Source organism: Occultella kanbiaonis (assembly GCF_009708215.1).
Taxonomy (GTDB): Bacteria; Actinomycetota; Actinomycetes; order Actinomycetales; family Beutenbergiaceae; genus Occultella; species Occultella kanbiaonis.
Window position 1 is genome coordinate 2,853,380 of sequence record NZ_CP046175.1, and the last position, 230,686, is coordinate 3,084,065.

At 71.3% G+C, this 230,686-nt stretch carries 197 protein-coding genes, 4 tRNA genes and 1 pseudogene (2 of these 202 cut by a window edge); 81 read left to right on the forward strand and 121 right to left on the reverse strand.

Translation table 11 applies throughout. The features are described 5' to 3' along the window. The 20 genes from pyrR to rpsD form a co-directional block, all read right to left on the reverse strand. A protein-coding gene (gene pyrR / locus GKS42_RS13185; RefSeq protein ID WP_232847647.1) for a bifunctional pyr operon transcriptional regulator/uracil phosphoribosyltransferase PyrR crosses the window boundary here: on the reverse strand, positions 1-39 show its 5' end (the start). Its footprint begins 519 nt before the window's first position; the window shows 39 of its 558 coding nt (coding positions 1-39); the start codon lies at positions 37-39; its stop codon lies off the left edge, out of view. Between the two features lie 105 nt (positions 40-144). Further along, the gene (locus GKS42_RS13190; protein WP_210769181.1) at positions 145-612 is read right to left on the reverse strand and encodes a carboxymuconolactone decarboxylase family protein; all 468 of its coding nucleotides are present in this window, start codon (positions 610-612) and stop codon (positions 145-147) included. A gap of 83 nt (positions 613-695) precedes the next feature. Continuing rightward, a complete protein-coding gene (locus GKS42_RS13195; RefSeq protein ID WP_154794242.1) occupies positions 696-1,145 on the reverse strand; it encodes a nitroreductase family deazaflavin-dependent oxidoreductase in 450 nt (149 codons plus the stop codon). An 8-nt stretch (positions 1,146-1,153) separates the two neighbouring features. After that, positions 1,154-1,576 (reverse strand): nuclear transport factor 2 family protein, encoded by a 423-nt coding sequence (locus GKS42_RS13200; RefSeq protein ID WP_154794243.1) that lies wholly within the window; start codon positions 1,574-1,576, stop codon positions 1,154-1,156. Between the two features lie 64 nt (positions 1,577-1,640). Continuing rightward, complete coding sequence (nusB, locus tag GKS42_RS13205; protein ID WP_154794244.1) at positions 1,641-2,090, reverse strand: transcription antitermination factor NusB; 450 nt, start codon at positions 2,088-2,090, stop codon at positions 1,641-1,643. Continuing rightward, entirely contained in the window at positions 2,090-2,653 is a 564-nt protein-coding gene (efp, locus tag GKS42_RS13210; protein ID WP_154794245.1) for an elongation factor P, read from the reverse strand. Before efp ends, nusB begins: the two co-directional genes overlap by 1 nt. 94 nt (positions 2,654-2,747) lie before the next feature. Continuing rightward, complete coding sequence (locus GKS42_RS13215; RefSeq protein ID WP_354002655.1) at positions 2,748-3,161, reverse strand: hypothetical protein; 414 nt, start codon at positions 3,159-3,161, stop codon at positions 2,748-2,750. 7 nt (positions 3,162-3,168) lie between these two features. After that, positions 3,169-3,798: a hypothetical protein gene (locus GKS42_RS13220; RefSeq protein WP_154794246.1), complete on the reverse strand. Its 630-nt coding sequence runs from the start codon at positions 3,796-3,798 to the stop codon at positions 3,169-3,171. A gap of 59 nt (positions 3,799-3,857) precedes the next feature. Next, positions 3,858-4,295, reverse strand: a complete 438-nt coding sequence (locus GKS42_RS13225) for a type II 3-dehydroquinate dehydratase (protein ID WP_154794247.1) — start codon at positions 4,293-4,295, stop codon at positions 3,858-3,860. Further along, positions 4,292-5,440 (reverse strand): 3-dehydroquinate synthase, encoded by a 1,149-nt coding sequence (gene aroB / locus GKS42_RS13230; RefSeq protein WP_232847648.1) that lies wholly within the window; start codon positions 5,438-5,440, stop codon positions 4,292-4,294. The genes GKS42_RS13225 and aroB overlap by 4 nt, the downstream gene beginning before the upstream one ends. Continuing rightward, on the reverse strand, positions 5,437-5,958 hold the full coding sequence (locus GKS42_RS13235; RefSeq protein ID WP_154794248.1) for a shikimate kinase: 522 nt from the start codon (positions 5,956-5,958) through the stop codon (positions 5,437-5,439). The genes aroB and GKS42_RS13235 overlap by 4 nt, the downstream gene beginning before the upstream one ends. Continuing rightward, positions 5,955-7,172 (reverse strand): chorismate synthase, encoded by a 1,218-nt coding sequence (gene aroC / locus GKS42_RS13240; RefSeq protein WP_154794249.1) that lies wholly within the window; start codon positions 7,170-7,172, stop codon positions 5,955-5,957. The genes GKS42_RS13235 and aroC overlap by 4 nt, the downstream gene beginning before the upstream one ends. Before the next feature lie 76 nt (positions 7,173-7,248). Further along, complete coding sequence (locus GKS42_RS13245; protein ID WP_154794250.1) at positions 7,249-7,899, reverse strand: prepilin peptidase; 651 nt, start codon at positions 7,897-7,899, stop codon at positions 7,249-7,251. Between the two features lie 4 nt (positions 7,900-7,903). Continuing rightward, positions 7,904-8,752, reverse strand: coding sequence for a shikimate dehydrogenase (locus GKS42_RS13250; protein WP_154794251.1), 849 nt, complete (start codon positions 8,750-8,752; stop codon positions 7,904-7,906). 2 nt (positions 8,753-8,754) lie between these two features. Beyond that, on the reverse strand, positions 8,755-9,948 hold the full coding sequence (mltG, locus tag GKS42_RS13255) for an endolytic transglycosylase MltG (RefSeq protein ID WP_154794252.1): 1,194 nt from the start codon (positions 9,946-9,948) through the stop codon (positions 8,755-8,757). Further along, positions 9,945-10,445: a Holliday junction resolvase RuvX gene (gene ruvX / locus GKS42_RS13260; RefSeq protein WP_154796716.1), complete on the reverse strand. Its 501-nt coding sequence runs from the start codon at positions 10,443-10,445 to the stop codon at positions 9,945-9,947. The genes mltG and ruvX overlap by 4 nt, the downstream gene beginning before the upstream one ends. Positions 10,446-10,458: 13 nt before the next feature. Beyond that, positions 10,459-13,137: an alanine--tRNA ligase gene (gene alaS, locus GKS42_RS13265; RefSeq protein WP_154794253.1), complete on the reverse strand. Its 2,679-nt coding sequence runs from the start codon at positions 13,135-13,137 to the stop codon at positions 10,459-10,461. A gap of 76 nt (positions 13,138-13,213) precedes the next feature. After that, positions 13,214-13,555, reverse strand: a complete 342-nt coding sequence (locus GKS42_RS13270) for a hypothetical protein (RefSeq protein WP_154794254.1) — start codon at positions 13,553-13,555, stop codon at positions 13,214-13,216. Then, complete coding sequence (locus GKS42_RS13275) at positions 13,552-13,905, reverse strand: DUF948 domain-containing protein (protein WP_154794255.1); 354 nt, start codon at positions 13,903-13,905, stop codon at positions 13,552-13,554. The genes GKS42_RS13270 and GKS42_RS13275 overlap by 4 nt, the downstream gene beginning before the upstream one ends. A gap of 178 nt (positions 13,906-14,083) precedes the next feature. Then, positions 14,084-14,710 carry a 30S ribosomal protein S4 gene (gene rpsD / locus GKS42_RS13280; RefSeq protein WP_154794256.1) on the reverse strand — a complete coding sequence of 209 codons (627 nt, stop codon included), beginning with the start codon at positions 14,708-14,710 and terminating at the stop codon, positions 14,084-14,086. Between the two features lie 207 nt (positions 14,711-14,917). Between rpsD and GKS42_RS13285 the strand changes: the two genes are divergently transcribed. After that, positions 14,918-16,201, forward strand: coding sequence for a cytochrome P450 (locus tag GKS42_RS13285; protein WP_210769182.1), 1,284 nt, complete (start codon positions 14,918-14,920; stop codon positions 16,199-16,201). 21 nt (positions 16,202-16,222) lie between these two features. On the opposite strand, the gene GKS42_RS13290 is transcribed toward GKS42_RS13285, so the two are convergent. After that, complete coding sequence (locus tag GKS42_RS13290; RefSeq protein WP_154794257.1) at positions 16,223-17,572, reverse strand: replication-associated recombination protein A; 1,350 nt, start codon at positions 17,570-17,572, stop codon at positions 16,223-16,225. An 87-nt stretch (positions 17,573-17,659) separates the two neighbouring features. Here GKS42_RS13290 and GKS42_RS13295 point away from each other — a divergent pair, with 87 nt between their 5' ends. After that, positions 17,660-19,936, forward strand: a complete 2,277-nt coding sequence (locus tag GKS42_RS13295; RefSeq protein ID WP_154794258.1) for an MMPL family transporter — start codon at positions 17,660-17,662, stop codon at positions 19,934-19,936. A 19-nt stretch (positions 19,937-19,955) separates the two neighbouring features. Here GKS42_RS13295 and GKS42_RS13300 read toward each other — a convergent pair whose 3' ends face one another. The 4 genes from GKS42_RS13300 to GKS42_RS13315 all read right to left on the reverse strand — a co-directional run bounded on the left by GKS42_RS13300 (position 19,956) and on the right by GKS42_RS13315 (position 26,272). Further along, positions 19,956-20,744, reverse strand: a complete 789-nt coding sequence (locus GKS42_RS13300; protein WP_154794259.1) for a GNAT family N-acetyltransferase — start codon at positions 20,742-20,744, stop codon at positions 19,956-19,958. Continuing rightward, positions 20,741-22,573, reverse strand: a complete 1,833-nt coding sequence (gene aspS, locus GKS42_RS13305; RefSeq protein WP_154794260.1) for an aspartate--tRNA ligase — start codon at positions 22,571-22,573, stop codon at positions 20,741-20,743. The genes GKS42_RS13300 and aspS overlap by 4 nt, the downstream gene beginning before the upstream one ends. A 76-nt stretch (positions 22,574-22,649) precedes the next feature. Then, the gene (locus tag GKS42_RS13310; RefSeq protein ID WP_154794261.1) at positions 22,650-24,395 is read right to left on the reverse strand and encodes a GTPase; all 1,746 of its coding nucleotides are present in this window, start codon (positions 24,393-24,395) and stop codon (positions 22,650-22,652) included. Next, complete coding sequence (locus GKS42_RS13315; RefSeq protein WP_168217833.1) at positions 24,383-26,272, reverse strand: dynamin family protein; 1,890 nt, start codon at positions 26,270-26,272, stop codon at positions 24,383-24,385. The genes GKS42_RS13310 and GKS42_RS13315 overlap by 13 nt, the downstream gene beginning before the upstream one ends. A 244-nt stretch (positions 26,273-26,516) precedes the next feature. Here GKS42_RS13315 and GKS42_RS13320 point away from each other — a divergent pair, with 244 nt between their 5' ends. After that, positions 26,517-28,418 (forward strand): DEAD/DEAH box helicase, encoded by a 1,902-nt coding sequence (locus tag GKS42_RS13320; protein ID WP_435529621.1) that lies wholly within the window; start codon positions 26,517-26,519, stop codon positions 28,416-28,418. A 269-nt stretch (positions 28,419-28,687) separates the two neighbouring features. Here GKS42_RS13320 and hisS read toward each other — a convergent pair whose 3' ends face one another. Continuing rightward, entirely contained in the window at positions 28,688-30,043 is a 1,356-nt protein-coding gene (gene hisS, locus GKS42_RS13325) for a histidine--tRNA ligase (RefSeq protein WP_154794264.1), read from the reverse strand. A 207-nt stretch (positions 30,044-30,250) separates the two neighbouring features. Here hisS and GKS42_RS26530 point away from each other — a divergent pair, with 207 nt between their 5' ends. Next, positions 30,251-31,054 carry a peptidylprolyl isomerase gene (locus GKS42_RS26530; protein WP_232847649.1) on the forward strand — a complete coding sequence of 268 codons (804 nt, stop codon included), beginning with the start codon at positions 30,251-30,253 and terminating at the stop codon, positions 31,052-31,054. After that, positions 31,051-33,390, forward strand: coding sequence for a DUF349 domain-containing protein (locus tag GKS42_RS13335; protein ID WP_354002657.1), 2,340 nt, complete (start codon positions 31,051-31,053; stop codon positions 33,388-33,390). Before GKS42_RS26530 ends, GKS42_RS13335 begins: the two co-directional genes overlap by 4 nt. Before the next feature lie 26 nt (positions 33,391-33,416). On the opposite strand, the gene GKS42_RS13340 is transcribed toward GKS42_RS13335, so the two are convergent. The 21 genes from GKS42_RS13340 to GKS42_RS13440 all read right to left on the reverse strand — a co-directional run bounded on the left by GKS42_RS13340 (position 33,417) and on the right by GKS42_RS13440 (position 54,129). Next, entirely contained in the window at positions 33,417-35,768 is a 2,352-nt protein-coding gene (locus GKS42_RS13340; RefSeq protein ID WP_154794265.1) for a RelA/SpoT family protein, read from the reverse strand. Positions 35,769-35,793: 25 nt separating this feature from the next. Beyond that, entirely contained in the window at positions 35,794-36,336 is a 543-nt protein-coding gene (locus GKS42_RS13345; RefSeq protein WP_154794266.1) for an adenine phosphoribosyltransferase, read from the reverse strand. Then, on the reverse strand, positions 36,333-37,430 hold the full coding sequence (secF, locus tag GKS42_RS13350; RefSeq protein WP_435529622.1) for a protein translocase subunit SecF: 1,098 nt from the start codon (positions 37,428-37,430) through the stop codon (positions 36,333-36,335). Before secF ends, GKS42_RS13345 begins: the two co-directional genes overlap by 4 nt. Before the next feature lie 2 nt (positions 37,431-37,432). Further along, complete coding sequence (gene secD, locus GKS42_RS13355; RefSeq protein ID WP_154794268.1) at positions 37,433-39,484, reverse strand: protein translocase subunit SecD; 2,052 nt, start codon at positions 39,482-39,484, stop codon at positions 37,433-37,435. Between the two features lie 62 nt (positions 39,485-39,546). After that, entirely contained in the window at positions 39,547-39,981 is a 435-nt protein-coding gene (gene yajC, locus GKS42_RS13360) for a preprotein translocase subunit YajC (RefSeq protein WP_154794269.1), read from the reverse strand. Between the two features lie 107 nt (positions 39,982-40,088). Next, the gene (gene ruvB, locus GKS42_RS13365; RefSeq protein WP_154794270.1) at positions 40,089-41,135 is read right to left on the reverse strand and encodes a Holliday junction branch migration DNA helicase RuvB; all 1,047 of its coding nucleotides are present in this window, start codon (positions 41,133-41,135) and stop codon (positions 40,089-40,091) included. Next, positions 41,128-41,733 (reverse strand): Holliday junction branch migration protein RuvA, encoded by a 606-nt coding sequence (gene ruvA, locus GKS42_RS13370; RefSeq protein WP_154794271.1) that lies wholly within the window; start codon positions 41,731-41,733, stop codon positions 41,128-41,130. Before ruvA ends, ruvB begins: the two co-directional genes overlap by 8 nt. A gap of 67 nt (positions 41,734-41,800) precedes the next feature. Continuing rightward, the gene (gene ruvC, locus GKS42_RS13375) at positions 41,801-42,412 is read right to left on the reverse strand and encodes a crossover junction endodeoxyribonuclease RuvC (protein ID WP_232847650.1); all 612 of its coding nucleotides are present in this window, start codon (positions 42,410-42,412) and stop codon (positions 41,801-41,803) included. A gap of 82 nt (positions 42,413-42,494) precedes the next feature. After that, entirely contained in the window at positions 42,495-43,253 is a 759-nt protein-coding gene (locus GKS42_RS13380) for a YebC/PmpR family DNA-binding transcriptional regulator (protein ID WP_154794273.1), read from the reverse strand. 4 nt (positions 43,254-43,257) lie between these two features. Next, the gene (gene pdxT / locus GKS42_RS13385; protein WP_154794274.1) at positions 43,258-43,935 is read right to left on the reverse strand and encodes a pyridoxal 5'-phosphate synthase glutaminase subunit PdxT; all 678 of its coding nucleotides are present in this window, start codon (positions 43,933-43,935) and stop codon (positions 43,258-43,260) included. Then, positions 43,932-44,462 (reverse strand): NUDIX hydrolase, encoded by a 531-nt coding sequence (locus tag GKS42_RS13390; RefSeq protein WP_232847651.1) that lies wholly within the window; start codon positions 44,460-44,462, stop codon positions 43,932-43,934. Before GKS42_RS13390 ends, pdxT begins: the two co-directional genes overlap by 4 nt. Next, the gene (pdxS, locus tag GKS42_RS13395) at positions 44,459-45,388 is read right to left on the reverse strand and encodes a pyridoxal 5'-phosphate synthase lyase subunit PdxS (protein ID WP_154794276.1); all 930 of its coding nucleotides are present in this window, start codon (positions 45,386-45,388) and stop codon (positions 44,459-44,461) included. The genes GKS42_RS13390 and pdxS overlap by 4 nt, the downstream gene beginning before the upstream one ends. A gap of 61 nt (positions 45,389-45,449) precedes the next feature. Then, entirely contained in the window at positions 45,450-46,745 is a 1,296-nt protein-coding gene (locus GKS42_RS13400) for a PrsW family intramembrane metalloprotease (protein WP_232847652.1), read from the reverse strand. 10 nt (positions 46,746-46,755) lie between these two features. After that, positions 46,756-47,346 (reverse strand): LemA family protein, encoded by a 591-nt coding sequence (locus tag GKS42_RS13405; protein ID WP_154794277.1) that lies wholly within the window; start codon positions 47,344-47,346, stop codon positions 46,756-46,758. Further along, the gene (locus GKS42_RS13410; protein WP_154794278.1) at positions 47,343-48,506 is read right to left on the reverse strand and encodes a glycosyltransferase family 4 protein; all 1,164 of its coding nucleotides are present in this window, start codon (positions 48,504-48,506) and stop codon (positions 47,343-47,345) included. Before GKS42_RS13410 ends, GKS42_RS13405 begins: the two co-directional genes overlap by 4 nt. Continuing rightward, positions 48,503-49,483 (reverse strand): phosphatidylinositol mannoside acyltransferase, encoded by a 981-nt coding sequence (locus GKS42_RS13415; protein WP_154794279.1) that lies wholly within the window; start codon positions 49,481-49,483, stop codon positions 48,503-48,505. The genes GKS42_RS13410 and GKS42_RS13415 overlap by 4 nt, the downstream gene beginning before the upstream one ends. Next, a complete protein-coding gene (pgsA, locus tag GKS42_RS13420) occupies positions 49,480-50,151 on the reverse strand; it encodes a phosphatidylinositol phosphate synthase (protein ID WP_154794280.1) in 672 nt (223 codons plus the stop codon). Before pgsA ends, GKS42_RS13415 begins: the two co-directional genes overlap by 4 nt. Beyond that, positions 50,138-50,698 carry an HIT family protein gene (locus GKS42_RS13425; protein WP_232847653.1) on the reverse strand — a complete coding sequence of 187 codons (561 nt, stop codon included), beginning with the start codon at positions 50,696-50,698 and terminating at the stop codon, positions 50,138-50,140. The genes pgsA and GKS42_RS13425 overlap by 14 nt, the downstream gene beginning before the upstream one ends. A gap of 1 nt (position 50,699) precedes the next feature. After that, the gene (gene thrS / locus GKS42_RS13430; RefSeq protein ID WP_435529623.1) at positions 50,700-52,730 is read right to left on the reverse strand and encodes a threonine--tRNA ligase; all 2,031 of its coding nucleotides are present in this window, start codon (positions 52,728-52,730) and stop codon (positions 50,700-50,702) included. Positions 52,731-52,830: 100 nt separating this feature from the next. Next, positions 52,831-52,992, reverse strand: a complete 162-nt coding sequence (locus tag GKS42_RS13435; protein ID WP_154794281.1) for a hypothetical protein — start codon at positions 52,990-52,992, stop codon at positions 52,831-52,833. Positions 52,993-53,073: 81 nt separating this feature from the next. Next, the gene (locus GKS42_RS13440) at positions 53,074-54,129 is read right to left on the reverse strand and encodes an alpha/beta fold hydrolase (RefSeq protein WP_154794282.1); all 1,056 of its coding nucleotides are present in this window, start codon (positions 54,127-54,129) and stop codon (positions 53,074-53,076) included. Between the two features lie 208 nt (positions 54,130-54,337). Between GKS42_RS13440 and GKS42_RS13445 the strand changes: the two genes are divergently transcribed. Beyond that, positions 54,338-54,679: a hypothetical protein gene (locus GKS42_RS13445; RefSeq protein ID WP_154794283.1), complete on the forward strand. Its 342-nt coding sequence runs from the start codon at positions 54,338-54,340 to the stop codon at positions 54,677-54,679. A gap of 97 nt (positions 54,680-54,776) precedes the next feature. Here the strand turns inward: GKS42_RS13445 and GKS42_RS13450 are convergent. Continuing rightward, positions 54,777-54,848, reverse strand: a tRNA-Val gene (locus GKS42_RS13450). 100 nt (positions 54,849-54,948) lie between these two features. Then, positions 54,949-56,058: a chorismate-binding protein gene (locus tag GKS42_RS13455; RefSeq protein WP_154794284.1), complete on the reverse strand. Its 1,110-nt coding sequence runs from the start codon at positions 56,056-56,058 to the stop codon at positions 54,949-54,951. A gap of 103 nt (positions 56,059-56,161) precedes the next feature. Here GKS42_RS13455 and GKS42_RS13460 point away from each other — a divergent pair. The 9 genes from GKS42_RS13460 to narI all read left to right on the forward strand — a co-directional run bounded on the left by GKS42_RS13460 (position 56,162) and on the right by narI (position 66,455). Next, positions 56,162-56,234, forward strand: a tRNA-Gly gene (locus tag GKS42_RS13460). Positions 56,235-56,273: 39 nt separating this feature from the next. Beyond that, positions 56,274-56,344: transfer RNA gene (locus GKS42_RS13465), tRNA-Cys, on the forward strand. Between the two features lie 8 nt (positions 56,345-56,352). After that, positions 56,353-56,424: transfer RNA gene (locus GKS42_RS13470), tRNA-Val, on the forward strand. 242 nt (positions 56,425-56,666) lie between these two features. Further along, positions 56,667-58,256 carry a peptidoglycan-binding protein gene (locus GKS42_RS13475; protein ID WP_154794285.1) on the forward strand — a complete coding sequence of 530 codons (1,590 nt, stop codon included), beginning with the start codon at positions 56,667-56,669 and terminating at the stop codon, positions 58,254-58,256. A 133-nt stretch (positions 58,257-58,389) separates the two neighbouring features. Beyond that, a complete protein-coding gene (locus GKS42_RS13480) occupies positions 58,390-59,640 on the forward strand; it encodes an MFS transporter (protein WP_154794286.1) in 1,251 nt (416 codons plus the stop codon). Continuing rightward, positions 59,637-63,377 carry a nitrate reductase subunit alpha gene (locus GKS42_RS13485; protein WP_154794287.1) on the forward strand — a complete coding sequence of 1,247 codons (3,741 nt, stop codon included), beginning with the start codon at positions 59,637-59,639 and terminating at the stop codon, positions 63,375-63,377. The genes GKS42_RS13480 and GKS42_RS13485 overlap by 4 nt, the downstream gene beginning before the upstream one ends. Next, entirely contained in the window at positions 63,377-65,062 is a 1,686-nt protein-coding gene (narH, locus tag GKS42_RS13490) for a nitrate reductase subunit beta (RefSeq protein ID WP_154794288.1), read from the forward strand. Before GKS42_RS13485 ends, narH begins: the two co-directional genes overlap by 1 nt. Continuing rightward, positions 65,059-65,721: a nitrate reductase molybdenum cofactor assembly chaperone gene (gene narJ, locus GKS42_RS13495; RefSeq protein ID WP_154794289.1), complete on the forward strand. Its 663-nt coding sequence runs from the start codon at positions 65,059-65,061 to the stop codon at positions 65,719-65,721. The genes narH and narJ overlap by 4 nt, the downstream gene beginning before the upstream one ends. Then, a complete protein-coding gene (gene narI, locus GKS42_RS13500) occupies positions 65,718-66,455 on the forward strand; it encodes a respiratory nitrate reductase subunit gamma (RefSeq protein ID WP_154794290.1) in 738 nt (245 codons plus the stop codon). Before narJ ends, narI begins: the two co-directional genes overlap by 4 nt. A gap of 13 nt (positions 66,456-66,468) precedes the next feature. Here the strand turns inward: narI and GKS42_RS13505 are convergent, their stop codons facing one another. After that, on the reverse strand, positions 66,469-66,975 hold the full coding sequence (locus GKS42_RS13505; RefSeq protein WP_154794291.1) for an SRPBCC family protein: 507 nt from the start codon (positions 66,973-66,975) through the stop codon (positions 66,469-66,471). Next, positions 66,972-67,307 (reverse strand): ArsR/SmtB family transcription factor, encoded by a 336-nt coding sequence (locus GKS42_RS13510; RefSeq protein ID WP_154794292.1) that lies wholly within the window; start codon positions 67,305-67,307, stop codon positions 66,972-66,974. Before GKS42_RS13510 ends, GKS42_RS13505 begins: the two co-directional genes overlap by 4 nt. Before the next feature lie 85 nt (positions 67,308-67,392). Between GKS42_RS13510 and pnuC the strand changes: the two genes are divergently transcribed. The 13 genes from pnuC (at position 67,393) to treZ (ending at position 87,877) form a co-directional block, all read left to right on the forward strand. Then, entirely contained in the window at positions 67,393-68,040 is a 648-nt protein-coding gene (pnuC, locus tag GKS42_RS13515) for a nicotinamide riboside transporter PnuC (RefSeq protein WP_154794293.1), read from the forward strand. Next, positions 68,037-69,098, forward strand: a complete 1,062-nt coding sequence (locus GKS42_RS13520) for an AAA family ATPase (protein ID WP_154794294.1) — start codon at positions 68,037-68,039, stop codon at positions 69,096-69,098. The genes pnuC and GKS42_RS13520 overlap by 4 nt, the downstream gene beginning before the upstream one ends. Beyond that, positions 69,095-70,735 carry a MoxR family ATPase gene (locus tag GKS42_RS13525; protein ID WP_154794295.1) on the forward strand — a complete coding sequence of 547 codons (1,641 nt, stop codon included), beginning with the start codon at positions 69,095-69,097 and terminating at the stop codon, positions 70,733-70,735. Before GKS42_RS13520 ends, GKS42_RS13525 begins: the two co-directional genes overlap by 4 nt. Beyond that, complete coding sequence (locus GKS42_RS13530) at positions 70,732-71,772, forward strand: serine/threonine-protein kinase (protein WP_154794296.1); 1,041 nt, start codon at positions 70,732-70,734, stop codon at positions 71,770-71,772. The genes GKS42_RS13525 and GKS42_RS13530 overlap by 4 nt, the downstream gene beginning before the upstream one ends. Then, positions 71,769-73,538 carry a hypothetical protein gene (locus GKS42_RS13535; RefSeq protein ID WP_154794297.1) on the forward strand — a complete coding sequence of 590 codons (1,770 nt, stop codon included), beginning with the start codon at positions 71,769-71,771 and terminating at the stop codon, positions 73,536-73,538. Before GKS42_RS13530 ends, GKS42_RS13535 begins: the two co-directional genes overlap by 4 nt. Continuing rightward, positions 73,535-74,158: a hypothetical protein gene (locus tag GKS42_RS13540; RefSeq protein WP_154794298.1), complete on the forward strand. Its 624-nt coding sequence runs from the start codon at positions 73,535-73,537 to the stop codon at positions 74,156-74,158. The genes GKS42_RS13535 and GKS42_RS13540 overlap by 4 nt, the downstream gene beginning before the upstream one ends. A 7-nt stretch (positions 74,159-74,165) precedes the next feature. After that, complete coding sequence (locus GKS42_RS26535; protein ID WP_232847654.1) at positions 74,166-75,584, forward strand: AMP-binding protein; 1,419 nt, start codon at positions 74,166-74,168, stop codon at positions 75,582-75,584. A gap of 28 nt (positions 75,585-75,612) precedes the next feature. Next, the gene (locus GKS42_RS13550; protein WP_232847655.1) at positions 75,613-77,319 is read left to right on the forward strand and encodes an NAD(P)/FAD-dependent oxidoreductase; all 1,707 of its coding nucleotides are present in this window, start codon (positions 75,613-75,615) and stop codon (positions 77,317-77,319) included. Positions 77,320-77,532: 213 nt separating this feature from the next. Then, on the forward strand, positions 77,533-79,680 hold the full coding sequence (locus GKS42_RS13555; RefSeq protein ID WP_154794301.1) for a DEAD/DEAH box helicase: 2,148 nt from the start codon (positions 77,533-77,535) through the stop codon (positions 79,678-79,680). A gap of 70 nt (positions 79,681-79,750) precedes the next feature. Then, complete coding sequence (locus GKS42_RS13560) at positions 79,751-81,331, forward strand: molybdopterin-dependent oxidoreductase (protein WP_154794302.1); 1,581 nt, start codon at positions 79,751-79,753, stop codon at positions 81,329-81,331. 50 nt (positions 81,332-81,381) lie between these two features. Then, positions 81,382-83,601 carry a glycogen debranching protein GlgX gene (glgX, locus tag GKS42_RS13565; RefSeq protein ID WP_154794303.1) on the forward strand — a complete coding sequence of 740 codons (2,220 nt, stop codon included), beginning with the start codon at positions 81,382-81,384 and terminating at the stop codon, positions 83,599-83,601. After that, positions 83,598-86,090: a malto-oligosyltrehalose synthase gene (gene treY, locus GKS42_RS13570; protein ID WP_154794304.1), complete on the forward strand. Its 2,493-nt coding sequence runs from the start codon at positions 83,598-83,600 to the stop codon at positions 86,088-86,090. The genes glgX and treY overlap by 4 nt, the downstream gene beginning before the upstream one ends. After that, positions 86,087-87,877, forward strand: coding sequence for a malto-oligosyltrehalose trehalohydrolase (gene treZ, locus GKS42_RS13575; protein ID WP_154794305.1), 1,791 nt, complete (start codon positions 86,087-86,089; stop codon positions 87,875-87,877). Before treY ends, treZ begins: the two co-directional genes overlap by 4 nt. A 26-nt stretch (positions 87,878-87,903) precedes the next feature. Here treZ and GKS42_RS13580 read toward each other — a convergent pair whose 3' ends face one another. Continuing rightward, positions 87,904-88,800: an aminodeoxychorismate lyase gene (locus GKS42_RS13580; RefSeq protein ID WP_232847656.1), complete on the reverse strand. Its 897-nt coding sequence runs from the start codon at positions 88,798-88,800 to the stop codon at positions 87,904-87,906. A gap of 217 nt (positions 88,801-89,017) precedes the next feature. Here GKS42_RS13580 and GKS42_RS13585 point away from each other — a divergent pair, with 217 nt between their 5' ends. The 7 genes from GKS42_RS13585 (at position 89,018) to GKS42_RS13615 (ending at position 96,406) form a co-directional block, all read left to right on the forward strand. Further along, positions 89,018-90,058 carry a siderophore ABC transporter substrate-binding protein gene (locus tag GKS42_RS13585; protein ID WP_154794307.1) on the forward strand — a complete coding sequence of 347 codons (1,041 nt, stop codon included), beginning with the start codon at positions 89,018-89,020 and terminating at the stop codon, positions 90,056-90,058. Between the two features lie 10 nt (positions 90,059-90,068). Beyond that, positions 90,069-91,058, forward strand: a complete 990-nt coding sequence (locus tag GKS42_RS13590; RefSeq protein WP_154794308.1) for an ABC transporter permease — start codon at positions 90,069-90,071, stop codon at positions 91,056-91,058. Then, positions 91,051-92,109, forward strand: coding sequence for an iron chelate uptake ABC transporter family permease subunit (locus GKS42_RS13595; RefSeq protein ID WP_154794309.1), 1,059 nt, complete (start codon positions 91,051-91,053; stop codon positions 92,107-92,109). Before GKS42_RS13590 ends, GKS42_RS13595 begins: the two co-directional genes overlap by 8 nt. After that, positions 92,106-92,861: an iron ABC transporter ATP-binding protein gene (locus tag GKS42_RS13600; RefSeq protein ID WP_154794310.1), complete on the forward strand. Its 756-nt coding sequence runs from the start codon at positions 92,106-92,108 to the stop codon at positions 92,859-92,861. Before GKS42_RS13595 ends, GKS42_RS13600 begins: the two co-directional genes overlap by 4 nt. A 120-nt stretch (positions 92,862-92,981) precedes the next feature. Further along, positions 92,982-93,410, forward strand: a complete 429-nt coding sequence (locus GKS42_RS13605) for an HIT family protein (protein ID WP_154794311.1) — start codon at positions 92,982-92,984, stop codon at positions 93,408-93,410. 81 nt (positions 93,411-93,491) lie between these two features. After that, a complete protein-coding gene (locus tag GKS42_RS13610; protein ID WP_154794312.1) occupies positions 93,492-95,900 on the forward strand; it encodes an HNH endonuclease signature motif containing protein in 2,409 nt (802 codons plus the stop codon). Positions 95,901-95,926: 26 nt separating this feature from the next. Further along, positions 95,927-96,406 (forward strand): hypothetical protein, encoded by a 480-nt coding sequence (locus tag GKS42_RS13615; RefSeq protein ID WP_154794313.1) that lies wholly within the window; start codon positions 95,927-95,929, stop codon positions 96,404-96,406. Positions 96,407-96,509: 103 nt separating this feature from the next. Here GKS42_RS13615 and GKS42_RS13620 read toward each other — a convergent pair whose 3' ends face one another. Beyond that, on the reverse strand, positions 96,510-97,751 hold the full coding sequence (locus GKS42_RS13620) for a carboxylate--amine ligase (RefSeq protein WP_154794314.1): 1,242 nt from the start codon (positions 97,749-97,751) through the stop codon (positions 96,510-96,512). A gap of 143 nt (positions 97,752-97,894) precedes the next feature. Between GKS42_RS13620 and GKS42_RS13625 the strand changes: the two genes are divergently transcribed. Together GKS42_RS13625 and GKS42_RS13630 are read left to right on the forward strand one after the other, a co-directional pair. Then, positions 97,895-98,473 (forward strand): DUF3000 domain-containing protein, encoded by a 579-nt coding sequence (locus GKS42_RS13625; RefSeq protein ID WP_154794315.1) that lies wholly within the window; start codon positions 97,895-97,897, stop codon positions 98,471-98,473. After that, on the forward strand, positions 98,470-99,732 hold the full coding sequence (locus GKS42_RS13630; protein ID WP_154794316.1) for an HRDC domain-containing protein: 1,263 nt from the start codon (positions 98,470-98,472) through the stop codon (positions 99,730-99,732). The genes GKS42_RS13625 and GKS42_RS13630 overlap by 4 nt, the downstream gene beginning before the upstream one ends. Positions 99,733-99,846: 114 nt before the next feature. Here GKS42_RS13630 and pflA read toward each other — a convergent pair whose 3' ends face one another. Together pflA and pflB are read right to left on the reverse strand one after the other, a co-directional pair. After that, positions 99,847-100,680, reverse strand: coding sequence for a pyruvate formate-lyase-activating protein (gene pflA, locus GKS42_RS13635; RefSeq protein ID WP_154794317.1), 834 nt, complete (start codon positions 100,678-100,680; stop codon positions 99,847-99,849). Then, positions 100,680-102,935: a formate C-acetyltransferase gene (pflB, locus tag GKS42_RS13640; RefSeq protein WP_154794318.1), complete on the reverse strand. Its 2,256-nt coding sequence runs from the start codon at positions 102,933-102,935 to the stop codon at positions 100,680-100,682. Before pflB ends, pflA begins: the two co-directional genes overlap by 1 nt. 190 nt (positions 102,936-103,125) lie before the next feature. Here pflB and GKS42_RS13645 point away from each other — a divergent pair, with 190 nt between their 5' ends. Both GKS42_RS13645 and GKS42_RS13650 read left to right on the forward strand, forming a co-directional pair. Beyond that, positions 103,126-104,352 (forward strand): thiolase family protein, encoded by a 1,227-nt coding sequence (locus tag GKS42_RS13645; RefSeq protein WP_154794319.1) that lies wholly within the window; start codon positions 103,126-103,128, stop codon positions 104,350-104,352. After that, a complete protein-coding gene (locus GKS42_RS13650) occupies positions 104,349-106,409 on the forward strand; it encodes a 3-hydroxyacyl-CoA dehydrogenase NAD-binding domain-containing protein (protein ID WP_154794320.1) in 2,061 nt (686 codons plus the stop codon). Before GKS42_RS13645 ends, GKS42_RS13650 begins: the two co-directional genes overlap by 4 nt. Here GKS42_RS13650 and GKS42_RS13655 read toward each other — a convergent pair. The 4 genes from GKS42_RS13655 to GKS42_RS13670 form a co-directional block, all read right to left on the reverse strand. Next, the gene (locus tag GKS42_RS13655; RefSeq protein WP_154794321.1) at positions 106,382-107,389 is read right to left on the reverse strand and encodes a ribose-phosphate diphosphokinase; all 1,008 of its coding nucleotides are present in this window, start codon (positions 107,387-107,389) and stop codon (positions 106,382-106,384) included. The genes GKS42_RS13650 and GKS42_RS13655 overlap by 28 nt on opposite strands. Positions 107,390-107,420: 31 nt before the next feature. After that, entirely contained in the window at positions 107,421-109,331 is a 1,911-nt protein-coding gene (gene dxs, locus GKS42_RS13660; protein ID WP_154794322.1) for a 1-deoxy-D-xylulose-5-phosphate synthase, read from the reverse strand. Between the two features lie 80 nt (positions 109,332-109,411). After that, positions 109,412-110,080 (reverse strand): YqaJ viral recombinase family protein, encoded by a 669-nt coding sequence (locus GKS42_RS13665; protein WP_154794323.1) that lies wholly within the window; start codon positions 110,078-110,080, stop codon positions 109,412-109,414. A gap of 92 nt (positions 110,081-110,172) precedes the next feature. Beyond that, positions 110,173-112,290 (reverse strand): glycogen debranching N-terminal domain-containing protein, encoded by a 2,118-nt coding sequence (locus GKS42_RS13670; RefSeq protein ID WP_232847657.1) that lies wholly within the window; start codon positions 112,288-112,290, stop codon positions 110,173-110,175. A gap of 172 nt (positions 112,291-112,462) precedes the next feature. Between GKS42_RS13670 and GKS42_RS13675 the strand changes: the two genes are divergently transcribed. From GKS42_RS13675 to GKS42_RS13690, 4 genes are all read left to right on the forward strand, one after another. Continuing rightward, positions 112,463-113,473 carry a LacI family DNA-binding transcriptional regulator gene (locus tag GKS42_RS13675; RefSeq protein ID WP_232847658.1) on the forward strand — a complete coding sequence of 337 codons (1,011 nt, stop codon included), beginning with the start codon at positions 112,463-112,465 and terminating at the stop codon, positions 113,471-113,473. Between the two features lie 65 nt (positions 113,474-113,538). Further along, positions 113,539-114,861, forward strand: a complete 1,323-nt coding sequence (locus GKS42_RS13680; protein ID WP_232847659.1) for a sugar ABC transporter substrate-binding protein — start codon at positions 113,539-113,541, stop codon at positions 114,859-114,861. A gap of 62 nt (positions 114,862-114,923) precedes the next feature. Continuing rightward, complete coding sequence (locus GKS42_RS13685; RefSeq protein WP_354002658.1) at positions 114,924-115,898, forward strand: carbohydrate ABC transporter permease; 975 nt, start codon at positions 114,924-114,926, stop codon at positions 115,896-115,898. After that, positions 115,895-116,788, forward strand: coding sequence for a carbohydrate ABC transporter permease (locus tag GKS42_RS13690; RefSeq protein WP_154794326.1), 894 nt, complete (start codon positions 115,895-115,897; stop codon positions 116,786-116,788). Before GKS42_RS13685 ends, GKS42_RS13690 begins: the two co-directional genes overlap by 4 nt. On the opposite strand, the gene GKS42_RS13695 is transcribed toward GKS42_RS13690, so the two are convergent. Continuing rightward, the gene (locus GKS42_RS13695; protein ID WP_168217834.1) at positions 116,785-117,114 is read right to left on the reverse strand and encodes a MazG nucleotide pyrophosphohydrolase domain-containing protein; all 330 of its coding nucleotides are present in this window, start codon (positions 117,112-117,114) and stop codon (positions 116,785-116,787) included. The genes GKS42_RS13690 and GKS42_RS13695 overlap by 4 nt on opposite strands. Positions 117,115-117,140: 26 nt before the next feature. Continuing rightward, positions 117,141-118,832: a long-chain-fatty-acid--CoA ligase gene (locus GKS42_RS13700; RefSeq protein WP_154794327.1), complete on the reverse strand. Its 1,692-nt coding sequence runs from the start codon at positions 118,830-118,832 to the stop codon at positions 117,141-117,143. Positions 118,833-118,884: 52 nt separating this feature from the next. Here GKS42_RS13700 and GKS42_RS13705 point away from each other — a divergent pair, with 52 nt between their 5' ends. Further along, on the forward strand, positions 118,885-120,339 hold the full coding sequence (locus tag GKS42_RS13705; RefSeq protein ID WP_154794328.1) for a GuaB1 family IMP dehydrogenase-related protein: 1,455 nt from the start codon (positions 118,885-118,887) through the stop codon (positions 120,337-120,339). A 39-nt stretch (positions 120,340-120,378) separates the two neighbouring features. Here GKS42_RS13705 and GKS42_RS13710 read toward each other — a convergent pair whose 3' ends face one another. Then, positions 120,379-121,644, reverse strand: coding sequence for a serpin family protein (locus GKS42_RS13710; RefSeq protein ID WP_168217835.1), 1,266 nt, complete (start codon positions 121,642-121,644; stop codon positions 120,379-120,381). A gap of 110 nt (positions 121,645-121,754) precedes the next feature. On the opposite strand from GKS42_RS13710, the gene GKS42_RS13715 reads away from it, so the two are divergent. Then, positions 121,755-123,713 carry an alpha/beta hydrolase family protein gene (locus GKS42_RS13715; RefSeq protein WP_154794330.1) on the forward strand — a complete coding sequence of 653 codons (1,959 nt, stop codon included), beginning with the start codon at positions 121,755-121,757 and terminating at the stop codon, positions 123,711-123,713. Positions 123,714-124,062: 349 nt separating this feature from the next. Here GKS42_RS13715 and acnA read toward each other — a convergent pair whose 3' ends face one another. From acnA to GKS42_RS13740, 5 genes are all read right to left on the reverse strand, one after another. Continuing rightward, positions 124,063-126,831 carry an aconitate hydratase AcnA gene (gene acnA, locus GKS42_RS13720; protein ID WP_290368020.1) on the reverse strand — a complete coding sequence of 923 codons (2,769 nt, stop codon included), beginning with the start codon at positions 126,829-126,831 and terminating at the stop codon, positions 124,063-124,065. A gap of 92 nt (positions 126,832-126,923) precedes the next feature. After that, on the reverse strand, positions 126,924-129,323 hold the full coding sequence (locus GKS42_RS13725) for an HAD-IC family P-type ATPase (RefSeq protein ID WP_154794332.1): 2,400 nt from the start codon (positions 129,321-129,323) through the stop codon (positions 126,924-126,926). After that, positions 129,320-130,642: a class I SAM-dependent RNA methyltransferase gene (locus tag GKS42_RS13730; RefSeq protein ID WP_154794333.1), complete on the reverse strand. Its 1,323-nt coding sequence runs from the start codon at positions 130,640-130,642 to the stop codon at positions 129,320-129,322. Before GKS42_RS13730 ends, GKS42_RS13725 begins: the two co-directional genes overlap by 4 nt. Next, positions 130,632-132,659, reverse strand: a complete 2,028-nt coding sequence (locus GKS42_RS13735) for an APC family permease (RefSeq protein ID WP_154794334.1) — start codon at positions 132,657-132,659, stop codon at positions 130,632-130,634. The genes GKS42_RS13730 and GKS42_RS13735 overlap by 11 nt, the downstream gene beginning before the upstream one ends. Before the next feature lie 28 nt (positions 132,660-132,687). Next, complete coding sequence (locus tag GKS42_RS13740; RefSeq protein WP_154794335.1) at positions 132,688-133,068, reverse strand: nitroreductase family deazaflavin-dependent oxidoreductase; 381 nt, start codon at positions 133,066-133,068, stop codon at positions 132,688-132,690. A 64-nt stretch (positions 133,069-133,132) separates the two neighbouring features. Between GKS42_RS13740 and GKS42_RS13745 the strand changes: the two are divergent. Both GKS42_RS13745 and GKS42_RS13750 read left to right on the forward strand, forming a co-directional pair. Beyond that, a pseudogene (locus GKS42_RS13745) lies at positions 133,133-133,813 on the forward strand (potassium channel family protein); the annotation flags it as partial. Beyond that, positions 133,813-134,493 (forward strand): potassium channel family protein, encoded by a 681-nt coding sequence (locus tag GKS42_RS13750; protein WP_154794336.1) that lies wholly within the window; start codon positions 133,813-133,815, stop codon positions 134,491-134,493. The pseudogene GKS42_RS13745 and the gene GKS42_RS13750, both read left to right, overlap by 1 nt. On the opposite strand, the gene GKS42_RS13755 is transcribed toward GKS42_RS13750, so the two are convergent. Genes GKS42_RS13755 through dut form a run of 4 tightly spaced genes read right to left on the reverse strand, consistent with a single transcriptional unit; the run spans position 134,417 to position 136,763 of the window. Continuing rightward, on the reverse strand, positions 134,417-135,169 hold the full coding sequence (locus GKS42_RS13755) for a DUF3159 domain-containing protein (RefSeq protein WP_232847661.1): 753 nt from the start codon (positions 135,167-135,169) through the stop codon (positions 134,417-134,419). The genes GKS42_RS13750 and GKS42_RS13755 overlap by 77 nt on opposite strands. Next, positions 135,166-135,552 carry an OB-fold nucleic acid binding domain-containing protein gene (locus GKS42_RS13760; protein ID WP_154794337.1) on the reverse strand — a complete coding sequence of 129 codons (387 nt, stop codon included), beginning with the start codon at positions 135,550-135,552 and terminating at the stop codon, positions 135,166-135,168. Before GKS42_RS13760 ends, GKS42_RS13755 begins: the two co-directional genes overlap by 4 nt. A 21-nt stretch (positions 135,553-135,573) precedes the next feature. Further along, positions 135,574-136,278, reverse strand: a complete 705-nt coding sequence (locus tag GKS42_RS13765) for a DUF3710 domain-containing protein (protein ID WP_154794338.1) — start codon at positions 136,276-136,278, stop codon at positions 135,574-135,576. Next, positions 136,278-136,763, reverse strand: a complete 486-nt coding sequence (gene dut, locus GKS42_RS13770; protein WP_154794339.1) for a dUTP diphosphatase — start codon at positions 136,761-136,763, stop codon at positions 136,278-136,280. Before dut ends, GKS42_RS13765 begins: the two co-directional genes overlap by 1 nt. Before the next feature lie 109 nt (positions 136,764-136,872). Here dut and GKS42_RS13775 point away from each other — a divergent pair, with 109 nt between their 5' ends. Further along, on the forward strand, positions 136,873-137,340 hold the full coding sequence (locus GKS42_RS13775; protein ID WP_168217836.1) for a DUF3093 domain-containing protein: 468 nt from the start codon (positions 136,873-136,875) through the stop codon (positions 137,338-137,340). Here the strand turns inward: GKS42_RS13775 and GKS42_RS13780 are convergent. Next, a complete protein-coding gene (locus GKS42_RS13780; RefSeq protein ID WP_133109845.1) occupies positions 137,310-137,609 on the reverse strand; it encodes a DUF4193 domain-containing protein in 300 nt (99 codons plus the stop codon). The genes GKS42_RS13775 and GKS42_RS13780 overlap by 31 nt on opposite strands. A 388-nt stretch (positions 137,610-137,997) precedes the next feature. On the opposite strand from GKS42_RS13780, the gene sepH reads away from it, so the two are divergent. Next, positions 137,998-139,155, forward strand: a complete 1,158-nt coding sequence (sepH, locus tag GKS42_RS13785) for a septation protein SepH (protein WP_154794341.1) — start codon at positions 137,998-138,000, stop codon at positions 139,153-139,155. Positions 139,156-139,175: 20 nt separating this feature from the next. Here the strand turns inward: sepH and GKS42_RS13790 are convergent, their stop codons facing one another. The 4 genes from GKS42_RS13790 to GKS42_RS13805 form a co-directional block, all read right to left on the reverse strand. Then, on the reverse strand, positions 139,176-139,823 hold the full coding sequence (locus GKS42_RS13790) for a thymidine kinase (protein ID WP_154794342.1): 648 nt from the start codon (positions 139,821-139,823) through the stop codon (positions 139,176-139,178). Further along, entirely contained in the window at positions 139,823-141,010 is a 1,188-nt protein-coding gene (locus GKS42_RS13795; protein ID WP_232847662.1) for an alkaline phosphatase family protein, read from the reverse strand. The genes GKS42_RS13790 and GKS42_RS13795 overlap by 1 nt, the downstream gene beginning before the upstream one ends. Next, complete coding sequence (locus GKS42_RS13800) at positions 141,007-141,573, reverse strand: DUF5998 family protein (RefSeq protein WP_154796729.1); 567 nt, start codon at positions 141,571-141,573, stop codon at positions 141,007-141,009. Before GKS42_RS13800 ends, GKS42_RS13795 begins: the two co-directional genes overlap by 4 nt. Before the next feature lie 75 nt (positions 141,574-141,648). After that, positions 141,649-144,336 (reverse strand): bifunctional acetate--CoA ligase family protein/GNAT family N-acetyltransferase, encoded by a 2,688-nt coding sequence (locus GKS42_RS13805; RefSeq protein ID WP_154794343.1) that lies wholly within the window; start codon positions 144,334-144,336, stop codon positions 141,649-141,651. Between the two features lie 82 nt (positions 144,337-144,418). Here GKS42_RS13805 and GKS42_RS13810 point away from each other — a divergent pair, with 82 nt between their 5' ends. Next, complete coding sequence (locus tag GKS42_RS13810) at positions 144,419-146,896, forward strand: DNA gyrase/topoisomerase IV subunit A (RefSeq protein ID WP_154794344.1); 2,478 nt, start codon at positions 144,419-144,421, stop codon at positions 146,894-146,896. A 30-nt stretch (positions 146,897-146,926) separates the two neighbouring features. On the opposite strand, the gene GKS42_RS13815 is transcribed toward GKS42_RS13810, so the two are convergent. From GKS42_RS13815 to GKS42_RS13830, 4 genes are all read right to left on the reverse strand, one after another. Further along, complete coding sequence (locus GKS42_RS13815) at positions 146,927-147,733, reverse strand: lysoplasmalogenase family protein (RefSeq protein ID WP_210769185.1); 807 nt, start codon at positions 147,731-147,733, stop codon at positions 146,927-146,929. Beyond that, positions 147,730-148,776 (reverse strand): GNAT family N-acetyltransferase, encoded by a 1,047-nt coding sequence (locus GKS42_RS13820; protein ID WP_154794345.1) that lies wholly within the window; start codon positions 148,774-148,776, stop codon positions 147,730-147,732. Before GKS42_RS13820 ends, GKS42_RS13815 begins: the two co-directional genes overlap by 4 nt. Before the next feature lie 82 nt (positions 148,777-148,858). After that, positions 148,859-149,818: a GNAT family N-acetyltransferase gene (locus GKS42_RS13825; RefSeq protein WP_232848105.1), complete on the reverse strand. Its 960-nt coding sequence runs from the start codon at positions 149,816-149,818 to the stop codon at positions 148,859-148,861. Continuing rightward, positions 149,818-151,944: a DNA gyrase/topoisomerase IV subunit B gene (locus tag GKS42_RS13830; RefSeq protein ID WP_154794347.1), complete on the reverse strand. Its 2,127-nt coding sequence runs from the start codon at positions 151,942-151,944 to the stop codon at positions 149,818-149,820. Before GKS42_RS13830 ends, GKS42_RS13825 begins: the two co-directional genes overlap by 1 nt. A gap of 164 nt (positions 151,945-152,108) precedes the next feature. On the opposite strand from GKS42_RS13830, the gene GKS42_RS13835 reads away from it, so the two are divergent. The 4 genes from GKS42_RS13835 to GKS42_RS13850 all read left to right on the forward strand — a co-directional run bounded on the left by GKS42_RS13835 (position 152,109) and on the right by GKS42_RS13850 (position 153,799). Then, positions 152,109-152,333, forward strand: coding sequence for a DUF7455 domain-containing protein (locus GKS42_RS13835; protein WP_231955771.1), 225 nt, complete (start codon positions 152,109-152,111; stop codon positions 152,331-152,333). A gap of 87 nt (positions 152,334-152,420) precedes the next feature. Continuing rightward, positions 152,421-152,831 carry a hypothetical protein gene (locus GKS42_RS13840; protein ID WP_154794349.1) on the forward strand — a complete coding sequence of 137 codons (411 nt, stop codon included), beginning with the start codon at positions 152,421-152,423 and terminating at the stop codon, positions 152,829-152,831. Next, positions 152,723-153,205, forward strand: a complete 483-nt coding sequence (locus GKS42_RS13845; RefSeq protein ID WP_154794350.1) for a class I SAM-dependent methyltransferase — start codon at positions 152,723-152,725, stop codon at positions 153,203-153,205. The genes GKS42_RS13840 and GKS42_RS13845 overlap by 109 nt, the downstream gene beginning before the upstream one ends. Before the next feature lie 51 nt (positions 153,206-153,256). Next, the gene (locus GKS42_RS13850; protein WP_154794351.1) at positions 153,257-153,799 is read left to right on the forward strand and encodes a ferritin; all 543 of its coding nucleotides are present in this window, start codon (positions 153,257-153,259) and stop codon (positions 153,797-153,799) included. 79 nt (positions 153,800-153,878) lie between these two features. On the opposite strand, the gene GKS42_RS13855 is transcribed toward GKS42_RS13850, so the two are convergent. From GKS42_RS13855 to GKS42_RS13875, 5 genes are all read right to left on the reverse strand, one after another. After that, positions 153,879-155,222 (reverse strand): RNA polymerase sigma factor, encoded by a 1,344-nt coding sequence (locus GKS42_RS13855; RefSeq protein WP_154794352.1) that lies wholly within the window; start codon positions 155,220-155,222, stop codon positions 153,879-153,881. 329 nt (positions 155,223-155,551) lie between these two features. Then, on the reverse strand, positions 155,552-158,449 hold the full coding sequence (gene gcvP, locus GKS42_RS13860; protein WP_154794353.1) for an aminomethyl-transferring glycine dehydrogenase: 2,898 nt from the start codon (positions 158,447-158,449) through the stop codon (positions 155,552-155,554). 10 nt (positions 158,450-158,459) lie between these two features. Further along, entirely contained in the window at positions 158,460-158,831 is a 372-nt protein-coding gene (gene gcvH / locus GKS42_RS13865; RefSeq protein ID WP_154794354.1) for a glycine cleavage system protein GcvH, read from the reverse strand. Between the two features lie 43 nt (positions 158,832-158,874). After that, positions 158,875-160,017 (reverse strand): glycine cleavage system aminomethyltransferase GcvT, encoded by a 1,143-nt coding sequence (gcvT, locus tag GKS42_RS13870; protein WP_232847663.1) that lies wholly within the window; start codon positions 160,015-160,017, stop codon positions 158,875-158,877. Between the two features lie 39 nt (positions 160,018-160,056). Next, the gene (locus GKS42_RS13875; protein ID WP_154794355.1) at positions 160,057-160,446 is read right to left on the reverse strand and encodes a universal stress protein; all 390 of its coding nucleotides are present in this window, start codon (positions 160,444-160,446) and stop codon (positions 160,057-160,059) included. A gap of 146 nt (positions 160,447-160,592) precedes the next feature. Here GKS42_RS13875 and GKS42_RS13880 point away from each other — a divergent pair, with 146 nt between their 5' ends. After that, positions 160,593-161,336, forward strand: coding sequence for a hypothetical protein (locus tag GKS42_RS13880; RefSeq protein ID WP_232847664.1), 744 nt, complete (start codon positions 160,593-160,595; stop codon positions 161,334-161,336). Positions 161,337-161,396: 60 nt separating this feature from the next. Here GKS42_RS13880 and GKS42_RS13885 read toward each other — a convergent pair whose 3' ends face one another. After that, the gene (locus tag GKS42_RS13885; protein WP_168217837.1) at positions 161,397-162,566 is read right to left on the reverse strand and encodes a DUF4192 domain-containing protein; all 1,170 of its coding nucleotides are present in this window, start codon (positions 162,564-162,566) and stop codon (positions 161,397-161,399) included. Between the two features lie 157 nt (positions 162,567-162,723). On the opposite strand from GKS42_RS13885, the gene GKS42_RS13890 reads away from it, so the two are divergent. Further along, positions 162,724-163,839 carry a polyprenyl synthetase family protein gene (locus GKS42_RS13890; RefSeq protein ID WP_154794357.1) on the forward strand — a complete coding sequence of 372 codons (1,116 nt, stop codon included), beginning with the start codon at positions 162,724-162,726 and terminating at the stop codon, positions 163,837-163,839. A 30-nt stretch (positions 163,840-163,869) separates the two neighbouring features. Here GKS42_RS13890 and GKS42_RS13895 read toward each other — a convergent pair whose 3' ends face one another. Then, positions 163,870-164,253: an Rv2175c family DNA-binding protein gene (locus GKS42_RS13895; protein WP_231955768.1), complete on the reverse strand. Its 384-nt coding sequence runs from the start codon at positions 164,251-164,253 to the stop codon at positions 163,870-163,872. A gap of 140 nt (positions 164,254-164,393) precedes the next feature. On the opposite strand from GKS42_RS13895, the gene GKS42_RS13900 reads away from it, so the two are divergent. Beyond that, positions 164,394-165,746, forward strand: a complete 1,353-nt coding sequence (locus GKS42_RS13900; protein ID WP_232847666.1) for a lytic transglycosylase domain-containing protein — start codon at positions 164,394-164,396, stop codon at positions 165,744-165,746. Positions 165,747-165,835: 89 nt separating this feature from the next. Continuing rightward, positions 165,836-167,767: a Stk1 family PASTA domain-containing Ser/Thr kinase gene (gene pknB, locus GKS42_RS13905; protein WP_154794359.1), complete on the forward strand. Its 1,932-nt coding sequence runs from the start codon at positions 165,836-165,838 to the stop codon at positions 167,765-167,767. Here pknB and GKS42_RS13910 read toward each other — a convergent pair. From GKS42_RS13910 to GKS42_RS13925, 4 genes are all read right to left on the reverse strand, one after another. Further along, a complete protein-coding gene (locus tag GKS42_RS13910; RefSeq protein ID WP_232847667.1) occupies positions 167,745-168,392 on the reverse strand; it encodes a molybdopterin-dependent oxidoreductase in 648 nt (215 codons plus the stop codon). The genes pknB and GKS42_RS13910 overlap by 23 nt on opposite strands. Positions 168,393-168,395: 3 nt before the next feature. After that, a complete protein-coding gene (locus GKS42_RS13915; RefSeq protein ID WP_154794360.1) occupies positions 168,396-169,748 on the reverse strand; it encodes a class II 3-deoxy-7-phosphoheptulonate synthase in 1,353 nt (450 codons plus the stop codon). Positions 169,749-169,831: 83 nt separating this feature from the next. Beyond that, positions 169,832-171,070, reverse strand: coding sequence for a pyrophosphate--fructose-6-phosphate 1-phosphotransferase (locus GKS42_RS13920; RefSeq protein ID WP_154794361.1), 1,239 nt, complete (start codon positions 171,068-171,070; stop codon positions 169,832-169,834). A gap of 81 nt (positions 171,071-171,151) precedes the next feature. Further along, the gene (locus GKS42_RS13925; RefSeq protein WP_154794362.1) at positions 171,152-171,925 is read right to left on the reverse strand and encodes a lysophospholipid acyltransferase family protein; all 774 of its coding nucleotides are present in this window, start codon (positions 171,923-171,925) and stop codon (positions 171,152-171,154) included. Positions 171,926-172,012: 87 nt separating this feature from the next. Here GKS42_RS13925 and GKS42_RS13930 point away from each other — a divergent pair, with 87 nt between their 5' ends. From GKS42_RS13930 to GKS42_RS13945, 4 genes are all read left to right on the forward strand, one after another. Continuing rightward, a complete protein-coding gene (locus GKS42_RS13930) occupies positions 172,013-172,564 on the forward strand; it encodes a hypothetical protein (RefSeq protein WP_154794363.1) in 552 nt (183 codons plus the stop codon). Between the two features lie 115 nt (positions 172,565-172,679). Continuing rightward, the gene (locus GKS42_RS13935; protein ID WP_154794364.1) at positions 172,680-174,515 is read left to right on the forward strand and encodes an AMP-dependent synthetase/ligase; all 1,836 of its coding nucleotides are present in this window, start codon (positions 172,680-172,682) and stop codon (positions 174,513-174,515) included. Between the two features lie 99 nt (positions 174,516-174,614). Then, complete coding sequence (locus tag GKS42_RS13940; protein WP_154794365.1) at positions 174,615-176,561, forward strand: DEDD exonuclease domain-containing protein; 1,947 nt, start codon at positions 174,615-174,617, stop codon at positions 176,559-176,561. A 163-nt stretch (positions 176,562-176,724) separates the two neighbouring features. Further along, on the forward strand, positions 176,725-177,006 hold the full coding sequence (locus GKS42_RS13945; protein ID WP_154794366.1) for an Lrp/AsnC family transcriptional regulator: 282 nt from the start codon (positions 176,725-176,727) through the stop codon (positions 177,004-177,006). Between the two features lie 17 nt (positions 177,007-177,023). Here the strand turns inward: GKS42_RS13945 and trpD are convergent, their stop codons facing one another. Together trpD and GKS42_RS13955 are read right to left on the reverse strand one after the other, a co-directional pair. After that, a complete protein-coding gene (gene trpD / locus GKS42_RS13950) occupies positions 177,024-178,097 on the reverse strand; it encodes an anthranilate phosphoribosyltransferase (RefSeq protein ID WP_154794367.1) in 1,074 nt (357 codons plus the stop codon). A gap of 4 nt (positions 178,098-178,101) precedes the next feature. Then, on the reverse strand, positions 178,102-178,536 hold the full coding sequence (locus GKS42_RS13955) for a response regulator transcription factor (protein WP_154794368.1): 435 nt from the start codon (positions 178,534-178,536) through the stop codon (positions 178,102-178,104). 296 nt (positions 178,537-178,832) lie between these two features. Between GKS42_RS13955 and ctaE the strand changes: the two genes are divergently transcribed. The 5 genes from ctaE to GKS42_RS13980 all read left to right on the forward strand — a co-directional run bounded on the left by ctaE (position 178,833) and on the right by GKS42_RS13980 (position 183,778). Then, positions 178,833-179,471 carry an aa3-type cytochrome oxidase subunit III gene (gene ctaE, locus GKS42_RS13960; protein ID WP_232847668.1) on the forward strand — a complete coding sequence of 213 codons (639 nt, stop codon included), beginning with the start codon at positions 178,833-178,835 and terminating at the stop codon, positions 179,469-179,471. 49 nt (positions 179,472-179,520) lie between these two features. Beyond that, positions 179,521-180,300 carry a cytochrome bc1 complex diheme cytochrome c subunit gene (qcrC, locus tag GKS42_RS13965; protein ID WP_154794370.1) on the forward strand — a complete coding sequence of 260 codons (780 nt, stop codon included), beginning with the start codon at positions 179,521-179,523 and terminating at the stop codon, positions 180,298-180,300. Then, positions 180,297-181,337: a cytochrome bc1 complex Rieske iron-sulfur subunit gene (gene qcrA / locus GKS42_RS13970; RefSeq protein ID WP_154794371.1), complete on the forward strand. Its 1,041-nt coding sequence runs from the start codon at positions 180,297-180,299 to the stop codon at positions 181,335-181,337. The genes qcrC and qcrA overlap by 4 nt, the downstream gene beginning before the upstream one ends. Next, complete coding sequence (qcrB, locus tag GKS42_RS13975) at positions 181,334-183,019, forward strand: cytochrome bc1 complex cytochrome b subunit (RefSeq protein ID WP_154794372.1); 1,686 nt, start codon at positions 181,334-181,336, stop codon at positions 183,017-183,019. The genes qcrA and qcrB (GKS42_RS13975) overlap by 4 nt, the downstream gene beginning before the upstream one ends. A gap of 135 nt (positions 183,020-183,154) precedes the next feature. Continuing rightward, positions 183,155-183,778 (forward strand): superoxide dismutase, encoded by a 624-nt coding sequence (locus GKS42_RS13980; RefSeq protein ID WP_154794373.1) that lies wholly within the window; start codon positions 183,155-183,157, stop codon positions 183,776-183,778. Positions 183,779-184,001: 223 nt separating this feature from the next. On the opposite strand, the gene GKS42_RS13985 is transcribed toward GKS42_RS13980, so the two are convergent. The 6 genes from GKS42_RS13985 to GKS42_RS14010 all read right to left on the reverse strand — a co-directional run bounded on the left by GKS42_RS13985 (position 184,002) and on the right by GKS42_RS14010 (position 190,187). Continuing rightward, positions 184,002-184,442 (reverse strand): cytochrome c oxidase subunit 4, encoded by a 441-nt coding sequence (locus GKS42_RS13985; protein WP_154794374.1) that lies wholly within the window; start codon positions 184,440-184,442, stop codon positions 184,002-184,004. Next, positions 184,439-186,226: an aa3-type cytochrome oxidase subunit I gene (gene ctaD / locus GKS42_RS13990; protein ID WP_154794375.1), complete on the reverse strand. Its 1,788-nt coding sequence runs from the start codon at positions 186,224-186,226 to the stop codon at positions 184,439-184,441. The genes GKS42_RS13985 and ctaD overlap by 4 nt, the downstream gene beginning before the upstream one ends. Beyond that, positions 186,226-187,161 (reverse strand): aa3-type cytochrome oxidase subunit II, encoded by a 936-nt coding sequence (gene ctaC / locus GKS42_RS13995; protein WP_435529624.1) that lies wholly within the window; start codon positions 187,159-187,161, stop codon positions 186,226-186,228. Before ctaC ends, ctaD begins: the two co-directional genes overlap by 1 nt. A 148-nt stretch (positions 187,162-187,309) precedes the next feature. Continuing rightward, a complete protein-coding gene (locus GKS42_RS26935; protein WP_154794377.1) occupies positions 187,310-188,278 on the reverse strand; it encodes an FKBP-type peptidyl-prolyl cis-trans isomerase in 969 nt (322 codons plus the stop codon). A 102-nt stretch (positions 188,279-188,380) separates the two neighbouring features. Beyond that, positions 188,381-188,734, reverse strand: coding sequence for an iron-sulfur cluster insertion protein ErpA (gene erpA / locus GKS42_RS14005; RefSeq protein ID WP_154794378.1), 354 nt, complete (start codon positions 188,732-188,734; stop codon positions 188,381-188,383). 118 nt (positions 188,735-188,852) lie between these two features. Beyond that, positions 188,853-190,187 (reverse strand): glycerate kinase, encoded by a 1,335-nt coding sequence (locus GKS42_RS14010; RefSeq protein ID WP_154794379.1) that lies wholly within the window; start codon positions 190,185-190,187, stop codon positions 188,853-188,855. Here GKS42_RS14010 and GKS42_RS14015 point away from each other — a divergent pair. From GKS42_RS14015 to GKS42_RS14025, 3 genes are all read left to right on the forward strand, one after another. Then, the gene (locus tag GKS42_RS14015) at positions 190,156-190,749 is read left to right on the forward strand and encodes a DJ-1/PfpI family protein (RefSeq protein ID WP_168217838.1); all 594 of its coding nucleotides are present in this window, start codon (positions 190,156-190,158) and stop codon (positions 190,747-190,749) included. The two genes, GKS42_RS14010 and GKS42_RS14015, sit on opposite strands and share 32 nt — an antisense overlap. A 39-nt stretch (positions 190,750-190,788) precedes the next feature. Further along, positions 190,789-191,382: a DUF3043 domain-containing protein gene (locus tag GKS42_RS14020; protein ID WP_231955763.1), complete on the forward strand. Its 594-nt coding sequence runs from the start codon at positions 190,789-190,791 to the stop codon at positions 191,380-191,382. Between the two features lie 95 nt (positions 191,383-191,477). After that, entirely contained in the window at positions 191,478-192,491 is a 1,014-nt protein-coding gene (locus GKS42_RS14025) for an aldo/keto reductase family protein (protein WP_154794381.1), read from the forward strand. On the opposite strand, the gene GKS42_RS14030 is transcribed toward GKS42_RS14025, so the two are convergent. The 3 genes from GKS42_RS14030 to GKS42_RS14040 form a co-directional block, all read right to left on the reverse strand. Next, positions 192,458-193,702 carry an NAD(P)/FAD-dependent oxidoreductase gene (locus GKS42_RS14030; RefSeq protein ID WP_232847671.1) on the reverse strand — a complete coding sequence of 415 codons (1,245 nt, stop codon included), beginning with the start codon at positions 193,700-193,702 and terminating at the stop codon, positions 192,458-192,460. The two genes, GKS42_RS14025 and GKS42_RS14030, sit on opposite strands and share 34 nt — an antisense overlap. Before the next feature lie 82 nt (positions 193,703-193,784). After that, a complete protein-coding gene (gene sigJ, locus GKS42_RS14035; protein WP_154794382.1) occupies positions 193,785-194,738 on the reverse strand; it encodes an RNA polymerase sigma factor SigJ in 954 nt (317 codons plus the stop codon). 24 nt (positions 194,739-194,762) lie between these two features. Further along, complete coding sequence (locus GKS42_RS14040; protein ID WP_154794383.1) at positions 194,763-195,539, reverse strand: NAD(P)-dependent oxidoreductase; 777 nt, start codon at positions 195,537-195,539, stop codon at positions 194,763-194,765. A gap of 96 nt (positions 195,540-195,635) precedes the next feature. On the opposite strand from GKS42_RS14040, the gene GKS42_RS14045 reads away from it, so the two are divergent. Next, positions 195,636-196,307: a TetR/AcrR family transcriptional regulator gene (locus tag GKS42_RS14045; protein ID WP_154794384.1), complete on the forward strand. Its 672-nt coding sequence runs from the start codon at positions 195,636-195,638 to the stop codon at positions 196,305-196,307. 12 nt (positions 196,308-196,319) lie between these two features. Here GKS42_RS14045 and GKS42_RS14050 read toward each other — a convergent pair whose 3' ends face one another. The 3 genes from GKS42_RS14050 to GKS42_RS14060 all read right to left on the reverse strand — a co-directional run bounded on the left by GKS42_RS14050 (position 196,320) and on the right by GKS42_RS14060 (position 198,370). Next, complete coding sequence (locus tag GKS42_RS14050; RefSeq protein WP_154794385.1) at positions 196,320-197,345, reverse strand: quinone-dependent dihydroorotate dehydrogenase; 1,026 nt, start codon at positions 197,343-197,345, stop codon at positions 196,320-196,322. A 240-nt stretch (positions 197,346-197,585) separates the two neighbouring features. Beyond that, positions 197,586-198,017, reverse strand: a complete 432-nt coding sequence (locus tag GKS42_RS14055) for a hypothetical protein (RefSeq protein ID WP_232847672.1) — start codon at positions 198,015-198,017, stop codon at positions 197,586-197,588. Continuing rightward, positions 198,014-198,370 (reverse strand): hypothetical protein, encoded by a 357-nt coding sequence (locus GKS42_RS14060; protein ID WP_154794387.1) that lies wholly within the window; start codon positions 198,368-198,370, stop codon positions 198,014-198,016. Before GKS42_RS14060 ends, GKS42_RS14055 begins: the two co-directional genes overlap by 4 nt. Before the next feature lie 85 nt (positions 198,371-198,455). Between GKS42_RS14060 and GKS42_RS14065 the strand changes: the two genes are divergently transcribed. The 4 genes from GKS42_RS14065 to GKS42_RS14080 all read left to right on the forward strand — a co-directional run bounded on the left by GKS42_RS14065 (position 198,456) and on the right by GKS42_RS14080 (position 204,559). Further along, complete coding sequence (locus GKS42_RS14065; RefSeq protein WP_232847673.1) at positions 198,456-199,958, forward strand: leucyl aminopeptidase; 1,503 nt, start codon at positions 198,456-198,458, stop codon at positions 199,956-199,958. A 117-nt stretch (positions 199,959-200,075) separates the two neighbouring features. Then, a complete protein-coding gene (gene lpdA / locus GKS42_RS14070) occupies positions 200,076-201,461 on the forward strand; it encodes a dihydrolipoyl dehydrogenase (protein WP_232847674.1) in 1,386 nt (461 codons plus the stop codon). Between the two features lie 25 nt (positions 201,462-201,486). Further along, complete coding sequence (gene sucB / locus GKS42_RS14075; RefSeq protein WP_154794390.1) at positions 201,487-203,415, forward strand: 2-oxoglutarate dehydrogenase, E2 component, dihydrolipoamide succinyltransferase; 1,929 nt, start codon at positions 201,487-201,489, stop codon at positions 203,413-203,415. Positions 203,416-203,656: 241 nt separating this feature from the next. Continuing rightward, positions 203,657-204,559: a TIGR01777 family oxidoreductase gene (locus GKS42_RS14080; RefSeq protein ID WP_154794391.1), complete on the forward strand. Its 903-nt coding sequence runs from the start codon at positions 203,657-203,659 to the stop codon at positions 204,557-204,559. A 17-nt stretch (positions 204,560-204,576) separates the two neighbouring features. On the opposite strand, the gene GKS42_RS14085 is transcribed toward GKS42_RS14080, so the two are convergent. The 12 genes from GKS42_RS14085 to GKS42_RS14140 all read right to left on the reverse strand — a co-directional run bounded on the left by GKS42_RS14085 (position 204,577) and on the right by GKS42_RS14140 (position 220,399). After that, positions 204,577-205,914, reverse strand: coding sequence for an NAD(P)/FAD-dependent oxidoreductase (locus GKS42_RS14085; protein ID WP_154794392.1), 1,338 nt, complete (start codon positions 205,912-205,914; stop codon positions 204,577-204,579). Positions 205,915-206,014: 100 nt separating this feature from the next. Continuing rightward, entirely contained in the window at positions 206,015-207,493 is a 1,479-nt protein-coding gene (locus tag GKS42_RS14090; protein WP_154794393.1) for a protein kinase domain-containing protein, read from the reverse strand. Between the two features lie 67 nt (positions 207,494-207,560). Next, the gene (locus GKS42_RS14095) at positions 207,561-208,541 is read right to left on the reverse strand and encodes a hypothetical protein (protein WP_154794394.1); all 981 of its coding nucleotides are present in this window, start codon (positions 208,539-208,541) and stop codon (positions 207,561-207,563) included. Beyond that, complete coding sequence (locus GKS42_RS14100) at positions 208,538-208,888, reverse strand: PadR family transcriptional regulator (RefSeq protein WP_154794395.1); 351 nt, start codon at positions 208,886-208,888, stop codon at positions 208,538-208,540. Before GKS42_RS14100 ends, GKS42_RS14095 begins: the two co-directional genes overlap by 4 nt. A 128-nt stretch (positions 208,889-209,016) precedes the next feature. After that, the gene (locus GKS42_RS14105; protein WP_168217676.1) at positions 209,017-209,949 is read right to left on the reverse strand and encodes a glycoside hydrolase family 43 protein; all 933 of its coding nucleotides are present in this window, start codon (positions 209,947-209,949) and stop codon (positions 209,017-209,019) included. Next, on the reverse strand, positions 209,946-212,261 hold the full coding sequence (locus GKS42_RS14110) for a glycoside hydrolase family 43 protein (RefSeq protein ID WP_154794397.1): 2,316 nt from the start codon (positions 212,259-212,261) through the stop codon (positions 209,946-209,948). Before GKS42_RS14110 ends, GKS42_RS14105 begins: the two co-directional genes overlap by 4 nt. Positions 212,262-212,434: 173 nt before the next feature. Then, complete coding sequence (locus GKS42_RS14115; RefSeq protein WP_154794398.1) at positions 212,435-214,720, reverse strand: hypothetical protein; 2,286 nt, start codon at positions 214,718-214,720, stop codon at positions 212,435-212,437. A 7-nt stretch (positions 214,721-214,727) separates the two neighbouring features. Next, positions 214,728-216,350, reverse strand: coding sequence for a type 2 periplasmic-binding domain-containing protein (locus GKS42_RS14120; protein ID WP_154794399.1), 1,623 nt, complete (start codon positions 216,348-216,350; stop codon positions 214,728-214,730). Positions 216,351-216,413: 63 nt separating this feature from the next. Continuing rightward, positions 216,414-217,325: a carbohydrate ABC transporter permease gene (locus GKS42_RS14125; protein WP_154794400.1), complete on the reverse strand. Its 912-nt coding sequence runs from the start codon at positions 217,323-217,325 to the stop codon at positions 216,414-216,416. After that, entirely contained in the window at positions 217,322-218,239 is a 918-nt protein-coding gene (locus tag GKS42_RS14130; protein WP_232847675.1) for an ABC transporter permease, read from the reverse strand. The genes GKS42_RS14125 and GKS42_RS14130 overlap by 4 nt, the downstream gene beginning before the upstream one ends. Positions 218,240-218,554: 315 nt before the next feature. After that, positions 218,555-219,592, reverse strand: a complete 1,038-nt coding sequence (locus tag GKS42_RS14135) for a LacI family DNA-binding transcriptional regulator (protein ID WP_168217839.1) — start codon at positions 219,590-219,592, stop codon at positions 218,555-218,557. 186 nt (positions 219,593-219,778) lie between these two features. Next, on the reverse strand, positions 219,779-220,399 hold the full coding sequence (locus tag GKS42_RS14140) for a histidine phosphatase family protein (protein ID WP_154794403.1): 621 nt from the start codon (positions 220,397-220,399) through the stop codon (positions 219,779-219,781). Positions 220,400-220,572: 173 nt separating this feature from the next. Here GKS42_RS14140 and qcrB (GKS42_RS14145) point away from each other — a divergent pair, with 173 nt between their 5' ends. After that, complete coding sequence (qcrB, locus tag GKS42_RS14145; protein WP_154794404.1) at positions 220,573-222,207, forward strand: cytochrome bc1 complex cytochrome b subunit; 1,635 nt, start codon at positions 220,573-220,575, stop codon at positions 222,205-222,207. Between the two features lie 82 nt (positions 222,208-222,289). On the opposite strand, the gene GKS42_RS14150 is transcribed toward qcrB (GKS42_RS14145), so the two are convergent. The 4 genes from GKS42_RS14150 to GKS42_RS14165 are packed head-to-tail and all read right to left on the reverse strand — an operon-like array spanning position 222,290 to position 226,154. Then, positions 222,290-222,991, reverse strand: a complete 702-nt coding sequence (locus GKS42_RS14150; protein ID WP_168217840.1) for a GntR family transcriptional regulator — start codon at positions 222,989-222,991, stop codon at positions 222,290-222,292. A gap of 34 nt (positions 222,992-223,025) precedes the next feature. Next, a complete protein-coding gene (locus tag GKS42_RS14155; protein ID WP_154794406.1) occupies positions 223,026-223,937 on the reverse strand; it encodes a carbohydrate ABC transporter permease in 912 nt (303 codons plus the stop codon). Then, positions 223,934-224,833, reverse strand: coding sequence for a carbohydrate ABC transporter permease (locus tag GKS42_RS14160; protein WP_154794407.1), 900 nt, complete (start codon positions 224,831-224,833; stop codon positions 223,934-223,936). The genes GKS42_RS14155 and GKS42_RS14160 overlap by 4 nt, the downstream gene beginning before the upstream one ends. Then, positions 224,823-226,154 (reverse strand): ABC transporter substrate-binding protein, encoded by a 1,332-nt coding sequence (locus GKS42_RS14165; RefSeq protein ID WP_154794408.1) that lies wholly within the window; start codon positions 226,152-226,154, stop codon positions 224,823-224,825. Before GKS42_RS14165 ends, GKS42_RS14160 begins: the two co-directional genes overlap by 11 nt. 221 nt (positions 226,155-226,375) lie before the next feature. Here GKS42_RS14165 and GKS42_RS14170 point away from each other — a divergent pair, with 221 nt between their 5' ends. The 5 genes from GKS42_RS14170 to GKS42_RS14190 all read left to right on the forward strand — a co-directional run. Continuing rightward, positions 226,376-227,431, forward strand: coding sequence for a DUF6282 family protein (locus GKS42_RS14170; protein ID WP_154794409.1), 1,056 nt, complete (start codon positions 226,376-226,378; stop codon positions 227,429-227,431). 3 nt (positions 227,432-227,434) lie between these two features. Then, the gene (locus GKS42_RS14175) at positions 227,435-228,202 is read left to right on the forward strand and encodes an aspartate/glutamate racemase family protein (protein WP_232847676.1); all 768 of its coding nucleotides are present in this window, start codon (positions 227,435-227,437) and stop codon (positions 228,200-228,202) included. Between the two features lie 34 nt (positions 228,203-228,236). Further along, entirely contained in the window at positions 228,237-228,932 is a 696-nt protein-coding gene (gene lipB, locus GKS42_RS14180; RefSeq protein WP_154794410.1) for a lipoyl(octanoyl) transferase LipB, read from the forward strand. Between the two features lie 94 nt (positions 228,933-229,026). Beyond that, a complete protein-coding gene (gene lipA / locus GKS42_RS14185) occupies positions 229,027-230,028 on the forward strand; it encodes a lipoyl synthase (protein ID WP_154794411.1) in 1,002 nt (333 codons plus the stop codon). A gap of 54 nt (positions 230,029-230,082) precedes the next feature. Beyond that, positions 230,083-230,686, forward strand: partial view of a DUF4191 domain-containing protein gene (locus tag GKS42_RS14190; protein ID WP_154794412.1) — the 5' portion only. Its footprint extends 110 nt past the window's final position; the window shows 604 of its 714 coding nt (coding positions 1-604); its start codon is at positions 230,083-230,085; the stop codon falls past the right edge of the window.

Here is a 230,686-nt window from a genome sequence, read left to right on the forward strand (position 1 = left end):
CTTGGAGAGCACGGTCGTGCTCGGGGCGCCAGAGGTCACCGGCGGAAAGCCTCCTTCCCCGCCTCACAGGACGGGCTTAAAGGAATGTCGAACATGCCTCGGCCACCTTACCGCCACCGGCGACCCGATCGGCACGGGGTGCACTCAGATCGGCCAGTCCTGCTCCGGCAACGGCTTCGGGCAGGTGACGTTCAGGGCGTTGAAGGTCTGGATCACGGCCGCGGCCCAGATCACCACGGCCAACTGGTCGTCCGTGAACACGTCGGCGGCCGCCGCGTAGACCTCGTCCGGCACGTGCTGGGTGAGGGCGAGCCGGCTCATCGACTCGGTCAGGTCCAGCGCCGCTCGCTCGGCGGGCGTGAACAGCGGCGTCTCCCGCCAGGTCGGCAGAACCGCGAGCTGACGGGCGGTGACGCCCGCCACGAGGGCGTCCTTGGCGTGCATGTCCGTGCAGAACGCGCAGCCGTTGATCTGGGAGGCGCGCACCTTCACGAGTTCGACGACGGCGTGGTCGAGGTCGGCGTTGCGCCGGGCCGTCTCGACCTCCCGGTTGAGCGTCAGGAGGCGTCGGTGGACGTCCGGAAACTGGTCTGCGACTGAGATTCGGTTCACACCGGCCACGCTAGTTCGGCACGCTCCCCGGGGCCAGAGGCCGTCCCTCCATCGGTTCCGCGGGCGTGCCGGAACCGGCCGGATCAGGCGTGCGGCGTCTGGGCGGGTGTGAGCAGGAACACGGGGATCAGCCGCTCGGTCCTGCGCTGGTAGCCCGCGTAGTTGTCGAAGGCCGCCACGGCGCGCGTCCACCAGGCCTCGCGTTCGGGCCCGGAGAGTTCGCGGGCGGTCATGTCCCACTTCTGCGGCCCGTCCTGGAGCTCCACCCGGGGATCGGCGAGCAGGTTGTGGTACCAGACCGGGTTCTTCGCCGCTCCGCCCAACGACGCGACTGCGAGGTACTCGCCGTCGTGCTCCACGCGCATCAGCGGGACCTTGCGGAGCTTGCCGGACCGGGCGCCGATCGTGGTGAGGATCACGACCGGCTTCCCGCCGAGGGTGATGCCTTTCGTGCCGTGCGAGGACTCGTAGGCGGTGACCTGCTTCGCGGACCGGTCGCTGGGGCTTGGCGCGTACTCACCGAGGAGGGGCATGAGCCCAGTCAAGCACGCGCGTTGGGGGTGAGCGCCGACAGCAGGCAGCGCCAGCGGCCGTCCCGCCGGACGAAGAACTCCGAGACCCACTCGTCGGCGCTGAACGGTTCGCCCTGCCACCGTCCGCGGTTCGTGCCGTGCGCGACCACGACCGCGACGTCGCCGTGGCGGCGCACCGAGAGGACCTCGAAGGTCATCTCCGAGTGGGTCAGGCTGCCGTTGCGGACCACCTCGAGGAAGGCGCCCAAGGGTGACGGGCCGCTCTCGGTGCCGACGATCTCCCAGTCCGGATCGGCGAACGCGCTGATCCGGTCGGCGTCGTTGGCCACGATCGCCGCGGCCCAGTCCTCGAGCAGCGCCTGGAACTCGGCTCGGTCTGCGTCGCCGTCCACCTGCGTGGTCGGGCCCGTCATCTGCTCGTCGATCGCCATGGTTCGGCAGCGTAGGCCCTCACGTGGCGTGAGGTTCAAGGGGTGCTGCGCCGGCGGATCCGGGTCAGTCCAGGAGGTCCGAGCCGTACTGCGCGATCCGGCCGAGCAGACCGTTGATGAAGGGCGGGGAGTCGTCGGTGGACAGCGCCCGGGCGAGCTCGAGCGCCTCGTCGATCGCGACGGCGTCGGGCACCTCGTCGTTGAAGAGGATCTCCCACGTGGACAGCCGCAGGATGGCGCGGTCCACCGCGGGCATCCGCGCGAGCGTCCAGCCCTGGGAGAACGTGGACAGGATCTCGTCGATCCTGGCCACGTGCTCGCTGACGCCCTCGACGATCTGCACGGAGTACTCGGGCAACGCGGCCTGGGTGCCGGGCTCGAGGATGCGGTCCGCGAGCAGACCCATCAGGGTCGGGGCGGAACCACCCTCGGTCGCGGCGGCACCGAGCGCGCGCTGGTCCGCCTCATAGAGCACATCGAGCGCCCGCTTGCGTGCCTTGCTGCGTGCGGCCACTAGTCGTTGACGCGGCCCAGGTAGTCACCGCTGCGGGTGTCGACCTTGACCTTCGTGCCGGTCTCGAGGAAGAGCGGCACCTGGATCTGGTAGCCGGTCTGGATCGTCGCGGGCTTCGTGCCGGCCGAGGAGCGGTCGCCCTGCAGGCCCGGCTCGGTGTAGGTGATCTCCATCACGACGGACGCCGGCAGCTCGACGTACAGCGGGACGCCGTCGTGCAGCGCGACGATGACCTCCTGGCCCTCGAGCATGAAGTTCGCGGCGGTGTCCACGGTCGCCGCGGACACGGTGATCTGCTCGTAGTCGCTGGTGTCCATGAAGACGAAGTCCTCGCCCTCCTGGTACAGGTACTGCATGTCGCGCTTGTCGACGTTCGCCGTCTCCACCTTGACACCGGCGTTGAACGTCCTCGCGACCACCTTGCCGTTGGTGACGCCCTTGAGCTTCGTGCGCACGAACGCCGGGCCCTTGCCGGGCTTGACGTGCTGGAACTCCACCACGGACCAGAGCTGGCCGTCGATGTTGAGAACCAAGCCGTTCTTGAGGTCGTTCGTCGATGCCACAGGCGTTCCTTCGTTGTCTATCGGGACCGGCCGGGAGCCTGCGCTCGCATGCGAGCGGGGGATGTCGGGCCGGGAGGATGAAAAGGTGCGGCCCTCAGGGTAACGCGCCGAGGGCGGCCACCGCTGCCACGCCGATGGCACCGGCCCACAGGTAGGAGGCCAGGGTGCCGATGATGAAGCGCTCGGACACCCCCGAACTGCCATGGATCTCCGGGAACCGGCCGAGCCCCTTGACCGCCACGACCACGGCGATGGCGGCCGGGTAGCCGACCAGGATCGAACCGGTGATGGCCAGTCGCTCGAGGACACCGATCCAGGCACCGCCGCGCAGCTGCTCGGCGGCGGGGTCGGGCCGGGGCTCGCCGGCTGGGTCACCGGCTCGCTCCGCGGCCTCCTCGCGGTGCTTGCGGCTCGCCAGGCGCAGGATCCAGGCCGTGATGGGGCCACCGGCGCCCGCTGAGATGATCAGGGCGGCCGCGGCGATCTCGATGGTGAGGACCAGGTTCACCGCGCCATCATGTCGTGACCTGGTCCAGGTCGGCCAGCAGGCGCTCCGCCAGGGGGCGGACCCGGTCCTGGACGGTCCACATCGCGGCGTCGAGTCGCTGGCTCACGGCCTGGGGCGTGATGCCGAGCCGGGCGGCCGCTTGCTTCGCGGTCCCGACGCCGTCCACCAGCAGGTCGACCACCTCCCAGCCGCGCTCGGTGCGGCGTCGGACCACGGCGGCGAGCAGCTGCAACAGCGCCTCGGCCTCGTCGGCGGCCGGGCTCGGCCCGTCCGCGGCGACGAGGGCGAGCGGCACCGGCACCGACTTGCCCTTGGCACGCTCGACGGCGTCGCGGGCTCGCACGAACGCCGCCCCCGAGGAGGCCCGGGCGGTCTCGGCCAGCGGCGTGTCGACGGCACCGATGCCCACCCCCACGCTCCACTCGGCCCGCCGTTGCAGGTACATCGCGAGGTCGAGGGTGGTCGCCGCCGTCCTGATCACGCCCTGGACCTCGTCCCCCACGGTCCGCTCGAACGGCAGGGCCAGGTCCGCGCCGAGACCGCGGGCCCCGATGTGGGCGGCGAGCCCGCTCAGTGCGGCGTCGACACGGTCCCCGCGTCGACGGGAGGCATCCTGGTCAACGGTGAGTACGAACATGTGACAAGGCTACAACCTTGATTGCCTACAATCAAGGTCAGGGGCTTGATCCGTTCGGATCAAGCCTGAGCGAGCGCCGAGAGGGCGAGCCGGTAGGAGTCGGTCCCGAAGCCGGCCACGGTGCCGGTGGCGACGCCGCCGATCACGCTGTTGTGCCGGAACCGTTCCCTGGTGGCCGGGTTCGTCAGGTGCACCTCGATCAGCCGCAGGCCGGACGTGGTCACCTGGGCGGCCGCGTCCCGCAGCGCGTACGAGTAGTGCGTGAACGCGGCCGGGTTGAGCACCACGTCGCGCCGTCCGTCGACCGCCTCGTGCAGCCAGTGCACGAGCTCGGCCTCGTCGTCGCTCTGCCGCACCTCGGCGGACAGGCCAAGGGCCGCGGCCCACTCCGCGATCGCCACGGTGAGTCCCGCGTGGTCGAGGGCGCCGTAGACGTCGGGCTCGCGGGAGCCGAGCCGGCCGAGGTTCGGGCCGTTCAGGACGAGGACACTGGTCACAGGAACTCCGGGGGGTCATCGGTGGACGGGGTGGGTCGCTCAGCCGCTTCCGGCAGCGGCGGCGCCGGCTCCGTGCTGACGGCGAGGTAGGCGGCCAGGAGCAGGTCGTCGGAGGGCCCTTCGAGCCGGGTCGGGGACGCCAGCCCGTCGAGGATCACGAAGCGCAGCGTCGCCCCCCGGGTCTTCTTGTCCCGGCGCATCGCGGTCAGCAGGTCGTCCCAGCTCCCGGCCGGGTAACTGGTGGGCAGGCCGAGCGAGGTGAGGATCCGGCGGTGCCGGTCGACGATGCCAACGTCCAGGTGACCGGCGAGGCGGGCCAGTTCCGCGGCGAACACCAGGCCCACCGAGACGGCCTCCCCGTGCCGCCAGCGGAAGTGCTCGTGGTGCTCGATCGCGTGTCCGAACGTGTGCCCGTAGTTGAGGATCTCGCGCAGGTCGGCCTCGCGCAGGTCCGCGGAGACCACGCGGGCCTTCGTGGCGACCGCGCGTTCCACCAGCTCGCGCACCACCGGTGCGGACGGGTCCCGGGCGGCGTCCGGATCGGCCTCCACGAGCTCGAGGATCCGAGGGTCGTCGATGAATCCGCACTTGACGACCTCGGCCAGCCCGGCGGCCAGGTCCGCGGCGGGCAGCGTCGCGAGGGTCTCGAGATCGCACAGCACCCCGATCGGCGAGTGGAACGCGCCCACGAGGTTCTTGCCCTCGGCGGTGTTGATCCCGGTCTTGCCGCCCACGGCCGCATCGACCATCCCCAACAGCGTGGTGGGCACCTGGATGACGCGAACCCCACGCAACCAGGTCGCGGCGACGAAGCCCGCGAGGTCGGTGGCCGCTCCCCCGCCGAGTCCGATGACGACGTCGTCACGGGTGAAACCGGCCAGGCCGAGCTGTTCCCAGCACCGCGCGGCAACGGTCGCGGTCTTGGCGTCCTCGCCGTCCGGGACCTCGCTCAGGTGCACCTCGTACCCGGCGCCGGTCAGGGCCGTCCGGATCCGCTCGGCCGAACCGGCCAGGGCGCCCTGGTGGACCACCAGGACCCGGCGGGTGCCGGCGCCGATCAGGCCCGGCAGCTCTGCGGCCAGGCCGCGCCCGATCAGGACGTCGTAGCTGCGTTCCGCCGTGACGCCGATCCGGGTGACGCTCACGGGGCGGACACCTCGGCCAACACGGCGTCGCGGACCTGTTCCGGGGACCTGTTGTCGGTGTTCACCTCGACCGTGGCCAGCGAGGTGTACACGGGTCGGCGGGCCTCCATCAGCAGCTGCCACTGCCGCCGCGGGCTCCCCACGAGCAGGGGCCGGTTGCCGCTCAGTCCGACCCGCGGGGACGCGTGCGCCAGGGTGACGGACAGGTAGACCACCCGCCGGCCAGCCAGGGCCGCCTGCGTGCCCTCGTCGAGTACCGCTCCCCCGCCCAGAGCGAGGATGCCGTCGTGCTCGGCCAACGCCGTCGCCACCGCCGCCCGCTCCAGGGCACGGAACGCGTCCTCGCCGTCGTCGATGAAGATGTCCGAGATGCTGCGCCCCGCGGCGGTCTCGATGTCGTGGTCGGTGTCCCGGAACGTGGTGCCCCAGGCCCGCGCGAGCAGGCGCCCCACGGTGGACTTGCCGGCCCCCGGAGGCCCGACCAGGATCAGCGCCGGGCCGGTCGTCGTGTCGCTCATCGCATGGTCTCCGGGATCGCCTCGAGGTAGGACGCCACGTTCCGCGCGGTCTCGGTGATCGAGTCCCCGCCGAACTTCTCCAGCAGCGCCTCGGCGAGGACGAGCGCCACCATCGCCTCGGCGACCACGGCGGCCGGCGCCGCGGCGCAGGTGTCGGAGCGCTGGTGCAGGGCGGTCGCGGACTCGCCGGTCGCGACGTCGATGGTCTCGAGGGCTCGCGGCACCGTGGAGATCGGCTTCAGCGCCGCGCGCACGGCGAGCACCTCCCCGTTGCTCATGCCGCCCTCGACCCCGCCGGCCCGGTTCGTGCGCCGGTGGACGCGTCCGCCCGCGTCGCGGGTGATCTCGTCGTGCGCGACGGAGCCCCGCCGGGCAGCGGTCCGGAACCCGTCACCGACCTCGACGCCCTTGATGGCCTGGATCCCCATCAGCGCACCGGCCAGGCGGGCGTCCAGGCGACGGTCGCTGTGCACGTAACTGCCCAGGCCCGGGGGCAGCCCGTACGCGAGGACCTCGACCACGCCGCCGAGGGTGTCCCCGGCCTTCTTCGCGTCGTCGATCTCGGCAACCATCGCGGTCGAGGTCTCGGGGTGGAAGCTGCGGATCGGGTCCGCGTCCAGGGCTGCGACGTCGTCGGGCCCGGGCCGTGGTGCGTCCTCAGGGGTACCCACCGGACCGACCGAGACCACGTGCGAGACGAGCCGGATGCCGGCGGCCTGCTCGAGCAGCGCGGCCGCCACGGTGCCGAGCGCGACCCGGGTGGCGGTCTCCCGCGCGGAGGCCCGCTCGAGGACCGGCCGGGCGTCGTCGAGGTGGTACTTCTCCATCCCGACCAGGTCCGCGTGCCCGGGCCGGGGTGTGGTCAGCGGCTTGTTCCGCGACTTCTCGCGTGCATCGCCGGTGCCGGCGTCGACCTCGAGCGCACTTGCCTCGACGGGGTCGGCCGCCATCACCTGCTCCCACTTCGGCCACTCCGAGTTGCCGATCTCGATCGCGACCGGCGAGCCCATCGTGACCCCGTGGCGGACGCCACCGAGCAGGCGCACCTCGTCCTGTTCGAACTTCATCCGGGCACCCCGGCCGTGGCCGAGCCGGCGCCGGGCGAGCGCGGCGCGGATCTCGGCGCTGCCGACGGTGACGCCGGCCGGCACCCCCTCGATGATCCCGACGAGCGCTTGGCCGTGTGATTCCCCGGCCGTCAACCATCTGAGCATGACCGTCAGTCTCCCACGGACCCGGCGCCGACCCGGGCAGCGTCCGGTACGCGGGCACCGCGCCCGCCGGAGATTCTCAGGCCATGCCGAGCAGGGCAGGACCCCAGGCGACGCCGACCACGCCGCCCGCCACCAGCCAGGGCCCGAACGCGACCGCGGTGCGCCGGTCGGCCTTGGTGGTGGCGAGCAGGATCACCGCGAACAGGCCGCCGAGCACGAATGCGGCCAGGATCCCTGCGGCCACTGCTGCCCAGCCGGTCCAGCCGAGGACGAGCGCGATCAGGGCGCCGAGCTTCACGTCGCCGAGACCGAGGCCGGTCGGGCTGGCCAGGCACAGCAGCAGGAGCCCGAGACCGACCGCAGCGGCGCCGGCGAGCGCGCGGAGCAGGTCCGGCCAGGCGCCGGTGGTGGCTGCCGCCACCACGAGTCCGAGGAGGACGACGGCGAACGCCGGCAACACGATGACGTCCGGGAGGCGGTGGGTCGCCACGTCCACGACGACGAGCAGCGAGCACGCCAGCGCCGCGACCGCCAGCGCCACGAGCTCGGCCCAGCCGCCGGCGACGGCAGCGGCCCCGGCGCCCCCGAGGCAGGCCAGCATGGCGTGCAGGCCGGAGTTGGGCAGCGTGGACTCCGCCCCGGCGAGGGTGCGCAGCCACGGCGTCAGGATCAGGGCCACGAGGCCGGTCAGCGCACCACAGACCAGCACCACCACCGGATCGCCCATGGGGTCAGTCCGCCAGTGCCTGCATCAGGGCCGCGCGCATCGCCTCGACCGGGCCCGGGCGGCCGGTCATCAGGCGGACCTGCTCCGCGGCCTGGTGCAACAGCATCAGATACCCGGGCGAGATCGAACCGCCGGCCGCCCGCCACGCGGACGCGATCGCCGTCGGCCAGCCCTCGTACACCACGTCCAACAGCACCTGATCGGCCTCGAGCGCGACGCCGTCGAGCAGGCCGACAAGGGGGTCCGCGGCGCCGTGCGGCACCGTCGATATGACCACGTCGGCGCCGAGCAGCTCGGCGCGCGCCTGGTCGGTGCCGAGCGTGACGTAGGAGGGTGTGACGCCCATCCGGCCGGCCGCCCTCATCACCACGCCGGCGCGCCCGACGGACCGCGTCAGGACGACCGGCGCGTGGATGCCGAGCTCACCCAGCGCGGCGAGGGCGGCAGCGGCCGTGGCACCTGCGCCGATGATCACGCCGCGCCGAGCGTCCGCGCCGGGCGCCTGCGGCGTCGCCTCGCGCAACGCCTGCACCAGACCGTGGACGTCGGTGTTCGCGCCGATCAGCAGCCCACCGGGCTGGAACAGCAACGTGTTGACGACACCCACGACCTTCGCGAGCGACTCCACGTGGTCGCTGAGCGCCATGGCGCGCTGCTTGAGCGGCATCGTCAGCGAGAGTCCCGCCCACGAGCCGTCCCGGCTGCGCACGAACGCCTCGAGGTCGGGCTCGTCGACGTCGTGGAGCTCGTAGGTCCAGTCGGACAGCCCGAGCTCGGCGTAGGCGGCCCGGTGCAGCACCGGGGACAACGAGTGCGCGACGGGGTGACCGAGCACCGCCGCATGGTGGCCCATGCTCAGCCTTCGTCCTCCGCGGTCTCCTCCGGGGGAGCGGTCTGTGCGGCCAGCCAGTCACGGTACATCTGCTGGTTCACCAGGTGCTCCTCGTAGTCCGCGGTGAACCGGGTCTCCCCGGTGGTGGGGTTGACCGTGACGAAGTAGCACCAGTCGCCCTCGGGCGGGTTCAGCACCGCGTCGACAGCGCCCGGGCCGGCGGCCCCGATCGGCGTCGGCGGCAGGCCGGGGACGATCCTGGTGTTGAACGGATGCTCCGTCTGCCACTCGGTCCGCGTGATCTCGGTCGCGATCCGGTTCAGCCCGTACGCATAGGTGGAGTCCATGCCGAGGGTCCCGTCTCCGGTGCAGCCGGCGAGCCGGTTCTCGAGCACCCGCGCGACCCGGTTCCAGTCATCCTGGTTGGCGACCTCGGCTTCGACGATCGAGGCCTTGATGAGCAGCTCCTCACGGTCCTCGGCGGGCACGCTCCGCTCGTCGAGGTTCGCCACGGTCAGGTCGACCATCTGCTGGAGCACGCTGGTCGGCGTGGAGTCCGGCTGGACCGTGTAGGTGGACGCGAACAGCCAGCCCTCGATCTCACCGCCGGCCTCGGCCGGCAGGTAGGACGCGGCGACCTCGGTGGCGGCCGTGGCGACCTCCTCCTCGGTGACCCCGAGCCGGTTCGCGATCCGCGCGTAGATCTTCGTGGCGCGCCAGCCCTCGGGGATCGTGATCGTGAGGTCGGAGCGGCTGGCCGGGTCGAGGAGCGCGGCGACGGCGTCGGCGGCGTTCATCTGGGACTGCATCGTGTACGTGCCGGCCTGGATGCCCACGGCATCGGGGTTGTTGCTGTAGGCCTGCACGAACGCCCCGCTCGTGGCCACCACGTCGTTGTCCACGAGGGTGGTCGCGATGTCGGAACCGGTGTCGCCGGTGTTGACCACGATCTGTACCTCGCCGGTACCGGGCCCCGGGTAGTCCGAGATGGTCTCGGTCGCCGCGCCGTCGCCGGCCAGCATCGGGCGGATCAGCACCCAGGCGCCGCCGATGAGCAGTGCGATCGCGACGATCATCACGATGAAGGTGATCAGGTTGCGGCGCCGCTGAGCGCGCCGCTTGGCCTGGCGCCGGCGGTGGGCACGGCGTCGGGAGTTCGCCCGGTCCTGGTCCGGATCGGCGGTACCCGCGAGAGGTTCGTCGAAGAGGTCGGTCACCGTTCCTCCTCCTGGGATGTCGGTTGGTTCGCTGTGCCGCCGCTGTCGATGGCCGTGCCGGGTGGCCGGCCGAGGCGACGTTCCTGGTCGAGCGCAGCCTGCAGGATCATGGTCGCGGCGACCTGGTCCACTACTTGTCTGTGTTTGCGCCCGGCCCGTCCCGACGCGTGCAGGGCCTGGTGTGCCGAGACGGTCGTCAGCCGTTCATCGACGAGGCGCACTGGAGTGGGGCGGACTGCGAGTGCAACCGCTCTAGCGTACGCGCGAACCCTGAGAGCCGCAGTACCCTCCTCGCCGGACATGCTCCGGGGCAGCCCCACGACGACCTCGATGGCGTCGTTCTCGGCCACGATCTCGGCAATTTCGTCGATGCCCCGGCCGGGCCCGGAGCGGGCCACGGTGCGCACCGGCGTGGCCAGCATGCCGTGCGGATCGCAGCGCGCCACGCCGATGCGGACGGTGCCGACGTCGACACCGATCCGCACGCCGGTCCGCATGCCCTCGGGGCCGTCAACCACCGATGGCGTCCAGATCCGCGGTGATCGCCGTGAGTGCGTCGGCCAGCGCAGCCGCGTCGGTGCCCCCGCCCTGCGCGATGTCGTCCTTGCCGCCCCCCCCGCCGCCGAGCCGGCCGGCCGCGGTCCGCACCAGGGCGCCCGCCTTCGCGCCGGCGGCGCGGGCCGCCTCGTTCGTCGCGACGACCACCACCGGACGCTCCTTCACGAGGGCTCCGATGGCCACCACGGAACCGGAGGCGTTCCCGAGCCGGTCCCGGACGTCCAGCGCGAGCGTGCGCACGTCGTCGGTCGATGCGACCTCACCGATGTCGGTGGTCACCACGAGCAGGCCGCCGTGGGTTGCCGCCTGCGCCGCGAGCGTGCCCGCGCCCGCGAGCAACTGGCCCTGACGCAGCGCCGCGAGCTCCTTCTCGGCGTCCTTCAGCCGAGTGAGCAGGCCGGAGACCCGCTCCGGCAGCTCCTCGCTGCGGGCGCCGACGAGCTGGGAGAGCTGGCCGACGAGCGCGTGCTCGCGCGCTCCGAAGCTGTACGCGCCCGCGCCGACGAGTGCGTCGATGCGACGCACGCCGGAGCCGATGGACGCCTCACCGAGGAGGGTCACCAACCCGAGCTCCCCGGACGTACGCACGTGGGTGCCCCCGCAGAGTTCCTTGGACCAGTCCCCACCGATGGAGACCACCCGGACCCGGTCGCCGTACTTCTCGCCGAACAGGGCCATGGCGCCCTGGGCGCGGGCCTCGTCGAGACCCATCACCGCGTCGGTCACCTCGAGGTTCTCCGCCAGCTGGGTGTTCACCCGCTCCTCGATCTCCGAGAGCACGCCCGCGGGTACCCCGGATCCGGACCGGAAGTCGAACCGGACCCGGCTCGGGGCGTTCTCGGAACCGGCCTGGGTGGCCGAGTCGCCGAGCGATTCCCGCAGTGCCTTGTGCACCATGTGCGTGGCCGTGTGCGCGCGGCTGATGGCCCGACGGCGGTCGCTGTTGATCGTGGCCGTCGCACCCTCGTCGAGGGTCACGTCGCCGTCCACCAGCCGGCCCCGGTGCACCGGCATGCCCTTGACGGGCGCCTGGACGTCGTCCACCTCGACCAGGCCACCGCCGTCGAGCACGATCGTGCCGTGGTCGGCGAGCTGACCACCTGCCTCCGCATAGAACGGGGTGCGGTCCAGGATGATCTCGACGTCGGCGGGCGCGTGCACCTGCGGCACCGCCACGCCGTCGACCAGGATCGCCGCGACCCGCGCGGGCGCGGTGTGGTCGGTGTAGCCGAGGAACTGCACGGGTGCGTCCAGCTCGGACTGCAGGCCCTGGTAGACCTGCGTGTCGACCCCACCACTGCGCTTGGCGAGGGCGTCCGCGCGGGCGCGTTGACGCTGCTCGGTCATGAGGGTCCGGAACGCCTCCTCGTCGACCTTCAGGCCCTGCTCGGCCGCCATCTCGAGCGTCAGGTCGATGGGGAAGCCGTACGTGTCGTGCAGGGCGAACGCCTGGTCACCGGCGAGCAGCGTGCCGCCGGACGACTTCACCTTCGCCACCGCGGAGTCCAGGATCGTGGTGCCGGAGTCGAGGGTGCGGCGGAACGCCTCCTCCTCGCCGTAGGCGATCTGGGAGATCCGCGCGAAGTCCGTCTCGAGCTCCGGGTAGGAGGCCTTCATCGCGTCCTTGGACACCGGCAGCAGGACCGGCAGGGTGGGCTCGGTGACGCCGAGGAGGCGCATCGCCCGCACGGCTCGGCGCAGCAGCCGCCGCAGCACGTAGCCGCGACCCTCGTTCGCGGGCTTGATGCCGTCGGAGATGAGCATCAGGGCCGAGCGGACGTGGTCGGCCACGACGCGCATCCGCACGTCGTCGTCGTGGTTGTCGCCGTAGCGCTTCCCGGACAGCCGCTGCGCCGCCGCGATGACCGGGAACACCTCGTCGATCTCGTACATGTTGTCGACGCCCTGCTTGAGGAACGCGACCCGTTCGAGGCCCATCCCGGTGTCGATGTTCTTCTTGCGCAACTCCCCGAGGATCTCGAAGTGGTCCTTCGTGCCGCCGTCCGCGCGCTCGTACTGCATGAACACGAGGTTCCAGATCTCGAGGTAGCGGTCCTCGTCGGCGATCGGGCCGCCCTCGACGCCGAACTCCGGCCCCCGGTCCACGTAGATCTCCGAGCACGGGCCGGCCGGGCCCCGCGCGCCGGTGGACCAGTAGTTGTCCCTCATGCCGCGGCGCTGGATCCGTTCTGCCGGCAGTCCGGCGACCTCCTGCCACAGCAGGAACGCCTCGTCGTCGTCCTGGTAGACCGTGACCCAGATGACGTCCGGGTCGAACCCGAGCCCGCCCTCGTCCTCGGAGCCCGTGATGAACTCCCAGGCGTACCGGATCGCCTCCTCCTTGAAGTAGTCACCGAAGGAGAAGTTGCCGTTCATCTGGAAGAACGTGCCGTGCCGGGTGGTCTTGCCGACCTCCTCGATGTCCGAGGTGCGCACGCACTTCTGCACGCTCGTGGCGCGCGACCACGGTGGGGTCTGTTCGCCGGTCATGTACGGGATGAACGGGACCATGCCGGCGATCACGAACAGCGTGGACGGGTCCGGGGAGATCAGCGAGGCGGACGGCACCACGGTGTGGCCGCGGTCGGAGAAGTAGGTCAGCCAACGGCGTCGGATCTCGGCGGTGCGCATGGGTCCTCGTTCGGGGATAGATCGGGGCGGTCCTGCCGGCGGCCGGCAGGGCGCTACTCGGTGGCGCTCGGAGCGCCTAGAAGAACTCGTTCTCGTCGTCCGGGTCGTAGCCACCGGACTCGGCAGCGGCGCGGCGGTCGGCCGCGCGACGCTCCTCACGCACCCGGGCGGCTCGCGCCTGCTCCTCCTCGGAGGGCAGCAGAGCGGCGGTGAGGGCGGCCTCGTTCTCGGCCATCGAGGCCCGGAACGTCTCGCCGAGCTCCTTGGCGGTGGTGGCGAGCTCGGTGATCGAGTCCGCGATGCCGGCCGGGCTGACCGCGTGGGCCACCTTGCCGACGGTGTTGTTCAGCCGGCCGACCTGGCGTAGCACCAGCACGGTGACGCCGACGCCCACGCCGATCCAGAACAGCCGCTTCACTTCTTCTCCGCCTTGCCGAACAGGCCGCGCACCGCCAGCGAGAAGGCCGCCACCTTGATCAGCGGCGCGCCGACCGTGGCGGCGACCAGGGACGTCATCGCGGACACGTTCGTGGAGACCTCGGCCACCGCGGTCGTGACCGTGTCCACCTTGGCGATCTGGCCGTTGGTGGAGGTGATCGTCTGGGCGGCCTCGTCGATCACCGGGAGGGTGTGCTCGGTGATCTGGGCCAGGGACGTACGGGCCTCGTCCATGACGCGGCCGAGCTTGAACAGCGGGATCGCGAGCGCTCCCACGAGCAGCACGAACGCGATCGCCGCGATCAGACCTGCGATGTCTCCCAATGACATGACGCTGCCTCCTGAGGCTTCTGGGGCGGGGGGAAGATCCTCGGGGCGACACTACCGGTTGCGGCTCGGGAACCGGGTACCCGATCCGGAGCCGGGTGATGAAACGAACCCACCCCGGGTACGGCCGTGGTGCGGCCGTCCCGGGGCGGGCTCGATGCTCCGACGATCGTCTGCTGCGTCAGCGCGAGTAGTGCTCCACGACCAGCTGGACCTCGCAGGTCACGGGGACCTCGGCGCGCTTCGGGCGCCGGACCAGTTCGAAGCGGAGCTTCTCGAGGTCGACGCTCAGGTACTCGGGCACCTGGGGCAGGACGTCCCGGTGGGCGCCGGCGGCGGCCACCTGGAACGGCACCATGGTCTGGCTGCGCGGCTTGACCTGCACGACCTGGCCGGGCTTCACGCGGAACGAGGGGCGGTCCACGAGCTTGCCGTCGACCAGGATGTGGCGGTGCACCACGGACTGGCGGGCCTGGGCGATGGTGCGGGCGAAGCCGGAGCGCAGCACGAGCGCGTCGAGGCGCATCTCGAGCAGTTCGACCAGCGACTCACCGGTCAGCCACGGCTCGCGGCGGGCCTCGTCGAAGGCGCGGCGAAGCTGGACCTCACGCAGCCCGTACTGGGCGCGCAGACGCTGCTTCTCCTTCAACCGGACGGCGTAGTCGCTCTCGGTGCGGCGACGGGCGCGGCCGTGCTCGCCCGGCGGGTAGGGCCGCTTCTCGAAGTACTTGACGGCCTTCGGCGTGAGGGCGAGGCCCAGCGCGCGGGACAGTCGCACCTGGCGGCGCGTGCGGTTCTGTGATGCCATGCGAAATGTGTTCCTGTCGTGTTGTTGATGACGTCACACCACTGCTCCGGCGGATGCCGGTGTGGTGTGGGGCCGACTCCCGATCGCGTCCCTGACGGGTGCGCGACCCTCGGCTAGGGCCCCAGGTGTCCGAACGGACAACCCAACGAGTCTACCGCACCCACCGGGGCCGCATGGCACAGTGGGTGGGAACGAAGGGGGCATCGCGTGACTGTCCTGTCCTACCGCCCGGCCGAGATCCTCGGGCGTTGTCATGACCGTTTCGGCCCGGTGCTGCGTGTCGGTGGCCGGCGCGGGTTCGCGTACCTGCGCGGCGCGGCCGCCAACGCCGCCGTGTTCGCGGCCACGGACCGGTTCCGTTGGGAGGAGGCCTTCGCCGGGCTGGTGCCGGTGGACGGGCCGACCTCCATGATCGTCTCGGACGGAGCGCAGCATCGGCGTCGTCGTCGGCTCGTGCAGCCCGCCATGCACCATCGGCAGGTTGCCCACTATGTGCAGATCATGGCGGCCACGGCGGATGGTGCCATCGACTCGATGCGGCCCGGCACCGAGGTCGACGCCTACGCCTTGTTCCGGGCTGCCATCAGACGCAGCACCATCCATGCATTGTTCGGACCCGAGCTCGCGGCGGACGCGGACGACCTGGGGCGCAGCCTGCAACCACTGCTGGACCTGGTGGACGGGCTCCCGGCAGCCACCGACTGGCACCGGCGGTTGCGCACGCCTGGCTGGCAGCGCGCCGGCCGGGCCCGGGCGACACTCGACCGGCGCATCCGCGCGGAGATCGACCGCGCCCGCTCGCTCGGACCGCGCGCGGGCGATCATGTGCTGGCGACGCTGGTCAACGGCCGTGGCGACGACGGCGAGGGTCTGACCGACCGGGAGATCCGGGACCAGGTCGTCACACTGATCGCAGCGGGCTACGAGACGACGAGTGCAGCCATGGCATGGGCGATCTACTCCCTCGCGCAGGAACCCGAGGTCTGGGCGACGGCCCGCGCCGAGGTGCGGGCCGCCGTCGGCGACCGAGCACCGGGACCGGGCGACCTGCGCGCCCTGCCGTACCTGGCCGCCGTAGTGAACGAGACCCTGCGCCTGTACCCGCCGGCGGTCGTGACCGCGCGATATGTGGCCAAGGATTTCGAGGTTGAGGGGCGCCTGATCCGACCGGGTGCGACCCTGCTGCTGAGCCCGTACCTGACCCACCGCATGCCCGAGTCCTGGGACCGCCCGCTGGAGTTCCGCCCGCAGCGGTGGCTACCTGGATCGACCGAGTACACGAGGCCGGGACCGGCGCGCTACCTGCCGTTCGGCGGTGGTCCGCATCGGTGCATCGGGGCAACCATGGCCACGACGGAACTGATCGTGATGCTGGCCCGTGTGGTCGCTCGTCTGGACCTGACGCTGCCGCCGCAGCGGATCCGTCCGACCGGATTCGCGGCGATGCGACCGCGCAACGGCCTGCGCGTGCACGTCACCGCACGCCGGTGACGAACGCGACCGAGGCGCGCCCTACTCCAACATCGCGCGGATCCGCGCAAGCCGCTCCGTGAGGCCGCGTTCGTAGCCGCGGTCGGTCGGGCTGTAGTACTGGGTGCCCTGCAGGTCGTCGGGCAGGTACTGCTGACGGGCCACCCCGTGCGGCTCGTCGTGGGAGTAGACGTAGCCCTGGCCGTGGCCCAGACGCTTCGCCCCGGCGTAGTGCGCGTCCCGAAGGTGCACCGGGACCAGCGGCACCTTGCCCGCCTGGACGTCGGCGAGGGCGGCGTTGATCGCATTGTAGGAGGCGTTCGACTTGGGTGCGGTGGCGACGTGCACCACGGCCTGCCCGAGGATGATCCTGGCCTCCGGCATGCCGATCATGGCCACCGCCTGTGCCGCGGCCATCGCGGTCTGCAGCGCCGCCGGGTCCGCCATGCCGACGTCCTCGGACGCCGCGATCACGATCCGCCGGGCGATGAACCGGGGGTCCTCCCCCGCCTGGATCATCCGGGCGAGGTAGTGCAGCGCGGCGTCCACGTCGCTGCCCCGCATCGACTTGATGAACGCGCTGATCACGTCGTAGTGCTGATCGCCGTCGCGGTCGTAGCGCACGGCGGCGACGTCGATCGCGCGCTCCACGGCCTCCAGCCCGATGACGGCGTCGGCGCCGCCGGCCGACTGTGCCGTGCCGGCGGCGGCCTCCAGGATGGTCAGGGACTTGCGGGCGTCGCCCCCGGCCAGGCGCAGTAGGTACGCACGGGCCTCGTCATCGAGGGAGACCAGCCCGGCCAGACCCCGTTCGTCGGTCAGCGCGCGGGTCAGCAGCGCGTCCAGGTCGCCGGTCTCCAGTGGGCGCAGGGTGAGCATGATCGACCGGGACAGCAGCGGTGAGATCACCGAGAAGCTCGGGTTCTCGGTGGTCGCGGCCATCAGGGTGACCCAGCGGTTCTCGACCGCGGGCAGGAGCGCGTCCTGTTGGGTCTTGGAGAACCGGTGCACCTCGTCGATGAACAGCACCGTCTCGCCGCCGGACCCGGCCAGCCGGCGCCGGGCGTCCTCGATCACGGCCCGCACGTCCTTCACCCCGGCGGTGACCGCGGACAGTTCCACGAACCGCCGGCCCGAGACGTGCGCGACCAGGTAGGCCAGCGTGGTCTTGCCGGTGCCCGGCGGTCCCCAGAGGATCACCGACGACGGCGGCAGCGCCCCCGGCACGGGCGGGTCGATGAGCCGGCGCAGCGGCGACCCGGGCTCTAGCAGGTGGTCCTGGCCGAGCACCTCGGCGGGGACCGAAGGGCGCATCCGGACCGCGAGCGGGGCCCCCTCCCGGGTCCGCGGGACGCCGACGTCGTCGGTGCCGGCAGCTTCGAACAGATCCACGCGAGCAGCCTACGCGGCCGGTACGACGCCGCCGGCCGCGCGGCTCCGCGCCGCGGTCGTGACCACGCGCGCCGGCGGGCTGTCATCATGTGTCCCGTGTTCGATCGCCTGGGACGTGACATCGCCCACCGCCCCCGCCTGACCGTGTTCCTCTGGATCCTGCTGGTCGGTGGGTGCCTCGCGCTCGCCCTGACCGGGGTCGGCGGGCAGGGTCTGTTCGACCGGCTGCACTCCGGCGAGCCTCGGGTCCCCGGCTCCCAGAGCCAGATCGGCTCGGACATCGTCGCCGACAACGACGAGACCGGCGAGACGATCTCGCTGGTCGTGCAGGGTGTGGATCTGGCCGACGCCGAAGCGGTGAACGACGCCGGCCGCGCGGCCGCCACCCTGCACACCACACTGCTGGCGATCGACGGCGTCGAGTCGGTGGTGGATCCGTTCGTGTTCCCCGGCGGTCCCGCGGCCGAGGAGGCCACTGCCTTCGTCTCGACGGCGCAGGACGGCTTCTTCGTCTCGGTCACCCTCGAGCCGGACGCACCTGCCGCCGCCCATGACGAGGTCGTGACCGAACTGGAGGAGTTCCCCGCGACGGCCTCCGACGGGGCCACCGGGCTGGTCTCCAGTTCCCCGATCGTCACCGACGAGATCATCGGTCAGTTGCAGACGGACCTCGCCCGCGGCGAGGCCGTGGCGTTGCCGATCTCGTTGCTGATCATGATCGTGGTGTTCGGCGGCTTCCTGACGGCGGGGATGCCGCTGGCCGGTGCGCTCGCCTCGATCGCCGGTGGCCTGGGCACCCTGTACGGCTTCTCCTACGTGCTGGACCTCGACTCGGTCGTGGTGAACGTCGTGACCGTGCTCGGGCTCGGCCTGTCCATCGACTACGGCCTGCTGATCGTGTCCCGGTTCCGGGAGGAGATCCAGGCTGCTGCGGCCGCCGAGGCCGAGCTCGGCTCCGGCGAGCGGCGCCAGCGGGGCAACAGGGGCAGGCGCGGCGTGGACCCGGTCCTGGTCCGCGCCCTCCGGCGCACCATGACGACGGCGGGGCGCACCGTCACGTTCTCGGCCGTGACCGTGGCGGTCTCGATCGCCGGGCTGTTGCTGCTGCGGCCGGACATCCTGAAGTCGCTCGGCGCGGCGGGGGTGTCCGTCGTCATCATCGCGGTGGCCTCGGCGCTGACCCTGGTGCCGGCGCTGCTGGTGCTCGTCGGACGTCGGATGCTGCAGCCCTCGGTGCTCACCAAGGTGCCGGTGCTGCGGTCCCTGATCGGCAAGCTCGGCGACGTCGCGCCCGAGCACGGCTTCTTCTCCAGGCTGGCCGGCGTCGTGCAGAAGCGGCCGTGGGTGGTCCTGGTGCTGACCACGGTCGTGCTGGGCCTGCTCGCCTCCCCCGTGCTCGGCCTCCAGCTGCGCAACTCGACGACCGAGCTGCTGCCCCGCGACTCCGACCAGCGCGACTTCATCGACGTGGTGCAGGCGGACTACCCGCTCCTGGCGACCCCCGCGATCCAGGTGCTCGTCGAGGCCGACCCGGCGCAGGCCCAGGCGTTCGCCGACGAGATCGCTACGCTGCCGGACGTCGAGGGCGTGAACCCACCCACCGCCGTCGGGACGGAGTACCACCTGATCGGGGTGCGCCCGGACACCGACGAGGCCGGTGGTGAGGTGGCCACCGGGGTGGTGGAGGAGATCCGCGCCCTCGGGACCGGGGACGGCGCTCCGGAGCAGATCTGGGTGCTCGGCCAGGCGGCCAACCAGATCGACTTCACCGACGCGCTGATCGAGGGCCTGCCGTGGGCGGTGGGCATCGTGGTCCTCGCGACGTTCATCCTGCTGTTCCTGATGACGGGCTCGCTCCTGGTGCCGCTCAAGGCGCTGCTGATCAACGTCCTCTCCCTCGCTGCCTCGCTCGGGATCACGACCTGGATCTTCCAGGAGGGGCACCTCTCCGGACCGCTCGGGTTCACCTCGACCGGTGGCCTCGAGTCCTACGTGGTCGCCATCGTGATCGCGTTCGGGTTCGGCCTGGCGATGGACTACGAGGTGTTCCTGCTCGCCCGGATCAAGGAGTTCTACGACGCCACCGGCGACAACGACCTCGCGGTCCGAAGGGGCCTGCAGCAGTCCGGGCGGATCATCACCTCCGCGGCCCTGGTGATCGTGGTCGTGTTCGCCGGGTTCGCGACCGGGGAGCTGATCGCCATCAAGCAGGCCGGCGTCGCGCTCGCGCTGACCGTGCTCGTGGACGCGACGCTCGTGCGGATGCTGCTCGTGCCCGCCACGATGACGCTGCTCGGGCACTGGAACTGGTGGGCGCCGAAGCCGTTGCGCCGCCTGCACAAGCGGTTCGCGATCCAGCACTGAGGACCGGACCCGCCCGGTCTCAGCCTCGCCGGTGCGTCTCGACCTCCTGCCCGACGGCGAAGCCGAGCCTCGTATACAGGCGCCGGGCGGGCGCGTTGTCGGCGTACATGCCGAGGCTCACCTGCCCGGTGCTCGCAATCCCACCGCGGGTCATGGCCGCGGTGACCGCGGCACCGAGGCCGCGGCCTCGCCACGCCGGCACGGTCGCGATCGAACCGAGGTGCACGGAGGCCGGACGCTGCGTCGTTCCGCCGATCGCCCGCAGGCTGCCCTGCCCGTCCCGCCACCCGAACCAGCGCGCCCCCTCCCGGTCCAGCGTGAGGTGGGTGGTCGGGTTCGCCTCCGCCTGCACGGCAAGGATCTCCTCGGCGTCGGCAAGAGGATCGAGGGTGCGGACCGCGTCCTCACCCGGCGTCGCCGGAGGTGAGGTCTCGGTCCAGAGCCAGTCCCAGTGGGAGACGGTCGGCAGAGCGAGCGCGGCGGCGACGGCCGGGTCCAGCCGGTCCCAGGTGCCGCGCGTCACGCTCGCCACGGCCACCTGCGCGAGGTGCCCGGACCCGGCGGCGGAAGGGCCGCCGTCGGGCGTGATGACGTCCGTGAGGACCGCCGCCAGGGCGGCGGGCTCCCCCACTCCGATCAGCGCCGCGGTGTCCGGCCGTGGCCGCGCGAGGAACAGCAGGGCGCGCTCGTCACCCCAGGCGAGGGGGTCGGTCCACCGATCGAAGTCGTCGACGACGAACCGATCGGCCGACCAGGGCGCGGGTAGGTCGGTGACGCTCCGGGGGCGCAGGGCCTCCGGCTGCGTCACTTCGCGTCGGTCGCGGCGCCGTCAGCCCCCTGGGCGTCGCCGGTGGCCGCGGGCTTGGGCGCCTTCACGGGCGCGTCCACGCCAGCCTCCTTGCGCTGCTGCGCGGTGATCGGCGCCGGAGCCTGGGTGAGCGGGTCGAAACCGCCGCCGGACTTCGGGAACGCGATCACCTCGCGGATCGACTCCGAGCCGGTGAGCAGGGTGACGATCCGGTCCCAGCCGAACGCGATCCCGCCGTGCGGCGGGGCGCCATAGGCGAACGCGTCGAGCAGGAAGCCGAACTTCGTCTGCGCGGACTCCTCGTCCAGTCCCATCAGCTCGAAGACGCGCTCCTGCACGTCCCGCTGGTGGATACGGATCGAACCGCCACCGATCTCGTTGCCGTTGCAGACGATGTCGTAGGCGTAGCTCAGCGCGCTGCCGGGGTCGGTGTCGAAGGTGTCCAGGAACTCCGGCTTCGGGGACGTGAACGCGTGGTGCACCGCGGTCCACTTCCCGGCACCGACGGCCACGTCACCGGCGGCCACCGCGGCCTCGGACGACTCGAACATCGGCGCGTCGACGACCCAGACGAACTTCCAGTCGCCCTCGGCGATCAGGTCGGTGCGGCGGGCGATCTCCAGCCGGGCCGCCCCGAGCAGGGCACGCGCGTCGGTCACGGCGCCGGCGGCGAAGAACACCGCGTCACCCCCCTTCGCCCCGACCGCCTCGACCAGGCCGGCGCGCTCGTCGTCGGAGAGGTTCTTGGCGACGGGCCCGCCGAGCTCGCCGTCCTCACCGACCGTGACGTAAGCGAGGCCCTTGGCGCCGCGCTGCTTGGCCCACTCCTGCCAGGCGTCGAACTGCCGACGCGGCTGGGAGCCGCCACCGGGCATCACCACGGCCCCGACGTAGGGGGCCTGGAACACCCGGAACGGGGTGTTCGCGAAGTACTCGGTCAGTTCGGTGAGCTCGAGCCCGAACCGCAGGTCGGGCTTGTCCGAGCCGAACCGGCGCATCGCCTCGGCGTAGGTCATCCGCGGGATCGGGGTCGGGATCGTGTAGCCGATCAGCTCCCAGAGTGCGACCAGGACCCGCTCGGCGACGGCGATCACGTCGTCCTGGTCGACGAAGCTCATCTCGACGTCGAGCTGGGTGAACTCGGGCTGTCGGTCGGCGCGGAAGTCCTCGTCCCGGTAGCAGCGAGCGATCTGGTAGTAGCGCTCCATCCCGGCCACCATGAGCAGCTGCTTGAACAGCTGCGGCGACTGCGGCAACGCATACCAGGACCCGGGCGACAGGCGCGCGGGCACCAGGAAGTCGCGGGCACCCTCCGGCGTGGACCGGGTCAGCGTGGGGGTCTCGATCTCCACGAACTCCTCGGCGTCCAGGACCCGCCGGGCCGCGGCGTTGACCTTCGCGCGGAGGCGGATCGCGTGCGCGGGCGCGGGCCGGCGCAGGTCGAGGTAGCGGTACTTGAGCCGGGTCTCCTCGCCGACCGTGACCTGCTCGTCGAGCGCGGTGGACACCTGGAACGGCAGCGCCGCAGCGGTGTTCAGCACCTGCACCTCGGTCGCGATGACCTCGACCTCACCGGTGGCAAGGTTCGGGTTCGCGTTGCCCTCGGGGCGCTGTGAGACCTCGCCGGTGACCGCGAGCACGAACTCCGAGCGCAGCGGGTGGGCCACGGCCTCGTCCCGGATGACCACCTGCACGATGCCGGATGCATCCCGTAGGTCGATGAACGCCACCCCACCGTGATCACGACGGCGATCCACCCACCCGGTCAGGGTGACGGTGGAACCGATGTCACCGGCGCGCAGGGAGCCGGCCTTGTGGGTGCGAAGCACTGCTGATCCTTCCGAACGAGGAACGCCGGTGGGTTGCGCGGCGCCTGCACGATCCTAGTGCGCCCCGTCGGGCGGCTCAGCCCCCGGCCGTGCGGATCCCCACGGCGAACGCGGCCACGTCGGCGATCCGGGCCCGGACCGGGTCCAGGACGAGCCGTTCGGCGACGTCGGCGACGGCGCGGTTCAGGTCCGCGCGGGCCTTGCGGGCGCGTCGTCTCGCCCCGACCCGCGCGACCACCGCGGAGATCAACGAGATGAGCAGCCCGAGGACGACGCCGGCGATCACCAGCACCGTCGGCCACGGCAGCGCAGGCAGCTCCGGCCACGGCGGGTCGGCCGGCACCGGACCCAGCTGCGGCAGCCACGTGACCGGCAGACCGAAGTAGCGCAGGGCCGCGAGGACACCGAGCCAGAGCACCCCGGCGGCCAGCATCGCGAAGACGAGCCACTGCAGTGCTCCGACCACCCGGAACCAGCGCGGGTCGGAGCGCCCCGCGAGCGGCGTCGAGACGATCGCCTGGTCGAGGGCATCCGGCAGAGCCTCGAGGGCGCCGGTGGCGCCGGAGCGGACGTACGAGCGCCAGGGTTCCGCGCTGCCGGCCGCGGTTGCATCGCCCAGGTCCCGCAGCGCCGTCGCGACCTTGGCTCGCTGGACCGGCGAGGCGGCCGGGATCGATGACGTCGCGACGACCGCTCCCCCCTCGCCACGCTCGGGTGCGGAGTCCAGGTGCAGCCGGCGCAACGGGTCCCGGCGGAACCGGCCCAGCCAGCGGGTCACCGGCCAGCCCGTCGAGGCACGGGCCCGGTGTCGGAACGAGCCGGCGACGGCGTCCGCCACCTCCTCGACGCCGGCGGACCGGGCCAGGGTGCTCACCAGCCGGCGCCGGTCCGGGGCGCCCAGTTCGGAGCCGGCCTCGGCGGCGTAGGCGGTCCCGAGCTCGGCGGCGACGGTCGCGATGTCCGCGGACAGCCGGGCGTCGGCCGCGCGGCGCTCGGAGACGAACCGGGCGATCACCTCCCGGAGGTCGTCCAGGCCCTCACCGGTGCGCGCGGAGACGGCGAGCACCTGCGCCCCGCGCAGGCCGTCGTCGGCGAGCCGGTCGGTGAGGTCCGCCAGGACCGGCGCCCGGTCGCCCTTGGCGAGCAGGTCCGCCTGGTTCAGGACCGCGACGGTGACCTCGGCGTGCCGCGACATCGGCCGCAGGTACTGCGTGTGGACGACGGCGTCGGCGTACTTCTGCGGGTCCAGCACCCAGACGAGGACATCGACCGACTCCGCGAGCCGAGCAGCCCGCAGGTGGTGCTCGGTCTGCACGGAGTCGATGTCCGGCAGGTCCAGGAGGACGAGCCCGGAGAGATCGGTACCGCCATGATCGGGGGCGACCTCGACCCGCTGGGTGACCTCCAGCCAGTCGAGCAGTTCGCCCGCCGGGGCCGCCGGTCCCCAGATGATCGCGAGCGGGTGCGACGTGGTGGGCCGCCTGGCGCCGACGATGGCGGCGTCCGTCCCGGACAGCGCGTTGAACACCGACGACTTGCCACTGCCGGTCGCGCCGGCGAGTGCGACCACGGTGTGCTCGGCGGAAAGCTCCCGCCGGCGTCCCACCCGGGTGAGCACGCCGTGCGCGCGAGCCAGCGGCGCCGCCGGCTCGGGCGGTTCGGTGCGGTGCGGACCCGTGACGCTGTGCCGGCCGTGCACAGGGTCGGCCAGGGTCTCCGCGCCCACTCGGTCGAGGACCTCGACGGCGTCGCGCAGGCCGGCGAGCCGGGGGCCCAGGTCTGCGCGTTCGCCGACGTGCGCCCGCGCCGTCACGCGTGCCACGGACGATCCGGGTCGGTCGGGTCCGCGGGTCCTGTGCCTGGGGCCGGGGCGCCGGTGGTCGTGCGTCGTGGCGCCGCGTCGGTCACGGTGTAGTCGGTCGACTCGATGACCCGGGGCACCACGGAGGGGGGCTCGTCGCGAGCAGGCCCGAGGGCCGCGGGTGCGGGCGCCGACTCGAGCGCCGTGGCACCCCGTTCGAGGACCGCCTCGCCGCGCACCCGCAGCTCGGCGGCGACCTCGTCTGCGCCCGCCACCGGTGCGAGCAGGTCCTCGAACCGCTGCCGCTCGGTGGCGAGCAACGCCGTCGCCCGCTCGGCGAAATCCTCCCGAGCGGCGCTGGCCAGCCGGCGGACCGCCTGGTCGCCGAATATCGCTTCGAGGAGCTTCTGGGCCACGACCGCGGTGCCACCGGCAACCACGATCTCGCCGCCGACGAGACCGCCGGTCGAGGCGAACACCACGATCATCAGGGCGACTCCGACGCCGTTCACCCCGAACGCGAGGATCCTGGCCATGGTGCGCTTGCCCTGACCCTCGCCGCGGACGAGGTCGAGCAGGTAGCCCTGCCACTGCCGGACCTGTTCGGCGGCCCGCTCGGGAAAGCCGCTGGTGGCCCGGCCCCAGTCCCGGCCGTCCAGGAGGGCACGGCCGGCGTTGTCCTGCCGCAGTGCGAGCTGGGCGCGTTCCGCGGCGGCGTCGGCCTCGGCCACCAGGAGTGCCTGAAGGCCGGTGCCGATGGCCTCCTTCACCTCGACCTCACGTTGCGGGCGCCCGGTGACGAACGCGGTGAGTTGGTCCCGGATCCGGCCCACCCGGCTCTCCAGGCCGCGGATGAAATCTCCGGTGCCGATGAAGTCCTGCCAGCGCGCGAGTACCTCGCCGCGCAGCACGGCGCCGTCGGCGAACGCGTCGAGTGCGGCATCGGAGGCGTAGGCCGTGGTGATCCGTTCGCGGATCTCCCGAGCGGCGCGCTCCTGGGCCTCGGCGGCGGAGGCGAGGTCGGACGCCTGCCGGGCCACATCCATCGTCGCGCCCGCGAGGGTCTGCCGGATCACAGCTGCGCGGGACTCCTCGTCAGCGGTGAGCCCCAGGAGCCAGTTCCGCAGGTCAGTCACCAGCGCGGTGGGGAGCATGCCCCGCTCGTCGAGTGCGGTCTCGGGCAGCAGGAACAGCGGTGCCCGCTCGAGCCCTTCGCTTGCGAGCATGGCGGCGAGGTCGTGACTGATCTCCTCCAGGACCGGCGGGGGTACCCGGTCCAGGACGACGGCGACGACCACCTGACGGCGGGAAGCATCCCGGAGCAGTTCCCACGGCACCGCGTCGGCATACCGGTTCGCAGTCGTCACGAAGATCCACAGATCCGCGGCCGCCAGCAGCTGGGACGCCAGCTGCCGGTTCGTGTCGACCACGGAGTCGATGTCCGGGGCGTCCAGCAGTGCCAGGCCCTGCCGGAGCCCGTCATAGGGCTGCAGCCGCAGCGCGGCTCCCCCGGCCGCGCCGCCATCACCGGCGGGTGGCATGGTGCCGTCCCCGCGGACCCGCGGCAGCGACGGGAGGATGCGCTGGTCGGCGAACCAGCGGGCATCCGCCGGGTGATGGATGAGGACCGGGTCCCGGGTGGTGGGTCGGAGCGCGCCGGGCCGGGTCAGCGGCGCCCCGACCAACGCGTTCACGAGCGTCGACTTCCCGGCGCCCGTGGACCCGCCGACGACGGCGAGCAGCGGGGCGTCCAACTGGTCGTAGCGGGGCAGGATGTAGTCGTCGAGCTGGTTCAACAACTGGGCCCGCAGACCGCGTGCATGTTCGGCCCCGGGGACCTCCAACGGGAAGTGCGCAGCCTCGATCGCCTCTCGTAGGCCGGACAGCGCAGATTCCATGGCGCTGATCATGCCAGTGCGTGAGATGCGGCACATCTTCGTGTCCCACCCAGCGCCGAGGCCCTCCGTCCCGGTAGACTCGGGGCACCTGGAGCGCATCATGCCGCGAGAGGGCCCACATCACGACCCGCCAAGAGCGGGTGTTCACGTGCGGATGTCGCAGAGTGCGGCATCGCGAGGAGACGGGCCGATGCGGAGAAGGACCGTCCGGTCTGCCGGCTCCGCATTCGACGAAGGCCCCACCATGACTGAATCCGTCCTGTCCTCCGACATGCCCACGCACGCCCCCGACACCTCTGACGCCACTGACGCGCCCACCACGTTCGCCGACCTCGGCCTGCCCGCCGATCTGCTCGACGCGGTCTCGCGGATGGGGTTCACCACCCCGACCGACATCCAGGCAGCCGTGATCCCCGCCCTGCTCGCCGGCCGCGACGTCACCGGCGTGGCCCAGACCGGCACCGGCAAGACCGCCGCGTTCGGTCTTCCGCTGCTGGCGACGATCGACCCCGAGCAGCGCCGCGTGCAGGCGCTCGTGCTCACGCCGACCCGTGAGCTGGCCATGCAGGTCAGCGAGGCGATCGGCGCGATGGCTGCGGCGAGCCGCGGCGTGAACGTCCTGGCGATCTACGGCGGCTCCCCCTACGGGCCGCAGCTGCGCGGCATCCAGAACGGCGCCCAGGTCGTCGTCGGCACCCCCGGCCGTGTGATCGACATGCTCGAGCGCGGCGCGCTGGACCTCAGCGGACTACGGTTCCTGGCCCTTGACGAGGCCGACGAGATGCTCCGGATGGGCTTCGCGGAGGATGTGGACCAGATCCTCACCCACGCGTCCTCCGACCGCCAGACGTCGCTGTTCTCGGCGACCATGCCGCCGGCGATCCGCAAGGTCGCCCGGACGCACATGAACGACCCGGTCGAGGTCGCCACCTCGCGCCAGTCCTCCACCACCGACACGATCACCCAGACGTTCGCGGTCGTGCCGTTCCGCCACAAGATCGGCGCGCTGGCCCGCGTGCTCGCCACCACCCCGGCCGAGGCGGCCCTGGTGTTCGTGCGTACCCGAGGCACCGCGGAGGACGTCGGCTCGGCGCTCATCGAGCGCGGCATCAACGCCGCCACCATCTCCGGTGACGTCGCCCAGCGGGAACGGGAGCGGATCGTCGAGCGCCTGCGCAACGGCACCCTGAACGTGCTCGTCGCCACCGACGTGGCCGCCCGCGGCCTCGACGTCGACCGGATCGGGCTCGTCGTGAACTTCGACGTCCCCGGTGAGCCGGAGGCGTACGTGCACCGCATCGGCCGCACCGGCCGCGCCGGCCGCACCGGCATCGCGCTGACGTTCCTGACCCCGCGGGAGAAGGGGCGCCTGCGAGCCATCGAGCGGGTCACGCGCACGCCGCTGACCGAGGTCCCGATCCCGACGCCGGCGCAGGTCAGCGCCCACCGCGCGACCACCGTGCTCGAGTCGGTGACCGAGCGGATCGACAAGGGCCGGCTGGAGTCCTACCGGGAGCAGCTCGCCGAGTTCCTGCTCAACGCGCAGGACACCCCGGCCGGTGACCCGCTGGATGTCGCCGCCGCCCTGCTCGCCCTGGCGGTCGGGGACGCCGGGCCCAAGCCGTGGCGTGAGGGCGAGGACAGCGCCGACTCCGAGTTCTCGGCACGCTTCGACACCGAGCGTCCCGAGCGGGTCGCCCGGGGTGCGCACGATGAGCGCCGCGTCCCGACCCGGCACCGCGCGTCCGGTGCAGGCACCGTGTACCGGGTGGCCGTAGGCCACACCCACGGGGCCCGCCCGCAGGACATCGTCGGTGCGATCACCGGCGAAGGCGGCCTGCGTGGCAGCGACCTCGGCAAGATCGACATCTTCAGCAGGTTCTCGCTGGTGGAGATCTCCGCCGACGTCTCCCCCGAGGCATCCCGCCGGATCGGCAACGCCCGCGTCGCCGGTCAGGCCCTGAAGATCCGCCCGGACGAGGGCGGCCCGCGCCGCGGCCCCGGTGTCGGGGATGCGAAGGGGCACGTCGACAAGCCCCACACCGCCCGCGGCCAGTGGGACAAGCCCCGCACGAGCAAGCCCTACCGTGACAAGCCGGCCGGCAAGTACAACGGCCAGCGCCCCTCGCGCAGCGTTCCTCGCTGACCAGGCACTGAACGACAGAAGGACCCCAGCCCTCACGTGCTGGGGTCCTTCGTCGTGGGGCCGGAGAGGATGTCCCCACGCTCGGCAGGACCCTTCCGTCTGTCTGTTGAGCGGGCGTAGCGCAGTACGCATGTTCGGGGTCGACGGCGAGGGTGATGTTCCGTAGGCCCCAACGGGACCATCACCGAACCCCCAGAACCCACCCCAACAGCACGGGTCCCAACTGCCGCACCGCACCCGACCCCGGCGAACCAGCCCCCTTCTAGGAGCTAGGAGGTCTGCGGCAGGATCGCCGGCCAGCGGTCCTCCGGCGGCGGCGACCAGGTCGCGGCCTCCGCGTCGACCTGGTCGCCGGAGCGGATGTCCTTGACCTGGTCAGCGGCGCCATCGGTGCCCGGGAACCAGACGAACGGGATCGCACGCCGGTCCGCGTGGCGGATCTGCTTGCCGAACTTGGCCGCACTCGGGGCGACGTCGGCAGGTATGTCGCGTGCGCGCAGCGCCGCGGCGATGGCGTCGGAAGCCCCGCGGTGTGCCTCATCCGCGACCGCGACGAGCACCGCCGTCGGGATGGCCCGGGTGGGCGACGACAGGCCCGCGGCGAGCAACCGGGACACCAGGCGGGACACCCCGATGGACAGGCCCACCCCCGGATACGTGCGGCTGCCGTCAGAGGCGAGCGAGTCGTACCGGCCGCCCGAGCAGATCGAGCCGAGCTGCTCGTGGCCGACGAGGGTGGTCTCGTAGACACTGCCCGTGTAGTAGTCCAGGCCGCGGGCGATCATCAGGTCCGCGACCACGACCCCCGGGGCTCGTGCGGCAGCAGTCTCGACTAGCCTGACCAGTTCGTCCAGACCCTCCTCGAGGCGGGGCGTCCGCACGCCGAGGGCGAGCACCCGCTCGGCGACGGACGCGTCGGTGCCGGTGATCGACGCCAGGGCCAGGCAGGCCCGGGCCTGCTCCTCGTTCGCCCCGTTGTCGCGCTGGAGGGCTTCGACGACGGCATCCGAGCCGATCTTGTCGAGCTTGTCGATCGTGCGCAGGACGCCCTCGACGTCGGCCAGACCGAGTCCCTCGTAGAAGCCCTGCGCGACCTTCCGGTTGTTCACGGAGATCCGTACCGGCGGCAGCCCGATCCCCTGAAGGGCAGCGAACGCCTCGGCGATCACCAGTGGGAGCTCCACCTCGAAGTGGAACGGGAGCTCCTCGGAACCGACGACGTCGATGTCCGCTTGGACGAACTCGCGGAACCGGCCGTCCTGGGGCCGCTCGCCACGCCAGACCTTCTGGATCTGATAGCGCTTGAACGGGAAGGCGAGGTGCCCGGCGTTCTCGAGGACATAGCGCGCGAACGGCACGGTGAGGTCGAAGTGCAGGCCGAGGGTCTTGTCACCGGCGACCTGCTGCTCGGGGCCGTCATCCTGCAGGCGGCGCAGGAGATACACCTCCTTGGACGTCTCTCCCTTGCTCAGCAGCTGCTCGAGCGGCTCCACCGCACGCGTCTCTATCCCGACGAAGCCGTGCAGTTCGAAGACGTGCGCCACGGTGCGCAGGATGTGCGATTCGACGGCGCGGCCTTCGGGAAGCCACTCGGGAAATCCGGACAAGGGTGCGATTCGAGCCATGCCCCCATCATTCCATCGAGCGACGCACCGTGAGTTTGTGACCATCCCGTGACCGGCCGGAGGACCCTCACGGTTAGGGGCGTATGGCAGCCTTGCCTAGAATCGGGCACGTGCGCCACCTTCGGCGTCCCCGCGTGCGCGCGAGTCGGCGCGGGTGCGGGGTGTGAGTCCGCATCGTGGCCGTTGTCTGTTCCGAGGAGGAAATAGGTGTCCCCGAGTAAACGGGAACGCGAGTACGCGCGTCGTCGATACAACAAGCGTGCCGCCAAGTTGGCCAAGAACAACGCCGTCGCGCGGGAGCGGCGGATCGTCGCGACCGTGTCGGTGCTCGCCCTCCTCGTCGTCGTCGCCGGGCTGTTCTTCTGGAACAGGCAACTGGAGGCTGACCCCGCTGCCGACCCGAGCGCCGGCGACACTGCCACGGCACCCGAGAGCGAGTCCCCTGCGACCGAGCCGGGTGCGCTGCCAACCACCAACCCGCAGACCTATCAGGCCCCGCCGCCGGCCGCCGACTCCCTGGACCAGGACTGGAACATCGTCATCCACACCAACATGGGTGACATCGAGGCAACCCTGGACGGTGCTCTCGCGCCGCAGTCCGTGGCCTCGTTCATCATGCTGGCCTCCAACGGCTTCTACGACGGCACCGCCTGTCACCGCCTGCTGCCGGACTCGTTGCTGCAGTGCGGCGACCCGACGGCGACCGGCGGAGGCGGCCCCGGCTACTCCTTCGGTCCCATCGAGAACGCACCCGCGGACGGCGTGTACCCCACCGGCACCATCGCGATGGCCCGGCAGGGCGGCAACGCCGAGAGTCAGGGTTCCCAGTTCTTCCTGGTGTTCAATGACGTCCCGCTGCCCTCCGACGCGGCCGGTGGCTACTCGGTCTTCGGCACCATCGACAGCGGCCTGGAGATCCTGCAGGCGATCGGTGCAGCCGGAACCGCAGACGGCTCTGGGGACGGACAACCGATCGAGAACGTCATCATCGAGAGCGTGGAGGTCCTGTGACCGAGCACCCGAACAACCCGGACCAGCCGAACGAAGACGTGGAGATCCAGTTGTCGCAGGAGCAGACCGTGCCACCGACCGAAGCCACCGACGCCGTGGCGACCGAGGCATCGGCCGCTGAGGTAGCCGAGGTAGCCGCCACTGAGGAGGCAACAGGCATCGAGGCACCCGCCGTTGAGGAGGCACAAAGCACCGAGGCACCGGCCGCCGACCAGGCAGTAGCCACCGAGGCACCCGCTGACGACGAGGCAACCGAAGCGCCGTCCGCCGACGAGTCGGAGGCATCGGCCACTGTGGCGCCCGAAGCCCTCGCCGAGCAGACTGCAGTCACGGACACCCAGGACGCCGCCGTGCCCGCTGAAGAGGCGACTGTGACCGCCGACGTACCTGCCGCCGACGAGGCGGTGGCACCGGCCGCCGACGTCCCTGCGAACGGGACTGACGCGGTCACCGCCGAGGAGCCGGAGGCACCCGCCGAGCCCGCCGAGACGGCTGCCGCCGAGCCCACCGCCGAGGAGCCGGAGGCACCCGCCGAGCCCGCCGAGACGGCTGCCGCCGAGCCCACCGCCGCGGAGCCCGCTGAGACGGCTGCTGGCGAGCCCACCGGCGCAACCGGGACGGTGAGCGCCGATGCGCCTGCCGCCAGCGAGCCCGAGGCGCCTGCCGAGACGCCCACAGCGGTGACGCAGGCCTCCGACGCACCCGCCACCGACGAGCCCGAGGCACACGCCGCCGAGACTGCCGCTGCACCGGCCGAGACGCCCGCCGTCGAAGCCGCTGACGCTCCGACTGCCGAGGAGTCCACGGCGACCGAGCCGGCCTCCCAGGAGGCTGTGACGCCCGCCGTCGAGCAGGCTGCTCCCGCCGTCGAGCAGACCGAGCCCGCCGTCGAGCAGACCGAGCCCGCGGGCGCGGCAGAGGCCGCCGCACCGGCCCCGAAGCCGGTGCCTCGACCGGGGCCCCGGCCCGGCCCGGTGCCGACGCCGGCCGTGCTCGCGCACAGCACCCCCGCCGTCGTGCCCCCGGTCGCGGCGCCCGCACCGGCCGACGCGAGCACCGAGGCAGGTCCCCCGCTCGACCCGATCGAGGTCGCCGCGGCGGCCGAGTACGGCCGGGTCGACGCGGACGGCACGGTGCATGTGCGCGAAGGGGACGGCGAACGCGTCGTGGGGCAGTACCCCGGCGTCTCCGAGGAGGAGGCGCTCTCGCTGTACATCCGGCGCTTCCTCGACCTACAGGCGCAGGTCCGGCTGTTCGGCACCCGCCTGTCGACGCTGACCGTCAAGGATCTGGACAGCACCCTCGCGGGCCTGACCTCGCAGTTCGAGGACCCGGCCGTGGTCGGCGACCTCGACGGTCTCCGCGCGGAGCTGGAGGACCTGCGCGAGCAGGCCGCCGAACGCCGCAAGGAGATCGCCGCCGAACGGGAGGCGGCCCGCGCGCAGGCCCTCGCCGAGCGCACGGTCATCGTCGAGCGCGCCGAGGAGATCGCCGGGGCGGACCCGGCGCGGGTGCAGTGGCGCCAGCAGGGCGAGGAACTGCGCAAGCTCCTCGACGAGTGGAAGCACGCACAGAAGACCGGCGTCCGGCTGGACCGCCCGTCCGAGGACGCGCTCTGGAAGCGGTTCTCGCACGCACGGTCCCAGTTCGACCGGAACCGGCGTCAGTACTTCGCCGAACTGGACAAGACGCACGGTCAGGTGAAGGCCACCAAGGAGCAGTTGATCGAGCGGGCCGAGGCACTCTCCGGCTCGACGGACTGGGGCCCCACGGCCGCGGCGTACCGCGACCTGATGGACGAGTGGAAGCGGGCCGGCCGCGCCTCCCGCAAGGAGGACGACGCCCTGTGGGCGCGCTTCCGTGCCGCCCAGGACACGTTCTTCGAGGCCCGCAACGCCCGTAACGCCGAGACGGACGCCGAGTTCGGCGAGAACCTGAAGGTGAAGCTCACGATCCTCACCGAGGCCGAGGGGATCCTGCCGGTCCGGGACCTGCGCTCCGCCAAGGCCAAGCTCCGGGACATCCAGGACCGCTGGGAAGCCGCCGGCAAGGTGCCTCGTGGCGATCTGCAGCGCGTCGAGGCACGCCTGCGGGCCGTCGAGGAAGCCATCCGGGACGCCGAGCAGCGGGAGTGGAGGACCTCCAACCCGCGGGTGCGGGCTCGCGCGGAAGGCGCCGCCGCCCAGCTCGAGGCAGCCATCGCGGGACTCGAGGAGGACCTGGAGAAGGCGAAGGCCTCAGGCGACGCCCGTCGGATCAAGGAGGCCACCGAGGCCCTCGACGCCCGCAAGGCGTGGCTGGAGCAGGTGCTCCGCGCCGCGGACGACGCCCGCTGACGCACCCGCACGTGTGCCGCGGCGGTTCACACCGTCGCGGCGCCGTGGGACTTGTCCGAGCGGGATCCGGTGAGCCGGTACACGTCGAACACGCCATCGATGTTGCGGACCGCTCGGAGCACGTGACCGAGGTGGGACGGTTCGGCCATCTCGAACACGAACCGGGACACGGCCACCCGGTCCCTGGACGTGGCGACGTTGGCGGACAGGATGTTCACGTGGTTGTCCGAGAGCACCTTGGTCACGTCGGACAAGAGCCCGTTGCGGTCCAGGGCCTCGACCTGGATCTGCACCAGGAACACGCTCTGCGCGTTCGGGGCCCAGTCCACCTCGATCATCCGCTCCGGCTCGGCGCGTAGCCCCTCGACGTTCGAGCAGTCCGCCCGGTGCACGGACACACCCGACCCGCGTGTGATGAAGCCGACGATCGGGTCACCGGGCACCGGCGTGCAGCACCGGGCGAGCTTGGTCCACAGGTCCGTGTTCCCCATGCCCTTGACGATGACCCCGGGGTCACCGGAGCGGCTGCGGTGGGCCGGCTGGCCGGGCCGAGTGGCCTCGGCCTCGTCCTCCTCGGTGACCTCATCGCCACCGAGCGACGTGACGAGCTTCTGCACGACGTTCGACGCGGACACGTGTCCCTCGCCCACGGCCGCATAGAGTTCGCTCACGCCGGCGTACCGCAGCTCATCGGCGAGGGTGACCAGGGTCTCGTGGTTCAGCAGCCGCTGCATCGGCAGGTTCTGCTTGCGCATCGCCTTGGCGATGAGGTTGCGCCCGGAGTCGATGGCCTCCTCGCGCCGCTCCTTCGTGAACCAGGCCCGGATCTTGTTCCTGGCCCGAGGGCTCTTCACGAAGCTCAGCCAGTCCTGGCTCGGCCCGGCACCCTCGGCACGTGAGGTGAACACCTCGACGGTGTCACCGTTCTCGAGAGTCGACTCGAGGTTCACCAGCCGGCCGTTCACCCGCGCCCCGACGGTGCGGTGGCCGACCTCGGTGTGCACGGCGTAGGCGAAGTCCACGGGCGTGGATCCGGCGGGCAGCGCAAGGACGTCGCCCTTCGGGGTGAAGACGTACACCTCCGCGCCGGACATCTCGAACCGCAACGAGTCGAGGAACTCCCCCGGGTCCGAGGTCTCCCGCTGCCAGTCCAGGAGCTGGCGCAGCCACGGCATCGCATCGGCGTCCGAATCGGTCCTGCCCTGCTTGCCGGTCTGCTTCGCGGTCTCCTTGTACTTCCAGTGGGCGGCCACGCCGTACTCGGCCCGCCGGTGCATGTCCATGCTGCGGATCTGGATCTCGACCGGCTTGCCGGTCGGCCCGATCACCGTGGTGTGCAGCGACTGGTACATGTTGAACTTCGGCATCGCGATGTAGTCCTTGAAACGCCCGGCCACCGGGTTCCAGCGCGCATGGAGCGCACCGAGGGCGGCGTAGCAGTCCCGGACCGAGTCCACCAGGACCCGGACACCGACGAGGTCGTAGATGTCCGCGAAGTCGCGGCCGCGCACGATCATCTTCTGGTAGATCGAGTAGTAGTGCTTGGGCCGGCCGGTGACGGTGGCCTTGATCTTCGCGGCCTTCAGGTCCGCCGTGACCTGCTCCCGGACGATCGCCAGGAATTCCTCCCGGGCCGGTGCCCGCTCGGCCACGAGATGGACGATCTCCTCGTACACCTTCGGGTACAGGGTGGCGAAGGACAGGTCCTCGAGCTCCCACTTGATGGTGTTCATGCCCAGCCGGTGGGCCAGCGGGGCGTAGATCTCGAGCGTCTCGCGGGCCTTGCGGGACGCCGAGTTCGCCGACACGTACTTCCAGGTGCGCGCATTGTGCAGCCGGTCGGCGAGCTTGATCACCAGCACCCGGATGTCGCGGGCCATCGCGATCACCATCTTGCGGACGGTCTCGGCCTGCGCGGCCTCACCGTAGGTGACCTTGTCGAGCTTCGTGACGCCGTCGACGAGGAGGGCGATCTCGTCGCCGAAGTCGGCGCGGAGCGCATCGAGGCTGTAGCTGGTGTCCTCGACGGTGTCGTGCAGCAGTGCCGCCGCCAGCGTCGGAGGGGTCATGCCGAGTTCGGCAAGGATCGTGGCGACGGCGACCGGGTGCGTGATGTAGGGATCGCCGCTCTTGCGGGACTGCCCCTTGTGCGCCCGCTCGGCGACCCGGTAGGCGCGTTCGAGCAGCGCCGTGTCCGCCTTCGGGTGGTTGCTGCGCACCACCTGGATGAGGGGTTCGATCGCCGGTGCGGTGGAGTGCCCGCGCGATCCCAGGCGGACCAGGCGCGATCGCATCCGGGATCCGGGCACGACCGGATCGCCACCCTGATCCCGGCTACCGGGGTCGGGTGTGGTCCCGACGGCGACGTCCTCGCTCATCCAGCCATGCTACGACCTGCGCGGCTCAGTAGCTGACCAGGGCATGCATCGGGCGGTCGGGCAGGCGGTCCCGACCGCCCAGTTCCAGGAGCTCGATCAGGAACCCGATGCCGGTCACCTTCGTGCCCGCCTCCTCCAGCAGCCGGCACGCGGCCGCTGCGGTACCGCCGGTGGCGAGCACGTCATCGATCAGCACCACCCGCGCACCCGGCGTGAGCCCGGCCGGGGAGACCTCGATCTCCGCGCTGCCGTACTCGAGGTCGTACGCGGTGCGCAACGTGGGCGGGGGCAGCTTGCCGACCTTGCGGACCGCGACGACACCGACGCCGAGCACGGCGGCGAGCGGCGCCGCGAGCAGGAACCCGCGGGCCTCGATACCGGCCACCACGTCCACCTCGCCGCCGAACACGTCGGCGAGGTGACCGACCACCGCCGAGAAGGCGGTGCCGTCGGCCAGCAGCGGGGTGATGTCCCGGAACAGCACCCCGGGCTCCGGGAAGTCGGGCACGTCGCGGACCTTCTCCGTGATCAGGCCGTGCAGCCCCGCGGAGATCATCCGTGGCGTCATCGCTTGGTCTTGCGCCGTGGCTGCGCACCCTGGCCGAGGTGCCGCCCGGCCACCAGGCCGCCGGCCCGCGCCTCCGCGAGCACCTCGTCGGCCGTGAGACCGTCATCCTCGGCCTCGGCAACGCGACGTTCCCGCAGCTCGAGGACCTTCGCCGTGTGCGCGGCGATCTTCGGGTCACGCTGCCGCAGCACCACCTCCATCGGGGTGGCGATGAAGATCGAGGACAGCGTGGACAGGAGCATGCCGATGAACAGGGCGAGCGCGATGTCGCGCAGGGTGCCGGCACCGAGCAGGAAGGCGCCGACGAACAGGATCGACGCGACCGGCAGCAACCCGACCACCGAGGTGTTGATGGACCGCACCAGGGTCTGGTTGACGGCCAGGTTCGCCGCCTCGGCGTAGGTGTAGCGGGTCTGATCCAGGACACCCTCGGTGTTCTCCCGGACCTTGTCGAACACCACCACGGTGTCGTAGAGCGAGTAGCCGAGAATCGTCAGGAACCCGATCACGCTCGCCGGGGTGACCTCGAACCCGACCCCGGAGTACAGCCCGATCGTCACGATGAGGTCGTGCAGCAGCGCGATGAGTGCGGCGATGGCCATGGACCATCGGCGGAAGTACAGGGCCATCACCAGGGTGACCAGGACCAGGAAGATGACCAGCCCCTGGACCGCCTTCGAGGTCACGTCCGCGCCCCAGGACGGTCCGACGAACGAGGACGTCACGTCGCTCGTGGGGACGCCGTACGCCTCCGCCAGGAGGTCGGCGAGCTCGTCGGTCTCGGCATCGGTCAGTTCCTCGGTCTGCACCCGGATCGCCGACGAACCGACCGTGGAGACCCGCGCCACCTGCTCGCTGTTGACCTCGGCGAGTGCGTCGTGGGCTAGCTGCGGGTCCGGGTCGGAGATCCCGGAGACGGTGAACTCCGAGCCGCCGCGGAACTCGATCCCGGGGTTGATCCCACGGATGCCGACGAGCAGCCCGGACAGGATGATCAGGCCGATCCCGATCGCGAACCAGCGTCGACGGTTGCCGACGATGTCGAACGAGCGCTTGCCGGAGTATAGCTCGTTACCGAACTTGGCGAAGTTCATCATCACTTCTCACCGTCCTTGGCCGAGGTGGAGGTGACGCTCTCGGAATCGCCGCCGGGATCGTCCGGCGAGTCCTCCGCGGGTTCGGGCGATGCCGCAGAGGCCGCGGACTCGGCGTCGCGGCGCTTTCGCTCGGCGATCGTGAGCCGCTCCTCGGGGCTGCGGAACCGGCCCCGGCCCTTGTACGCGGAGACGGTGGCGCCGAGGTGCTCCGGGTCGAGACCGGAGAGCCGGTGCCCCTCGCCGAAGAACTTCGTGCGGGTCAGCAGCTGCACCATCGGGTGCGTGAACAGCACGACCACCACGAGGTCGATGATCGTGGTCAGGCCGAGGGTGAACGCGAACCCGCGGACCCCGCCGACGGCCAGGAAGTACAGCACCACGGCAGCGAGTAGGTTCACGGCGTCGGACGCCAGGATGGTCCGTCGGGCCCGCTTCCAGCCCTCCTCGACCGCAGCGTCGAGACGCCGGCCCTCGCGGACCTCGTCACGGATACGTTCGAAGTACACGATGAACGAGTCGGCTGTGATGCCGATGGCCACGATCAGACCGGCCACACCGGGCAGGGACAGCCGGTACCCCTGGACCCAGGACAGCAGTGCGATCACCCCGTACACCAGGGAACCGGCGACGACGAGGCTGGCCACCGTGACGATGGCCAGCCCACGGTACTGGAACAGCGAGTAGATGACCACCAGGATCAGCCCGATAAGACCGGCGAGCAGCCCGCGTTCGAGCTGCTCGGTGCCGAGCGTCGCGGAGATCTGCTCCTCGCTCTGCACCTCGAACGTGATCGGCAGGGCACCGAAGTTGAGCTGGTTCGCCAGTGCGGTGGCCTCCTCCCGGGTGAACGGGTTGGCCGAGCTGCCGCTGATCTGGGCCTCGCCGCTCGGGATCTGCTCGGTCACGCTCGGCGCCGAGATCACCAGACCGTCCAGCACCATCGCGAACCGGTTGGTCCCGTTCGCCTGCAGCTCCGGCGAGGCGAGGCGCTCGGTGACCTCGGCGAACGTCTCGCCGCCAGCGCTGGTGAACTCGATGTTGACGACGTAGTCGTTGGTCACGGTGCCGGACTCGGTGACCTGCAGGCCCGAGCTGGCGGAGGAGATCTCGGTGCCGGCGATCTCCATCGGGCCGAGGATGTACTTGGCGGTGCCGTCGTCCGCGCAGGAGACGAGCGGCGCGTCGGGGTCGTCGCCGCCACCGCCGACCAGGTTCGCCGGGTCGGTGCAGTCGAGCATGTAGAAGTCGTAGGTGACCTGCTCGGTGATCCACGCCTGGTCGCTCGCACTGGTCGGCTCGGTGGCGGGCTCGTTCGAGAGCACCCCGTCACCGTTGGCGTCGGAGGCCGCCATGGCCGCGGCCTCGATCTCCTCCGGCGTGTAGGTGGTGGCCGTTGGCTCCTCGGTGGGTTCCTCGGTCGGTTCCTCCGTGGCGTCCTCTACGGGCTGCTCGGTCGTGGGATCGTCGCTCGGCGGTGTGGTCTCGGCGCCGACCGTCCCGCGGACGACGCCGTCCGCGGCGGGCTCGGTCGTCTCCTCGGTGGCGGGGTCCGTGGCCGGGTCGGTCGCGGTGGGATCGGCCGACGGGTCGACCGCCGTCGGATCCGCGGCCGGGTCGGCTCCAGCCTCGAGCTGGGCGGGGTCGATCTGCCCCGGGCCCGCCTCGACCAGCAGTGGCCGGAAGCGCATCTGGGCGCTGCGACGGACCAGGTCGAGGGTCTCCTCGGACGGGGTGCCGGGCAGCGCGACGACGATGTTCTGGCCGCCCTGGCTGGTGATCTCCGCCTCGGCCACCCCGGAGGCGTCGACGCGTTGCCGGATGATGCGGATGGCCTCGTTGACCTGGTCGGCGGTGATGGGGTCGCCGTCCTCCGTCTTCGGCGTGAGGATCAGCTGCGTCCCGCCCTCGAGGTCGAGCGCGAGGTTCGGCGTCCACGTCGCGTCGGACCACTTCGTGCCGGCGGCGACCGAGCCGAACACGATCGCGATCAGCACTGCCAGGAACGTCAGCGTGCGCAGCGGACGAACGGCAGGCTTCTTAGGTGTTGCCAACGAGGTCTTCTTCCGTGTGGGCGCGCGTCAGCGCCACAAGATGGGCGGAACGTGGACGAGCGTTACGGCTTCTCGCCGTCCCGGTAGGGCTTCTTCAGGTCGTCGTCGGAGAGGAAACCGGTCGGCCGGTCCCCGGACGCCGTGGCCGACGGCGTCCCTTCCGACTGCTCGGGCGCGGCGGTCTCACCGTCGGTGTCGTCGGTGTCGTCGTCTTCGAACTCCTCGTCGGCCTCCGTCGGCTCGACGAGCTTCGCGATGGCCGCGCGTACGAACCGCAACTCGGTGCCGGGAGTGGTAGCGATCGTGATCAGGTCGCCCTCGACGTGCGTGACGGTGCCCACCAGACCACCGATGGTCTGGACCTCCTGCCCCGGCACGAGCGAGTCCCGGAACGAGAGCTTCTGCTGCTGCTGCTTCTTCGCGCGGCTGTTCATCCAGAACAGGCCGACGATCGCAACGCCGAGCACAATGAGCAGGATCGGGCTCTGACCATCCATGAGGAATTACTCCAAGATTGAGGGGGTTCGCCCGATTCTAGGCGACAAGACTGAAGGCACCAACCATCCTTCGCCAACAATCCAGCGACCACACCGCATGGGCGCGGTCAGTCCCAGAGCATGCCGGACTGCTTCGGGGGCGTCAGGCCGAGGTGGGCGAACGCCGCCGCCGTCGCGACCCGGCCCCGCGGAGTGCGGGCCATGAGGCCCTCACGGACCAGGAACGGCTCGACCACGGTTTCCACGGTCTCGGGCTCCTCCCCGACGGCGACCGCCAGCGTCGTCAGCCCGGCGGGGCCACCGTTGAATCGCTCACACAGGGCCCGCATGACGGACCGGTCCAGCCGGTCCAGCCCGAGTTCGTCCACCTCGAACACCTTGAGGGCGGCCATCGCGGCCGCGTGGTCGAGCGCACCGGTGCCGCGCACCTGCGCCCAGTCCTGCACCCGGCGCAGGAGCCGGTTCGCGATCCGGGGTGTGCCGCGGGACCGCTTGGCGATCTCCACGGCCGCGGACTCGGCGAGCTCGGCGCCGAGCAGCCGGGCCGAACGGCGCAGGACCGACTCCAGTTCCGCGGTCGAATAGAAGTCCATGTGGGCGGTGAAGCCGAACCGGTCGCGCAGCGGCGCGGGCAGCAGCCCCGAGCGGGTGGTCGCCCCCACCACGGTGAACCGGGGCAGCGACAACGGGATCGCCGTGGCGCCCGGCCCTTTGCCGACCACCACGTCCACCCGGAAGTCCTCCATGGCCAGGTACAGCATCTCCTCGGCGGGCCGGGCGAGCCGGTGGATCTCGTCGATGAAGAGGACGTCGCCCTCCTGGAGCGCGGACAGGATCGCGGCGAGGTCCCCGGCGTGCTGCACCGCTGGCCCCGACGTGAGCCGCAGCGCGCCATCGACCTCGGCGGCGATGATCATCGCGAGCGTCGTCTTGCCGAGCCCCGGCGGTCCCGCGAGCAGGACGTGGTCCGGGGTGCGGCCGCGAGCGTTGGCCGCGTCGAGCACGAGCGAGAGCTGGTCGCGGACCACCGGCTGGCCGATGAACTCGGCGAGCCGCCGCGGGCGCAGGGCCGCCTCGGCGGCGCGGTCGAGCTCGTCCGCCTCCGCAGCGAGCAGGTGCTCGCCGAGCTGGTCCTGCTCGGAGTGCTCAGCCACGCGCACTCCCGCCCAGCTGCTGCAGGGCCGCGCGCAACACCGCACCGGTGTCCGCGGCGTCCAGCTCCCCCTCGGCCAGGACCTTGTCCACGGCGGCCTCGGCCTGCTTCGCCGCCCAGCCGAGACCGACCAGCGCTGCCACCACGTCCGCCTGCGACCCGGCCGGTGTCGGTGCCGGTCGGGCACCCTCCTCGATCGCGGGACCGAGCCGGTCGCCGAGTTCCAGGACGATCCGCCGGGCGCCCTTGTCCCCGATCCCGGGCACCCGGGTCAGCGCTTTGAAGTCCTCACCGGCGACCGCGCGGCGCAGCCCGTTCGGCGTGTGTACCGCGAGCATCGCCAGTGCCAGCCGAGGGCCGACGCCGCTCACGGTCTGCAGCAGTTCGAAGACGTCCCGTTCCTCGTCGTCGGCGAAGCCGAACAGGGTCATCGAGTCCTCACGGACCACGAGCGTGGTGGCCAGCTTGACCTCGGCACCATCACGCAGCGTCGCGAGCGTGCCCGGGGTCGCGTGGATCCGGTACCCCAGTCCCCCGGCCTCGAGGACCGCCGCATCCAGCCCGACGTGCTCGACCCGACCTCGCACCGACGCGATCACCGACTACGACCTCCCGCTTGAACGAACATCCGTACGAGCACCCAGCGTATCCGAGCGCCGCGTGCGCCTACCCGCGACCCGCCGGTCGGGCGGTCACCCGCTGCGTCCTGCCCCCCGTGCGGGCGGCCGCCTCGGCGCGAGCCCAGGCCTGTTGGGCGGGCGTCTGCCGGCCGCCCTGGGTGCCGTGCACCTGCCCGACGGCGTGGGCTCGCCAGGCGTGCGTGATCGCCAGGGCGAGGGCGTCCGCCGCGTCCGCCGGCTGGGGCCGCTCCTCGAGACCGAGGATGCGGCGCACCATCTCCTGCACCTGCGCCTTGTCCGCACGGCCGTTGCCGGTCACGGCGGCCTTCACCTCGCTCGGGGTGTGCAGGGCGACCGGAACCCCGGCCCGCGTGGCCGCGACCATGGCGAGACCGGCCACCTGGGCGGTGCCGGTCACGGTGCGGACGTTGTGCTGGGCGAACACCCGCTCCACCGCGACCGCGTCCGGCTCGAGCCGGCGGATCCACGCCTCCAGCTCGTCCGCGATGTGCAGCAACCGCTGCGCCGGGTCCTCGTCGGCCCCGGTCCGGGCCACGCCGACGTCCACCAGTCGCAGGCTCCGGCCGCGACCGGCCTCGACGAGGCCCAGGCCGCAGCGGGTCAGGCCCGGGTCGACCCCGAGGATGCGGAAGCTCACCCCGTTACTCTCGCACCGCCGTCGGACATGGCGCGGTAGCGCCACGCACAACCCGCCGAGCATCGGCCCGAGCGGGCGGGGGTCAGTCGTTCTCGAGCTCGGCCATGACCTCGTCGGAGGCGTCGAAGTTCGCGAACACGTTCTGCACGTCGTCGCTCTCCTCGAGGGCGTCGATCAGACGCAGTACCTTGCGCGCGCCGTCGGCGTCCACCTCGATCTGGGTGGCCGGCACGAACTGGGCCTCGGCGGAGTCGTAGTCGATCTCCGCGCCCTGCAGGGCGGTGCGGACGGCCACCAGGTCGGTGGCCTCGCTGATCACCTCGAACGCCTCACCGAGGTCGTTGACCTCCTCCGCGCCGGCGTCCAGGACCGTCTCGAGGACGTCGTCCTCGCCCAGCTCACCGGACTTGGGCACGAGCACCACACCCTTGCGGGTGAACAGGTAGGACACGCTGCCCGGGTCCGCGAGCGATCCACCGTTGCGGGTGAAGGCGACGCGCACATCGGAGGCCGCACGGTTGCGGTTGTCGGTCAGGCACTCGACCAGGACCGCGACGCCGCCGGGACCGTAGCCCTCGTACATGATGGTCTGGTAGTCGGCGCCGCCGGCCTCGAGGCCGGAGCCACGCTTGACCGCGCGGTCGATGTTGTCGTTCGGGACCGAGGACTTCTTCGCCTTCTGGATGGCGTCGAAGAGGGTCGGGTTGCCCGCGGGGTCCCCGCCGCCGGTGCGCGCAGCGACCTCGACGTTCTTGACGAGCTTCGCGAACAACTGGCCCCGCTTGGCGTCGATCGCGGCCTTCTTGTGCTTGGTCGTCGCCCACTTTGAGTGACCGGACATGTCCCTACCCTCTTCTCATTACCCGTGCTGCTTCCAGATCCGCCGTCGCGGCGGACTCCTCGCGACGGCGGTGCGCGAGCACCAGGTCGACGAAGGCCCGGTGGACCCGATGGTCCGATCCGATCTCCGGGTGGAAGGCCGTGGCCATCAGCACCCCCTGGCGTACGGCGACGATCCTACCCGCCGCCGGCCCCGACCTCACCGTGGCCAGGATCTCGACGTCCGGCCCGACCTCCTCGACCCAGGGCGCCCGGATGAAGATCGCGTGCAACGGCTCGTCGCCCTCCCCGGCCCCGAGCAGCGGAGCGTCCAGGTCCTCCTCGAAGGAGTCGACCTGCCGCCCGAACGCGTTCCGGCGGACCGTCATGTCGAGACCACCGACCGTGCCCTGCCCACCGGCGCCGTCCAGGATCCGGTCCGCGAGCAGGATCATCCCGGCGCAGGAGCCGTACACGGGCAGGCCGTCGGCGATCCGCGCGCGCAGCGCCTCGTACAGCTCGAAGACCTTCAGGAGCCGGTCCATCGTGGTCGACTCCCCACCGGGGATCACCAGGCCCTCGACGGCGGCGAGCTCGCTCAGCCGGCGCACCGGCACCACCTCGGCGCCGCTCGCCAGGAGGGCATGGGTGTGCTCGCGGACATCCCCCTGCAGGGCCAGGACGCCGATCAGCGGGCCGCTCATTCGGACACCTCGCCCAGGTGCCGGACGGTCCCGTCCCACCCGTCGAGCAGCGAGCGGGTCACCTCGACCAGTTCCGCGGGGAAGACCTCCACCGTGACCTCCGCCAGGGCGTCCAGGTCCCACCACCGCATCTCGTCGACGAAGTCCCGCTCGATCTCGGTCCAGCCGGCCTCGCTCAGTTCCCCTGGCGAGGCGATCCGGGCCACGAAGAACTCCTCGTCCTGCCGGACGTCCCGGGCGAAGAAGTCGAAGATCGCGGAGCGGGTCAGCACCGGGCCGACCAGGGTGGCGGGGTCCACGCTCAGCCCGGTCTCCTCGACGACCTCACGCACGGCCGCCTCGCGGGGGCTCTCCCCCGCGTCGATCCCGCCGCCGACGGTGAACCACCAGGACCGCTCGGGCTGGTCGACGTCGTGACCGCGCACGAGCAGGAGCCGGTCCGCGTGGTCCAGCAGGAGCACCCGGGCGGCCTTGCGGAAGTACCGGCCGTCAGGGCCGAGACGCCACTCCGGGCCGAGGTCGTTCACCAACCGCGCTCGGCGAGCCGGTGCGGCACCGGGATGTCGTCGACGTTGATGCCGACCATAGCCTCGCCCAGCCCGCGGGAGACCTTCGCGATGACGTCGGGGTCGTCGTAGAACGTGGTGGCCTTGACGATGGCCGCGGCGCGCTGCTCGGGGTTGCCGGACTTGAAGATCCCGGACCCGACGAACACACCCTCGGCGCCGAGCTGCATCATCATCGCCGCGTCCGCGGGGGTCGCGATGCCGCCGGCGGTGAACACCACGACGGGTAGCTTTCCGTTCGTGGCGACCTCCTTGACGAGGTCGTACGGTGCCTGCAGCTCCTTGGCGGCCAGGTACAGCTCGTCCTCGGGCAGCGAGGTGAGGCGGCGGATCTCGTCGCGGATGGTACGCATGTGCGTGGTCGCGTTGGAGACGTCGCCGGTGCCGGCCTCACCCTTGGAGCGGATCATCGCCGCACCCTCGGTGATCCGGCGCAGTGCCTCGCCGAGGTTGGTGGCACCGCACACGAACGGGACCGTGAACTGCCACTTGTCGATGTGGTGGGAGTAGTCCGCCGGAGTGAGCACCTCGGACTCGTCGATGTAGTCCACGCCGAGGCTCTGCAGCACCTGCGCCTCGACGAAGTGGCCGATCCGGGCCTTGGCCATCACCGGGATGGACACGGTCTCGATGATCGAGTCGATCATGTCCGGGTCGCTCATCCGGGACACGCCGCCCTGGGCGCGGATGTCCGCCGGGACCCGCTCGAGGGCCATCACGGCGACCGCGCCGGCGTCCTCGGCGATCTTCGCCTGGTCGGCGGTCACCACGTCCATGATGACGCCGCCCTTGAGCATCTCCGCCATGCCGCGCTTCACGCGGGCGGTGCCGACCTCGGGGGCTGCGGCGGTGGGCTCGGAGTGCGCTGACTGGGACTGCTCGGACACGTTGACCTCTGATCGAAGGTGGGGTGGGGGCGTGAGCCACCAGTTTAGTCCGCGGACCGGCTCAGGCGGGACCGACGCCGCGGGCGTTCGTGGTGAACACGTGCCGGTCGCGCTGGACCATGTTCAGCAGCTCGTGCTCGCTCTGCGAGGCACGCAGGTCCGCGCGTCCGGTCAGGACCCGCTGGCGCAGGTACGCCAACGAGGTCGCGTCGCGCTGGAACGAGCGCATCGCCTCCTTGGCCCGTTCGCCGTACCCGTCGGACCAGGTCCTGGCCTGCCCGCGCATCCGCAGCGAGGAGAGCATCTCCACCTCGTGCGGGGCGAACCAGCCCGCCTGGGCGTACTCGGACAGGCGCGCCCGGATGACGTCGGCCTCCTGTCTTCGCAGCCAGGCCAGCAGCACGACGGTCGCGATGAACAGCGGCACCTGGATCACGAGGTAGAGCAGCACGAAGTTGTTGCCGAGGCTGGCGCTGCCGTTCCAGAGGGCGTGCAGCCCCATCGCGCCGACGAGGCCGACCGGGAACGCGAACACCACGACGCTGGCCCGGCTCGACCGGGCCGCCATCCCGAGCGCGATACCGACGCAGGAGGTGAACAGGGCGTGCGCGAACGGCGAGAAGATGCCGCGGAGCACGAAGACGGTCCAGACCTCGTCGGCGTTCTGGGAGAAGTACAGGATGTTCTCCGTGAACGCGAACCCGGCGGCCACGGTCGCGGCGTACACGACGCCGTCGACCGGCCCGTCGAAGTGCTGCCGCCGGAACAGGAAGATGAGCAGCACACCGATGCCCTTGACCAGTTCCTCGACCACCGGGGCGACCACCACCGCGCCGAGGGTGTTGGCCCCCTGCGCGTCGAGCGTCTGCTCGTAGATCCACTGGATGATCGCGGTGTTGATCAGCAGCGCGCTGAGCACGGACACCCCGGCGCCCCAGAGCAGCGCGAGGACGAGCATCCCCTTCGGCTCCGGCTCCCACCGGTCCAGCCAGCGCACCCCGAGCAGCACGATCGTGAGCGGGATGAGCGCCAGGAAGAACGCCGCCGTGGTCTTCCCGACCCCGGTCTGGTACATGATGATGATGAGCGCGATGACCAGCGTGACGGCGCCGAGGGAGTACCCGATCACGTTGAACAGGTGCCTGTTGCTGCGCCGCTGACCGGGCGCCCAGACCTGCTCGATCGGGCCGGTGGTGTTCGGTGGCGGGGCCACCGCGGCGTTCATGGTGCCCCAGTCCGCCGGCGACGGTGCGAACCCGCCCGGACGGTACGCCGTCGGGTAGGCCTGCCGCTGCGGCTGCTGGGCCGGCGGGCCGTTCCCGCTCGGGCCGCTCGGGTAGCCGTACTGGTTCGACATGGCCCCAACCTTAGGGCCTGGCGCTCTCCATCTGGACGGTCAGCGCGTCGTCCATCTCGAAGGTCTGGGGCAGCTTGGCCCGCCCGGCCAGGTGGAACGTGCGCACGAGCGTGGTGTCCCGCATACCGATGATCTGGACCACGGCATCGTTGTGGAACCGGCGGGCCAGCTGCACCCGGTAGTTCGCCTGGGCGAGCCGCTCGAGCAGGTCCCGGCCGCCGGGCTCCGCGGCGAGGTGCGCCTGGTCCTGCCCGCCGCCGAGCGCTGCGCGCAGGGCCTGGGTCAGTTCGCTCTCCGCCTGGCCGCGGGTGTCGTCCGTGCTGGCGGGATCACCGGCGTCGTCGCCGACGAGTCGTCTCGCCTCGACGGCGGCCCGCCATGCGGCGTCCCCGACGATCAGGGCACTGGCGGCGTCCAGGACCCCCGACTCCGCCAGGGCGACGGCCACCTCCGCGCGCCGCACCAGCTGCGCGTCCAGCGTGGCGCGCGAGGAGAGCTCGCGCTGGTGCAGCCGGTCCAGCCGCTGCGCGATCCGCCAGAGCAGGAATCCGGCCAGTGCCACGGCGGCGATGACGACCAGCGTGATCTCGGCGCCGCTCATCGACCGTCACCCCGCCCGAACAGGCGACCGAGGAGCGAGCGCGGTTCCGCGGTCTGGTGCTCGGTCACCATCGCGTACACGTCGAGGATCCTGGCCGCCACCCGGTCCCAGTCGAAACGCCCGACGGCGGTGCGTGCGTAGGCACGTCGTCGCTCCATCTCCGCGGGGTCGGCGAGGGCACCGATGATCGTGCCGGCCAGCGAGTCCGGGTCGCCCGTGGTGAACAGGAAGCCGGAGCCTCCGTCGTCGAGGACCCGGCGGAACGCGGGCAGGTCGCTGGCCACCACCGAGGCCCCGGCGCTCATGGCCTCGACGAGCACGATGCCGAAGCTCTCCCCACCGAGCTGTGGCGCCACGTAGAGGTCGGTGGCGGCGAGCATGGACGCCTTCTCCGCATCCGTGATCGGCCCGAGTTCCTCAAGGGCGCCGGCCCGGTCCCCCAGAAGCTGCCGGGCCTCGGACATGTCCCCCTTGCCTGCGATCAGGAACCGGGCGCCGGGATGGACGTCCAGGATCGCCGGGGCGGCGGCGGCGAGGACAGCCAGGCCCTTGCGGGGCTCGTCGAGCCGGCCGAGGAAGGCGATGGTCGGCGCCTGCGGCGTGCCGCGCCACCGTTCGGCGGGCTCGGCGGTGGCGAACACCTGCGTGTACACGCCGTTCGGGATGACGACGGCGTCGCCACCCATGTGTTCGACGATGGTGCGCCGCGCGTCCTCGGACACCGCGATCCGGGCGCTGATCCGTTCCAGGCCCGGCCGTGCCAGCGGGTATCCGAGCTGCATCGCCCGGGAGCGGAGCTGGGCGCTGTGGAACGTGGCGACCACCGGCGCCTCGGACTGCATCAGGGCGATCAGTCCCACCGACGGAGCGAGCGGCTCGTGGATGTGCACGACGTCGAAGTTCCCGGCAGACAGCCAGGACCGGGTCTTCGCCGCGACCACCGGCCCGAACGAGAGCCGAGCCACCGAGCCGTTGTAACGGACCGGCAGCGCCCCACCGACGGAAACGAGGTAGTCCGGGACCGGGGTGTCCTCGTCCGCGGGCGCCAGGACGGACACCTCGTGACCGAGTTCGAGGAACTTCTCGGCCAGGTCGCGGATGTGGAACTGCACGCCGCCTGGCGCGTCGAAGGAGTACGGGCAGACCAGGCCGATCCTCATGGCGCCTGCTCCACGCTCGCACGGGCCAGCCGGTCCGGGTCCAGGTCCGCGGTGAACACCTTCTGCAGCATGTGCCAGTCCTCCGGGTGCTCCCGCACCCGCGCCGCCCAGACGTCGAACCAGAGCTGCGTGAGGACCTGGGTGCGCTCCTCCCGGGCCGCACCACCAGAACCTTGGCGCGCACCGCCGTCGGGCAGGTCGACGAAGTCGCAGAACTCGATGACGATGCCCCACGGGCTGCGCGCGGCCCGCCTGCGAGCCCCGGTGAGTCGCTCGTAGTGGATGAACACCGGGGACAGTACCGACCGGGAGGCGATCGCCAGGGCCGCGGGGCCCGGGGCCACCCGCATCGGGACGTCGCCGAGGAGCACCTCCACGCCGGACCGGGACAGGTCCCGGTCCGCCAGCAGCGGGATCAGAGCCGGGTCGCGGGCCTCGGAGATCAGCCGCCGGAACACCCCGGAGCCGCGCTCGTACGGCACGATGACCATGCCCAGGCCCTCCCGGAAGGCAAGGAACTCCCGGAACAGCGCCTCCGGCTCGAGCTTCTCGGCGACGGTCACCACCCGGCCGACGTGCTCCTGCGCCCAGGCGCCGGCGAGGTCCCAGTTACCGGCGTGGCCGAGTGCCATCACCACCGAGCCGCCACCCTGAACGTGCGCCCGGACCGCCTCGGCACCAATGGCCCGCACCCGGGCATCCCGCTCCGCTGCAGTCATCGACGGCAGCTGGAACGACTCGCAGTAGTACCGCATGTACGAACGCATCCCGGCGCGGGACAACCGGCGCAACGCCCGGGTGTCGGCCTCTGGCCGCACCCGGGCGAGGTTCGCCTCGAGCTGACGCACCCCACCGATCCGGGCGGCATGCGCACCGAGGGCGATCACGTCGAAGATGCCGCGAGCCAGGGCTCGGGGCATCTTCCCGACAACCTTCCACGCGATCTGGAACGCCTTCGCGGGGTCCGGTCGTCTCATGCTTGCGATCCTCCCCCGTCGCGGCCCGCCGTGTCGCGCTGCGCCGTGTCCCGCGCGTCGGCCTGCCGGTACACCGTGGCGGTGCGTTGGCCGACCGTGTACAGACTGGCCAGGGCGAGCAGACAGAGCGCGAGGACGAGCACCGCGATCGGGGCGCCGAGCCCGACGGCGAGGGTCGCCACGAGCGCCACGATGAGCCGGTCCGCGCGTTCGGCGAGGCCGACCTTGGCCGTGAAGTCCAGGCCCTCCGCGCGAGCCCGGGCGTAGGACACCAGGCTGCCAAGGATCAGGCACGCGAGGGCGGCGATGATGCCGGGCATCCGCCAGTCGCCGTCGGGCGCGTTCACGAAGTACAGGATCAGGCCGGCGAAGATCGCCGAGTCCGAGATCCGGTCCATCGTCGAGTCGAGGTAGGCACCGAACTGGCTGGTCCGCCCGATCTGGCGCGCCATCAGGCCGTCGATCGAGTCGGTCAGGACGATCACGCCGACCACCAGCGCGCCGACCACCAGGTAGCCCTGCGGGAACAGGATCAGGGCGGTGGCGGAGGTGGCCACGGTGCCCGCGATGGTGACCGCGTCCGGGCTGATCCCGAGACGCACGAACAGACGGGCGACCGGCCCGAACACCGCGGAGGTGAAGCCGCGGCCGCGGCTACCGAGCACCATCGGAACTCCCCCAGGCGGCCGCGAGCTCGGCGCGGGTGTCGGCGAGCAGTTCCGGGAGGGCCTTCGTGCGGCCGACGATCGGAAGGAAGTTGGCGTCCCCGGACCAGCGGGGCACGACGTGCTGGTGCGCGTGCGCGGCCACCCCGGCGCCGGCGGCGGAACCCTGGTTCATGCCGAGATTGAAGCCGTCCGGGTGCTTGGCCGCGGTGAGCGCGTGGATCGAGGCCACCACCAGGTCGTCCAGCTCGTGCCGCTCGGCCGTGGTCAGGTCCACCAGGTCGGCGACATGCCGGTAGGGGCACACCAGCAGGTGCCCGGAGTTGTACGGGTACAGGTTCAGCAGCACGTACCCGGTCTCGCCCCGGTGGACGATCAGGGTCTCGTCGTCGGCCCGCTGCGGCGCCGCACAGAAAGGGCAGTCCCGGGCGGCGTCGGAGACGGGCTTGGACTCCCCACCGATGTAGGCCATCCGGTGCGGCGTCCAGAGCCGCTGGTAGCCGTCCGGCTCGCCCGGGTGGGCGCCGGCATCCTCGACGTCAGGCGCCACGTCAGACCTGGACCCGCTGCCGGATCGCGTCGGTGATCAGCGAGATCGCCTCCGGCACGGGCACCCCGTTGCGCTGGGTGCCGTCCCGGTACCGGAACGAGACCGCACCGGCCTCGGCGTCCTCACCACCGGCGATCAGGACGAACGGCACCTTCTCCTTGGTGGCGGTGCGGATCTTCTTGTTGAACCGGTCGTCGCCGGCATCCACCTCGGCGCGCACGCCGGCGGCGCGCAGCTGGGCGACGACGTCTGCGAGGTAGTCGTTGAACGGTTCCGCCACCGGGACCGCGACCACCTGCACGGGGGCAAGCCACGGGGGGAACGCGCCGGCGTAGTGCTCCAGGAGCACACCGAAGAACCGTTCGATGGATCCGAACAGGGCGCGGTGGATCATCACGGGCCGCTGCCGGCTGCCGTCGCTCGCGGTGTACTCGAGCTCGAACAGCTCCGGCTCGAAGAAGTCGAGCTGGATCGTGGAGAGCTGCCAGGTGCGTCCGATCGCGTCCTTGGCCTGCACGGAGATCTTCGGCCCGTAGAACGCGGCGCCGCCCGGGTCCGGCACGAGCTCGAGCCCGGACTCTCCCGCGACCTCCTCGAGGACCCGGGTCGCCTCGTCCCAGGTGGCCTCGTCCCCGACGGACTTCTCCGGGTCCCGGGTGGACAGCTCCAGGTAGAAGTCGTCCAGGCCGTAGTCCTTGAGCAGGTCCAGCACGAAGGACAGCAGCGAGGCGAGCTCGTCGCGCATCTGCTCGCGGGTGGTGTAGATGTGCGCATCGTCCTGCGTGAACCCGCGGGCCCGGGTCAGGCCGTGCACCACGCCGGACTTCTCGTACCGGTACACGTGCCCGAACTCGAACAGCCGCAGCGGCAGCTCGCGGTAGGAGCGGCCCCGGGCGCTGAACACGAGGTTGTGCATCGGGCAGTTCATCGGCTTCAGGTAGTAGTCCTGGCCGGCCCGGGTCACCTCGCCGTCGGCGTCGCGCACCTCGTCCAGGTGCATCGGCGGGTACATCCCCTCGGCGTACCAGTCCAGATGCCTCGAGGTCTGGAACAGCTTCGCCTTGGTGATGTGCGGGGTGTTCACGAAGGAGTAACCGGCCTCGATGTGCCGGCGACGCGAGTAGTCCTCCATCTCCATCCGGATCATCGCGCCCTTGGGGTGGAACACCGGGAGCCCCGAGCCGACCTCCTCGGGGAAGGAGAACAGGTCCATCTCGGCGCCGAGTTTGCGGTGGTCGCGGCGCTCGGCCTCGGCGAGGCGATCCTTGTAGGCGACCAACTCGTCCTTCGTGGGCCAGGCGGTGCCGTAGATGCGCTGGAGCTGTGGGTTCTTCTCGCTGCCACGCCAGTACGCGGCCGCACTGCGCATCAGGGAGAAGCCGTTGCCGATCAGCCGGGTGGAGGGCAGGTGCGGGCCGCGGCAGAGGTCCTTCCACGCGGTCGCACCATCGCGGCGCAGGTTGTCGTAGATGGTGAGCTCACCGGCGCCGACCTCGGCCCCGGCGCCCTCGGCGGCCGCAGAGGCGTCCGCGCCGGACCCCTTCAGACCGATCAGCTCGAGCTTGTACGGCTCGGCGGCGAGCTCGGCGCGCGCCTCGTCATCGCTGACCACCCGACGGCGGAAGGTCTGGCCCTCCTTGATGATCCGCTGCATGGCCTTCTCGAGCGCCTTGAGGGAGTCCGGAGTGAACGGCTCCTCCACGTCGAAGTCGTAGTAGAAGCCGTCGGTGATCGGCGGGCCGATGCCGAGCTTGGCGTCCGGGTTCACCTGCTGCACCGCCTGGGCGAGCACGTGCGCGGCGGAGTGCCGCAGGATGCTCAGCCCGTCCGGGCTGTCGATCGTCACCGCCTCGACGGCGGCGGCACCGTCGAGCGCGACCGCGAGGTCCCGTAGCTCGCCGTCCACGCGGACGGCGACGACGTTGCGCTGCTCGGCGTACAGGTCGCTCGCCGTGGTGCCGGCCTCGACAGAGCGTTCGACACCATCGATGAGCAGGTTCAGGTCGGGCACGTTGTGGCTCCAAGCGGGCATGGGTGAGGCGATGAACTGACGCCTCGATCGTAGCGAGTCCGCCGGGCCCGATCGGCCGCGCACCCCCGGCTGGCCGGCCGGTCCTCGACCGACCGGAGGCTCAGCCCAGTTCCTTGGCCTTGGCCGCGGCCTGGCCGGTGATCTCGTCGATCTCCTCGGGCGTGTGGTCCTTGATCTGCTCGGCGATCTGCTCCGAGAGGGCCTCGATGCCCTCCGGGCTCGCTTCGGCCTTGGCCTTGCTGATGATGTCGTCGATGCCCATGGGTGCTCCTCGCCGGCGGCGTCCGCAGGCGCTCAGGTTACGCTGCCCGGCCGCCCACACCCGGGCGGCGCGCTGTCATGCTCACGCGAGGTGTTCGGTCAGGGCCGCGAGGAACTCGGCCTGGCGCTCGAGGTGCGGCGAGTGCCCGGCACCCTCGAGCAGCACCTCGCGGTAGGTGCCGCCGGCCGCCGCGTAGGCCTCCAGCACGGCGCGGGTCTGGGCGACCATCGGGCTCGGCGGGGCCACGTCCGCGCCCGGCCAGCCAGGGATCACACCGGCCGCACCGAGCTGGTTGATGTCGAAGAACGTCGCGTCGCCCACGATCGCGTCCGCGCTGCCGTGCACCCACAGGATCGGCGGCTTGGTCTCGAGATCGACGATGCCGGAGGCGTCGAAGTACTTCGGGGCCATCGTGTTCAGCACGCCGCGGGTGCCGGCGGCGAACCCCGGCCAGTTCTCCGAGACGACCGAGTCCCCCGGGTAGTTGTCGGGTCCGGTCCTCGTGGTGAGCATCGAGGTGACCCAGACGTCCTCATGCTCGGTCTCGAAGCCTGCGGCCACGTAGGACGAGCGGTACACCGAGCGCGGCGACGTCGGCGCCTCGTCGCTGGTGTCGCCGGCCTCGAGGCGGGCCACGAAGTCGGGGTTCGCACCACCGGCGCCGACACCGGCGTCGTCGGAGGTGAGTCGTTCGCCGTCCGTGCCACGGGTCCCGCCGAAGCCGTAGGGCGAGACCGGAGCCTGCAGCGTGAGGGTGCGGACCGGGTGGTCGAGCGCGTACTGCAGCACCACGCCGGCGCCCATGCTCCACCCGACCAGGTCCACGTCCAGGTCCCAGCCGCCGAGTCGCAGTTCCTCGATCACGCCGCGGACGTCGTCGCTGAAGTCCCGCAGGCCACGGGTGGCGTCGACCGGCAGCGTCTCGGAGTCGCCGAACCCGCGCAGGTCGATCGCGTAGGCGTCAACGTCCGCTGGCAGGGCCAGCATCAGGGGCTGCCAGAACAGGGACGAGGACACGTTGCCGTGGACGAACACCACGGTGCGCCGCGTGGCAGACGTCGCCGGCCGTCGCAGCACGTTCGCACGCAGCCGAGGTGTCTGGACCGCTTCGGCGGTGATGCCCTCGAAGATCGTCATCGTGCGGCCTTCCCCGTCGGCCCGGCCACCTCGCCGGTCTCGCGCTCAGATTAGCCAGTACCCACGCACCTCCACGGACGAACGGCCCACGCCGCCAATCGCTGTCTCGTTCAACAGTGCGCCCCTGCGACGGTGTCTTGGAGCACGACGTCGGTCGGACGGCGTGGCAGGTCCGCCGGGCCGAATGGCGTGGGCCAGAGTTGCGTCGATGGAGACAGTGACGCTCTGGCGCCCGACCGGACCCGAAGAACTCGCGCTCGTCGAGGCGTCGGGCTGGCACGAGTGGCCACCACGACTGCTGGACCAGCCGATCTTCTACCCCGTGCTGAACGAGGACTACGCGACGAAGATCGCCCGCGATTGGAACGTCAAGGCGAGCGGCGTGGGTTTCGTGACTCGCTTCGAGGTCGAGAAGGCGTTCCTCGACCGATACGACGTGCAGCAGGCAGGAGGTCGGACGATCCTCGAGTACTGGATCCCCGCCGAAGACCTCGACGAGTTCAACCGGCACATCGTCGGCCTGATCGAGCTCGTCGCCGAGTACCGCTGAGCCCTCCCAGACGCCGACCGGTGAAATACCGACGGGGCGTCGCGCACCAGAAACAGCACAGGAGCGGCCAGCCTGGCCGCTCCCTGCACGAAACGTGTGGGCGATACTGGGTTCGAACCAGTGACCTCCTCGGTGTGAACGAGGCGCTCTACCACTGAGCCAATCGCCCGCGCTGCACGCTGTTCGAGCCGTGCAACTGACGAGAGACGATACTAGCAGCGCTCCGGAGGGCCGAACGCCACCCGCGCGCGAGGTGCGCGCTCCAGTCGTCAGCCGGGGGTCGACGCCAGGCCGACGAGCCGGCGGGCCTTGAGTTCGGTCTCCTCCCACTCGGCCGCGGCGTCGCTGCCCCAGGTGATGCCGGCGCCGGTGCCGAACCGCAGTTCGCCGTCGGACCACCAGAAGGTCCGGATCCCGACGGCGAGCCGCGCCTCGCCCGCATCGGCGTCCAGCCAGCCGATCTGGCCGCAGTACGGCCCTCGGGCCGTCGGCTCGAGCTCACCGATGAGGCGCAGGGCCGAGGACTTGGGCGCACCGGAGACAGAACCGGGCGGGTGCGTCGCCCCGAGCAGCGCTTCCCAGTCCACCCGGCCACCGCGTCCCGGGGCCAGCTTGCCGCGGACCCTGGAGACCAGGTGCACCAGGCCCGGGTGTTCCTCGGTGGCGAGCAGGTCGGTGACCTCCACCGTGCCGGGCAGGCACACCCGGGCGAGGTCGTTGCGGACCAGGTCGGTGATCATCACATTCTCGGCGCGGTCCTTCGCGCCGAGACCCTCGGCGGTGACCGCGGTGCCCTTGATCGGCCCGGACGTGACGTACCCGTCGCGCACCCGCACCGAGAGCTCCGGCGACGCGCTCACCACCCAGCTGCCCGGCCACTGCGGACCGGCAGGCACGTCGATGAGTGCCGCGTACGGCGCGGGGTTGCCCGTGGCGAGCCGCACGGCAAGGGCGGCCGCGTCGGGACGCCAGCCACCGCCGTCGGGCAATGCCGCCTGCACCAGCGGCCCTGCCAGGGGCGCGGACAGCACCCGGCAGATGTTCGCCTGGTAGACCTCGCCCTCGAGCACGGCGGCCCGGACCGCCTCGACGGCCGCGATGTACTCGATGCGCGACATGGTGCTGCTCCACTGCTCGGGCGCGGGCCCGTGCCAGGACTCGGCGTCGCGCACCACGGCGTCCGTAACCCCGGTGCGGTGCACGTCGGCGAACCGCCACGCGTGCAGCGGCCCGTCGAACTCGGCCACCACGACCCACCAGCCGCCGTCGTCCAGGGCCTCGGGCTCGCGGGCCAGGTCGGCGTAGCCGATCACCTCTCGGGCGCGGACGCCACGGAACCAGGCCCGTGCTCGATCAGAGCCCGGAGGCGTTGTGGTCACGGTCACACGCTACCCAGGTGGGGCCGGTTGGACGTTCGGCCCGGGACTGGGTTAGAGTCTCCGACGCACGCAGAAACCACTTTCGGGTGGGAGAAGCGAGCATGCGGACGTGGCTCAGTTGGTAGAGCATCACCTTGCCAAGGTGAGGGTCGCGGGTTCGAGTCCCGTCGTCCGCTCGGAGGCACCACTCCGGTGGGTCCCAGGAAAGTACCACCGGTGGGTTGGCCGAGAGGCGAGGCAGCGGCCTGCAAAGCCGTATACACGGGTTCGAATCCCGTACCCACCTCGCAGCCCGGGCGATTGGCGCAGCGGTAGCGCGCTTCCCTGACACGGAAGAGGTCACTGGTTCGATCCCAGTATCGCCCACAAGAGGTGTAGCAGGTCTGCAGGCCCGTCCGGAGAGATCCGGGCGGGCCTGTTGCGTTTGTCGCCCGACCCGCGCCGACGGCGACGCCGCCCGATGCGGCCCCGACTCCCGGAAAGCGCATACCCCAATCTGCGGCAACATCCGGCAACCCATGGCCGGGCACCCCCGCGGGCCGCCCATCATCGGGGTTTCACGAAACTTCAAGGAGGAAGTTGTGCAGATCTCACGTCGAGGATTCCTAGTGGGTGCAGCCACGATCGGTGGGGTGGGCGGGTCGACCGCGACCGCCGCTCACGCCGCCACCGGGCCGGCTGCGCCCGGCGCCCGCTCGCGGCGCTCGAGCGCCGGCACCTGGAACTCCGCCCTGGTCCGCGTGAACGCGCGCGGCGGCCTGGTCTACCCCCGCCGCGACGGGCACCGGCTGCCCGACTTCGGCCACACCGGCTACCACCGCGGCGGCCGGGACATCCCCGACGTCCCCGTGGTCCACTCGATCGCCCCGTTGCCCGAGGGTGCGGACAACCACGACCACATCGAGGCCGCCATCGCGGTGGTCGGTGCCCTGCCGGTGGGCGAGGACGGGTTCCGAGGCGCGCTGCTGCTCGAGGCCGGCGTGTACGTGGTGAGCCGCACGATCGACCAGCCCTACAGCGGCGTCGTCATCCGGGGTGTCGGCGACGGCGCCGATCCGGCGACGAACACGATCATCCGGCCGCAGGGCGGGGACCCGGAGCGCAACGCCATCGTCATCGGCGACAACGGCAACTGGGACGGTGAGGTGCCCGGCACCCGCACCGATCTCGTCAGCGACCTCGTGCGCGTGGCGGACGCTGCCTTCACGGTGGCGGACGCCTCGGGCCTGAGCGTCGGTGACAACATCATCATCACCCACCCGTGCACCCAGGAATGGATCGACGCCGTCGACGGCGGCGGCACCGGCATCGACGCACCGTGGACGCCGGGACAGCTCCCGATCGTGTACAACCGGTACGTCACCGCCATCATCGGCAACCGGGTGAGTGTCGACGTGCCGCTGTTCACGACCCTCGACCGGTCCCTGTCCCAGAGTTACGTCTACGTGTGGGACCAGGCACGTCGCGTCACCGAGGTCGGCATCGAGGACCTGCGGGTGGACGTCGCCTACGACGGCCCGACCACGCAGAACGGGTCCCACGCCAAGCACGCGATCCGGATCCGTCAGGCCGAGGACGCCTGGGTGCGCCGGTGCACCGTGCTGCACTTCAGCCAGTCCGGCATCGTCACGGGCACCACCACGCGGGCCACGGTCGTCGCCTGCCACGCGCTGGACCCGGTCTCCGAGATCACCGGGAGCATGCGCTACAACTTCAACCTGGAACGCAACTCCCAGCAGGTGCTGTTCACGGACTGCCACGCCACCGAGTCCCGGCACGCGTTCGTCTCGAACGGGACGAGCTCGGTCTCCGGCGTGGTGTTCCACCGCACCACCGCGACCGGTTCGCACACCTCGAGCGAGGGGCACCGGCAATGGACCCAGGGGCTGTTGTTCGACAACCACACCGAGCTCGAGCCGAACAGCGAGCGCACCATCGGTCTGTACAACCGTGGCGACTGGGGCACCGGGCACGGCTGGTCCGCGGTGCACTCGGTGGCCTGGAACACCGACACGGCCGGCACCCAACTGGTCGTCCAGCGCCCACCGACCGGGCAGAACTACGCGATCGGGTGCTTCGGCGAGGTCACCGGCGACGGCCCGTACCCGCACCCCGAGGGCTGGATCGAGGGCACCGATCGCGGCGCACTGAACCCGGAGTCGCTCTACGAGGCCCAGCTCGCGGACCGGCTCCGCTAGACCCGCCCGCGCGGGGCGTCCGCGATTTATCACGGGCGCCCCCTTGCGGCCCTTGCTAGGTTCTCTGAGAGGTTGATCACACGGCGTCAGAACGGCGGGATCGATGTCCGGATCGAACACAGCAGGTGGGGCCATGACGCCCCTCGAACAGGACCAGCGGTCAAGGGCGACCATGATGCTGGTCCTGGCCACCATCGGGTTCGGCGTCAACTTCTGGGCGTGGTCCCTGATCTCGCCGCTCGGGGGTGACTACGGCGAGCGCCTCGACCTCACCGGCTTCCAGCAGTCGGCGCTGGTGGCGACGCCCGTGCTCGTCGGATCGCTCGGGCGGATCCCGATCGGAGCGCTGACCGACCGGTACGGCGCGAAGCTCATGTTCCCGCTCGTGAGCGTGCTGACCATCGTCCCGGTGCTGTTCATCGCCTTCGTGGCGGACTCGTTCCCGATGATGCTGCTCGGCGGGTTCTTCCTCGGCCTCGGTGGCACCTCGTTCGCGATCGGCGTGCCGTTCGTATCCTCCTGGTACCAGGTCAGCAAGCGCGGCGCCGCGCTCGGGATCTTCGGGATGGGCACCGCCGGCACCGCGGTCTCGGCGTTCACCACCGTGCCGCTCGCCGACTCCTTCGGCAGGCAGGCGCCGTTCGTGCTGGTCAGCGTGATCCTGGCCGCGTACGCCCTGGTCAGCTTCCTGATGCTCCGGGAGTCCCCGGACCGCCCGAAACCGGCGGGCTCGTTCGTCGCCAACACCGCGTCGACGATGAAGCTCGGGGTCACCTGGCAACTGGCCGCGCTGTACGCACTCGGTTTCGGTGGGTTCGTCGCGTTCAGCGTGTACCTGCCCACCTACCTGGTGAACGCCTACGGCCTCACCGGGACCGATGCCTCGTTCCGGACGGCCGTGTTCGTCATCCTGGCGGTGGTCGCCCGGCCGATCGGCGGCGCACTCTCGGACCGGATCGGCGCGATCAAGGTGCTCCTCGTGAGCTTCGCGGCCACCGGGGTGTTCGCGGCCATCGATGCGATCGGCCTGCCGCTCGTGCCGATCCCGACCGCCGCGTTCCTGGGCATGGCCGCCACCCTCGGCGCCGCGTCCGGCGCCACGTTCGCACTCGTCGGGCAGGTCGCGCCGCCGAACAAGGTCGGGTCCGTCACCGGGGTGGTCGGTGCCGCCGGCGGCCTCGGTGGATTCGTGCCGCCACTCGTCATGGGCGCCACCTATGACGCGCTCGGCAGCTACACGGTCGGGTACGTCCTGCTCGCGCTCGTCGCCTTCGGCATGGCCGCCTTCACGTGGGGTCCGGTCCGTAAGGCCGCTCTGCGCCGCGCCGAAACCGCGGCCGCCGCCGCAGACCCAGCTGCACCCACCGGAGGGAACCCGTCATGACCACGCAGCAGACGCCACCACCCGGGCTGGACACCGGGATCGTGGAGGGCCTGCTCAAGGCCCGGCGGTTCTTCAAGCCCAAGGAGGTCTCGGCGGACCTGCGCACGCTGCACCGGGCCGGCGGGCGGGACGCGGACACGTTCTATCGGGACCGCTGGGCGCACGACAAGGTGGTCCGGTCCACCCACGGGGTCAACTGCACCGGTTCCTGCTCCTGGAAGGTGTACGTCAAGGACGGCATCATCACCTGGGAGGCGCAGCAGACCGACTATCCCAGCGCCGGCCCGGACCGCCCCGACTACGAGCCGCGGGGCTGCCCGCGCGGCGCCGCGTTCTCCTGGTACACCTACTCCCCCACCCGGGTCCGCTACCCGTACGTGCGCGGCGTCCTGCTCGAGATGTACCGGGAGGCGAAGGCCCGCCTCGGTGACCCGGTACTCGCCTGGCGGGACATCACCGGCGACCCGGAGCGGTCCAGACGGTACAAGTCCGCCCGCGGCAAGGGTGGCCTGGTCCGCGCCGGCTGGGGCGAGGCGGTCGAGATGATCGCCGCCGCGCACGTGGCGACGATCGCCGACCACGGGCCGGACCGGATCGCCGGGTTCTCCCCGATCCCGGCGATGTCGATGGTCTCCCACGGCGTCGGGTCCCGGTTCTACTCCCTCATCGGCGGCGCGATGCTGTCCTTCTACGACTGGTACGCCGACCTCCCGGTCGCCTCGCCGCAGGTGTTCGGGGACCAGACGGACGTACCCGAGTCCGGCGACTGGTGGGACGCCGGCTACCTGATCATGTGGGGCTCGAACGTCCCGGTGACCCGCACCCCGGACGCGCACTGGATGGTCGAGGCCCGCTACCGGGGCCAGAAGGTCATCGCGGTCGCCCCGGACTACGCGGACAACGTCAAGTTCGCCGACGAGTGGCTCGCCCCGGTGCCGGGCACGGACGGCGCCCTGGCGATGGCGATGGGTCATGTGGTGCTCAAGGAGTTCTTCGTCGACCGCCGCACGCCGTACTTCGTCGACTACGCACGCTCGTACACCGACCTCCCGTTCCTGATCCGGCTCGAGCCCGACGGCGAGGGCTATGTTCCGGGGAAGTTCCTCACCGCCGCGGACCTGCCGCCGAGCACCCCCGGCCGGGGCGAGCACGACGAGTTCAAGACCGTGGTCCTCGACGAGTCCACCGGCGCCCCGGTCGTCCCGAACGGGTCCCTCGGTTTCCGGTTCGGGGAGGCGGGCGCCGGTAGGTGGAACCTGGACCTCGAAGGGGTCACCCCCGCGCTGAGCGTCGCCGATGCCGCGTCGGCGGCAGCCGGGCCGGGCGCGGTCCCGGACGCCGTGCCGGTCACGCTGCCCCGCTTCGACACCCCCGACGGCGCCGCCGCCGAGATCGTGCGCGGGGTTCCGGTACGCCGGGTCGGCGCGCACCTGGTCACCACGGTCTTCGACCTGCTGCTCGCCCAGTACGGCGTGGGCCGCGACGGCCTGCCCGGCCGGTGGCCCACCGGCTACGACGACGCCTCCTCGCCCTGCACCCCCGCGTGGCAGGAGGCCATCACCGGCGTGCCCGCGAAGAAGGCCGCGAAGATCGGCCGGGAGTTCGCCGCGAACGCGGAGGAGTCGCAGGGCCGCTCGATGATCCTGATGGGCGCCGGGACGAACCACTGGTTCCACTCCGACGCCATCTACCGGGCCTTCCTCACCCTCACCACGATCACCGGGTCGCAGGGCCGCAACGGCGGCGGCTGGGCACACTACGTCGGCCAGGAGAAGGTGCGTCCACTGACCGGGTTCACCCAGTACGCGAACGCCCTCGACTGGTCCCGCCCGCCGCGGCACATGATCCAGACGGCGTACTGGTTCCTGCACACCGACCAGTTCCGCTACGACGCCTTCACCGCCGACGAGCTGTCCGGCCGCCCGGGTGGCCGCTGGGCCGGCATGACGACGGCGGACATCCTCGCCCAGTCCGCCCGGCTCGGCTGGTCCCCGTCCTACCCCACCTTCGACCGCAGTTCGCTGCAGGTCGTCGACGACGCCGAGGCCGCCGGACAGGACGTCGGCACGTACGTCCCGGCCCAGCTCAAGAGCGGGGAGCTGCGGTTCGCCGCGGAGGACCCGGACGCGCCCGAGAACTTCCCCAGGGTGCTCGGCATCTGGCGCTCGAACCTGCTCGGCAGCTCCGCCAAGGGCGACGAGTACTTCCTGCGGCACCTGCTCGGCACCGACCACTCCGTCAACGCCACCGAGACGCCACCGGACAAACGCCCACGGGACGTCGTCTGGCGGGACGAGGCACCAGCCGGCAAGCTCGACCTGCTGTTCACGCTCGACTTCCGGATGACCTCCACCACGATCTTCTCCGACATCGTGCTGCCGGCGGCCACCTGGTACGAGAAGTACGACCTGTCCAGCACGGACATGCACCCGTACGTGAACTCGTTCAACCCCGCGATCGCCCCGCCGTGGCAGGCCCGCACCGACTTCGAGGCGTTCCACAACATCGCCGCGGAGTTCTCCGAGCAGGCGCGCACACACCTCGGCACCCGCAAGGACCTGGTCGCCGTGCCACTCACGCACGACACCCCGGATGCGCTCGCGACGCCGTCGGGCATCGTCAAGGACTGGAAGTTCGGCGAGTGCGAGCCGATCCCGGGCAGGACGATGCCGAAGCTCGTCGTCGTCGAACGGGACTACACGGCGATCGCGGACAAGATGCGCTCGGCCGGCCCGCTCCTGGCCGAGCTCGGGGCAACCACGAAGGGCATCACGTTCGACCTGGCCCACGAGGTGGACCTCCTGCGCGACCTGAACGGGCCGGCGCGCGGCGGCGTGGCCGAGGGCCGGCCGGCGCTGGAGCAGGACCGCCAGGTCTGCGAGTTCATCCTGTCCCTGTCCGGGACCACGAACGGGCACCTGGCCACCGCCGGCTTCCACACGCTGGAGCAGCGCACCGGCCAACCGATGGCCGACCTGGCCGCGGAGCACGAGGGCAGGCGGATCCGGTTCGCGGACACCCAGGCCGCCCCCACCCCGGTGATCACCTCGCCGGAGTGGTCCGGCTCGGAGAGCGGCGGGCGCCGGTACTCGGCCTTCACGATCAACGTCGAGCGGCTCAAGCCCTGGCACACGCTCAGCGGCCGGCAGTCGTTCTACCTCGACCACGACTGGATGACCGAGATCGGGGAGAACATGCCGATCTACCGGCCGCCCCTGAACATGGCAGTGCTGTTCGGGGAGACCGCCGTGGGCGAGCGCGCCGACGGTACCGCGGGCACCACGATCGCGGTCCGGTACCTCACCCCGCACAACAAGTGGTCGATCCACTCCGAGTATCAGGACAACCTGCTCATGCTGAGCCTGTCCCGCGGCGGCCCGGCGGTCTGGATGTCCAACCTCGACGCCGCCAAGATCGGCGTCTCGGACAACGACTGGATCGAATGCGTGAACCGCAACGGGGTGGTCGTGGCCCGGGCGATCGTCTCCCACCGGATGCCCGAGGGCACGGTGTACATGCACCACGCGCAGGACCGGCTCATCGACGTGCCCCTGTCGGAGAAGTCCGGCAAGCGGGGCGGCATCCACAACTCCCTCACCCGGATCATGATGAAACCCACGCACCTGGTGGGCGGATACGCGCAGCTGTCCTACGCGTTCAACTACATCGGCCCCACCGGCAACCAGCGCGACGAGGTCACGCTGATCCGCCGTCGTTCCCAGGAGGTGCAGTACTGATGCGCGTCATGGCACAGATGGCGATGGTGATGAACCTGGACAAGTGCATCGGCTGCCACACCTGTTCGGTCACCTGCAAGCAGGCATGGACGAACCGGTCCGGCACCGAGTACGTCTGGTTCAACAACGTGGAGACCCGCCCGGGTCAGGGCTACCCTCGCACCTACCAGGACCAGGACACCTGGCAGGGCGGCTGGACCCTCACCAAGCGCGGCCGGCTCAAGCTCAAGGCCGGTGGCCGCCTGAAGAACCTCGCGACGATCTTCGCCAGCCCGAAGATGCCCTCGATGAGCGACTACTACGAGCCGTGGACCTACGACTACGAGTCCCTCACCACCGCCCCCGCCCAGCAGCACACCCCGGTCGCCCGCCCGAAGTCGCTGCTGTCCGGCAAGGACATGAACATCAGCTGGAGCGCGAACTGGGACGACAACCTGGCCGGCTCCACCGAGATCGTGCCCGGTGACCCGGTGCTGGCGAAGGTCTCGGACAAGGTCAAGCTCGAGTTCGAGCAGACCTTCATGTTCTACCTGCCACGCATCTGCGAACACTGCCTGAACCCCGCGTGCGCCGCCTCCTGCCCCTCCGGTGCGATCTACAAGCGCGAGGAGGACGGCATCGTCCTGGTGGACCAGGACGCCTGCCGGGGCTGGCGCAAGTGCGTCACCGGATGCCCGTACAAGAAGGTCTACTTCAACCACCGCACCGGCAAGGCGGAGAAGTGCACGTTCTGCTTCCCGCGCATCGAGGTCGGCCTGCCGACGGTGTGCGCGGAGACCTGCGTGGGCCGGCTGCGCTACATCGGCCTGGTCCTCTACGACGCCGACCGGGTCCTCGCCGCGGCCTCGGTCCAGGACGAGAAGGACCTCCTGCGGGCTCAGCGGGACTGCTTCCTCGACCCCCACGACCCCGCGGTGGTCGACGCCGCCGAGGCGGCCGGGATCGCCCACGACTGGGTGCTCGCCGCCCAGCGCTCCCCCATCTGGTCGCTCATCAACGACTACGAGGTGGCACTGCCGCTGCACCCCGAGTACCGGACCATGCCGATGGTCTGGTACATCCCGCCGCTGTCACCGGTGGTCGACGTGGTCGCCGAGACCGGCGAGGACGCCGAGGACCCGGGCAACCTGTTCGCCGCGATCGACACGCTGCGGATCCCGGTCGCCTACCTCGCCGAGCTGTTCACCGCCGGGGACCCCGTTCCCGTCACGAACGTGCTCCGCCGCCTGGCCGCGATGCGCTCGTACATGCGCGAGATCAACATGGGCCGCGAGCCCGAGGAGTCCATCGCCACCGCCGTCGGCATGACCGGCGCCGACATCCGCGGCATGTACCGGCTGCTCGCGCTGGCCAAGTACGACGAGCGGTACGTCATCCCGCCCACGCACGCCGAGCAGGCGCACGGCCTGGAGGAGATCGCCACGGAATGCTCGTTGGATTACGACGGCGGACCGGGCATGGGTGGTTCCGGCCCGTTCGGCGAGGGGTCGGGTTCGCAGACGCCGCTCGCGGTGGAGAACTTCGCCGCCCTGAAGACGCGGCAGCGCTCCGACTTCGGCACCGACCCCGCGGACAAGGCCGCCCGGGTGAACCTGCTCAACTGGGACGGCAACGGCAGCCCGTCGGGACTCTTCCCGGAGCGTCGGAGCACCGACGACCCGGCCGACGGCGAGAACCGGTCATGAAGCAGCTGCTCACGCTCCGCCGGGACCGGCCCCGCGCCGGTGAGGGCACCGACGCCCTCATCTACCGCATCGCCGCCTTCCTGCTCGAGTACCCCGACGCGAACCTGGCCGACCGGCTCCCGGCCCTCGCCACCGCCGTCGGGACCTTGCCCGAGCCGGCCCGCCGCGACCTCGGCCGCCTCGTCGACCACCTGGCCGCGGGCGACGACCAGGCGATCGGCGCCGAGTACGTGCGCACGTTCGACCTGGACCGCCGCCGGGCCCTGTACCTGACCTACTACGCGTTCGGGGACACCCGCAAGCGCGGCATGGCGATGCTCGACTTCAAGTCCGCCTACCGGCAGAGCGGGCTCGAGCTCTCCGACGACGAGCTGCCCGACCACCTGTGCGTGGTGCTCGAGTTCGCCGCCACCACCGATCTGGCCTGGGGCCGTGAGCTGCTGCTCAAGCACCGTGCCGGGCTCGAGGTGCTCCGGGTCGCCCTGCGGGAGGCCGGCTCCCCGTACGCGGGCGCGCTCACGGCCGTCTGTGCCACCCTCCCACCGCTGGCCGGCGAGGAGGAGAAGGCCATCGCCACCCTCATCGCGGCCGGACCGCCCGAGGAGGAGGTCGGTCTGGAACCGTTCGCTCCACCGTCCTACATGGGAGAGAGTCGATGACCACGCTGCTCTGGGTGATCGTGCCGTACGTGGCGCTCGCCATCTTCGTCGTCGGGCACATCTGGCGCTATCGCTACGACAAGTTCGGGTGGACCACCCGCTCCTCCCAGCTCTACGAGGACCGGCTGCTGCGCTGGGGCAGCCCGCTGTTCCACTTCGGCATCCTGTTCGTGTTCCTCGGCCACGTGATGGGCCTGGTGATCCCGAAGAACTGGACCGACGCGATCGGGATGTCCGAGGAGCTCTACCACTTCCTCGCGATAGCGGTCGGTGGGATCGCCGGCTTCTGCACGCTCGTCGGCCTGGTGCTGCTGATCTACCGGCGCCGTACCACCGGCCCGGTGTTCCGGGCGACCACCAGGATGGACAAGGCGATGTACTTCGCCCTCGCCCTGGTGATCGCGCTGGGCCTGTGGAACACCGTCGCCGGCGGCGTACTGAACCTGGGCGGCCACTACAACTACCGCACCGGGGTCTCGGAGTGGTGGCGCAGCATCTTCTACTTCCAGCCGAAGCCGGACCTGATGGCCCAGGCGCCGCTGGGCTTCCAGCTGCACGCGATGACGGCGATGGTGCTGTTCGCGATGTGGCCGTTCACCCGGCTGGTGCATGTGTTCAGCGTGCCGCTGTTCTACCTGTGGCGCCCCTACGTGGTGTACCGCTCACGCAGCGACCGCCTCGGGTCACGCAGCCAGCCGCGCGGGTGGGACCGGGTGGACACCCCGCGCCGCTGACCGCGCGGCCACCTCAGCGCGCCAGTTCGACCGCGAGCTCCTCGACGAGGTCGTAGCCCTCCTGCATCCCGACCTCCATCCCCGAGGAGATGATGACGTCCCGAGTCTGGATCGACTCGCAGGCCGTGAGCACGTCGAGCGTGGTCCGGCCACCGGTCTCGGTGAACGTGTAGGTGATCCGCGTCGCCTCGCCCGCCCCCTCGCCGCCGGGCATGCCCTCGAAGATCTCGGTGCACACGATCCGCTCGTCGGGCACGATCTCGAGGTACTCGCCGTGGAAGCCGACCTCGAAGCCGCCGCCGGCCACCAGTGCGTACCGCCAGGCACCGCCGACCCGCAGGTCGACGTCGGCAACCGTCACGGTGCCGCGCTGGCCGGCCCACCACCGCCTGATCAGATCCGGCTCGGTGAAGACCCGGTAGACGAGGTGCCGCGGCGCGTTGAACTCACGCGTCACAAGGATCTCGGTGTCGCTCGGCAGCGTCAGGACCGCCGTGCCCTTCGTCGTCGTCTGGCTCATGACTCGCTCTCCTTCAGTTCCTCGAGCACGGTGTCCACCGCGTCGAACCGTTCGTTCCACTGTTGCTCGTAGCGACTGACCCACTCGTGGATCGGCCGCAGCGCGTGCGCGTTCGTGCGGTACAACCGCCGACGCCCTTCATCTCGCACGTCCACCAACCCCACCTCACGCAGGACCCGCAGGTGTTTGGACGCCTGCGGCTGCCCCAGCCCGAGCAGGTCGACGACCTCGCCCACCGACCGTTCGGTGTCCGCCAGGGCATCGAGGATGTCGCGACGCAGCGGCTCCGCCACCGCGTTGAACGCATCCGCCGTCGTTGCTGCTCGTGCCATGCTCATCAATATATACCGATATGCGTATGTGTCAAGAACTCGGTCGCGACCCTTCACAGGTCAGGTGTCGGCTAGTCTCGCGGGCGTGGACCCCACGGAAGTCTTCGGATTCGTCACCGGTGCGATCTGCGTGTGGCTCGCGGTCCGCCAGAACGTGTGGACGTTCCCGATCGGGCTCGCCAACAACGCCGCGTTCCTGATCCTGTTCGCCGGCGCCGGCCTCTACGCGAACGCTGCCCTACAGGTCCTCTTCGCCGTGGTCGGGGCGCTCGGCTGGTACTGGTGGACCAGGCGCGGGCCCGACGGCGGAGCGCTCGTGGTGCGACGCACGCCCCGTTGGGCGTGGGTCGCCGTGGTCGGGGCGACGGCGGTCCTCACCGTCGCGGGTCTGTTCGCCCTGTCCGCGTGGACCGATTCCGCCGTCCCGTTCTGGGATTCGCTGACCACGTCGTCCTCCGTGGTCGCGCAGGTGATGCTCGGGCGCAAGTGGCTGGGCAACTGGACCGTATGGCTGGTCACGGACGTCATCCTGATCGGCCTCTACGCCTCGCAAGGGCTGTGGCTGACGGCGGTGCTGTATGTGGTCTACCTCGCGATGTGCGTGATCGGGATGCGCCAGTGGCGCAAGGCGCTCGGCGGTGCGGACGCGGTGGGCAGGGTGGACCCGGCCGGCGTTGACGCCGATGCCGCGGACCCGGACGCCGTGCGCACGGCGCGGGTCGGTCACCCGTGACGCGTCGGTTCCGGCACGGCCTCGTCCTTGGCAAGTTCTACCCGCTGCACGCCGGCCACCTGCACCTGATCCGGACCGCCCTCCGCTCCTGTGACCGGCTCACCGTCGAAGTGCTGGCCTCGTCCGTGGAGTCGATCCCGGCGTCGGTGCGTGCGGACTGGATCCGCGCCGAGGCGCCCCAGGCCCGGGTGGTGCACGCCGTCGACGACGCGCCCGTGGACTACGGCTCGGACGACGCCTGGGACGCCCACCTCGCCGTCATCACCTCCCTGCTCGACGGCCCCGTCGACGCGGTGTTCACCTCGGACGCGTACGGGGTGGAGCTCGCCGACCGTCTGGACGCCCAGTGGGTGCGGGTGGACCCGGCCCGCCAGGACGTGCCGGTCTCGGGGACCGCGGTGCGGGCGGATCCACACCGCCACTGGTGGGCACTGCCGGCCCCGGTACGCGCGTACCTGACCACACGCGTCGTGGTCCTCGGCGCGGAGTCCACCGGCACCACCACCCTGGCCGGGGATCTGACCACCCACTACGGCACGCCGGAGGTGCCCGAGTTCGGGCGCACCTGGAGCGAGTTCCGGCCCGGTGGGCTGACGTCCACCTGGCACTCGAGCGAGTTCGACCTGGTCGCCGCCGAGCAGGCCCGGCTCGAGGACGACGCCGCTGCCCGGACCCCGCGACCGCTGCTCATCGCGGACACCGACGTGCTCGCCACCACGGTCTGGCACGAGCGGTATGTGGGCGCCGCGTCACCCTCGGTGACGGCCCTCGCCGCGCGCCGGCGTCCCGATCTGTACCTGCTCACCGGCGACGAGATCGGCTTCGTCCAGGACGGGCTGCGCGACGGCGAACACCTGCGGCACGCGATGACCGCTCGCTTCCGCGAGGTCCTCGACGGCTCCGGCGTGCCCTGGCATGAACTGCGGGGCTCCCCCACCGATAGGCTCGCGGCCGCCGTCGACCTCATCGACGCCCTCGACCACGGCCGACGCCTGGCCGACCCAGTGCCCCAGGCCGGCACCGACGCGCACCGCGCAGGAAGCAGGACCCGCCGATGAACGAGGCCGAAGCACCCCGGAGCGACGGGGCGGGCACCAGCGCGGGTCCGCCCGCCGCCGTCGGGCAGGGTCTGCGCAGCGACGTTTCCGCCGCCCCCACCCTGCCCACCGCGGGCGGCGAGGACCGGCGCGAACTGAGCGTGGACGACCTGTTCGCCCCGCTCGCGCCGGAGTCGGCAGGGCCCACCGGCCTCGACGAGAAGCTGCGGCAGGCCTACTTCTGGATCGTCAACCACGCGATCATCTCCCCGCACTACGACATCGAGTTCGAACGCCCGGGCGCGGCCGGCCGCTCCTTCGCGCTCGGGGACAGCGCGGCGGAGCTGCGGCTGCCGTCCGCGCAGTCCTACTCGAGCTTCGTGCTGCTGCCGCTGCTCACCTTCGCCGTGCGCGGACGCTGCCTGCTGCTCGGCGGGCCCGGCCGTGGGAAGACCGCGTCCGCGGTGCTGATGGGGATCCTCGCCGGCTACCCGATCCGTGAGGTCCGCCGGGCCATGCAGCACGGCCACCCGCAGCTGACCGTGACGGACATGTTCGGCACGCCGCTGCCGAAGGACCTGATCTCGGCCGACTCCCTCGGCGAGGTGGACGTCGCCTGGCGCACCTGGCTCGGCATGCGGGTGAAGATCGTGGACGAGTACAACCGGATCCCGACGCGCACCCAGTCGGCGCTGCTCACCGTGCTCGCGGACGGCTACGTCGAGGTCTACGACCAGATCTACTCCACCGGCGCCTCCGCCTGGTACCTGACCGCCAACGACGACGCCGGCGGCGGCACCTACCAGGTGGTCGAGGCGCTCAAGGACCGCATCGACGTCGTGGCGCACGCGCTGCCGTTCAACACCCGGTTCCTCGACCAGCTCGTGGACCGCGCCGCGCGACGGCTCCGTCCCGAGGAGCAGGTGCCGGAGGGCATCGTGTTCACCGAGGCCGAACACGACTCCCTCGACGCCGCGATCCGGGCCCTGCCGCTGCCGTCCGACGTGCGCCGCCGGATCGAGTTCTTCGCCGCCCAGCTGGAGTTCCTCGAGCGCGCCGGCGTGCAGTTCGAGTACCGCACGAAGGACACCGCCCGCCTCGCCGGTGCGGACGTGCACCAGATCGCCGCCCAGGACACCGGGCGGGACCGGCTCTCCGACGTCGGCACCTCCGCCCTGAACGGGCTCTCGGTCCGGTCCCTGCAGTCGCTCATCTCCTACTCGAAGGCGATGGCGTTCTTCCGGGGCCGCCCCGAGGTGGGCATCGAGGACGTCCGCGCGGTGCTGCCGTTCGTGCTGCACGACAAGATCAGCCCCGACCTGCGGGCCGGAGTGTTCGACGGAGACGAGGGCGCCCCGCTGCGCACCGACCGGATCTCCTGGCTGCGCGGGATCTTCGACGACGCGTGCGCCCAGTACGACACGCTCGACCGGGACGGCAGCGATGCGGTCGGTGAGATCCTGGACGAGCTGCATGCCGGGCTCGACGGCGTGGATGCCCCGAGCGTGCGGGTGCGGCTGGCCCGGATCGAGCGGGTGCTCGACTCCTGGTCGATGGCTCGCAAGCTCTACGGGCACCTGTACGACGACGCACTCGCGCTGAAGTACGCACACCAGCGCTACACGAACTACCTGACCTGGCTGTCCTCGAACCCGTGAGCGCGACCGAGGTGGCAGCGCAGCCGGGTGGCGCCTGGCGCGCCTGGGCGGTGGGCCGACGCTCCCATGTCGGTGACGTCCTGGCCCGCGCCCAGGCGGCCGGAGCCACCCGGGCGGACCTGCACCGGGCGCTCCAGGGCCTCGGGGTGATGCTCGACGGCGTCGCGACGGCCGGTCTGCCGGCTCGGCGTTTCGACGCCCTCGCCGAGGAGTCGCTGGCCCGCGCCGCCGCGCGCGTGAGCGCGCACCGGTGGCATCCGCACGACCCGACGACCGCGGTGCTGCTCGACTGGGTCCCCCGGCTCGCACCGGCACTCGGCCCGGATCCCGCGGCCGCGCTGACGGACCTGATCACGGCCGTCAGCCGGCTGCGCGGCACCGTCGACGCGGCCCGCTGGCGCGACCTCGTCGGCGCCGCCATGTCGGGTGCGACGGACCCGACCCACCTGCGCGGCGCCGTCACCGTCGCGGCCTGGCGGTGCGGCGCGGTCCAGTGGCGAAGCGCGGCCCTCGGCGCGGCCGTCGACCTGCCCCCGTCCGTGCTCGGTGGTGCGGCGCGGCTGCGCCCTGGCGGGGCGGCCGGCTCGCCGTGGGAAGCCCCCGTGGCCGCCGCCGACACCGACCCCCGGGGCGTGTTGGCCCGGAACGCGCAGGACCCCTGGTGGTGGCCCGGCCTGACGGGGCCGTGGCGGGTCGGCGGCTTCCGCGGGTTCGGAGGGCCGTGGGTCCGGATCCCGGAACTGCTCGGCGGGGACGGGCTGCGCTGGTGGGTGCGTACCCCGTCCGCGCCCGGCGACGGCCCTGCCGGCGCCGAGAACATCGAGCCCGTACAGCCGGAGGGCGACCTCCCGACCTACCGGTACTGGGAGGTCCGCGCCGATGTCCACGGCTCCCGGGCCGTGCCGCGGCCGGCCCCCGCCGGAGGTGACCGGCCCGCCTGGGCCGCGCCCTCGCCGTCGGGCAGCTCCGGCCCATCCAGCACTGTGACCGTGCGAGCCCACGAGCACTCCTACTACCTGCACGTGGAGCGGCGATGAGGGCCGCGGCGCGACAGCAGCTCGCCGCCCGGTGGGACGCGGCGTGGCCGGACGCCCTCGCCGCGTGGGGCGCTCACCTGCGCCTGCGCGGCCCGGAACTGATCGGCGTGACCGACCGGCCGCAGGGCGTGCGGTCCTTCGCCTGGTTCAACCTGCGCGACGTCCGGGTCTCGATCGCCATCGACCTCATCAAACAGATGGGGCTGAGCGACCTACCCACCGAGATCCTCGCCCACGAGGTGGGCCACCACGTGCTCTCGCCGGGCGACCTCGGCACCGCCGCCCGAGTGCTGGTCCGGATGCGGCTGGGCCTCGTGGACCGCGACGACCTCGCCCCCGTGATGGCGAACCTGTGGTCGGACCTGCTCATCAACGACCGTCTGCAGCGCCGGGCCGGTCTGCGCATGGACGAGGTCTGGCGCCGCATCGGCCCGCCGCGTCGCGACGACACCATCATGCGGCTCGTGATGCGGACCGACGAGCTGCTCTGGTCGCAGCCGACCGGATCGCTCGCCGGCCCCGACGTTCCGGACCGCCCCGTCGAGCGGGAGGCGCAGCTGCTCGCCCGAGCGGTCCGCGCCTACGCCGACGACCCGGTCGGCGGCGCGGCGGGCTTCGGAGCACTGGTCCGTCAGCTCGTTCCCGATCCCGAGGAGATGCCGATGCGCACCCTCTGGCGCGTCGTGTGTCATCAGCAGGAGGACGGCGGCGGCATCCCGTCCGGCCTCGCGAGCGACCCGTCGCTCGCGGCGCCGGCCGTGCATCCCAGCCTCGACCCTCGAGTGGTGCCGAACGTGCCGGGGTCCGACGAGCCGGAGGCGTCCGATCAGGCGGACCAGGGCTCCGGTCACGTCACGAACCCACAGCCCCACGGGCTCGAGCCGGCCGCGTACGCGGCGGTACTGCGTCAGCTCGGCCTCGAGTCGGACCCGGTCCGGGCCGCGATCGCCTGGTACACCGAGAACGCCGCACCGCATCTGGTGCCGTTCCCGAGCACCCTCTCCCCCGCCCACCCCGATCCGCTGTTGGCCGGCCTCACCGACTGGGATGTCGGCGAGGACCTCGGCCAGATCGACTGGCCCGGGTCGCTGGTCCGCAGCCCGGTGCCGATCCCGGGGGTGACGTTGCAGCGCCGGGACTACCTCAGCGACGCCGGCACCGAACCGGACCGGTTGCCCGTCGACCTCGACCTGTACCTCGACTCCTCCGGCTCCATCCCCGATCCGCGGCGGCAGCGCTCCCCGCTCGCCCTGGCCGGCGCGATCATGGCCCTCTCGGCGCTGCGCGCCGGGGCCAGGGTGCAGGCGACCACGTGGGCCGGCCCCAACGAGGTCGCCGGCACCGACGGATTCACCGAGAACGCCGACGAGGTGCTGGCCGCCGTCGTGGCCTACTTCGGCGGGAGCACCTCGTTCCCGCTCGAGCACCTGGTCGCCACGCACCTCGGCACCGGTACGCAGGACCGGCCACGCGAGAGCAGTGGGACGGGCCGTCGGTGCCACATCGCCGTCGTCTCCGACTCGGGGATCAACTCCATGTTCATGCGGAACCGGGAGACGACGAGCGAGGCGGCGGACTGCCTCGTGGCCGCCCGCGGTGGCGGCTCCCTGATCCTGAACCTCGGGCAGTCCTCGCGCAAGCAGTATGCCGAGATGGCCGGCGCCTACGACGTCTACACCGTTTCCACCTGGGACGACCTGATCCCGTTCGCCCGGGACTTCGCCGCCCGGGTCTGGGATCTCGAGATTGCGGAGAACAGACGATGAGAGCCGCCTCACGCCCGGCGTCGAACGGGCCGGCCGGGCGCACCGGGACCGCGCCCGGGCCGGCCCTGGCCGACCTCATGCGCGACCTCGCCGCGACGCCGCCGGACGTGTGGGATCCGGGGGTGGACGCCCTGGCGCTGTGGTCGGACACCCTCGCCGACGTCGCCCGCGAACGTCCGGACGGCCGGGACGCCCACGGCCCGGCCGAGCCGCTCGCACCGCTCGCGCAGGGGCCGACCCGCGCCGCCATCGGGATCCTCGCGGCGCTCCTGCACGGTCCCGCCCTGCGTCCGTGGACCGGCTGGTGGGCCTCGGAGCGGCTGACCGAGGCGGCGCAACGGATGGTCGGCACCCTCGCGGCGTACGTGCCGCCGACGCAGTGGGTGGCCGACTCGCGGTCCCGGGAAGAGGCGGCCCGCTTGTTCCTCGAGCTGCTCGGGCTGCGCCCGGCCGGGGAGAGCGAGGCGGTCGCGACGGACCGGCTGACCGCGCTGAGCAGTCCCGCGCTCGCCGCGGCGCTGGCCGAGTTGGCCCAGGAGCAGCGCCGAGCGGCCGAGCTCGCCGCGCAACTGGCGGACAAACGGGCCCGTGAGGCCGCCGCGAGGACCACCTATGTCTGAGGATCCCATGGACACCGCACCTGCTCGAGGACTGCCGCCGCACCACGACGGCGACCCGGTCCTGGGCGAGTACGAGCCGTTCGCGGACACCGCACTCACCGACGCCGAACGCTGGCCGACCCTGACCGGGACCGGCGCGGCGCGGCTGGCCGCGCTGAGGGCGCACCCGCACGCCCCCGCGTGGGTGCACGAGTGCGGCGACCGCCTCGGCGTCGACGACCTCGCCGCGTTGGCGCACCTGCACTCCGAGATCAGCGGGATCGAGCCACCTCGCGCAGGCTCCGCGGCGCCGTCGTGGGTCACCGGCCTGCTCGAGCGGGCCGCCATCACCGTGCCCCGGTACCGGCGGACCTGGCGCGGCGCACCACCGGCGTTCGCGGACGTGCCCACCATCGCCCGGGCCGACCTGGCCGCGGACCTCGCCTCGTTCGTGCCCGTGGACCGTTCCCTCGCTAACGCGTTCACGGGGACGAGCACAGGCAGTACCGGTGCCGCGCTGGTCCTGCCCCAGCACGCCCGCGCGGTGGGCTCGGACCTGATCCAGCTGCGCCGGCTCGTCGCGCTCGCCGACGCCAGCTGGGTCCCGGATCCCGGCCGCCTCGCGGTGCTCAGCGTCGTCTCCCAGGAGACCGCCTTCACGTATGCGAGCCTGCTCTCGGCATTCGAGCAGGCGGGCATGGCCCGCATCAACCTGCACCCCAGCGCCTGGCGCCGGCCCGGCGACCGGGAGGCGTTCCTCGCCGCCATCGACCCGCAGGTGATCACGTCCACGCCGTCGGCGCTCGTGGATCTCGCCGAGATCGAGGTCGCGCTGCACCCGGTCGCCGTCATCAGCGGCGCCAACGCGCTCTCCCCCGCGGCCCGGGACCTGCTCCGTGCCCGCTGGAGCGCACCCGTCATCGACCTGTACGGGCTGATGGAGACCGGGCCGGTCGCCGCCTCGGTCGACGGCGGACCGCACGTCCTGCTCCCACGTGAGCACCACGTCGAGGTGCTCGACGCGCACGGACGAGGCGTCGCCGCCGGGCAGCGCGGCGAGATCGTGGTGACCTCAGCGGAGAACCCGTACCTGCCGCTGCTGCGGTACCGCACCGGTGATCACGCGACCCTCACCGAGGACGGCGCCCTGGCCGACCTCGAGGGCCGGACCCCGGTGCGGTTCGCGGCCTCCGACGGCACCTGGGTGGACGCCGTCGGCCTGACCCAGGTGCTCCAGGCCCACGGCACGCTCGCGTGGCACCTGCACCAGGGCGCCGATGGCACGCTCGGTCTGCGGGCCGTCGGCGGCGACGAGGAGCCGGCCCTGCGCAGCATCGAGCGCCTGCTCGGGCGCCGCCCACGCAGCGTGCGCCTGGCCCGGCCCGCCGACCTCGGCCCGGGAAAACCTCGCCGCTTCAGCTCCGACCTTCCCGGCGCCACGCCGTAGTGCGTCGATCAGGCGTACCTTCGCCCACGTGAGCACTCCACCCACGCAGCCCCCCGCGCCGGCCGTACCCGACCATCCGGCAGCGCCTCCCGTCATCGTCGTCGTCACGATCGCCGAGCGGCGCGCCGCCCTCGAGTCCGAGTTCACCAGCCGGTACGCGCGGGACTACGACGTGCGCACCGTGGTCGAGGGCCCGGCGGCCAAGGCCATGCTCGTCCAGCTCGTCACCGGTGGCCGGGACGTCGCCCTGGTGGGCGTCGACCACGGCGTCAGCGGCGACGCGCTGATGCTGATGGACGCGCTCCGGCTCAAGACCCCACGCAGCCGCCGGATCATCCTTGCCGCGCCGGAGGCGTTCTTCACAGGGCTGGCCGGGCTGCGCGCCGCCCTGGCGCAGGGGCGCATCGACAGCTACCTGATGATCCCGCAGGGCCCGCGCGACGAGGAGTTCCACAGCGCCATCTCGGACTTCCTCTCGGACTGGGCCTGGTCCTCCCGGGCACCCGAGGTCACCCAGGTCTCCATCGTGGATGACGGTCGGTCCGGCGAGGTCCCGGGCATCCGCGACTTCCTCGACCGGATGGGTCTGGCGTACGCCCGGTTCTCCCCGGACAGCGAGGTCGGCCGCCGCCTGCGCGCGGCGGTGGGTCCGGACGCGGCGCTGCCGATCGTCGAGAGCCTCGGCCGCCCACCACTGGCCGGGGCGACCCAGCGGTCGGTGGCCAGCGCGTTCTACGGCACCCCGGACGACCTCGGGCCCGATCACATCGCCGACCTCCTCATCGTCGGTGCCGGTCCGGCCGGCCTCGCGGCCGCCGTCTACGGGGCCTCCGAGGCGCTGAACACCGTGGTCCTGGAGGCCGACGCCGTCGGCGGACAGGCCGGCACGAGCTCGATGATCCGCAACTACCTGGGCTTTCCCCGCGGCATCTCCGGCATGCGTCTCGCACTGCGCGCCCGGGTCCAGGCCACCCGGTTCGGCGCCCGGATCTTCACCGGACGCAACGCGATCGGCCTGCGCCCGGCCGCGGCACCGGGTCAGCCGCACGTCGTGGAGCACGAGGACGGCGAACTGCGGGCGAGGGCGGTCCTGATCGCATGCGGGGTCAGCTACCGCCGCCTCGGCGTACCCGACATCGAGTCCCTCATCGGCCGCGGCGTCTACTACGGCGCCGCCTCGAGCGTGGCCCGGGACATGGCGGGCAAGGACGTCTTCGTCGTGGGCGGGGGAAACTCCGCGGGGCAGGCGGCGCTGCACCTGGCCAGGTTCGCCCGCAGCGTCACCATCGTGGTGCGCCGGGACGGCCTGGCCGCGACGATGTCCGCCTACCTGATCAACGAGATCGGGACCCACCGCCGGATCTCGGTGCGGACCGGCTCACGGGTGGTCGACGGCGGTGGTTCCGGGTATCTGGAGTGGCTCGCCCTGGCGGGCGCCGGCAGCGAGCCCGAGCGGGTGCCCGCGGACGGGTTGTTCCTCCTGCTCGGCGCGGATCCCGGGTGCGGCTGGCTGCCGCCGGAGGTGGTCCGGGACGCCAGGGGTTTCGTCCTGACCGGTCGTGACGTGCCCACCGACCGCTGGAGCGACGGACTCCCACCCGCCCCGCTGGAGACCACGGTGCCGGGAGTCTTCGCGGCCGGGGACGTGCGCGACGGGTCGATGAAGCGGGTCGCGGCCGCCAGCGGTGAGGGCGCGTCCGCCGTCGCCCAGGTGCACACCCACCTCGCGCTCTGAACCGGGTGTGAGGGGGGCCACACTCCGGGATGCGGCGTAGACGTGCACGGAAAGGCCGCTTTCCCGTAACATCGCTTCTAGCGCAGGTCCCCACGCGGGTCGGCCCGACCGTCGATTATGACGTCGGCTCTCCTGTCCGTCGCCGCATCCGGGACGCCACGCCTCTCGAGAGTTCGGGCCAATGGTCCGGGCCTCGACCTTTCCAGGAGGATCATGCCGTCGAACGGCCGTCGCCGTACCTCGGGTCGCAACGGGACCCGTTCTGCCCGCCAGAACGACCCAGCGCCCCTGCTTCCCATCCTCGCCCGCCGGGTGCGCGAGGTGGAGGCGAAGTCCGCCAACGGCAAGGTGGGGCCGACGAACCGCACCAAGTTCCAGGTGATCGCGCTCCTGGTCCGCTCCGAGCGGGCCCGCATCAAGGCGGACGAGTCGCTCTCGGGCGGCACCCGCACCGAGCTGATGAAGCGCCTCGACGGCGTCGCCACCATCCTCGCGCGCACCGCCGCCCAGGACACCTCCCTGCTGTCGCTGCTCGAGCCGAACGGGACGCCGTCGGCCGCCACCCAGCGGATGCGCCTGGACTGGCTGCTCGAGTCCGGTGCCGAGCTCAGCGAGGAGGAACGCCAGATCAAGGCTCCGGAGCAGCGCCGCGAAGAGGTCGTGCCCGAGCAGCTCGCCGCCAAGCAGGTCGTGCCCGTCGCCGTGCGCGCGAGGGTCCGCGCGAACCCGTTCCTCGAGCCGGACCTGTCCCGGCCCGCCGACCCCGAGCCGGTCGGCTACCTGTCCGGCTGGGATCTGATCGACCCGCTGTACCGGGCCTTCGAGCAGGGCGCCGGCGGTGGCGCCGCCAGCATGGACCTGCCGCCGGTCCCGAAGATCGACCGGTTCTCCCCGCCCGGGCTCGAACTGATGCCGCACCAGATCCAGCTGCTGGAGAGCGTGCGCCGCGGCCACCGCACCTTCCTGCTGGCCGACGAGCCGGGGCTCGGCAAGACCGCCCAGGCAGTGATCGCGGCCTCCGTCGCGGACGCCTACCCGATGCTGGCCGTGGTCCCGAACGTCGTGAAGATCAATTGGTCCCGCGAAGTGGAGCGGTGGACCCCGCAGCGCCGGGTCACCGTGATCCACGGTGACGGCCGGGACATGGACGCGTTCGCCGACGTGTTCGTGGTGAACTACGCGATCCTGGACCGGCACCTGTCCTGGCTGTCCAACCTCGGGTTCCGCTCGATGGTCGTGGACGAGGCCCACTTCATCAAGAACCTCACCTCCCAGCGTTCCCAGCACGTGCTGTCCCTCGCCAAGCGGATCCGCGACCGCGAGCCCACCCACAACCCACTGCTGATGGCGCTCACCGGTACCCCGTTGATCAACGACGTCGAGGATTTCAACGCGATCTGGCAGTTCCTCGGCTGGACCGACGGCCAGCAGCCGTCCCCGCGGCTGACCCGCCGGCTCGAGGCCACCGGGCTGACCCCCGCGGATCGCGGCTTCTACCCCCAGGCCCGCGCCGCCGTCATCGACATGGGCATCGTGCGCCGCACCAAGGCCGCCGTCGCGAAGGACCTTCCCGCGAAGCGGGTGGCGGATCTTCCGGTGGAACTGGACGGCGAGATCGGCCGCTCGATCCGCGCGGCCGAGCACGAGCTCGGTCAGCGCCTCGTGAACCGGTATCTGCGCATGCTCGAGGCCCGCGAGGGTGGCATCCCGAACAACCACGAGCCGGACCTGGAGCTCATGCGGCGGGTGGCGCAGGCCGAGCTGGACTCGACCTCGCCGACCGCCGACGGCGACAACGTGTTCACGATGGTGCGCAAGATCGGGCAGGCCAAGGCCACCCTCGCCGCGGACTACGCCGCGCAGCTGGTGCACTCGGTCGGCAAGGTCGTCTTCTTCGCCAAGCACATCGACGTCATGAACACCGCCGAGCGGATGCTCGCCGACGCGGGCCTGCGCACGGTGTCGATCCGTGGCGATCAGACCACCACTCAGCGACAGGCCGCCATCGACGCCTTCCAGAAGGACCCCGACGTGTCCGTCGCGGTGTGCTCACTGCTCGCTGCCGGCGTCGGCCTCAACCTGCACGCCTCCTCCAACGTGGTCCTCGCCGAGCTCTCCTGGACCGCGGCCGAGCAGGACCAGGCGATCGACCGGGTGCACCGGATCGGTCAGGAGGAGCCGGTCACCGCCTGGCGGATCCTCGCCGCGCACACGATCGACACCAAGATCGCCGAGCTCATCGACGCCAAGCAGAGCCTGGCCGCCCGTGCCCTGGACGGCAGCGACGAGGAGATCGTCAGCAGCGACTCGGTCCAGCTCGACGCCCTCGTGCACCTGATGGTGCAGGCCCTGGAGGGCTGACCGCCCGCCGGGCAGAGGTCCCCATCGGGCCTCCGACTGCGCGCGAGCGCCGGAGCGTACCCTCGTGATCATGGGCGTCTCGACGATCTCGCCACCCACCCCCGCCACGATCCGTCGGAGCGCGGGTGTCGCGGGTCTGCTCGCCGCGGCGCTGACCCTGACGGTGGGTCACCTGGTGGCCGCGATCATCGACCCGGACGCCTCCCCGTTCATCGCCCTCGGGGGTGCCGTCGTGGACGCCACGCCCGCCTGGCTCAAGGACTTCGCGGCTTCCACGTTCGGGACCGCGGACAAGGCGGTGTTGTTCGGCTGCATGGCCCTGGTGGCCGCGGCGCTCGCCTACGGTATCGGCCTCCTCGCGGTGAGACACCCGACGGCGGCCGCGCTCGCCGTGGTCGTCCTCGCCGGAGTCTGTGGCGTGGCCGCCATGGGCCGGGCCGGTACCGGGATGCTCGCCTGGTTGCCGGCGCTGGTCGGCGCGGGCGCCGGTGTCATCGCGCTGCGCGCGATGGTCGAGACGCTCAACGGTCCCCGCGAGGACCCCGGCGACGACCTCGACGACTCGTCCCGGGACGCCGTCGGGCCCGACCGGCGCTCGTTCATGCGGTCGGCGACCGTGGTCGGCGTCGTCGCGGCGGCGTCCGCGCTCACGGGCGTGATCGTCACGGCGGCCAGGTCCACCGCCTCCAGGGCCCGCGACCTGCTCCAGCTGCCGGCCCCCGCGACGCCCGCGCCGCCGCTGCCGGACGGCGTGCAGTCCGCCACCGAGGGCGTCGAGCCGTTCGTCACCCCGAACGATGACTTCTACCGCATCGACACCGCGCTGATCGTGCCGAACGTGGATCCCGCGACGTGGACGGTCCGGGTGCACGGGCTCGTCGAGAACGAGGTCGAGCTGAACCTGGACGACCTCCTCGCGCGGGACCTCATCGAGACCCATGTGACGCTCACGTGCGTGTCCAACCCGGTGGGCGGCGACCTGGTGGGCAACGCGCTCTGGCTCGGACTACCGATCCGGGAGGTCCTCGCCGAGGCGGTGCCGCTGCCGGAGGCGGACATGGTGCTGTCCCGCAGCATCGACGGCTTCACCGCGTCCACCCCGATCGAGGTGCTCACCGACGACCGCGACGCGATCTTCGCCGTCGGGATGAACGGCGAGCCGCTGCCCACCGAGCACGGGTTCCCGGTCCGGATGGTGGTGCCGGGACTCTACGGCTACGTCTCGGCCACGAAGTGGGTCGTCGAGCTCGAGGTGACCCGGTTCGCGGATGCGAGCGCCTACTGGACCGACCGCGGCTGGTCCGAGCGCGGGCCGATCAAGACCGCTTCCCGCATCTCGGTCCCGCGTCCGAGTGCCCACGTGAGCGCCGGGGACGTGGCCGTCGGCGGGGCCGCCTGGGCCCAGCACAGAGGCATCGCGAAGGTGGAGCTCCAGGTCGACGAGGGTCCGTGGGAGGAGGCGACGCTGGCCGACGAGGCGAGTGTGGACACCTGGCGCCAGTGGTCCTGGACCTGGACCGATGCCCAGCCCGGCCAGCACACGCTGCGCTCCCGGGCCTACGACCCGGACGGCGTGCAGACCTCGACGGTCGAGGGCGTGATCCCCGACGGCGCCACCGGCTGGCACACCATCTACGTGTACGTCGACTGAGCCCAGCCGCCGTCACGCGCGGATCGTGGCGAGATGGCACTCTTGGGCATATGCAACAGACCTGGCCAGGACATCCCTACCCGCTGGGTGCCACCTACGACGGCACGGGCACGAACTTCGCGCTGTACTCCTCCGTCGCGGAGCGGGTCGAACTGTGTCTGATCGACGACGACGGGAACGAGACCCGCTGCGAGGTCACCGAGACGGACGCGTACGTGTGGCACGTCTACCTGCCCACGGTGCAGCCCGGGCAGCGGTACGGCTACCGGGTGCACGGCCCGTACGACCCTGATCGTGGCCACCGCTGCAACCCGTACAAGCTCCTGCTGGACCCCTACGCAAAGGCGATCGACGGCCAGATCGACGGCGACGAGGCCCTGTTCGCGTACCGCTTCGACGATCCCGACTTCCAGACCGTCGTCAACGACGACGACTCGCTTCCGCACACGATGACCTCGGTCGTGACGAACCCGTTCTTCGACTGGGGCCACGACCGGCCGCCGGACCGGGAGTACCACGACAGCGTTATCTACGAGGCGCACGTCAAGGGCATGACGATGCTGCACCCAGACGTGCCGGACGAGATCCGCGGCACGTACGCCGCGCTCGCGCACCCGTCGGTGGTCTCCCACCTGGTGGACCTCGGCGTGACCGCGATCGAGCTCATGCCCGTGCACCAGTTCGTCCAGGACCCCCCGCTCACGGAGAAGGGCCTGAGCAACTACTGGGGTTACAACACGATCGGCTACTTCGCCCCACACAACGGCTACTCCGCGTTCGGCACCCGGGGCGAGCAGGTGCTCGAGTTCAAGAGCCTGGTCAAGGCCATGCACGCCGCGGGCATAGAGGTCATCCTCGACGTGGTCTACAACCACACCGCCGAGGGCAACCACCTGGGCCCGACGCTGTCCTTCCGCGGGATCGACAACGCCTCCTACTACCGGCTCGTCGACGACGACAAGCGGCACTACTTCGACACCACCGGCACCGGCAACTCGCTGCTGATGCGATCCCCGCACGTGCTCCAGATGATCATGGACTCGCTGCGGTACTGGATCACAGACATGCACGTGGACGGGTTCCGGTTCGACCTCGCGGCCACGTTGGCCCGGCAGTTCCACGAGGTCGACCGGCTGTCCTCGTTCTTCGACATCATCCAGCAGGACCCGGTGATCTCCCAGGTCAAGCTGATCGCCGAGCCCTGGGACCTCGGCTCCGGCGGGTACCAGGTGGGTGGCTTCCCACCGCTGTGGACGGAGTGGAACGGCAAGTACCGGGACACCGTGCGCGACTTCTGGCGCGGCGAGCCGGCCACCCTCGGCGAGTTCGCCAGCCGGATCACCGGATCCTCGGACCTGTACGAGCAGACCGGGCGCACCCCGATCGCGTCGATCAACTTCGTCACGGCCCACGACGGTTTCACCCTGCGAGACCTGGTCTCCTACAACGACAAGCACAACGATGCCAACGGCGAGGACGGCCAGGACGGCGAGAGCCACAACCGGTCCTGGAACTGCGGCGTCGAGGGCCCGACGGACGACGCGGAGGTGAACGCGCTGCGGGCACGTCAGCAGCGCAACTTCCTGACCACCCTGCTGCTGTCCCAAGGGGTGCCGATGATCGCCCACGGAGATGAGATGGGCCGCACCCAGGACGGCAACAACAACACCTACGCCCAGGACAACGAACTGGCCTGGGTGCACTGGGACCTCGACGAGGAACAGAACGCGCTGCTCGCGTTCACGCGCCGCCTGATCTCCTTCCGTGCGGACCACCCGGTGATCCGCCGTCGCCGGTTCTTCAACGGCTCGACGTCCCCGGCGAACGGCCTGCCGGAACTGCCCGATCTGGCCTGGTTCGAGCCGAACGGCACCGTGATGGGCTCCGACGCCTGGAACACCGCGTTCGCCCGGTCGGTCGCGGTCTTCCTCAACGGTGAGGCCATCGAGGAGCCGGACGTGCGCGGGCGCCGCGTCACCGACGACTCCCTCTACCTGCTCATCAACGCCGACGCCGACGACATCGAGTTCAGCCTTCCGGACGCCGACTTCGGCGCCGCGTGGAGCCCGGTGCTCAGCACCGACTCCGAGCAGGGGCTCGGCGCCGCCTACGGACCGGGCGAGCAGGTCGCCGTGACCGCCCGCAGCATCGTCATCCTCGCTCGCCTGAGTGCGGCGGAGACCGAGAGCGCCCTGTCCGCCCCGTCACCCGCGGCCGCCGAGACTCCCCCGACCACCACAAGCCGCACGCCCGGAGGCCGCACGCAGTGACCGACCGCACCCATGGATTCGCCCGCCGCACCCCGATCTCGACCTATCGCCTGCAACTCGGCCCGGACCTCGGGTTCGACGCCGCCGCCACCAAGGTGGGCTACCTGAGTGACCTCGGTGTCACCGACCTCTACCTGTCCCCCGTGCTCGCCGCCGCACCCGGGTCCACGCACGGCTACGACGTGATCGACCACAGCCGGCTGTCCGACGTGCTGGGTGGCCGGCCGGCGTTCGAGCGGCTCGTCGACGCCGCCCGGGCCCATGACCTCGGCATCATCGTCGACGTGGTACCCAACCACATGGCCGTGCCGACCCCGGCCAGCCTCAACCAGGTGCTCTGGTCGGTGCTCGCGCAGGGGCCGGAGTCGCCGTACGCGTCCTGGTTCGACGTGGATCTCGGCGACGGTGCGCAGGTGCTGATGCCCGTCCTCGGGCGCCGGCTGGGCGCCGCGATGGCCGACGGCGAACTGACCGTGTCCCGCCTGGACGAGCCCGAGTCCGGCATCAGCGCGGACGAGCCCGTCCTGTGCTACTTCGAGCACCGGTTCCCGATCCGGCCCGGCACGGAGCATCTGCCGCTCGCCGAACTGCTCGAACGCCAGCACTACCGGCTCGCCTACTGGCGGGTCGCGGACGAGGAGCTGAACTACCGCAGGTTCTTCGACGTCGGCTCCCTGGTGGCCATCCGGGTGGAACGTCCGGAGGTGTTCGATGCCACGCACGCCCTGCTCCTCGAGCTCTTCGACGCGGGTCTCGTGGACGGTTTCCGCATCGACCACCCGGACGGTCTGGCGGATCCGCGCGGCTACTTCCGGCGCCTGGACGAGCGCACCGGCGGTGCCTGGACCGTCGCCGAGAAGATCCTCGAGGCGGAGGAGACGCTGCCGGCGGACTGGCCGACCGCCGGGACCACCGGGTACGACGCCGCGTGGCGGATCGGCCAGGTCCTCATCGACCCGTCCGGTGCGGGGCCGCTCGGCGCCGTGCTGACCGAGCTCACGGGCGACTCGGTCGGCACCCTGCCGCAACTGACCGAGGCGGCCAAGCGGGAGATCGCCACCGGCCCGCTGTACGCGGAGGTGCATCGCCTCTCGTCGCTGATCGCGGACCTCTGCCACGACGACGTCCGGCTCCGGGACCACACCCTGCGCGCGATCACCGACTGCGTCACCGAGCTCGTGGTGGCCTGCGACCGGTACCGCGCCTACGTGGTCCCCGGCGAGGTGGCTCCGGGTGCCAGCGAGATCCTCGTCCGCGAGTGGGCGCACGTGGCCGCGACCCGGCTGGAGCCGGACCGTGCGGAGACCCTTGAGGTCGTGGTCGACCTCGTCCTCGGCCGCGAGGTCGGCAGCGCCGGACGCCACCATGAGGCACGCCGCAACGAGGTGATCGTCCGGTTCCAGCAGGTCTGTGGGGCCGTGGTGGCCAAGGGCGTCGAGGACACCGCGTTCTACCGGTGGACGCACCTGACCGCGCTGTGCGAGGTCGGTGGTGCGCCGCAGACGTTCGCCATCGACGGCGACGAGCTGCACGCCTGGGCAGCGACCACCCAGCTGCAACGGCCGGCCACCATGACCACCGGGTCCACGCACGACAACAAGCGCGGCGAGGACGTCCGTGCCCGGATCGGCGTTCTGTCCGAACTGTCCGGGCCCTGGCAGCAGGCCGTGACCAACCTGCGCGCCACCACCGCGCAGGTCCGGCCCGCCGACCTCGACGGCCGCACCGAGAACCTGCTCTGGCAGACACTGGCCGGCACGTGGACCGCCGACGGCCCGATCACGGCGGACCGGCTCTCCAGGTACCTCGTCAAGGCCGCCCGGGAGGCGAAGACCTGGACCAGTTGGACCTCTCCCGACACCGCCGGCGAGGAGGCGCTGGCGACCTTCGTGGCCGCGCTCGGTGAGGACCCGGGCGTGGCGCGGATCCTCACCGAGTGGGTCCGCCTCACCGCCGAGCCGGTCCGGGCCGCGACGCTCGCGACCAAGGCACTTCAGCTCACCCTGCCCGGGGTCGCGGACACCTATCAAGGCGCCGAGTCAACATTGGTTGCCCTCGTCGATCCGGACAACCGGGGACCGGTCGACCACGAACCGCTCGCCCGCGAGCTCAAGCGGCTCGACGGCGGCGCGTCGCCCCGGGATCTGGCCGCCGAGAAGCTCCGGCTCACCGCCGCCGTGCTGCGCCTGCGGCGCCGCCGGCCGGACGCGTTCGCCGGCGGGTTGGCCGGCTATGAGCCGTTGCCGACGTCCACCGGGCACGCGGTCGCGTTCGCCCGCACGGCCGACGGCGTCCCGGCCGTGGTCACGGTCGTCACCAGGCTGTCGGTGGGCCTGTCCGCCGGTGGCGGGTGGGGGGCGAGGACCGTGGTGCTGCCCGAGGGGTCCTGGCGGGACGTGCTGACCGGCGCCGAGCACGACGGCGGCTCGGTGGACCTGGCGGTACTCCTCGCCGACTCCCCCGTGGCGGTCCTGGAGGCCGCGGAGTGAGCGGGACCGGCACGGGCCAGCCAGAGGCGGCCGGCGCCGCACCACTACGGGTCTGGGCGCCGGGGGCGCGCGACGTCACCGCCGACCTGGGTGACCGGCTCGTGCCCCTGCGGGCCGTGGACGGTGGCTGGTGGGAGTCGCCGGGGCGGGTCGCGCCCGGCACCGACTACGCCTTCCGGCTCGACGGCGCCGACCCGCTCCCCGATCCGCGCAGCCCGTGGCAGCCGCACGGGGTGCACGCGCCCTCACGCACGTTCGACACGGGCGCACATGTCTGGACCGACGCCGGCTGGCCCGGCATCGACGTGCGCGGCGCGCTGCTCTACGAACTGCACGTCGGCACGTTCACCGGCGAGGGCACCCTGGACGCGGCGCTGACCCGGCTCGGCGACCTCGTCGACCTCGGGGTCGAGGTCGTCCAGCTGATGCCGGTGGCGGCGTTCCCGGGCCGGGCCGGCTGGGGCTACGACGGCGTGGACCTGTTCGCCGTGCACGAGGCCTACGGCGGGCCGGCCGCACTGCAGCGGTTCGTCGACGGCGCCCATGGCCTCGGCCTCGGCGTGGCTCTCGACGTCGTCTACAACCACCTGGGCCCGTCCGGGAACTACCTGAGCCGGTACGGCCCCTACTTCACCGACCGCCATGAGACACCGTGGGGCGAGGCGCTGAACCTCGACGGCGCCGGCTCGACCGAGGTGCGTGCGTTCGTCATCGACAACGCGCTGCGGTGGCTACGCGACTTCCATCTCGACGCCCTGCGCCTCGACGCCGTACACGCCCTGGTGGACGACTCCCCGGTGCACCTGCTCGCCGAACTGGCCACCGCCGTCGGGCATTGTGCCGACGACCTCGGCAGGCCGCTCGGCCTGATCGCCGAGTCGGATCTCAACGACGTCGCCATGGTCACCCCCGTGGCCGAGGGCGGCTTCGGCATGACCGCGCAGTGGGACGACGACGTGCATCACGCCATCCACGCGTTCCTGACCGGCGAGCGTCACGGCTACTACGCCGACTTCGGGTCCTACGAGACGCTCGCCAAGGCGCTCACGGAGGTGTTCGTGCACAACGGCGCGTTCTCCTCGTTCCGCGGCCGGGTGTGGGGTGCGCCGGTGCCCGGTGACGTGAGCGGCCACGCGTTCGTGGTGTCGACCACCACCCACGACCAGGTGGGCAACCGGGGTCGGGGCGACCGACCGGCCGCGAGCCTGAGCGAGGGGCGGCAGGCGATCTCCGCGGCGCTGCTGCTGACGACCGGGTTCACGCCGATGCTGTTCATGGGCGAGGAGTGGTCCGCGAGCTCGCCGTGGATGTTCTTCACCGACCACGCCGAGCCGGAGCTCGCGCAGTCGATCCGGGAGGGCAGGGCCCGCGAGTTCGGTGCGCACGGCTGGGCGGAGCTGTACGGCGACGGGATCCAGCCCCCGGATCCGCAGGACCCGGCCACCGTCACGGCGTCCACCCTGGACCGGGACGAGCGCCGGCATGGTCACCACGCGCGCATCCTGGCGTTCTACCGCGACCTGATCGCGCTCCGGGCACGGACGCCGGACCTGCGCAGCGGAGACCGTCGCGCCACCACGGTGGACCACGACGCCGACGCGCAGTGGCTACGGATCCGGCGGGGCTCGGTCGTGATCGCGATCAACGTCGGGCCGACCGAACACGTGGTGCCGCTGACCGAGACCGGCGGCCTGCGGGTGCTGCTCGGCTGGGACGACCTCCGCCAGGACGCGCTCACGGCCGACGGCGTGCGGCTGCCGGCCGAGAGTGTGGCCGTGCTGGGCTGACCGGCACCGGCGAGCCCGGGCGTGGATCAGTCCGTGACCGTGCGCAGGTGCCGCAACAGGCCCTCGGTGAGGTCGACGTCGACGGCGCACGCGACGCCGTCGAGCGTGGTGACGGGGACCACCAGCCGGACGCTCGAGGTGAGCCAGAGACCGTCCGCGCCCGCCAGCTCGGCCACGCCGAGACGGCGTTCGCTGGTTCGCAGACCCCGGCCGGCGAAGAAGTCGAAGGCGCGCGCCTGGGTGGTCCCGGCGAGGATCGCCTGGTCGGTGGGCGGCGTGATGACCTCGTCGCCGATGCGCACCAGGACGTTCGCGGTGGGCCCTTCGAGAACGGCGCCGTCGGAGCTGACGAAGATCACGTCGTCGGCGTCGCGGCTGCGCGCATGCCGCAGCGCGGCCATGTTGATGGCATAGGAGAGGGTCTTGGCGCCCTGCAGCAGCCAGGGCGCGCGCTGGGCGATGTCCGCCGGGAAGCCCCGGTCGAGGGTGATCACCCGAACACCGTCGCGCCGGGCGGTGCTCGTGTCGGGCGCCGCGCTGAGCCGCACCCAGCCCGTGGCCACGCCGGTGCCCTCCACGCCGCGGGTGAGCACGGTCTTGGCGCCGGCCTCCGCTGCGAGCGTGCCCGCCGAGCGCGCGGCCTCGACTGCTGCCAGGACCGCCTCGCGCCAGACTTCCAGGCGCGGCGCCGGCAGGTCGAGCTGCGCCGCGGACCGTGCGAACCGGAGCAGGTGGGCATCGAGGGCCTGCGGGTGTCCGTCGATCACCCCGATCGTCTCGAACACCCCGTCCCCGCGGACGGCGCCGAGGTCGTTGACGTCCAGGTGCGGCACGGTCGGGTCGGCCAGGGCGAAGCCCGGCCCGGCGATCGGCTCGCCCTCGGTGGGAGCACTGACCAGGACGAGCACGGATTCTGTCGACACAGCCGAAAGCATAGGCGCGGCGATCTCGAGAACGCAGTGCCGCCGTCGTCCAGTCCTTCGGCGACCAGCCGAAGCCGCGAACGTTTTCTGACACGTGGCTGTGATCGATCTCATCGATCGCATGGTTAGGTAAGGCTTCGCTAACCCCTAGGGTGAGAGTGTCCCGCCGAGCACAGCTCGGTCACCTTCCCGACATCACGCGCCGAAGGACTGATCCATGTCATCCCGTCCCACCCTCACCCATGCCCCCAGCAGCCGACGAGCCACCCGCGGCTTCGTGGCCGCCCTGGCCGCCGCCTCCGTGCTCGCCCTCGCGGCCTGTGGCGGGGAGGCCACCGCCGACGACGAGACGGCCGCGGAGGACGCCACCACCGCTGAGGCCACGTCCGTGGTGGTCGAGGACAACAACGGCACCCAGACGATCGACCTGCCGCTCGAGTCGGTCGTCGCGACCGACAACCGCACGTTCGAGACCCTCTCGGACTGGGGCATCGAGCTGTCCGCCGCGGCTGTTTCGCTGATGCCGGACACCATCGCGTACACCCAGGACGAGACGATCATCGACCTCGGCAATCACCGCGAGCCCGACCTCGAGGCCGTCGTCGCCGTCGCGCCCGACCTGATCATCAACGGCCAGCGGTTCGCCCAGTACCACGACGACTTCGTGGACCTGGCCCCGGACGCCGTCATCCTCGAGCTCGACCCGCGTGACGGCGAGCCGTTCGACTCCGAGCTGCGGCGCCAGATCACGGTGCTCGGTGAGGTCTTCGGTCACCAGGACGACGCCGAGCAGCTGATCGCCGACTTCGACGCCGCGATCGCGCGCGTCGAGGCCGCGTACTCCCCGGACAGCACCGTGATGGCCGTGAACACCTCCGGCGGCGAGATCGGCTACATCGCACCCGGCGTCGGCCGCGCCCTCGGCCCTCTGTTCGACATCTTCGGCTTCACCCCGGCCCTCGAGGTGCCCGAGGGCACCGATGACCACGAGGGTGACGACATCTCGGTCGAGGCCATCGCGGACTCCAACCCCGACTGGATCCTCGTGATGGACCGCGACGCCGCCGTCGCCGCGGACGACCCTGCCTACGTGCCCGGCGCGGAGATCCTTGAGGGTTCCGAGGCGCTGGCGAACGTCACCGCCATCACCGAGGGCAACATCGTCTACATGCCGGCGGACACCTACACGAACGAGGGCATCCAGACCTACACGGAGTTCCTCAACGCGCTCGCCGACGCCCTCGAGGGCAACGCCTGAGCCTGGCCACGTGACCACCACCCTCTCCACAGCGACGCCGAGTCGCGCCGAGGGCCGCCTCTTCGACTGGAGGCTGCTGCTGGGCGTGCTCGGCGTCGCCGTGCTGCTGGTCGTCTCCTTGTTCACCGGGCAGTTCGACATCCTCGGTGACCCGGACGGCGCCCGCATGTTCGCCATCACGCGGATCCCGAGGACCCTCGCGCTGGTGCTCGCCGGGGCCGCGATGTCCATGTGCGGGCTCGTGATGCAGCTGCTCACGCAGAACCGGTTCGTCGAGCCGACCACCACCGGCACCACCGAGTGGGCCGGCCTCGGCCTGCTCGGTGTGATGGTGCTGTTCCCGGGCGCGAGCATCGCGGCCCGGATGGGCGGGGCGGTCTTGGCCGCGTTCGTCGGGACGTTCGTGTTCTTCCTGTTCCTGCGCCGGGTCTCGCTGAAGTCCTCGCTGATCGTGCCGATCGTCGGGATCATGTTCGGCGCGGTGGTCGGCTCGGTGTCCACCTTCATCGCGCTGCAGACGGACATGCTGCAGAGCCTCGGCATCTGGTTCGCCGGGAGCTTCACCTCGGTCATGCGCGGCCAGTACGAGGCGCTCTGGATCGTGGCGGTCGTGGTGGTCGCGGTCTTCCTCGTCGCGGACAGGTTCACGGTGGCCGGCCTCGGCAAGGAGGTCGCCACGAACGTCGGCCTGAACTACGACCGGGTCATCATGCTCGGGACGGGGCTCATCGCCATCGCGACCGGCGTCGTCACCGTGGTGGTGGGGAACCTGCCGTTCCTCGGCCTGATCGTGCCGAACATCGTCTCGATGTTCCGGGGCGACGACCTACGCAGCAACCTGCCCTGGGTGTGTCTGCTCGGGATCGCGATCGTGACGGTGTGCGACCTGGTCGGGCGGACCATCATCGCGCCGTTCGAGGTGCCGGTCTCGCTCATCCTCGGCGTCGTGGGTGCCATCGTGTTCATCGCGCTCCTGCTGCGGCAGCGACGTCATGGCTGAGGCGACGATCGCCCGGCCGGCCGCCGAGCGCCGCACCCCGCCGGTGCGCCGGCGGACGTCGGGAGCCTTCCCGAACGCCCGCGCGCGCCGCCGCTACTGGATCGTGCTCGCCGTCCTCATCGTGCTCGCCGTCGGGTTCGGCTTCGGCCTGCTCGCATGGGACAACCCGCTGCCGGTCGGATCCGACGGGTTCTGGCGGATCGCCCAGATGCGCGCGACGTCCGTCCTGGTCATGGCGATCGTCGCGGTCTGCCAGGCGACGGCGACCGTGAGCTTCCAGACGGCCACGAACAACCGGATCATCACGCCGTCGATCATGGGCTTCGAATCCCTCTACATCGCCATCCAGACGTCCGCGATCTACTTCCTCGGCGTCACCGGGCTGGTCGCGCTGACCGGACTCCCCCAGTTCGTGCTGCAGGTGGCGGTCATGGTCGGCCTGTCCCTGCTGCTGTACGGGTGGCTGCTCTCGGGGCGGTACGGGAACCTTCAGATCATGCTGCTGATCGGCATCATCATCGGCGGCGGGCTCGGGTCGATCTCGACGTTCATGCAGCGCCTGCTCACCCCGAGCGACTTCGACATCCTCACCGCGCGCCTGTTCGGCTCCGTCTCGAATGCGGACCCGGACTACTTCCCGGTGGCGATCCCGTTGTGCGTCGTGGCCTCGGTCGCGCTGTGGCTGCGGTCCCGACGGCTGAACGTCCTCACGCTCGGCCGCGAGGCGACGATCAACCTCGGACTGAACCACAAGGCCGAGATCATGAAGGTGCTGTTTCTCGTGTCCCTGCTGATGGCCACGTCGACGGCGTTGGTCGGGCCGATGACGTTCCTCGGCTTCCTCGTGGCTACTCTCGCCTACCAGTTCGCCGGCTCCGCCGACCATCGGCACATCTTCCCGGTCGCGGTGCTCACCGGCTTCGTGGTGCTGGCCGGCGCGTACTTCATCATGAAGAACGTCTTCTACGCCCAGGGCGTGGTCTCGATCATCATCGAGCTCGTCGGCGGGTCGGTGTTCCTCTTCGTCATCCTCAGGAAGGGCCGGCTGTGATCACCCTGACCAACGTACGCAAGAGCTATGGCGACGAGGTGACGATCGGTCCGGTCGACCTGCAGATCCCGACGGGTGGCATCACGGCGCTGGTTGGCCCCAACGGGGCGGGCAAGTCGACCCTGCTCACGATGATCGGGCGGCTGATGGGCATGGACGAGGGTGCGATCGAGATCGCGGGCTTCGACGTCGCGTCCACCGCGTCGAAGGACCTCGCCAGGATCGTGTCGATCCTGCGGCAGGATAACCACTTCATCACGCGGCTGACGGTGCGACAGCTGGTCGGCTTCGGGCGGTTCCCGTACTCCAAGGGCCGGCTGACGCAGCACTGCGAGGACACGATCAGCAAGGCGATCGACTTCCTCGAGCTGACGGACCTGGAGCACCGGTACCTCGACCAGCTCTCCGGCGGGCAGCGCCAGCGTGCCTATGTGGCGATGGTGCTCTGCCAGGAGACCGATCACGTGCTGCTCGACGAGCCCTTGAACAACCTCGACATGAAGCACTCGGTGCAGATGATGCGGCACCTGAAGCGTGCCGCGACCGAGCTCGGCCGGACGATCATCGTGGTGCTGCACGACATCAACTTCGCCGGGACGTACTCCGACCACATCTGCGCGGTCAAGGACGGGCGGGTGGTCGAGTTCGGCACACCGGAGGTGATCATGACCGATGAGGTCCTGACCCGGGTGTTCGACACCGAGGTGCAGGTCATCGACGGGCCGAACGGGGCGCTGGCGGTGTATTACTGAGCCCGTCGGCCGAGCCCGGCGACGGAGCCCGGCGACGGAGCCCGGCCGCCCACCGCCGGTGTCGGATGCGCCGCCGACGCCTACTCGTTCGCCGTAACCGGGCGCGCTACGGTGGCGGTCATGGCGACCCTGTTCACCCGAATCATCGACGGCGACATCCCCGGCCGGTTCGTCTGGGCCGATGCGATCTGTGTCGCGTTCCTGACGATCGAACCGCGCCAGCTCGGACACACGATGGTGGTCCCGCGAGCCGAGGTCGACCAGTGGGTCGACCTCCCGGCGGACGTGGCCGCGCACGTCTTCGCGGTCGCGCAGACGATCGGCGTGGCGCAACGGAGCGCGTTCGACGCGCAGCGGATCGGTGTGCTGATCGAGGGCTACGAGGTCCCCCACGCCCACGTGCATGTGTGGCCGAGCCGGTCCCCGGCGGATTTCGACCTGCGCAGTGTCATGCGCGACATCCCCGACGCGGACGCCGATCGGGCGGCTGCGACGCTCCGGGAGCAGCTCCGGCGCGACGGGCACGCCGAGTTCGTACCCGAGCACTGACCTCTGCGGGTGCTGAGAAGGAGCCAAGTCTGTATCCACACCCCAGAACCCGATGTCGTACGTGTGTTCTAGAGTGGGGTCATGCAGTCACGCACGGACGACGAGCGGCTCACCGACGCTGAGGCCGCCGCACTCGCGGCCGCCGACCGCGCCGACGCCGCCGCCGAGTACGCCTCCTGGCTGGGTGCTGACGGCGAGCTGACCGTCCCCGCCGACTGGCTGGCGGAGGTACCGGAGGAGCTCCTCGCGGAGATCTTCGGAGTTCCCACCACGGAGCCCGGCGCCCCGGACCCGGCCGAAGCAGAACCCAGGACCGTGGACGCCGATGACCTCGCCGAACTCGCCCCTGGGCCCGAGTTGCTGAGCCTGCTCCTGGCGGCGGACAGTCTGCGCGGAGACTCGTACACAACGCTCGAGGAGATGGCGGCCTGGGACCGGGTCAGCTCGTGGGCGGCAGGCAAGGTCCGCGAACGCGCGTCGCTCGTGGGACAGGATGTGCGGCTTGAACTGGGTCCGGCGGCCGCACGCACGGCCGGGACGAAGAACACGAACTTCGCCGGCGAGGAGGTGGCCATGCGGCTCGGCTGCTCCAAGCAGCGCGGCCGCAACCTGATCCGAACCGGTGATGCGCTGCGACACGAGTGCATCTCGACCGCCGACGCCCTCGCCGCCGGTGAGATAGACGTCGCGAAGGCCGAGCTCATCGTGGCCGCCGTCGAGCACCTGTCCTCGGACCAGGCGATCGAGGTGCAGGACATCGTCCTCCCCAAGGCACGGCACCGGCCGCACCACCAGGTCCGCCAAGATCTGGCGCGTGCGGTCGCGGAGGTGGATCACGCGCACTTCACCCAGCGGGCGCAGGAGGCGGCCAAGAGACGGCGGGTCGATCGCCCGAGACCGCTCGGCGACGGGATGAGTGGACTCTATGCCGTCATGCCCACGCTGGACGCTGCGGCCGTGGACGCCGCCCTCGACGGCGCCGCGCGCGCTGCGCGTGCCAACGGGGACCCGAACACCATCGAACAGTTGCGAGCGGACTTCCTCGGCCTGTTCGGGCACACCGCCCTGGCCACCGGGACCATCGCGATCCAGCTCCCGGCGGGTACGGATGCTCCGATCGCCGGCGCGTCGTTGGCGAACGCTCCTTCCGTGACGGACGGCCGGTCGGGCCCCGCTCCGTCCGGCACTGCCGTGTCCGACCCGCCCGCACCGGGCACCGTGTCCGGCCCGCCCGCGGCCGGCCCTGCGACCCCATCCGTGCCTGTCGGCGGCCAGTGCACCTTGCCACCGGTCATTCTCGGCCTCGTCGCCCCGTTCGACGCCGCCGCCCTCATGGCCGACGGTGTCGTGCCCACGGCTCGTGCGATCGCACGGTACCTCGCGATCGCCGACCGCACCGGACGCGATCGCGAGCTGGTGATCAATGCGCTGAGCCCCGCCGGAATCGAGTGGTATCGCGACCGCATGCGCGAGGAGGAGCGCCGGCTACGGGTGCGCAACGCGCCACCCGGCCCAGTGACTCCCATCGTCGGTGCACTCCCTGGCATGCCCGTGCCCCCTCCACCGCAGGCGGATGCTCCAACCCGCGCGATCCGGCCCACCGGCACCGCTGCGCCCAGCGGCATCACTCCGCCCACCAGCAAAGCGATCCGGACCGGCGCGGCCGCGGCCCACGGCGCGGCCGCGGCCCACGGCACGGCCCTGTCCACGCCGCACCCGACGCCGAGGTACCAGCGCGTTGACCCCGGACTGCTCGAGGGCGGCGCCCACCTCCGCGGCGACACGGTGACAACGCCGTCCGCGCTCGGGGCAGCGGCCACACCGCGGTCTGCGTTCGGCCTCGTCATCTCCCGCAGCGAGGTCGATCTCGCTTCGCCTCCCGTCTCCGACCCGGAGCCCACGCGGGCCGTCCCGGCGTCGGGCACCGTGCTGCACCGATACCCGATCGGCTCGTCGGCCGGCCGCCGGGCCCGGGTGGACGTCACGATGCCGATCACCACCCTCCTCGGCGGCGACGCTCCGGCTTACGTCACCTCACTGGGGCCGATCCCAGCCAGAGACGCGCGCGCCTACGCTGCGCAGGCGACGCTACGCCGTCTGCTCACCGACCCCGCATCCGGCACCGTCCTGGACGTCGGCACCACGACCTACACTCCCCCGGTCGGGCTCGCGGACCACGTACGCCAGCGCAACCAGACCTGCGTGGCCCCGGGCTGCTCGCAACCGGCCGTCGACTCCGAGCTCGACCACACGGTGCCCTATCCCGCCGGCCCGACGGCGGCACACAACCTCGGGCCACTGTGCAAGCGGCACCATCTGCTGAAGACACACGCCCGCTACCGCCTCGTCCAGCCCACGCCCGGCGTGTTCGAGTGGACCACGCCGACCGGTCAGCGGTATCGCAAACTCACCGCCGGGGACACGATCCGCCTCGCCCGTGAGGTGGCCCCCGCAGCCGCGGATCGTCGGGACGAGCCGCCGCCGTTCTGACCGGCCGGCCACACTATGCTCGCCTCATGCCGACCTTTCTCATCCTCACCGAAGAAGCTCTCCGCGAGAGCGACGTGAAGAACATCCTCAATCTTCACGACGACCCGGAGGCGACCTTCGAGGTACTGGTGCCGGCCGACACCGAGCGCAACATCGTCACCGACTTCATCGACCACCTGAGTCTGTTCGAGATGCGCGAGGCGTGGGATGCCCTCGTCCATCGCGCCGACAAGCAGAAGGCCAAGTTCACCGCGGACATCTCCCTGGGCGCGTCGCTGGAGCGTCTCAGCGCAGCCGGTGCGACGGCGTCCGGCTCGGTCATCGCGGACGACCCGCTGCCGGCGGTGAAGCAGGCCGTGAACAACCTGAACGCCGCCGAGCTGATCGTGGTCACGCGGCCGCACGCCGTCGAGGACACGTTCCACCAGGACTGGGCCTCGAGGGCCCGCGAGGAGCTCGGTGTGCCGGTGCTCCACTTCTACGCGGGCACCGACTTCGTCGGCTGAGGCTTCGACGGGCTTCGTCGGCCGACATTTCCACACGGGTACCGAATCCGGTCGGCTGCCATGACGACCTGTCAACTCGCTCAGAACCCGCTGTCCGCCCGGCTCAGAACCCGCTGTCGGTGGGCCGCGGGTAATACGTCCGCAGTGCCCGCAGCTGGTTGACCTGCGCCAGCAGCCGGTATGCCCACCGCTTCACGTTGCGGTCCTTGCGGTACTTCAGCGGGTGCACGGCACGGCGACGCCGCAGCACCCCGCGTGCCTGCGAGAGCAGTGCCTCGTCGCGCACGTACCGACCCAGCACGAACGTCGGAATGTACGCATAGATGCCCTCCGCCGTCGCCCGCTGTGGCTCGACCCGTCGACCACGCACCAGGTCCTCGACGAGCACCTGAGCGGTACTCACCCCGCCGACGTTCGCGTAGTAGTGCGATCGCCCAAGGCGCGGGTTGATGTCCAGCAGCCGGGCTCGGCCGTCACGCGGGTCGATCTTGAAGTCGACGCTCGCGAACCCGCGGAATCCCACCTCGGCGAGCACCGCACGCACGGATTCCACGAGCTCGGCGTCGTAGTCGACCATGATGATCGCCGAGTTCCCGATGAACGTTGGCTGGTGCATCGCCAGTAACACCCGCCCGGAGGCGGCCATGGTGAGGTCCCCGTGGGAGTCGACGTAGCAGTTCACCACCCGGTTCCACGTGTCGTCACCGGGCACGAGCTCCTGCAGCAGCATGGTCCCGCCGTACTCGGCAGCGGCGATCCGCTCCAGCTCGCGCACGAGCGTGTCGGCGTCGTCGAGCGCGTAGACCTTCCGCCGGCCCGCGAACTTCAGCTCCTCGAACTCGGCGCCCGCGAACGGCTTCATCACGATCGGGAACGTCAGCCGCGCCGCCGCAGCCCGCCACGCCGGCTCGTCCCTTGGCAGCGCCGCGACGGCCACGGTGGCCGGCGCGAGGATCCCGAGCCGCTCCAGTACCGCGTACATCGAGGTCTTGTCCGCGAGGGCATCGACGGTCGCCGCGTCGGCGAACGGGATCACGTAGTTCTCCTCGAGCCGCTCCCGATGCCGCAGCACGAACGCGAGCTGGTGGTCGGAGTTGACCACCAGGATCCGGTCCGCGCCGGCGTGCGCCGCGGCCACGGTGTCGAGCGCGGCAAGGATCGTTGCGTCGTCGGCGCCGTCGCCGATGAGCACGTTGTCCAGGATCGCCGAGTCGTTGATCGGCCCCCGCGGCAACTCGCTGATGACGACAGACCGCACCCCGTACGCCTCATGGAAGGACCGCGCCATCGCGTAGATACCGAGGTCGGTGCCGAGCAGCACCGGGCAGAGCGTCCGGTTGGTCATGGGCGCGCGTCCTCCGTGCGGTTCTGGCGGGTGGGTGGTTCGCTGCGCGGGGCCGATGCCCGACGGCGGAACGTGGGTGAGTCTAGCGGCCCACCTTCGGCGCGCCTCTCGTGGGTTGGCCCCGCGCGGCTTAGCCTGAACAAGTGAACGTGCAGCAGACGCCGGTCGCGCCCCCCGACTTCGAGGCGGCTCTGTTGAGCCTGCGTGGGCACCGTATGCGTCCGGAGTTCCACCTCGAGGAGGTGCCGGCCCCGACGCGGATCGCGCCGTACGCCCTGGCACTCACAGGGGAGGTCAACCCGACCCGGGACCCGGACGACATGCTCGGCAACGGACGGTTCGTGGTGCTCTACGACCCCGAGGGCCAGGAGGCCTGGAACGGCGAGTTCCGGGTGATCATCATGGCCCGGGCCGAGCTGGAACCCGAGTTCTCCGCGGACCCGATGCTGGGCGAGGTCGGCTGGTCCTGGCTCACCGACGCGCTCGAGGCAGAGGGGGCCGAGCACCATTCGCTCTCGGGCACCGTGACCCGCGTGCTCTCGGAGACCTTCGGCGGCCTGCACCTTCGGTCCGGGGAGGTGGAGATCGAGATCCGGGCGTCCTGGACGCCGGAGGGCACCGACCTGGCACCGCACCTGCGTGCCTGGGCGCTGCTGTCCTGCCAGACTGCCGGTCTACCGCCGATCCCGGACAACGTGAGCCCACTGAACAGGAAGCGATGACCGACGTCGAGCCCACGGCCCCCGAACTACGCCCTCTCCTCGAACCGGCGGGTGGGGTCCCCGAGGTCACCAGCACCGCCGCCGCCCTTGACGAGGTCACCGAGCGGATGGCTGCCGGCACCGGGCCGGTCGCCGTGGACGCCGAGCGTGCGTCCGGCTACCGGTACGGCCAGCACGCCTACCTCGTGCAGATCCGCCGTGCCGGGGCCGGCACCGCCCTGATCGATCCGCGCGAGCTCCCGGACCTCAGCGGGCTGAGTGCCGCGCTCGACGGCGTCGAGTGGGTTCTGCACGCCGCCAACCAGGACCTGCCGTGCCTCGCGGAACTGAACTTCACGCCGTCACGCCTCTTCGACACCGAGCTCGCCGGCCGCCTCCTCGGCCGCGACCGGGTCGGCCTCGGCCCCATGGTCGCGGGCGAGCTCGGTTTCGCCCTCGCGAAGGAGCACTCGGCCGCCGACTGGTCCGAGCGTCCGCTGCCGGAGAGCTGGTTGCGCTATGCGGCCCTCGACGTCGAGGTCCTCGTCGAGCTGCGCGACGTGCTCGCCGGTCAGCTCGCCGAGGCCGGGAAGCTCGACTGGGCCGAGCAGGAGTTCGAGGCGATCCGCGTCGCTCCGCCACCCTCGCCGCGGATCGACCCATGGCGCCGCACCTCCGGCACGCACCTGGTCCGCGACACCCAGGGACTCGCGATCGTGCGCGAGCTCTGGCACACCCGTGAGATCGAGGCCGAGCGCGCCGACATCTCCCCGGGCCGGATCCTGCCCGACGCCGCGATCGTCGCCGCCGCGCAGGCCAAGCCGCGCAGCCAGGCTGCGCTCGCCGAGCTCCGTCCGTTCAAGAACCGCGGCGCCGCCCGCCGCCTACCCACCTGGGCCGCGGCCGTCGCGCGAGCGCTCACGCTGGGTCCCGGGGACCTGCCGGCCAAGCGGACCCCGCTCGGCGACACCCTGCCCCCGCCGCGTGCCTGGCGGGACCGCAACCCCGAGGGTGCCGTCCGCCTCGAGAACGTCCGCCACGACGTGCGCGAGCTCGCCGACAGCCTCGACGTACCGCAGGAGAACCTGCTCACACCGGAGTTCCAGCGCCGGATCGCATGGGCGCCACCGCGTCGGATCACCCCGGAGACGGTCTCGATCGCGCTGACCGACCTCGGTGCGCGGCCGTGGCAGGTGGAACTCGTCGCCGAGCCGATCGCCCGCGCGCTCGTGGCTCCGCCGCTCGTGAAGGATCCCACCGCGACCCAGGATGACGGCTAGAACGGCCAGATGGGCGCGCACCGCCCAGGGGGCCCGAACGGCCCGCGCCGCGAGAACGGCCCGAACCGGAACAGCACCCGGAACGACCCCGCGGGCCTCGTAACCCGAACCTGCTCAGAACACCAGCAACCCACGCGCCGCGAACTGGTCGCGCACCCGCTGGGTGAGTTCCGCCGTCGGCGGTCTCGTGTCGGCGAGCTCGTACGGGATCCCGCACCGCGCCCACTTCTCGCGCCCCATCTGGTGCAGCGGCAGCACCTCGACGCGCTCCACCGAGGGCAGCGACGCGGCGTAGTCGGCCACCAGTGCCACGTTGTCCGGGTCGTCGGTCAGGCCCGGAACGAGCACGAACCGGATCCAGGTGGCGATGCCGGCGTCACTGAGCCGGCGCCCGAACCGAAGCGTCGGTCCGAGGTCCCGCCCGGTCACCCGGCGGTAGGTGTTCGGATCCCCGGACTTCACGTCCAGCAGCACCAGATCGGTGTCGGCGAGCATCACATCGGTCGCGTTCGCACCCAGATACCCGGACGTGTCCAGCGTGGTGTGCACCCCCAGCTCCTTCGCTCCGGCGAGGATCCTGCCGAGGAACGTCGGCTGCATGAGCGCCTCGCCGCCGGAGACGGTCAGCCCGCCGCCGGTCGCAGCGAACACGTGCCGGTATCGGGCCACCCGGGTCAGCACTTCCGCCACATCGGTCAGCCGCCCGTCCCGGATCCGCCAGGTGTCCGGGTTGTGGCAGTACAGGCAACGCAGCGGACACCCGGACAGGAACAGCGTCATCCGGGTCCCGGGCCCGTCCACTGCGGTCACGAGCTCCCAGGAGTGCACCGAGCCGAGCTCCCCGAGCCGGATCCGCGCCAGCCGGACGGAGCGGTCCTCCCGCGCCACCTCCGGCGCCCGGCCACCCGCCACGGCCCGCACATCCGGGCCGGGCGCCGTCACAACCATCACACGCTCCCGTGGAAGGTCCGCGAGAGCACGTCGAGCTGCTGCTCGCGGGTCAGCCGCACGAAGTTCACCGCGTACCCGGACACCCTGATGGTCAGCTGCGGATAGTTCTCGGGATGCAGCATGGCGTCCTCGAGGGTTTCCCGGTTCAACACGTTCACGTTCAGGTGGAAGCCGCCCGCACCCATGTACGCGTCCAGCAGCCCGCGCAGGTTGCCGACCTGCTCCTGGCCCGTCCGGCCGAGCCCGCTGGGCACCACGGTGGTGGTCAGCGAGATCCCGTCCTGCGCCTCGCCGTAGGGGATCTTGGCCACGCTCAGGGCCGCCGCGAGCATGCCGTGCGTGTCCCGTCCGTTCATCGGGTTCGCCCCGGGCGCGAACGGATCTCCGGCCCGGCGTCCGTCTGGGGTGTTACCGGTGTGCTTGCCGTACACCACGTTCGACGTGATCGTCAGCACCGACTGGGTGTGCACGGAACCGCGGTAGGTGGGCCGGGTGCGCAGCTTCGCCATGAACGAACGCACCAGGTCGACGGCGATCGCGTCGGCCCGGTCGTCGTCGTTGCCGTACCGGGGAAACTCGCCGGTGACCTCGTAGTCGGTGACCAGACCGCACTCGTCCCGGACCGGCCGCACGCTCGCGTACCGGATCGCCGAGAGCGAGTCCGCCGCCACGCTCAGGCCGGCGATGCCGCACGCCATGGTGCGCAGGATGTCACGGTCGTGCAGCGCCATCTCCAGGCGCTCGTATGCATACTTGTCGTGCATGTAGTGGATGCAGTTCAGCGCGTCGACGTAGGTCTCGGCGAGCCAGTCCAGAAGCGTGTCGTATCGGGCCCGGACGTCGTCGTACTCGAGCACGTCCCCGGTCACGGGCGAGGTCTCGGGCGCGACCTGGGCCCCGGTGACCTCGTCCCGTCCGCCGTTGATCGCGTACAGAAGCGCCTTGGCGATGTTCACCCGGGCGCCGAAGTACTGCATCTGCTTGCCGATGGCCATCGCGGATACGCAACAGGCGACGCCCGCGTCGTCACCCCAGTCACCGCGGACCAGTTCATCCGACTCGTATTGGATCGCGGATGTGTCGATCGAGACCTGCGCGCAGAACCTCTTGAACCCCTCGGGCAGCAGCGGGCTCCAGAGCACCGTGAGGTTGGGCTCCGGTGCCGGGCCCAGGTTGTACAGCGTCTGCAGCATTCGGAACGAGTTCCGGGTGACCAGGGTCCGACCATCGGCGCCCATGCCACCGATCGACTCGGTGACCCAGGTGGGGTCCCCTGAGAACAGTGCGTCGTAGTCCGGGGTGCGTAGGAACCGGACGATCCGCAACTTGATGACCAGGTCGTCGATCAGTTCCTGCGCGCCGGTCTCGTCCAGCACACCCGACTCGAGGTCACGCTGCAGGAAGACGTCCAGGAACGTCGAGGTCCGCCCGAGTGACATCGCCGCCCCGTTCTGGTCCTTCACCGCGGCCAGGAACGCGAAGTACAGCCACTGCACCGCCTCGGATGCGGTCCGGGCCGGCCCGGAGACGTCGAAGCCGTAGCCGGCGGCCATGGTGCGCAGATCCTCCAGGGCCCGGAGCTGTTCGGCGTTCTCCTCCCGGTCGCGGATCACGTCCTCGAGCGAGGGCCGCTCCCCCAGTTCCTCCCGCTCGCGGCGCTTGTCCGCGATCAGGGCGTCCACGCCGTACAGGGCGAGGCGACGGTAGTCCCCGATGATCCGGCCCCGACCGTAGGCGTCCGGCAGCCCGGTGATGATGTGGCTCGACCGGGCCCGGCGTACGGCCGGCGGATAGACGTCGAACACGCCGTCGTTGTGGGTCTTGCGGTACGTCGTGAAGACGGTCGCGAGCCCCGGGTCGACCGGGTACCCGTAGGTCTTCAGGGCCGTCTCGACCATCCGCCAGCCCCCGTTGGGCATGATCGCCCGCTTCAGTGGAGCGTCGGTCTGCAACCCGACGATGATCTCGTCGTCTCGATCGATGTAGCCCGGCCCGTGCGAGGTGATGCCCGACGGCGTCCTGGCGTCCACGTCGTACACGCCGCGTTCTCGTTCGGCCGGGAACATCGCCTCCAGGCGCTGCCACACCCGGGTGGTCCGCTCGGTGGGTCCGGTCAGGAACGATCCGTCACCGGTGTACGGCGTGTAGTTGCGCTGGATGAAGTCCCGAACGTCGACGCGCTCCTGCCACGGGCCAGGGGCGAAGTCGTGCCAGGCCCCATGGGCCGCCCGTTCGTGCGTCGTCGTGGTCATCGCCGCAATCCCTTCCCTTGCCTGGCCCCTCGCTCCCTTCAACCCTAGGAACGGCACCGACGGGAATCCCGGGACCAAAGACCGTCCGGCCCGGTGTGCCGGATCACATCCACGCCGTATAGAGTGGCCCCGGAGTTACCTAGTACTCGCAGTCCCAGAAGTCCCGCAGACGTGACCAGGAGGTCGCCCGATGCCCCTACTCGGTCGAGATGTTGTGCTCGTCGATGCCGTTCGCTCCCCCTTCGGGCGGGCCAGGCCCGACGGCCTGTACGCCAACACCCGCGCGGACGACATCGCCGTCGCAGTCGTGCGGGACCTGCTCCGGCGCAACCCCGGCGTCCCGGTCACTTCCATCGGTGACGTCGCCATCGCCGCCACCACCCAGTCCGGCGACCAGGGCCTGACCCTTGGCCGCACGGTCGCCCTGCTGGCCGGGCTGCCGACCACGGTCCCGGGCTTCGCGATCGACCGCATGTGCGCGGGAGCGATGACCGCCGTCACCACGCTCGCGTCCGGAATCGCCGTCGGTGCCGTCGACGCAGCCCTGGCCGGCGGCGTCGAACACATGGGCCGTCACCCCCTCGGCCGTGACGCCGAGCCGAACCCCCGGTTCGTCGCCGAGCGGATCGTCTCCCCGGACGCCCTGGTCATGGGCGCGACCGCGGAGAACCTCCACGACCGGTTCCCGGCGCTGACGAAGGAACGCGCGGACGCGTTCGGTGCGGCCTCCCAGGCGAAGTACGCGGCGGCGCTGGCCGCCGGGCACATCACCGGCGACCTGGTCCCGGTCGGCGTGCCTGACCCCGAGCGCGGCTGGGGCCTTGCCACCGCCGATGAGCCGCCCCGGCCCGGCACCACGGTCGAGGGCATGGCCGGCCTGCCGACCCCGTTCCGGCCGGGCGGGCGGGTCACCGCGGCGACCTCCTCGCCGTTGACTGACGGGGCGACGGCGGCCCTGCTGGTCGCGGGCGACGTCGCCGCCGCGTGGGGCCTGGCCCCGAAGCTGCGGCTGGTCTCCTACGCGTACGCCGGCGTCCCGCCCGAGGTGATGGGCCTCGGTCCCGTGCCGGCCACCGAGCGCGCCCTGGAGATCGCGGGCCTGTCCATCTCAGACATCGGCCTGTTCGAGCTGAACGAGGCGTTCGCCGTGCAGGTGCTCTCGTTCCTGGACGCGTTCGGCATCGCCGACGACGATCCCCGGGTCAACCCCTACGGTGGCGCGATCGCCGTCGGGCACCCGCTCGCCGCGTCCGGCGTGCGCCTGATGTCCCAGCTCGCCCACCAGTTCGCCGCGCACCCGGAGGTCCGCTACGGCATCACCGCCATGTGCGTGGGCCTGGGCCAGGGCGGCTCCGTCATCTGGGAGAACCCCCACCACCCCGACTACGCCGTTGCCACCGAGGAGAACAACCGATGAGCGAGCGCATCACCCGCGCCCTGGTCCGCGACGTCCAGCTCGATGACCTCGGCACCCTGGCCCTGATCACCCTCGACAACGGCCTCGATTTCACGAAGCCGAACACGCTCGGCGCCGGCGGCATGGCGTCGCTGCGGGAGGCCGTCGAGGCCGTCGCGGCCCGCGCCGCCGCCGGCGAGATCGTCGCCGCCGCCGTCACCGGCAAGCCGTTCCACTTCGCGGCCGGCGCCGACCTGAAGGCCGCGGCCGGCATCACGACGACCGTGCAGGCCCGGGAGATCGCCGAGGCGGGTCACAACACCTATCGGATCCTCACCGACATGGCCGTCCCGACGTTCGCCTACGTCGGCGGGGTCGCGCTCGGCGGCGGCATGGAACTGGCTCTCTCGGCCACCTACCGGACCGTCGCCGGCTCGGTGCGCAACCTCGGCCTGCCCGAGGTGTTCCTCGGCCTGATCCCCGGCTGGGGCGGCACGTTCCTGGCGCCGCACCTGATCGGCATCGAGAAGGCACTGGGCGTGGTGGTGGAGAACCCGCTGCGCAACAACCGCCAGCTCAAGGCCGACGAGGCCGTCGAGCTCGGCCTGATGGATGTCGCCCTGGAACCCGCGGACTTCCTCGCCGAGTCGCTGCGCTGGAGCGCCCGCGTACTCCGCGGCGAGGTCTCTCCGACCCGTCCCGAGCCGATCGACGAAGCCGGCCGCGCCCGGTGGCTCGAGGCCGTGGAGGCGGCCCGGGCCAAGGTGGACGCCCGTCTGCACGGTGCCGCACCGGCCCCGTACGTGGCCCTCGATCTGCTCGCACTCGCCGCGGACGGTGACAAGGACGCGTCCTTCGCCGCCGAGAACGACGCACTGGCCGACCTGATCGTCTCACCGGAGTTCAAGGCCGGTGTGTACGCGTTCGACCTGACCTCCTCCCGCGCCAAGCGGCCGGTGGGTGCGCCGCCCACGGAACTGGCCCGGCCGGTGCGTTCCGTCGGCGTGGTCGGTGCGGGGCTGATGGCCTCCCAGCTGGCGCTGCTGTTCGCGCGCCGGATGCGCCTGCCGGTGATCATGCGGGACCTGGACGCCGACCGTGCCGAGAAGGGCCTCGGGTTCGTCCGGGTCGAGGTGGCCAAGCTCGCCGAGCAGGGTCGGATCGGAGCCGACGAGGCAAACCGGATCACCTCCCTGGTGACCGCGACAACCGACCTGGCCGACCTCGCGGACCGAGACCTGGTCATCGAGGCGGTCTTCGAGGAGCTCGACGTGAAGAAGAAGGTGTTCGCCGAGCTCGAGACGGTCGTCGGTGCGGACACGATCCTCGCCACGAACACGTCCGCGCTGTCGATCACCGCCATGGCTGCCGACCTCGCCCATCCCGAGCGGGTCGTCGGGCTGCACTTCTTCAACCCGGTCGCGCAGATGCCGCTCGTCGAGGTGATTCGCGCCGAACGGACCGACGACGCTGCCTACGCCACCGCGTTCGCCGTCGCCAAGGCGTCGGGCAAGTCGGCGATCGCCGTCGCCGACGCGCCCGGCTTCGTCGTGAACCGGCTGCTCGTGCGTCTGCTCGGCGAGGTCCTCGGTGCCCTCGAGGACGGCACCGACGTACCCACCGCGGACGCCGCGCTGCGGCCGCTCGGCCTACCCATGGGGCCGTTCCAGCTGCTGCAGCTGGTCGGGCCCGCCGTCGCCATGCACGTCCTGGACACGCTCCGCGAGAACCTCGGCGACCGCTACCCGACCTCGCCCGGGCTGGCCCGGATGGTCACCGACGGCACGCCCTTCGTCACCTACGAGGGTCGTCCCACGGCGGCCTCACCGGTGGACCCGGGGATCGAGCGGTACTTCGGATCCCGGTCCGGCCGGGCCTACACGGCGCCGGAGTTACTGGACCGGGTCGGCGGCGCACTCGCGGAGGAGGTCACCCTGATGCTGGACGAGCAGGTGGTCTCCGATGCGGCCGACATCGACCTCGGGATGATCCTGGGCGCCGGTTGGCCGTTCCACCTGGGTGGGATCACGCCGTACCTGCGCCGGTCGGGTCACCTGACCCGTGACGTGGCGAGCTGAGGCCGCTCGAACAGGGAGGGCTGCGGTGGGGCGTGGGTCGGGTCGACGCCGTCGAAGAGGCTGCTGACCGACTCACCCTCATGGATCCGCCGGATCGCCTCGGCGAACAGCTGGGAGACGGACCGAACGACCAGTGAGTGCCAGTCGCCCGGCGCGGGCACCGTGTCCGTGGTGACCACCTCGGTGACCATCGGGTGTTCGCTCAGGCGAGCCACCGCATTGCCGGTGAACAGGCCGTGGGTGCAGGCGATCGACGCCTCGTGGCAGCCCTCCTCGGCGAGCTTGGACAACAGCTCGACGATCGAGCCACCGGTCGCGATCTCGTCGTCGAGCACGATCGCCCGCTTGCCGGCGACGTCGCCCACGATGGCGTCGATGACCACCTTGTCGTCCGCGAGCCGCTGCTTGCTGCCCGCGGCGACCGGCAGGCCGAGCAGCCGCGCGAACTGGGTCGCGGTCTTCGCGTTCCCCAGGTCCGGCGACACCACGATCGAGTCGGACAGGTCACGGTCGCGGTAGTGGTCGGCGAGCACCCCGAGGGCGGTCAGGTGGTCCACCGGCACCGAGAAGAACCCGTGCACCTGCGGCGAGTGCAGCGTCATCGTGAGGATCCGGTCCGCGCCCGCCGCGACCAGCATGTCCGCGACCAGGCGCCCGCCGAGGGAGATCCGGGACGCGTCCTTCTTGTCCGACCGGGCGTAGGCGAAGTGCGGGATCACCGCCGTGATCTGCGCGGCCGAGGCGCCCTTGGCCGCGTCGATCATCAGGAGCAGCTCCATCAGGTGCTCCTGGGTGGGTGGCACCAGTGGCTGGACGATGTAGACGTCCCGCTGACGGCAGTTCGCCAGTAGCTGCGCCTGCAGGCAGTCGTTGCTGAACCGGGAGGTCTCCGACGGGGACACCTCGATCCCCAGCTCGTCACAGATCAGCTGAGCGAGCGCGGGGTGCGCGCTGCCGGTGAACACCACAATGTCTCGCATACACGTGCCTTTCGGGGGTCTGCTGGCGATGTTAGGGGATCTGGTCGAGGGCGGCGCGACGGTCCGTGCGCGCGGCCACCGCCGCAGCCGTGTCCCGGGCGACGTCCTTGGCCCGCAGGCCGAGGTCGGCGATGAGCTGGGACCTGCTCGCGTGGCCGAGGAACCTGGTCGGGATGCCGTGCGTACGCACGCCGACAGCCACCTCCCGCTCGGCCAGGGCGTCCCGGATCGCAGCCCCCACGCCCCCCTGGACCACTCCGTCCTCGATGGTGACGACGAGGTCGTGCCGCGCGGCAGCGTCGAGGATCTGTTCCGGCACCGGCAGTGCCCACCGGGGGTCGACGACGGTGCTGCCGATCCCCTGCCGGCCGAGCCGTGTCCCGACCTCGACGGCCGTGGCCGCGAACGGGCCGACGCCCACCACGAGGACCCGGGCGTCACCGTCGCCTGCGGTCCGGGCGAGCACGTCGACGACGCCGTCCCGCTGGATCGCCGGGATCGGGTCACCGATCGCGCCCTTCGGGTAACGGACCACGGTCGGTGCGTCCCGGACCGCGACGGCCTCGCGCAGCGCCTCCCGCATCGTCGCCTCGTCGCGCGGCGCCGCCAGCCGCAGCCCGGGGACGATCCTGGCCATCGCCATGTCCCACATCCCGTTGTGGCTGGCACCGTCCTCGCCGGTGAGCCCGGCCCGGTCCAGCGCGATGGTGACCCCGGCCCGGTGCAGGCCGACGTCCATGAGCAGCTGGTCGAAGGCTCGGTTCAGGAACGTCGCGTAGAGGCAGACCACAGGGTGCAGGCCCGCAAACGCCATCCCGGCCGCGGAGGTGAGCGCGTGCTCCTCGGCGATCCCGACGTCGAAGACGCGCTCGGCGAACTCCTTCTGCATCCCGCCGAGCCCGACCGGGACCGGCATCGCGGCCGTGATCGCGACGACGTCCGACCGCGCCCTTGCGATGCCCACGATCTCGTCGGCGAAGACCGACGTCCAGTCGGTCCCGGCGGCGGCGACCGGCAGCCCGGTCTCGGGGTGGATCACCTTGACGGCATGGAAATGGTCGACGGCGTCGTGCTCGGCGGGCGTGTAGCCGTGGCCCTTCTCGGTGATCGCGTGCACGATGACCGGCCCGCCGAAGCCCCTGGCGTTGCGGAGCGCGGACTCGAGGGCATCCAGATCGTGCCCGTCGATCGGACCGACGTACTTGATCCCGAGGCCCTCGAACAGGCCCTGGGGGCGCAGCACGTCCTTCAGCCCCTCCTTGAGCCCGTGCAGGGCGTCGTAGGTCATCCGGCCGGGCAGGCCGCCGCTGCGCAGGGTGTTCTTGCCCCAGTTCAGCACCCGTTCGTAGTTGCGGTCCGTGCGCATCGCGTCGAGGTAGCGGGCCAGTCCGCCGACCGTGGGCGAGTAGGACCAGCCGTTGTCGTTGACCACCACGACGAGCCGCCGGTCGTCGCTGCCGGCCACGCTGTTCAGGGCCTCCCACGCCAGTCCCCCGGTGAGGGCGCCGTCACCGATGACGGCCACGGCGTGCCGGTCCGTGTGTCCGAGCACCTGGTTCGCGCGCGCGATCCCGTCGGCCCACGAGATCGCCGTGGACGCGTGGGAGTTCTCGACGACGTCGTGGTCGGACTCGGCCCGGCTCGGGTACCCGCTCAGCCCGCCACGCGAGCGCAGCCCGGAGAAGTCGGTGCGTCCGGTCAGGATCTTGTGCACGTAGGACTGGTGCCCCGTGTCGAAGACGATGCTGTCCCTCGGGGACGAGAACACCCGGTGCACGGCCATGGTCAGCTCGACGACACCGAGGTTGGGGCCGAGATGCCCGCCGGTGCGCGAGACCTCTTCGACGAGGAAGGTGCGGATCTCGGCCGCCAGGGCACGCATCCGCTTCGGGGACAGGCCACGCAGGTCGCCCGGTCCGCTCAACTTCTCGAGCTCACCCACTGCGGATCCTCCCACCCGTGCCGACTGTGCCGCCGGCCAGCACTGCCGTCGCGGGCACCATGCTACGTCCGCCCGTCGCCTCAGGCGGTCCGGTACCGGGCCTGATGACCCGACGGCGTCACTCCCGCCAGCAGGTACTCCTCGCCGCGTCGCTCGGCCTCGATGGCCAGGGCACGGTGCTCGTCGAGCTCGATCAGGAACGCGTCGGCATGTTCGGCGAGGATCGCGATCCGGGCCTCGTCCCGCCCGACCCAGCGGAAGTCCCGGCGATAGCTGTGCCGATTCTCGACGACGAACAGCACCCGCTCGCAACCGGTCACGTGCAGCTGCCACTGGAGCTGGTCCCGGTAGACGCCCGCGGCCTCGTCGAGGTCGGCGACGGCGGTCTTGATCTCACAGATCGAGTGCTCGCCGACGCCGTCCGGCGTGGCCAGGTGGCGCGGGTTCTCCCCCGCGCACAGGTGCGAGTTCGGATCGATGCCGAACCGCTGCTGCACCCAGGCTGCGATCACCGGCTCGCGGACGATGCCGTGCTCGAACTGGGGCAACCGGGGTCCCTCCCAGCCGCTCAGCTTGGCGGCCAGCAGCCGCTTGCGCTGCTTGCTGACCTGTCCGCGGGAGGTGACCAGTCGGCGCGCGTCCGTGGCGGTGACGCCCCAGAGCCGGGCCCGCAGCCAGGCGACGCGTTGCCGGGAGGTGACCGGTTCGCCGCCAGGGCCCTGCACGTAGCGATACCGGTTCTGCTCCACCCGCTAGAGGCTACGCGACCACACCCCGCGCCCGGTGCAGGCTCGCGGGCCGGGCCGCGACCGGTGTGCGCACCGGTGCCGGACGGTGAACCTCAGGTCCCGCCGGGGCCAGCCACCCGGGACCCGGCCGGGCCGTCCACCCGGAACCCGGCCGGTGCCCGCACCTCGACCCCGCCGTGGGCGTCAACGGACACGGCCAGTTCCTCGGTGCCCAGCCGCAGCCCGGACACGGACAGTGGACCGGACCCGGCGGGACGCACCCGGACGACGCCGTTCGGGACGTCCGCCGTCAGACCGAGGCGTGCCTGCAGGATGGCCACCGCCGCCGTCGCGGCCCATGCCTGCGGACGGCACGAGGCCGGATACGGCACGGGCCGGCTCACCTCGGCGGCGGCGTCGCCGGCGAACAGCTCGGGCAGCCGGAAGTCGAACGCGGGGGCGGCCCGCACCAGCCCGTCCCCGAGCCGGGCGGCGACCTCACCGAACCCTGCCCGGGCAAGCCCGTGGACCGCGATCGCCGTGTCATGCGGCCACACCGCGCCGCCGTGGTAGCTCAGCGGCCAGTACCCGCCGGAGCCCACGGCGAGGGTGCGCAACCCGTACCCGGAGTCGAGGGCCGCGCCACCGACCCGGTCGGCGATGGCCCGTTCCTCGTCGGCGTTCAGCAGACCGGTGCCGAGCAGGTGCGCCATGTTCGAGGCCACCGAGTCCACCGGGCGCTTGCGCGCATCGAGGGCGATCGCGGGGTACGGGCCGCGCGCGTCCGATACCCAGTACGCGTCCCGGAACCTCGTGGCAAGCTCCCCCGCCCAGTCCCGCCAGCGGTCCGGACCCGGGCGCCCGAACGCGGCCAACAGGTCGGCGCCGGCGAGCGCGGCCTCATGCGCGTAGCCCTGGACCTCGACCAGGGCGATGGCCGGGGTGGCGAGGCCACCGTCGCGCCACCGCACCGAGTCGCCGGAGTCCTTCCAGCCCTGGTTCGCCAGACCCCGACCGTCGGAGTCGTACTCGAGGAAGCCATCGCCGTCGGCGTCCCCGTACCGAACCATCCAGTCCAGGGCACGCTCGGCGGCCGGGAGCAGTGCGGCCACCTCGGCCTCGGGCAGACCCCAGCGCCAGGCGTCCGCGAGCAGGCACAGCCACAGCGGAGTGGCGTCGATGCTGCCGTAGTAGAGCGGCGGCAGCAGCGTGCGGCCGGCCCCGGTCGGGGCGCGCCGGACCTCGTGCAGGATCTTGCCCGGCTCCTCGCCGGTGTCGCGATCGACCACACGTCCCTGGAAGGCCGCCAGGGTGCGCAGCGTGCCGCCGGCCAGCTCGGTCCCCAACGGCAGCATCATCCGAGCCGCCCAGATCGAGTCCCGCCCGAACAGGGTGAAGAACCACGGCGCCCCGGCGGCGAGGAAAGTCTCGTCCGGCGCCTGCGCGCTCGACATCAGCAGACCCGCCACGTCGTCCAGGCTCCGGTTCAGCAGTTCCGGCAGGCGCCGGTCCCACGCGTCCACGGTCGGCGTCGACCACGGCAGCCGGCTCCGCACCGGGTCGCTGGTCCCGTTGGCAGCGGTGCGCGCGGCCCGCACGACGCCTGCCGCGTCCTCGCACTCGAGCTCCCACTCGAGCTCGGCGGGCAGCCCGGGCGCGGCGGAGACGGTCCAGACCAGGGTGGGAGCAGCCGGATCGCCGAGATCGATCAGTGCCCGCGGGGCCCGCACCCGGATGCCGATCCCGCCGGCAGCGGCGCCGGAACCGGCCCACCACAGTCCCGCGACGGTGCGGGTCGGTACCAGCGAGTCCCCGGTCGCACCCCGCTTGACGAGGTCCATGGCGAGCAGATCCGCGGCGAGGCGGACCCGGACGGTCGCCCGCACCACCCCGGCCGCGGCCGAGGAGAGGGTCAGCCGTTCCCGCATCCGGCCCGGGGTGACGGTGCGCTCGAGGTCGATCCGCGTCGTCGGATCCGCCCCGGGCCCGTCCAGGCCGCGAGCCAGCCCCACGACCCTGACGGTGCCGACCCCCGCACCGGCGGTCGCGATCACCTCGGGTTCCACGCCGTCGATCGTCAGACGGGCTTCGCTGAGCACCCGGACGTCCGCGTGGAACACCCCATGCAACTCCGGCCGCCCCGCTCGGATCTGACCGTCCGAACCAGACCATGCCTGCGTCGGCGCGGCCAGCACAACCAACTGTTCATGCAGGAGCGGTTGCCGGATCACGACCCCGCCTTCCATGCTTGACAGCCACCATGGTTCCGGACCACTCTAGGGCAACTGTTTGAACGATCCAATACGATGGGGATGGTTTTGCTTCATCATTGACCGGATTGGGTCACGATTCTGCGGGGGGAGGCGGTCAGTGCGATCCCGGCAACGAGTCACCCTGGAATCGGTGGCCGCGCACGCCAAGGTGTCGCGTCAGACGGTCTCGAACGCGATCAACGCCCCCGACGTCGTCAAGCCGGAGACCCTCACCCGGGTGCTCGAGTCGATCGCGGAACTCGGCTATCAGCCCTCCCGGGCGGCCCGGCAGCTACGAACCCGGCGCTCCCAGATCCTCGGTTACGCTCTCGGGCCGGTCACCTACAGCGTGTACGGCACCATCGGCGACCGTTTCGTGCACGGGCTGGCCCAGGCCGCCCAGGATCGTGGCTACCGGATCATGCTCTTCGCTGCCGCCAGCGACGACGAGGAGATCCTCCAGTTCGACGAACTGCTCTCCGGCGCGGACCTCGACGGCTTCGTCCTGACGAACACCCACCACGCCGACCCCCGCACCACCTGGCTCACCGAGCGCGACGTTCCGTTCGTGACCTTCGGTCGCCCGTGGGACGCCGACCACGGGACGCACCCGTGGGTGGACGTGGACGGTGCTGCCGGTACGGCAGCGGCGACCCGGCACCTGCACGAGCTGGGACACACCCGGATCGCGTACCTCGGCTGGCCGCACGGCTCCGGCGTCGGCGACGACCGACGCACGGGGTGGTCGTCGACGATGACCGAGCTCGGCCTGAGCGCCGACGAGCGGTGGCAGGAGACGACGGACAACGCCACCGAACACGCCGAGGTGGCCGCCGCGAGGCTCCTGCGGCGGGTGGCCCCGAGCGCGGTGGTGTGCGTCAGCGACACGGTCGGGCTGGGCGTCATGCAGGCCGCCGAATCGCAGGGGCGCCGCGTGGCCGTGACCGGGTTCGACGACTCCGCGGTCTCGTACGTGGCCGGGATGACCACGCTCGCCCAGCCGGTCGCCGAGTCCGCGCGCCGCGCCCTCGCCCTCGTGCTGCGCCAGATCGGTGTCGAGTCCGGTGGGTCCGCCGCACGCCACGAGCTCCTGCCTCCGACGCTGGTCGTACGGGGCACCAGCATCCGACCGGACCCGTTGTCCGGCACGGTCGGGTCCTGATCGCCGGTGAGCGGAGCGCCGCCGAGACCGCGAAAGGCGTGCCAAGTCACGCCGGGAGCGGTTGGATGAAGCCCTGGCGTCCGTCACCCACCGGGGAGCTGCTCATGCACCAGTACGTGCCGCCCGGTCGACGTGCCGCTCGTGCCCGCCCGCGAACGGCCGGCCTGACGGGCGCGGCCGCCACGATCGCCCTCGGTCTCGCGGCCTGCTCGGGCGGCACGGGGTTCACCGAGGAGACCCCGAGTCGTGCGGACGACGGCGTCGACGACGGCAGCGTGACCGTGCTGATCGGTTCCAGCGGGGCCGCCGAGACGGAGGCGGTGGAGGCGGCGGTGGCGGCCTGGTCCGCCGAGTCGGGCACCCCGGCGGAGGTCCTCGTCGCGGCGGACCTGACCCAGCAGCTGAGCCAGGGCTTCGCGGCTGCCGAACCGCCGGACGTCTTCTATCTGAGCACCGACCAGTTCGCCGGGTATGCCGACAACGGCTCACTCCACCCGTACCTGGATGAGGTCCCCGAGGCCGATGGGTTCTACAACAGCCTGCTCCGCTCGTTCACCTATGGGGGTACCACCTACTGCGCCCCGAAGGACTTCTCGACGCTCGCCCTGGTCATCAACACCGACTACTGGGACGCGGCCGGCCTCACGGACTCCGATCTGCCGACCACCTGGGCGCAGCTGCGCGAGGTGGCCACGACCCTCACCACCGATGACAGGGTGGGCCTGAGCTTCGCGCCGGAATGGCAACGGATCGGGGCGTTCATGGCAGCGGCGGGTGGCACCCTCACCTCCAGGGACAACGCGGCGGCCACGGTCGACTCCGCGGAGAACCTTGAGGCCCTGACGTACGTCCGCGACCTGCTCGCCTCCGGTGTGGCGGCCTTTCCGTCCAGCCTGAACACCGGCTGGGGCGGCGAGGCGCTCGGCAGCGGCAACGCCGCGATGGTGATCGAGGGCAACTGGATCATCGGGGCCATGACCGCCGACTTCCCGGACGTGCGTTACCGGGTGGTCGAACTGCCGCAGGGGCCGGGCGGCCAAGGCACGCTGCAGTTCACGAACTGCTGGGGCATAGCGGCCGGAACGGACACCGAGGCCGCCGTCGACCTGGTCACCGCCTTGGTCTCGCCCGAACAGCAGCTGGCCTTCGCGGACGCATACGGGGTGATGCCGTCGGTGTCCGCCGCCGGGGAGCAGTGGGCCGCCGCACACCCGGACCAGGCCGCCTTCCTGGCCGGCGCCGACTACGCGCAGGGCTTCCCGTCCGCGCCGGGTGCCTCGGCGGTGCTCGCCGACTTCAACGCACAGCTCGAGGGCCTGCCGGACGCCGATCCGGCTGCGATGCTCGCGTCGGTCCAGGTGGACCTGCAGGCCGTGCTCGGGGGGTGAGGCGTCGGGTGGCCCAGCAGGCCCGTAGGCGGTCGGCGACCCGGCGGGGTGTGGCGGGCTGGGTGTTCCTGGCACCCGCGGGGGTGCTCCTCGGCCTGTTCCTCGTGGTGCCGATCGCGATGGCGTTCTGGGTCAGCATCTCCGACTGGCGCGGCGTCGGGAACCCGATGACCGGGTCGGCGCAGTTCGTCGGCGCGACCAACTACACCGAGTTGCTGGGCGGGGACGGACTCGCCACGAAGGACTTCGGCCGGGCGATGCGCAACAACGTGTACTACGTCCTCGCCGTGGTCCCGTTGCAGACGATCCTCGCGCTGACGCTTGCCGTCCTCGTGCACCGGCGGGTGGTGGCCGGGCGCGGGTTCTTCCGAAGCGCCTTCTACTTCCCGTCGGTGACGTCGTCGGTGGCCATCACGGTGGTGTTCCTGTTCCTGTTCTCCGCGACCGGAGCGATGAACCGGCTGCTCGCCGTCCTCGGTGTCGAGGGCCCGAACTGGTTCGCCGACCCACGCGGCGTGGTCCACCTGTTCCTCGGCGCGCTCGGGGTCCGGGCGCCGTACGAGAGCGGTCCGCTGCTGCTCGGACTGTCCTGGTGGAACTGGATCTCGGGGCCGAGCGTGGCGATGTGCGTGTTCATCGTGCTCGCCGTGTTCACCACGTCCGGGACGTTCATGCTGCTGTTCCTCGCCGCCCTGCAGCATCTGCCCGGCGAGGTCGAGGAGGCCGCGGTCGTCGACGGCGCCACGCCCTGGCAGCGGCTCCGCCGGATCACCGTGCCGATGCTGCGCCCCACGCTGTTCACGGTGATCACGCTCGGCCTGATCGGGACCTGGCAGATGTTCGACCAGGTGTACACGGGCACCGGTGGCACGCCCGGCAAGACCACCCTGACCCCGGCCTACCTGTCCTACCAGGTCTCGTTCGAGCAGCAGGAGTGGGGTCGCGGCGCCGCGATCGCGTTCCTGCTGTTCGCGATCATCGTGGCGTGCACCCTCGTGGGCCGCCGACTGCTCGGCGAGCGGGAGGACCCACGATGACCGCCGCCGTCGCCACGGCCCGCCGGCCTGCCGTGCGCCGCGACCGCGGTCCCGCCTGGCTGCGCCGGTCGCGGTCGGGCACCGTTGTCGCGCTGACCGTGTTGGTGGTCCTCGCCGTCGCCTACCTGTACCCGTTCGCGATCAGCCTGGCGACATCGTTGAAGTCCGACGCCGAGGCCGCCACGGACCCGTTGTCCCTGATCCCGGCGACGCCATCGACGGCCGCCTACACCGAACTCCTGCGCAACTCCGACTTCCCGCTGTGGGTGCGCAACTCGGTCATCGTCACCCTCGCGGTGACGACCGGCCGGGTGCTGTTCGACTCGATGGCCGGCTACGCGCTCGCCCGCCTGCGGTTCCCGGGCCGCAGCCTCGTGTTCGCCGCCCTGGTCGCCATCATGGCCGTGCCCGGGGTGGTGCTGCTGATCCCGCGCTTCCTGGTCATCAACACGCTCGGCATCTACAACAGCTTCGCGGCCCTGATCCTGCCGCTGCTCGCGGACGCGGCCGGCATCTTCATCATGCGGAGCTTCTTCATGTCCGTGCCCCGCGGGGTCGAGGAGGCCGCCCGGATCGACGGCGCCGGCCCGTTCCGGGTGTTCTGGTCCGTGGTGCTGCCGATGGCCCGCCCGGCCCTGATCACGATCGTCGTGCTGAGCTTCCAGGGCTCCTGGAACGAGCTGTCCCACTTCATCGTGGCCTCGGACCGGCCCGAGCTGCAGACGCTCACGAAGGGCGTCGCCCAGCTCACCGCCGGGGCCCTCAGTCAGGGCACCCAGTATCCGCTGAAGCTGGCCGCCGCGGTGATCATGTCGATCCCGGTGGCGGTGTTGTTCATCGTGTTCCAGCGCCGCATCACCTCGACCCACGACGGTGCCATCAAGGGCTAGTGCGTTTCCTCCGAGCCGTCGAGGTGCCCGCTGAGCGAACGCATGGTGTCGTCGAAGGCGGACTCCAGATCGACGTCGTAGGCGTCGGCCAGGACGATGACCGACCACAGGCAGTCCGCCAACTCATGCGCCAGCGCAGCATCGAGGTCGTCGCGCGGACGCACCCCCGCCTTGCCCTGGACGAGCTTGGCGAGGTCGCCGACATCGCCGAGGAAGCCCAGCATGGTCTCTTCGGGGGTCCAGGAGCGTCCGTACCGCGCACTCTCCAACTCGGCGTACTTCGCGCGCACTGCTCGGGCCCTGGCCTGCATCTCGATGAACTGCATGCTCCATGGTGGACCACCAGAGCGGCCTACCCCCAGCGGGACGCCAGCGCCTCGCGGACCTTGCGCCGCTCCACCTTGCCGAGCATCGAGCGCGGCACCTCGTCCACGGCGACGATCCGCTTCGGCACCTTGTACGGGGTCAGGTGCTCACGGCAGTGGGCGCGCAGCGCTTGCTCGTCCAGGTGGGCCCCCTCGACAAGGACCACGGCGGCGACGACCTGCTCTCCGCCGTCGGCCCGCTTGTGGCCCACCACGGCGGCCTCGGCGACGTCGGGGTGGGCCACCAGCACCTCCTCCACCTCGGAGGGCGACACGTTGAAGCCACCGGTGATGATGATCTCCTTGCGGCGGTCCACGACCGTGGTGAAGTGGTCGGCGTCCACGGTGACGATGTCGCCGGTGCGCAACCATCCGCCGTCGAGCAACGTCTGCGCGGTGGCCTCCGGGTCGCCGAAGTACCCGGTGAACACCTGCGGCCCGCGGATGAGCAGCTCGCCGGGCTCGCCCTGCGGCACGTCCACCTCGGGCTGCTCGGGGTCCACCACGCGCATGTCGGTGCTCGGGAACGGCACCCCGATGGTGCCGTTGCGCCGGGTCGGTGCGAACGGGTTGCCGAGCGCCACCGGCGAGGCCTCGGTGAGGCCGTACCCCTCCACCAGCAGCCCTCCGGCGACCGACTCCCAGAGTTCGACGACCTGGCCGGGCAGCACCATGGCGCCGGAGATCGCGAACCGGATCGTGGACAGGTCCACGCCGCGTGCCTTGCCCTCCTCCGCGACCTTCTGGTAGATCGGCGGTACGGCGCACAGGACGGTGGGCGGCGACTTCCGCACCGAACCGAGGAGCAGGTCGACGTCGAACTTCGGGAACAGCACCAGCTTGGAGCCGGTGAGCACCGAGAACGTCAGGTAGAGGGTGAGGCCGAACGCGTGGAACATCGGCAGCACGCCGTAGATGGTCTCCGCACCGGGCACCGCCCCGTGCATCCACGCCTGCCCCTGCAGTGCGTTCGAACGCAGGTTGTAGTGGCTGAGCATGGCGCCCTTCGGGCGTCCCGTGGTGCCGCTCGTGTACTGCAGCACGGCCAGGTCGCGCACGTCCGGGAACGGATGGTCGACGGCGAGGGCCGGGCCCGCGAGCAGGTCGCCCCAGGTTCCGGTCGCCCCGGTCGCGGGGCCGCTCAGCGCGGCCCGGCCGGCCCTGGCCGCCGGGATCGGCAGCGAGAGGGCGAGTCGCTTGAGGCGCGGCATCGCGGAGATCAGGCTCACCGAGAGCAGGTGCCGCACGCCGGTAGCCGCCGAGAACGACGCGACCCGGGGCACCACGGAGTCCCACGCGATCACCACCTCGGCCCGATGGTCGTCGAACTGGTGCTGCAGCTCCTCGGCGGTGTAGAGCGGGTTGTGGCTCACCACCACCGCACCCAGGCGCAGAGCCGCGTAGAACGCGACCAGGTACTGCGGGCAGTTCGGTAGCACCAGCGCCACCCGGTCCCCCGGCCCGACACCGAGCCGCCGCAGTCCCTCGGCCGCCCGCGCGACCTGGTCCCCCAGCTCGCCGTAGGTGGTGCGGGCCCCGAAGAACTCCATCGCCACCCTCGTGGAGAACCGCTGCACGGAGTCCTCGAGCATCAGGGGAAGGGACTCGGTGGGGAGGTCGATCGTGGCCGGGACCCCTTCCTGATAGTTCTTGACCCAGGGCCCGATCGGATCGCTCATGAGAGCGACCCTAGTCGGCCCCGGACGCGGCTGCGCGGCTAGGCTTGCCGTCATGCGCTTCCTGCCCGGCCACACGATCACCCACGACCTCACCTACGGCGACGTGTTCCTCGCGCCGTCCTACTCCGACGTCGCGTCCCGGTTCGACGTGGACCTGGCCAGCTCCGACGGCACCGGCACCACGATCCCCGTGGTGGTGGCGAACATGACCGCGATCAGCGGCCGCCGGATGGCCGAGACCGTGGCGCGCCGCGGCGGCCTGGCGATCCTGCCCCAGGACGTGCCGCTGGACGAGGTCAGCCGCACGATCGCCTCCGTGAAGGCCCGGCACACGGTCCTCGAGACGCCGGTGACCGTGGGTCGCACGGACACGGTGCACACGATCCTCACGCTCATCGACAAGCGCTCCCATGGCGCCGCCGTGGTCGTCTCCGACGGTCGGCCGATCGGCGTGGTCACGCGCCGCGACTGTCAGGGCGTCGACCAGTTCGCCCAGGCGCACGAGGTGATGACGCCGGACCCGACGGTGCTGGACCTGCGCGTCCTCGAGGGCCCGGACGCCCTGCGCACCGCGTTCGAGACCCAGTACGCCGCCAGGCGCCGGTTCTCCCCCGTGGTCGACGCCGACGGCGTCCTGGTCGGTGTGCTGACCCGCACCGGTGCCCTTCGCTCGTCGATCTACACGCCCGCCGTCGACGCCGCGGGCCGGATGCGCGTCGGCGCCGCGATCGGCGTGAACGGGGACGTCGCCGCGCACGCCACGGGGCTGCTCGAGGCCGGCGCGGACGTGCTCGTGGTCGACACCGCACACGGCCATCAGTCGAAGATGATCGAGGCGCTGCGCGCGGTCCGTTCGCTCGACCCGCAGGTTCCGGTCGTGGCCGGCAACGTCGTCACGCCCGACGGCGTCAGCGACCTCGTCGAGGCCGGTGCCGACATCGTCAAGGTCGGGGTCGGCCCGGGCGCGATGTGCACCACACGGATGATGACGGCCGTCGGTCGCCCGCAGTTCTCGGCGGTGCTCGAGTGCGCGGCGCGCGCCAAGGAACTGGGCGCCCACGTCTGGGCCGACGGCGGGGTCCGCTACCCCCGGGACGTCGCCCTCGCGCTCGCCGCCGGGGCATCGCAGGTGATGATCGGGTCCTGGTTCGCCGGCACCCACGAGTCCACCGGCGACCTGCACACCGACGCCGACGGACGCACCTACAAGGAGAGCTTCGGGATGGCCTCGGCCCGCGCGGTCGCCGCCCGCACGTCCAGCACGTCCACCCCGTTCGAGCGGGCCCGCAAGGCGCTCTACGAGGAGGGCATCTCGTCATCGCGGATGTACCTGGACCCGGATCGCCCCGGCGTGGAGGACCTGATCGACCACATCACGTCCGGTCTGCGCAGTTCGTGCACGTACGCGGGGGCCCGCTCGCTGGCGGAGTTCGCGGACAGGGCGCTGGTGGGTCTGCAGTCGACGGTCGGTTACGACGAAGGCCGCCCGCTGCCCGCGGGCTGGTGAGTCACCGACCTGCGAGCGACCCGGGGTCATGGCCGAGCGTCACGGCCCCTCGCCCGGGTCCACCACCTGTCCCATGAACACCGGCAGCCCGGTGGGCAGGTGCACGATCCGGTAGGCGAACTGCCGGTCCGCACTGAACACCACCGCGGGCGACGTCTCCTGGGCGCTGGTCGGGCCGACGGCGACCGAGGTGACGGCCGCGGCCACGGTGCCGGCGGAGTCCACGGTGATCGTGGCCTCGTGTGCCGCCGCCGAGACGTACAGCTCGGGCGCGATGCCGCTCAGGTCCGGGGTCACGCCGAGGGTCTCGGACAGCCCCGCCTCCCGCAGCATCGCCTTCAGGTCGAGGCTGGTGGTGTGCTCCCAGGTGGGCAGCGTGAGCTCCACCGGCACCGGGGCGGCCGACGCGGCATCGAGGCCGGCCGCGATGACCGGCCACCCGGCCGGGTCCCACCGGCCCTCGGGGGCGAGGACCACGTCCATGGCGAAGTCCGCGGTGTACGGGATCCGCACCGCAGCGGTCCCGTGCGGCGTGATGAAGTACGCCAGGTCACGGGTCTCCTCGAGGAACTGCGCCGTCGCCGTCGTGCCGTCGGGCCGGTGGAACTGCCCCGGCGACGTCCCGCCGCTGAACGGCTCCTGCCAGGCCGCGGCCAGATAGACCGTGTTGAGCAGCGCGAGCCGGGTGCTCCGGTCGAACGGCACCGGCGCCGCCTCGACCAGCCCTCCGGTGTGCTCGGCGACCCAGTCGTCGACGACGGCGCGCCCGCCGGCGCGGCCGGTCGCGGTGAAGTCCACCTGGACGGCGTTCGCGCCGTAGTGGGTGGCGAGGGCGTCCAGGAACGGCTGCTGCACGGCGAACCCCTCCTGCAGGAACACCTGATCGGCGACGTGCAGCACCGGCACGTCCGGGACCTCGCCGGCGGGCACCTCGCCCGGGTCGCCGTCGTGGAGCTCGAGCTGACGCAGCAGGGCGTTCATCGCCTCCCCGCGCTGCTCGGCGGGAAAGCCCAGCACGGCGTCCAGCTCGGCCGCCGTGGTGGTGGCCGCCCCCTCCCGCAGCATTCCGAACGCGGTCAGGATCGAGATCGGGGACACGACGAGGTTCTCGTCCCGGGTCGCGTCCATGAGCCGGGCGCCGAGACCCGAGGTCGCCGCGACGGTGGCGGCGGCCGCGGCCGGCACGTCGGTCACGGCCACGGCCGCCCGTGGCGAACGCGACTGAAGGACCTCCACGCCCGGCGCGGTCCCGTTCGGGCTGGTGCAGCCGGCCAGGACCATCGCCAGGATGCCCAGCCCTGCCACGCCCGCCCTTGCCCCCACCGACCGTCGTCCACCCGTCCCCATCGACCCGCGTCCCATGGCCGTGCAGCCTACCGGGGGTGCGCCTTGCCCCGATGGTGAAGGATGGGTCCATGACCGAGACCGACACCCGCACTCGTGCACCGTTCGGCGCATGGCCCTCCCCACTCGGAGTCACCGAACTCACCTCGGGGACGGTCCGGCTCGCCGAGGTCGCCCTCGACGGCGAGGCGACCTACTGGATCGAGGGTCGCCCGAGCGAGGGCGGGCGGCAGGCGCTCGTGCGGCACGAGGCCGGTGGCGCCGTCACCGACGTCGTCGATGCGACGTTCGACGTGCGCACCCGCGCCCACGAGTACGGCGGGGCGTCCTACGCGGTGACGCCCACCGGGGTGGTGCTGTCCCGCCGCGAGGACGACCTGCTGTACCGGGTCGACCGTGGTGCCGACGGCTCCTTCGCACGTCCGGTCCCCCTGGTGCCGGCGGACGGGCGACGGTACGCCGATCTCGAGGTCGACTCCGAGCGCGGGGTGGTCTACGCCGTCGCCGAGGACCACGGCGCCCCCGGCGGCCAGCGGACCGACCCGCGGGCAACCCTCGTCTCGGTCCCGCTCGACGGCAGCGGCGTCGCCGACCCGGCCGCCATCGCGGTACTGGTGGACGGCCCCGACTTCGTCACCTCGCCGCGGCTGTCCGCGGACGGCGCACTGCTGGCCTGGATCTCCTGGGACCACCCGAGCATGCCGTGGGACTCGACCACGCTGCACGTGGCCTCCGTGGCCGACGGCGGTGGCCGGCTTCTGCACGAGCGCACGCTCGCCGGTGGTCCAGGCGTGAGCGCGGCCGAGCCGCAGTGGACCCCGACCGGCGACCTCATCCACGTCGACGACCGCACCGGCTGGTGGAACCTGTACCGCACCGAGTTCGTCGAGGGTGAGGCCCGCACCCGGCACCTGCACCCGGCCGAGGCGGACTTCTCGCTGCCGCAGTGGGGCTTCGGGCCGCGCACCCACGACATCCTCGACGAGGCACACCTGGTCGTGTCCTGGTCCAGCGGCGGGCATCGGTTCCTCGGCGCGATGCTGACCGCGAACGGTCAGCTGGAGCGCTGGGACGGCGACTGGGAGCCGTGGGGTCCGGTGCGCGCGCACGGCGACCGGGTGGTCTTCATCGGCGAGTCGCCGACGCAGCCCGGCGCGATCGTCGAGCTCGACCTCGTCGGCGGGCACGTCAACGTGCTGAGGTCCTCCTCCGAGCTGCACCTGGACCCGGCCGACGTGTCCCGTCCGGAGGCCGTCCGGTGGCGCTCCGAGGTCGGCATCGCGCACGGCTTCCTCTACCCGCCCACGTCCGCCCGCGCAGCCGGACCGGCCGGGGAGCTGCCGCCGCTGCTGGTGTTCAGCCACGGCGGGCCCACCGGGGCCACCTCGCCAGGATTCCGGCCGAGCGTGCAGTTCTGGACCACTCGCGGCTTCGCCGTCCTTGACGTCAACTACAGCGGCAGCACCGGGTACGGGCGCGCCTACCGGGACCGCCTGCGTGGCGCCTGGGGCATCGCGGACGTGCGGGACTGCGCCGCCGGCGCCCGGTGGCTGGCGGACACGGGACGGGTCGACGGCGCCCGCCTGGCGATCCGGGGTGGCAGCGCAGGCGGCTTCACGACCCTGGCGGCCCTGACGTTCACCGACACGTTCACGGCCGGTGCGAGCCTGTACGGCATCGGCGACCTCGAGGCGCTGGCCCGGGACACCCACAAGTTCGAGAGTCGCTACCTCGACTCCCTGATCGGGCCGTACCCGCAGAAGCGGGACCGGTACCTGGCCCGCTCCCCGATCCACCACACCGACCGGCTCAGCGCTCCGATGATCCTGCTCCAGGGCACCGATGACCGGGTCGTCCCCCCGAACCAGGCCGAGTCGATGGCCAAAGCCGTGGCGGACAAGGGCCTGCACGTGGAGCTCGTCATGTTCGACGGCGAGGGCCACGGCTTCCGCCGCGCCGAGAACATCCAGGCCGCCGCCAGCGCGGAGCTGGCCTTCTACGGCCGGGCGTTCGGCTTCACCCCCGCCTGAGCCGACGCGAACCGCACGAGGGCGCCAGGCGAGGGTCAGCCCGACCCCGGACACTCCCTCTGGCTCGGTTCCACTGACCCGAGACGCGGGCAACTCGACCCGGAACCCGCAGTTCGCGTCAGCGGAGCGGGCACGTGGGTGGCGCGGCCCCACTCTCACGCTCCCTTGGCTCGGTTCCACTGACCCGAGACGCGGGTGGCTCGGCACGGGACCCGCAGTTCGCGTCAGCGGAGCGGGCACGTGGGTGGCGCGGCGCGTCCACATGCTCCCGGTGACGGGCTCCGGGCAGCAAAGAGCCCCAGCACGCGGCCTTGGAATCAAGGGCCGCGCGCCGGGGCCTCCTGTCGTGTCAGGCGGCGACGAGCGAGCGCAGCACGTACTGCAGGATGCCGCCGTTGCGGTAGTAGTCCGCCTCGCCGGGGGTGTCGATGCGCACCACCGCGTCGAACTCGACGGCGGTGCCGTCCGCCTTCGTCGCGGTGACGTGCACGGTCGACGGCGTGCTGCCCTCGTTCAGCGCGGTCACGCCGGCGATGTCGTAGGTCTCGGTGCCGTCCAGACCGAGGGAGTCCGCGTTCTCCCCCTCGGGGAACTGCAGCGGCAGCACACCCATGCCGATCAGGTTCGACCGGTGGATCCGCTCGAAGCTCTCGGTGATGACGGCCTTCACGCCGAGCAGCACGGTGCCCTTCGCGGCCCAGTCGCGGGACGACCCGGAGCCGTACTCCTTGCCACCGAGGATCACCAGCGGGACGCCGGCCGCAGCGTAGTCCTGGGCCGCGTCGTAGATGGTGGTCTGCTCGCCGGTGAGGAGGTTCTTGGTGAACCCGCCCTCGACGTCGTCCAGTAGCTGGTTGCGCAACCGGATGTTGGCGAACGTGCCCCGGATCATGACCTCGTGGTTGCCGCGGCGGGAGCCGTAGGAGTTGAAGTCGCGGCGGGCCACGCCGTGCTCGGCGAGGTACTTGCCGGCCGGGGAGTCCGGCTTGATGGAGCCGGCCGGGGAGATGTGGTCGGTGGTGACCGAGTCCCCCAGCTTCGCCAGGACGCGGGCACCACTGATGTCGGAGACGGGCTCCGGCTGGGCGCCCATGCCCTCGAAGTACGGGGGCTTGCGCACGTAGGTGGAGTCCGCATCCCACTCGAACGTGTCGCCCTCGGGGGTCTGCAGGGCGCGCCACTGCTCGTCCCCGGTGAAGACGTCCGCGTAGTCGGAGGTGAACATGTCCCGGTTGATCGAGGAGTCGATGGTCTCCTGGACCTCGGCGGCGGAGGGCCAGATGTCCCGCAGGAACACCGGCGACCCGTCCTCGTCACGGCCGAGCGGCTCGTGCTCGAAGTCGAACTCCATCGTCCCGGTCAGGGCGTAGGCGATCACGAGCGGCGGGGAGGCCAGGTAGTTCATCTTCACGTCGGGGTTGATCCGACCCTCGAAGTTCCGGTTCCCGGAGAGCACCGAGACCACGGACAGATCGTGCTCGTTGACCGCGGCGGAGACCTCGTCGGCGAGCGGACCGGAGTTCCCGATGCACGTGGTGCAGCCGTAGCCGACCAGGTGGTAGCCGAGCTTCTCGAGGTAGGGCCACAGGCCGGCCTTCTCGTAGTAGTTCGTGACCACCTGCGAGCCCGGCGCCATCGAGGTCTTCACCCACGGCTTGACCGTCAGGCCCCGCTCCACGGCCTTCTTCGCGAGCAGCCCGGCGGCGAGCATCACCGACGGGTTCGACGTGTTCGTGCAGGAGGTGATCGACGCGATGGCGACGGCGCCGTGGAACAGGTCGTAGGACTTGCCCTCGGGGGTGGTCACCTGGACGGTGCGCCGGATCTGCTGGGAGATCGCCGGCGAGTCGGACGCCGGGAAGGACTCCTTCTCGGACTCGTCCACGCCGTTGACGACGTCGGCCGCGTAGTTCGGCAGATCCCGCTGGAACGCACTCTTGGCGTGGGTGAGCTCGATGCGGTCCTGCGGGCGCTTCGGTCCGGCGATCGAGGGCACCACGGTGCTCAGGTCCAGGCTCAGGTACTCGGAGAACTTCGGCTCGGAGTACCCCTGCGCCGTGGGGTCGAGCCACATGCCCTGCTCCTTGGCGTACGCCTCGACGAGCGCGACCTGGGCGTCCGAACGACCGGTCAGGCGCAGGTACTCGAGGGTGACGTCGTCGATCGGGAAGATCGCCGCCGTGGAGCCGAACTCGGGGCTCATGTTGCCGATGGTGGCTCGGTTCGCGAGCGGCACCTGGGCCACGCCGGCGCCGTAGAACTCGACGAACTTGCCGACCACCCCGTGCTGGCGGAGCATCTCGGTGATCGTGAGCACCACGTCGGTGGCGGTCACACCGGACGGGATCTGGCCGTTCAGCTCGAAGCCGACCACGCGCGGGATCAGCATGGAGACGGGCTGGCCAAGCATCGCTGCCTCAGCCTCGATGCCACCGACGCCCCAGCCGAGCACGCCGAGGCCGTTGACCATGGTGGTGTGCGAGTCGGTGCCGACGCAGGTGTCCGGGTAGGCACGCAGGACCTTCTCACCGTTCACCTCGACCTCGCGGGTCATCACCACGCGGGCCAGGTACTCGATGTTCACCTGGTGCACGATGCCGGTGCCCGGGGGCACCACCTTGAAGTCGTCGAACGCGGTCTGGCCCCAGCGCAGGAACTGGTAGCGCTCGTGGTTGCGCTGGTACTCGATGTCCACGTTCCGCTGGAACGCGTCCGGGCGGCCGGCGACGTCGATCTGGACGGAGTGGTCGATGACCAGCTCCGCCGGGGACAGCGGGTTGATGCTGGCCGGGTCGCCGCCGAGGTCGGCGACGGCCTCACGCATGGTGGCCAGGTCGACGACGCAGGGCACGCCGGTGAAGTCCTGCATGACCACCCGTGCGGGCGTGAACTGGATCTCGGTGTCCGGCTGCGCGTCCGGGTCCCAGGCCGCAAGGGCACGCACGTGGTCGGCGGTGATGTTCGCGCCGTCCTCGGTGCGGAGCAGGTTCTCGGCGAGCACCTTGAGGCTGTACGGAAGCCGCTCGAGACCCTCGACGGCGTTCAGCCGGTAGATCTCGTATCCGGTCCCACCGACGTCCAGGGTCCCCTTGGCGGAAAACGTGTTGACGCTACTCACAACCACTCCTCGGCGCTCTCTCGCGGTCCTGCCGCATCCTTGCACTTAATGCTACGACCGCATCAGGTAATTTATCTCGATGTCGAGATATCTTATCGCACTTCCGCCAGGGGGTGCACCTCTGCGGCCCCCGGGTGCGATTTCCGACGGCGGTATGCGACCTCGATGACGACGCATCCGACCGCTGCCGTGACCGCCACCAGCACGGCGGTGAACGGCTCCGGCACCTCGAGGGCGAAGAAGTCCCGCACGAACGGCACCGCGATGGCCAGCACCGCTCCCGCGGCCATCGCGGCGAAGAGCACCACCCGCCACCAGTTCCACGGCCGGGCGAGCGCACCGAGCAGCCACAGGCCCATGATGACGAGGGTCAGCGTCGCACCGGTGTTCGCCTGCAGCCCGGCGTCGCGGGCGTGCAGGGTGCCGTAGACCACGAGGACCGCGAGGGCCGAGGCGATCCCGCACGGGATGGCCAGGGTCAGCACCCGGTGCAGGAACCCGGGCACATACCGCTGCCGGCTGGGCGCCAGGGCCAGGAAGAAGGCCGGCGTGCCGATCGTCAGCGCGCCGACGAGGGTCAGGTGCCGGGGCAGGAACGGGTACGGCCACGCCGTGATCGCCACGACGATGGCGAGCAGCACGGCGTAGGTGGTCTTGTTCAGGAACAGCGAGGCGACCCGCTCCATGTTCGCGATGACCCGGCGGCCCTCGTCGACCACGCCGGGGAGTGTGGCGAACCGCCCGTCCAGGAGCACCAGGCGGGCCACCGCCTTCGTGGCGGCCGCTCCCGAGCCCATCGCGATGCCGAGGTCGGCGTCCTTGAGCGCCAGCGCGTCGTTGACACCGTCGCCGGTCATCGCGACCGTGTGCCCGCGGGACTGCAACGCATGCACGAACGCGCGCTTCTGCTCGGGCGTGACCCGGCCGAAGACCTGCTCGCTGGTGACCACGTCGGCGAGCGCCTCGCCGTCCTCGGGCAGGGTCCGGGCGTCCACCCCGCTGACCGGGCGGCCGCCGTCGCCACCGAGGCCGACGGCCCCGGCGATCGCCGCGACCGTGGCCGGGTTGTCCCCGGAGATCACCTTCACGGTGACGCCCTGCGCCGCGAAGTACGCGAGGGTCTGCGCGGCGTCCGGGCGCACGTGCTCACGCAGCACCACCAGGTACGCCGGGCGAAGGCCGCGCGGGGGGCCCACCTCGTCCGCGGCGCCGGTGAGCGCCTGCGCAGGGGCCGCGGCGAGGAGCAGCACCCGGGCACCGGTGGCGGCGAGGTCGCGCACCCGCTGCAGGACGCCGTCGCCCGGCTCGAGCAGCACCTCGGGCGCGCCGAACACCCACGCTCCGGCGTCGGTGCTGTGCGCGCTCCACTTGCGGGCCGAGGAGAACGGGACCAGCACCTGTGCCGGCGACGCGGGCACGTCAGTCACACCCGCGGCGATCGCGGCCGCCGAGGCGTTCGCGTCCGGGTCCGCGGCGAGCGCGGCCAGCGATTCCCGGGCTCCGGGCACGGGGGTGAGCTCGATGAGGTCGGCCAGCACGACGGTGCCGTCGGTGAGGGTCCCGGTCTTGTCCAGGCAGAGCACGTCCACCCGGGCCAGCACCTCGACGGCGGGCAGTTCCTGCACCAGCACCTTGCGGCGGGCCAGCACGATCGCGGCCAGCGCGAAGTTGATCGAGGTGAGCAGCACCAGACCCTCGGGCACCATCCCGACCACGCCGGCGACGGCGGAGACCACCGCGTCGCGCCAGGTGCCGTCCGCCAGGGCGAGGTCGAGGCCGCCGTGGTGGCGGATCTGGCTCCAGACGAGCAGGATCGCGATCGGCACGATCGCCCAGGACACGTACACCAGGATCCGGTTGATGCCGGACCGCAGCTCGGAGTTCACCAGGGAGAACCGCCGGACCTGTGCCGTCAGCTGGTTCGCATAGCCGGCGGTGCCGACCCGGGTGGCCCGCACCACCGCTGAGCCGGCGACCACGGCGGAGCCGGAGAGCACCTCGTCGCCCGGTCGCTTGCCGACCGGCTCGCTCTCGCCGGTGAGCATCGACTCGTCGATCTCGGCGCCGCGGCTGGTCAGTACCTCCCCGTCGGCGGGCACCTGGTCGCCGAGGCGGAGCACGAGGACGTCGTCGGTGACGATCTCATGGAGGTCGACGACCTGTTCCGCCCCGTCCCGCAGCACGGTGGCGTTCGGGGCGTCGAGGATCGCGAGCCGGTCAAGGGTGCGCTTGGCCCGGTACTCGGTGAGCCCGCCGATGAGCGCGTTGGACAGCAGCACGAACCCGAAGACGGCGTCCTGCCAGCTCCCGACGAGCAGCACCACGACCAGGGCGGTCCCGAGGATGGCGTTGAAGAGGGTGAACAGGTTGCCGCGGATGATGGCGGCAAGACTGCGCGAGGACGACTCCGGGGCGACGTTCACCTCGCCGCGGGCGACCCGGGCCGCGACGTCCGCGGCGGTCAGGCCGAGCGGAGTCTCGGTGGTGCTCATCCGAGCGTGGTGGGAGTCAGCACGGCCACGCACTCGACGTGGTGCGTGTGCGGGAACAGGTCGAACGCGCGCAGGGAGACCAGCTCGTGGCCTCGCTCACGCGCATGCGCGACGTCCCGGGCCAGGGCCGCCGGGTCGCAGGCCACGTAGACGATCCGGTCCGGGCCGGCCGCGAGCACGGCATCCATCACGGCCGCTCCGGCACCCGCGCGGGGCGGGTCCAGGACCACGACGTCGGCGTGCGGTGCCGGCCCGCGCGCAGGTCCGGCGCCGGTACCCGGTGCTGCCCCGTCGTGGCCGCTGCGCTCCGCCAGCACGGCAGCCACGTCGCCGCCGTGCAGCACCGCCTGGTCGAGGCCGTGGACGTTGCGACGGGCATCGGCGAGGGCGCGGGCGTCGCCCTCGACGGCGTCGACCCGACCGCCGGGGCCGACCTCGTCGGCGAGCGGCACGGTGAACAGGCCGGCACCGGAGTACAGGTCCCACACGCCGGCACCCGGCCCGACGGCGGCCGCCTCCAGGACGGCACCGACCAGGGTCCGTGCCGCCTCGAGGTGCACCTGCCAGAAGCCGCCGCCGGCGACCCGGTAGGCGAACTCGCGCCCGTCGGCCAGGCGCACCCGCTCGCGCACGTTGCGCCGCCCGCCCCGCAGCGGCTCGCCGTCGACGAGGATCAGCACCTCGCCGTCGGACGGGGCGACCGCCTGGATGGTGGTCCCGGGCCGCCAGGTGCGCCCGAACAGGTCCGCGGCCGCGATCGGCTCGGCGGCGAGCGGCATGTCCGTCAGCGCGAGCACCTCGTGCGAACGGTACCGGTGCATGCCGGCCCGGCCCTCGCCGTCGGCCACGAGCTCGATACGGCTCCGGGTGTGCAGGCCGCCGCGCTCGAGGTCACCGGGAACGCGCTCGACGCTCAGGCCGGCGAGCGCCGGGTGGTCGGCGTCGAGCCGGCCGATCCGGCGGAGGGCATCGGTGATCACGTCGCGCTTCCAGACCAGCTGCCCCGGCAGGCTCACGTGCGCGAGCTCACCACCGCCCACTCCCCCTGGCCCGGCGGCCGGCCAGACCGAGTCCACCCGGTCCGGCGACGCGGTGAGCACCTCGATCGCGTCGGCCCGCCAGTAGCCCTTGCGGCGTGCCTCGGTCAGGACCGCCCGGACCCGCTCCCCGGGCAGCGCGTGCCGGACGAAGACCACCCGACCCTGGTGGCGGGCCAGGCAGTGACCGCCGTGCACGGGGGCGCCGACGTCCACGGTGAGGACGTCCCCGACCGTGACGGGTCTGGGCCCGGCGGGCCCGGTCGTCGCCTCACTCGCCACGTCGCACCATCCCCGGCGCGGGCAGGTCGCCGAGACGCTCGCCCGGGTCGTCGGGGTTCACGAGGCTCCGTGCGGAGGACGCGAGCTGCCAGGGAACCGAGGCCATCACCACGCCGGGAGTGTAGAGCAGGCGCGTCTTCAGCCGCAGGGCGCTCTGGTTGTGCAGCACCCGCTCCCACCAGTGACCCACGACGTACTCGGGCACGTAGACGACCACCAGGTCCCGCGGGGACTCCCGCCGGATCGACTTCACGTACTCCAGGACCGGGCGGGTCAGGTCGCGGTACGGGGAGTCCAGCACGGTCAGCGGCAACGGCACCTCGGCGGCGTCCCAGTCGCGGCGCACCTGCTCGGCGGCGTCCCGGTCCACGGCCACGGTGATGGCCTGCAACGTGGAGGGCCGGGTGGCCCGGGCGTAGGACAGGGCACGCATGGTCGGCTTGTGCACCTTGGAGACCAGCACGAGGGCATGCACGCGGCTGGGCAGGGCACGGGCGGCGGCGACGTCCTCGATCTCCAGCTCGTCGGCCACGTGCTGGTAGTGCCTGCGGATGAACACCATGACGGCGAACAGCAGCGCCATCAGTCCGATGGCGATCCAGGCGCCGTGGGTGAACTTCGTGATCAGGACCACTGCGAGGACCAGCGCGGTCAGCGCGAACCCGAACGCGTTGATCGCACGCGAGCGCTTCATGGCCCCGCGCTCCTTCGCCGCGACGACGCTGGGCAGCCGCTCGTTCCAGTGCCTGATCATGCCGAGCTGGCCGAGGGTGAAGGAGACGAAGACGCCCACGATGTAGAGCTGGATCAGCCGGGTCACCTCGGCGTCGAAGACCCAGATCAGCGCGATGGCGGCCAGCGCCAGGATGATGATCCCGTTGGAGAACGCGAGGCGGTCGCCGCGGGTGTACAGCTGGCGCGGCAGGTAGCCGTCCTTGCTGAGGATCGAGGCGAGGGTGGGGAACCCGTTGAACGCGGTGTTCGCCGCGAGCAGCAGGATCAGACCGGTGGACGCGGTCACCAGGTAGAACATCGGCGGGAAGCCCGCGAACACGGTCTGGGCGATCTGCCCGATCACCGGGTCCTGTTCGTACCCCTCGGGCACCGGCTGCCCGTTCATGGCGAGCTGCAGGTGTGGGTCCTGGACGAACCGGACCCCGGTGGCCCGGGCCAGCCCGATCACCGTCATCAGCATGGTCGCGCCGATCAGGCCGAGCAGCAGCAGGGTGGTCGCCGCGTTCTTCGACTTGGGCTTGCGGAACGCGGGCACGCCGTTGCTGATCGCCTCGACGCCGGTGAGGGCCGCCGCACCGGAGGAGAACGCACGCAGCACCAGGAAGCCACCCGCGAGGCCCATCAGGCCCTCTTCGTAACCGGCCTCGGCGAGGACGTCGAACTGGGCGCTCTCGGCGGTGCCGAGGGTTCCGGTGGCCCACTGGATGCCACCGACGAGGGCCATCACGCCCATGCCGGCCATGAACAGGTAGACGGGAATGGCGAACCCGCTGCCCGACTCCCGCACGCCGCGCAGGTTGATCAGCGCGATGAGCGCGACCAGGCCGATGGCGATGATCGCCTCGTGGTCGCGGGCAGCCGGGAGGACGGTGGCGAGATAGTGGGAGCCGGACGAGACGGAGACGGCCACGGTGAGCACGTAGTCGACCTGCAACGCACTCGCGACGGTCAGCCCGGCCCGGGGACCGAGATTCGTGGTGGCCACCTCGTAGTCGCCGCCCCCGGAGGGGTAGGCCCTTACCGTCTGCCGGTAGGAGGCCACGACGGTGAGCATGACGATCACGACGGCGAGCCCCACCCACGGCGAGATCGTGTACGAGGCGAGGCCGGCAAGGGAGAGCGTCAGCAGGATCTCGTCGGGGGCGTAGGCAACCGAGGAGAGCGCGTCGGAGGCGAACACCGGCAGTGCGATGCGCTTCGGCAGCAGGGTATGCCCGAGCCGCTCGCTACGGACCGGGCGCCCGACGAGGAGGCGTTTCGCGGCGTCGGAGAGATCAGGCACGGTGGCTCACTGTACGCGCAGGTTCCGGCTACCGCGCCCTCATCGTGAGGGTCTCGAGCGAGTCCGTCGCGCGCAGGATCCTGGCGACGACGAACGGCGCCCAGGAGGCGGTCTCGTCCCTGCCGAGCACCGGGTCGACCAGGTCCACGGTGCGGCCCCGGGTGACGATCCGCGCGGAACCGGCGGCGCGCACGTTGCGGACCCAGTCCGTCCGGGGGCCGTAGGTCAGCGCGAACACGTACGAGCCGTTCCGCTGGAACACGTTCACCGGGATGGTGTACTTCGTGCCGGACGTGCGGCCGGTGTGCGTGAGCAGCCCGAATCCGGGCATCCTCGGGGCGACGTGGCGCATGACGTGGTTCAGGTACTTCTTGTTGCGTTCGGCCACCGAGCGGGACAGCGGACTCATCGGTGTGCCTCCGTTGCGATCTCCCGGCGTCGACTGCTGACGCCGCAACGGTACTCCCGGTGTAGCGTCTGGACTCGTGCACTTCGTCATCATGGGCGCGGGTCGCGTCGGGGTCACCCTCGCCGAGACCCTGGAGTCCAAAGGCCACTCCGTGGCGATCATCGACCAGAACCCGGAGGCGTTCCGGCGACTCTCGGACGACTTCGCGGGCCGCCGGGTGACCGGCATGGGCTTCGACCGGGAGGCCCTGACGCAGGCCGGCATCGAGGACGCCTACGCGTTCGCGGCCGTGTCCAGCGGGGACAACTCCAACATCATCGCCGCGCGGGTGGTCCGCGAGGTGTTCGGGATCGACAACGTGGTGGCCCGGATCTACGACCCGGGCCGGGCCCAGATCTACCAGCGGCTCGGGATCACGACCGTCGCGACCGTCCGGTGGACCGCGGACCAGGTGCTGCGCCGGATGATGCCCACCGGTGCGGCCAGTGAGTACCGAGACGCCTCCGGCGGCGTGAGCCTGTGCGAGATGGACCTGCACGAGGGTTGGATCGGCCACACCGTGCGGCAGCTGCAGAACCTCGCGAAGGCACGGATCGCGTACATCACGCGGTTCGGTGACGCCTACATCCCGTCCCCGCTCGACGTGCTCCAGGAGAACGACCTGCTGCACGTCATCGTGTACACCGACCACATCAACGAGGTCCAGCGGATCCTGGCCACGGCGCCCAAGCCCGAGGAGGACTGATGCGGGTCGTCATCGCCGGTGCCGGGAGCGTCGGCCGCTCCATCGCCCGGGAACTCATCGGCCACGACCACGTGGTCCTGCTGATCGACAAGGACCCGATGGCCATGAAGGTCTCCTCGGTCAGCGAGGCAGAGTGGCTGCTCGCGGACGCCTGCGAGATCAGCTCGCTGAGCCAGGCGGACCTCGCCGCCGCCGATGTGGTGGTCGCCGCAACCGGCGACGACAAGGCGAACCTCGTGGTCTCGCTGCTGGCGAAGACCGAGTTCGCGGTACCGCGGGTCGTGGCCCGGGTGAACAACCCGAAGAACGAGTGGATGTTCGACGAGGCCTGGGGCGTGGACGTGCTCGTGTCGACGCCTCGGATCATGACGTCCCTGGTGGAGGAGGCGGTCTCGGTCGGCGACCTGGTCCGGATCTTCACGTTCCACCAGTCCGGGGCGAGCATGTACGAGATCACCCTGTCCCCCGGCGCGGCGGTGGTGGGTCAGCAGATCTCTCAGATCGGGTGGCCGAGCGCGGCCGTGCTGGCGGCGATCATCCGCGGCGATCAGCCGATCGCGCCCAGCCAGGACGACACCCTGGAGGCCGGGGACGAGCTACTGCTCATCGTGTCGTCTGCGGAGCAGGCGGATCTGCTTGAGCTGCAGCACCTGCTCGGGGATTCACCAGTAGCCACGTGATCCAGAGGACGAGCGCCCACAGCGGCAACCCCATGACGAGGCGAGCGGTGCCGAGCCAGCCCGCCTCCGCGTTCAGGTAGAGCGGCACCTGCACGGCCAGCCGGGCCGCGAACGCACCGACCCACAGCCAGGACGCCAGCGAGTAGCGGCGCAGCAGCGCCCGGTCCGCGCGCCACTCGAACCCCTTCCCGAACAGGCTCGAGACGATCACACCCACCACCGGCCACCTGGCCAGGATGGAGGCGGTCACGCCGACCACGAACGCGGCGTTCACGTACAGACCCCACCTGAAGTAGTCCTGCGCCTCGCCGGTGCGCCACGCCCAGATGGCGCCGATCGCCACGCCGAGCAGCCCGCCGAGGGCCTGCGTGACCGGCGTCCGGGAGACCAGCCGGGCGATCGTGGCGACGACGGCGACGGCCACCGAGGAGATCAGCGCCGGCATGAGTTCCCGGGTGGCGACGAACACGACCACGAACACCAGGCCGGGCGCCGTCGACTCGACGAGCCCGCGCACGCCACCGATGGACGCGGCCAGGCTGAACTCCCCCGCCGCGAGCTGGCCCATGCCGCGGCCGCCAGGCACGGCGCCGCGCCTCGGCGCCGGGCCGCTCTGGTCCGGCAGCTCCGGGTCGGACGTGTCCTGGGCCGGGCCTGCCTCGCGGTTCTCGGTCATGGGGTCGCCTCTGCGGAGTCGGGGGCCAGGAGTCGGTACTCCGGGTTGAACATCGTGGCGTGCGTGCGGCCGAAGTCGGCCGAGGTGATCATGCCCTCGGCGACGAGCCGGCGCCCCGGCTCGATGCCGGGGATCTCCCGCCGGCCGAGCCAGACGAGATCGAGGCTGCCGGAACCGTCGTACAGCTCGGCCACCAGGGCCGGGCCGGCGGCGGCCGGTGCGAACGTCACCGCCCGGATCACACCCGAGACCGTCGCGCGGCTGCGCGCGTGGCACCGGCCCACCGGCTGGGTACCCCGGCGGCGCGCCTCGAGCTGCTCGTCGTCCGCCTCGAGCTCTGCCTGGGAGGCGGTGAACCGGTCCCATGCGTCGCGCAGGCTCATCGTTTCGACCTCACTGCCGGCTCAACGGGTTTCGGTGATCTCGGGGCCGCGCTTGGGCAGGTCGAGGCTGGGTCGCCCACCCGCGAGGTCCGGGGCGGGTTCGCCCGACCGTCCGGGCAGGTGCAGCGTGAGCAGGTCGCGCGGCGGGCGGGCCTCTGAGCCACGCACCACCACGACGTCCGCGAGCACGTCCTCGAGCGCGGCCGCCGCCTCGGTGTCCACGGTCGCCTTGCCGGACATCACCGCGCGCAGGAACCAGCGTGGCCCGTCGACGCCGATGAACCGGGCCGGCCGGCTGCCGGTACGTCCGTCCGGAAGCCGGGCGGGAAGCCGGGCGAGCAGCTCGCGGCCGAACGAGCCGGTACGTTCGTCGGACGACCCGCCCTGCTTGACGACCTGCTGGGCGATCTCCTCCCGCAGCTCGTCCCAGAGGCCCTCGCTGCGGGGAGCGGCGAACGCCTGCAGCTGCAGGCTCGAGGAGTCCAGCAACAGCCGCACCGCGACGACGCGGCGGGTCTTGGAGTCCAGCTCCATCTTGACCTGGCTGCCCGCCCGCTTCGGCAGCCGGATCGCGCCGAGATCGATGCGACCACCCAGCTCGGGCACCTCGTCGACGTCCCATGGGCCGCGCCCCTCGGGCTCGGCGGGGCTCGGCGCCGAAGCCGCGGAGTCCACGGAATCGGCGGATCCGGCCCGGGCGGCCTTCTTACGTCCGAACAGTGCCATCAGCGTGCTCCCTCGGCGATCGCATAGCCCCCGGTCGAACCGAGGCCACCGTCGCCGCGATCGCTGCCGGGCAGGTGCTCGACCTCGACGAACGCGGCGGAGGCGACCTGCTGGATCACGAGCTGCGCGATCCGGTCACCCCGCTCCAGCCGGGCCTCGGTCTCGGGGTCGGTGTTGACGAGGATGACCTTGATCTCGCCGCGGTAGCCGGCGTCCACCGTCCCCGGTGCGTTCAGCGTCGTGATGCCGTGCTTCGCGGCCAGGCCGGAGCGGGGGTGCACGAATGCGGCGTACCCGCGCGGAAGGGCGATCGCGATGCCGGTCGGTACCGTCGCCCGCCCACCGGGGGGCAGGGTCACGGGCTCGGCCGCCCGCAGATCGAGGCCGGCGTCACCGGGGTGGGCATAGGCCGGCACCGGCAGCTCCGGGTCGAGCCGCTGGATCAGGATGTCCACGTCCGTGCCGGGGTCGTCGTTCTCAGTCATCACGTCTCGAGCCTACTTCTCCCCGCGACCGCTCGTGGCGGTCGAGGTGGATCGTCGGGGCGGGTACTCGGTGCCCGGTGCACCCGTGGCCGGTGGCAGACTGGCGTTCGTGCCCGTGTTCTCCGAGACCCTGCTGCCCTCCGTCTGGAAGTGGCTGCTCGCCCCAGCCGGTGGCTTCGCCGCCGCGATGATCACGGTGGTGCTGGGAATGCCGGTCGCCGTCACCGTCGGGGTGGCGGTGACGATCGCGTTGGTGGTCGTGCTGCTGCGGACCGCGCCCGTGACCGTCGTCACGGCGGAGGAGTTGCGGGCCGGCCGGGCACACATCGCCAGGGAGTTCATCGACGCCGTGGAGATCGTCGAGGGCAGCGACCTCGAGAAGGCGATGGGGCCGGGTCTCGATGCCCGCGCCCACATCCAGTTCAGTTCATCGGCGCCGGCGGCGGTACGGGTGGTCCTGCGAGACCCGCAGGACCCGACGCCGTACTGGTTGATCTCCACCAGGCGCGCCGCCGAACTTGCGCGGGCCCTGGTGGGTGATGCGGCTCAGGCCGCGCACTCCGAGCAGACCGGCTGACCGTTCTCCTCGTAGGCCAGCTGGCTGCGGTGGTGGACCAGGAAGCAGCGCGAGCAGGTGAACTCGTCTGCCTGACGGGGCAGGACGCGGACGGAGAGTTCTTCTCCGCTGAGATCGGCGCCGGGGAGTTCGAACCCCTCGGCGGCTTCCGTCTCGTCCTCGTCGACCGCCCCGGAGTTCTTCTCCGCACGCCGGGCCTTCAGCTCCTCCAGGGAGTCCTCGCTGAGGTCCTCTTCGTTCTTGCGCGGTGCGTCGTAGTCGGTCGCCATGGTGGGCAAGCGCTCCGGTTTCTCTTGATGGTGGTGGTCGCAGTTACAACGCGTGGGGCTTCGAAATGTTCCCGTAGCGAAGGGATTGTCCACCCTGGACGCCGTGTGTGCGCACCGAATGGAGAAATCCCTTGGAACTGAGGCGAGGACGACGCGCAACCGGTCTGTTGGACCGGGGTCCGCGCAGCCTCACCGGGGCGAACCATACATCGGTCTTGGCCGTTCGGAGCACCACGCGCCGACGGGCGGGCGTCGACGCGGCCGCGTTAGGCTGCCACGGTCGCCCCTGCAGCGGCCCGGTCGCGGGAATCACCGCCACACCGGACGTAATGCGGCAGTCCCGACCCGTGGGCTGGCAGGCTCGGGGTGTGCACGGTACGGAGGTGTGATGGTGGAGCTAGAACTGGTTGGGATCCATGCGGATGGTGAGCATCTGATCCTCATCGGACCCGACGGCGAACGGCACCGGCTGCCCATCGACGACGCCCTGCGCGCCGCCGTGCGCCGCGACCGCCCCCAGTTGGAGAAGCTGCGCAGCGATTCCGCGCTCCGTCCACGGGACATCCAGATCCTGATCCGCGCCGGCGCGAGCGCCGAGGACATCGCCGGCGAGTCCGGGCTCGCGATCGAGCAGATCCGCCGCTACGAGGGCCCGGTCATCGCCGAACGAGAGCACGTCGCCCGCCGGGCCCGGATGCTCACCATCGGCCGCGAGTCCGGTGCGCCGCAGCTCGGTGACCTGGTCGTCGACCGGCTCGCCGCGCGCGGCGTCGATGCGGACTCCATCGACTGGGACGCCCGCCGCCGCGGCAGCGAACCCTGGGAACTCGTGGCCCGGTTCATCGCGGGCGACCGCGACCGCGAGGCCGTGTGGCAGGTCGATCTCGCGTCATCGATGGTCACCGCCCTCGACGACGAGAGCCGCTGGCTGTCGGAGACGGACCTGAGCGCGCCCGGTCCGCGGCGCCACCTCAGTGCCGTGCGCGGGGCCAGGCTCTACGACGTCGAGACGGACGCGGACATCGCGCCGTCGCTCCAGGCCGTCGACGCGGTGATCCGGGACTCAAGGCCGGTGGCCGCCGACCAGGACGAACCCGCGTCCCCCGAGGAACCCGACTCCGACGACGAGTCCGGCACCGAAGCCCTCCTGGACCATCTGAGCGCCAGCCGCGGGGTGCGACAGCCGGTCGAGCTGGACGACGAGACCGCCGAGGACGAACCCGGCGACGGTCCTGACGGCGCAGGCCGGGTGGGCGAACGCCCCGGCGTCGCCGGTGACGGTGTCCACGAGCCGATGCTCTGGGACGACCCGCCGGCCGCGCACCCGCCGGCGTCCCACCCCGAGGAGGCGCAGGACGCGGGCATCATCGATCTGCCGCCGCACCTGGCCAACCCGGCGACCGATCCTGCCGGTGACCCCACCGCCGGGGACGACGAGGAGCCGTCCGAGCCCGCGGCGCCCGCCAGGAGCAAGCGCCCACGGCGCAACCGCCGCACCAGCGTGCCGTCCTGGGACGAGATCGTCTTCGGCGCCAAGAACGACTGACCGAGCGTCCCGGCCGGCTCTCAGCCGCTCAGATCCAGCGGATCCGGCGACGGGCTCGGCGCGTGTGCGGAGGTGGCGGTCAGGCCGGCCCGGTGGTGCCGCCGGCAGAGCACCTCGTAGCCCACCTCACCGGTGCGGGCTCCGGTGTTCCCGACCACCATCTGCTCGCCCTCGGTGATCATGACGCCGCCGACCGTGCGGGCGTTGTGGGTGGCGCGGCGCCCGCACCAGCACAGCGCGCGCACCTGGAGCACCTCGACCCGGTCGGCCAGCGCGAGCAGCCGTGCCGATCCGGGGAACAGCCGCGTCCGGAAGTCGGTGGTGATCCCGAACGCGAACACGTCCACGACGAGTTCGTCGACGACGCGCGCCAGCTGCTCGATCTGCTCGGGTGCATAGAACTGCGCCTCGTCGCAGATCAGGTAGTCGACCACCTGGCCGCGGGTGCGGCGGTGCACCACCTCGCGCCAGAAGTCGGTCTGCTCGGTCACCTCGACCGCGGGCACGGCCAGGCCGAGGCGGGAGGAGAGCATCTCGGCACCGGCCCGGTCGTCGCGGCTGAAGATCACACCACGGCGGCCCCGAGTGGCGTGGGTGTAGTCCATCTGCAGCGCAAGGGTGGACTTTCCACAGTCCATCGTTCCCGAGAAGAACACCAGGTCCGCCATCAGCCCTCCAGCACCACGAGCGGCACGGTGCGCTCGGCCGGGGTGATCGAGCCGTGCATCCCGACCAGGGTGAGCGACGCAGCGGTCTGCGTACGCGAGTCATGCACGGCGAGGTCACCGAGCGCGGCCACCACGACGTCCCCGATGACCTCGGTGAACCGCGGGTCCACAGGGCCGAGCAGCCCCGTGTCGATCACCTCGGCCCGCGACATCACCCGCGCGCGGTCGCCGAGGGCATCGGCCCACACCTCACGAACCTGTTCCGCGGCGCCCGGTCGGCTGTACAGGTGCACCGCACGGGGCTCGCCGGCCACCAGGTCCACGCCGGCGGCCAGGTCCGGACGGTCGGCGACGTCCACCCGCGCCGGCTCCGCGACGTGCGTGCTCGGCCCGTGGGGGATGTCGACCATCCCGTGGTCGGCCGTCACCACCATCGTCGTGCCGAGCGGGAGGAGCCGGGCCAGCCGCGCGAGCTCGGCGTCGGTGTGCGCGAGCGCGTCCGCCCACTCCCCCGAGCGCCACCCCTCGTGGTGGCCGGTCGAGTCGACGTCACCCCAGTAGAGGTACACGAGGTCCACGTCCACCTCGCGCAGCGCACCCAGCGCGGTGTCCACGCGCTCGGGCAGCGTCTCGGCGGGCAGGAACTCCGAGCCACGCAGGGCCGCCCTGGTCAGCGGCGAGGAGGCGAACCGCCACGGTCCGACGCTGACCGCGGACCGGTCGGCCTCCTCGAGCCGTTCGAACACGGTGGGCCGGCGCTGCCAGGCCAGTGGGTCCGCGCCCGTGTTCCACGAGATCATGTTCATCAGCCGGCCGCGGGGTTCCCGGACGGTGTAGCCGAGCAGCCCGGTCTCGCCACCGGCCCGGCCGGTACCGAAGTAGCCGAGGTTCGTCGCCGTCGTCGACGGGAATGCGCACGTCAGCGCGTCCAGCCGGCCGGTCGACGTCAGGAACGGCGCCACGTCCGCGCGGTCGGTGAGGTTATGCCAGCCGAGGCCGTCGACGAGCACGACGACCGCCTTGCGGGCCTGCGGCAGGCCGAGCGCGGCCGCCACGTCCACGCTCGAGGTCGCTGCGTCGTCGGGCATGGCGAGGTCGATCCCGCAGGCGCCGACGGCACCCCACAGGACCTGACCCAGCGTGCCCGCCGGCTCGGCGGCGGCGCCGGGGTCGACCGATGCGCTCACGTGCCGGTGCGTGCGGTGGCGGCGGACAGCGCCGCCGCGAAGGAGACCGCCGCGGCCATCGCGTCCGCCCCCTCGGCCTCGGCGCTGACCCGGACCACCAGGTCGTCCGGCATCGACGTGCCGGTGTACCCGTGGTCGGCCTCGCAGTTGGGGTCGGGGCAGGTCGCGGGCTCGAGATCGATCCGCTGTACCGAACCCCAGTTCAGGGCCAGCGTCAGCTCGGTGCCGCCGCTGCCCTGCTGGTAGACGGCCGGGTCGACGACCCCGTGGGTGAGCGCCACCGACCGGATCGCACCGATCGGCACGGCCTCCGTGGTGGCCGCGGCGGTCGAGGCGCCGTCGACCTCCTCGGGCGGCACGTCGTCCACGTGGGCGACGATCAGCCGGGTGGGCGTGAGCGTCAGCGCGGTGACGTGCCGGCGCACCTCGGTGCGGTCGAAGACGGTCTCGGGGTGCACCAGGTGCGCGACGACCTCCTCGCCGGCGAGGGCGATCTCCAGGACGTCGGCGACCAGCGACGGGTAGTAGCCGGCACGCTCGATATCGCTGCGCAGGTGGCGCATCTGTTGGGCTCGTGACTTCTGCACCGCCCCAGTCTCCCACCTCACGGCGATCCCCGGCTCACGGTCGGCCGCCGGTCACGGGAGCACCCGTCGCGCGGCGTCCCCCCGGGCCGGATGGCCGACGTCCACGGCCGCCCCGAGGATGGCGGCCCCGGTCTCGGAGACGAGCACGGGGTTCAGCGTGATCGAGGTGACCTCGGCCAGCTCGTCCTTGAGGACGCTGACCCGGCCGATCACGTCCGTGAGCGCGGCGATGTCCAGGGCGGGCAGCCCGCGGTGCCCGAACAGCCGGGCGGACGCACGCAGGGAGCGGATCATCTCGAGGGCGTCCACGTCCGTCAGCGGCGGGACCCGGTAGGAGACGTCCCCGAGCAGCTCGACGGCGTCCCCGCCGAGACCGGCGCTGATGATCGGCCCGTACAGCTCGTCCTCGGTGGCCCGGATCACGCACGCGGCGCCCGTGGGGGCCATCGACTGCACGTCGAAGGTGGTGCCGCGGCCCACCATGGCGCGCACCCGGGCCTCGCTCTGCGCGAACGCCTCCCGCAGCTCGGCCGGGTTCGAGAGGTCCAGCCGGACGCCGCCGAGGTCGGCCCGGTGACGCAGCACCTCGTCCGAGGTCTTCAGGGCGACCGGCCACCCGAGCTCCTCGGCGGCCGTGACCGCCGCGTCGGCGCCGGTGACCGTGACCTCGCGCCACTTGTGCAGCCCGTGGGTGGCCAGCAGCTCGGCCGCCCGCTCCGGGCTGAGTCGCTTCGTCAGTCCGCGCGGCAGGTCGGCGAGCTCGGCCTGGACCAGCTCCTTCGCGCGGCGCCGGTCGATGTCGTCCGGGTCGACGCGGCGGCCCCGGTCCGCGCTGCGCCAGTCCTGGTAGCGGGCCGCCTGGACGAGCGCGTGGGTGGCCGCCTCCACGGTCGAGAAGCCCGGTACCCGTACCTGCGCGGTGGCCAGTTCGGGCGTCAGTCCGGCGGTCCCGAACACGCAGGCCACGGTGGTGCGCCCGGAGCGCTCGGCGAGCCGCGCGATCTCGGGCCCGACGGCGGAGCCCACGTCGTCGAGGATCGGCACGTACGCGACGATGGCCGCGTCCCAGTCGTCACGCGCGAGCGCCGCGTCGATGACCTCCCGATATGCCGCCGGGCCCGCGCTCGGGACCAGGGCGATCGGGGTGCCCGCGACCTCCAGCCCGGCGCCGGCGAGCAGTTCGGCGATCACGGCCGCCTGGGTGCCGGAGTTGGTCAGCACCAGCACCCGTCGCCCGGCCGGCAGCGGCTGCTCGGAGAACAGGGTGGCCAGGTCGAGGAGCTCCGGGATCGTCTCGGCGCTGATCACCCCGGCCTGTCGCATCAGCTCGTCCAGCGCGCGCCGTGGCTCGCGGGAGATCCGCACGGCGTGACCCGGCGGGTTCAGCTGACCGGTGGTGCCCGCGATCATCGTGATCACCGGCCCCTTCCCGGAGAGCCGGCGCGCGACCCGGGAGAACTTGCGCGGGTTCCCTATCGACTCGAACCGCAGGGCACTCACGCGGGTGCGCTCGTCGGCGAGCCAGAACTGCATGGTGTCGTTGCCGGAGACGTCCACGCGGTGCCCGGCGGACAGGAACGAGGACACGCCGAGGTCCCGTTCGGCGGCACCGGTGACCATCGCCAGTCCGGCCGCTCCGGACTGGCAGAACAGTCCGACGGTGCCCTCCCGCAGGGGGCGTTGGGACGTGGTCGCGTTCAGGTGTCCGTTGGCGCCGCCGGTGACCAGCCCAAACGAGTGTGGGCCGACCAGGCGCAGCCCCGCCTCGCGGGCGGCCCGGACCAGTACCCGCTGGGTCACCCGGCCCTCGTGGGTGGCGGTGGTGAACCCACCGGAGTACAGCACCACGCCGTGCACGCCGAGGCCGGCGAGGTCGCCGAGCATCGCCGGAACCCCGACGGCGGGCGCGGCGACCAGGGCGAGGTCGAACGGGCCGGCGTCGGCGACGTCGGCCAACGTCGCCGGGCCGCCCGGCAGCCCGACGCAGCGGACCGTGCCTGCGTAGTCGCCGCCCTCGATGGCCGCGCGCAGCCGCTCACCGAACCGGACGCCGTCGGGACCTGCGGCGTACACGAGCACCGCACCGGGGTCGAGCAGCCCGGCCATGGAGAGCGCCTCGGCGCGCTGCTCGCGTTCGGCGAGCACGGCCAGCGACCTGTCGGTAGGCCTGATCGTGAACGAGACGGCGAGGACCCCGTCGTCGAGGGCCTGGTCCACGTCGTAGCCCGCGTCGGAGAACACCCGCACCATCCGGGTGTTCTGGGGCAGCACGTCCGCGACGAACCTGCGCACCCCGAGCTCCCGGCCGGCCGCGGCCAGGTGCTCCAGCAGGACCGAGCCGAGCCCCTTGCCCTGGACGTCGTCGAGGACGTTGAACGCCACCTCGGCGTCCCCGCCGCCGACCCGGTCGAACCGCCCGACCGCGACGATGTCGTCGCCGAGGAGCAGCACCAGCGCGACCCGGTCGGAGTGGTCCACGTTGGTGAACCGGTGCAGGTCCCGGTCCGGGAGCCGCTCCAGCGGCGCGAAGAAGCGCAGGTAGATGGACTCCGGGGACTGCCGCGCGTGGAACCGCTGCAGCGCGTCGGCATCGTCCGGGCGGATCGGCCGGATCCGGGCCGTCGACCCGTCCCGCAGCACGACGTCCGCCTCCCAGTGCGCCGGGTACTCCGGCGCGCCGGGCTCGGCGCCGTCGGCCGCTCGGGGCTCGCTCGCCGCCGCGGGCTCCTGGCTGTGCATGCCCTCGATCCTAGTCAGGCGGCTCCCGTCTCCTCGGAGTGGGACGGCGGGGTTGGCGGCCGTGATCGGTGAGAATGGACCCATGGCACGACGCACCACCGGCACCACCCCCGGCTCCGATCCCACGAACATCATCGACATCGACGTCTCCGCGGAGATGCAGGGATCGTTCCTCGAGTACGCGTACTCCGTCATCTACGCGCGGGCGCTGCCCGACGCCCGGGACGGGCTCAAGCCCGTGCAACGCCGGATCCTCTACCAGATGGCCGACATGGGGCTGCGGCCCGACCGCGGGCACGTGAAGTCGGCACGAGTGGTCGGCGAGGTGATGGGCAAGCTGCACCCGCACGGGGACACGGCCATCTACGACGCCCTGGTCCGGATGGCCCAGCCGTTCTCGCTGCGGCTGCCGCTCGTGGACGGCCACGGCAACTTCGGCTCTCTCGACGACGGTCCCGCGGCGCCCCGGTACACCGAGGCCCGGCTCGCCACGGCCGCGATGGTGATGACCGCGGGCCTGGACGAGAACGTCGTCGACTTCGTCCCGAACTACGACAATCAGCTCACGCAGCCGGACGTGCTCCCCTCGGCGCTGCCGAACCTGCTCGTCAACGGCGCCAGCGGGATCGCCGTCGGCATGGCCACGAACATGCCGCCGCACAACCTGGTCGAGGTGATCGCCGCGGCCCGGCACCTGATCGCGCACCCGGACGCGGACCTCGAGGCCCTGATGCGGTTCGTGCCTGGCCCGGACCTGCCCGGCGGTGGGAAGATCGTCGGCCTCGAGGGCATCCGGGACGCCTATGCGAGCGGCCGCGGCTCGTTCCGCACCCGCGCGAGCGCCCGGATCGAGAACCTCACCCCGCGGCGCAAGGGCATCGTGTTCACCGAGCTCCCCTACCTGGTGGGACCGGAGCGGGTCATCGAGAAGATCAAGGACGCCGTCCAGTCCAAGAAGCTGCAGGGGATCTCGGCGGTCACCGACCTCACCGACCGCGCTAACGGGCTTCGGCTCGTGGTCGAGGTGAAGAACGGGTTCAACGCGGATGCGGTCCTCGCGCACCTGTACAAGCTGACCCCGCTCGAGGAGTCCTTCGGGATCAACAACGTGGCCCTCGTCGGCGGGCAACCGCGGACCCTCGGTCTGCGCGAGCTGCTCACCGTGTACGTGCAGCACCGCTACGACGTGGTCCGCCGCCGGACCGAGTTCCGGCTCGGCAAGCGCATCGACCGGTTGCACCTGGTGGAAGGGCTGCTGATCGCGATCGCGGACATCGACGAGGTGATCGCCGTGATCCGCAGCAGCGACGACGCCGAGGCCGCCCGGTCCCGCCTGATCGCGGTGTTCGACCTGTCCGAGCCCCAGGCCGAGTACATCCTTGAGCTGCGGCTGCGCCGGCTGACGAAGTTCTCCCGGATCGAGCTGGAGGCCGAGCGCGCCGAGCTGGCCCGGGAGATCGAGGAGCTGCGCGCGATCCTCGCCGACGAGGACCTGCTGCGGCAGGTGGTCTCCGACGAGCTGGCCCAGGTGGCCGCCGAGCACGGGACGCCACGACGCACGGTGCTGCTGGAGTCCAGCGGCACCACCGCCACCGCCGCGGCCGACGGCGCCCCCCGGTCCGGGCGGTCCGCGGCGGCCATGCCGGACCTCGAGGTCGCGGACGCGCCGTGCCGGGTGCTGCTGTCCGCGACCGGCCTGCTCGCGCGCACCGCGGACGACGCGCCGCCCCGGCGGGACGGGCATCGCGCGGCTCATGACGCCCTCCGGGCCGAGGTCGCCGCGACGGCCCGGGGTGAGATCGGAGCCGTCACGAACACCGGCCGGATGCTGAGGCTCTCCGTCATCGAGGTGCCGTCGCTGCCGCCGACGGACGGGCCGCCGAGCCTGTCCGGCGGGGTGCCGGCCAGCGAGGTGCTGCTGCTCGAGAAGGGCGAGCGGGTCGTCGGCCTGGCGCCACTGGACGATGCCGCGCCGCCGCTGACCCTCGGAACCCGGGACGGGGTCGTCAAGCGGGTCACCGCCGACCGCCCGGGCAACCGCGACGCGTGGGAGGTCATCTCCCTCAAGGAGAGCGACGAGGTCGTCGGTGCCGTGAACGCCGCCGACGACCACGAGCTCGTGTTCGTCACCGCCGAGGCCCAGCTGCTGCACTTCGGGGCTGGCGCGGTCCGCCCGCAGGGCCGCAGCGGCCAGGGCATGGCCGGGATCAAGCTGGCCGCCGGGGACACAGTGGTGTTCTTCGGGGCGCTCGCGGCCGACGCGGCCGCGGCCGCCCAGGTGGTCACCCTGGCCGGGTCCTCCGGCGCACTGCCCGGCACGGTGCCGGGCACCGCGAAGGTGACCCCGTTCGCGCTCTACCCGGGCAAGGGCCGCGCCACCGGAGGGGTCCGCGCGCACCGGTTCCTGCGTGGCGAGGACACCCTGTACCTGGCGTCCGTGGCCCCTGCCCCGGTCCGGGCCGTCGGTTCCGGCGGGCAGAGCGTCGACCTGCCGGCGCCCGTGGACCGCCGGGACGGCTCCGGCACCGCCCTCGCTGCTCCCGTGGCCGGCCTGGGCTGAGACCCGGGGCTCGTCGGCGGGGCGCGTGGGTCAGTCGGCGACGGCGGCCGGTTCCGCCGCGTTGTCCACGTCGGGGTCCGCGGTGGGGTTCGTCGCGCGGGCCTGCGCGGGTGGCGCGGGATCCGGCCGGTCGGCGGCGAGGACGGCCACGACGCCGGTCGCGAGGAGCGCCTGGGCCGCGATGTAGGTGCTCATCACGCCCAGGTGGTGCGCGCCGAAGGAGTACCAGAGCGAGAACGTGTTCAGTGCGATCATCGCGTCGGAGACGAAGAACAACGCGCCGCCGACGGCGGTGACCCGGTTCACGGTGGTGCTCGCCGCCGCCATCGCGGCCAGGAGCAGGCCGTAGCCGACGACCGGCCCGCCGAGGAAGCCGGCCTCGGGCAGGCACCACACCGTGAGGGCGCCGAACCCGGCCCCGAACACCGCGCCGGCAGCGAGCACGGACGCGGGCCGCCGTCGCCAGGCCTTCGCCGCGTACGGCGCGAACGCGGTGAGGTAACAGGCCTGGGCCACCAGGAAGCCGCCCACCATGCCGAGGAAGCCGGCATCGCCGGTGACGAACCTGGGGATGGTGTCCCCGGCCCAGGACGCGGCCATCCCGGCCGCCACGAGCGCGACGGTGCGGCGCCGGACCGGTCCGAGGTCGGCGATCGCGGAGACGAAGGCGGCACCGAGCGCGGGCATCAGCAGGACCTGCGAGACACCGGCCACGCCCGCGCCGCCGTCGACCAGTCGCGAGGCGAGGTGGACGGCGCCCACGGCCACGTAGGCCCCGCCGAGCACCATGGTCCGCCGACTCAGTCCTCGGAGGACCTGACGCACCGTCCCGATCACACCTCGATCGTATACATCGTCGAACCTCGGGTGGGCTCGAACTGGAGGTTGCCGTAGAGGCCGAAGGCACCGGTCGGCTGGTCGGTGTCGATGCCGAGACCGGCGTACTCCATGCCGTCCTCACGGTAGGCCGCCATCGCACGGGCGAGCAGCGCCGTCGCGATCCGCTGGCCGCGCCACTCGCGCCGGACGCCGAGGATATCGATGTATCCCTCGGTCCAACCGAGGGAGTCCCAGTCCTGCTCGTAGCGTCCGGAGAGCAGGTAGCCGGCCACCTGGGCGCGGTCACTCGTCCGGTCGAGCACGAGGAAGCTCCAGGTGGGGGCGAAGTAGGTGCGGCCCTCCTGCCAGGTCTCCACGGTGTGCGGCTCGGAGCCCCAGTGGTCGCGGAAGGACTCGTTGTGGGCGAGCCGGACCTGGTCGTCGAGCTCGGCGGACCAGGGCACCAGGTCAAGGCTGCTCCGGAGCTTCACGGCCGGCAGGTCGAGGTTCAGGTCGCGGCGCATCTCGGTGTACCAGCGCCGCGGGCTGAAGCCCTGCTCCGTCAGCATCCGCACCGAGTCCGTCATGCCGTCCTCGACGTGCACGACGATCCGGCCCGGGACGTCCTTGCCGGACGCGGCGAGCACCTGGCGGGACCGGTCCACCTGCCAGCGCAGCACCGCGGAACCGATGCCCTGGCGCCGCCGGTCGGGGTCCACGCCCCCTTCGAGGAACGCCCGCACCGAACGCACGTCACCGGGCTGCGCGGTCACCGTGCCGTACGCCCGGAGCGTCCCCGCCGGGTCGAACCCGCCGAGGGTGTTGTTCGGCGCGTCCTTCCAGGCGCCCTGGAACGTCTCCGCGGCCTCCTCGAGCGTGGTCCGGTAGGGCGGGTTGTCGTGGGACTCGACCCGGGCGAACAACGCGTGCAGTTCCTGCACGTCACCGACGTCGAGGGCCCGCCAGGTCAGCCCGGTCTCCGCGGACGGGAGCGTGAGCAGGCGCGGGGCCCGCGCACGCTCGGCGAGGGGGGCGAGGTCGGGCGCGTTGTCCTGGGTCATCCGGCCGCCGGGGTGGACGCAGGCGAGGAAGCGGTCCGCGCACGCGGCGGGCGGGGGTGGTGGATCAGGTGCACGTCAGGTCTCACAGTTCGATCGAGTACAGCACGCCGGAGCCGCGGAGCCGATACCCGAACCCCGCGTAGAGGTCACGCGCCGGGTTCCTGGCATCGACATCCAGCCGGGCCACGTCCATGTCATCGGCAGAGTATGCGTGCAGGGCCGTGGTGAGCAAAGCGCGCCCGATCCCGGCACCGGCCCGATCGGGCCGCACCGCGAGCAGATCGCTGTATGCCACGCGGGCGTCGCCGTCGTCCGGGTCGTGGCTGGAGATCACGAATCCGACGACCTCGGCGCCGTCCATCGCCACGAACGACCACGCCGGGCGCAACCGCCGCAGCAGCCCCGACCAGAGCTGCGGGTCCTGTGCCGCGACCCGGTCGAACGCCACGTCGTGGACCGCTCTCGCGCCGTCGCCGGCGGCCGCGGACCAGCCGACGATTCGCACTCCTGCCGGACCGGTGACGCCGGGCGCGGGCGGGCGCTCGTCACCCGAGAGGGCACGCTCGAGATTGTGCACGGTGCGTGTCGGGGCGTAACCCGCGGCGACGCACATGCGCCGCCGGTCCGCGAGGTGCTCGTCCACGAGCACGCCGATCCGGCCCCCACGCCCCGGCGCGGCCGTGAGGATCTCCCGGGCCCGGCCCTCCTGCCAGCCGAGCAGCGCCCGCCCCACGCCGCGGCCACGCCAGGCCGGGTCGAGGGTCGCCCACAGCATCACCCGCGGATGGGAGGGCTCGGTCTGGAGCACGCCGGCGGCGCGAAGCACCCCGGCGCCGTCGAACCCGGCCAGCGAGTCGCGCTCCGGCTCGGTGCCGGGTGTGAGCAGCAGGCCCTCGATCCGGCCCCGCGTGAACGGGTGCAGGGAGCGGTCGACGGCCTCGGCCCGGGCCGCCAGCGCCGCGGCCGTGTCCACGTCCGCCGCCGTGAGGGCGCGCCAGGTCAGGCCGAGATGGGCCCCCGGGAGCGGGGCCGTCGTCGTCATCACGCGTCGATCCGGTCCCGGTCCAGGTCATCGGCGCCGGCGATGATGAAGTCCTTCCGGGGAGCCACATCGTTGCCCATCAACAACTCGAACACGGTCTCCGCGGCCTCGACGTCGGCCATGGTGACCCGGCGCAGGGTGCGGTGCGCGGGGTCCATCGTGGTCTCGGCGAGCTGGTCGGCGTCCATCTCCCCCAGGCCCTTGTACCGCTGGATCGGCTCCTTGTAGCGGCGACCGGACCGCTCGAGCTTGGCCAGGTACTTGTGCAGTTCCGCCTCGGAGTAGGTGTAGGTGATGTCACCCTTGCGCGAGCCCTGCGCGCTGGTCTCCACCCGGTGCAGCGGCGGCACCGCCGCGTACACCCGGCCGTCCTCAACGAGCGGGCGCATGTACCGGAAGAACAGCGTGAGCAGCAGCGTGCGGATGTGCGCGCCGTCGACGTCCGCGTCCGTCATCAGGACCACCTTGCCGTACCGCACGGTGGACAGGTCGAACGTCCGCCCGGAGCCGCCGCCGATCACCTGGATGATCGAGGCGCACTCGGCGTTCTTGAGCATGTCCGCCAGGGAGGCCTTCTGGACGTTCAGGATCTTGCCGCGGATCGGCAGCAGGGCCTGGAAGTCGGAACTGCGGGCCAGTTTCGCGGTGCCGAGGGCGCTGTCCCCCTCGACGATGAACAGCTCCGAACGCTCCACGTCGTCCGAGCGGCAGTCCGCGAGCTTCGCCGGCAGGGTGGAGGTCTCCAGGGCGTTCTTGCGGCGGGAGAGCTCCTTGTGGGCGCGGGCCGCGACCCGGGCCCGCATCTCTCCCACCACCTTGTCCAGGACCGCCGCGGCCTGGACCTTCTCGTGCCGCTTGCTCGAGGTGAGCAGCGCCTCCAGCTCCCGGTCGACGACCTTGGACACGATCGCCCGCACCGGGGCGGTGCCGAGGATCTCCTTGGTCTGGCCCTCGAACTGCGGCTCGGGCAGGCGCACCGTGACCACGGCCGTCAGGCCGGCGAGCACATCGTCCTTCTCAACGCGTTCCTTGGCGTCCTTGCCGGAGATCTTCAGGCGGCGCGCGTTCGCGTCGACCTGTTTGCGCACGGTCTTGAGCAGCCCCTGCTCGAACCCGGCCAGGTGGGTGCCACCCTTGGGGGTGGAGATGATGTTCACGAAGCTGCGGACCTCGGCGTCGTAGCCGATGCCCCACCGCAGCGCGACCTCCACCTCACAGCTGCGCTCGACCTCGGCCGGGCGCAGGTGCCCCTTGGCGTCGAGCTGCTGCACGGTCTCGGTGAACGTCTCGGTCCCCTGCAGCCGCCACGTGTCGGTGACGGATGCGTCCGCCGCGAGGAACTCCACGAAGTCGACGGCGCCGCCGTCGTGCTTGAAGACCTCCTCCACCGGGCCGTCGGCGCCCGGCGTGCCGGGCAGCCCACGCTCGTCACGGACGGTCAGGGACAGCCCGGGGACCAGGAACGACGTCTGCCGCGCCCGGGTGACCAGCTCGTCGTAGGAGAACGCGGCCGACTCCGGGAAGATCTGCCGGTCCGCCCAGTATCGCACCCGGGTGCCGCTGACCCCGCGCTTGACCCGTCCGCCCACGTTCAGCTCGGAGTGATCGGTGAACGGGGTGAACGGCGCGTCCGGCGAGGGCGTGCCGCGGTCGGCGAAGGTGCCGGGCTCACCGCGGTGGAAGGACATCTTGTACGTCTTGCCGGACCGGTCCACCTCGACGTCGAGGCGTGCGGACAGGGCGTTCACCACGGACGCGCCGACGCCGTGCAGCCCACCGGAGGCGGCGTAGGAGCCTCCGCCGAACTTGCCACCGGCGTGCAGCTTCGTGAACACGACCTCCACGCCGCTCAGACCCAGGTTCGCGACGTTGTCCACCGGGATGCCACGCCCGTTGTCGCGGACCTCCACCGAGGAGTCCGGGTGCAGCACGATGTCGATCGCGTCCCCGGCACCCTCCAGAGCCTCGTCGACGGAGTTGTCGATGATCTCCCAGAGGCAGTGCATGAGACCGCGGGAGTCCGTGGAACCGATGTACATGCCGGGACGCTTGCGGACCGCCTCAAGTCCCTCCAGGACGGAGAGATGGCGCGCGGTGTAACTGGAGTCTGCTGAGGTGGATGACACCCCTTCATCGTAGGCGTGGGTGGCCCGAAACCAGGGTATTGCCATCCGGATTCGGTGGACGGGGCGGTGCAGACCGGCCGGCCCGCGCCGGGCCGGGATACGCGGTGAGCGAACTCACCCCTGTGAACGGATGGAATGTCGGAAGGCGATGGTTACATGTGACTGTGAGCGTACTGACAGCAGACCAAGTGACCCCCGAGCTGACCGCGGCCGACCGCTGTGACGCATGCGGTGCCCAGGCCTACGTGCGTGTACTCCTGCCGACCGGCGAACTCCTCTTCTGCGCCCACCACGGGCGCAAGCACGCCGAGGCGTTGGGTCAGGTGGCCACCCACATCCACGACGAGTCCGACCGGCTCCTGTCCGAGCCCAAGTCCGACCAGCGCTGACCCGGTGGGTGCGCGGCCGCCCGGCTGCGGCCCGCGCCCGCCCGGCAGTGTCCGGCCGCAACCGGCATTGATCCGTACCGACCGGCCGTGAAGGCACCGATGCCCTCGTTCGAGCAGTACGTCCAGTGGGCGCTGAGCACACCGATCGAGGGTTTCGACTTCACGCCCGTCCACGGCCGGGTGGTCGACGGCGCCCTGCCCTGGGACTTCGCCAGGCTGGCCCGCGCGGCGGTCGCCCAGGCGGGCGGACCGGTGCTGGACCTCGGCACCGGCGGCGGTGAGTTCCTGGCCGGGCTCGGCCCGTTCCCGCCCGGGTCCGCGGCCACCGAGGGCTGGCCGCGGGCCAGTCGGGAACAGTCGCGGCCCGTGCCACCCTGGCCTCGCACGGCGTGCGGGTCCACGCCCTGCCGCCCGACCACGCGACCCGGCTGCCGCTGCCCGACGCGACCTTCGCCGTCATCCTCGATCGGCACGAGGCGTACGACGCCGCCGAGGTGAGCCGCGTGCTGGCGCCGGGAGGGGTCTTCCTCACCCAGCAGGTCGGCTCGGCCGACGGCACCCGCCTGAACGCGGCCCTCGGTGGCAGCGGGCCGGACGTTCCGGCCGACGTCGACCTCGAACCGTTCGCCGCGGGCCTGCGCCGAGCCGGCCTGACGCTCGAGCGGGCCCAGACCCATGATGCGGGCCACACCTTCACCGACGTCGGCGCCGTGATCTGGTACCTGCGGATCATTCCCTGGCAGGTCCCCGACTTCGACGTGGCCCGCTACGAGGCCCCGCTACGGGACCTGCACGCCGCCTTCGAGCGCGGCGAGCAGTTCCGGGACGTCGCGCCCCGGTTCGTCCTGAGTGCCCGGCGCGACACGCTCTGATGCGCCGCGCCACCTGGCGTGGCCGGCCCGGCGCGAACTAGCGTGGGCACCATGACCACCGCAGAAGGATCCACCTACGTCCGACTCCTCACCGAGCAGATCGGTCACGAGTTCGACGCCCACACGCAGTACGTCGCGATCGCCGTCTGGTTCGACAGCCACGACCTGCCGCAGCTCGCCGCGCACTACTACCGGCAGTCCGTCGAGGAACGCAACCACGCGATGATGATCGTGCAGTACATGCTCGACCGGGACCTGAACGTCATCATCCCCGCCGGCTCGACCGTCCAGAACGACTTCGGCGACGCCGTCGAGCCGATCAAGCTGGCCCTCAACCAGGAGAAGCAGGTCACGAGCCAGATCGAGGCGATCTTCCAGGCCGCCCGCGCCGAGGGAGACGCCCTCGGTGAGCAGTTCATGCTGTGGTTCCTCAAGGAGCAGGTCGAGGAGGTCTCCTCGGCGTCCACGCTGCTGACCGTGGCCCAGCGCGCCGGCCAGAACCTGTTCGACCTCGAGAACTTCGTCGCCCGCGAGTCCATCGGGGACGCCGGCGAGTCCGCCGACGCGCCGGAGGCCGCCGGTGGCGCGCTCTGAGCCGTAGCACCCACCCGAACACACCGAAGGGGCTGTTCCCGGTTCGCCCGGGAACAGCCCCTCCGTGTGTCTGGCGGTATCAGTCGAGGTAGTCGCGCAGCACCTGCGAGCGGCTCGGGTGACGCAGCTTCGACATCGTCTTGGACTCGATCTGGCGGATCCGCTCCCGGGTGACCCCGTAGACCTTCCCGATCTCGTCGAGGGTCTTCGGCTGGCCGTCGGTGAGCCCGAACCGCATCGAGACCACGCCGGCCTCCCGCTCGGACAGCGTGTCCAGCACGGCGTGCAGCTGCTCCTGCAGGAGCGTGAAGCTCACCGCGTCCGCCGGCACCACGGCCTCGGAGTCCTCGATCAGGTCGCCGAACTCGGAGTCGCCGTCCTCGCCGAGCGGGGTGTGCAGCGAGATCGGCTCGCGGCCGTACTTCTGCACCTCGACGACCTTCTCCGGGGTCATGTCGAGTTCCTTGGCGAGTTCCTCGGGCGTGGGCTCGCGGCCCAGGTCCTGGAGCATCTGACGCTGCACGCGGGCGAGCTTGTTGATGACCTCGACCATGTGTACCGGGATCCGGATGGTGCGGGCCTGGTCCGCCATGGCGCGGGTGATGGCCTGCCGGATCCACCAGGTGGCGTACGTGGAGAACTTGTAGCCCTTGGTGTAGTCGAACTTCTCGACGGCGCGGATCAGACCGAGGTTGCCCTCCTGGATCAGGTCCAGGAACAGCATCCCGCGGCCGGTGTACCGCTTCGCGAGGGAGACCACGAGCCGCAGGTTCGCCTCGAGGAGGTGGTTCTTGGCCCGGCGGCCGTCCATGGCGATCCACTCGAGCTCTCGCTTGAGCTTGCGGTCCATCCCGTCGCCGGACTCGGCGAGGTTCTCGTCCGCGAACAGGCCGGCCTCGATCCGCTTCGCGAGCTCGACCTCCTGCTCGGCGTTCAGCAGCGCGACCTTACCGATCTGCTTCAGGTAGTCCTTGACCGGGTCGGCGGTGGCGCCCGCGGTGACGACCTGCTGGGCGGGTGCGTCGTCGTCGTCGGAGTCGGAGTAGACGAAGCCCTTGTCCTCGTCGCCGGGCTTCGCGGTGGCCTCGCCGTCCGCCGGCGCCTCGGCTTCCGCCTCCTCCGGCTCGGCCTCGTCGGCCGACGTGACGGCGGCCAGCTTGGCCTTGCTCGCCCGGGTGGTCTTCGCCTTGGCCGCGGACGCCTTGGTCGCCGGCTTTGCGCGGGTGGCCTTGGCCGGCGCCTGCTCGGCGGCCTCCGCCTCGGCGGGGGCGTCGGAGGTGGCGGGCGCCGTCGACTTCGAGGCGGTCTTGCGGGTGGTGGTCTTCGGCTTCTCGACGGTCGCGGTGGTGGCACCGGACCGGGTCGCGGCGTTCGCGACCGCTCGGTCGGGAACTTCGGTCACGCTGATCTTGGCTTCGTGCATTGCGCCCAGGACCTCCTTGAGACGGCGGGGCTTGACGTTCGCGTCCTCGCAGGCCGCGCGGAACTCGGCGGCTGTGACGTATCCCCTCGTCAGGCCGGACCTGAAGGCGTTCTGCAGAGCGGTATGTTCGTATTCGCGGGGCAGCACGACATCAGGACTGAGAGGCGACGACACAGAGAACCTTTCGGCGGGGGATGGAGGGCGACCGGTGTTCTGTAAGTCGCAGCCCTACAATTATAACCGGAGCGGCCGTCTCGGCCCGTCCAATGACCGGGCGGTTCGACCACAGTTGTCTCAACGCGCCCGGCCCCCCGGAATGTTCCCGCCCGCTACGCGTACGCCTCGATGGGCGGGCAGGCGCACACCAGGTTGCGATCCCCGTAGGCACCGTCGATCCGGCGGACCGGCGGCCAGTACTTGTCCGGCGTCGCGCCCGCGGGGTAGACGGCTTGGGTGCGCGAGTACGGGTGGTCCCACTCCCCCCGCGCCGAGACGGCGGTGTGCGGGGCGTTCACGAGCGGGTTGTCGTCGGCGGGCCAGGTCCCGTCCCCGACCGCGCTCGCCTCGGCGTGGATGGCGAGCATCGCGTCGATGAACCGGTCCACCTCGCCGAGGTCCTCGGACTCGGTCGGCTCGACCATGAGGGTTCCCGCGACCGGGAAGCTCATCGTGGGCGCGTGGAACCCGAAGTCGACGAGACGCTTGGCGACGTCGTCCACGGTGACGCCGGTGGCGGCCGTGAGCGGGCGCAGGTCGAGGATGCACTCGTGCGCCACCAGGCCGTGCTCGCCCCGGTAGAGCACCGGGTACTTCTCGTCGAGCCGGGCGGCCACGTAGTTCGCCGAGAGCACCGCGGCGCCGGTCGCGGCCCGCAGGCCCGCCGTGCCCATCAGCCGCAGGTACGCCCAGCTGATCGGCAGGATCGAGGGCGAGCCGTACGGGGCGGCGCTGATCGTGCCGGTGCTGCGCAGCGCCCGGCGGCCCGCCTGTGCGAGCGGGTGCCCGGGCAGGAACGGCACCAGATGCTCGGCCACGGCCACCGGGCCCACGCCGGGTCCGCCGCCGCCGTGCGGGATGCAGAACGTCTTGTGCAGGTTCAGGTGGGAGACGTCACCGCCGAACGCGCCGGGACCGGCCACGCCCACCAGCGCGTTCAGGTTCGCCCCGTCGATGTAGACCTGCCCACCGGCGTCGTGCACGAGGTCGCACAGCTCGGTGATGCCGTGCTCGTAGACACCGTGCGTGGACGGGTAGGTGACCATGATCGCGGCCACGCGGCCCTCGTGGGCGGCGAGCACCCGGCGCAGGTCGTCGAGGTCGACATCCCCGTTCGGCGCCGTCCGCACGACGGCCACCTCCAGGCCGGCGAGCACCGCCGACGCCGCGTTCGTGCCGTGCGCGCTGGCCGGCACCACGCACACCCGGCGATCGTCGTCGCCGCGGTCGGCGTGGTAGTCGCGGATCGCGAGCAGCCCCGCGAGCTCGCCCTGGGACCCGGCGTTCGGCTGCACGCTCACCGCGGCGTAGCCCGTCAGCCCGGCCAGGGCGGTCTCGAGCCCATCGATCAGCTCGAGGTAGCCGGCCACGTCCGCGGTCGGTGCGAACGGGTGGATCCGGGAGAACTCCGGCCACGTGACCGCGGCCATCTCGGTCGCCGCGTTCAGCTTCATGGTGCAGGAGCCGAGCGGGATCATGCCGCGGTCGAGGGCGTAGTCCCGGTCCGAGAGCCGCCGCAGGTACCGCATCATCTGCGTCTCGGAGCGGTGGCTGGAGAAGATCGGGTGGGTCAGGAACTCGGTGCTGCGGGCCAGGTCCGCCGGCAGGCCGAGGGCCGAGGCCCCGACGGCGGAGCCGCCCGTGGTCCCGGCGGCGGCGGTCGCGTCCGGGGTGGCGCCGGGCAGGACCGCGCGGGCCGCGTCGAGCAGGTCCGCGACGGTCTGCTCGGTGGTGGTCTCGTCGCAGGCGACGCCGACGGTGTCGGCGTCGGCGCGCCAGAGCGTGATGTTGCGCTCGAGGGCGGCGGCGACGAGCGCGTCGGCGTGGCCGGGGACCTCAACCGTCACCGTGTCGAAGAACGCGGCGTGGCGCACGTGCACACCGACGGCGGTGAGACCGGAGGCCACGGCCAGGGCGCGTTCATGCACCCGGCGAGCGATCGCCGTCAGGCCCTCGGGTCCGTGGTAGACGGCGTACATGGACGCGATGACGGCCAGGAGCACCTGAGCGGTGCAGATGTTGGAGGTGGCCTTCTCCCGCCGGATGTGCTGTTCCCGGGTCTGCAGCGCGAGCCGCAGCGCGGGTGCGCCGTCGGCGTCCTTGGACAGGCCGACGAGCCGGCCGGGCAGCTGCCGCTGGGCCTTCTCCCGCACGGCGAGGTATCCGGCGTGCGGGCCGCCGAAGCCCATCGGCACCCCGAACCGCTGGGTGGTGCCGGCGACGATGTCCGCGCCGAGCGTGCCCGGCGCCTCGATCAGGGTGAGCGCGAGCAGGTCGGCGGAGAAGACCACCTGCGCACCGCAGTCGTGCGCGGCCGTGATCCAGCGTTCCAGGGCGTCGCGGTCCCGGACCACGCCCGAGGAGCCCGGGTAGGCCAGCAGCACCCCGAACGCGTCGGTCAGGTCGGGGCTGCCCGCCGCGTCGAACTCGACGAGTTCGATGCCGACCGCCTCGGCCCGGGTCGCCAGCACGGCCTTGGTCTGGGCGAAGGTGTCCGCGTCGACGTAGAACCGGCCACCCTCGCCACGCACCACCCGGCGGGCGAGCAGCATGGCCTCGGCGACCGCCGTGGACTCATCGAGCATGGACGCCCCGGCCACGTCCATCCCGGTCAGGTCGATGACCATCGTCTGGAAGTTCAGCAGCGCCTCGAGCCGTCCCTGTGAGATCTCCGGCTGGTACGGCGTGTAGGCCGTGTACCAGGCCGGGTTCTCGAGCACGTTGCGGCCGATCACCGAGGGCGTGTGGGTGTCGTAGTAGCCCTGCCCGATCATCGAGGTGCGGACGGTGTTCCGGTCCGCGATGGCCCGCAACTCGGCGAGCACCTGCGCCTCCGAGGTGGCGGCGGGCAGGTCCGGCAGCGCCGGCACGCCGTCGCCGAGCAGGGCAGGCGGGACGGCCGCCTCGAGCAGCGCCTCGATGCTGGGCCGGCCGATCACCCCCAGCATGTGCTCGGTGGCGGTGGCGTCGATTCCGATGTGGCGGGCGGGGAACTCGGGCGTGGCGGTCATGGGGAGCTGATCAGGCCTTCGTGATCTCGGTGTAGGCGGCGGCGTCGATGAGGTCACCCTCGGCCTCGATCCGGACCGTGAACAGCCAGCCGCCCTCGTACGGCGCGGTGTTCACGAGTTCGGGGCTGTCCACGACCTCGGAGTTCACGCTGAGCACCTCGCCGGTGACCGGCGCGTAGAGCTCGCTGACCGACTTGGTGGACTCGATCTCACCGCACGTGTCGCCGGCGGTGACAGAGTCCCCGACGGAGGGCAGGTCGACGTAGACGACGTCACCGAGGGCGTCGGCGGCGTAGGCGGTGATGCCCACGGTGGCGACGCCGTCGGCGACGGTGACCCACTCGTGCTCGGCGGTGTACTGGCGGTCGGCGGGGACGCTCATGACGGCTCGCTCCTCAATGCGTCTGGCTGGGTCGGGACTTCGGTCAGGTGGTCGCTGGGCGACGGTAGAACGGTAGCTCCACGACGGTCATCTGCTGGAACCTGCCGCGCACGTCCACGTCCAGCACCTGGCCGACGGCGACGGCGTCCTCGGTGGCGGGCGTGACCAGCGCCATCGCGACGGGGTGGCCGAGCGTCGGCGACAGCACACCGGAGGTCACCGCGCCGACCACCGATCCCGCGGCCAGGACCGGGCTGCCGGCGCGGGCGGCGCGGCGGCCGTCGCCACGCAGTCCGATGAGGCGGGTCCCGGTGGGATGCTCGGACCGCTCGGCGAGCGCGTCCCGGCCGAGGAACTCGTGGTCGAGGTGCACCACCCGGCCGAGGCCGACCTCGTAGGGGGTCAGTCCGGCGGTCAGTTCCTGGCCGTAGAGGGGCATCCCGGCCTCCAGGCGCAGGGAGTCCCGGCTGGCCAGGCCGCAGGCCTGCACCCCGGCCTCGGCCCCGGCGTCGAGCAGCCGGGCCCACACGTCGACGGCGGCCGCCGCGGGGACGGCGAGCTCGAACCCGTCCTCGCCGGTGTACCCGGTGCGGGCCACGAGCGTCGGGACACCACCGGCGAAGGACGCGGACACACTCGCGTAGTACTTCAACTCGCCCAGGTCGGCGTCGATGAGCGGGGCGAGCACCCCGGCGGCGGCCGGCCCCTGGATCGCGATCAGGGCGCGCTGCGGGGTGCGGTCGACCACCGCCACCTGACGGCCCTCGCTCCGGTTCGTGAGTTCGTCGAGCACGGTGAGCCGGTTCGCCGCGTTCGCGATCACCAGGAACTCGTGCTCGTCGAGCCGGTACACGATCAGGTCGTCGAGGATCCCGCCGTCGCCGGCCGTGATCATCGTGTAGCGGGCCCGGCCGACGCGCAGCCGGGACGCGGCGCTGACGAGGGCGCCGTCGAGGGCCGCCGCCGCCTCCGGACCGGTCACCTCCAGCTGCGCCATGTGGGACAGGTCGAACAGACCCGCCCGTTCGCGAACGGCCCGGTGCTCGGCCAGGTCGCCGGCGAACCGCAACGGCATCTGCCACCCGGCGAAGTCGGTCATCGTGGCGCCGGCCCCGCGGTGCGTGGCCTCGAGTGGGCTGGACGGCCCTGAGGGCGCGGTCGAGGACCCGGGATCTGCTGCCTGCACTGAGGGACTCCGTTCAGGGGTGGTGACGGCTGGGCGCGACTATGCCTGCGCGGGCTTGACCGCGAGGACGTGGCAGGGCGCGTCCAGCAGGATACGTTGCGCGTTCGAGCCGAGGATGAGCTTGCCGAGCGGGGACCGGCGGCGCAGCCCGATGACGATCAGTTCCGCACCCGCCTCCTCGGCGGCTCCCATGAGGGCCTCGGCGACGTCGTTGCCGCGCTGCAGGTGCCGCACGTCATAGCCGAGGCCGGAGGTGTCCAGAAGGTCCCTGGCCTCTTCGACGGCCCGGTCGATCTCGTCCTCGTCGGCGCCGCGGCTGCCGTGCACGATCACCAGGAGGCGGTCGGAGCGTCGCTGCGCCTCCACGATCGCGGCATCGAGTGCCGCACGTCCCTCGGCGGTGGCGATGAACCCGACCACAATGGCCACGACGTACTCCCTCGTCACACAACAATGCGTCCGCCTCCGACAGTAGCGCTTCCGTGGGCTCGGCGTCGCAGTCGTCGGGCCCCGGGTACCGGGCGGCGCTAGTCTCACGCCTGAGATCGCGACCCGCACGGAGAAGGGCGGCGCCTGTGAGTGACCAGACCACACCCGGTGAGCACACGCGCGCACCCGACCGGCCCGGTGACCTCGACGAGACCGACTCCGTTGACGGCACGCCCGACGAGAGCGGGGCGGGACGGGTCGACCCAAGCAGCAGCTCCAAGGACGAGGCCGAGGGCAAGAGCGCCGCGGACATCCTCACGGTGTTCCTGCTCTCCCTCATCGCGGTGCTGACCGCCTGGTGCGGGTTCGAGTCGTCGAAGTGGGGCGGCGAGATGTCGATCGCGTTCAGTCAGGCGTCGAGCGCCCGGATCCAGTCCACGGCGGCCGAGGCGCAGGCGAACGCGGCGCGCCAGTACGACCTGACCGTCTACACGCAGTGGGTCCTCGCCGTCGAGGCGCAGGACACGGACCTGCAGGAGTTCATCGAGGAACGGTTCAGTCCGGAGTTCGCCGTGGCGTTCGACGCGTGGGACGCAGGCGGTCGCGAGGCCCTCGGACCGTTCACGGTCCCCGAGTACGTGCCCCCCGGCACCCTTGAGTCGGTGGCGCTCGCCGACCGGGCAGACGCCAAGTTCGAGGAAGCGCTCGACTACAACCAGCGCGGCGACGACTACACACTGCTCACCGTTCTGTTCGCCCTGGTCCTGTTCCTGACCGCGATGTCCCAGCGCGTGAACGCCGCCTGGATGCAGCGGGCCATGCTCGGGCTGGCCGTCATCGTGGCGCTCGGCTGCGTGATCACGATGCTGACGTATCCGGTGAAGATCTAGGCGGACGTCCCGTGGGCGATCCGGCCGGGGCGACCTTCGCCGGTCGCCAGCTGGAAACGCTCACGCCGTCGCCGAGTGTTCACGTCGGGCCCAGCCGGGCGCGACGGCGCGGTCGACGACGTGCCGGAGCAGCCGGGCCAACCGGTGCGACGGGTCACGTTCGAGCGCGGCGGCGACGAGCACGTCGGCGCGGGCACCGTCGCCGTTCCACCAGGCGAGCCAGGCCAGGGTCGCCAACGCCGGCGCGGCGCGTGCCGTGGCAGCGTGTGCGGCCACCGCGACCAGGGCCGCCTCGGCCATCGTGAGCGTCGCCTGGTCCGGCATCAGCTCCCCGGTGAACACCGCCTCGAGGATGCGTGAGGAGTCGGCGTCGGCCGGGTCCTCGATCCGGGTCACCGCAGCCACCGAGAGCAGGATCGCGTCCCGGACTTGGGTGTCCTCCAGGCCGGCGAGCAGGTGCCCGTACTCGGCGGCGGGGATGTCGGCGAGCACCTCCCGGGTGCCACGCCGCTCGCCTCCCGGTGCGGCGGCGCCGAGCAGGCGGCGCCAGCGGGCGCGCATGTCCGCACGCCAGTGCGCCAGCTCGGCCCCGGTCAACCGCTCCCGACGGCGGCGCTCCCGGGTGGCGGCGCCGGCGGCGGTCCTGCGGTCGGTCGCCCCGCACCGCAGGTCAGGCAGGAGGTCCGCGCGCGAGGCGACGTAGGACTCGCCCTGGTAGACGAGGTGGGCCCGGATCCGCGCCGTGGTGAGGTCATCGACGCGCTGGCCGGCCGGCGGGCAGCAGGGCGAGCTGGTGCACTCGATGCACCGGTAGAACCGATTGCCGACGAGCCAGGTACGGGTCGGATGGGCGAGCGGGGTCTGGGCGAGCCACCACGCCAGCGCCGCACCGGCGGCGCCGCGCCCGGACAGGACCGCCGGCCAGGAGGACTCGGTGTAGACGGCGGCGAACACCGCGACGGCGCCATCGATCGCCAGCTGCCCCAGGACGTGTTCACCCAGGCCGAGGCCAGGGTGGGACAGGTCCGCGAGGTCCACCCGCGCGACGACGCCGATCTCCGGCCCACCGTCGGCGTCCGCCCTGATCGCCAGCAGTACGAGGGACTCGTGTGGGAGGAATCCGAGCCGGAACGGCAGATAGGCGAGCAGTTCGGGAGGGTCGTCGAGGTGCAGCGTCGGCACCTCGGTGTCGTCGGGGTCCGGGTCGGGTGCTGGTTCGTGTGATCTCATCCGACCAGTGCAGCCGCGCACACCGCCGCGCGGGTGAGCGCAGGCCGGCGCTCTGGACCCGAGCACCCCGGACCGTCGGCGCGGGATCCACGGTGATCGACCCTCACCCCTGGGGATCGTGAGGCAACAACGCGCGGATCCACACGGATAGGCTGCGATGGTGTCTGCCTCCCCCACGTCGCCCGCCGATCCACTGACGTCCCTGCGGGAGGCGGTGTCCGACCGGGTCCGGGCCACCGTCGACGACCTCGGCGGCTCCTTCCGGGACATCGGCCCCGAGGTGGCGGACCTGTTCGACGTCGCCGGCACCATGCTGTCGGGCGGCAAGCGGCTCCGGGCCTCGTTCGCCGCCGCCGGCTGGTTCGCGCTCGGCGGCCCGGACGACCTCCGGCGCGCTCCCGAGATCGTGCTGGCCGGATCCGGGCTCGAGCTGTTCCAGCTCGCTGCGCTCGTCCACGACGACCTCATCGACGGCTCGTTGACCCGCCGTGGACTCCCGGCCGCCCACCGGCAGTTCAGCGCCCTGCACGACGAACGGGCGATGCTCGACACCGGTGACCACTTCGGCGCGGCGGGGGCGGTGCTCCTCGGCGACCTCCTGCTCGTCGCCGCCGTCGGTGAGCTCCAGGACGCACTGGACCGGCTCCCGGAGTCGGCCCGGTCCGCGGGCCGACGGATCGTGCAGCGGATGATGGCCGAGGTCACCGTCGGCCAGTACCTCGACATCTACGCCCAGTCCGCCCCCTGGAGCGCCGACCCCGCGCTCGACCTGGACCGCGCCCGGCGGGTGATCCGCTCCAAGTCGGCCCGTTACAGCGTCGAGCACCCACTCACCCTCGGCGCCGCGATGGCCGGCGCGGCCGCGACCGAGCTCGAGGCCGCCAGCCGGATCGGCCTGCCGATCGGCGAGGCGTTCCAGCTCCGGGACGACGTGCTCGGCGTGTTCGGCGACCCGGACGTCACCGGCAAGCCGGCCGGGGACGACCTCCGGGAGGGCAAGCGCACGGTCCTGGTGACGCTCGCGATGACCCGTGCGGACGCCGCCGGCGTGGACCTGCTCCGAGCCGCGCTCGGCAACGCCGACCTCGACGCCGGCACGGTCGCTCAGGTGCGGGAACTGCTCACCGGCACGGGAGCGCTCGCGAGCGTCGAGGAGCTCATCGGCGAACGCACCGAGACCGCGCTGGCCGCGATCGATGCGGCCGGCTACGCCGAGCCGGCTCGGGACCGACTGCGCACGCTCGCCCGCGCGGCGATCACCCGCTCCTTCTGACCCGCGCCGGCTGCGCCCGGCGGCAGGTCGTCAGAAGGCGAGCGCCTGCGCGACCCGCCGCACCGCATGGGTCCGGGCGGCCCGGAGCGCGGCGATCGGGGTCTCGCCGAGTTCCTCGTTGTCGGCATAGAGCCAGCGCAGCGTGTCCTCGTCGTCGTAGCCGGCGTCGGCCAGCTGGATGATCGTCCCCCGCAGCGCAGGGATGACCAGCGGCGGATCCGCGATGACGGAATCGTCCCCGGGCAGCACGAGGAAATCGCGTGGAATGCTCAGGGCCTTGTTCTCGCCGCGCCGCACGGCGACGATCCGGCGCTCGGTCAGCATGCCGCGCACGGCACGCAGTTCGACCTCGAGGAGCTCTGCCGCCTCCGGCAGGCTCAGCCACGTGATGTTCTGGGGGTCCGCGGTAGTCACCCGCAGAGCCTACGGGCGCGACTGGGGTTGTCGTCACCTATCGACCACGCTACTGTCACTTTTGGCACATATACCTCATTTGCCACATCAGTCACGGGCGACACGCCGTGATGTCCGTCCGAAACACCCCGGGGGAACCCATGGATCGCACCGCACGGCCAAGACATGCCTCAGCCCGCTGGGGCTCAGCCCTGACCACCGCCGGAGCGCTCAGCGCCGTGGCCGCGATGGGGCTCGCCTCATCGGTGGCTCCGGCGGCAGCACAGCCGCACAGTGAGGAACAACCGCAGCGCAGCCCGGGCCACCTGCCGTCACACCTGCTCGGCAAGAACGACGGCCGAGCCACCCGGATCACCACGGAGAGCGCGGGCGCGGGCCTGTCCCCCACTCTCCGCAGCGTCGCGCCGGCACCCCGGGCCGCTGGTGACAGCCTCTACACGGTCCGCGCCGGTGACACGGTCGGCCACCTGGCGCTTCGGTTCGACGTGCCGGTCTCGGCGATCGTGTCCGCGAACGGTCTCGACTCCCGTGCCATCATCCGGATCGGCCAGACCCTCACCATCCCGGGCGCCTCGACCGGCTCCAGCAACTCCGCTCCGAGCGGCCCTGCGCCGGCCGCACCCGCAACCTCCGGCGGTTCCTCCTACACCGTGACCAGCGGCGACACGGTCTCCCGGATCGCGGCCCGGCACGGCACCACGGTCTCGGCGATCGTCTCCGCGAACGGCCTCGACTCCCGGGCGCTGATCCGCATCGGGCAGACCCTCACCATTCCCGGGGGCTCCGGCGGCACGGTCTCGAGCAGCCCAGCGTCCCCAGCCGCCGCACCCACCCAGGCCGCTCCGGCGCCGTCGGGCGGCTCCTCGCACACCGTGCGCTCGGGCGAGACCGTCTCGGGGATAGCGTCCCGCTACGGCACCACGGCGTCCGCGATCGTCTCCGCGAACGGCCTCGACTCCCGGGCCCTGATCCGCATCGGGCAGACCCTCACCATCCCGGGGTCCACCCAGCTCGTGCCGAACACGTTCCTGCACTACACCTACTCCGACGACGTCAACGCCGCCGCCAACGCGAACGCGGCCACCCTGCTCGGGGTGTCCGTGCCCAGCCGAGCCGCCATGCAGGAGATGATCCGGGCCACGGCCGTCTCGATGGGCGTGGACCCGGCGCTCGCGCTGGCGGTCGCCCAGCAGGAGTCAGGCTTCAACATGCGAGCCGTCTCCCCCGCCAACGCGGTCGGGGTGATGCAGGTCATCCCGTCCTCCGGCGAATGGGCCTCCGACCTGGTCGGGCGGCGGCTGAACCTGCTCGACCCACAGGACAACGTGACCGCGGGGGTCGCGATCCTGCGCGCCCTGGTCCGCACCGCACCGGACATGCAGTCCGCGATCGGCGGCTACTACCAGGGGCTCGGATCGGTCAACCGGAACGGGTTGTACGACGACACCCGCCGGTACGTCGCGAATGTGCAGACGCTCATGGCGCGCTACTGAGGCCGACCTGTGCAGACCGTGTGTACGGTGCGGTGACACGCACGCCGCAAGCGCCGGGATCGGCGAGGTAGCACCGTAAACTCACGGCCATGGCCAGCACCCTCACCGACCCCATGATCGGCCGCCTGGTCGACGGTCGGTACGAGGTGTCCTCGCGGATCGCCCGGGGTGGCATGGCGACCGTGTACCTGGCCACCGACCGGCGCCTGGACCGGCAGGTGGCGCTGAAGATCATGCATCCGCACCTCGCCGAGGGGGTGGACGTGGCCGCGCGGTTCCGGCGGGAGGCGCGGGCCGCGGCCAGGCTCACCCACCCGGGCATCGTCGGCGTCTACGACCAGGGCAGCGAGGGCGAGCTCAACTACCTGACCCTGGAGTACGTCGACGGGCGCAACCTCCGGCGCGCGCTGCGGGCCAAGGGTGCCTTCAGCCTCGGTGAGACCCTGGACATCCTCGAGTCCATCCTGGACGCCCTGGCCGCGGCGCACCGCGCCGGCCTGGTGCACCGGGACATGAAGCCGGAGAACGTGCTGATCGCCGCCGACGGGCGCGTCAAGGTGGCCGACTTCGGCCTGGCCCGCGCCGTCACCGAGGCGACGGCGGCGAGCACCGGGAACCTGCTCGGAACCGTCGCCTACCTCTCCCCCGAGATCGTGACCTCGGGCACCGCCGATGCCCGTGCCGACGTGTACGCCGTCGGAGTGCTGTTCTACGAGATGCTCACCGGGCACCCGCCGTTCGAGGGCGAGACCCCGATCCAGGTCGCGTACAAGCACGTGCATTCCTCCATCCCGGCCGCGTCCGACGACATCCCCTGGCTGCCGCTCGAGATCGATGACCTGATCGCCACGCTGACCGCTCGCGAGGTGGGCGACCGCCCGGTCGACGCCGGCGCCGCGCTCGCGCTGGTGCGACGCACCAGGGCCACGCTCGACCCCGCGGCGCTGGCCGTGCGGGCCGACACCCCGGCCGACGAGGTCGGCGAGATCGTCGCCGACGCCCACGCGGAGTCCGACGGCGACGAGACCGTCTCGGTGAGCCGGCACACCGGCACGATCGCGCTGCCGATCGGTGCGGTCGCGGCCACCGACGCCGCCGCGGCGGAGCACCGCTCGACCCGTCGGCGCAAGCGTCGGCGCCGGCTCCGGGTGGTTGCGATCATCCTCGTGGTGCTGCTCGCGCTCGGCGCGGGCGGCTGGTGGTACCTGCGCGTCGGCCCGGGCGCCTACACCGCGGTGCCGGATGTGACCGGGACCGAGGAGGCCGCCGCCCTCGCCGAGCTCGAGGGGCACGGACTGCGCCCGGTGTCGGACTCCGCGTACCACGACGAGGTGCCCGCCGGGCAGGTCATCTCGACCGAACCGGGTCCCGGTGCGGACGTGCTGCGCGACGGCGGCGAGGTCGCCGTGCTGGTCTCCCTCGGCATCGAGATGCTCACCGTGCCCGACGTCGCCGGCTCACCGGAGGCCGAGGCGCTCGACACGCTCACCGGTGCCGGCTTCGAGGTCTCGGCCGAGGTGCGTCGGCCCTGGGACGCCGAGGTCGCCGAGGGCACCGTCATCGGGACCGACCCGGCCATCGGGGAGACGATCGCTCACAACACCCCGCTCACGCTGGTCGTCTCCGCGGGGCGCGAGCCGATCACCGTCCCGAACGTGGTCGGTGCCGACGAGGCGACGGCGGTCGATCAGTTGGAGGCCGCGGGCGCGGTCGCGCAATTGGGGCCGGCCGCGTACAGCGACTCCGTCGCTGCCGGGGACGTGATCAGTCAGTCCCTCGAGGGACCGGCGCTGCGCGGCGACGTGGTCGAGGTGATCGTCTCGCTCGGGCCGGAGTTGTTCGCGGTGCCGAACGTGGTCGGCAACCAGTACGAGGAGGCCGCGGCCACGCTCACCGCCCTCGGGTTCGAGGTCCAGCGCGAGGACGTGCTCGGGGCCTTCTTCGGCACGGTGCGCATCCAGTCGGTGCCTGCCGGCGAGATGCATCCCGCCGGCACGGTCATCGTGCTGACGGTGGTGTGACCTCGTCCCTCGCGTCCTCGGACTGATAGGCGTACCGCTCCTGCCGCCAGGCGTCCCCATGCGCGTGGTAGCCGCGCTCCTCCCAGAAGCCGAGGTCGCCGTCGTCGGGCAGCAGGTAGTTCCAGCCGCGCACCCACTTCGGGCCCTTCCACGTGTACAGGTGCGGGACCACCAGCCGCAGCGGGGCACCACGCTCGGCGGTGAGCTCCTCGCCGTCGAGGTGGGTGGCGAGCAGCGACCGGGGTGAGACGAGATCGTCGAGGCTCAGGTTCGCGGCGTAGCCGTACTCCGCGAACACCAGGACCTCACGCACCCGCGGGTCCGGCGGGGCGAGTTCGAGCAGCTCCGCGGCCCGGTAGCCCGACCAGCGCAGGTCCAGTGCCGACCAGCGGGTGGCGCAGTGCATGTCCGCGAGCTCCTCGACGAACTCCAGACCACGGATGGCGTCCAGGTCGAAGGTCTGCTCGGCGCCGCTCGCGGTGGCGCCGCCGACCGTGAACGTCCACCGGTCCGGGCGGGGCTTGGGCACCCGGCCGTAGTGCATCACCAGCGGTTCGGGCCGCCAGTACTGCCCGGGTGGCAGTGACCGCTCCAGTGGCGGGTCGGGATGGTGGGGGGTGCTCACCGGTCAGCCGCCCCGCAACATCTCCGCGACCAGGAACGCCATCTCGAGGGACTGCTGGTGGTTCAGCCGAGGGTCCACCAGCGTCTCGTACCGGCGGGCCAGGGCGAGGTCGTCGATCTCCTCGCTGCCGCCGAGCACCTCGGTCACGTCCGAGCCGGTCAGTTCCACGTGCAGGCCGCCCGGCACCGTGCCCAGGGCGGCGTGCACCTCGAAGAAGCCGCGGACCTCGTCGATCACGTCCGAGAACCGGCGGGTCTTGTAGCCGCTGGCGGACGTGAACCCGTTGCCGTGCATCGGGTCGCACACCCAGACCACGGGCCGGCCATCGGCGCGTACCCGCTCGACCAGCGCCGGGAGCAGGTCGCGGACCTTGCCCGCGCCCATCCGGGTGATGAACGTCAGGCGCCCCGCCTCGCCGTCGGGGTTGAGCTTGTCCATCAGCGCCAGCGCGTCGTCACCGGTGCTCGTCGGGCCGAGCTTCACCCCGATCGGGTTCCGGACCCGGGAGAAGTAGTCCACGTGGGCGCCGTCGAGCTGGCGGGTGCGCTCGCCGATCCAGAGGAAGTGCGCGGAGCAGTCGTAGGGCAGGCCGGTGCGGGAGTCGATCCGGGTCAACGGCCGCTCGTAGTCGAGCAGCAGGCCCTCGTGGCTGGAGAAGAAGTCCACGGTGCGCAGCGCTTCGAAGTCGGCACCGGCGGCGTGCATGAACCGGATCGCCCGGTCGATCTCGGCAGCGAACGTGTCGTACTGGGCGTAGGCACGGTTGGCCATGAACCCGCGGTTCCACTCGTGCACCCGGCGCAGGTCCGCGAACCCGCCCTGGGTGAACGCCCGGATCAGGTTCAGCGTCGTCGCGGAGTTGTGATAGGCGTCCAGGAGCCGGTTCGGGTCGGGGATCCGGGCCGACTCGCTGAACTCGAACCCGTTGATGATGTCCCCGCGGTACGCCGGCAGCGTGACGCCGTCACGGGTCTCGGCGTCCGAGCTGCGGGGCTTCGCGTACTGGCCCGCCATCCGGCCCATCTTGATGATCGGCAGGGACGCCCCGTAGGTGAGGATCACGGCCATCTGCAGGATCGTCTTGATCTTGTCCCGGATGTTGTCCGCGGTGAGCTCGTCGAACGTCTCGGCGCAGTCACCGCCCTGGAGCAGGAACGCCTCCCCGCGGGACGCGGCGCCGAGGCGCTCGCGCAGATTGTCGGCCTCACCGGCGAAGACCAGCGGCGGCACCGACGAGAGCTTCGCCGTCACGTCGGCGAGGGCCTGCGCGTCGGGCCAGCTCGGCTGCTGCTTCGCCTCCAGGTCGCGGAAGGTGTCGAGGCCGGCCAGTACCGCGGGATCAGGGAGAACACTCACGGCACCAAGGATAGGGCCCGCGCCGGGGCGACCGGACCGTGGTCCAGCCGTCGGCGCGGGCCCGGAGGCCGGGCCGGGCCGGGTCAGTGCTCGGCGGGCTCGGCGGCCACGGCGTTCTGGCCGATCTCGCCGAGCAGGGCGCCGAACCACGGCGTGGTGAGGTCGAACGCCTTGCCGCCGGCGATCCGCGGGAACGCGATGGCGGTGAGCTCGTCGTCGTTCTCCTCGTCGTGGCCGATCACGCCGGACTCACCGGCGATCGCCTTGACGACGGCCAGGTCCGTCATGAGGCGGATCAGCGCGAGGTCCTCGTCGTTCGCGCGGGCCGAGCGGGAGAAGTAGCCGCTCTTCTGGACCATGGTCTTCTCGGCGCCGATGAGGGCGGCGAACTGCTTCGCGAACCAGGCGCCCGGGTTGATGGTGTCGAGCTTGACGTGCCCGAACGGGTCGCGCTGGACCTCCTCGCCGGCAGCCTCCATCTCGGCGATGATCTCCGGCACCCCGGCGCCCTCGGACAGGAAGATGTTGACGTTGCCGATCTCGTCCATGATGCCCCGCAGGCGCTCGGCCTCGCCGGCCATGTCCAGCTTCAGCTCGGGCAGGAACACGGCGTGGACGTCCCAACGCTCCTTGGCCAGGCCCAGCGCGGGGTTCCACTCCTGCTCCGACCACCAGGACCTGTACCGCTGGGCGGCAGCCGCGGTCAGCCAGCCGCAGTGCCGGCCCATGACCTCGTGGACGATCAGCATCCGCGGGTTGGACCGGTGCTCGCCGATGATGTTCTGCGCGAAGATCGAAGCCTGCTCGGCGGCTGTGTTCGCGCCGAGTGACTGCCGGATCGGGATGATGTCGTTGTCGATCGTCTTCGGCAGGCCGACCACGGTCAGGTGGTAGCCGTTGTCCTCGAGGTAGGCCGCGAGGTCTGCCGCGGTGGTGTTCGTGTCGTCGCCGCCGATCGTGTGCAGGACGTCCACGCCGTCCTTGCGCAGCTGCTCGGCCGCGACCTGCAGCGGGTCCTGACCCTCGGTGACCAGGCCGCGCTCGACGAGGTTCTTCGCATTCGTCAGCTTCACCCGGCTGTTGCCGATCGGGGAGCCCCCGAAGTTGTCCAGGACGTCGATGTCCGCGCGCGCCCGTTCGTCGACCACCACGAACGTGCCGGTGAGCAGGCCGTGGTAGCCGTACTGGTAGGCGATGATCTCCGCGTCCGGGAGCACCTCAGTGTAGCGGCGCACGAGCCCGGCGACGGAGGCCGAGAGGCAGGGCGCGAAACCGCCCGCGGTGAGGAGTGCGATCCGGCGGATCGGCTTGGACTCGGACATGGGTGTGCCTTTCACTCGGGCGGGGCGGGACCTGCGGCGTCCATGCTACTGAGGGACGCGGCCGTCAGGGGACGTCGCCGCTCAGGCGTCCGCGGCTCCGCCCTCGGGCCCACCGGACCCCGGCCGGCCGGGCCCACCGGGCGCCGGCCGGCCACCGGGCCCGCCGGGGGCGGTCGGCGTCGGCTCGCCGCCGCGAGAGGCCATCCGCGACTTCTCGGACGCCGCGTAGCCGTCCACGTACTCCTGGCCGGACAGGCCCATGATCGCGTACATGATCTCGTCGGTGACCGTGCGCAGCACGAACCGGTCCGAGGCCATCGCGCGGTAGCGGCTGAAGTCCAGGGGTGCCCCGATCACCACGCCGACCCGGTGCCGGGACGGGATCCGCTTCCCGATCGGCTGGGCGATGTGGGAGTCCACCATCGCCACCGGGACGACCGGCGCCCCGGACTCGAGCGCGAGCCGTGCGATCCCGGTCTTGCCCCGGTACAGGCGCCCGTCGGGGCTGCGGGTGCCTTCGGGGTAGATGCCGAACAGCTCCCCCGCCTCCAGCCTGGCCAGCCCGGTCCGTAGCGCTGCCTCCACCCCGGAGCCCCCGCTGCGGTCGACCGGAATGGTGCCCACGCCACGCATGAAGGTGGCCACGACCCGGCCGCGGATGCCCCGTCCGGTGAAGTATGCGTCCTTGCCCAGGAAGACGACCGGGCGCTTGAGCAGTGCGGGCAGGAAGAAGGAGTCGATGACGGCGAGGTGGTTGCTGGCCAGGATCGCGGGCCCGGATGACGGCACGTGTTCCGTCCCGCGGATCCACGGCCGGTAGTACCACCGCAGGAACCGGCCGAGGGTCGCCATCATGAACCGATAGAACACGCGCCGGTCCCTTCCTTCGGCTCGACGCCCGCTGCCGACACGAACGGGTCGAACTCACCCTAGAGTGAAGGGATGAACGGTCCCACCTCGGGCGGAGAGCCGCGACCCGGCGACGGCGCCCGCGAGCCCAGCGACGCGGACGTCGAGGCGAGCTGGGCCGAGATCACCGCACGTCTCGGGCCGCTCGGCGAGGGGCTTACCGCGGAGGCCGCGGACCTCGAGCGGCTGAACCGGTCGGCCGAGCCCGGCCCCACCGGAGCGGCGGACGACGTCCACGACGACGGCGACGAACCGGACGACCCTCTCGACAACGATCCGGACCGGACCGAGGAGACCTCCGCCGTCGGGCCCGGACCCCGTGACTACGGCGTGGACGAGACCGAGGACGACTACGGCTACGTCCCGCCCGAGCCGGAACCGCTGGGCACCTCCGACCCGCTCGTCACGATGGCCTGGATCGGCGCCATCGGCGGGCCCGTGGCGACCGTGCTCGCCCTGATCCTGTGGGCCGGGGCGCCGCAGCTGTTCTACGTCGGCGCCCTCGTCTGCTCGCTGATCGGATGGGGCATCCTGCTCTGGCGGATGCCGAAAGATCCCTCCGACGACGATGGCGCCGTAGTCTGAGAACCTGAGTGGATCAGCGTACGATCACCGCCGATCGCCGTGCCGCTGCCCGCCGCAGCCGTCGGGCGCACGTACTCTTGAGCTAGTTTCGACCACTGCCGAAGGAGCCAGACACATGGACCAGAACGAGGCACCCCTCCTCGTCCAGACCCCGCCGGAGATGAGTACGCCGGACATCCTCGCCGACTGGGCCGCGAAGGAGCCCGGCCGAGTGCTCATCGAGGAGCTGCGCGGTTCGACGTGGCACCCGATCACGGCGCAGCAGATGCACGAGAAGGCGTCCTCCATCGCGAAGGGGCTGATCGCCGCGGGCATCGGGCCCGGGGACCGGGTCGCGGTGATGAGCCGCACCCGCGCCGAGTGGGTGCTCCTCGACTTCGGGATCTGGTACGCCGGTGCCGTCACCGTGCCGGTCTACGAGACCTCCTCGGCGGACCAGACCGCGTGGATCCTGTCCAACTCGGATACGAAGGCGATCGTCGTGGAGAACGCCGGCCACCTGGCCGTGGTCGACGAGGCCCGCGCCGAGGCACCCAGCCTGGGGCGGGCCTGGGTCATCGACGACGGCGCCCTCGACAAGCTCGCCTCGGAGGGCGCCCAGGTCTCGGACGAGGAGGTGCGGGCCCGCTACGACGCGCTCCGCCTGCACGACCTGGCCACCATCATCTACACGTCGGGCACCACCGGCCGGCCCAAGGGCGCCGAGCTGACCCACTCCAACTTCGTGGAGCTGACCCGCAACGCCGTCGGTGCGCTCGGGCCCTCGATCCTGCACGAGGCGTCGCGGACCCTGCTGTTCATGCCGCTGGCGCACGTGTTCGCGCGGTTCGTCGAGGTGCTCTGCGTGACCGCCGGTGTGCCGCAGGGGCACACCCCGGACACGAAGACGCTGATGGCGGACATCGCCACGTTCCGGCCGACCTTCATCCTGTCCGTGCCGCGCGTGTTCGAGAAGGTCTACAACAGCTCCGAGCAGAAGGCCGCCGCGGGCGGCAAGGTGAAGATCTTCCGCTGGGCGGCGAAGGTCTCCGGTGACTACTCGCGCTCGCTGGACACCGGCGGCCCCGGGCTCGGACTGAAACTGCAGCACAAGCTCGCGGACAAGCTCGTGCTGCACAAGATCCGCAACGCGCTCGGCGGCCAGGCCGAGTTCGCGATCTCCGGCGGTGCGCCACTCGGGGAGCGGCTCGGCCACTTCTTCCGTGGCGTCGGCCTGACCGTTCTCGAGGGGTACGGGCTGACCGAGACGACGGCGCCCGTGAGCGTCAACGTGCCGTCCAAGTCGGTCATCGGTACCGTCGGGCCGCCGCTGCCGGGCGTGGGCCTGAAGATCGACTCCGACGGCGAGATCCTGGCACGCGGGATCGCGGTCTTCCGCGGCTACCACGACAACGCCGAGGCCACCGCCGAGTCGTTCACCGACGACTGGTTCCACACCGGGGACCTCGGCGAGCTCACCGCCGACGGCTACCTGAAGATCACCGGCCGGAAGAAGGAGATCATCGTCACCGCCGGCGGGAAGAACGTGGTGCCGTCCCAGCTCGAGGACCGGATCCGGTCCCACCCGCTGGTGAGCCAGTGCGTGGTGGTCGGGGACCAGAAGCCGTTCATCGCGGCGCTGGTCACCCTGGACACCGAGATGCTGCCGACGTGGCTCGCCAACCACGAGGTCGGCGAGCTGTCCGTGGCGGAGGCTGCCAAGGACCCGACGGTCGTCGCCGCGATCCAGAGCGCGGTGGACCGGGCCAACTCGAAGGTCTCCCGGGCGGAGTCGATCCGGACGTTCGAGATCCTCCTCGACGACTTCACGATCGCCAACGACTACCTGACCCCGTCGCTGAAGGTGAAGCGCAACCTGGTGCTGCGCGACTTCGCGGACCGGATCGAGGCGATGTACGACAACGCCGCCAAGGCGCGTGCGGCGAACGGGGCCGGCGCCAGCGCCGACTGAGGCACGCCACCCGCCACCCACGCCGGTGTGGCCGCGTCCGGGACTCTCCCGGCGTGGCCGCACCGGCGTTGTCGGTCCCGGGCCGTAACGTTCGAACGGATGGCCGAGAACCTCCTGCACCCGCCCCGCCCCGGCCGGCGTCTCGACCTCATCGACGCCGGGCGGTCCCCGTTCCTGGCGTCCGGGCAGTCAGCGGTGCAGCTCGCCCTCGACGAGGTCGGCACGCCCCTCTACGAGGCGACGTTCGTGGTGGTGGACCTGGAGACCACCGGTGGCTCCCCCACCGCGTGCGAGATCACCGAGATCGGCGCGGTGAAGGTGCGTGGCGGCGAGGTGCTCGGCGAGTTCCAGACGCTCGTGAACCCCGGCACCGGGATCCCGCCGATGATCACCGTGCTGACCGGGATCACGAACGCCATGGTGATCGAGGCGCCGCCGATCAGCGAGGTGCTGCCCGCGTTCCTGGAGTTCGCCCGTGGCGGCGTGCTGGTGGCGCACAACGCCCGGTTCGACGTCTCCTTCCTGAAGGCGGCCTCGGCCCGGATGGACCTTGCCTGGCCGCGCCCGCAGGTGGTGGACACGGTCGCGCTGGCCCGCCGGGTGGTCACCCGGGACGAGGCGCCCAACCACAAGCTGGGCACGCTCGCGGCGCTGTTCCACGCCGAGACCACCCCGGATCACCGGGCGCTCTCCGACGCCCGCGCCACCGTCGACGTGCTGCACGCGCTGCTCGGCCGGATGAGCGGCCTCGGGGTCACCCACCTGGAGGACCTCGCCACGGCGTCCGATCCGGTACCGCACGCCCGGCGCCGCAAGTCCACCCTCGCGGACGGCCTGCCCACCGGTGCCGGCGTCTACCAGTTCCTCGGCCCCAAGAACGAGGTCCTCTACGTCGGGACCGCCGTCAACATCAAGCGGCGGGTGCGCAGCTACTTCACCGCCGCCGAGAAGCGGGCCCGGATCGGGGAGATGGTGGACCTGGCCACCGGGGTCCGCCCGATCCCCTGCGCCACCCCGCTCGAGGCGAGCGTGCGCGAGCTGCGCCTGATCGCCGAGCACAAGCCGCCGTACAACCGGCGCTCCCGCGCCCCCGAGCGACGCCCCTGGATCCGGCTCACCGACGAGGCGCACCCCCGGCTGTCCATCGTGCGGTCGGTTCCCAGCACGGCCCGGGAGCGGGCGATCGGCCCGTTCGCGTCCCGGCGCGGCGCCGAGCAGGCGATGGAGGCGATCCTGGCGACCGTGCCGCTGCGGCAGTGCAGCACGCGCCTGCCGCGGACTCCGGCCCCGGCCGCCTCCGCCTGCGTGCTGGCCGAGCTGGGGCGGTGCAGTGCGCCGTGCGTGGCACCGGCCGACGGGGTGGCGATGCTCGGGCTACCGGGAGTGGGAGGGCCGCAGATCCGCGGAGCGCTGCCCCCGTACGAGGACACCGTGGCGGCGGCCGAGGCGATCATGCACGGCGACGCGGCCCCGGTGGTGGCCGCGCTGCGGCGCTCGATCAGCCACCTGAGTCTGCAGCAGCGGTACGAGGAGGCGGCCGTGCACCGGGACCGGCTGCTGGCGTTCCTGCGCGGCGCGGCGCGCACCCAGCGGCTGGCCCCGATCCAACGGGCCCGGCAGATCGTGGCGGCCCGGGCCCACGCCGAGGGCGGCTGGGAGATCGTCGTGGTGCGTCACGGGCGGCTCGCGGCCACCGCGATCAGCCCGCGGGACGTGAGCCCGTACCTGACCATCTCCGCCCTCGTCGCCGGCGGCGAGCAGGTGCCCGAGCCGGACGTCACCGGCGGTGCGGCCACGGCCGAGGAGACCGAACTGGTCACGGGCTGGCTGGAGCGGGACGGCACCCGGCTGATCGAGTTCGACGCGGCCGGCGCGCAGGGCTGGGCCATGCCTGTCGGCGGCGCGACGGCGCACCTGCGTGAGCTGGAGGCGGCGCAGGCCCGGGACACCGAGCGGGCCGCGCTCGGCCGCCGCGCCGGCGAGATCCCCGTCGTCCCGGCGTCCGACCGTCCGGACCTGCGTGGTGACGCGGTACTTGGCGCCTGAATCAGTCCGGCAGCACCTCCTGCCTCGGGCACGGGGAACTTTGTCACGGCGTGACGTCCTGCCTCACGGCGTGGGACCTGTCGGCGGCCTCTGCCGGCGCGCCGACCGGGGTCGGCGCGGCATGATGGATCCGTACCCGTAGCTGCCCACCCACGGAGGACCCATGATCACCGCGATCGTCCTGATCGACGCCGACGCCGCCCGCATCCCCGAGGTCGCCAAGGAGGTCGCGGACATCGACGGAGTCAGCGAGGCGTACTCGGTCACCGGGGACATCGACCTCGTGGCCATGGTCCGTGTCCGCCGGCACGAGGAACTCGCCGGCGTCATCGCGGACAGGATCAGCAAGGTCGAGGGTGTGCTCCGCACGCAGTCCTACATCGCGTTCCAGACCTACTCCGGCCACGACCTCGAGGCCGCCTTCGACCTCGGCCTCGCGGACTGACGCGCCACCCGCCCGGCTCAGGCGTTGCTGACGGCGATCCAGCGCTCGAGGACAGCGGCGGCGGCGCCGTCGTCGATGGACGCGGCGCCGAGGGCCAGGCCGGCGCCGAGCCGATCGAGGAGGTCTCCGTCGCCGGTCCCGGGCCTGCTGCCGTCCGCGACGAGAGCGGCGGCCGCGTTCAGCAGCACCGCGTCCCGGACCGCGCCGGTGCGTCCGGCGAGCAGGTCACGTGCCACACCCGCGTTGAAGGTCGCATCTGCGCCGCGGATGTCCTCGATCGTGGCCCGGGACATCCCGAACGCCGCGACCGGGTCGACGACGTGCTCGCGCACCACACCACCGGTGGCAGCGGTGACCTCCCAGACCGTGGCGGGCGCCGTCGTCGCCAGTTCGTCGAGGCCATCCGCACTGCGGAACACGAGCGTGCTGGTGCCCCGCTCGGCGAACACGCCGGCCATGATCGGGGCCATCCGGGCGTTGCCGACCCCGATCGCGCCGGCGCGCGGCCGAGCCGGGTTCGTCAACGGACCGAGCACGTTGAACGCCGTCGGGATGCCGAGGTCCCGCCGGGCGACCGCTGCGTGCCGCATCGCCGGGTGGTAGTGGTTCGCGAACAGGAACGTGATGCCGGCCTCGGCGACGACCCGGGACGCCGCCGGTGGGTCGAGGTCGAGCCGGACCCCGAGCGCCTCGAGCACGTCCGCCGAGCCACTCGCCGACGATGACGCGCGGTTGCCGTGCTTGACGACCCGGACGCCGGCGCCGGCGGCGACGATCGCCGCCATGGTCGAGATATTGACGCTGCGGTGCCGGTCCCCGCCGGTCCCGACGATGTCGACGGCGTCCCCGGGCACCTCGATGCGGACGGCGTGGGAGATCATCGAGTCCGCGAGGCCCCGCACCTCGGGCACCGTCTCCCCCTTGGCAGCGAGGGCGACGAGGAACCCGGCGAGTGTGGCCGGTGAGGTGTTCCCGGACATCACCTCGTCCATCGCCCAGGACGTCTCCGCGGCGGACAGGTCGGACCCGCCGAGCAGCCGCACGATCAGGTCCGGCCAACTGCGGGCCTCGTCGGCGGTGGCGGCGGTCATCGACTCAGTGTGCGAGGCGCGCCCGGAGCACGTCCGCGACCGACTCCTGCAACTCCAGCGGGTCGAGCGGGTAGCTGACCACCGCGTCCGCCTCGGACCAGGACGCGAGCCAGGCGTCCTGCGACCGGGCGATGAGCACCATGATCGGCGGGCACTTGTAGATCTCCGACTTCAGCGTGCGGCACAGACCCAGGCCACCGTGCTTGGCCGCCTCGCCATCGAGGACGAGGAGGTCGTAGGCGTTGTTCTCCACGTGCTCGATCACCGCGGCCGGCGTCGCGGCGTCGGTCCAGGCGATCTTCGGGGTGTCGATCGACGCGCGGCGGCCGACGCCGACCTTCACCGCGTCCCGGGTCGTGTAGTCGTCGCTGTAGAGCAGGACCGACACGGTCTCCTGCTTCTGCGGTGCGGGCGCGGCCTCGTGCGGCGCAGCGGTCATCGTGGTCCTCCAGATCGAGAAGCGGCGCGGATCCCACCGCCGCCGAAGTCCTGCCGAACATGCTAGTCGTCCCCCACCTCCGGCGGCGCCACCGGTGCCGCGCGGCGACCCCGGCGGCGCCCTCCGCGAAGCACCACGGGACCCACCCCTGGGACGTGACGCCACCAGCACTTTTGTCAGTACCCGCCTAGGTTTCCATGCCCTCCGAAGTCACTTTGGGGCATCATCGTGCGGCAAAGTCGCATCCGGGCGTGCCGGAGGCTCCACGCGGTTGCCATTCGCGCCATAATGACATCGTGTCGTCTGCAACCACTGAGCTCAGCACCCCCCACCTGTCGGTGAATCGGCCCAACCTCGCGCAGGTGGGCACGATCGTCTGGCTGTCCAGCGAACTGATGTTCTTCGCGGGTCTCTTCGCGATGTACTTCACGCACCGCTCGGTCGCCGGACCCGAAGTGTGGGCCGAGGGTGCCGGCCAGCTGAACCTCCTGTTCTCCGGCGCCAACACCTTGGTGCTGGTGCTCAGTTCGGTCACCTGCCAGATGGGCGTGATCGCCGCCGAGCGGCTCCAGGCACGCCGGTCCGCGGGCGTGTTCGTGTTCTGGAAGTGGGGCATGAACGAGTGGTTCATCCTCACCTACCTGATGGGCGCGTTCTTCGTCGCCGGCCAGATCTTCGAGTACGCCGAGCTCGCCCAGCACGGACTCACGTTCCAGAACTCGACGTACGGCTCGGTCTTCTACCTCACGACCGGCTTCCACGGCCTGCACGTCATCGGCGGGCTGATCGCGTTCCTGTTCGTGTTGCTGCGGTCATTCTCCGCGAAGCGGTTCGGGGAGCACGAGGCCACGACGGCCATCGTCGTCTCCTACTACTGGCACTTCGTCGACGCCGTCTGGATCGCGCTGTTCTTCACCATCTACTTCCTGCAATAGCGGCTCTCCCGAAACCACCCATACCTGACGTAGCGAAGGATCTGACGAAGTGAAGGCATTAGCGGCCAGCAGACGGCACCGGTTGGCGCCGGTCATCCTGATGACCCTGGCGTTGTTCCTCACCGGCGCGGTCTACGCCGCTCTCGCCCCGAGTTCGGCGCAGGCGAACAGTGCGTCCCCCGATGACATCGAAGAGGGTCGCCGGCTGTTCATCACGAACTGCTCCACCTGCCACGGCATGGACGCCGAGGGTTCGGACACGGTGCCCTCGCTGATCGGCGTCGGTGCGGCGTCGGTGCACTTCCAGGTCATCACCGGCCGGATGCCGATGGACGCGGACTCCCCGCAGGCCGGCGCGAAGCCGCCACAGTTCAACGACGAGCAGGCCCGGCAGATCGCCGCCTACATCGCCACCCTCGGCCCCGGCCCGGGCATTCCCGGTGAGGACGTCGTCGACCCCGAGCTCGGCAACGCGGCGGAGGGCATGCAACTCTTCCGGACCAACTGCGCGATGTGCCACAACTTCGTCGGTGCCGGTGGCGCCCTCAGCAACGGCAAGTACGCGCCGGCACTGGACGAGAGCACGCCCATCGAGATCTACGAGGCCATGATCACCGGCCCGCAGTCGATGCCCGTGTTCAACAACGCGAACCTCAACGAAGAGGACAAGCGCAACATCATCGCCTACCTGATGGCCCAGCGGGAGCCCAACCCCGGTGGCTTCAGCCTCGGCTCGCTCGGCTCCGTGTCCGAGGGCGTCTGGGCGTTCCTCGTCGGATTCGGCCTCCTGATCGGGGCCGCAGTGTGGATCGGAGCGCGCTCCTCATGAGTATCGAGCAGTCCGACCACTCCACCGAGCTCACCGAGCACCCGGACAAGTTCCCGAACCCGGGACTGCCCCCGCACCGGCCTCGCCTCGGCGATGAGGACCCGAAGGCCGCGAAGCGCTCAGAGCGTCTCGTCCTCCTCCTGTTCACCGTCTCCGTGCTGGCCAGCATCGCCGCCATCGTCGGCTACTTCGCCATCCCGGTCGACGCAGAGAGCGGCAGCGTCGGCAACACCCGCCTGTCGACCCTGATCATCGGGCTCGGACTCGGGCTCGGCATGCTCGGCATCGGGACCGCCGCGATCCACTGGGCCAAGTCGCTCATGAACGACCATGACAAGGTCGAGGAGCGGCACGAGATCGCCGGAGACGCGCAGACGCGGAGCACGGCGATCGAGATGTTCAACGAGGGCGCCAAGGACACCGACATCGCCCGCCGCCCGCTCATCAAGGGCGCCCTGGGTGGTGCCCTCGCCCTCGCGCCGCTGCCGTTCCTGGTGCCGCTGATCGGCAACCTCGGTGGTGACTGGGACATCTCGAGGTTCAAGCGGACCGCGTGGGCGCCCGCTGCCAACGGCGACCGCATCTACCTCGCCACGGACCCGACCAACCGCCGCATCAAGGCCTCCGACGTGACCATCGGGAGCCTCTTCCACGTGATGCCGTGGAATCTGCCGGAGCACCCGGACTACCTGGACGAGAAGGCCAAGGCCGTCGTCCTCCTGGTCCGCGTGGACCCGCAGGACCTGAAGGAGACCGAGGAGCGCGCCAGCTGGTCCTATGACGGCATCGTGGCGTACTCGAAGATCTGCACGCACGTCGGCTGCCCCGTGGCGCTGTACGAGCGTGAGACCCACCACCTGCTCTGCCCGTGCCACCAGTCCACGTTCGATGTGACCGACGAGGCCAAGGTGGTCTTCGGACCCGCGGGGCGGGCACTGCCCCAGTTGCCGATCGACGTCGACGAGAACGGCTACCTGGTGGCGCAGCGTGACTTCGACGAACCCGTCGGCCCGAGTTTCTGGGAGCGTGAACGATGACCACCGACCTGGCCTCCGGCCCCAAGGTGGACCCGAAGATCGCCGCAACGGCGGACTTCCTCGACACCCGTCTCGGCATCTCCAAGATGTTCAAGGGACTGGGCCGCAAGCTCTTCCCCGACCACTGGTCGTTCCTGCTCGGTGAGATCGCGCTGTACAGCTTCATCGTGCTGATCATCTCGGGCACGTTCCTCACGATGTTCTTCGTGCCGAGCATGAACGAGATCCACTACCCGCACGACGCCCTCCCGGTGACGATGCAGGGCCAGCCGATGTCCGAGGCGTTCGCATCCACGCTGAACCTCTCGTTCCATGTGCGTGGCGGCCTCTTCATGCGCCAGCTGCACCACTGGTCCGCGCTGATCTTCGTCGGCGCCATGGTGATCCACATGCTCCGCATCCTGTTCACGGGTGCGTTCCGCAAGCCACGGGAACTGAACTACCTGGTCGGCTTCCTGATGCTGATCACGAGCCTGCTGGCCGGCCTCACCGGCTACTCGCTCCCGGACGACGTGCTCTCCGGCAACGGCCTGCGCATCACCGACGGTGTGGTCCGGTCCATCCCGATCATCGGCTCCTACCTGAGCTTCATGGTGTTCGGCGGCGAGTTCCCGGGCATGGACGTCATCCCGCGCATGTATGCCCTGCACATCCTGTTCATCCCCGGGCTGATCCTCGCGCTCGTGGCCGTGCACCTGTTCCTGGTGTTCTGGCACAAGCACACCCAGTACCCGGGCCCCGGTCGCACGGACAAGAACGTGGTCGGCTTCCCGCTGTTCCCGATCTACGTGGCCAAGGCCGGCGGCTTCTTCTTCATCGTGTTCGGCATCCTCGGCCTCATGGGCGCGACGATGAGCATCAACAACGTCTGGAACTACGGCCCGTTCGACCCCGCCCTGGTGGGCGCCGGTGCCCAGCCGGACTGGTACATGCTCTTCCTCGAGGGGTCGCTGCGGCTGATGCCCGGCTGGGAGGTGGTCATCGGCGGCTTCACACTCTCGCTCAACGTCCTGATCCCGGCCGTGGTGGTGCCCGGCCTGCTCTTCACGATCCTCGGGGCGTACCCGTTCATCCACAACCTCGTCACCAAGGACACCGGCGAGCACCACGTGCTCGACCGGCCGCGCAACGCACCGACGCGCACCGCCATCATCGTGGCCGTGCTCAGCGCGTTCTTCGTGCTTCTCGGGGCCGGTTCGAACGACCTCATCGCCACGCACTTCAGCCTGTCCCTGAATGCGATCACGTGGGCGTTCCGGGTGCTGTTCTTCGTCCTCCCGGTGGTCGCGTTCATCGTGACGAAGCGAGTCTGCTTCGGTCTGCAGCGCAAGGACCGCGAACTGGTCCTGCACGGCCACGAGACCGGCCGCGTGGTCCGGTTCGCCTCCGGCGAGTACGCGGAGGTGCACCAGCCCCTGGACGAGTTCGAGCGGTGGGTGCTGGTCGGCCCGCAGCGGGAGCGTCCCCTCGAGATCGAGCCCGCCGAGGACGCCAACGGCGTCCGTCGCCCAGGGCACGCCAAGGAGCTGCGCCGGCAGAAGCTCTCCCGCTTCTTCTACGAGGACCGGGTCGAGCCCGTCACCCCAGCCGAACTGGCCGCGGCGCACGCCACCGGCGCGCACGACGAACTGCCCGCGTCCGAGGGTCGGGACGTCCACGAGCTCGAAGCGCGTAGCCACTGACCTTCGGGATACGGTGGAGGAGACCCGCCGCTCGACGACGGGTCTGATGCTGACAACGTCCCGCGGCCCCTTCCCGGGGCCGCGGTGATAAACCGCGGCACGGAATCACTGCGCCGCACCGACCGGGAGGACCACATGGCTCAGTACACGCTTCCTGACCTGCCGTACGACTACGCCGCTCTTGAGCCCCACATCTCGGGCAAGATCATGGAGCTGCACCACGACAAGCACCACGCCGCCTATGTGACCGGTGCGAACGCCGCGCTGGACAAGCTCGCCGAGGCACGCGAGAAGAACGACTTCGCCGCGGTCAACCTGCACGAGAAGAACCTCGCGTTCCACCTCGGTGGCCACACCAACCACACCGTGTTCTGGAACAACCTCTCCCCCGAGGGCGGTGGGCAGCCCGACGGCGAGCTCGCCGAGGCGATCAAGGACCAGTTCGGTTCCTTCGAGGCCTTCCAGGCGCAGTTCGCTGCGAACGCCAATGCGATCCAGGGGTCCGGCTGGTCTGTGCTCGCCTGGGACAGCATCGGCCAGCGGCTCGCGATCTTCCAGCTCTTCGACCAGCAGGGCAACATCCCGGTCGGGATCATCCCGCTGCTGCTGCTGGACATGTGGGAGCACGCCTTCTACCTGGACTACCTCAACGTCAAGGCGGACTACGTCAAGGCGTTCTGGAACATCGCCAACTGGCAGGACGTGGCCGCCCGCTTCGAGCGCGCGCGCACCCAGACGGCGGGTCTGATCGTCCCCTGACGTTCAGCGCAGGCACGTAACGGCGGGCCCACACCGGAGAGATCCGGTGTGGGCCCGCTTCGGCATTGTGCGTCGGCGAGGGACGCGGCCTTCGCCGAGCTGCACCAGGTGGATCGCGGGTGTCCCGCTGCGCACCCCGGGCTCCCCTTGTCTCTGTAGCATGCGAAAGGGTCCGTACCGATCTCGGTACGGACCCTTCGGCGAACGTGGGCTCAGGCGCCGCTCAGTGGGCGTGCTGTCCGCGACTGAACTCCAGGACCTGGCCGACGAGGCCGATGACGCCCAGTGCCACTCCGATACCGGCCAGCCACCAGCCGACGGCCACGCCGAGGAACACCAGGGCAGCGGCGATCCCGAGCACGAGCGGCCACCAGCTCCACGGGGAGAACACACCGTAGTCGGAGTCGGCCGTGACCTCGGCGTACGGGTCGTCCTCGGGGCGTTCGTCGATCCGCGACCCGACGCGCCACAGATAGACACCGACCATGCCCCACATGCCAATGATCAGACCGAGGGCCATCGAACCGATCGGCTCCCAGTGGGACCAGAGTCCGTACAGCAGGAAGACCGGCACGAAGAAGACCAAGCCGAGGAGGAAGAACCACTTCTCCACCCCGAGCGGGGAGTTCTTCTTGGCACTCTTGGGCGTGTGACCCCTGCTCACTTGTCCGTCCCTTCCTGCCGCTGCCGGGCTGCTCGCTCGTCGACCTGGGCCTTGTGGCCGGCCATCTCGGCGTTGCCGTAGATCTGATCGAGGATGTCCTTGTCCGGTTCCGCGTGATCGAGCGCGGCGACCTCCGGGTGGTGCAGGTCGAAGGCGGGACGCTCGGACCGGATCCGGGGCAGGGACGTGAAGTTGTGCCGCGGGGGCGGGCTGGAGGTGGCCCACTCGAGCGAGGCGCCGTAGCCCCACGGGTCGTCGACCGTGACCAGCGGCGCGTGCCGCCAGGTCTTGTAGACGTTCCACAGGAACGGCAGCGTCGACAGCGCCAGCAGCACCGAGGAGACCGTGGAGATCTGGTTGAACAGCACGAAGTCGGGCTCGGGCAGGTAGTCCGGGACCCGGCGCTGCATCCCGAGCACGCCGAGCCAGTGCTGGATCAGGAAGGTGCCGTGGAAGCCGATGAACAACAGCCAGAAGTGGAGCTTGCCGAGCTTGTCGTCCAGCATCCTGCCGGTGAACTTCGGCCACCAGAAGTAGAACCCGGCGAACATCGCGAACACCACGGTGCCGAACACGACGTAGTGGAAGTGCGCCACCACGAAGTACGTGTCGGTGACGTGGAAGTCCAGCGGTGGGCTGGCCAGGATCACGCCGGTGAGGCCACCGAAGAGGAATGTGGCGAGGAACCCGATGGACCACAGCATCGGCGACTGGAACGTGAGTTTCCCGCGCCACATCGTGCCGATCCAGTTGAAGAACTTCACACCGGTGGGCACCGCGATCGCCATCGTCATCACGGAGAAGAAGGGCAGCAGCACCTGGCCGGTGGAGAACATGTGGTGGGCCCACACGGTCACTGACAGGCCGGCGATCGAGATGGTGGCGAAGATGAGGCCCTTGTAGCCGAAGATCGGCTTGCGGGAGAACACCGGCAGGATCTCCGAGACGATGCCGAAGAACGGCAACGCGATGATGTAGACCTCCGGGTGTCCGAAGAACCAGAACAGGTGTTGCCAGAGCATGGCCCCACCGTTCTCGGCGGCGAAGATCTGGGAGCCGAGGATCCGGTCGGCGCCGAGCCCGAACAGGGCGGCGGCGAGGATCGGGAACGCCATCAGCGCGAGCACCGAGGTGAGCAGGATGTTCCAGGTGAAGATGGGCATCCGGAACATCGTCATGCCCGGGGCCCGCATGCACAGGATCGTGGTGATGAAGTTGACCGACCCGAAGATCGTGCCGAAACCGGTCATCGCCAGACCCATGACCCATAGGTCACCACCGAGGCCGTCGGAATAGGTCGCGTTCGACAACGGCGCGTATGCGAACCAGCCGAAGCTCGCCGCACCCTTCGGGGTGAGGAAGCCGGCGCAGGCGATGATCCCGCCGAACAGGAACAGCCAGTACGCGAACATGTTCAGCCGCGGGAACGCCACGTCCGGGGCACCGATCTGGAGCGGCACCAGGACGTTGCCGAACCCGACGAACAGCGGCGTCGCGAACAGCAGCAGCATGATCGTGCCGTGCATCGTGAACAACTGGTTGTACTGCTCGGCGCTGCTGACGATCTGCACGCCCGGCTCGAACAGTTCGGCCCGGATCAGCAGCGCGAGCACGCCGCCGATGCAGAAGAAGATGAAGGAGGTGATCAGGTACAGGTACCCGATCGTCTTGTGGTCGGTGGACGTGACCCACTTGATGACGGTCCGACCGAGCTTCTGACGCTCAGGGGGAAGGCCCGGCACCGTCTCGACGTGCGCCTGCGGCGTGTCCTCGATGGTGGCCATCAGTGGTCAGCTCCTTCTTCGGCGCCGGTCAGGTTCGCCGGGTTCTGCCGGTCGTACTCCGGACCCAGCTGGCCGGTCTGGCCGGCCTCCTCCAGCTCGGCCATGTGCGCGTCGAACTCCGCCTGGGAGACGACGGCCACGTTGAACAGCATGTAGCCGTGGTACTGGCCGCACAGCTCGGCGCACTTGCCGAGCCACTCGCCCTCGACGCCCGGGGTCACCTGGAAGGTGTTCACCTCGCCGGGCAGCATGTCGATCTTGTACAGGAACGCCGGCACCCAGAACGAGTGCGCCACGTCGCGGCTGCGGATCGTGAACTCGACCGTCTGGTCGACGGGCAGGTACAGCGTGGGCAGTTCCTCTGTCACGGCCATGTCGCTGAGGTCCAGCGCGGCCGGCTCACCGGAGTCCCACACGTCGGCGTCCTGGTAGTTGAAGTCCCAGGACCACTGCCGTCCGTACACCTCGATGTGGACGTCGGCCTCCGCGGAGGTGTCGGTGATCTCCTCCTGCAGGGTTGCCGTGTAGTAGAACAGCACGCCGACCATGACGATCGGAACGAAGGTGTAGAGCAACTCCAGCGGTAGGTGGTAGCGCAGCTGCACGGGCAGGCGGTTGTCGTCCTTGCGCTTGCGGTAGACGATCACGCACCAGATGAGCAGCCCCCACACGAGCACGCCGATGATGAGCGCGGCGATCCAGGAACCGGTCCACAACGCGACGACGTCGTCGGTGTGCTCGGTCATGCCGGGGACCGTCGGCATCCAACCGCGACCCACCTGCTCGGCGGAGCAACCACCCAGAACTGCGGCGGTAACGAGCCCGACCACGCCGAGCGCCGCAGCGCGGCGTTTCGGGTGTCGAGAAGAGGGCGATGACACGATCTTCAAGCCTTCCGACGTCACAACGATCTGCAAGTTCGGCCGCGTGATCACTAGGTTTTTTGGACACCTTCAGGGTGTCCGTCACGAAGTTCTCACCAGCCTCGCCCACCCTATCCCCAACGGGCCGGTGCGTGCGTCAGGACCCGCTCGGATGGACGCCCCAGGGTCGGATTCCGGGGGCGTCCGTCGAGATCGTCGCTCAGGCGGTGCCGAGCACGTCGATGACAGCGGCGCTCGCCGGAGCCTGTTCGGTCGCCGGTGCCAGCACCAGCACCCGTGAGCCCACCGGCACGTCCAGGGTGGCGTCCACGATCGTGCCCTGGCCGGCGAACGCCGAGAACGGGCCCTCCGGGTCCGCGCCGTCCCAGCCCCAGCTGGAGCCGGTCCCGCTGCCGTCCCAGTACGAGAACGCGTACGCGACGGCGACGCTCTGCTGGCTCGCCACGGGCTCACCGGTGCCGGTGGCCAGGACGATGACGGTCAGCTCGGTCGGCTCGGCCGCCCCCTCGGCGATCGTGAACGTCACCGGCTCCCCCAGTGCGCCGTCGATGACGACCGGAGCGTCGGCCGCCTCCGGCGTGGGCTCCGCGTCGGCCTGGCCGGCGTCGCCCGGGTTATACGTCTCGACCAGGTCGATGATGAACACGATGGTGTCCTCCGCGCCGATGCCCGCGTCCGGGTTCCCGCCCTGCGGCCCGTAGCCCAGGTCCGGCGGGATGCTGATCAGCAGCCTGGAGCCCACGGCATGGCCGGGGATCCCGTCGGTCCAGCCCTGGACCACCTGGGTGAGCCCGAACATGCTCGGGGCGCCGCGGCTGTAGGAGTCGTCGAACTGGGTGTCGGAGCCCCAGACGATGCCGTAGTAGTTCGCGGTCACGACGGCGTTCGGCTCCACCACGGGTCCGTCGCCCTCCGAGAGGACGTCGACCTGCAGGCCTTCGGGCGGAGCGCTGTCGGGGAACGTGAAGTTCGGGGACTCGCCGAACTGCCCCGAGGCCTGCGGCATGCCCTCGCTACCCTCGGTGACCTCGGCGCCGCCGCTCTCGGACTGCGACGGCGTGGGGTCGCCGCCGTCGTCGTCGCCGCCGGAGCAGCCCGCGAGGAGCAGGGCGGCCGCCGTGGCACCGGCGATCAGGAGCGGAAGGGGACGGCGGCGGGACAGACTCACGTGGATGGGCTCGATTCGTAGTTGGTCGGGTCGGGGACAGCAGACGGCTGCGCCCCTCGTCCGCTGCGGACGAGGGGCGCAGCCGTTAGTTCCGGGGGCGGCTCAGTGGAACGAGTCGCCGCATGCGCAGGAGCCGCCGGCGTTCGGGTTGTCGATCGTGAAGCCCTGCTTCTCGATCGTGTCCGCGAAGTCGATGGTGGCGCCGGTGAGGTAGGGCACGCTCATCTTGTCGACGATGACCTCGACGCCCTCGAAGTCCCGGACGGCGTCGCCGTCGAGGTAGCGGTCGTCGAAGTAGAGCTGGTAGATCAGGCCGGAACAGCCGCCGGGCTGCACGGCCACGCGCAGGCGCAGGTCGTCGCGGTCCTCCTGGGACAGCAGCGACTTCACCTTGGACGCGGCGAAGTCGGTCAGGGCGACCTCGTGCTCGAGGGTCTCGGTGGTGGTCTCGGTCATCGTCATCTCCGATGTGGTGTGCCCGCCGGACACGGTCGCCGGCATTCTCCTCAGTGGTAACGCACCGATCGGGCGAAGTTGTTCCCGCGTCCGCTCATGGCGTCCAGACCAGAGTACGTCACCTGCCCCAGGAGCGGGCCACCCGGTCCCCGCGCGCCCGCAGCGCGGACAGTGCGTCGGTCCTGTCGACCTCGGTTCCGCCCGTCGGCGACAGCGGCGTGTCAAGAACGGGGTACGCGGCGCTGATGCCGACCCGGGCGAGCTCGCGCCGGTTCACATGGACCTCGTGGGCGATCGCCACCACGGGCAGGCCGTGCGTCATGGCACGGCTGCCGACGGCGGCCGGAACCCCTTCGTGGAGGGCGTCACCGTCGAGGACGGCCGTGCCGGTCACGACGAGATCCGCGTCGGCGATCCGGTCGTCGAGGCCGACCTCGGTCGCCACCACGTCCGAGCCGGCGAGGACCCGTGCCCCGAGCAGGGCCAGGGCGAACGCGAGCCCGCCTCCGGCCCCGGAGTACGTGGCCCGGCGGGCCGGCGCGGGCCGCTCCGCATGCCGATGGCCCGCATGTGCACGCGCACCTGCGAGCAGGTCGCTCCCGGCGCCGGAGCCGCGCGTGGCCGCACCATCGGCGGCACGGGCCGCGGCCTCCTCGAGGTCGGCGGCGAACGCGGCCACGTCCCGTTCGATCGCCTGGGCGTCGGCCGCGTCGATGCCGGGTCGTTCACTCAGGGAGGCCCCGGCGCCGTGCAGGCCGAGGAGCGGGATGTCCGTGGCCGCGGCCACGACGATCTCGGTACCGGCCAGGGCGCGGCGCAGCGCGGGCAGCCGCGCCCCGAGAGCGGCGCCCTCGGTGGGCGCGGCGCCGCCCGACTCCCCCACCAGGTCGGTGAGCCGACTCAGGAAGCCTGCTCCGCCGTCGTGCACCGCGACGGCGCCCACGCCCAGCACCACGCGGCGCGCGCCCGTGCCCAACGCACCCACGAGCAGGTCCGCGGCGGCGGCGCTCGAGCCGCCGCGCGCGAGGGTCAGCGGGTCCGCGGCGGTGCCCACGCCGTCGAGCGCCACGGAGGCCTCGGCGTAGGCGGTGCCGCCGCTGCGGCCGGGCACGTGCAGCACGGTCGCCGGTCGGTCCGCGACCCCGACCGCGCCCGGCAGGGTGAGGGCCACCAGGTCCCCGCCCCGAGCGGCGTGGACGGCCTCGACCAGGCCGGCTCCGCCGTCGCTCATCGGCACCCCGACCACCTCGTGCCCCCGCTCGGTCCAACCCTGGGCGAGGGCGGCCGTGGCCACCCGGGAACTCAACGGGCCACCGAAATGGTCGGGGGCGATCACGACGCGCACCCGGTCAGTCTCCCAGGTGCGGATACCCACCTGGCCCCACTGGGCGCCGGCCACGGTTGGTGGGATCATCGGGTCCGTGACGACGGCCTCACCGATCCGGGTGGGCATCCTGGTCTTCGACGGCGTGGACGAACTGGACGTGGTCGGCCCGCACCGGGTGCTCAGCACGTGGGGTGCGCGCAGTGCGCTGCGTCCGGACGTGATCCTGTTCTCCCACGACGGGCTGCCGGTGCGGTCCTCGACCGGCCTGCACCTGGTGCCGGCCGGGGATGCCGACGACGCCGGCACCATGCACGTGCTGATCCATCCCGGCGGGCCGGGGGTGCGTCGCCTCACCCGCGACCGCGAGCACCTGGCCTGGTTGCGGCGGACCCGGCCGGGCACGGCCCTGCTGGTCGGCGTCGGCAGCGGGAGTCTCGCGCTGGCCGCCGCGGGGCTGTTGGCCGGCCGGGCGGTCGCCGCGCACCCGGACTCCCGGCGGACGCTGCTCGGGCTCGAGCCGAGCGCGCTGCTGGACGTCGGCGCGACCACCCTGGACGACGGCGACCTGCTCACCTGCACCGGTGGTGTGCACGGGATCGACCTGGCCCTCGCCGTCGTCGAGCGGTACGAGGGGGCACCGATGGCCGCCCTGATACGCGGGACCCTCACCTTCGACCCGGGGCCGTGACCACGTCGGCAGTGGCACCTGTCCGCCTCGACTAAACTCATGATCGTGTTCGGACGCAAGAAGGACGAGGAAGCCCCCATCGTTGAAGAGATCGAGGCGCCTCCATCCGGTAAGGGACGGCCCACGCCCAGACGGAAGGTCGCTGAGGCCGCCAACAAGCGTCCCCTCGTGCCGACGGACCGCGGCGCCGCCCGCCGGGCCGAGCGCGAGAAGATGAACGCCGCCCGCGCCCGGATGAACGAGGCGATGATCACGGGCAAGGAGGAGGACCTCCCCGCCCAGCACCGCGGCCCGGTGCGCCGGTACGTGCGTGACTACATCGACGCCCGGTTCAGCCTCGGCGAGCTGTTCCTGCCGCTGTCCGGCGCGATCGTGGTCATCCTGCTGATCTCCACGTTCAACGCGAGCTGGGCCGCGATCGGCGTCACAGCGATCCTCGCGCTGTACGCGATCGTCGCGATCGCACTGGTCGACGCCCTGATCGCCGCGTTCCGGGTGCGCCGCCAGCTGCGCGAGAAGTTCGGTGAGGACCGCGCCAAGCGGACCATGATGTATACGGTCATGCGCGCCTTCCAGCTGCGCCGCACGCGCATGCCGAAGCCGCAGGTCAAGCGCGGCGAGTACCCCCGCTGACCCCGGCTGCGCATCCCGGCCACTGACGCCGGGCACGGTCGTGGCGGAGCCGCGCCGTGGTCGGCGGGCCGTCGGGTCGGTCATAGGATCGTGAGATGCATTTTCGATACCTCGGCAACTCCGGCCTGAAGATCAGCGAGATCACCTACGGCAACTGGCTCACCCACGGCTCCCAGGTGGAGAACGACGCCGCGACGGCGTGTGTGAACGCCGCCCTGGACGCGGGCATCACCACCTTCGACACGGCGGACACCTACGCCAACCTCAAGGCCGAGGAGGTCCTCGGGGACGCCCTTGCCGGGCAGCGCCGGGAGTCCCTGGAGATCTTCACGAAGGTCTACTTCCCGACCGGCCCGAAGGGCCCGAACGACACCGGCCTGTCCCGCAAGCACATCATAGAGTCGATCAACGGCTCCCTGCGCCGGCTGCGCACCGACTACGTGGACCTGTACCAGGCACACCGCTACGACTACGAGACGCCGCTCGAGGAGACGATGCAGGCGTTCGCCGACGTGGTCCGCTCCGGCAAGGCGCTCTACATCGGCGTCAGCGAGTGGACCGCGGAGCAGCTGCGCGCCGGGCACGCGCTGGCGAAGGACCTCGGCGTCCAGCTGATCTCCTCCCAGCCGCAGTACTCGATGGTGTGGCGGGTGATCGAGGAGAAGGTGGTCCCCACCAGCGCCGAGCTCGGCATCTCCCAGATCGTCTGGTCCCCGGTGGCGCAGGGCATCCTGACCGGCAAGTACCTGCCCGGCTCCCCCGCGCCGGAGGGCTCCCGGGCCGCCGACGACAAGGGCGGCGCGCAGATGATCTCCGGGATGCTCGGCCGCGAGGAGCTGCTCCGCCGGGTCCAGGACCTGCGCCCGATCGCCGAGGAGCTGAACCTGACGATGGCCCAGCTCGCGGTGGCCTGGGTGCTGCAGAACGACAACGTCGCCGCGGCGCTGATCGGGGCGTCCCGGCCGGAGCAGGTGGCCGAGAACGTCGCCGCCTCAGGGGTCACCCTCGACCAGGCCGTGCTCACCCGGATCGACGAGGCCCTCGGCGACACCGTGGTCCGCGACTCCGAGAAGACCTACAGCGTCTCGCCGAAGTCCCGGCTGGTCTGAGCCGCGACCGGCTCGTCACGAGCCGAACGCCCGCTCGACGGCGTCGCCTGGCCCAGGCGGCGCCGTCGCGCCGGGTAGGGCAGCGGTGCGCCGCGCCCGACCAGTCCGGCCCCCCGGCAGATCATCTCCTTGTACCGAGCGGCGAACCGTCCGGTCAGGGCGAAGGATCGGGCGCGGTCGTCGGAGGTCACCAGCTGGATCAGGCCGTCGCGCCGACCGAGGCTGATGCACTGCTGCACGTAGGACAGCGGGATCCGCGGCGCCCCGGCCCCGGTCAGCTCGGCCACGATCGAGTCCGCTGCCCGCCAGGCCATCGGGATGCCGGACGCGCAGGACATCCGCAGCAGGTTGTCCTTGGGTCCACGGGCCTGACCGGCGTCGCCGACGGCGTAGACGCCGGCGTGGGAGACCGACCGCATCGCGTCGTCCACCACGATCCGCCCGCGGTCGGTGACGGTCAGAGCCGATGCGGCCGCGATCGGGTGCGCGGTGAACCCACCGGTCCAGACGGTGACGTCGGCGCCGATCGCGACGGCGTCGGTGGTCACCACGCCGGCCTCGCCGACGCCGGCCACGTCGGCGCCCTCGTGCACCGTGATGCCGAGCCGGCCGACGACCCGGCGCAGGTGCCGTCGCCCCGCGGGCGAGAGCCAGTCGCCGAGTCTGCCGCGCGCGGTCAGCGCGACGTCCAGGTCCGGCCGGGACTCGGCGATCTCGGTGACGGCCTCGATCCCGGTCAGCCCGCCCCCGACCACCACCACGCGGCCACCGGGCCCGAGCGCGGCGAGGCGCTCGCGCAGCCGCAGCGCGCCCGGCCTGCTCGCGATCTCGTGGGCGTACTCGGCCACGCCGGGCACACCGCCGTCGTTCTGGGCGCTGCCGAGCGCGTACACGAGCGTGTCGTACGCGAGCGAGTGCTCGCCGTCGGGCTCGGCGAAGGAGACCGTCCTGGCCTCCACGTCCACGGAAGCCACCCGGCCCACGCGCACCCGCACGCCCGATCCGGTGAAGGCGTCGCGCAGCGGGAGCGGCCGCAGGTCCGCACCCGTCGCGAGCTGGTGCATCCGGACGCGCTCGACGAAGTCTGGCTCCGCATTGATCAGGGTGATCTCGACGTCGTCGGCGTGCAGTCGGCGGGCCAGTCGTCCGGTCACGGAGGCACCGGCGTAGCCGGCGCCGAGGATCACGATCTTGTGCTTCATCGGCTTCATGGGAGCAGCTCCTTCGGGTGGGTTGTCCCTCCTGAACCGGGTGCGCCCGCAATCCCTGACACCTGCGGGGAGGTGATGTGGTTCACAGTCCGACGTCGATGGGCTCCCCATGCTCGGTCTGCGCCCACCACCGGGCCGCCCGGCCGAGCTTGTCCGGGTTCACCTGGCTGAGCACCGCGTCGACGCCGTCGTCGGTCAGCTCCAGGATCATCACCCCGACCACCCGGCCGTCCACCACGACCATGGCCGCCGGGCTGCCGTTGACCACCGCGGCGAAGAACTCGGGCTTGCCGCCGAAGATGGCGAACTTCGCGTCCGTCCGTCGGAACAGCCCGCGCAGGAACTTCGCCACCGTGGCGGCACCGGAGAAGGCCTTGCGCCGCGCCGGGATCCGCCCACCGCCGTCGCCCGCGCCCAGCACGTCCGCCGTGAGCAGCCGCACGAGCGGCTCGGTGCGGCCGCTGGCAGCGGCGGTCAGGAACTCCTCGACGACCTCCCGCGCGGCGACCCGGTCGACGGCGGTGCGGGGCTTGGGCACGTCCAGGTGCGCCCTCGCTCGGTGCAGTACCTGCTGACTGGACGCCTCGGTGATGTCGAGGATCTCGGCGATCTCGGCGTGCGGGTAGCCGAACGCCTCCCGGAGCACGTACACGGCTCGCTCGTTCGGGGTGAGCCGCTCGAGCAGGGTGAGCACCGCCGTCGAGACGGACTCGCGCTGCTCCGCGGTCTCGGCCGGGCCGAGCATCGGGTCCCCGTCCAGGACCGGCTCCGGGAGCCACTCCCCCACATAGATCTCGCGCCGGGCCCGGGCGGACGTCAGCATCGTCAGGCACAGGTTCGTGAGCACCCGGGTCAGCCAGGCCTGCGGCACCCGGATCCCCGAACGGTCGGCGCCCTGCCACCGCAGGAACGTCTCCTGAACGGCATCCTCGGCCTCGCTGGCCGATCCGAGCAGCCGGTACGCGATCGCCTCCAGGCGACCCCGGAAGTCCTCGAACAGCTCAACGTCCTCCGCGCGCAGCGGTTCTGCGGTCATGGTTCGAGACTACGACGGCGGAGCTCAGGTCGACGAGGGAGCGTCCCCGGTCGGTCGGGGCTCGGGCCGGGCCGGCTCGGCCGGAGCCGCCTGCGTCGGAGCCGCACCGGCAGAGGCGAGCGCGCTCGGCGTGAGACGGCCGACGATCGCTGGGGCCTGGCGGATCAGGTCCTCGTCGGTGAGAGCGGCGACCATGAACAGCGCGAAGTCGGTGCGGCGGGTCCGGTTGGACTCCAGCACCGGGTCGCCGACGTGTCGGCTCCACACCGGCAGACCCTGGCTCTCACCCTCCTCCAGGTCGCTGCCTCGGACGACGGTCCAGGCCCGGTCGCTCGCGAAGATCCGACGGCACGCCTCCACCTGGTCGTCGATGTCCACCGCTCGCACCGCGCGGGACAGCACGGTCGCGACCCGGAGCATCAGTCGGAAGCCCCGCGAGTAGGAGTCCCGGCCGTCCATGGTGATGTGCCAGCCGCACGAGAAGATCAGCCGCGCGTCGGGCTCGGCGTGGTCGAGGACCGCCTGCGCCGTGCCGGAGGAGTAGCCGTGCACACCCCACGGCACGAGCACCGTGAGCACCCCGTCGCACCCGTCGACGGCCGTGGCGATCACCGCGGCGTCGTTCGTCTGCCCCGGCACGATCGTGATCCGGTCCGCGAACTCGGCGAGCTTGTCGACGCTGCGCTCACGGCACACGCCGACCACCTCGTAGCCCCGGTCGAGGGCATGCCGGATCAGATACTGCCCGAGTCTTCCAGAGGCCCCGATGATGCAGACCCGCCTGATCCGGTCGCTGCCCATGTCGCTCTCCTGTCGCTCCGGTGCACCTACTTACGTTGTAAGTAACGATAGGCTTACGATGTAAGTACGTCAAGGGTCGAGGGAGAGGAACCTGCGATGGCCGAGCCGACTGCACGTCGCCGCGCACCGAACCGGCGCGCGCCGCTCACCCGTGAGCGCGTGATCGCCGCCGCCATGGCCGTGGCCGACGAGAAGGGCGAGGCCGGGGCAACCATGCGCGTGATCGCCGCGAGCCTCGGCGTCGAGGCGATGTCCCTGTACAACCACGTGCGCGGCCGCGACGACCTGCTCACCGGGATGGTCGACGCCGTGTTCGCCGAGATCGACCTGCCCGATCCGGGCGCCGCCTGGCGGCCGGCCATGCGGGAACGGGCCCTCTCCGCGAGGGCCGCGCTGCGCCGTCATACCTGGGCAGTGGCCCTGATGGACTCTCGCAGCGAACCCGGGCCGGCGACCCTGCGCCACCACGATGCCGTGCTCGGCGTGCTGCGGTCGAGCGGGTTCTCCGTGGCGATGGCCACGCACGCGTTCTCGCTGATCGACAGCTACGTCTACGGGTTCGTCCTGCAGGAGCAGGGCCTGGCGGCCACCGCCGAGGAGGTCCACGACACCGCGAGCGCGATCATGGAAGCCCTCCCCACGGACGCCTATCCGCACCTGGCCGAGGTCGCCGCCGCGCACGTCACGCAGCCCGGTTACGACTACGCCGCGGAGTTCGAGTTCGGGCTGGACGTGATCCTGGGCGCGCTCCGGCCGGACGAGGGCTAGCGGCGAGCCTCGTCAGCCCTGCCCGAGCGCCCGGTTGATTCCCCCGGGCCAGGTGGCCCCGCCGTAGATGAACGCCGTGTAGGCCTGGAGGGCATTCGCCCCCGCGGCCAGGTAGGCACGGGCATCCGCGGGGGTGGAGATGCCGCCGACACCGATGATCACCTGGTCCTCGGCGAGCCGGGCCCGCACCCGGGCGACCACCTCGATGCCACGTTCGCGCACCGGCGGGCCGGACATGCCGCCGGCGCCGAGCTCGTGCTTGATGGTGGTGTTCACCGCGACCACGCCGGCCAGACCGATCTCCCGGGCCAGGTCCGCGACCGCGTCGACGTCGGCGTCGGCCAGGTCCGGCGCGATCTTGACCAGCACGGGCACCTCGCGCGCCGCGGCGGCCCGGGCCGTCTCCAGTACGGCGACCAGGATCGGCCGGAGCGCCTCGGTCTGCTGCAGGTCCCGCAGGCCCGGGGTGTTCGGTGAGGACACGTTCACGACGATGTAGTCCACGTACGGGGCAAGGGCACGGGCGGACGTGCGGTAGTCCGCGACCGCCTCGGCGGCCGGGGTGATCTTGGACTTGCCGATGTTCGCCCCGAGCACGAGCCGGCGCCCGTGCGGGGTCCTGCGGAGCTTGCGCAGCCGAGTCGCGGCGGCCGCGGCCCCGGCATTGTTGAAGCCCATCCGGTTCACCAGCGCCTTGCGCTCCGGGATCCGGAACAGGCGCGGCCGGTCGTTGCCCGGCTGGGCGCGGGCGGTGACGGTGCCGATCTCGACGAACCCGAACCCGACGGCGTCCAGCCCGGCCGCCATCGTCGCGTCCTTGTCGAAGCCGGCGGCAAGCCCGAGCAGCCCGGTGGTCGGCCGGCCGAACAGCCGCGGTGCGGGGCCCTCCGGCGCACGGCCGAGCGTGAGGCGGACCGCGTCCCGGAGCACCGGGGTCCGCCCGAGGATCCGGAACAGCGTCGCAGCCCCGTGGTGCGCCCGTTCCGGGTCGACCTTGGTGAGCAGATTGTCGAAGACGAAGCGATACGGGCTCGGCACGCCCTCACCCTACCGATCCCGGGCCACCCCTGACCCCGGCCCGGAGCCACGGCACCCATTCCACTGGCGCGAAACGCGAGTCACGCCCCCACCCACCCGCATCTCACGTCAGGGGAACGCCAGCGCCACCGGCTCCGCTGACGCGAGATGCGGGTCACGTGCGGACCAACCCACCTTTCGGGTCAGCGGAGGTCGGCACGGACATGTGGGCACGGGGGCGCGCACCGGCCGGCAGAGGCCTCAGCCGGCGGCGATCCGGGCGGGGCTGGACCGCCACATCCAGAACAGTCCGAGGATCGGCAGCACCAGCGGGACGTAGCCGTACCCCTGGCCGAAGTTCGACCAGACGGTGTCCCGCGGGAAGTACTCGGGGTGCAGCACGCTCAGGGTTCCGACGGTCAGCACCCCGACCAACTCGAACGAGACGGTGATCCAGCCGACCCGGCGCATCCGGCGGCCGTTGTGCGCCAGGGCCACGGTCGCCAGCACGTAGACGACCGCGGACAGCGCGGACAGGGAGTACGCCAGCATCGCCTCGGAGGAGTCCCGGATCAACTGCACGGTCGCCCGGGCCGTCGCGGCGAGGGCGAAGATCCCGTAGACGAAGATGAGGACCCGGCCCGCCCCGTACGCCGGGCGCCGGGTGTCCTCCACGTCCTCAGGGGCCGTCACGACGTCATCCATACCTGGTTCACCCGCATCTGCATCACGATCAGGACCGCCGCGGCCACGGCCAGCACCACCGAACTCCACCGGCTGCGCTCGGCGAACGCCACCACCGCGGCGACCGGCATCATCACCAGAGCCGTGATCAGGTAACCCCAGAAGGTGACCGGGTCGCCGAGTTCGTGCCCGCCGCCGAGGCTCACGCCGGCCACGATCATCTGCGCGATCAGCGCGACCTCGATCACGCCAGCCCCGATGAGCTGGTTGAACGTCACCGAGGTGTTGCGCACGGCAAGCACCAGGGCCCAGACCGCCAACACCAGGCAGCAACCCACGATGATCCATGACACGACAGGCACATCGTGCAGGGTAGTGCCCGCCCGGTCATCGACCCGCATCCGCGCCGTTTCGCCCGCGAGCCGCGGGACCTCCTACGATGGGCGGGTGACCGAACTAGTGCTGAGTTCCTCCGACCCTGCCCGCCTGGCCACCGACGCCCTCGTGATCGGGATCACCCCCGACGGCACGGGTGCGCGCCTGCTCGGCGCCGACGCCCTGCCCGGCCCCGTCCGCGCCGCCCTGGAGAGCGCGATCGGTGTCCTCGGCCTGAAGGGCACCGTCGACGAGGTGACGAAGATCCCGGCCGGCGACGGCGTCAAGGCGTCGTTGCTCGTCCTGACCGGTCTCGGGGTGGTCACCTCGGACAGGAAGTCCGACGGCGCCCCCACCCCGGAGAACCTGCGCCGCGCCGCGGGCGCGGCCACCCGCCAGCTCGCGGGCACGGCCGCCGTGGCCCTGGTGCTTCCGGCCGACGACGCGGCCCAGGCCGCCGCCGTCGCCGAGGGTGCCCTGCTCGGCGCCTACACGTTCGGTGACTACCGCGGGAACCGTGCGGGCGCCGCTGCCGCCGTGGCGACGATCACCCTGGTGACGCCGTCCGCGCGCAAGAGCACCGCGAAGGACGCGGTGGCCCGCGCGCGGGTGCTCGCCGCCGCGGTGCACGACACCCGGAACCTCGTGAACGCGGCCCCGAACGACCTGTACCCGCAGACGTTCGCCGACCACGCACGGGCCCGGGTCAAGGGCACGAAGGTGAAGATCACCGTGCTCGACGACGCCGCGCTGCGCGAGGGGGGCTACGGCGGGCTGATCGGCGTGGGTCAGGGCTCGGTCCGGCCGCCGCGACTGGTCAAGCTCACCTACGCGCCGGCCCGGGTGAAGAAGCACTACGCGCTCGTCGGCAAGGGCATCACCTTCGACTCCGGCGGCCTGTCCATCAAGCCCGCGAAGTCCATGGAGACGATGAAGTCGGACATGGCCGGCGCCGCCGCCGTGCTGAACACCGTCCTCGCCGCCGCCGAGCTCGCTCTGCCGATCAAGGTCACCGGGTGGCTCGCCCTGGCCGAGAACATGCCGTCGGGCACCGCGCAGCGGCCCTCCGACGTGATCACCATCCGCGGCGGCAAGACCGTCGAGGTCCTGAACACCGACGCCGAGGGCCGCCTGGTCCTGGCGGACGCGATCGTGGCGGCCGGCGAGGAGAAGCCGGACGCGATCATCGACATCGCGACCCTGACCGGCGCCCAGATGATCGCCCTCGGCAACCAGGTCAGCGCCGTGATGGGCTCCGACGACGTCCGCGGCGCGGTCATCGGTGCCGCCGAACGGTCCGGCGAGCAGTTCTGGCCGATGCCGCTGCCGGAGGAGCTGCGCGCGTCCATGAAGACGCCGATGGCGGACCTGGCGAACATGGGCGAGCGCTACGGCGGCATGCTCGTGGCCGGGCTGTTCCTCCAGGAGTTCGCCGGGAGCACGCCCTGGGCGCACCTGGACATCGCGGGCCCGTCGTTCAACGAGGGCGGGCCGCGACACTACGTGCCCAAGGGCGGCACGGGCGTCGGGGTGCGCACTCTGCTGAGCCTCCTCGAGGACGCGGCGGGCGCCTGAGGTGAGCAACCTCACGGGCCCGGTCGCGGACCTGGTTGGGTGAGTGTGGAAGACAGTGCCAAGATGGACGGAGCCGGTAAGCATGGCAGCCCCGGCACGGTGGACGAGGAGACACACGTGACGCAAGCACCAGGCGAGGCCTACGACGTCGTCATCCTGGGTGCGGGCAGCGGTGGTTACGCGGCCGCGCTGCGCGCCGCCGAGCTCGAACTGTCGGTCGCGCTGATCGAGTCGGACAAGGTCGGTGGCACGTGCCTGCACCGCGGGTGCATCCCGACGAAGGCGCTGCTGCATGCCGGTGAGCTCGCCGACGAGATCCGCGAGAGCGAGCAGTTCGGCGTCAACTCGACGTTCGAGGGCATCGACATCAACGGTGTGAACTCCTACCGCGACTCCGTGGTGGCCCGTCTGTACAAGGGCCTGCAGGGCCTGGTCTCCTCGCGCAAGATCGACGTGATCAACGGGTACGGCCGCCTCGTCGGGCCGGACACCGTCGAGGTCGACGGGCGCCGGGTCACCGGCCGCAACGTGGTCCTCGCCACCGGCTCCTACGCGAAGTCGCTGCCCGGGCTGGAGATCGGCGGCCGGGTCATCACCTCCGAGGAGGCGCTGACGCTGGACTGGGTTCCGAAGACCGCGATCGTCCTCGGTGGCGGCGTGATCGGCGTCGAGTTCGCGAGCGTCTGGAAGTCCTTCGGCGCGGACGTGACGATCATCGAGGCGCTGCCGCACCTGGTCCCGAACGAGGACGAGGCGCTCAGCAAGGGTCTGGAGCGTGCCTTCAAGAAGCGCGGGATCACATTCTCCCTCGGCGTCCGCTTCGCGGGCGTGGAGCAGTCCCAGGACGGCGTCAAGGTCACCCTCGAGGACGGCACCACCTACGAGGCGGACCTGCTGCTCGTGGCCGTCGGCCGCGGGCCGTCGACGGCGGACCTCGGGTATGAGGATCAGGGGCTGCGGCTCGACCGTGGTTTCGTGCTCACCGACGACAAGCTGCACACCGGGGTCGCCAACATCTACGCCGTCGGGGACATCACTCCCGGGCTGCAGCTCGCGCACCGCGGGTTCGCGCACGGCATCTTCGTGGCGGAGCAGATCGCCGGGCTGGATCCGGCGCCGATCACCGAGAGCGGGATCCCCCGGGTCACCTACTGCCAGCCCGAGGTCGCCTCCGTTGGGCTCACCGAGGCGCAGGCCAAGGAGCAGCACGGCGCGGAAGGCGTGGAGGTCCTCGAGTACAACCTCGGCGGGAACGGCCGCAGCCAGATCCTCAAGACCACCGGCTTCGTGAAGCTCGTCCGCGCGAAGGACGGCCCCATCATCGGCGTGCACATGCTCGGCGCGCGGATGGGCGAGCAGATCGGCGAGGGCCAGCTCATCGTGAACTGGGAGGCCTACCCCGAGGACGTCGCCTCGCTGATCCACGCGCACCCGACACAGAACGAATCGCTGGGCGAGGCCGCGTTGGCCCTGGCCGGTAAGCCCTTGCACTCCCACAACTGACCACCCAAGAAGGAGACACCCGGTCATGTCGCAGTCCGTGCAGATGCCCGCACTCGGAGAGAGCGTCACCGAAGGCACCGTGACCCGTTGGCTCAAGGCCGTCGGTGAGACGGTCGAGGTCGACGAGCCCTTGCTCGAGGTCTCCACCGACAAGGTGGACACCGAGGTGCCCTCCCCCGTGGCCGGCGTGGTCGAGAAGATCCTGGTGGACGAGGACGAGACGGTCGAGGTGGGCGCCGACCTGGCGATCATCGGCGACGGCTCCGGAGGCGGAGAGTCGGGTGACGCTCCCGCGGCTGCTGCCGAGGAGGCGCCCGCAGCCGAGGCCGCCCCCGAGCCGCAGGCCAAGGCCGCCCCCGAGCCGCAGGCCGAGGCCGCCCCCGAGCCGCAGGCCGAGGCCGCGCCGGAGCCGGAGGCAGCCCCCGAGCCTGCCGCGGCGCCAAAGCCCACCGCCGCACCCGCCGCGGCCGATGCGGCCGCCGAGGAGGCCCCGGCACCGTCCGCCGACGCCGGTTCCGGCGACCGACAGGCCGTGACGCTGCCCGCACTCGGCGAGTCCGTGACCGAGGGCACCGTGACCCGGTGGCTGAAGGAGGTCGGCGACGACATCGAGGTGGACGAGCCCCTGCTCGAGGTCTCCACCGACAAGGTCGACACCGAGGTCCCCTCCCCCGTGGCCGGCAAGGTCCTGGAGATCCTGGTGGCCGAGGACGAGACCGTCGACGTCGGCACCACGCTCGCCTACATCGGCTCCGGTGCCGCCGCCCCCGCCGCGGCGTCCGCCCCGGCCGCACCCGAGCCCGAGGCCGCTCCGGCGCCCGAGCCGGCACCGGCCCCGGCCGAGGCGGCCCCGGCTGCCGCGTCGCCAGCGCCTGCCGCTGCGTCGCCCGCACCGGCGGCGCCGTCGCCCGCCCCAGCTCCGGCGGCTCCGACCCCGGCCGCGGCGCCCGCCGAGGCCGAGCCGGCCCAGCCGGAGCCCGCCAAGGCCGAGTCGTCGGAGGAGGGTTCCGGCTCCTACGTGACCCCGCTCGTGCGCAAGCTCGCCGCGGACAAGGGCGTGGAACTGTCCTCAGTCACCGGTTCCGGTGTGGGTGGCCGCATCCGCAAGCAGGACGTGCTCGCCGCCGCCGAGGCCGCGGAGAAGGCCGCCGCCGCGAAGTCGGCCGCAGCCGCCGCTCCCACGGCCGCCCCGGCTCCGGCCGCGCAGGCTGCGAAGTCGACGCCGGCCGTCTCGCCGCTGCGCGGCACCCGGGAGAAGATGACCCGGCTGCGCAAGATCGTCGCGTCCCGGATGGTCGAGTCGCTGCAGGTGTCCGCCCAGCTGACCACCGTGGTCGAGGTCGACGTCACGAAGGTGGCCCGCCTGCGGGCCCGTGCGAAGAACGACTTCGCCACCCGCGAGGGTGCGAAGCTGACGTTCCTGCCGTTCTTCACGCTGGCCGCGACGGAGGCTCTCAAGGAGTTCCCGAAGCTCAACGCCAGCATCGACGGCGAGGAGATCGTCTACCACGGCTCCGAGAACATCGGCCTCGCCGTGGACACCGAGCGTGGCCTCGTGGTCCCGGTCATCAAGGAGGCCGGTGACCTCAACATCGCCGGCATCGCCCGCAAGATCGCCGACCTGGCCGCCCGCACCCGGGCGAACAAGGTCACCCCGGACGAGCTGTCCGGCGGCACCTTCACGATCACCAACACCGGCAGCGGTGGCGCCCTGTTCGACACCCCGATCCTGCTCCAGCCGCAGGTCGGCATCCTCGGAGTCGGCACGATCGTCAAGCGTCCCGTGGTGGTCGCCGACGCCGACGGCGCCGAGGTCATCGCGGTCCGCTCGATGGTCTACCTCGCCCTGTCCTACGACCACCGCCTGGTGGACGGCGCGGACGCGGCCCGGTTCCTCATGTCGATGAAGAGCCGGCTCGAGGAGGGTGCGTTCGAGGCCGACCTGGGCCTCTGACCCACCTCTCGCAGACCAGCAACGCCCGACGGCGGCCGTCCCCTTCGCGGGACGGTCGCCGTTTCGTCTGGTTCGGGTCGGCGGCAACCGGCCCTCCCCTGTCCCGGATCGCGGGTCACGCGCCGACCCACCCGCAGTTCGCGCCAGGGGAAGCCGTGGACGTCAGGGGCACGGGCACGGGCCGGCGACGTTCGGCGGCACGTGCCAGAACATGGCACAGTTCGTCCGAGGGAGGGCCGACATGAACACTGCCGACAGGAACGCCGTGGTGCTGGCCGGGGCGTCCGGGCTGATCGGGACCGCGCTGGCCGACGCCCTGCGGGCAAAGGGCCGCGAGGTGCGGGTACTCGTGCGTCGCGAGCCACGGGCGCCGGGCGAGGTCCGGTGGGATCCGGACTCCGGGCTGTTGCCGGACGAGGTGTTCGACGGCGTCGCCCGGGTCGTGAACCTCGGTGGCTCCGGTGTGGGTGAGCGCCGCTGGACCCCGGCCCGCAAGGCGCACCTGATCAGTTCGCGGGTGGCGGGCACATCGCTGATCGCCACCCGGATCAGCAGGCGCGACGAGCCGATCCGGCTGATCCAGGCCTCCGCCGTCGGGTCCTACGGAGACACGGGCGAGGCCGTCGTCCGCGAGGACCACCCCGCCGGGACCACGTTCCTGTCGGGGCTCTGCCTCTCCTGGGAGGCGGCCACCCAGCCCGCCGTCGACGCCGGTCTGCCGGTCGCCGTGGTGCGCTCCGGGATCGTGCTCAGCCGCACCGGCGGCGCGCTCGGCCGGCTGAACCTCCTGCTGCGGTTCGGTGTGGGCGGCCCGATGGGATCGGGGCGGCAGTGGTGGCCGTGGATCACGCTCGCCGACGAGGTCGGCGCGATCCTGCACCTGCTCGACTCCGACGTCACCGGGCCGGTGAACCTGACCGCCCCCGAGCCGGCCCGCAACGCCGACCTCGTCCGCACTCTCGCGGCCGCGCTGCACCGGCCGGCCGTGGTGCCGGTGCCGGCGTTCGCGCTGCGCATCGCCCTCGGGGAGTTCGCCGGCGAGCTGCTGCAGTCGCAGCGGGTGCTGCCCGGGGTGCTGCAGGCGGATGGGTTCGAGTTCGCACACCCGAGCCCGCAGTCCGCAGCGCAGTACCTGTACGGCTGAGGCACCGGTCGCGCTCGTCAGCGTCGGGCGCGTTCCAGTGCTCGGCGGGCGAACACCTGCTGCTCGGTGACGGTCCGTTCGGACCGGCCGCGGCCGACGAAGCTGATCATCCAGTGCAGCAGCGTCGTCACCTGGGACTTGAATCCGATGATGTACACCAGGTGCACGGCGAGCCACGCCAGCCAGGCGACGAAGCCGGTGAGCCGGATCCGTCCCATCTGGGTGATCGCCCGGAACCTGGAGATCGTGGCCATGCTGCCCTTGTCGTGGTAGCGGAAGGCACGGCCGGTCGGCTCCCCCCGGTGGGTCCTGCGGATCTCGGCGGCCGCGTGCCGAGCCCCCTGGATGGCGACCTGCGCCACCCCGGGCAGGTTGTCCAGGGCGATCATGTCCCCGATCACGTGGACCTCCGGGTGCCCGGGGAGGGTCAGGTCCGCCTCAACCGGGATCCGGCCCTGCCGGTCCACCCGCAGGCCGACCTGATCGGCGAGGTGCCCGGCGAGCGGGTTCGCCGCCACACCGGCCGCCCAGACCTTGGTGACCGCCTCGACCCGCGTGCGTTCGCCGTCGGGCCCCTCGAGATCGAGACCGTCGGCGTCGACGCCGATCACGGCGGTGGACAGCCGCACCTCGATCCCGATCCGTTGCAACGCAGCATGCGAGCTCTCCTGCAGGCGCGGATGGAACGCGCCGAGCACGGCGGGGGCGACATCGACGAGGATCACCCGGGACGCCGCCGGGTCGATGTGCCGGAACTCCCGGCGTAGCGTCCGTCCGGACAGTTCGGCGAGCTGCCCGGCCATCTCCACCCCGGTGGCGCCGGCCCCGACCACCACGAACGTCATCAGTCGTGCCACGTCCTCGTGCCGGCCCTGCGCAGCGGCCAGCTCGGCAAGCTCGAACGCGCCGAAGATGCGCCCGCGCAGCTCCAGCGCGTCGTCGACGCTCTTCAGGCCCGGTGCGAACTCCGCGAACTGCGGGTTGCCGAACCAGGACTGGTCGGTGCCGGCCGCAACGATCAGATGGTCGTAACCGTGGCGGTGCGTGCGCCCGAGGGTGCTGGCCGTGACCATCCGCCGGTCCAGGTCGATGTCGCCGACCTCGCCGAGGATCACCTGCGTGTTGCGTTGCCGGGACAGCACCTCCCGGGTCGCCGGGGCGATCTCGCCGGGCGAGAGGATGCCGGTGGCGACCTGGTAGAGCAGCGGCTGGAAGAGGTGGTGACCGGTCCTCGCGATCAACGAGACGTCCACGTCGGCGCGCCTGAGCGCGCGTGCGGCGAACAACCCGCCGAAGCCCGAACCGATGATGACGACCCGGGGTCGGGTCCTGGTTGCCTGCGATGCGTGGTCCATGGGAATCAGCCTGACGGGCGGAGCGTGAGCTTCCCTCCCCCGGGCGAGGGAACGGCTCGCGCCAGCCTCACTCAGGCGGGTGAACGCCTGCGTGAGCGGGTCAGGGTGCGCATTCGGCCACGTCAGCGATCAGCCAGTCCCCCTCGACGAAGGCGAGCGTGAACTCCAGGCATCGCGGCGGGAGTGCCGCAACGGTCGCCACGCCGCCATCGCCGGCCGCGGTACGCCGGTGTTCACCCTGGGTCAGGACGGCCCGCACCACGGCCTCGTCCCCCGGTTCGCTCACCAGTTCGACGTCGGTCACCGCGGTCGCGAGTCCGGACAACGTGAGTCCCGCCGTCGCGAGCGCCGCGAGGAGGTCGGCGTCGGCTGCGGCGGCGGGCGAACCGGGAACGCTCACCGCGGCCAGCGCCCGTGCGTCCCCCGCCGCCAGCGCCACGTCCCGCGCCGCGGTGAGAGCCGGCACCGCTGCTAGCACGGCGGTCGCGGGCGACCCGCCTGGCGCCGCCGACCCACCGGGCCGGCCGGTCGGACCCTGGGTCACGTCCGGCTCACCGGAGCCCTGCGGATCCGCTGCGACCGGTCCCCAGCCGTTGAGCGATGCGGTGCCCACGAGTGCGCCGAGCAGCATCGCGGCGCAGGCGACCACCCGCCATCGTCGGGATCGGCGGTGCCGGGCCCGGCCGCGCGGGCGGCGGACCGGCCGCCGGACCGTCTCCTCGCGTCGGGCGTGCTCCCGCAGGCTGGCGCCGGCCAGGGTACGCGCGTCCGGCAGGCGCACCGGAGCGACCTCGTGCTCGGCGAGCCGGGTTCGGATGTCCTCGAGGGATGGCCGCCGCCGCGGTTCGCCCGCGGTGAGCTCGCCGATGATCTCGCGCAGCGCCGGACGTTCGGCGTCCGCCACGGCCCACCGGGCGACCGCGCCGATGCTGAAGACGTCCGCCGCCGCGGACGCCTCCTGCCCCGCCCCGACCTCGGGTGCACGGAACCCCTCCGTGCCGGCGTCGGTTCCGGTCCCGCCGAGCAGGTCGACCAGCACCGGCCGGCCGGTGCCGGGGTCCGGCAGAGCTCGTGCGCCGGCCGGCGGATCGGGACGTTGCCGGTGCCGGACCGGCCGCGCGGCCGGGTCCTTCTGACCCAGCGGTGGCGTTCTCAGCAGGATGTTCGCGGGTGAGATGTCACCGTGCACCACCCCGGCGGCGTGCAGCACGCTCACCGCGTCGGCCAGTGCGGCGACCAGGCCGAGCGTCTCGGCCAGGTCCAGGCCGTGCCGCCCGGCGCGCACGGTCGCCAGGGTGGGGCCGTCGATCAGTTCCTGGACCACGGCACAGCGGCCGTCGTCGCGTTCGTGCACCGCGAGCACCCGGGCCAGCCCGGGGTGGTCGAGACCGCCGAGCGCACCGAGCCGACGCCGTCGGGCACGTGCACGATCGTCGCCGACCGGTTCGGACACCCGGATCGCCACCGCGCGCCCGCCGCGCGCCGTTGCCTCGCGAGCCGACCACACCCGCGCAGGCTCCCCGAGTCCGAGCGGTCCCGCCACCTGGTAACCCGGGATCTCCGGCACTGTGCCGCTCATACCTCAAGCAAACACCGGCGTCCGGTTTCCCGCTCCCGCTATCCACAGGCCCCGGCGGCGCTCGGGCCTACCCCGCCAGCAGTTCCTGCCGGGCCCGGCGGGCCTTGACGAAACCGTCGATCGGCCAGACTGCCGCGCCCGCGACGACGCCGACGGCGAGGACCGACGCGACGACTCCTCCCGAGCCCAGTTGCTCCACCGCATCCGCCCAGTCGGTGCGCGCCAGGTACTCGGGATTCAGCAGTCTTCCCGTGGCCAGGGTCGCCGCGATCGGCAGGGCCGCCGCGGCGGCGAGCACCAGGCTTGCGAGCACGAACGGGTAGGACCAGCGCCCGTGGCGCAGGAGCAGGAGCCAGAACGCGAGCTGGGCGACCAGCACGGCGAGCAGGTACCACTGGAGCCAGGCCCAGGTCGCGGGCGCGAAGAACGGCACCGAGCCCGCGCCGTCCGGGGACGGGATCAGCCCGGGCCCGACGAGGATCGCCAGGGCCGCGAGCACGACCAGCACGAGATTGCTCACGACGTCGATGCGGAGCTGGTTGCGTGGGGGCTCGACCACGACCGGAAGCTCGTCCGGCTTCCAGTCGACGACGGACGTGCCGCCGCTGACCCGGTCGATGAAGGCGAACACCGCCGTCGTCCAGAAGGCGAGGTGCACCGTGACGTTGATCAGCACCACGACCGTGCCCCCGTAGATCTCGCCCATGCCTGCGCCCGAGATCAGTTGCGCGAGCACGTACGCGAACGCGACGCACGGCAGCACGATCGCGAGCAGCAGCTTCAGCAGGCGCTTCCAGAGGAGGTAGTGGGCCGGGCCGATGAGTTGCAGCGGCCGGTCGGCGTAGGTGGCCGCGAGTGCGTCAGGGTTGCCGAGCTCGGTGAGCACGTCCAGCTCGGCCGCCTCACGGTCCGCCCCGCCCTCCACCTTCGCGTCGATCGAGTCGCCGATCCGCTCGGCGAGCTCGCTGCGGAACTCAGTGCGCTGCGTCTGCGGGACGCTTCGCGCGGCGGCGAAGAGGTAACGGTCCGTGAGTGTCGGTGTTGTCATGATTCCCCTCTTTGGATCAGGCCGCGCAGAGCGGCGTCCAGTCGATGCCAGTCGTCGGTGAGGACCCGGGCGAGCCGGTCCCCTTCGGGCGAGGTGCGATAGAACTTGCGGGGCCGCGCCTCCCCCGTGCTCCACTCACTCGTGACCAGGCCCTGCTTCTCGAGCCGTCGAAGCAACGGATAGAGCGTGTTCGCGTCCACGTCGATGCCGTCCGCACCCAGCGACTCGAGCAGCGCGTAGCCGTAGTCGGGAGTGCGCAGCCGGAGCAGGCACGCGAGGCCGACGGTTCCCCGGCGCAGCTCCTGCCGATGGCCCGCTTCGATCTCGTCGATCTCGTCCCCGCCCATGGCTCGCACTATACCGTGCGGCACACACTAATGGAAGACGAACAGGTCACTCCCTGACGCAGACCGTCCCAGGGTGCTCGCGTTCCGGGGGCCCGAGCTGGGCGCTTCCGCGGAAGCGCCCAGTGACGTCACGCGTGCTCGGAGGCGATCTCCACCCGCGCCCGGGGGCCGTCCAGCACCGGAACGCCGCGGGTCCACCTCAGCTCGGTGAGCCACATCGTGCGCCCCGGAACCTTGGCGCCGACGGCGTCCGGCGGCCACGCGTGGTGGACGTACCAGGTGCGTCCACCGGTTTCGACGACCATCCCGTGCCCGGGCCCGGCGGCATCGTCCGTACTGCGCATGAGGGGCTCATCGGACGGTTTCGTGTATGGCCCCAGCAGGTCGTCGGCGACGGCGTAGCCCACGCCGTAGTCGGCTGACGCGTAGTCGTTCGCCGAGTAGAAGAGGACGTACCGGCCGTCCTGGATCCACAGGAAGGGACCCTCGACGAGGTGGCCCTCCCAGGCCTGGTCATGGGTGAGAAGCCTGTGCGGCTCCCCCACGAGCTCGAGCCCGTCGGGGCTCAACTGCTGGAGGTACACCCAGCTGTCGACACCGATGTGGTTGCCGTCGTTCTTCCAGAGCAGGTACCGGGTGCCGTCGACGTCGGTGAAAGGGCTCGCGTCGATCGATCCGCCCTCGTCGTGCTGACCGATGAACGGCACCTCGGCGACGTCCTCGAACGGCCCCTCGGGTGAGGCGGCGACTGCGGTCCCGATGCACTGGTTCCGGGTCACCCGCTCCATCGCGGTGTAGTAGGCGACGTAGCGGTCGGTGCCGAAGGCCGCGATCTCGGGAGCCCAGTGGCGTCCGGCGACCGACCACGGGGCCAGTCTCGGCATGCCCTCGCCGACCACGTCCCAGGTGACGAGGTCGTTCGAGCGCAGGATCGGAAGGGTCCCGACCTCGCCCTCGGTGGCGTATCCGTACCACCGACCGTCCACCTCCAGCACGAACGGGTCGGGAAAGTTCCGGCCGTGGACGGGGTTCGTGATGGCCACGGTGCCGCGGGCGCTCACCGGACGTCGAACACTCGGACGTAGTCGAACGTGGCGACCGCAGGCGGGGCGGCGCCACCGCCGGCGTACAGCCCGATTCGGGGGTCGGATCCGGCCGGCAGCGTCCACGTCGCTCCCCATCGCCACGTCTGTCCGTCACGTGACGTGGCCGAGCGGTAGAGCAGGTCACCGGTGGCCGGATCGACGGTGTGGTGCAGCTGCAGCCACATCGTCGGTGCGACGGGCCCACCGAGGTGCGCGCCCCAGTTGAACCGCCCGTCCTGGACGAGTTCCTTGCCGAACTCCGCCTGCCGGCTGCTCCAGATCGCCACCGTGCCAAGGCGCAGGAAGTCGTCGTCGGAGTTGTGCACGATCAGCCCGGCCTGCTGGTAGTTGCGGATCGTGTCCACTCCGAGGTCGAGCGTCACGCGGGTCTGCATGATCCACTCGCCCTCCGGGGCGTCCCGGAGCAGGAGGGCTCCCGTGTTGCCCTCGCCGACGATGTCGACCGACTCGAGCGGCCACTGGAGCTCGTTGGCCGTCACGGTGGTCCCAGAGGCGGGGCGCGCCCACTCCCAGCCGGGCTGCAGGTCACCCTCGAACTCCTCGGCGAAGAGCACGGAGCCGGGTTCCGGCTCGGCGACCCGCTCGGTCACCGGGATGTGTGCCGCGACCACACTCAGGTTGTCCACCTGCACGGCGCCACCGGTGGCCACCAGCTCGACGGGCCGCTGCTTCTGCGCGCCACGCGGCAGCTCGAGCTCAACCTCGGCGAGCACGTCGCCGAGTCGGCTCTCGGACAGGATCGCGCGCAGGACGCCGTCGCGCGCCTCGACGGTCAGCGACGTGAAGGCGTCCGGGGTGAACAGGTCCGTCAGCGGGGCCGACTCGACCGTGGTGCGCGCGCCCTGCGTCACCTCCGCACGGAGTTCCCCGGTGGTCCGGTCGACGGTGACCGCGATCGCGTTGCGTCCGGCCTGTGCGAGGCCCACCGCGAACGTCTGGGCGTCGTCGAGGAATCGGACGTCGGCCTCCACGCGCACGTCCCTCGGGGTCGGACGGTTCGAGACCACGCTCGCGGGCTCGCCCGCCGGTTCGAGCACGCCGACCCCGCCGGCGTCGTTGAGTTCCTCGACCGCGGCGTCCCAAGTCCCCGAGGTGGCGCGTAGGGCCTGGTTCGCGGCCGGGTCGCCCAGGTCGATCCCGAGCGCCGATCCGGTCACCGGTCCGGTCAACGACCCCTCCGTCGGTCCGGCACCGGCGCTCGCGACCGGCCAGCCGTCGATCCAGTCCAGTCTGTCCACGAACGTGGGCCGCTCGTTCACCCCACCCGGGGCATCGAGCCAGGCGTCGTCGCGTTCGATACCGTGATAGAGGATCCAGTCCTGGCCGCTGGTATCGGTGAAGATCGCATGGTGCCCCACACCGATGATGGAGTTGCCGTTCTGGGCGAGGACCTGCGTGCCGCCCACCCGGGAGTCCAGCAGCGAGACGCCCTCGTGGTCGACGAACGGGCCGAGCGGGGAGGTGGATCGGCCCGCATACACGCTGTACCCGGTCACCGGGCCGGCGCAGCAGTTCGCGGACGACGCGGTGAGGTAGTAGTAGCCGTCGCGCTTCACCACGAACGAGCCCTCGTACCGGTCGGGCCGGGCCACCCTGGTGGCCGCACCGACCGCCGTCAGGCCGCTCTCGTCGAGCTCGGTGACCCACAGTCCGCCGTGGTACCCGCCGAAGTACAGGTACCGGACGCCGTCGTCGTCGACGAACAGCGCGGGGTCGATGGTGTTGAAGTAGCCGCCACCACCGTCGGGCCGGGGCGCGACGACGGCGGCGCCGGAGTCGGTCCAGGGCCCGGCCGGGGTGGGCGCCGTGGCCGCACCGATCGCATAGTTCGACCCTCCGGGGTCCGCCACCGTGTCCGTCACCGTGTAGTAGAGGACGTACTGTCCGGCCACGTACCGGATGTCCGGTGCCCAGAGGAAGGATCCCGACGTCGCCCAGTCCGGCCGGGTGTCGTCCTCGAACACCGTGCCCAGGTACTCCCAGCTGGAGAAGTCATGGCTGCGCGCGATGTGCATCAGACCGAACGGGCTCGGCGCCTCGGTGAGAGGGTCGCTCGTCGCGTACATGTACCAGTAGCCGTCCTTGCCGCGGATGATCGCGGGATCGGCGTAGGTGTCGGAGAACTCGTCCGAGATCGGGTTCGTCACGGTCGCCGCCGGCGGACCTGACGACGACGCGGCCGGATCGGCCGTCGCAGCCTGTAGCCCGGAGCCGAGCAGGCACAGGCTGGCGGCAGCGGCAAGGACCGCACGGAGGGAGGGACGCATGGGTGTCAACCTTTCGGACCGCGACAGCTTCGGTGATGTGGCGCCTGCGTCCTGTCTAGCGAACTCTTCCAACGTTGTAAAGGGGGTTGCGTGTCCTGCCGGCCGACCGAGCCCGGGCGTCGCACCCGGACCGCGGGCGAGGGCGGCGGTACCTGGGCCGCCGCCCTCCCCGGTCAGCGCATGTGCTCGACCACGCGCGCCTGCAGGGGCGCGACGCTCAGCGAGCCCGACGCGGACTCGCCGGACGTGAGTTCCCGCCCCCCGCCGTCGGGCACCTCGAAGAGCACCTCCGACCCGGTGGGATTCACCACGACCGTCCAGCTCCGCCGGTCCGCGGACCGCACCCGCCACGCCCGGGCACCGCCGTCCGCCGGCAGCGCCACGCACTCCGGGGCCGACGAATCCGGGCCGGCGCCCTCCACGTGGACCAGGTAGGCGGTGTCCACGATCGTGGTCCGGGGTCGGATGTACGCGGGCCCTCCGAACGCACCGATGGCGAGCGTCTCGACGCCGATCGAACGCAGTGCGGGGCCGCCGTGGGGCGCCGGCCGTCGCAGCAGCTGCACGGGCTGGGCATCCAGGGACCGAACGGTCAGCCGTCCGTCGACGCTGACCTCGGAGCCCAGATCGCGCACCGACTCCTCGGTCGCAGGGCCATCGAGGGTGAGCGTCTCGCCCGCCGTTCGCAGCAGCCGACGATGCTGGTTGTAGGTGTCGTTCGGAATGCCCAGGTTCAGCCCGTGGCCGCCGAGCAGGCCGACATGCCAGTCCGCCGTCGTGACCAGCTGGAGGCCGAGGACCGTGGCGTCGTCCGGAAGCGCGATCATCGCGATCACGCTCACGGCTCCCGGCCCGCCGCTCCAGCCCTCGCCGATCGCGAGCTCGGCGCCCTCGACCACCTGCCCGACGGTCGCGAACCCACCGGCGAAGCTGCCCTGCCAGTACTGCAGCACCCGGCGGGACGGCTTGCCGGGGCCGTACTGGCCGAGAGCCGCCTGATCGCCCTCGAAACTCAGCTGCGGAGCGAGGTTCAGGTGATACTCGGCAAGGTCGCCGCGCTCGACAGGCAGGCAGAGCCCCTGGGTCGTGGTGAATGCCCGCCAGCTGTGCGCAGCGAACCGCCGCGCCCCACGGGTGACCAGCACTCCGTGCTCGTCGTCGTGCCAGACGTCATCCTGCGCGGCAGCAGTGCGGACCGCCACCAGCGGGGCCGGCTCGGGCACGGTCGCGTCCGGCTCCGGCGGGAGCCCGGGCCACCGCGCACCATCGAGGTTGGCGGCGACGACGGCCAGGGCGTTGGCCCGGTCCGACTCCAGCCGCACGTAGTAGTAGGGGCGCTGACGGGCCAGGTGATCGAAGCGGCGCCCGTAGAACGAGCCGTTCTCGTTCGGTTCGGCATCGACCATGTCCAGGTAGGCCGCGACCAGGTCCGCCGCCCCGGCATCGCCGAGGTGGTGCTGGGCGTACTGCGCGCCGACCGGCACGTACTCCTGGCAGTACGCGTACCGGACGCGGCTGTCCCCGCCGATCCGGATCAGCCTGCCATCGGGCGTGATGCAGGAACTCAGCCGCTCCCAGAGCGCGTCCTGGTGCAGGTGCAGCAACTCCGGGACGGGCAGGCCGGCGCGCACCTGGTCGAAGTAGAGCAACGCCGCATGGCTGGTGCAGATGGCCATGTAGCCGGCGTTGAGATAGCCGTGGTGGTCAAGCGCCATCGAGTCGAAGAAGTTGGCACCGCGGTGCCGCTCCCGCAGCGGCAGCCCGTCGTAGATCGTCTCGTCGGTGGCGTCGGCCGCGAGGGAGACACCGTTGGCAAGGAACCGCAGGGCCGCGTCCCGGTAGCGCGGCGCCTGCTCGGCGTCAGGCCAGCGCGTGGCCGTGCGCCACAGCAACGCTCCGTTCCAGAGGTTCGACTCGGGGTGGTTGTGCCCCGAGGCATCCCAGACGTCCGCCTGGACGCCGAGGTCCCTGCCGCGGTGATAGCCGGTGCTGAGCCACTCGGACTCGCTGAAGAGGACAGCCCGCGCCGCGTCCGCGACGCCGGTCGCGCCCAGGCCCCGCATGAGCTCCACTCCGAACCAGGCCCGTTCGATGCCGAGAACACTGATCCAGGTGTGCCCCCACTGGGTCCCGTCGGCGCACCTGCCGGTGCCGGACACGTGCGAGTCCCAGGCGAACCGGTAACTGGCCTCGGCCCGCCGGCGGGCGAACGCCCTGGTCACGGGATCGTCATGGTGGACCGCGACGACGGCCGCTGCCGAGGCGTACTTGAGGTTCGTCTGCGCCCCCCAGACGTTGTAGCCGGTACCGAACCAGCCGGTCCCGTTGGGGCCATCCGTCCACCACGGCTCCATCGCGTGCAGCCAGCGGCCGAGGCGCTCCACGATCCGGGTGTGCTGCCGGCCGACGCCGTGCTCCTGCCGGTCCGAACCGGTCAACCGCTGCTCGGTTGCGCTCATCGGGCGGTCACCCCTGCTTCTCGTCGAAGGCTGCCTGGTACTCGGCGAGGATGTCGGCCCCGCCGCCGCTGTTGAACTCCTCGACGGCGACGCTCCAGTCGCTGACCGGCCGGCGCCCGAGCATGATGTCCAGCTCGGCGTCCTCGAGCGTGCCCTGGAGCGAGGCGAGCTTGCGGCTGGCGGTCTCCGAGTACAGGCCGAGCGTCGGGTCCTGCAGTGACTTCTCGGTGACGCGGTTCTGGTGGTCCCAGGCCGCCTGGACCACGGCCTCCCGGTTGGGGGCGTACACCACGCGCGCGGCATCGGAGATGTAGAGGGACCCGATGTTCACCTCGCTGGCGGCATCCGTGGGCACCGGGTCTGTGCCCTCGAGCTCGTAGTTGACGCCCTCGATGCCGAACTTGCAGAACAGGTACTCCTCGGTGCCGAACGGAGCGGCGAGGTAGTCGGCAACCTTCAGCAGGGTCTCGGCCCGGTCCGCCGAGCCAGCACTGATCGCGGTGATGCCGTAGTTCGGCTTCGGCACGAACTGGGTGCCGGTGCCGCCGTCGAATCCGATGACCGGCATCGCCTGGATGTTCAACCCGGGTACCGAGCCGTGCTGGACGTACAGGCTGAACCACGCGATGAACGAGTCCTCGTGGAAGATCGACCTACCGGCGCCGAACCAGTCCTTCCTCGCCGAGCCCGGCGCGGACGGTGCGTCCGGGTTGACGACGCCCGCCGCCTGGAGAGCCCGCACGGCGTCCAGTGCCTGCTCATGCCGCTCGTCCTCGAGCGTGCTCGTGAACGTCCCGTCGACCACGGTCCAGTAGCTCGGGATGTCCACACTGGCGCGCGCGTAGACCAGCGGGAGGTTCCCCCACGCCCACGTGTTGCCGCCGGTGAGCTCCTCCGAGAGATCGCTCAACTCGCCGAAGCTCCGCGGCATCTCGGTGATCCCCGCGGCCTCCAGCAGGTCCTGCCGGGCGAACAGCGTCGGCAGGTTCACCAGCCCACGCTGGATCGGGATGGCTCGGATCCGACCCTCGAAGGCGCACTCCTCCCATGAGGCGGTCGGGATGTTTGCCAGCCCTGGGTAGGCGGCGATGGCGTCGCCGGAGAGGAACTCGGTGAGGTCCGCGGCCTCGGAGGCCATGAATTGCGGCAACGACTGGGTCGAGCCCACGTGGAAGAAGTCCGGGAGCGCGCGGCCGGCGACGGTGGTCGCGAACTTGGCGTCGTACTCACCGGCGGGCGTCAACGTGATCTGGAGCTCGGAGCCGAGCCTCTCGTTCATCTCCTGCCAGAACGCGTTCTGATCCATCGCAGGTGGAAGAGCGAACGAGGTCGGTCCCATGGCGGTGATGGGCTCACCGTCACTGGGGGTCCCTGTGGAGATCGCGGCCGGGCTGGCCGGGTAGGCGAAGAACCCGCTCGACGTGCGACCGTCCTGGACCGGCAGGTCTGCTTCGACGCCCTCGTAGGGGATGTAGTCGGGCAGCGCGGCCGCGGCGCCGCCGCCCGAACCGCCCTGGTCGTTGCCGCCGTTCGGACCGCTCGAGCAGGCTGCGATGCCGGCCAGTGCTGCGATCCCGAGGCCGGTCGTGAGGACTGCTCGCCGGGACGGGTGAGGAGTGTGCGCGGACATGGTCGGTCCTTCCAATGGTGTGTGGTGCAGGGGTGAGTTGGGAGTCGGGGTAGGACGTCGGCGTCAACCCTTGACCGCTCCCGTGAGAGCGCCCTTGGCGAAGTGGCGCTGCAGGAACGGGTAGACGCACACGATCGGCACGATCGAGACCACGAGGATCGCCATCTGCAGGGTCACCTGGGCCGGGAGGATCCCGGAGGCGAGGTCGGCGGCGCCGATCTGGTTGTCGTTGGTGACGTAGGACCGCAGCACCAGTTGCAGCGGCCACAGCTTGGGGTCGTTGATGTACAGCAGCGCGGAGAAGAAGGCGTTCCAGTACCCGACGGCGTAGAACAGCCCGATGACGGCAAGGGCGGCCTTCGACAACGGCAGCACGATGCGGGCCAGCATGGTGAACTCGCTGGCCCCGTCGATCTCGGCCGCCTCCAGGACATCCGTCGGAAGGTTGCTGAAGAAGGCGCGCAGCACGATCACGTTGAACGCGTTCAGGCAGGTGGGAACGATGAGTGCGGCAAGGCTGTCGAGCAGACCGAACTGCTGCACCGCGAGGTACATCGGAATGATGCCCGGGTTGAAGAACAGGCTGAAGATCAGCAGCATCGTGATCAGCCGCCGCCCCGGCAGCGCGGACCGGGTCAGCGCGTAGGCGAGCATGGAGGAGACGGTGAGCGAGAGCACGGCGCCGACGATCGTGACGATGCCGCTGACTCCCAGGGCCCGGGTGACCACGCCACCCGACAGGATCGCCTGGTAGGCGGTGATGTCGAGACGCTCGGGCCAGAGCACCATCCCGCCGGAGTTGGTGACCTGTGCCGAGGGCGCCAGCGACGTCGCGATGATCGCGACGAACGGAACCAGCACGAGGGCACACGCGACGGCGAACACGAGCAGCTTGACGACGCCGAACAGGGGTGACGGCCGCTGCTGACCATTGATGAGGGTGTTGCGCCGGGCGTGGCGCGTGGCGTTCGTCATGACCGGTACAACCCGTCCTCCCCGAAGAGGTGCGCCAACTTGTTCGCACCCAGCACCAGCAGGACGGAGACGATGCCCTTGACCAGGCCGACCGCCGTCGCCTCGCTCCAGCTGCCGTCCACGATGCCGACGTTGTAGACGTAGGTATCCAGCACCTCGGACGCCTCGATACCGACGGCCGGCTGCTGGAGGATGATCTGCTCGAAGCCCACGCTGAGCGCGTCTCCGAGCCGCAGGATCAGGAGCAGGATCACGATCCCCTTGAGCGCCGGCAAGGTGATGTGCCACATCTGCCGGAACCGTCCGGCGCCATCCATCGTGCTCGCCTCGTACAGGGTCGTGTCGATCTGGGACAGCACCGCCAGGAACAGGATCGTCGCCCAGCCGGCGTCCTTCCAGATCAGCTGGCTGGTCACCAGCGGGATGAAGAGGTCGGCGTTGCCGATCAGGGAGAACGTGTCCAGGTCGTTGGCCCGGAGGAAGTTGTTGATCATCCCGGCACCTCCGAGGAACTGCTGGAAGACCGCCACGACGATCACCCAGGACAGGAAGTGGGGCAGGTACAGCACCGACTGGACGATCCGTTTGATCCGCTCCGAGACCATGGAGTTCAGGGCCAGGGCGAGCGCGATCGGCACCGGGAAGACCAGCAGCACCTGCACAAGGGTGATGATCAGGGTGTTGGTGAGTGCGTTGACGAAGCGGTGGTCACCGCGTGCGATCAGCTCGAAGTTCTCGAGCCCGACCCACGGGCTCTCCCAGACCCCGACGAACGGCAGATAGTCCTTGAAGGCGATGACGTTGCCGACGAGGGGGTAGTACTGGAAGGCGAGCAGGAGCAGCACACCCGGTGCCGCCAGCGCCAGCAAGGGGGCGCTGCGCCGCAGCCGGGCCGCCCGTTTGGTGGAATTCACGCCTAGAACAGCTCCATTGCCTGTCGAAAACCTACGGTCTGTACCAAATGAACGCGCGATCATTGCGAGTTCCGTGAACCTAGCGGGCTCCTCGCCGGACTGTCAACCGCCCTCTCGGCGGGCAGTCGACGGCGACGTCCCTCCGACGAGCCAGCGGTCGGGCTCGCCGGGTCCGGCACCGACGACGGCGTGCGACCGGGCTGGACGTGCTTGAGGATGCTCTCGAGGCGGCCGAGGACCGGGTCACGTTCCGCCGGTTCCGGCGGTCACCGGGCCCGGCCGCGGAACGTCCGCTCCGACGATCCCGGGTCTGGGCTAGAGCACGCCGCCGACGACCCCGTGCACGTCACCTCGGCCGGCACTCACCTGGTCCGAACTGCGTGCCGCAACGGTGGATCGGCGCACCACGAGTTCACCCGCGATCAGCCGGTAGGACGGTGGACCGTCCGGCTCCGCGAGCCGCCGCACGCACTCCTCGACGGCCAGTGCCCCTCGCTCGTGAAGGGCGGTTGCCACGCTTGTCAGCCCGGGGCCGAAGAACTCGGTGATCGGGAGCCCTCCGAATCCGGCGACCGCCAGGTCCTCCGGGACCCGCAGTCCGAGTTCGGCCGCCGCGTGCATGGCACCGAGTGCCATCTCGTCAGTGGCAGCGAAGACTGCGTCCGGGCGAGCACCGCGCGCCACCGCCCGGTGCAGGGCCTCGTAACCTGCCCGAGCAGTCCACTCCTCGGCCATCTCGAAGAAGTCGGCGTCGTCGACGCGCGCCTTCCAGCCGTCCCACCGGAACCGTGACACCAGCGTCTCGGGGCGAGCTCCGATGTGCAGGATCCGGCTCCTGCCGATCTCGAGCAGATGCTCCATCACGACGTCGACCGCACCCAGCTCGTCCAGCGCCGCGACCGAGCACGGCGAGCCGGGACCCAGATCGGTGGTGCTGATGATCGGGAACGGCACGTCCGCCGCCGCCAGGACCTCCGCGTTCAGACTGGTCGACGGCAGCACCATGACCGCGGCCGCCGACTGCTCGACCATCGTGTTGAGGCCGCGGCGCAACTCCTCGCCGTCCGAGTCCGTGGCGATCGCGACCGCGAGGGTATACCCCGCCGATGTCGCGACCTCGTTGATGCCGCGCAGCAGCAACGCGCTCGCCCGGCCCGGTGGTTCGCCGAAGATGACACCGAGGGTCCGGCTCGCGCCCATGAGCGCCTGGGCCGCCCGGTTCGGGCGGTAACCGAGTCGCTCGATGACCTCCCGGACGGCTGCGGCGGTGGCCTCGACCACGGCGGGATCGCGGGTGAGCACCCTGGACACCGTGGCCCGAGAGACGCCGGCGGCCTCGGCGACGTCTGCCATCCGCACCCGTTGCGACGGCGGTACGCGCCCTCTTCGACCCATCGTCGGCTCCCTTCCGCCCCAGCACTGCGAGCATTGACGATGCCGAGCATATCGAGGTCCAGGTCGCCGACCGGCCGGAGTGTACTCGCGTACATTCGGATGGCGACCGAGGCGGAGCGGGACCGCGGTCACCGAAGCGTGGGCTCAGTGCCCCGCGACCGCCACGTCGGTGCTGCCCGGCCAGGTCTTCAGCGACCAGCCGTCCGCGTCCACGTGCACCTCGGCGACGCCGCACGGCGGGATCCAGCGCGACTCGGTCATCCCCGGCTCCGCCGCCGCGAGGTGCGGCAGCACCAGTGACATCGTGCCGCCGTGGCTGATCACCAGCACGGTCTCGCCGCGGAACCGGTCGGCGATCTCCTCCGCCGCACCGGCGAACCGGGTCACGACCTGCGTGCCGGACTCCCCGCCCGGCAGGGCGGCGCCGAGGTCACCATCCACCCAGCGGTGCATCACCCGCAGTGCCCGGGCTTCTCCGTCGGGCGTCTCGGCGTCCGGACCGAGGTCGAACTCGACGAGACCGGGCAGCGCCTCGGGCCTCAGCCCGAGTTCGGCACCGACCACGGCGCCGGTCTCGACCGCGCGGCGCAGGGTGCTCGTGAACAGCCCGGCGACCTTGCGGTCCCGCAGCGACCCGGCGAGGGCACGGGCCTGGGCGACGCCGTCCGGGGTGAGGCCGAGGTCGTCGTCGGTCCCCGGCTCGGGCTCGTAGGCGTGCCCGTGCCGGGCCACCAACAGCACCGCCGCGCACTGCAGATCGCTCACCCGTTCGACGGTACTGCACGGTGGACGCCCGCCACAGCGCCCCCGGGGCGAACCACCACGGTGACGTCCGCCTCTTCCGTGCGGGTGGGTGTCACAAACCGCGTCGCTACGGCGTCATCCAGGTACCCGGCTCCACGAGCCGGGCATCGAGTAGGGAACGGAGTGGGTGCGACGTGAGCGCAGGGAGCGCGAAGGGCAGTCAGACGATGGACCGGCTCGCGGACCGGTTCGCCCAGCGGACCCGGCTGAGCACGGTCATCACGTCCTGGCGGGTGCACGCCTTCACCGATCACTGGTCCCTGCTGCTCGGTCAGATCGTCCTCGCGAGTTTCGTCGTGTGCGCCCTCACGGGCGCCTTCCTCACGTTCTTCTACGACCCGTCGGTCGCCCCGGTCGTCTATGACGGCCCGTACGGACCTCTCCAGGGCGTCGAGATGTCGCGCGCCTACGAGTCGACCCTGGAGATCTCACTGGAAGTTCGCGGTGGCTTGTTGATGCGCCAGCTCCACCGTTGGAGCGCCAACCTGATGATCGCCGCGTTGCTGCTGCACATCCTGCGTGTCTTCTTCACCGGCGAGTTCCGTCGGCCGCGCGTGAAGAACTGGCTCATCGGATTCGGCGTCCTGTTCGCGGGCATGGGCGCGGGCCTGACCGGCGCGCTGCTTCCCGACGACATGCTCTCCGGCAGCAGTCTCGCGGTGCTCGACGGGCTCCTCAAGAGCGTTCCCGTGGTCGGGACCAGGTTGTCGGATCTCGTGTTCCAGGGACAGTTCCCGAGCGGTGCGATCGCCACGTTCTACCCGCTCCACGTGTTCGTCCTGCCGGGCATCATCGTGGCGCTCATCGCGGTGTACGCCCTGCTGAGCGCACGAAGCGGGCCCGCTCGCCCCGGATCCGGAGCTGGATCCGAGGGCGCGGTCCGGCGGCGTCCGACCGCTTCCGCAACGAGGCAGGCAGGCCTGTTCCTCATCGTGTTCGGTGGCCTGACGCTGATGGCGGTACTCGTGACCGTCAGCCCGATCTGGGACTACGGGCCGGCCGATCCGGGCAACACCTCCGCCGGAGCCGGCGCGCTCTGGTACCTGGCCTTCCTCGACGGAGCGCAGAAGCTCGTCCCCCCGGGCTGGGAGTTCCTCTGGCTGGGTGGGACCTGGGTCCTGGCGCTGCTCGTGCCCGTCGCGGTGTCCGGGTTGTACCTGGTGACGGCCATGATCTACCCGTTCATCGAACGCTGGATCACCGGCGACCGACGCGAGCACCACAGGCCCGCCAGGCCGCGCAATGCCCCGACCCGCACCGCGATCGGAGTCGCCGGAATCATCTTCTACGGCGTTCTGTGGGCAGCAGCCGGGACCGACACCATCGCGCTGCAGTTCGGGATCGGTTTCGAGGGAATCGTGCTGACGCTCCAGATCGCACTCCTGCTCGGACCCGTGCTCGGGTTCGTCCTGACCAGGCGCATCTGCGTCGCGCTACAACGAAAGGATCGAGAGCTCGTGCTCCACGGTCACGAAACAGGCAGGGTCGTCCGGTCGTCGACGGGTGAGTACGTCGAGGTGCATCGGCCATTGGATGCCTACGAACGGTGGCGGCTGGTCGACTACGAGGTGGACGAACCGCTGACGCTCGAGCCGGACGCCAACGGACGCGTCCGGTGGCGGACGCGGGTCCGGGTTCGCCTCTCCCGCTGGTTCTACCGCGACCGCATCCCCCCGGTCACCCCCGCCGAACTGCGTGCGGCCCGCGAGCGGGACGCGGCCGATGGTGAGCGCACGGCCGAACGGAGCGTCCTGGAGGACTCACGCTGAGCTGCCGTTGCTCTCGGGTTACGCCGAGGTGTGGCCGGTGCACCACGAGCCGATCCCGAGCTTGGTGAGGTGCGGCTACCGGTCACTCGCCGTCGTCGAGGAGGTGTCGCAGCGCCAACAGGGATGGCTCGCGGCCGACTTCGATGTGCGTGTACGCGGCCGATTCGGCGAGTCGCTCGTTCCCCGAACGCACGGCCGCCAGCAACTCACGGTGCTCGCGGCAGGCGGTCTCGTGATCGCGCTGCGCCGTGAGCATGAACAGCCACGCCATACGGCTGGAGATCGACCGCATCAGCGACGTCATCAACGAGTTCCCTGACGCCGCCACCAGGGCCATGTGGAACGTGACGTTCGCCTCGGCGAAGCCAAGATCGTCACCGCGGGACATCTCGGTCTCAGACTCCTGCAGGACGAGGTCCATCCGGTCCAGCGCCGCACCGTCCCCACTTGCCCGGGCTGCCCGCCCGACCGCGGCCACCTCGATGGCCAGCCGCGCGTCGAACAGTTCGTGCACTGCTTGGGTGTTCCACCGGGTGACCACCGCCGTGCGGCGGGGCAGGGTCGTGATCAGCCCCTCCGCCTTGATCCGGGGCAGCACCTCCCGTAGCGGGATCCGGGAGACCTGCAGGTCGGTGGCGAGCCGACTCTCCGGCAGCCGGGCGCCCTGCTCGTACTGGCCGGTGATGATGCGCTCCCGGATCGACCGGTAGACCCGGGACCCGAGCCCGTCCTCGGACGCCAGGGTCAGATCGCCGGTCGCACCCGTGATGGGAGGCGGACCCACGGAAGACACCCTCCGCAGCATACTCACGCCGCCCCTACTTGAGGCTGCCCATGGCGAGTCCGCCCACCCAGTAGCGCTGCAGCCCGAGGAATGCCACCACCAGCGGCACCACCGAGATCAATGACCCCGTGATGACGAGGTTGAACAGCGGGGTGGACGCGCCCGCGGTGGCTTCAGCCCGTGCGTACCAGTCCGCCAGCCCCACCGTGATCGGGTAGAGCGCACTGTCGGACAGCATCAACAACGGGAGGAAGTAGTTGTTCCAGATCCCCACGAGGGAGAAGATCAGCACCGTCGCGAGCGCCGGCCTCAGGATGAACAGCGCGATCGACCGGAACGCGCGCCACTCGCCGGCGCCGTCGATGCGGGCCGCCTCCAGAACCTCGTCCGCCACTGAGTCCTGCGCGAACACCCGCACCAGGTACACGGCGAACGGGTTCAGCATCGACGGCAGGATGACGGCCCACGGGGTGTTGACGAACCCGAGCCCCGCCATCAGCAGATACTGAGGGATGACCAACGCCGTCAGCGGGATCATCATGATCCCGAGCAGGGCGGCGAAGATGAGCCGTTTGCCCGGGAAGTCGTACTTCGCGAATCCGTAGCCGGCGAGCCCGGAGACCACGAGCGCCCCCAGACCGCCCACTCCGGTGTACAGCACGGTGTTCACGAGCCATCGCCCGAATGCGCCGTCGTCCTGGGTGAAGGTCGCTGCGATGTTCTCCAGGATCCCGTTCGCCGATCCGAACCACAGCGCCGCACTGCTGTACAGGTCGGTGTTGGACTTGGTGGCGTTGACGGCCAGCCACCACACTGGCACGAGGTAGTAGGCCATCATCAGGGCCATCACGAGCCAGAGCGACATCACGCCACGGCCGGTCGGACTGGGCCGAGAGTGACGCTCGTCCTCGGTCACAAGCGACGGGGACTCGATCAGGACAGTCATGACAGACCACTTCGCTTTCGGGTCAGCCCCAGCAGGACGAAGGACGCAAGGAATACCAGCACGCTGACCGTGAATGAGACGGCGGCCGCGTAGTTGAACTGCGCGTATGAGAAGCCGAGGTTGTGGGCATAGGTGTTCGGTGTGAATGATGGGATGAACACATCGGGCGCCTGGGCGCTCAGGATGTTCGGCTCGGTGAAGAGCTGCATCGCCCCGAACACCGACAGCAACCCGGTGAGCACGAGCGAGGAGGCCACCATCGGGATCTTGATCGACCACGCCAGGCGAACCGCGTCGGCACCGTCGACCCGCGCCGCCTCGTAGATCTCGCGAGGCACTCCCTGCAGCGCCGAATGGATGATCACCATCGTGAAGCCGGTGCCGCCCCAGACCAGGATGTTCCCGATCGCGCCCAGGCCGGTCGACGACGTCAGCACATTCGTCTGGAGTGGTCCGAACGTCGGGCTGTAGAGGTAGCCCCACATCAGGACCGCGACGACCCCCGGCACGGCGTAGGGCAGGAACAGCGCGAGCCGGAACGCCCGGGCGTACGGCGATGCGAAGTGGTCGAGCAGCAGTGCTGCGAACAGCGCGAGCCCGATGGTGATCGGCACCTGGACCGCCCCCAGCAGCAGGATCCGTCCCACCCCGGCGTGGAAGAGGGGATCCTGCAGCACCATGACGAAGTTCGAGAGTCCGGTGAACTGGGGCCCGCGCGCGAGCGTGTCCGTGTACAGGCTCATGCGGACCGCCCAGACGACCGGGATGATGATCAGCACGATCATCAGCACCGTGAACGGGGTCACGAACAACCACCCCGCGCGGCGACGGGCTGCCGCCGTCGGGCCGGTCGCCCAGGTGCGCGAGCGCACGGTCCCGACGTGGCTAGTGGACATCGAAGGCCTGCTCTCTTGCGTATCGGACGATCCGGTCGCGGGTGGCGGACATGACGTCGGACCAGGCCAGCCGCCCGTGGAGGGCGTCGAAGATCGCTTGGTCGAAGGTGTCGGTGAAGTACCGGTCGAACGGGGAGAAGTCAGGAACCACGGCGGTGCTGCCGGACTCCACGTGGAGCTCGTTCACCATCTGTCCGCCGTAGAACTCGGCGTGCTCTCCCAGGAACTCCGCGGAGTCCCGAGCCTCGGCGCGGGCCGGAAACAGCTTGGCGGTCCACATCGCCATGTCCCAGGCGACCTCGTCGCCGCCGAACAGGTGACGACATACGTAGGCGGCGGCCTCCGGGTCGCGCGCCGACTTGCTCACGGCGTAGCCCGAACCGCCCCAATTGCCGGAGACCGACTCACCGCGCCGCCACTGCGGGATGCCCGCGACCCGCCATCCTCCGGCCGTCGACGTGGCCTTGGACTCGATCTGCCAGCTGTACCAACTCGCCGACACCAGGCCCCAGTAGCCGCCCCGTGCCAGCCGGGCATCCATCTCCGTGGAGAACATGGCGGTGGTGTCGATGAGGTCCGCCTGGATCATCTCGCCCCAGCGCTCCATGACCGCGTTCGCGGGCTCGGTGTCGATCGTGACCCCGAGCGCCGTGGGCTCGGTGAGGTCGTACTCGAAGAAGGTGCCACCGGCCTGCGCGACGAGCGCGGCGAACCATGTCGACGGCCCCATGACCGCGAGGTAGGCGTCCTCGTCGGCGGAGCGGACACGGTCGGCCGCGGTGGCGAACTCATCCCACGTTGCCGGCACGTCGGCGCCTGCTTCCGCGAGTCGTTCGGGCTGGTGGAAGAACGTCAGCGGGCCCGAGTCCACGGGTGCGGCGTAGACCTGACCGCCCTGGGAGACCTGGGCCCACAGTGCCTCGTCGTAGTCCCCCGTATCCTCGGCGCCACCGTACTGCCCCAGGTCCAGCAAGTAATCCTGCACCACGAAGTGTGGCACCAGGCTGAGGTCGGTGAGGAAGACATCGGGACCGCCCGTTCCGGCGTACATGGCGGTCATGAACTTCTGGTAGTACTGCCCAATCCCCCAGCCGTTGTCGACCCAGCGGACTTGGATCTCATGGGTGTCGTTGAAGTGCGCGATCAGTTCGGCGTTCATCGACTCGAAACCGCCCCACACGGTGACGACGGGCCGTCCGTCGTCGACCCCGCGACTGCAACCTGTCAGGGCTGAGGCGACCAGGCCGGTGGCTGCCAGGAGCCCACGTCTGCTGATCTCCGGACCCGGGCGGGGCGGACGGATCACTTGTGGTGAGGACATCGCTCTCCTTCAGTAGATCGCACGTTGGTATACCAAATCGTGGCATCTGGGTGTTACGGCGTTGTGAACATCAGTGTCTCGCTCGGTCACACATGGCAGCCAATTCCTATGCGTCATCACGCTTTGCACCGAAATCGAGCGCTTGGATCGACACTCGTTGGCATCGGTGGAATGTCGTGTACGGTATACCGCATCCGACCTGACTTCAAGAGAGGTGTTCGATGAGCACAGGTGCCGAGAGCTTCTACAACCGATCGATGGAACTTCCCGACGAGCTTCTGGTCGGGGCGATCGACAGTCATGTCCATGCCGGGCCGGTACTGTCGTCGAACCCCGGGCACCTCGACCCGATCGAGGTCGCCCTGGAGGCCCGTCAGGCGGGCATGCGGGCGCTCGTCTACTACGACGTGTTCGGTGGCTCGTCAGGCACCGCGTGGATGGTGAACCGGCACGTCCCGGGCATCCGCACCTACGGCGCCTACCTGATGAACTCCGGGCACGGCGGCATGAACCCCCGCGCGATCAGGACCGCCTTGGCCATCGAGGGCGGTTGTCGGATGATCAGTTTCGGATCGCACTGCACCTACCACCAGGCATCCCGAGAGTCGACGATCGTCGACGGCAAACGCGTGCCGTTGCATGAGGCGTACCCGAAGTTCGCGAAGGACGAGCTCTCCCGGGCGATCCGGATCCCGACCGAGGGTGACATCAGCGACGAGCTCGGCGAGATTCTCGAACTCGTCGCCGCACGCCCCGAGGTCTACCTCAACACCGGTCATGTCTCCCACGACGAGGTGTTCCGCATCGTCGAACTGGCTCAGGAGTATGACATCGCCAAGGTGCTCGTCTCGCACCCGGCCCGCGGGCAGCTGAGCGTCGACGAGCAGAAGGACCTCGCCGCACAAGGGGTGTTCCTCGAGGGCGCGCTCGTGGACGTCTTCGCGACGCCGTCGCCGCTGACGCACTACTACGCCGAGCGCGAGTACATCGACCGTGGGGCCGAGATCCCCAGCATGAACCGCCCGATGGCCACGTACCTGGAGACGTTGCGTCAGGTGGGCGCGGACCAGGTGGTGCTCTGCACCGACTACGGCGTCCGGAACCTGCCAACGGCGGTACAGGGTATGCGCACCTGGATCACGATCCTTCTCGACTTCGGCTTTCCGCTCGAGGACATTCGCCGGATGACCGCGGACAACCCGGCACGGCTGATCGGGATCGAAGACGATCAGGAGCCGGCCCGGAGCCGGCGCGCGCTCTATCCGCAGGCGGACTGAGGGTTGCACGAAGCACCCGAGGCTGAGGCCGCCCAGCTGCCGCACCGGCGCATCGCCGTCATCAACTGCAACACCTCGTCCGCGATGACCGTGGAGATCGGCCGCGGCGCGGCCGCCGTCGCCGCTCAGGACACGGAGATCATTCCGATGCAGCCGCGCTGGGGCCCCGAGTCCGCGGAGGGCTACCTGGACAGTTTCCTCAGCGCTGCCGCAGTGTTGGAGTTGCTCATCGAGGTCGGCACGAGCGTGGACGCCGTGGTGATGGCCGGGTTCGGCGAGCACGGCCGGGAAGGCGCGCGCGAACTACTGCGCGTCCCCGTCGTCGACATCACCGAGGCCGGAGCGATGCACGCGATGCTCGTGGGCCACCGGTACGGCGTCGTCACCACACTGTCGCGCGTGGCCGCGCAGATCGAGCAGAGCCTCGACGGAGCGGGGTTGGCCGAGCGCTGTGTGGGCGTGGAAGCTGCCGACATCGGGGTACTCCAGGTGTCTGCGCAACCGGACCGAACGGCGGCCGCCTTCGCGGCCGCCGGCCGGCGTGTACTCGACCGCGGTGCGGACGTGATCGTTCTCGGCTGCGCTGGCTTCACGACCCTGCACGAGCGTCTTCGGGTGCTGCTGCCGGTGCCGGTCATCGACCCCGTGGCGGCGGGTGTGGTGATCGCCGAGGGTCTGGTCCGGACCGGGGCTTGCACCAGCAAGGCCGGGCCGTTCGCCGCGCCGCTCGTCAAGGAACGGACCAGGCGCCACCCATCGGTGCCCGTCTGAGTGAGCCCGGTCGCGTGAGTCGTATGGTGTCCTCATGCTGACGCACCGCTGGGGTCTGGGCACCGAGCTCGTGGACTACGAGGAGGCCTGGGCACAGCAGCGGGCGATCCACGACCGTGTGGTCGCCGGCGGCACGGACGAGATGCTGCTGCTCGAGCACGCGAGCGTCTACACGGCAGGCAAGCGCACCGCGAAGTGGGACCGGCCCACCGATGGCACCCGGGTGGTCGACGTCGACCGCGGCGGCCGGATCACCTGGCACGGACCCGGGCAACTGGTGGTCTATCCGATCGTGCGGCTGGTCGAGCCCGTGGACGTGGTCGCCTACGTCCGGGTGCTCGAGCAGGCGATCCTTGACCTGTGCGCCGAGCTCGGCGTCGCCGCCGCGCGCGTCGAAGGGCGCAGCGGGGTCTGGGTCCTGGGGGTCGACGGCGGCCAGGACCGCAAGCTCGCAGCGATCGGGGTGCGCGTGGCCAAGGGCGTGACGATGCACGGCGTCGCCGTGAACGCCTGCCCGGATCTGGTCGCGTTCGACGCGATCGTGCCGTGCGGCATCGAGGACACCGGTGTGATCTCGCTCACGCAGCTGCTCGGCCGGCACGTGAGCGTCACCGAGTGCGCGGACCTGCTCACCCCGCACCTGGCGCGGAACCTCGCGGCGGTGCGGGCCGCCGTCGCCCCTGGCGCGGTGACCGAACAGACCGACGCGAGGGCCGCCGTCGTCCACTAGATGGACCACGCGCCCGCGGCACGCGGCACGGACCGACGGCGGGTCGTAGTGTGAGCGAGAAGCAATCGAACCGATGCAGAAACGGGTGAACCGGGTGACCATCGCGCCAGAGGGACGACGCATGCTTCGGGTGGAGGCGCGCAACTCCGCCGTCCCGATCGAGAAGAAGCCCGAGTGGATCAAGACCCGCGCCACCATGGGCCCGGAGTACACCGAGCTGAAGCAGTTGGTGCGCCGCGAGGGCCTGAACACCGTCTGCGAGGAAGCGGGCTGTCCGAACATCTTCGAGTGCTGGGAGGATCGCGAGGCGACGTTCCTCATCGGCGGCAACCAGTGCACCAGGCGCTGTGACTTCTGCCAGATCGACACCGGCAAGCCGGACGCGTTCGACGCCGACGAGCCGCGCCGGGTCGCCGCCTCGGTGCAGGCGATGGGTCTGAAGTACGCGACCGTCACCGGGGTGGCCCGCGACGACCTGGACGACGGCGGCGCCTGGCTCTACGCGGAGACCGTCCGTCAGATCCACCAGGTCAACCCCGGCACCGGCGTCGAGCTGCTGATCCCCGACTTCAACGCCGACCCCGACCAGCTCGCCGAGGTGTTCTCCTCACGGCCGGAGGTGCTCGCGCACAACCTGGAGACGGTGCCGCGGGTGTTCAAGCGGATCCGCCCCGGGTTCCGGTACGAGCGTTCGCTCGAGGTGATCCGGATGGCCCGGGACGCCGGGTTCGTGACCAAGTCCAACATCATCCTGGGCATGGGCGAGACGTTCGACGAGGCCGCGTCCACGCTGCAGGACATGCACGACGCCGGTTGCGACCTGATCACGATCACCCAGTACCTGCGCCCCTCACTGCGGCACCACCCGGTGGACCGCTGGGTCAAGCCGGAGGAGTTCGTGGCGCTGTCGGAGGAGGCCGAGGACATCGGCTTCCTCGGTGTGATGGCCGGGCCGCTGGTGCGCTCGTCCTACCGCGCCGGACGGTTGTGGGGGCAGGCGATGGCCCGCCGCGGCGAGGCTGTTCCCGAGGCCCTGCAGCACCTGACCGAACCGACCACGGCCCGCCAGGAGGCCGCCTCGCTGCTGCACCGGTGAGCGCCGTCGGGGCGCCCTGAGCTCCCTCGCGCGACCGGTAGGCTTGACCCCATCATGGCGAAGAACTCATCCCCCGACGCGGCGGCCCCGAAACCGAAGAAGAAGCGCTGGTACCACCAGCTGTGGGACGTCTACAAGATGGTCCGCGAGGCGCAGCCGTCGATCACCTGGCTGCTGCTGCTGATCATCGTCGGCGGCACCGCCGTCGGCTTCGGGCTGGGTGTGCTCTTCAACCAGCAGGTCTACTTCACCGTGCTGGCGCTGCCGTTCTCGCTGCTCGGGGCGATGTTCCTGCTCGCCCGGCGGGCCGAGTCGACGGCGTACCGGCGCATCGAGGGCGAGCCCGGCGCGGTCTCGGCTGCATTGGGCACGATCCGGCGCGGCTGGAACATCGAGGAGGAGCCGGTCGTGATCGACCCGCGGACCCAGGACATGGTGTTCCGCGCCGTCGGCAAGCCGGGCGTGGTGCTGATCTCCGAGGGCCCCCCGCACCGCGTGAAGAAGCTGCTCGAGAACGAGCGCCGCCGCACCGCCCGCGTGATCCCGAACGTGCCGTTCGTGCTGCTCGAGTGCGGGCAGGAAGAGGGTCAGATCCCGCTGCCGAAGATCGCCAGCAAGGTGCAGCGGCAGAAGGGCAAACTCACCAAGAACGAGGTGG

Coding starts and splice junctions, on each gene's coding strand:
- GKS42_RS14085 (WP_154794392.1), bottom strand. CDS start 205,914: ATGGACCACGCATCGCAGGCAACCAGGACCCGACCCCGGGTCGTCATC.
- GKS42_RS13560 (WP_154794302.1), top strand. CDS start 79,751: ATGGGCGTCTCGACGATCTCGCCACCCACCCCCGCCACGATCCGTCGG.
- GKS42_RS13650 (WP_154794320.1), top strand. CDS start 104,349: ATGAGCGAGCGCATCACCCGCGCCCTGGTCCGCGACGTCCAGCTCGAT.
- trpD (WP_154794367.1), bottom strand. CDS start 178,097: ATGACCGCCGCCACCGCCGACGAGGCCCGCAGTTGGCCGGACCTGATC.
- GKS42_RS13740 (WP_154794335.1), bottom strand. CDS start 133,068: ATGAGTCCGCTGTCCCGCTCGGTGGCCGAACGCAACAAGAAGTACCTG.
- GKS42_RS14100 (WP_154794395.1), bottom strand. CDS start 208,888: ATGGGCGGGGACGAGATCGACGAGATCGAAGCGGGCCATCGGCAGGAG.
- pflB (WP_154794318.1), bottom strand. CDS start 102,935: ATGACCACGACGACGCACGAACGGGCGGCCCATGGGGCCTGGCACGAC.
- narJ (WP_154794289.1), top strand. CDS start 65,059: ATGAAGCAGCTGCTCACGCTCCGCCGGGACCGGCCCCGCGCCGGTGAG.
- GKS42_RS13755 (WP_232847661.1), bottom strand. CDS start 135,169: ATGACCGAGAACCGCGAGGCAGGCCCGGCCCAGGACACGTCCGACCCG.
- GKS42_RS13480 (WP_154794286.1), top strand. CDS start 58,390: ATGACGCCCCTCGAACAGGACCAGCGGTCAAGGGCGACCATGATGCTG.
- GKS42_RS13695 (WP_168217834.1), bottom strand. CDS start 117,114: ATGCAGTTCATCGAGATGCAGGCCAGGGCCCGAGCAGTGCGCGCGAAG.
- GKS42_RS13630 (WP_154794316.1), top strand. CDS start 98,470: ATGACCGACGTCGAGCCCACGGCCCCCGAACTACGCCCTCTCCTCGAA.
- GKS42_RS13920 (WP_154794361.1), bottom strand. CDS start 171,070: ATGTCCGAGTCCAAGCCGATCCGCCGGATCGCACTCCTCACCGCGGGC.
- GKS42_RS13690 (WP_154794326.1), top strand. CDS start 115,895: ATGACCGCCGCCGTCGCCACGGCCCGCCGGCCTGCCGTGCGCCGCGAC.
- GKS42_RS14165 (WP_154794408.1), bottom strand. CDS start 226,154: ATGTCCTCACCACAAGTGATCCGTCCGCCCCGCCCGGGTCCGGAGATC.
- GKS42_RS13250 (WP_154794251.1), bottom strand. CDS start 8,752: ATGGGCCACCATGCGGCGGTGCTCGGTCACCCCGTCGCGCACTCGTTG.
- GKS42_RS13275 (WP_154794255.1), bottom strand. CDS start 13,905: ATGTCATTGGGAGACATCGCAGGTCTGATCGCGGCGATCGCGTTCGTG.
- GKS42_RS14080 (WP_154794391.1), top strand. CDS start 203,657: ATGAACACTGCCGACAGGAACGCCGTGGTGCTGGCCGGGGCGTCCGGG.
- GKS42_RS13945 (WP_154794366.1), top strand. CDS start 176,725: ATGATCACCGCGATCGTCCTGATCGACGCCGACGCCGCCCGCATCCCC.
- ctaD (WP_154794375.1), bottom strand. CDS start 186,226: ATGGCCACCATCGAGGACACGCCGCAGGCGCACGTCGAGACGGTGCCG.
- GKS42_RS13525 (WP_154794295.1), top strand. CDS start 69,095: ATGAACGAGGCCGAAGCACCCCGGAGCGACGGGGCGGGCACCAGCGCG.
- GKS42_RS13245 (WP_154794250.1), bottom strand. CDS start 7,899: ATGGGCGATCCGGTGGTGGTGCTGGTCTGTGGTGCGCTGACCGGCCTC.
- GKS42_RS13195 (WP_154794242.1), bottom strand. CDS start 1,145: ATGCCCCTCCTCGGTGAGTACGCGCCAAGCCCCAGCGACCGGTCCGCG.
- GKS42_RS13315 (WP_168217833.1), bottom strand. CDS start 26,272: ATGGAATCTGCGCTGTCCGGCCTACGAGAGGCGATCGAGGCTGCGCAC.
- GKS42_RS13345 (WP_154794266.1), bottom strand. CDS start 36,336: ATGACGCCACGGATGATCTCCGCGGGGCTGCACGGCCTGATCACGGAG.
- GKS42_RS13340 (WP_154794265.1), bottom strand. CDS start 35,768: ATGAGCGAGGACGTCGCCGTCGGGACCACACCCGACCCCGGTAGCCGG.
- GKS42_RS14110 (WP_154794397.1), bottom strand. CDS start 212,261: ATGCGTCCCTCCCTCCGTGCGGTCCTTGCCGCTGCCGCCAGCCTGTGC.
- GKS42_RS14135 (WP_168217839.1), bottom strand. CDS start 219,592: ATGGCAGACGTCGCCGAGGCCGCCGGCGTCTCTCGGGCCACGGTGTCC.
- GKS42_RS13220 (WP_154794246.1), bottom strand. CDS start 3,798: ATGTTCGTACTCACCGTTGACCAGGATGCCTCCCGTCGACGCGGGGAC.
- qcrB (WP_154794372.1), top strand. CDS start 181,334: ATGACCACCGACCTGGCCTCCGGCCCCAAGGTGGACCCGAAGATCGCC.
- GKS42_RS14025 (WP_154794381.1), top strand. CDS start 191,478: ATGCATTTTCGATACCTCGGCAACTCCGGCCTGAAGATCAGCGAGATC.
- GKS42_RS13700 (WP_154794327.1), bottom strand. CDS start 118,832: ATGAGCGATCCGATCGGGCCCTGGGTCAAGAACTATCAGGAAGGGGTC.
- GKS42_RS13935 (WP_154794364.1), top strand. CDS start 172,680: ATGGACCAGAACGAGGCACCCCTCCTCGTCCAGACCCCGCCGGAGATG.
- secF (WP_435529622.1), bottom strand. CDS start 37,430: ATGAACTTCGCCAAGTTCGGTAACGAGCTATACTCCGGCAAGCGCTCG.
- GKS42_RS14030 (WP_232847671.1), bottom strand. CDS start 193,702: ATGAAGCCGATGAAGCACAAGATCGTGATCCTCGGCGCCGGCTACGCC.
- alaS (WP_154794253.1), bottom strand. CDS start 13,137: ATGCGCACCGCCGAGATCCGACGCCGTTGGCTGACCTACTTCTCCGAC.
- GKS42_RS13320 (WP_435529621.1), top strand. CDS start 26,517: ATGACTGAATCCGTCCTGTCCTCCGACATGCCCACGCACGCCCCCGAC.
- sigJ (WP_154794382.1), bottom strand. CDS start 194,738: ATGACCGCAGAACCGCTGCGCGCGGAGGACGTTGAGCTGTTCGAGGAC.
- GKS42_RS13645 (WP_154794319.1), top strand. CDS start 103,126: ATGCCCCTACTCGGTCGAGATGTTGTGCTCGTCGATGCCGTTCGCTCC.
- GKS42_RS13485 (WP_154794287.1), top strand. CDS start 59,637: ATGACCACGCAGCAGACGCCACCACCCGGGCTGGACACCGGGATCGTG.
- dut (WP_154794339.1), bottom strand. CDS start 136,763: ATGACTGAGAACGACGACCCCGGCACGGACGTGGACATCCTGATCCAG.
- lipB (WP_154794410.1), top strand. CDS start 228,237: ATGCTGACGCACCGCTGGGGTCTGGGCACCGAGCTCGTGGACTACGAG.
- gcvP (WP_154794353.1), bottom strand. CDS start 158,449: ATGACCGCCACGCCCGAGTTCCCCGCCCGCCACATCGGAATCGACGCC.
- GKS42_RS13855 (WP_154794352.1), bottom strand. CDS start 155,222: ATGCACGAAGCCAAGATCAGCGTGACCGAAGTTCCCGACCGAGCGGTC.
- GKS42_RS13680 (WP_232847659.1), top strand. CDS start 113,539: ATGAAGCCCTGGCGTCCGTCACCCACCGGGGAGCTGCTCATGCACCAG.
- GKS42_RS13750 (WP_154794336.1), top strand. CDS start 133,813: ATGCGGGTCGTCATCGCCGGTGCCGGGAGCGTCGGCCGCTCCATCGCC.
- ruvX (WP_154796716.1), bottom strand. CDS start 10,445: ATGCGGACCGGCGTGCGGATCGGTGTCGACGTCGGCACCGTCCGCATC.
- GKS42_RS13295 (WP_154794258.1), top strand. CDS start 17,660: ATGTGTCCCGTGTTCGATCGCCTGGGACGTGACATCGCCCACCGCCCC.
- GKS42_RS13780 (WP_133109845.1), bottom strand. CDS start 137,609: ATGGCGACCGACTACGACGCACCGCGCAAGAACGAAGAGGACCTCAGC.
- GKS42_RS13410 (WP_154794278.1), bottom strand. CDS start 48,506: ATGAGGATCGGCCTGGTCTGCCCGTACTCCTTCGACGCGCCAGGCGGC.
- GKS42_RS13820 (WP_154794345.1), bottom strand. CDS start 148,776: ATGACCCAGGACAACGCGCCCGACCTCGCCCCCCTCGCCGAGCGTGCG.
- GKS42_RS14010 (WP_154794379.1), bottom strand. CDS start 190,187: ATGCCCACCCGGATCGGTGAGGCCGTCGTCACGGACCCGATGATCCCA.
- GKS42_RS13200 (WP_154794243.1), bottom strand. CDS start 1,576: ATGGCGATCGACGAGCAGATGACGGGCCCGACCACGCAGGTGGACGGC.
- GKS42_RS13615 (WP_154794313.1), top strand. CDS start 95,927: ATGCCGACCTTTCTCATCCTCACCGAAGAAGCTCTCCGCGAGAGCGAC.
- GKS42_RS13885 (WP_168217837.1), bottom strand. CDS start 162,566: ATGAGATCACACGAACCAGCACCCGACCCGGACCCCGACGACACCGAG.
- GKS42_RS13765 (WP_154794338.1), bottom strand. CDS start 136,278: ATGGCACTGTTCGGACGTAAGAAGGCCGCCCGGGCCGGATCCGCCGAT.
- thrS (WP_435529623.1), bottom strand. CDS start 52,730: ATGCCCGCTTGGAGCCACAACGTGCCCGACCTGAACCTGCTCATCGAT.
- sepH (WP_154794341.1), top strand. CDS start 137,998: ATGGTGGAGCTAGAACTGGTTGGGATCCATGCGGATGGTGAGCATCTG.
- GKS42_RS13980 (WP_154794373.1), top strand. CDS start 183,155: ATGGCTCAGTACACGCTTCCTGACCTGCCGTACGACTACGCCGCTCTT.
- GKS42_RS13655 (WP_154794321.1), bottom strand. CDS start 107,389: ATGCGAGACATTGTGGTGTTCACCGGCAGCGCGCACCCCGCGCTCGCT.
- GKS42_RS13760 (WP_154794337.1), bottom strand. CDS start 135,552: ATGAGCCTGCGCGACGCATGGGACCGGTTCACCGCCTCCCAGGCAGAG.
- GKS42_RS13445 (WP_154794283.1), top strand. CDS start 54,338: ATGGAGACAGTGACGCTCTGGCGCCCGACCGGACCCGAAGAACTCGCG.
- GKS42_RS13620 (WP_154794314.1), bottom strand. CDS start 97,751: ATGACCAACCGGACGCTCTGCCCGGTGCTGCTCGGCACCGACCTCGGT.
- GKS42_RS14125 (WP_154794400.1), bottom strand. CDS start 217,325: ATGACGAACGCCACGCGCCACGCCCGGCGCAACACCCTCATCAATGGT.
- GKS42_RS13890 (WP_154794357.1), top strand. CDS start 162,724: ATGGTGTCTGCCTCCCCCACGTCGCCCGCCGATCCACTGACGTCCCTG.
- aroC (WP_154794249.1), bottom strand. CDS start 7,172: ATGCTCAGATGGTTGACGGCCGGGGAATCACACGGCCAAGCGCTCGTC.
- pflA (WP_154794317.1), bottom strand. CDS start 100,680: ATGGTTGTGACGGCGCCCGGCCCGGATGTGCGGGCCGTGGCGGGTGGC.
- GKS42_RS13505 (WP_154794291.1), bottom strand. CDS start 66,975: ATGAGCCAGACGACGACGAAGGGCACGGCGGTCCTGACGCTGCCGAGC.
- GKS42_RS13415 (WP_154794279.1), bottom strand. CDS start 49,483: ATGAGACGACCGGACCCCGCGAAGGCGTTCCAGATCGCGTGGAAGGTT.
- GKS42_RS13235 (WP_154794248.1), bottom strand. CDS start 5,958: ATGAGCGACACGACGACCGGCCCGGCGCTGATCCTGGTCGGGCCTCCG.
- GKS42_RS14040 (WP_154794383.1), bottom strand. CDS start 195,539: ATGGGCAGCGACCGGATCAGGCGGGTCTGCATCATCGGGGCCTCTGGA.
- GKS42_RS13850 (WP_154794351.1), top strand. CDS start 153,257: ATGACCACCGCAGAAGGATCCACCTACGTCCGACTCCTCACCGAGCAG.
- GKS42_RS13435 (WP_154794281.1), bottom strand. CDS start 52,992: ATGGGCATCGACGACATCATCAGCAAGGCCAAGGCCGAAGCGAGCCCG.
- pgsA (WP_154794280.1), bottom strand. CDS start 50,151: ATGGTGCTCGGTAGCCGCGGCCGCGGCTTCACCTCCGCGGTGTTCGGG.
- GKS42_RS13925 (WP_154794362.1), bottom strand. CDS start 171,925: ATGATGGCGACCCTCGGCCGGTTCCTGCGGTGGTACTACCGGCCGTGG.
- GKS42_RS14090 (WP_154794393.1), bottom strand. CDS start 207,493: ATGAGCGGCACAGTGCCGGAGATCCCGGGTTACCAGGTGGCGGGACCG.
- GKS42_RS14045 (WP_154794384.1), top strand. CDS start 195,636: ATGGCCGAGCCGACTGCACGTCGCCGCGCACCGAACCGGCGCGCGCCG.
- GKS42_RS13805 (WP_154794343.1), bottom strand. CDS start 144,336: ATGCACAGCCAGGAGCCCGCGGCGGCGAGCGAGCCCCGAGCGGCCGAC.
- GKS42_RS13405 (WP_154794277.1), bottom strand. CDS start 47,346: ATGAGCGGCGCCGAGATCACGCTGGTCGTCATCGCCGCCGTGGCACTG.
- narH (WP_154794288.1), top strand. CDS start 63,377: ATGCGCGTCATGGCACAGATGGCGATGGTGATGAACCTGGACAAGTGC.
- GKS42_RS14120 (WP_154794399.1), bottom strand. CDS start 216,350: ATGTCCGCGCACACTCCTCACCCGTCCCGGCGAGCAGTCCTCACGACC.
- erpA (WP_154794378.1), bottom strand. CDS start 188,734: ATGACCGAGACCACCACCGAGACCCTCGAGCACGAGGTCGCCCTGACC.
- GKS42_RS14095 (WP_154794394.1), bottom strand. CDS start 208,541: ATGACAACACCGACACTCACGGACCGTTACCTCTTCGCCGCCGCGCGA.
- GKS42_RS13790 (WP_154794342.1), bottom strand. CDS start 139,823: ATGGCGGACCTGGTGTTCTTCTCGGGAACGATGGACTGTGGAAAGTCC.
- GKS42_RS14155 (WP_154794406.1), bottom strand. CDS start 223,937: ATGACTGTCCTGATCGAGTCCCCGTCGCTTGTGACCGAGGACGAGCGT.
- GKS42_RS14170 (WP_154794409.1), top strand. CDS start 226,376: ATGAGCACAGGTGCCGAGAGCTTCTACAACCGATCGATGGAACTTCCC.
- GKS42_RS13400 (WP_232847652.1), bottom strand. CDS start 46,745: ATGTCGAACCAGTACGGCTACCCGAGCGGCCCGAGCGGGAACGGCCCG.
- GKS42_RS13955 (WP_154794368.1), bottom strand. CDS start 178,536: ATGACCGCTGCGCCGCACGAGGCCGCGCCCGCACCGCAGAAGCAGGAG.
- GKS42_RS13940 (WP_154794365.1), top strand. CDS start 174,615: ATGGCCGAGAACCTCCTGCACCCGCCCCGCCCCGGCCGGCGTCTCGAC.
- GKS42_RS13585 (WP_154794307.1), top strand. CDS start 89,018: ATGTCATCCCGTCCCACCCTCACCCATGCCCCCAGCAGCCGACGAGCC.
- GKS42_RS14160 (WP_154794407.1), bottom strand. CDS start 224,833: ATGTCCACTAGCCACGTCGGGACCGTGCGCTCGCGCACCTGGGCGACC.
- GKS42_RS13440 (WP_154794282.1), bottom strand. CDS start 54,129: ATGACGATCTTCGAGGGCATCACCGCCGAAGCGGTCCAGACACCTCGG.
- GKS42_RS13930 (WP_154794363.1), top strand. CDS start 172,013: ATGAACGGTCCCACCTCGGGCGGAGAGCCGCGACCCGGCGACGGCGCC.
- yajC (WP_154794269.1), bottom strand. CDS start 39,981: ATGGATGGTCAGAGCCCGATCCTGCTCATTGTGCTCGGCGTTGCGATC.
- GKS42_RS13900 (WP_232847666.1), top strand. CDS start 164,394: ATGGATCGCACCGCACGGCCAAGACATGCCTCAGCCCGCTGGGGCTCA.
- GKS42_RS13380 (WP_154794273.1), bottom strand. CDS start 43,253: ATGTCCGGTCACTCAAAGTGGGCGACGACCAAGCACAAGAAGGCCGCG.
- GKS42_RS26535 (WP_232847654.1), top strand. CDS start 74,166: ATGGACACCGCACCTGCTCGAGGACTGCCGCCGCACCACGACGGCGAC.
- sucB (WP_154794390.1), top strand. CDS start 201,487: ATGTCGCAGTCCGTGCAGATGCCCGCACTCGGAGAGAGCGTCACCGAA.
- gcvH (WP_154794354.1), bottom strand. CDS start 158,831: ATGAGCGTCCCCGCCGACCGCCAGTACACCGCCGAGCACGAGTGGGTC.
- narI (WP_154794290.1), top strand. CDS start 65,718: ATGACCACGCTGCTCTGGGTGATCGTGCCGTACGTGGCGCTCGCCATC.
- GKS42_RS13510 (WP_154794292.1), bottom strand. CDS start 67,307: ATGGCACGAGCAGCAACGACGGCGGATGCGTTCAACGCGGTGGCGGAG.
- hisS (WP_154794264.1), bottom strand. CDS start 30,043: ATGGCTCGAATCGCACCCTTGTCCGGATTTCCCGAGTGGCTTCCCGAA.
- GKS42_RS13725 (WP_154794332.1), bottom strand. CDS start 129,323: ATGAGCACCACCGAGACTCCGCTCGGCCTGACCGCCGCGGACGTCGCG.
- glgX (WP_154794303.1), top strand. CDS start 81,382: ATGCAACAGACCTGGCCAGGACATCCCTACCCGCTGGGTGCCACCTAC.
- GKS42_RS13715 (WP_154794330.1), top strand. CDS start 121,755: ATGACCGAGACCGACACCCGCACTCGTGCACCGTTCGGCGCATGGCCC.
- GKS42_RS13800 (WP_154796729.1), bottom strand. CDS start 141,573: ATGCGCCACCTGCGCAGCGATATCGAGCGTGCCGGCTACTACCCGTCG.
- GKS42_RS14020 (WP_231955763.1), top strand. CDS start 190,789: ATGATCGTGTTCGGACGCAAGAAGGACGAGGAAGCCCCCATCGTTGAA.
- GKS42_RS13540 (WP_154794298.1), top strand. CDS start 73,535: ATGAGAGCCGCCTCACGCCCGGCGTCGAACGGGCCGGCCGGGCGCACC.
- GKS42_RS13610 (WP_154794312.1), top strand. CDS start 93,492: ATGCAGTCACGCACGGACGACGAGCGGCTCACCGACGCTGAGGCCGCC.
- GKS42_RS13825 (WP_232848105.1), bottom strand. CDS start 149,818: ATGACGACGACGGCCCCGCTCCCGGGGGCCCATCTCGGCCTGACCTGG.
- GKS42_RS13535 (WP_154794297.1), top strand. CDS start 71,769: ATGAGGGCCGCGGCGCGACAGCAGCTCGCCGCCCGGTGGGACGCGGCG.
- rpsD (WP_154794256.1), bottom strand. CDS start 14,710: ATGGCATCACAGAACCGCACGCGCCGCCAGGTGCGACTGTCCCGCGCG.
- GKS42_RS13810 (WP_154794344.1), top strand. CDS start 144,419: ATGGCACGACGCACCACCGGCACCACCCCCGGCTCCGATCCCACGAAC.
- pdxT (WP_154794274.1), bottom strand. CDS start 43,935: ATGAGCGGCCCGCTGATCGGCGTCCTGGCCCTGCAGGGGGATGTCCGC.
- GKS42_RS14115 (WP_154794398.1), bottom strand. CDS start 214,720: ATGAGCGCAACCGAGCAGCGGTTGACCGGTTCGGACCGGCAGGAGCAC.
- GKS42_RS13595 (WP_154794309.1), top strand. CDS start 91,051: ATGGCTGAGGCGACGATCGCCCGGCCGGCCGCCGAGCGCCGCACCCCG.
- GKS42_RS13705 (WP_154794328.1), top strand. CDS start 118,885: ATGCGCTTCCTGCCCGGCCACACGATCACCCACGACCTCACCTACGGC.
- qcrA (WP_154794371.1), top strand. CDS start 180,297: ATGAGTATCGAGCAGTCCGACCACTCCACCGAGCTCACCGAGCACCCG.
- GKS42_RS13555 (WP_154794301.1), top strand. CDS start 77,533: ATGCCGTCGAACGGCCGTCGCCGTACCTCGGGTCGCAACGGGACCCGT.
- GKS42_RS13605 (WP_154794311.1), top strand. CDS start 92,982: ATGGCGACCCTGTTCACCCGAATCATCGACGGCGACATCCCCGGCCGG.
- pknB (WP_154794359.1), top strand. CDS start 165,836: ATGGCCAGCACCCTCACCGACCCCATGATCGGCCGCCTGGTCGACGGT.